The organism is Pseudomonas sp. MLB6B, from assembly GCF_054508135.1.
On record NZ_CP199313.1, the window covers coordinates 1,428,942 to 1,659,627 of the forward strand.

The following is a 230,686-nucleotide window of genomic DNA, read 5'->3' on the forward strand; positions in this document are numbered from 1 at the left end:
ATCTCGGCGTCGCTGGCGGCCAGGGCGCGGCTGGCGCGGAAGCGCTCTTCGCTGATCCGCCACAGACGCTCGCTGACGGCGAAGTTGAGCAGCAGGCCGCTGAGTACCGCCAAGCCCATGAGGATGCACAACAGCCAGGGGGTAGGCGTGCGGGTCAGGCCGAGCAGGGCCGGCAGCAACACCAGGCCCCCCGCGTTGAAGATCAGCATGGCCAGGCTGAACGGTCGCGCCGGTGCGTAGCCGCGGTGCCAATGGCAGAGACCGACCAACAGCATGGTGGCGCTGCTGAGGATCGATAGCCCGTAGGTGATCGCACTCAGCGGCAGGGTATCGACGAACAACAGCAGCAGGCCGCCAAGGCCGGTGGCCACCATTTCGACCTGCAATACGCGGCGCAGCCGTGGGATGCCACAGGCGGCGAAATAGTGCAGGGTGAAGTACAGCCCAGCCATGCCGGCCAGAACCAGGGTCAGGTAGGCCGCTGGAGTCTGGGCGCTGTGCCAGAGCTGCCACCAGGGCCCGCTGAGGTTGAGCAGGATCAGCGCGCTGAGCAGCATCAGCGCATGGTACAGGCCCAGCACCAGCGCGGTGGTCGAACGGGTCTTGCCGAAACGCGCCAGGTTGTCGAGGATCAGCATCAGCATGCCGCCGATCAAAAGGCCGAAGAGCAATGGCAGGCGTTGGTCGGAGGCCGCCTCGGCAGGCGATTCCAGACTGATCGCGGGGCGCAGCTGATGCTCGGACACCAGCCGCAGGTACAGCTCCAGCGGGCGCTCGCTGCTGGGCAACGGCAGCACATGTTCGCTGCCGCGCAGGGTCGGGCTGCCGCCATCGATCTGCACGCCGTGGTGCCATTGGCGCACGATCTTGCCGCCATCCAGGGCATACAGATCCAGGCGGGAAAGGTCGGGGGCGAACAGGCGCAGCAGGCGTTGCGAGTCGCCGGGCTCGAGGCGGTAGTGCAGCCACAACGCTTGGTCGGGGCTGGCGGCATCGAGCTGGTCGAGCGCTTGCGGGCTGAATTGATTGAGGTAGCGCGCCGAGCGTACGTCGCTCAATTGCAGGTTGGCCTGCTCGTCGAGCAGCATCGACCAGCCTTCACGTTCCTCGGCCAGGGCCGGAAGCAGGCTCAGTGCGGTCAGCAGGCTGACGATCAGGGCAATGGCAATCCGAAGCCGACGCAAGACGAAATCCCTTCTTAGCTCAATAGCCGGTTGGCCACTATGCGCGGCGCGTCTGCACGAACACAAGGCCGACCGCGCAGGCTCGGCCGGTCGGGCGCCGCGCAGCCTGGAGCGCCGCGCGACGCGATACCCAGGCTCAGTCGTGGTGCTCGCCACGTTCGCGGGCGATGGCGCGGTAGCCGATGTCGGTACGGTAGAAGCTTTGCTCCCAGCTCACCAGCCCGGCTAGACGATAGGCCTGTTCCTGCGCCAGCGCAACGCTCTCGCCCAGGGCCGTAGCGCACAGCACGCGACCGCCGTTGGCCACGACGTTGCCGTCTTGCAATGCGGTGCCGGCATGGAAGACCTTGCCGTCGAGCTTGGCTGCCGCCAGCAGACCCTCGATGACCTGGCCCTTGGCGTAGTCGCCCGGATAGCCACCGGCCGCCAGCACCACGCCCAGGCTCGGCTGCGGGTTCCACTGCGCTTCGACCTTGTCCAGGGCTTTGGCGAACGCCGCTTCCACCAGCAGCACCAGGCTCGACTCCAGGCGCAGCATGATCGGCTGGGTTTCCGGGTCGCCGAAGCGGCAGTTGAATTCGATGACCTTGGGGTTGCCGGCCTTGTCGATCATCAGCCCTGCATAGAGGAAACCGGTGTAGACGTTGCCTTCCTCGGCCATGCCGCGCACGGTGGGCCAGATCACCTGGTCCATCACCCGCTGGTGCACCTCGGCAGTGACCACCGGGGCAGGGGAGTAGGCACCCATGCCACCGGTGTTCGGGCCAGTGTCCTTGTCGCCGACGCGCTTGTGGTCCTGGCTGGTGGCCATGGGCAGCACGTTGTGGCCGTCGACCATGACGATGAAGCTGGCTTCTTCGCCGTCGAGGAATTCTTCGATGACCACCCGCGAACCGGCATCGCCGAACGCATTGCCGGCCAGCATGTCACGCACTGCATCTTCGGCTTCCTGCAGCGTCATGGCGACGATCACGCCTTTGCCCGCCGCCAGGCCGTCGGCCTTGATGACGATGGGCGCGCCTTTCTCTCGCAGGTAGGCCAGGGCCGGCTCGATCTCGGTGAAGTTCTGGTATTCGGCGGTAGGGATCTTGTGACGAGCCAGGAAATCCTTGGCGAAAGCCTTGGAGCCTTCCAGTTGCGCGGCGGCCTGGGTGGGGCCGAAGCAGTCCAAGTTGCGGCTGCGGAACAGGTCGACCACGCCTTTGACCAGCGGCGCTTCCGGGCCGACGATGGTCAGTTGCACGTTCTGCTCGGCGAAGTCCGCCAGCTGTTCGATGGCGGTGACGTCGATGGCGACGTTCTCGCACTTGGCCTCGGTGGCAGTGCCGGCGTTACCGGGCGCGACGAAGACCTTCTCAACGCGCGGATCCTGCGCGACTTTCCAGGCCAGGGCGTGCTCACGCCCACCACTGCCAATGATCAAAACGTTCATGTCAAAAACCTCGAATGCTGTCGGGCGTGGGTCCAGGCCTCACGCTGTACAAGGTCGCGATGAGGCAGGTAGATGCAAGGCGGGGCCGGTTTCGCTGAGCGGAGTTGCCTCCTGGCAATGAGCATCAGCGAAACCGGCCCCAACGCAGCAGATGCCTGCCTCAGCGCGGCCGATCGCAAAAACTCAGTGGCGGAAATGGCGCATGTTGGTGAAGACCATGGCAATGCCGGCTTCATCGGCCGCTGCGATCACTTCGGCATCGCGCATCGAGCCGCCCGGTTGGATCACCGCGCTGATGCCCGCCTTGGCGGCATTGTCGATGCCGTCGCGGAACGGGAAGAACGCGTCCGAGGCCATGACCGCGCCCTGCACCTGCAACCCGGCGTGCTCGGCCTTGATCGCGGCGATGCGCGCAGAGTTGACGCGGCTCATCTGGCCGGCGCCGACACCGATGGTCTGGCGCTGCTTGGCGTAGACGATGGCGTTGGACTTGACGAACTTGGCCACTTTCCAGGCGAACACCAGGTCGTGGATTTCCTGTTCGGTCGGGGCGCGTTTAGTGACGATCTTCAGGTCGTCGGCGCTGATCATGCCGTTGTCGCGGCTCTGCACCAGCAGGCCACCGTTGACCCGCTTGAAGTCCCAACCGGCGGCGCGCTCGGCCGGCCATTCGCCGCACTCGAGCAAACGCACGTTCTGCTTGGCGGCCACGACGTCGCGGGCGGCCTGGGAAATTTTCGGCGCGATGATCACTTCGACGAACTGCCGCTCGACGATGGCTTGGGCAGTGGCGCCGTCCAGCTCGCGGTTGAAGGCGATGATGCCGCCGAAGGCCGACTCGCTGTCGGTGGCGTAGGCCAGCTCGTAGGCCTGGCGGATGCCGCCGTCTTCGTCGGGCACCACGGCCACGCCGCACGGGTTGGCATGCTTGACGATGACGCAGGCCGGCTTGACGAAGCTCTTCACGCATTCGAGCGCGGCATCGGTGTCGGCCACATTGTTGAACGACAGTTCCTTGCCTTGCAGCTGGACGGCGGTGGAAATGCTCGCCTCGCCCTTGTTGGCTTCGACATAGAACGCCGCGCTCTGGTGCGGGTTCTCGCCGTAGCGCATTTCCTGGGCTTTGACGAACTGGCTGTTGAAGGTGCGCGGGAAGGCGCTGCGCTCTTCGGTGCCGAGGGTGTCGCGGGACTGATCGATGGTGCCCAGGTAGTTGGCGATCATGCCGTCGTACGCGGCGGTGTGCTCGAACGCCTTGAGCATCAGGTCGAAGCGCTGGGCGTAGGTCAGGCCACCGGCCTTGAGGCCGTTGAGGACGCTGGCGTAATCGCTGGCGTTGACTACGATGGCGACGTCTTTATGGTTTTTCGCTGCCGAACGCACCATGGTCGGGCCGCCGATGTCGATGTTCTCGATGGCGGTCGGCAGGTCGCAGCCGGGCTTGGCGATGGTGGCTTCGAACGGATACAGGTTCACCGCGACCAGGTCGATCGGCTGGATGCCGTGCTCGGCCATGATGGCGTCGTCGGTGCCGCGACGGCCCAGGATGCCGCCATGGATCTTGGGGTGCAGGGTCTTGACCCGGCCGTCCATCATTTCGGCGAAGCCGGTGTAGTCGGCCACTTCCACCGCGTTCACGCCGTTGTCCTTGAGCAGCTTGTAGGTGCCGCCGGTGGACAGGATCTCGACCCCGAGCTGTTGCAGCTCACGGGCAAATTCGAGGATCCCGGTCTTGTCGGAGACACTGATCAGGGCGCGGCGAATTGGCAGGCGGGTAGTCTGGTCGGTCATTTCGGATTCCATAACGCGGTGGAGTCAGCAAAAAAGGCGTCTCTTATCAGGAGCCGCCTTTTCGGGTTGGATTCTGGCCTAGAGCAGGTCGTACTGCTTGAGCTTCTTGCGCAGGGTGCCGCGGTTGAGGCCGAGCATCTCGCTGGCCTTGGTCTGGTTGCCCTTGACGTAATTCATCACACTTTCCAGCAACGGCGCCTCGACCTCCGAGAGCACCAGGTTGTACACGTCCGTGACAGTGGCGCCTTCGAGGTGGGCGAAGTAGTTGTGCAGCGCCTTTTCGACGCTGTCGCGAAGGGTCTGGCCTTCTTCGCTCGGCGTGTTGAGGTGCTGTTTCAGGTTGGCGTTGTCGCTCACGGGCGTTGTTCCACTCACTAATGTCTCGGTCATCATCGTCATGCGGCCACCCCTCGTCCGTCCTCTGTCTCAAGGTGCTCTCGACGCGCCTGGAAGTACGCGGCAACGTCGTCGCGTTGGGCCTGCGTGTCTTGCAGCGCGTTGAACCGGGCGCGAAATTCCTTGCCGCCGGGTCGTGTCGCCAGGTACCAGCCGACGTGCTTGCGGGCGATGCGTACGCCCATCACCTCGCCATAGAAGGCGTGCAGCGCGGCCAGGTGCTCCAGCAGGATGCGTTCCACTTCGTCCAGCGCCGGGGCCGGCAGGTGCTCGCCGGTTTCCAGGTAATGCGCGATTTCGCGAAAGATCCATGGCCGCCCCTGGGCGGCGCGGCCGATCAACAGCCCGCTGGCGCCAGTGGCCTGCAGGACATCGCGGGCTTTTTCGGGCGAGGTGATGTCGCCGTTGGCGAAGACCGGGATCGACACCGCCTGGGCGATGGCCGCGATGGTGTCGTATTCGGCTTCGCCGGTGTACAGGTCGGCCCGGGTACGGCCATGCACCGCCAGGGCCTGGATGCCTGCCTGCTCCGCGATCTTCGCCACGTTCAGGCCATTCTTGTTCGCCCGGTCCCAACCCGTGCGGATTTTCAGCGTGACCGGCACGTCCACCGCGCCGACCACGGCGTGGAGGATGTCCCTGACCAGCGTTTCATCTCTCAATAAAGCAGAGCCTGCGGCTTTGTTGCAGACTTTTTTCGCCGGGCAGCCCATGTTGATGTCGATGATTTGCGCGCCCGCTTCGACATTGGCGCGGGCCGCCGCGGCCAGCATCTGCGCGTCGCCACCGGCGATCTGTACCGAGCGCGGCTCGGGATCGCCTTCGTGGATACGGCGCAGACGCGACTTGCGGCTATTCCACAGGCTCATGTCGCTGGTGACCATCTCCGACACCACCATACCCGCGCCCAGGCGCTGGCAAAGCGTGCGAAAAGGCTGGTCGGTGACCCCGGCCATCGGCGCAAGGATCAGGTTGTTGTTCAGTGTGTAAGGGCCGATGCGTACCGCCGACATAGGTGTTCCCTGTTGTGGGGCCGGATCATGGGAGTTCGAAAAAGGGTGGGCATGATACCCGCTCTCGGTGACTGGATAAAGACGGAATTGGATAAAATCTGAGCAATTGGAAGGGTGTCGGCCCGTCTCACTCCGGCGACCGGAAGCTCAAACTGTAGTTCACCGCCTTCGGCCCCGGATCGAGGATGTCCAGGGCGATGTGGATCGGTGTCTGGCTGGGCATGTCGCCGCGCCCGGCCAGCTCTCCGGAAAGGTATTCGCTGGGCTTGAAGCGTCGGCTGGCGATCAGTTGGCCGTTGAGGTCGGCGAAGCGCAGTTCGAGCTGCGGGAACGGCTGGCTGAACGGCGCTCGGTTGTAGATGATCGCGTCGACGATCAGCGCGCCTTTGAAGTCGGGGTGGCTGCGCACCACCAGGTTGCTGCTCTTGATGCGCTGTACGTCCACGCGGGTCGGCACGCTGCAGCCCACCAGCGGGCAGACCTGCTGGAACAGCGGGCGGTAGCTGTCCTGCCGGGCCAGTTCGTCGAAGTGGTAGGCCACGTATTGGTAGGCCAGCAAACCAAGGGCCAGCACGCATGCCAGGCCCCATAGCAAACGCCGGCCCCAGCGTGGCGGTGGCGCTTCCCAGCCCAATTGCAGCGGGTCGTCGACCACGTCGATCAACGGTTCGCTGCGAAGGCTGCGCGATGGACGTGGGCCGAGGCTCGGTTCCAGGCGCTCTTCGGGGTCTTGTTCGGGGCTCGGCTCGTCGGCCTCCTCATGGGCAGACAGGCGTTCGCCATGGGGTTCGTCGTCCAGAGCACTGAGGCTACCCAGAGACGCCAAGTGTTCTTCGGGCAGCGGCCGGCCTAGACGCGGCTGCTCGTCGGGGAGCGGTTCCGGCGCGACGGCGTCCAGGCGCAAGGTCGGCTCGGTGCGCGGATCGTCGTGGCGCTCGTCGGCTTGCGGGGTTTCCACCAGGGTGGGCACCGGGGCGAGGGGCAGCGCAGGCTCATCGGCATGGCCGCGCTCGGCGATGCCGAAGGGTTCGTGCAGGTGTTCGTCGAGCCCGGCATCGTCGCGCCGCGCCTGCAAGGGCGTGCGCTGAGCCGTGTGGTCGGCAGGCGCGGCGACGTGCCGTCGCTCCAGGTTGGCCAGTGCCTGGTCGAGGTCCAGGGCGTCGAGCGCCGAATGGGTGGCGTCCCAGTCGGCCTGGCTCGACGCGACGGGTGCTACCGCCACGGGCGGCAGACTCGGCTCGGGGGTGCTCGCCGCCGGCGCCGCAGGCGGCAGACCCTCGGCGGCGGCCGCCAGCGCCTGACCGGTGGCCGCCTGGCTCTGCTCCAGCAACTGCCGAGCCGCGCTGAACACGTGCAAGCATTGACCGCAGCGCACCACGCCACGGGCCACGCTCAACTGGTGATGCGTCACGCGAAAGCGCGTTTGGCATTGCGGGCACTGGGTGACGAAACTGTCGGTCATGCGGCGATCCGTGAAGGTGGGCGGAAAGTGATTTTAGACGTTGCGCAACACCGAAGCGGTGGCGGGCGGCCATGCGAGCCCAGGCCCGCCACCCACGCACCTTGGGCGCTCGGCGCACCCGGCCGGCACCGTGCGCAGGCGCGGCGCACGACCCCGCACCTGGCGAGTTTCACGCCCCGCGGCGGCGGCCACTGATACGCACCCAGCCGTCGCGCTCGGCGATCGGGTCGAGCTCGAACGCGTCCGCATAGGCGGCAGCCACTTCTTCGCCCTGTTCGGCGAGGATGCCCGACAGCGCCAGCAGCCCGCCTTCGCGCACCAGCCCGGCCAGTTGCGGGGCCAGCGACACCAGCGGCCCGGCCAGGATGTTGGCGACCAGTACGTCGGCCTGCATGGCCGGCATGTGCTCGGGCAGATACAGGGCCAGACGCTGCTCGGCGATGCCGTTGCGTCCGGCATTGTCCCGCGAGGCTTCCAGCGCCTGGACGTCGATGTCGGTGCCGACCGCTTCGCGCGCGCCCAGCAGCAGTGCGGCGATGGCCAGAATCCCCGAGCCGCAGCCAAAGTCCAGTACCTGCGTACCTTGCAGTTGTTGGCCGTCGAGCCACTCCAGGCACAGCGCCGTGGTGGGATGGGTACCGGTGCCGAAGGCCAGGCCTGGGTCGAGCAGCAGATTGACGGCCTCGGGCTCGGGCGCGTCGTGCCAGCTCGGCACGATCCATAGACGCCGACCGAAACGCATGGGCTGGAAGTTGTCCATCCAGCTGCGCTCCCAATCCTGGTCTTCGATCACCTCGGCCTGGTGCTCGGGCAGCGCGGCGCCGGTGAGCAATTGCAGGTGGGCGAACACCGCCTGCGGCTCGGCGTCGGCTTCGAATAGCGCCAGCAGGTGGGTGTTGGACCACAGTGGCGTGGTATTCAGATCGGGTTCGAAGATGGGCTGGTCTTCGGCGTCCATGAACGTGACCGACACGGCGCCGACTTCGAGCAGCGCATCTTCGTAGGTTTCGGCTTGTTCCGGGCTGATGGCCAGGCGTACTTGCAGCCAGGGCATGGCGGGTACCTTAGAAAAATCGACGGGGCAGCAGCAGGGCTGCGCAAAGCGCGCAGTCTACGCCAGGCACCGGGAAATGGGGAACTCCCGCGCCGGGCGAGCAATAAATAGCCCTTGCCCAGGCAGTACCGGGCGCAGGGTAACGGCCCTTTCGTCTGCCTGGAGCCTTCCCCCTATGAGCACATCGACCGATACCCCGCTGGTACCTTCCTCCCTTGCCGCGACACTCGACCGGCTGGTGGCATGGGCCGCGTACGTCGAACCGCGCCTGCGTGCCCAACCGCGTTTCCTCGAAGTGCTGGAGGAGCAGGTCGGCATCGAACTGCGCACTTACTTCCCTGGGCCGATCGACCCGCGCTTCGCCCAGGACATGCTCGACGCCGCCCTGCTGCGGCACATCAACCAGGCGCCGGTGGTCTACGACCAGGCCCTGCATGCGCCCTGGCGCTGGGAAGATCTGAGCGTCCAGGAAATCCCCGAAGAGCGCCGCGAAACCACCGTGCAGCTGGTCGAAAGCGTCGGTAGCCGGCTACTGGAGCACTACGAAGACGCCGTACGTCGCTATTGGAGCCCTACGCCGGCGGGCATCGACGCGGCCGAGGACTACCGGCTGCGCATCGACGCCTGGCTGGACGCCCACCTCCAGGCCATGGGCGACGCCTTGCAGCCGCACGCCCTGGCCGGCATGGATGCGTCAGGGGCGCGCCTGCTGATCGAATCGTTGCAGCAGGCCTGGCACGAGCAGGCGGTGCTGCCGGCCCTGGCCACCGACGAGGAGCGCGAGGCCATCGACCGCCTGAGCCGGACGCAACTGCCGGACTGGCGCAAACAGCTCGACGAGGCGCAGAGCGCGCGCCTCACCGAAGCGCTCGAGCTGTGGCGCGCCGCCGAACACCACGCCATGGTGTTATTTTCACCCGTGATCGACCTGCAAGCCCATGTACGTCAACGACTCGGTGAAGCGCTGCGCGAGCAGTACGACAACGAGCTCTCCCCCGATCTGATCCGCCTGCGCCTGCTGCGTCGAGATGCCGCCGACCGCCCACCCATCGAACTCACGCTGAGCGAACTGGCCAGCTGCGGTGCGCTGGACCTCGACCAGCTCTACCAAGTCGCTGACATCAGTAGCGCCGTACGCCTGGGCATGGTGCCGACGGCCGAGCAGGTCCAGCAGTTGCTGTCGGGCGCCGCCTACCGGGCCGGCTACCCCGAGACGCTGCGTCAATACGCCGCCCTCTCCGAGGTCAATAGCGCGCTGCTCGATGCGGCCGATCTGGCGCTCAAGTACAGCGCACTGGTCGGCGCTTGCGCCGGGCACATGACCGACGCCCAGCACGCACGTGTGCTGGAGGCGGCGGCCGGCATCGGAACCGGGGTCGCGGTCAATGGCGTGCGGGTGTTCGAAGCGCTGTGCGCCGACCTGCGCGTGTTCACCCTGAGCGGTGACGAGGGTATGCCGCAGACCTTGCTGCTCCACGCACCCGGCAAACCCGACGGGCAGGAATGGGTAGTGCTGCGTTCGCCTTTGCAGTTGTCCGAAGAGTTGGTCGGCTGGCTGCGCGAGGCGCCGGGGCGCGCCTATGTACAGGCGCAGGTGCCCTTTGCCGAACGCGAGCGGGTGGCCCAGGCGATCGAGGCGGTGGTGGAAAAACCCAGCGGCTGGTCTACCGAACAAGAACACTTGCGCCCCTTCGGCGATTATCGCCAAGCGCTCGAGCACGGCGTACGGGCGCGTCGCCAGGCCCGGCTCGACGAGGTCTTGGCCCGCCAGGTTCCGGCCTGGTACAGCGCCCTGGCGCTGGAAGAACAGCGAGCGATCAACCTGCTGCGCCAGCAGGCGAGCCATGCAGAACGAGACTTCGCCGATGCCCTGGGCGGCTGGCAGAGCTTCCAGGACTACGCGCGTGGCGCCATCGCCCAGGCCATCGAACCTTACCTGCGCAGCAAGGGGGTGAGCGAGGCGGTCGATCCCGAGTCGATCATCATCGATTACCGGCCAGGCCTGGCGGACGGCCGCACGGTTTCGTTCAATCTGGTCGATCTGGTGAGCTTCGGCTACGACGACAACAGCGGCATCGATCATCCAGAGCATGGCGTGCGCTCAAGCGTTGGCCAGGACTTGTCCGCTCTGCGCAGTGCCGACCTGGCGCGCTACGCGCGGCGCGCCTATCTGGGCGAAAGGTACGCGGCGGCGATGCGCGCCCGGCACCTGCAAGCCGCCGACTACGGCCTCAAGCGTCAGACCTTCGCCCGCGCCCTGGCCACCGGTATGGATCGGGACGTGCGCGAGGCCCTGGCCAGGGGGCACATCGACCGTGCCACGTACGAGGGGCTGATGGCCCGGATCAATGCCTTGGCCGCGACCGCTACCCTGGACTTGCCCCAGGACACTGCCGAAACCGTACTGGATACCTCCGGCCTGGTCCGCCTCACCCTGGACGACGCGCCAGTCCTGGGCGTCTACGTGTTCCGCTGGATGCGGGACGGCGAAGCCCAGGACTGGCTGTACACCCCCGCCGCCCCCGACGGCGTCCAGCTTCGCCCCTACGCCGCGCTCGACCGGGCGGCAGGCGGTTCGCTGCGCGAGTATCTGCTGGTGCGCGCGCGCCTCAGCCAGCATGCGGCCGTACTGAAGCGTTTGCAGGCCCTGGCCAGCGGCAGCGGCCACCGCGATGCGCTGCGCCGGCTCAACCAAGTGGCGGGCCTGGCGAACGAGTACGACCTGTACATCGAGCATGCGCTGGCGGATATCGAGGACGCCACCGCCAGCCGCGCCGAGGTGATCCGCGACCAGGTGATCAAGGGCTTGCTGTTCGCCGCGCCGCTGAGCATGGTCTACCCACCTTTCGCCGCGTTCATCGGGGCCTGGTTCGTGGTGGCGCCGCTGCGCGAGGCGGTGATCGCCCACACCAAGGGCGACACGGCGCGCGCGTTGCAAGCCTGGCTGGAGGTGTCGTGGGGCGCGCTCGGTCTGTTGGCGCACCTGCCCGGCGCGAGCCTCAAGGCGGTCAAACCGGTGGTGCGCGGCCTGGGCCAGCGCTGGCTACGGCCACGCCCGGCGCTGAGCCAATCGATGCGCCGACCCGATGTGCGCCTCGACCGGCACTGGGCGGTGCAGAAGGCGCCGCAGACCTTGCACGAAGTGGGTGAGGAGGGCATCTGGGCCGGCACCTGGCGTTCCACGGCCACGGCCGATGCGGCCGATGCCGAGTACTTCATCCGCCAGCAGGGCCGCCTGTTCAAGGTCGAATACGACAGCGCCCACGCCACCCTGCGCGTGGTCAAGGGTAATAACCCCGGTAGCTATCACCGCCAAGCCGTGGTTCTGGGGCCACAAGGGCGCTGGCTACCCAACAGCAGCGGCTTGCGTGGCGGCGCGCCGGTGCGCGATGGTGGGCGTATCACCCAGCCCCGGCAGATCACCGCCGGCGCCGGCCAGCCGGACAGCCGCCGTGGTGCGCTGCAAGGCGAGGCGGTAGTGGCGCGTTTGAGCCGCGAAGCCGACGACGACTACCTGTTCACCCTCAACGCCCAGACCTGCGTGGCCGTGTCGCTGTACAACCCCACCACCCAGGCCGGTGCGGTGATCCACTTCGATCACAACATCAAGCCCCTGATCGAGCAGTCGGTGCGCGGGGTGCTGGCACGCATCCGCAGTCAAGCCTCGGACAGGATCAGCGCGGTGATGGCGGGCGGCGATTGGCTGGGCAGTGAAAGCATCGGCGAGCCGGTGCGCGCCGTGTTGCGCCAGAACGGTCTGCGGCCGACCTGGGAGCACTGGTCCTGGTCCAGCTGTTTCGGCAACACCTACGGCATGACCCTGGACCTGCGTACCGGCCTGACCCGGGTCTATACCATGAACGGCGACCTGGTCGACCGTGTGCTCACCCCGCTGATGCGCTCGGCGCAGCAGGGCGCGCCGGGTCCGCTGGCGCTGCGCGCACGGCAGTTCATGGCCCGGGTGCGGTCCGAGCCGCTGGTGCAGGGCAGCGATGGCGTCGTGCGCAACCGTGCGGGTGTCGCGGTGGGCAGTGCCGGTTACCAGACGCATTCCATCAGTCTGGTGGAACTCAGCGGCCTGTGAAAACGACAGCCCCGGCGCAAGGCCGGGGCTGTCTGGGGTCATCGCATTACCGCTCGATCAATCCTGGTTGGCCAGTTTGTGCTCGAGGTAATGGATGTTGATGCCGCCTTTGCAGAAACCTTCGTCGCGCACCAGATCGCGGTGCAGCGGGATGTTGGTCTTGATGCCGTCGACGACGATCTCGTCCAGGGCATTGCGCATGCGTGCCAGGGCTTCTTCGCGGTCTTTGCCGTAGACGATCAGCTTGCCGATCAGCGAATCGTAGTTCGGCGGTACCGAATAGCCGCTGTACAGGTGCGAATCGACCCGCACGCCGTTGCCGCCCGGGGCGTGGAAGTGCTTGACGGTGCCGGGGGAGGGGATGAATTTCTTCGGGTCCTCGGCGTTGATCCGGCACTCCAGCGAATGGCCACGGATGACCACGTCTTCCTGGCGGTACGACAGCTTGTTGCCAGCGGCGATGCTGAGCATCTCCTTGACGATGTCGATACCGGTGACCATTTCCGAGACCGGGTGCTCGACCTGGACGCGGGTGTTCATCTCGATGAAGTAGAAGCTGCCGTTCTCGTACAGGAACTCGAAGGTGCCCGCGCCGCGGTAGCCGATCTCGATGCACGCGTCCACGCAGCGCTTGAACACTTCCTGGCGCGCGGTTTCGTCGATGCCCGGGGCCGGCGCTTCTTCCAGGACCTTCTGGTGGCGGCGTTGCAGCGAGCAGTCGCGGTCACCCAGGTGGATGGCGTTGCCCTGGCCGTCGGAGAGCACCTGCACTTCCACGTGGCGTGGGTTGGTGAGGAATTTCTCCAGATACACCATCGGGTTACCGAACGCCGCACCGGCTTCGGTACGGGTCAGTTTGGCCGAGGCGATCAGATCCTCTTCCTTGTGCACCACGCGCATGCCACGACCACCGCCGCCGCCGGCGGCCTTGATGATCACCGGGTAGCCGACCTTGCGGGCGATCTCCAGCGCGGCGTCTTCGTCTTCGGGCAGCGGGCCGTCGGAGCCCGGTACGGTCGGCACGCCCGACTTGATCATGGCGTGCTTGGCCGAGACCTTGTCGCCCATCAGGCGGATGGTGTCGGCTTTCGGGCCGATGAAGGCGAAGCCGGATTTCTCGACCTGCTCGGCGAAGTCGGCGTTTTCGGCCAGGAAGCCGTAGCCGGGGTGGATCGCCGTGGCGCCGGTGACTTCGGCCGCCGCGATGATCGCCGGAATGTGCAGGTACGACTTGTTGGACGGCGCCGGGCCGATGCACACCGATTCGTCCGCCAGGCCCAGGTGCATCAGTTCGCGGTCGGCCGTGGAGTGCACGGCGACGGTCTTGATGCCCAGCTCTTTGCAGGCACGCAGGATACGCAGGGCGATTTCACCCCGGTTGGCGATCAGGACTTTTTCGAGCTTCCCAGACATCGTTGGCTCTCCGCGCTTCAAACGACGGTGAACAGCGGCTGATCGAACTCAACCGGCTGACCGTCTTCGACCAGGATGGCATCGATGACGCCACCGATGTCGGCTTCGATGTGGTTCATCATCTTCATGGCTTCGACGATGCACAGGGTGTCGCCCTTCTTCACCGATTGACCGACTTCGGCGAAATTCGGCGAGGTCGGCGATGGCTTGCGGTAGAAGGTGCCGACCATCGGCGAGCGGATCACGGTGCCTTTGAGCGCAGGCGCGGCGGCTTCGCCAGCCGGCGCGGCAGCGACCGGTGCGGCAGCGGCGGCAGGCGCAGGGGCGGCCATCGGGGCGGGTGCGTAGAACTGCTGGCCGGCCGGGGTCTTGCTGTGACGGCTGATGCGGACGGACTCTTCGCCTTCCTTGATCTCCAGCTCGTCGATGCCAGACTCTTCCAGCAGCTCGATCAGTTTCTTGACTTTACGGATATCCATTAAGCGACTCCCAGGATTCGGTCGGGGGTGTAAATTGAAAACGTATCAGCAACGTTCAGTCGAAGCCGCGGCCCAAGGCCACGGCCGTGTGTCATCAGGGCTGTGCGCGCGCAGCCAGGTGTTCGAACGCGGACTCCAGGGCCAGGCGATAGCCGAGGGCGCCCAGGCCGCAAATCACGCCAACCGCCACGTCGGAAAAATACGAGTGCTGACGGAACGGTTCGCGCTTGTGCACGTTGGACAGGTGCACTTCGATGAATGGGATGCTCACCGCCAGCAATGCGTCACGTAGCGCGACGCTGGTGTGGGTGAACGCCGCCGGATTGATCAGGATGAAATCGACGCCTTCGTCGCGTGCGGCGTGGATGCGTTCGATCAGTACGTGCTCGGCATTGCTCTGCAAGGCGTGCAGGCGGTGGCCCTGAGCCTGGGCGTGTTGCTCCAGGTCCTGATTGATCTGCGGCAGCGTAGCGGCGCCATAGTGGCCTGGCTCGCGGGTGCCCAGCAGGTTCAGGTTGGGGCCATGCAGCACCAATAGGGTTGCCATCTGCGATTCCTTGGTTTTGTAGGGCAATTCGACACAGCGCGGCGACTATGCCGCAAACCGCTTTGAGTGTCCAGTTCCCGGCAATAGTCAGCACGATGACCGAGGTTCGGCCAAAGTACGTGACTAAAAGCCAGAAATGGGTCATTTAGATGACGACGGCGCGTCAGGGCTGGAGTTTGCTGCGCACTCGGCTCAGGGTGGCCACGAAGTCGTCGACGTTCACTTCGCCTACCACACGGTCTGTACGCAGTTCGTCGCCGTTCGCCGCAAAGAACAGCAGCGCGGGTGGGCCGAACAGGCCGTAGCGGTCGAGCAGGGCGCGCTGTTCGGCGTTGCTCTGGGTGATGTCCAGGCGCAGCAGGGTGAAATCGTTCAAAGGTCGTTGCACCGCCGGGGCGTTGAGCACCTCGTGTTCGATCACTTTGCAACTGATGCACCAGTCGGCGTACCAATCGAGCAGCACCGGGCGGCCGGCGGCCTTGGCCTCGGCCAGCGCGACGTCGAGCGCGGCCGGCGTGCTCAGGGTCTGCCAGCGTCCGGCGCTGGCGGCGGTTTGGGCTGTGCCGGGCGCCGTGGCCTGTGGCAAGGGCCGCAATGGGTCGCCCTGGCCGCTCAGCGCGCCGTACCAGCACGCCAATCCGTATGTGAGCAACAGCAGGCCCAGCAGTTGCGCCAGGCGCTGGCGCGGGGTCTTCACCTGCGCCCACTCCAGGGCGCCGAGGAACAGCGCTACGCCCACCGCCAGCAAGCCCACCAGCAACAGCGTCGCCGGCCCCGGCAGCACGCGGCTGAGCAGGCCGATGGCCAGCCCCAGCAACAGCACGCCCACGGCATTCTTCACGGTGTTCATCCAGGCGCCGCTCTTGGGCAGCCAGGCCGCGCCGCCCACGCCGACCAGCACCAGCGGCGCGCCCATGCCAAGCCCCAGGGCGAACAGCTTCAGCGCACCGCCCAAAGCGTCGCCGCTGGCGCTGATGTACAAGAGGGCGCCGGCCAGCGGCGCGGACACGCAGGGCGAGACCAGCAGGCTCGACAGCACCCCCAGCACCGCCGCGCCCAGCAGCGAGCCACCACGGGTGCGCTGGGCCACGCCGTCCAGACGGTCGCTCAACCGTTGCGGCAGCTTGATCTCGAACAAGCCGAACATGGCCAAGGCGAAGAGCACGAAGAACAGCGCGAAGGGCACCAGCACCCAAGGCGATTGCAGTTGCGCTTGCAGGTTAAGGCCCGCGCCGAACAGCCCCATCAGTGCCCCCAGCACTGCGAAGCTCGCCGCCATGGGCACCACGTAGGCAAGCGACAGCGCCAGCCCACGGCCGCCGCCCACCTGCCCGCGCAGCACCACGCCCGACAGGATCGGCAGCATCGGCAGCACGCAGGGGGTAAAAGTCAGGCCGACACCGGCGAGGAAGAACAGCAGCAGCGACTTCCAGCTCCAGCCCTCTTCGGGCGCAAGGCCTGTGGCGCCTGGGGCGGGGCCGTCGCCGGGAATGCTCAGACGCTGCGTCTGCGGTGGGTAGCACAGGCCCTTGTCGGCGCAGCCTTGGTAGCCTACCAACAGGGTGAAGGCTTGCGGCACGTCCTGGCGCGGCACGCGGATGTCGACCACATCGTGGTACACCTCGACGTCGCCGAAGAACTCGTCGTGCTTGGGCTGGCCTGGTGGAATCTGCGCCGTGCCCAGGGCCAGGCCCGCCGGTTCGCTGTGGAACTGGAAGCGATGTTTGTACAGGTAATAGCCGTCGGTGGCGACGAAGCGCAGGGTCACGCTCTGCGCGTCGCTCTTGACCAGGCTCAGTTGGAAGGCCTGCTCGACCGGCAGGAAGTCGGCCTGGTTGCTGCCGGGCGCTGCGCCCAGGGTGGCGCTCGGGCGATCGTCGAGCAGCCCGGCGGCGAAGGCGGGGCTGGCCAGCAGCAGGATCAACAGGAAAAACAGGCGGCGCATGGCGGACTCGCTAGGTGGAACGTGCGCGCATGATAGCGGAGGTTTGAAGGGCGGGTGTAAATTGAGAGCGATAAGGACGTCAAGTCGTAGGCGCTAGCTTTATCGTTGCCTTAAAAAAATCTAGTTGGTTTGACAGCCAAAGTTTCCAGTCTTCAATGCAGCACGTTCCATAGTATGGTTCGACATTTGTATTTATAGTTTATTATATATGTGTGGCGCTAAAAATGGTTGCTGGTGAGCGCGATATACATAAGTTGGACTGATCAACGTGAGTGGGCGAATTGATTGAAGCCCAAGCTCAGTGCCTAGTTTGAAGTTTAGTGGCTCCCAGGCTTTTGGTTAATTAATTCAATAAAGCCTAATTTGAGATTTGTAGAAAATTGATGCGCGGTCACTTTATTGTAGATTTATATGCGGGTTTGGCAATGTTTTCGGAGGTGCGGGCTTTTCGAGGCGTGCTGAAGAAGAGTTGAATGCTGTTTCTTATCGAATGAAAATACGGCCGCGTAAGCGCTTTGGATTTATATGTAAGATCGAATCCGTCATCGAGTGTTAGGGTGTGCCATGAGTCACTCGCTTTGCTGTCGTAGTTCTGTAGTGTTCAGTTTCTAAAGATCTCTTTGAATAATTTAAAATCTTAATACACCACGAAAGATTCAGCTGAGTCTACGTCGCACAGGTCAATCTTGCTAGTCTTGGCCGGGCTATCAGTATGGCATTGATTGGAGACTAAATTAATTTGGGGTTTGTTAATGTTATTGTAATGAGAGTCACGTGCTCTGAGCTGAAGATTTCTGTGATATTCAGCGATTTTTGAAGTGCGCGGCTCTCACTTTGCTCAGAGGCTTGTTGTAGGGTAACGTCTAATAAGATACACCTCAGATGCATCGCACTCTTGGTAAATCCACTTTTCCCAGTTTGATATTAACCACTCGGCTCTGACTCCGCGCCCCATGTATGATTCGCACTCTTTGGGAAGCTTGACTAGAATCAAGCCCGCTTTCTGTCCTGTAGTGACGACAAGTCCGAATTCAGATGCTTCATCTGGCATGCTAACGAACATGAGGTCTACAAAATCCTCGTATGGCCATTTGGCAGGAAAGCGCAGAACAGCTCCATTAGGTACGATATCTTGAGCGTGATCAATCAATTTTTTCATTTACTTAACTCTTATGTCATGTCCGCCACTTGGATCAAGTGAATTAAATATTGGATTAAGACCCATGTCAACCTCACCTAAGTGCTTGCCATTTTTTAAGCTGGTCCGCTCAAATCTTCCATGTTGAGAGTCGATAGAGTAATAATGCTTGTCGTCCGTATAAATCGTCCGGCCTCTGTTGAGTCTTTCAATATTTTTTGCTCTTTTCCAATTCCGCGCATTGGCTACTTGGCTAGCCATATCCCGAATGATTGCGATTCTTTCATTTGTACCAAGCTTAGCGAGAATCCTCTCAAAGTCAGATACCTTTTTTCCGTCCGGTAGAAGGTCGCAAGACGTCCAGCCGATCGGGTCAGCCCATAGCAGTGGGTTTGGAGCGTATAGATAGAGGTTGGTCCCGCCCTTTAATCCTATAGGATCGCATTGTGTATAACGACCTGTATCTGGATCAAAATATCTAAAAGTATTGTAGTGCAGGTTGATCTCTCGATCGAAATACTGTCCTTGATACCGTATATTTTGCTCAAAAGGGAATCTTTCGTTATACCATTCAGTTCTTGTATTGCCCCATCCTTTGTAGTTACCGCGCCAAAGTATCTCGCCATTTACGTCTGTCTGTTGTTCCGGTAGGCCGGCAAGGTTGGTATGAAAATGCTTTACTATATCCTGCCCGCAGTTCCCGTCGACTCTTGCCAAAGGTTCATGGCTATCCGAGTTCGAGTAAACGTAGCTGGCTGTTAGCCCATTCTGTTCTTCTTGCATTAAGCGCAGACCTTGCCAGCTGAACGACACGCGCTTTTTGAGTTCACAGCGGCCCTCCTCGTACACCTCTTTGCCAACCCGTCTGCCCAGCAAATCGTAGCGGAAAATCACATGCTCATAGGTTGAATTTTTGTATTGGTCTACAGAAGTTAGACGGTGCTCGGCATCATATTCGAAGTACTGTATCCAATTACGGCCAATCCGCTTCTCACAAAGCCGCCCAAATCGATCATACCGATACCGCTTATCCTGATACACTAATACCCGGTTATGCTTGATATACCCATTCAACTTGGGCCCATCAAACAGATTTCCCGCCCGGTCATACTTGTAATCCTCAACCCGAGTCGCCTGCCAGTTCGGACGTGACTGGTGCACCGTCTGCAGCTGTTCATTGCGGTTATACCCATACCGATTATTGCCGGTAAAACTCTTCCCGGTATGAGGCAAGTCATGAAACCGCCCGATAATCTTTTCAAGGTTGGCATGTTCTTCGTTGCCAACACCGGACATGCCCCTGCGTTGAGTCTGGGTCAGTACTTCAGCGACCAGATTGTCACTCGCGTCATATCGATAGGCTTTATCCAGCAACGGCAGCGTTTCGACAGGCGCATCGCGATAATGGATCGCCTTGCCACTCAGGCGTCCGCTTCTGTCATACCGGGTACGCGTAATCAGGCTGCCTTGAGTGCGCAGTACTTCATCATGCATGGCATCGCGTTCGAAGTCGCTGATGACACACCCATCCAGGTTGATCTGGTGCAGGTGGCCACTGCCGTAGTACAGGTAATTGAGTTTTCGCTGATCTGGCAGCGTCAGGGTTTGCAGGTTTCCCAGTTGGTCGTAGCAGTATTCCAGCAGCCCTGCGTTGTTGGTTTCGCTCAGCAGTTGCCCGACGCTGTCATAGGTAAATTCCAGCTGCTGCTGGTCGCCCTGGTTGTTGGTAAACACGATTGACAGCAGGTTGTCGGCGGTGTCGTAGTGGTAGTCGGTGACGCCATCTTCGGTACGCTTGCGCACCAACCGGCCCAGTGCATCCCGTTCGAAGTCATGGCGAATCGGGGTCGTTCGTGTGGGCGGGGCGTTTTCGGACAGTGGCGCTTGCTCGTGAGGAGAGGGAACCTGGGTCAGGCCGGTGACTGCATCGAGCACGTCGTATTCGTAGATGCGTCCGCTGCCGTCCAGATCTTCTTGCGCGACCAGTCGATCCAGACCGTCCCAGCCGAAGCGATACGATTCGTTGTTTTCATTACTGAGCTGCAGCAGTCGGCCATAGGCGTCGTAACGAAACCTGACGCTGTAACCCATGGCATCCAGCCGTTCCACCAACCGGCCGCTACCGTCGTAGCGAAACCGCAGAATCTTGTGCGCGGGGTCGATGTTACGCGTGAGCTGGCCGGCGATGTCTATTTCGTAGCGATCGATACGCCCACCCGGCCGTTCGCTTTCGACCAGGTAGCCGCGGGTGTCGTAGCGGAACTGCGTTTGTTCGCCCCGCGCATTGATGCTCTGGCTCAGGCGGCCCTGTGCGTCGTAGTGATACAGCGTCTGGCTGTTGCTGCAGTCGCGGTAGCTGAGCAACTGGCCACGGGTATTCCAGGTCAGGTACTTGTGCTTGTCGAGTGCGTCGGTAATACGCGTGACGCGACCTTGGGGATTGTATTGATACTGGGTGCGGCGGCCCAGCGGGTCCTGCTCCCACAGCACATTGCCGCGCGTGTCGTAGCCGTAGCGTCGCGTACGCTCTGCAGCCTCTTTGACCTGCACGGGCAGCGCCCAGTGGCGCAGGTAGCTGATGTGCTCGCTTCGTCCAAGTGGGTCACGGGTTTCGATCAGGCGACCGATCTCGTCGTAGCTGTACCGCCACTCACCGCCTTGGGGGTCGATGCGCCTGATCAACTGCCCGGCGATGAGCTCTGCCTGCCAGCAGTTACCCAGCGCGTCGACATGTTTGTAGACGTCATACAAAGGGCCCCAGCAATAGAGGTCTTTACGACCCAGCGAGTCAGTGACCAGGGTTTCGCCAGCTTCCAGGTCGTACTGGAACTGGTACGCCTCGCCATCGCTGCCCCAGTGGCGAATCACTCGCCATTCATGATCGGGTTGCGGCTCGAGCAAAGGGGGCAGGCGGTAAGGGGTGCCGTCTGCGCGCTTTGCCGTGGGGCGTTTTTCCGGGAGGGTGAAACATGCCCACTCATATTCGCGGACGGCACCGCTGGCGAGTTCATGCCGCTTCAGATAGCCCGCCTCGGTATAACTGAAGCGGCGCACCACTTGCCCCGTTGCATCCAGAACTTCTTGCAATTGCCCGCTGCGGGTATAGCCGTAGCTGACCAACACTTCGACCCGTTCGATCGCAATAGCATTGCCAGCGGCGAGTAACACGCGCGATACCTTTGACACGCGTCGTGCATGCCCGGCTTCGTAATGAAGTTGGGCAACCGTCTGGCCATGAGGATCATAGAGTGCTTGCAGGCGACCGTGAGGGTCATAGAGCACATCAACGAAGTTGAGGTTGCGGTCGCTTAGCCGGGTGAGTCTCGAACGACTGGAGTTGTGCGGGTCAACTTCGAAGACTTTGTAGCGCCCTTCATGAATGTCCTCGACAACGGTCCGGCCTTCTTCCAGCTGAAAGAAGGCCAGGCCGTCCACGACACTGACGAATGCATTGCCAGCGCTCAGGTGGCCAAGTTCGAGTCGGTTGCCTTCTTCATCGATGTAGATCCACAGCTCGCCGCCTTCAGGGTGAGGGACGCGCAGCAGCTCGACCTCATAAGGGACGCTCCAGCCCTGGCCAAACAGGCCGCCGTCGCGGATATCCCTGCTGTCGTAACGGCGCGCCCAAACGATACCGAGCAGGCCAGGCAGGCTGAAGTCCGTATCTTCGGGGCCGTCTTGGAACTTGCTGCCAGTGGCGACAGCGACGGGGTTGCCTACCTTGCAACCTTTGACGCGTCCGAACCGTCGGGCAATGAGCAAGCCCGCGATGATCCCGGTAAACATCGCGATTTTGCTTTTGCCGTTGTGCACATCACGCACCGTGGCCGTCCCACCGCCAATGCGTACATTGGGCGAAACGTTCTGGTTCACATCGATCTTGGCGTCGCAGGTGGTCTTGTCGCCCGAGCGCGCTGCCGGTTGGCCGTTGATGAAAACCTTGTCCGACCCTTGTGCAATGTAGTTATCGGGTAGCGGCGGGTGGCGGGTACAGGAAACCTGGTCTTCAGGCTTGGGCGTAGCGCCCGGATCTTTTGCCGTGGTCACCGGCGGGTTGAAGATGTCGCGAACCGCCATGCCCAGGCTTGCCAAGGGAAGCAGAAAGGACAGCGCGGTCGAGGCTACGGCGCCGACGTTTTCCAGGATGGAAGGCTCGGTCTGCTCGGTATCGGCTGCTCCGCCGCCTGGAGGGTCGGTGATACCGGCGGCACGTGCGGCAGGCTTGCTGTTGATGAAAACATTGCCCGACCCGCTCATGATTTTTCCGCAGGAAGCAGGGGCGGCCACACTGTTGCCGAGGCTGTCGCAGAAGCTGGAAATGGCCTCGCCGATGGACTGGTCTTCGCCGGCAGACAGGCTGCTGATCGCACCCACCGCCACGCCCGCGACGGCAGCGATGGCGATGCCTGCCGCGCCGCCCGTGGCTACCGTGCCGACTACGGCGAAGCTGATGGCGGCCGCTGCCGCAGCGGTGGCAGCGGCATAGATGACGGCCTCGGCAGCTGCGCTGAGCAGTTCGGCGACCAGCGAGGGGTGAAGAATGTCATCGCCCAGGCGGGCGGCGTGAACGATCTGCGCCATAGGTTGTGCGCTCCAAAGGGATTGATGAAGGTGTCGTGGGTCGTGGCAAGGTCAGGCGAGTCGAAGCGTCTGTTTGATCGCACGCCAATGCTGGATATCGCCGTCATTCCAGGGGCCAGGCTTGCTGTAGTTGAGCACTAGCAACCGGTGTTGATCGGGTATCAGGCAGGCGGCCTGGAGTTGGAAGTTGGGCGTATCGCCCACCTTCAACTCGATCGCCATTTCGCGAGCTTCTAGTTGTTGATCGTTCCCCAGGCGCACAACTTTGGAGTGCGTGAAGGTCATGGCCTTGGACTTGTCGCGCAGTATCCGCAGTTGCTCTTCGAGGGCTTCGTCCAGCGTTTTGCCAGGGGCGACCGGGCTGCGGGCGATTACCAACGTGGTCTCCCGGGTGCTGAAGCGCAGCATGTTGAGGGTCAAGTCTTCAGGCACCTCTTCGCCCAGATTCAGAATCACGTCGTGCGTCAGGTATTCAGTCATTACACAGTCCTTGGTGGAGTTCGGGGACGGCGGGCCAGTGCGAGCAGTCATTAGAAATGCCCATCCACTTCGGCTTTCAAAGCACCACTCTCGCGTCCGGTAGCTGCGGCCCCCGCCTGCCCGCCTTCGGGGTTAAGGTCGAGCTTTGCGGCAGACGTGTTGATCTGCCCGGTCTGCTGGCCGGTGAGGTTGAAGGTTTCGCAGGTAATGTTGAGAGTGCCGTTGGCCTGCATCTCGATCAGCGTTTTGCCGCACTTGAGGCGCAGGGTGTTGCCGGCCTCGATCTCGTAGTCGCCAGCAACCAAGTCGTTCTTGCCGCCGCCGACTTTCAGCGTGTCATTGGCCTTGACCACCCTCAGGCGATTGCGGCCGATGGCGATGTGTTCGTCCTGGCCCACCTGTTGGGTGCGATCGGCACCGACCGAGAGGGACTGGTCGTTGTTGACCTGGGTGTTTTGATCCTTCTGTGCGTGGATGAACACTTCCTCTCTGCCCAGCTCATCCTCGAAGCGCAATTCATTGAAGCCCTCCCCCTTATGGGTCTGGCTCTTGAGCGTCATGCGCGTCTTATGCGCCGGCAGGTCGTACGGCGGCAACTGATCGCCGCAATAGGTGCGCCCGGTGATCATCGGCTGGTCAGGGTCGCCGTTGACGTAATGGATGATTACGTCCTGGCCGATGCGCGGGATGGCCATGAAGCCCCAGCTGCCGCCGGCCCAGCCCTGCGATACGCGCACCCAGCAGGAGCTGAACGCGTTGTTCTGGCTCTCGCGGTCCCAGGGGAAGCTGACTTTGACCCGGCCCCATTCATCGCAGTAGATCTCTTCCCCCGGCGGGCCTACCACGGTGGCCATGTGCGGGCCGTCGACCCGGGGTTTTTCCAGGGGGGCTGGGCGCCATTCGATGCGGCCAGGGACCAGCACGGCGCTTTGTTCGTATCGCGTGCTGCAATCAACGCCGGCGGCTTCTTCCTGCAGGCTGGTGAACTGGCTGCCGCTGTGGACGAGGGACTGCACGCGCCAGTGGGCGTTGAGGTCATCGCGCGGGTGGCCGGTCAGGGTGAAGCTCAGGCCTGGTTGCAGGCGCATGTCGTCGCCCTGAACCTGCGCGGTGCGTACGTCGTGGCGCAGGGCGGTGATGCGGTTTTCGGTGAAGGGTTTGCCGACGATGTCGCGCTTGTAGCGCCCGGGGTAGTCGAAGCGCTCGTAGTCGGTGGCCTGATGCGTCAGGAACGGGCCGCTGGCACGGTGTTCCTGGCGATAGGCCGGGTGGGTGAAGGTGTAGTCGCGCTGCACCTGGCGCGCGGTGCGCACTTGTTCGCTGTATTGCAAACGGTGCAGGCAGGGGGTGTCCGGGTCGCCGCCGCCGTCGGAGCGGTACAGAACGGTGTAGGGCGTGCGCGGTTCGTCGAAGGCCTGGTCTTGTTCATCCGACTGGATCACGCCGAACGACTGCACGCGATCCGTGATGATCAGCGTGTGGGTCTTTTCGCTATGGGCGAAGCGGTAGACGAAGCCTTCTTCAGCCGCTAGCCGGGCGATGAACGCCAGGTCCGTTTCGCCGGCCTGCACACAAAACTCGCGGACCTGGTGGTCGAGGCTGACATTCAGTTGGTACTGATCAATGCCCTGACGCTGCAGCATCAGTTCCAGAATTTGCGGCACAGCCTTGTGCTGGAAGATGCGCCAGTTCGAGCGCAGTTCGGCACGGGCCAGGCGGGGTTCGATTCGCGCGTGGTAGTAGGTGCGGTAGAAGCCGCTATCGCCCTGGCTGAAACGGCTGACCAGGCCGTGCACATGGCGCACGGGGCGCTCGCCGTCCCAAAGGGTGAAGAGCACCGGCTGGTCGAGCAGCAGGCCGAAGTCGATGTCGTGGTCGAAGCTAATCAGCGTCAGGTCCAGCACGAATGGGGTACTGATCGCTTCTTCGAGCTGGAATGACACCACTTCGAATTCGGCGTTTCCAGCCAGGGGCTGGAAGCTGTAGCGCAGGTGGGATTGGCTAGGCATGGCAAGTCCTTGCACCGCTGAAAGTTTCGAAATCCCTGGCGGCGCCTGCCGGCCAGGGATGTTCAAGCAGGTCAGACGACCGGCTTGCGCCAGTCATCGGAGCCTTCGGTACTTGCGGCGACGTGTTTCCAAGTGATCTTGCGATAGGCCAGGGAAACTTCGATCAACTGAGTGAAGTCGGCGTTTTCCTTGTTTTGGGCATGGGGCAGCGTGGTGTTGATATCGACGATGGTGGCGTCCGTCAGCTCGGTGGTGAAGAAGTGCTCCTGCTTGCCTTCAGTAGAGGTGCGGTACCAGCTGACTTCGACGGTTGGCAGCATTTCGCCACTGGCCAGCGCCTGGTACATCAACGGCGTGGCCTTATTCAGCGAGCTGGTGAAGATGAAGGGCTTGTGCACCCTTTGACCGGCGGGTTGGCCGCTTTGCGGGTCGGTCGGGACGGTGACCTGGTGCTTTATTTCCTGCACCAGGATCTCGTCTTCATGGCCCTCGACGAACACGTTGCCGACCGATTCGGCGGTAAAGGCTTCTGCGGTGATGTTGCCTTGGGTCTGGCCCGTGATCTTGATGTAAGCGGGTGTTGGCATGGCAGTTCTCCTGCATCCATGTGGATAAAACACGCGCACTCAACGTGGCGTGGCCATCGGGAGCGATGGGCTTTTCAACGAGGCAACGGCCTCGTCGAGTCGTTGAAGCAGGTTGCGCCGAGCAGCGCCGGGTCACTGCTGCAAGATGCCGTTGAGCGATGCCAGCACCTCACTGGTGATCAAATGCAGGCGGTAGTGGTAGACGCCGTAGGCCAGCGCCATGGCGGCGGTACTCATCAGCAACGGGCTCCACCACGGCCATTGCTGGTTCATGCGGACATTGCGCGGGGCCACGTTGGCGTAGGGGTCGCAGAGGTGTTCCGGGGTCGGGCCGCGGCGTTCGCGGATGATCCCGTGGAGCTGATGGATCAGAGCGTTCAAGGACTCGTCGCCCTTCGGCGCGATGGCGTACTTGCCCTTCAAACCCAGGCACAGGGCGAAGTACATGAACTCCAGTACGTCCTGGTAGCGCTCGGGCTCCTGCATCAGGCGGGAAAGCACGCTGAAGAACTTTTCCCCGCCCCAGGTTTCTTCGTGGAAGATGCTCAGCAAGGGCTCCTGGCTCCAGCGACTGGCCTTGCCCCATGGCCGCTCCATGACCGCTTCGTCGATGAGCAGGCACAGGCCGTAGGAGTACGCCAGCGTCTGCGCAGGTTCGTAGCCGTGCTGGCGCATCTCTTCGCGCAGGGTGTCGACTTGGTTGCGGACCTGCTGATGCACTTCCGCGAGATTGGGCAGGGCGTCGAGGGTGCGCAGGCGTATCACCAGGCCGAACAGGGGGGTAGCCGCGTCAAGCATGCGGTTGGTGAAGCCGCCCCTTAGCTGGAACTCCGGATCGGCGAGGTAGCCCGCGTGAAGCGGCGCTGCGTCAGTCGAGCGTTCCGGCGCCGCAGCACTGGCAGGCGTGTCAGCGCCTTTTTCCAGCAACACCTGCAAGTGACTGCGTTGCTGCGGTGCTGCGGTGCTGCGGCACTCACAGGGGTGGTCTGTTCGTTCATATCACTCACTCCTGATCGCCCAGAACTGCAGCTCCAACCCAGGGAATTCCCCGGCGACGTGGATACCGAAACCGTTGGAGCGGGTCATGCCGGCCCAGGCCGGATCGCGGCGGTCGAGCTCGAAATAGATGAAGCCGGCGTGGAAGGGCAGTTCCCGCGGCGCTACGGGCAATGGCACCAGGGGAATGCCTGGCAGTTGCAGTGGCACGGCTTCGTTCAGCGACTCCAGCGACACCACCTTGGCTTTCTGCACGAACACCTGTCGCAAGGTGTGCGGCGGCAGGTTGGCGCTCACGGCCAGGATGAAGTCGGCCTGGTCGATGAGGCGACGATCGTCCAGCGTGGTCGTCATCACCCCGTACTCCAGCGTCTCCAGGGGCAGGGAAATGGCGCGCGGTTGCAGCACGGTGCTCAGTGCCCGGCGCAGTGTGTCCTGCAATGGCTTGAACGAAGCGCGCAAGGCGTTGTGGTGATACGCGGGGTATTCCTGGGGCAGACGGCTCTCGTCAGTGAAGGTGACGAACTCGCCACACGCCTGGCTCATGCACAGGTACAGCTGCTCGGGGTGGGTCTGGCCTCGCCGGGCCAGGTGCTGGAAGCACGGCCACCAGCGGTTCATGGCTTGCAACAGGTTGAAGTCGCGAATGTCGGCGATGCCGGATTGGCCGGACCCGCCGAGGCGTGCGGCGAGGTGGCGGGCCCGTTCGCGCAGGGTGTGGCTGATCTCTTCGAGAAAGCGCTGCAAGGCAGGCACGGCGCGCACTGAAACGCTGGTGGGGTAGAAGCCCTCGTCCAGTTGCAAGCTGCCATCGGGGCGGCGCTCGAGAATCCGCGCCAAGGCCAGGCGGGTATAGGCGCTGCTGTCATCGGCCTTGCGCTTGAGCTGCAGGTTGGGCACGGCCAGATCGACCTGGGCCAGGTCACCGTCGGCGCTATGGGTGTCCTTGATGTCTTGGGCCTGCGCGCTGTAGCGCAGGTTGCCAGGGTCGTCCGGCCAGCTCACCTCACGACCCCCCTCGGCGCGCAGGGGCAGGCACAGGTAGACCTCGCTGTCCTTGGCGCCGTCGTCCTCGATTTCCAGCGGCGGTGGCGGCGGCAGGTCGGCAGGGATGTCGAACACCGTGCCGTCCGGCATGATGCCCCGCGCGCGGGTGATGGCGATCTTGCCCAGGCTCAGGTACTCGTCATTCAATTGTAGTTCGCTGAATCCGTAGAAGGCCGCATTGAGGCTGCCGAGGCGCTGCAGCAGGGCCGCTTCGCTGGCGCGGGCCGCCTGCTGGAAATGCTGCGGTTTGACGAACAGGCCTTCTGGCCACAGGACGGGGTTACGTGAACTCATAAGCGCTCCATAGCGGCGAAAGTGAGCAGGACCGGGCGGTCATCGGTCTTCTTCCTTGAGCAGGACCTGGCTGTCCTCGAGCAGTACTGACAGAACGATGTGGTGACCGCGTGGCGGTACGCGCAGGACCTGGCTCCAGGTGGCGTCTTCCTGGTTGCGGTAGTCGGCAATCACCGCGACGAAGCGCGTCTCTGGCTCGAGGGGGGAGAAGGGGATGAACTTGAACTGGCCGGGCCACAGCAGGTAGTCGTCGTCCCGGACGTAGGTGCTGCGCAGCGCCTCGGCCGGGTCCTTGTCCAGCTGTTGGTAAAAGCTGTTGCGCAGCAGCGAGTCGTCCCGCAGCTGCAGGATCTTGACGGCCATGGCGGTTGCGACTGGCTCGGCGGTCACGGGGGCGAGGCCGGGCAAGGTGAGCATCACGGTTGGGTCGTCGTAGCTGCCGGGGGTACCTGCTTCCATGGGGGAGCGCGGTGGCTCATCGTCCTCTGTGTCTGCCGTCACGACGGGAGACATGGCGGGGAACTGGTCCTGAAGGTACTCGAGCAGGGCACCGACCTTTTCGGTCAAGGCTTGCGGGTCGCCTGCGCTCAAGCTGACGGCGTAGGGACTGGGTTGCAGTGCGGCCAGCGGTTCGATGGGCACTGCGACGCTATACGGGTTGCCGTTGAGCGTCGGGCTGGCATTGATGCTGAAGGCGACTTGGGTGGGATGCTCGCTGGGCGGCCCGACCGGCATCGAGGGGTTCATGATCACCTGGCCGAGCTTGCTCAGAACGGTGCAGCCCGGGAGCGCCATCAGTGCCGCCAGCAGAGCGGCCATGCACGCTTGACGGGTCATGGTCGCTCTCCTGCGATCAGGCGTTCCAGCGGGTCTTGCCGGTCCGGGGCGGTGACGACATCCAGTGCCGCCAGAGGGTCGTTGCCGTGGCCAGGTTCAAAGAGCGATTCGATATCGACGGCGTCCTGTTTGCCATCTAGCGCCGGTCGCCACGCTGGGGTGGGGGCTTCGAGCAGCCACTGATCGAAGGAGGTACGTTCAGGGCTGATCAAGTCCTCCAGCGAGCACGACTCGACCTGCGAAAACTGCATCTGCAGTCGATAAGCGCCGATGCGCAGGCGATCACCTGCGGCTAGCCGCCTGGGGCCGAGCGCGCCGACGCTGCCCAGGTTGTCATTGAGGTAGGTGCGCTGGCAGCGGTCGATAACACAGAAGCTGCCCTCGATCCAGCGGATCTCGCAGTGGATCGGCGCGACACCGCCGTTACGGTCATTCATCAACCAGGTCGCGCCACGGCTGCCGACGGTGCCGCCTGCGTAGCCGAACCGGTGCCAGGCGCTGACATTGTGCAGCAGCTGCTCGAGGTTGGTGATGCTCAAAGTCAATATGCTCATGAGCGCCCCCGGAACCGCACGACCGGGGTGATTCGCCCATGACGGTCTTCGATGAAACTGGTCCAGCCCAGGTAGGCGCCGTGGTCGGGGTGCAGACAGAACGAGGAGAGAGCGTTGCGCTGCAGGCGCAGCTCCAGGTCGTAGGCCAGGCCATCGCGCAGTAGAAAGTCGATCAACGCATGCAAACGATCGAAGTTGATGCCGCCGGGCAACAGCTCGCGCAACTGCCTCTGGTCGAGTTCGGCAATGACGACTGTGAACTTGCTGCTGCGGGTGCGGGTGCGACTGCCCACCACGAAGCTGTTGCCCAGCTCGCCATTGCCGCGGCCAAGGCTGACCCGTTGCTCGGCCGTGGTGACCACCGAGCGGCTTTCGAACTCGCGAATCCGTACCTGCTTGAGGTCGAGACAGTGGGCGATGATGCCAGCGACGGTGCCCGGCGCGCGGCTGCGGCTGGCGATGACTCCGGCGAAGCTGAGCAGCCGGCTCCAGGGCAAGGCCGTGTCGCCGCGCAGTTGCCTGTCGTTCAGGCCTAGCAGGGCAAAGATGTACTGCGAGAAACCATCGCGGGCACCCGGCTGAAAGCGGATGTAGTAGCGGTACTTGCGCCAGATGCGGTGCAACAGGCTGAGCAGGTAGTGATTAAAAAAATCGAAGAAGGCCGGTCGCACGCCGATGCCTTGCGCATGCTCATGCGCCACCTGTTCCAGGTAATAGGAGGGCAAGGGCGAGTCCGTGCCATGCAAGCCCATGAACGTGGCGCAGACGCGGTAGCGGTCCTGGGCCGCTGGCATGTACTCGGCCTTGTACACATCGGCGATGGGAAAGGTCAGGCGCGGGTCGCTGGTCAGGCGCACACGCTGGCGGGTCGCCGGGTCTGGCCAGCGCGGCTCGAGGTCGTCCCCATGCAGGCCGTGCAGGCGTTCCAGCAACTGGAAGAAGCTGTACCGGTGCGCCTCGGCAAGCAGCCTGGCGGCTAGATCAGCGGTTGCTTGCCGGTCTGGATGGGCCATGTATAGCGCTCGTTGTTGGTGGTGTTGATCACTTCCAGTTGATGGAAGGAATTGATGCTCGCGTACAGCGCGAAGAAGTGCGCCAGCACGCAGCCGAACAGGTACAGGTCGCCTTCGCAGAGGAAAGCTGTCTGGTCCAGCTTCAACTGCGTGCGCAGGCCGCGGATCGGCTGGCCCTTGATCAGCCAGTCCAGGGGGGCGGTGTGGATATCGCGGATGCCTTCGAGGCGCTTGTGGGTGGTGCGGGTCTGCTGGATGTCGTGCAGGGCAGCGAAGTCATACGCACGGATCACCGCCTTGAGTGGCTCGGCCGAGAGCAGCGACAGGTAGTTGAGGGACATGTTGGAGATCAGCGCCCACTGCAACTGGCCGTCCAGTACCGGCCGACAAGGACGGGTCGGTGCACGGAGGTTGCTGTAGGTGGCAAGCGGGGGAGTGACCTCCGAGATCACGTTGATGTCATCCACCCCCAGCGCCAGCGGCAGGTCGCGATTGGTGCAGGTCAGGTCGATGGAAGCGGTTTCCAGCTCGCCGATATAGGCGTTGGCGTCCGCACGCACGAAGGCGATGCGGTGCGTGACGCCGTCACCGCGCAGCGATTCCGCCACGCTGTAGCGGTAGTACAGCGCGGTGCGCCCTTGCACGTGCTCGATCTCGTGAGCGAAGGACTCGAACGGGCGGAAGGTGCGCAGCGGCACGTTGGCGTCGTTCGTCGTGCGGGTGCTGGTGACCTGGTCGACGCTGAAGATTTCGTAGGCGTGCCGCTCGGTGCCCTTGGGTGTGAGCTCGAACTGCGCCGCCGTGCTGGATAGGTTGATCGGCTCGGCACTGTGTGCGAACAGATTGACCGCAGGGGTGCAGTGCAGGCTGAAATCGGCCGTGCCGACACGCAGCGCGCCGGGCAGTGGCCGGGTGAAGTGGAATTCGACGCTCACGTGCCGCGCTGCCCGAGCGGGCCAGATCGTCTCTAGACCGGTCAGGGCGAAAAAGTGAAAGCGCTCGGGGAACACGAAGTATTCCTGCAGGATCCGGTAACCGTCGAAGACGTTCTGCGGGTAAGGTAGCAACGCCTCTTCGGGGCTGAAGCCAGGGAACACCACGCTGCTGCCCGGTAACCGGCGAACCTCGTCATCGATCGTCACACTGACCTGCTCGAGGTACTGGGCAAGCCACAGGTATAGGGTGCGGGCGGTCTGCGTGTCTCCGCCCAGGTGAACGTCGATGCGGCGGCAATCCAGGGTGTTCAACGGACGTTCGACCAAGGTCTGCAGATCGATGCGAACCCTCGCGCGATCGAGTGTCTGGGTCGCGCGGACCGCCTCGATGGCGAACGGCTGAATGTCCACCTCGGTGCAGGTACGGAACTCGCAAGGCACACCATCCACAGGTTTGGAAAATAGCCGTGAGCCCTTGGCGATACGCTGGGACTGGCTGAGCGCCTGCTGGCGTGGCGTGAACTGGACGATCGTCGCGCTGGGCAGCGGTCGCAGGTAGTTGGGCCATAGCAGTTGCAGCATCGGCTGGGTCAGCTCGGGAAGGTCGTCTTCCAGCTTCAAACGCAGCTTGGCCGTCAGAAACGCGAACGCTTCCATGAGGCGCTCGACGTCCGGGTCGCTCCCGCCCTTGCCGAGCAGCCGGGCCAGTTGCGGGTTGTCGCTGGCGAAGTCGTTGCCCAGTTCGTGCAGGTAACGCAACTCTTCGCTGAATCGGTCCTTGAGCGACATCGGTCATCTCACTCGGGTGTGGCGGTTGTGGCCGTCGACCAGCAGTTCCAGCTGCAACTGTTCCAGGTAGTCGTTGACCTGCACCTGGCAGTCCAGCCGAAAGTGCAACTCCAGTGGCGCGTGGCTGTCGGGCAGGGCCCTGAACGAGCACAACTGCACCCTCGGCTCGAAGCGCTGGAGAACGCGCCGGATGTCCGCACTCACATGCTTGAGCAGGTCGCCGCTGCTCACCTCATGACCGTTGAAGTCCTGCAGGCCCAGCCCAGGGCTGCTCTGCGAGCAGCCCTGACGGGCGTTGAGCAGCGTTTCCACATGGCGCTTGATGGCGGCGAACTTTTGTGCGGCGTGCTCACGCCTGGTGGGCATGCCGCTCATGTAGGGGGCTGCCACCAGGCGGTCGAAAAAGCCGCTCATTGGGTGTCCAGCCGCCCAACCAGGGAGATCTCGAAGTTCGCGCCCATGTATTTGAAATGCGGGCGCACGGACAGCGACACCTGGTACCACCCCGGATCACCGGCAACGTCGGATACCTCGACGCGTGCAGCCCGCAACGGCCGGCGGCTACGGACATCGGCAGAAGGGTTTTCCTGGTCGGCGACGTACTGCTTGATCCACTTGTTGAGCTCGGACTCCAAGTCCTTGCGCTCCTTCCAGCTGCCGATCTGCTCGCGCTGCAGCACCTTGAGGTAATGCGCCAGGCGGTTGACCACGAACAGATAAGGCAGCTGCGTGCCGAGCTTGTAGTTGGTCTGCGCCTGCTGGCCTTCGGGGGTCTTGGGGAAATGCTTGGGTTTCTGCACCGAGTTGGCCGAAAAGAACGCCGCGTTGTCGCTGTCCTTGCGCATGGTCAGGGCGATGAACCCTTCTTCGGCCAGCTCGAATTCCTTGCGGTCGGAAATCAGCACCTCGGTAGGAATCTTGGCCTGTAACTGACCCAATGACTCATACAGGTGCACCGGCAAGTCATTGACGGCACCCCCCGACTGCGGGCCGATGATGTTCGGGCACCAGCGGTAGCGGGCGAAGCTTTCATTGATGCAACCGGCCAGCAGGAACGCCGAGTTGCCCCACAGGTAGTGGTCGTGACGCCTGTCGATGTCCTCGCAGTAGTGAAAGCTCTGTACGGGGTTTTCCTGCGGGTGATAGGCGGAGCGCAGCATGAAGCGCGGCCCTACCAGTGCGGTGTGGCGGGCATCTTCCGTTTCCCGGAACGCACGCCATTTGGCATGCCGCGGGCCGGCGAACAGGTCTTTGATCTCTTTCAGGTTGGGCAGCTCCTCGAAGCTGCTCAGGTTGAAGAATTCCGGCGACGGCGCTGCGAGGAACGGGGCATGTGACATGGCACCTACCGAAGCCATGTAACTGAGCAGTTTGATATCCGGGGAAGAGGGACCGAAGTTGTAGTTGCCGACCATGGCTGCCACGGGTTCGCCACCGAACTGGCCATAACCGGCGGTGTAGACATGTTTGTAGAGTCCGCTGCAGGTAATGTCGGCGGCGTTCTCGAAGTCGTCGAGCAAGTCATCCTTGCTGACATGCAGGACTTCAAGTTTGATGTTTTCGCGAAAGTCCGTTCGGTCGATCAGAAGTTTCAGGCTGCGCCATGAAGATTCGAGCTTCTGGAACTCCGGTTGGTGCAAGATCGCATCCATCTGCTGGCTGAGCGCCCGGTCCACTTCGACGATCATTTGATCGACCCGATGTTTGTTGATCAGTTGATCTGGGTCAGGACTTTTGAGGATTTCTGCAATGAATGCAGAAACCCCTGCACGAGCAACTTGATACCCCTCCTGCGCAGACACCAATCTAGTTTCCGCCATGATCTGGTCAAGCAGTATGGTAGTGCCCCGCGTTTGCACGGTAGGTTCAGCTGTAACGGTCGTGTTACTTGGCTTTGGCATGGGACGCTCCGTTGTCTCAGTCTTGTTTCGGTGCCTCGAGCACCAGGTCCAGTTCTTTGGCGAGTTGCTTGCGTGCCTGCTCGTCGTTGAGCAGGTGCTGCAGTCGTTTGCGGAAGGTGGGCACGTTGCCGAGCGGCCCTTTCAAGGCGACCAAGGCTTCGCGCAGTGCCAGCAGCTTGTTCAGCTCGGGAACCTGGCGAGCAATGCGGTCAGGCCCGAAATCCTGGATGGAGCGGAACTGCAGATTGACTGCCAGCTCTGCGTCCGGCGCAGCGCTGAGCTGCGACGGCACGGACAGGGCAAGGCGGACGTCGGCATCGTTCAACACATCGTTGAAGCTGTGTTTATCGATGCGCATGACCGACCGGTCTTCAAGAGAGCGGGTGTCGTCCATGCCGAAATCGCCCAGCACCAGCATCTTGTGCGGCAGCTCTATTTCGGCTTGTTCATCACCCGTGGCGGAGATGTACCGAATATTGATGCGCTCTTTGGGCGCGACGGAACCTGACGGTTTTGCCATTGCAAGATATCTCCTGAATCGAAGCGCCATTTTATGGCAGTGCGCTAATGAGGCTCTAAGAAAGTTCCTAAGAAATTTCCTGCATGATGTCCTGGGAAATTTCTGTAGGAATTTTCTTAATTTTATTTTCTCTAAGTGGGCATGTTTCGATCGCCTTGTCTGCATTTCGCAATACTTTTAAAAACATGGTTGGAAAGTGGTGTATTCGTCGAGTGCAAAAATGTAAATTAATATTTCTTTGTAATGTTCGGTTTGTTTGTAATAGTCTCTTGCCGATTCCAGCACCGACGGCGCGCTTACGACTTTGCGAGGCTGTGCTCCGTGCGCAAGGCAGATAAATTATTAAATGGAAGTTTAATTTCGATGATGCGCCAAAGAGCATGTCGCTGGGGTTTTCCGCTGGTGTTCAGTTGCGTACCGATATCCGCGTATGCCGATCAAGACTGTCCGCAGATTGTTTCCAATCTCGAGCGCCTGGCTTGTTTCGACAGGTCGGCAGGAACGCCTGCCCGGTTCGCACAGACGCACTGGTCCACCCCTGAACAAGACTCGCCCACCTTGCGTCGGGTGAGTGCCCACGAGGCAGATCGCTCGCCAGACGACCTGACGTTTCGCGCCAGCACGGTGCAGGGCGAAGGGCTGATGATTTCAGCCCCCGCAATCGCTTCGCAGTCGCCGCCCAGCTACTTGGTCATCAGCTGCCTACAGAACATCTCCAGATTGCAGCTGGTGACCGGCCGGCCGATCGATGCCAGTCGCGTCAAGGTCCGCCTGCACGGCGAGCAACGCACCACCGTCACCACAATCTGGCAGGTGACGGAGAACGGTCAGGTGCTCGACGCCGGGCGCGGCTTGCCGGGCATCGAGCAGATCAGGCAGCTGCTGGGGGCGCAGCGTGTTCGGGTCGAGAGCGACCATCCTGCCGTGGATGGGCTGGTCTTCGACGCTCAAGGCCTTGATCCGCTCATTGGTGAGGCGCGCACGACATGTCGCTGGTAGCCGAAGTCGACGCGCAGGAAATTGCCCGCCTGCTCGCCCCGATCGATGCGCAGTCACCCGCCGGCCTATATGACGTGGAAGACGAAACCTATCAGGCCATCGACCAGGAAATGGTCAAGCTGGGTGGGCTATACGAGGCGTCGATCGACTGGCTCTACATCGAAGAAGCGTCCCGGCAGTACCTGAGCGGGCAGTGCAAGCACCTGCGCATCGCCGGGCACCTGGGAGTTGCCTGGCTGCGCAGCCGTTGCTGGGCACGCTGGGCAGCCACCTTGGCACTGCTGGCCGGGCTAGTAGAGCGGTATTGGGAAAGCGCGCACCCTAAACCCGGGCCGAAGGGTTTTCTCGGCAAGCGCAAGCTGGTCGCCTTGCTACTCGCCCGTGTGAGCGAAGCGCTGCCACGCCTGGACCGCTCCACCTACGACTCCGCGCACGCTACGACGGCCCGGCTGGCGCTGCAGTGTCTGCAACGCCAGCACGCGGCGGCGCAGTTGGATGAGGCGGTGCTGGATGAATTGCAGCAACTGCTGGGCAAGCACACCGAGCTGGCCAACGGCGGGGGCGAGCCAAGGGTCCAGGCCGCCGTGCCAGGCATCAAGCCGGCACCGCTGGCGGAAGTCATCGCTGCACCGGCGCCACGCGCGTCGCTGGGCAACGAGCGGGAATCGCGCAAGGCCGTGCTGGGCTTGGCCGAGCAGATCAACCAGCAGGACCCATACGACCCGGCCGGTTATCTGCTGCGCCGGTTCGGTGTGTGGGCCCATCTCCAGGCGGCTCCCCCCATCAAGCAGGGCAAACGTACCGAGCTGATGGCCGTGCCCCAGGACATTGCGAGCGCCTACGAAGACGCCTTGGCGGGCACTGCCATCGACATCGCCTTGCTCATGCGCATCGAGAAAAGCGCGACGGCTAGCCCCTTCTGGATTCGCGGCAGTTTTCTTGCGGCGAGCGCCGCCACACGGCTGGCCATGGACGAGGCGGCCGAGGCCATTCGCGCGGCGACCGCGCGCTTCGTGCAGCGCCTGCCAGTCCTGCAGCAACTTTGCTTCAGCGACGGCCAGGTGTTCGTCGATGACCAGTGCCTGGCTTGGCTCAAGGGCGCGCAAAGAACAGCCGATCAGGGGGCGGCCGCCCCGGAATTCGCCAACCTGCGAGAGGAGCTGGTCAGCCAGTTGGAAGCCAGCGGTGTCGAGCCGGTATTGCTCAGGTTGCAGGGCCTGCAGGCGCAACTGCGTGCTCCTCGTGAGTGCTGCCATACCACCGTAATCGCTGCCGACTTGCTGGCTGCCCGGGGCGTGTCCTGGTTGGCGCGGGAACTGTGCGCCGGGGTTGCCAGATGCATGCAGGAAACCACCGCCAGCGCCTGGGAACCGGAAGTGTTTCAACGTCTTCAGGAGCATGCGGCAGCACCCCTTCCGACGGATCGCCACAACGAATGGGAGTCACGATGAACCACTTCTGGACGCACCTCAAACGCTGGGGTGTGCCCCTGGTGAGTCGTATTGGATTGGCCATGCCTGCGTTGCTCGCCCTGGGTGCTGCACTGATGCTGATTGCCATCTGGTGGCTCGGGCCGCAGTGGACCTGGCAGCACGAGCAGCCACTGGCTAGTCTCGCTCACCGCTGGCTGGCCAGCCTGCTGCTCGTGCTGGTCCCGCTGCTGTGCTGGCTGATCGTGCTACGTACGCGCTTTCGCTGTCTGCAGGCTGAACGTGCCCGGGATGCAGCCGCCGAACTGGACTCTACGTTGCCCTTCGTCGAGGCTCAGGAGCAGGCGCTGGACCAGGGGCTGTCTCGATTTCTCCAGCATGCAGGTGGCCGCCATGCCCTGTACCGCCTGCCCTGGTACCTGGTGGTGGGCGACCGGCACGCCGGCAAGACCTGCCTCATCGACGGTACCGAGCAACGTTTCTCGCTGACCCGGATCGAACAGGTACAGGCCCGAGGTCGACACTCGCAGGCGTTGGCCTACCCGATCGGTTGGTGGATCAGCGACGACGCGGTGATCATCGATCCACCGGGTGCCTTCATCCGTCAGGAGTCACAGTCGCAAGAACCGGCCGAACACGAGCCTGCACCGCACGTGCCCTCCGCAACGCCCACCAGGTTGTGGCAGCACCTGCTGGACTGGCTGCTGCGCAATCGCAGCCAGCGCGCCCTCAACGGCCTGCTGCTGGTCGTCGATCTGCCTGCGCTGCTGCATGGCACGCCGGAGCAGCGGCTTGCCTTGGCGCACGTCTTGCGCACGCGGCTGTACGAGGTCAGCAATCAGCTCGGCTCGCGCCTGCCGTTGTACGTGGTGCTAAGCAAGTTCGATCTGCTGGACGGCTTCGATCCGTTGTACGCCGGCCTTCCCGCAGCCTCGCGAGAACGCCTGCTGGGCTTCACCTTCACCTTGGACACGAATGGCACCTTCGATGCCTGGCTAGATGAATATGCCGAGCACTACGATCGCTTGATCAGCCATCTGTTCGAGCAGGTGTTGGATCGGCTTGACGCCCTGGGTACTGCGGCGCTGCGCGCGCGGCTGTTCTCCCTGCTCGCTCAGTTGGTGGGGCTGCGCCCGATATTGCTGGGCTTCCTGAGGGAGACACTGGCCAGCGACGCCTACACCACGCCCGCTCTGGTTCGTGGCGTGTACTGGTCGTCGGTGCTCCAGCAGGGCGACATGCTCAATGTCTTCGTGCGCGAGGCAGCGCAGCCCTATAAAACCGCGCCGCCGTTGCTGGAGGGCAAGGCGCAGGGCAGAGCGCTGTCGTATTTCATCCCGCACGCGTTCAGGCGGGTCATCTATCAGGAAGCCGGGCTCGCCGGGGACAACATACGCGTGGCACGGCGCAAGCGCCGGCTGCTCTGGGTCAGCAGCGGTGTGGGCGCACTGGCGTTGTGCGTTGCCATCGCCGGTTGGCAGCGCTACTTCGAGATCAATGGCGCGAAGGCTGCCAGCGTCCTGGCCAAGAGCCGGGAATACCGTCAGCACGAAGTGGACCAGCGGCTGGACCCGACCGGGCGCAACCTCCTCGAACCGCTGGACCAGATTCGCGAGGCCGTGTCGGTGTTCGGCGACTACCGTGCCGCTTGGCCCGGTGTCGCTGATCTGGGCCTGTATCAAGGACGTGCCATCGGTCCTCGTGTCGATGAGGCGTACCTCAGCCTGCTGTCCAGGCGCTTCCTGCCTGCCTTGGCCAGTGGCGTGATCAATGCGATCGATGCCGCGCCGCCGGGCAGCGAGCAGCAAATGGCGGCTCTGCGCGTCTACCGCATGCTGGAAGACCGCCAGAACCGTCGGCCTGAGTGGGTCGAGGCATGGATGGCCGTCCAGTGGCAAAAGCAATTCCCTGGTCAGGGGCCGCTGCAACGCGACCTCATGCGGCACCTGAAATACGCCTTGGCCTACGCCGACAGCGATCTGTCGCAGTACCGCCCGCGTATCGCCGAGGTCCAGCAGGCCCTGCGCAAGCTGCCGCTGCCGGAGCGACTCTACGCCAGCCTCAAGCAGCAGGCCGGGGAGCAGCTGCAGGCCGACCTCGATCTGCGTCATCAGGTCGGCCCGGCGTTCAATGTCGTCTATCAATCGTCTGCCGGTGGCCAGCACGGCAACGCTACCGTGCTGGCGGCAATGCTCACTGCCAAGGGCTTCAAGGACTACTTCGAGCCCCGCAGCCAGCGCTTCGCGGAGTTGGCGATGGTCGACCAATGGGCGCTGGGCGAGCGCAGCCAGCTCGATTATTCGGATGCCGACCGCGAGGCACTGGGCGAACGGCTGCGTGACCTGTACGGCGCCGACTTCATCGACAGTTGGCGGCGCGCCCTGACGGCGTTCTCGGTGGCTGATTTCCGCGATTTGGACCACGGCGTGGCAATCCTGCAGCAGCTCACGGGGCCAGCGGCTCCGCTGCGGCGGTTGCTCGATACCGTGCAGACGAACACCACGCTGTCATCTGTCGTGCCGGTCGACGCCGCCGAGCAGGTCCAAGTGCTGCAATCGACCACCGACCAGCCTGGACAACGCCCTGTGTGGGCCATCCAGCGCGCGTTTGCCGGGTTGAGCGCCATGCTGCGCGCGACGGAAGAAAACCCCAGCTACTACGACGAAACCCTGGCTGCCATGGCGGCCGTTCACGATTACGCCAAAGCCGTGCAAGACAGCCCGCACCGCGGTGAAGCGGCCTTGCAGGCCGTGCATCAGCGTCTGGCGCTGACCGGACCGGACCCGATCGGCACCTTGCAACGCGTTGCCACCGGCCTGCCAGAGCCGATCAATCAGCAGGTCAGGAAGGTCGCCGAGCAGACGGCGCGGGTGTTGAACGTCGAAGCCTTGCGCGAACTGGAACGGCGCTGGGATGCGCAAGTCTACGGTTTCTTCCAGCAGCGTCTGGCCGGGCGCTATCCATTCGCGGCCGGTGGGCCGGATGCCTCGCTGGACGACTTCGAAGCGTTCTTCGGGCCGAAGGGGCGGCTGCAGCAGTTCAACGACCGCTACCTCAAGGTGTTCCTGCAGGAGAACCTCGAAGCCCTGCAAGCCGGCGCGCCAGGGCAGTCATTGATTCGCAGCGACGTGCTCGAACAACTGGCGCTGGCCGACCGCATCCGCGAAACCTTCTTCGATCAGCGCGGCAACCTGAGTGTACAACTGAGCATTGAGCCGCTGGGGCTCAGCACCAACCAGCGCACCAGCCTGCTCGACCTCGACGGTCAGTTGATCGCTTACACCCACGGCCCGAGCCAGATCACCGGGATCGTCTGGCCGAACACCCTGGGGCAGCACGTGCGCAGCCACCTGACCCTGCTACGCCAGAACGGCAACAGCAGCAGCCTGGAGTACCGCGGCCCCTGGTCGATGTTCCGCCTGCTCAGCCGTGGCTCGCTCAATGGGCGAACGCCGACCAGCGTGGACCTGAACTTCAGGGTCGGCGATGGCGCGATGCGCTACCGGATCAGTGCGGAAAAAGCCTTCAACCCGATTACCCAGCAGCCGTTCAAGGGCTTTCGCTTGCCCAGGGGGCTGTTGCAGTAGCTGTACTTTGAGATGCTTCCCCAATGCTCGCTTTATCCGCGTGCATCAGGCCGGCCCGCCAGAAATTTTGAACTGCTCACACGGTGCGAGGACCTGTCATGCCTTGCCAATTCCAGGTGCATTACAGCTTCCAACCCCGGCTGGAAACGCCAGTTCACGGCTTCACACCCGAAACGCCCGCACCGCCGTGTTCAGTTCCCTGCCCAGGCGTAACAATTGCCCACCTTGCTCACGCCCTTCGCCAATCCGCTGCAGGTTATCGTTACCCAAGGCATGGATACGCTCGCTGTGGTCGCGGATCTCGCCTACCGCGCCGCGCTGCTGGGCGGTGGCATCGGCGATGCGCACGGACGTGTCGGCGATGGTGGCGATGGCGCGCACGATGTCGTCGAGTGCGCCGTCGGCGGCCTGCGCCTGGCTGGCGGTATGGCGGGCGTGGTCGAGCTGCGCGCGCATGCCGTCCACCGACCGGCGGGCAGCCTGTTGCAGGCGGTCGATCAGGCCCTGGATTTCACCGGTGGCGCCGGTGGTGCGCTGGGCCAACGAGCGCACTTCGTCGGCGACCACGGCGAAGCCGCGGCCCATTTCCCCGGCGCGGGCGGCCTCGATGGCTGCGTTCAGGGCCAGCAGGTTGGTCTGTTCGGCGATCGAACGGATCACCGTCAGCACGCTGCCGATGGTGGCCGACTCCTCGGCCAGCTGCTCAATGCTGCGGGCATTGCCCTGCACCTCTTCGACCAGGGTGCGCAGGCCTGCCAGGCTACTGCCGATCACCTGCTGGCCCTGGGCGACGGCGCTGCCGGCGTCCTGGCTGGCACCGGCGGCGGCGCTCGCGTCGCTGGCGACCTGGACGATGGTGGCTTCCAGCTCGCCCAAGGCGTCGCGAATCAGCGCGGTGTCGCCGGCCTGGCGTTCGGCGCCGTCGTGCAGGGCGCTGCTCATGTCGGCCAGGGCGTGGCTGCTGCCGCCCACTTGCTCGGCGTGGTGGCGCAGCGTGCCGATCAGCTCCACCAGGTAGTGGCGCAGGCGGTTGAGCGAGGCTTGGATATCGTGCAGTTCGCGGTTGGTGCGGCCCAGGGCGATGGGCCGGGCGAAATCGCCCTCGGCCCAGCGCGACAGGGCCGGAGCCAGGTTGCTCAGGGTGCGCGCCAAGCGGCGCTGGAGGGTGTCGATGAGCACGGCGATGAGCAGGATCAGCGCGATCATGAGGCCTTGCAGAGCACGCACCTCGCTCTGGATCTGGCCGTGCAGGGCGCGCACTTGCGGCTCCACGGCGGCGATCGCGTTGCGCACCGCACCCAGGCGCCGCTCGGTGCTGGCGGCCAGGGCGGTGCGCTGCTCGATCTGGGCGCGGGTGCGCTGCAGCTCGGTCGGGTAGCGGTCGATGAGGCTGCGCAGTTGGCGCTTGAGGTCGACACCCTGGTCTTGCGGGGCCTTCTGGGCATCGCTCTGCAAACCCATGAGCGCGGCGAAGTCGTCACTGCCCGAAGTCGCCGTGGCGGTCACGCCGAGCAGGGGCAGGGCATCGAGCAAGGTGGCCTGGGCGTCGATCAGCTGCAGCTCGCGTTGCACCTCGTCGGCCAGCCCGGCGCGGCCGCTGCTGACCAGCTTGTCGCGCGCCAGGGACAGCCGCGCCAGGTGCACGGCCGCATCCAGCAGCGGTGCGCGGTAACCGTCGGCTGTTGCGCCGCCGCCATCGGCCGCATAGCGCGCCAGTTGCTCGAGGGTCGCGCCCAGTTCGCGCTCGGCCTGCAACAGCAGGGCCTGAGGATCGGCGGCCAGCTTGCCAGCGGCCAGCAGGTCGGCTGCGGCGAAACGCTGCAAGTCGTCCAGGCTCGGGTGCAGGCTGTCGGCCAGGGCGCTGGGCCAGGCGCTCAGGCTTTCTTGCAGCTGTTCGATGGCTTGGAGGGCAGCGGCATGGCGCAGCGCATCGCCACTGCCCAGGTACGCCTGGACGTTGGCCGCGCCCTCGTTCTGGAAACGCTGGGCCAGGTTCAGGTAGCGCTCCATCATTTGGTACGGACGCTGGAGGGCGTGCTGCGACCACCACAGGGTCGCACCCAGGGCGATGCATACCGTTACCAGCAGCAAGGTGTTGAGGTTGGTCAGCAGCTTCAGACGCATGGCCGCGCACTTCCGGCAGGAGGGATGACCGCGCTGACGGTATTGCCAATTGATGACCGGTTGATGACGGCAGAGGCCTTTGTCTGCAGGCGCGATGAGACGGCATAGCGATTGCTCGCGACGGTCGCAGCGGAGCGCCGATCCGGGCGGTATGTCGTCTGGCGCATGGCGATGAGAGCAAGGGGCCGATCGCGTCGCTTGGAGTGGGCCGGCTGTGCCGGCCACCGCAACCGAGCAGAAGCGCCAAACCGGCCGCTACGGGGCCGGCTCGGCTTTCAGAACGCAGTTGCGCCCACTGTGCTTGGCGGCATACAGCGCTTCGTCGGCGATGTTGCCCAGCTGCGAGGCGTCCATGCCGTCATCCAAGCTCGCCACGCCGGCGCTGAAGGTGCAGTTCAACGGCTGCGGATGGGCTGGGTAGTGCAGCTCGGCGAAGCGCTGGCGCAGGTCGTCGAGCAGGTGATAGGCCGCGTCCAGCGGCGTGTCGGGCATGACGATGGCGAATTCCTCGCCGCCGTAGCGCCCAATGAAGTCGGTGCGTCGCAGGCGCTGGCGCAGGAACAGCGCCAGGCTCTTGAGTACACGATCGCCGGTGGGGTGGCCATGCACGTCGTTGATGCGCTTGAAGTGGTCGATGTCGAGCATGGCGAAGCTCAACGGCTGGCCTTCGCGGCGTGCGCGGTGGCTGCTGTCTTCGAGCAGTTGCAGGATGTGCGTGTGGTTGTACAGACCGGTCAGGCTGTCGCGCACCAGGCGCGCGTTCAAGTGGCGGGCACGGGCGGCGCGGTTGTGCACGGTGGTGACCAGTTGCCGGGCCTGCACCGGCTTGGTGAGAAAGTCGTCGCCGCCTTCGCTCATGGCTTCGAGCTGCTTGTCCAGGTCGGCTTCGGCAGACAGGTAGATGATCGGCACGCTCACGTAGCGATCGTTGTGGCGAATGGCCCGTGCCAGTTCCGAGCCGGTACAGCCCGGCATGTACATGTCGAGGATGATCAGGTCGGGTTGGAAGTCGGCCAGGATGTCCATGGTGCGCAGCGGCTCGATGAGCACCCGCGTGGATATCCCCGCATGCCTGAGCATGCGCTCGGTGTACAGCGCCTGGGCGCGCGAGTCGTCGATGATCAGCACGCGGAACGGGTCGAGGTCGGCGGAATCACTCAAACGCTCGATCTTCTCCAGCAGCGCGGAGGCCTCCAACGCGCCGGTGAGAAACGCCTTGCCGCCGATGCGCGCCGCGCTCAATCGCGCGCACGTGTCGTTGTCATCCTGGCTGAAGAACAGCAGCGCCAAAGGCGGTTCGGCGTCGGCTTGCAGGGCTTGGGCCAATTGCAGACCGCGACCGGGGCCGGCGAAATCCACATCCAGCACCACGATTCCCGGCGGCGCCTCGGCCAGCGCGCTGCGCAAGGCGTCGACGCTGTCCAGGGCCTGCGCCGCCAGGCCGAAGAACGCCAGTTGCTGGACCAGCCGCTCGGCCGCTTGCGCATCTTGCAGCAACAGGTACAGCGGCCGGCGCAAGGCCGGCAGGAGCACATCGTCGAACTGGTCGTCGCGGCGCAGGCTGCTGCGGGCCAGTTGCTGGATCAAGGGCGCGAGCGCATCCAGCGCACCGGCCGGTAACGACGGCTGGCCTTCGAGCAGCGGTTCGAGCTGCGCACACAGGGCCTGGGCCACGGCCACCTGTGGCGCCTGCTCGCACTGCTCGGCGGTCCGCCACAAGCGCAGACTCGCCTTGTGCAGGTAGCGCAGGCCGGTGCGGGTCGGGTCGGTGTGGTGCAAGCGTTGCCAGAGCAGCAGGACATCGCGGGTTTGTTGCAGCACTTGGTGCATGCGCGAAGACCTTGAGGGGATGGAGGAGGGGGTCAGGGGTGGGTTCATGGGCTCACTGCGGTCGCAGTCCGATAGTGGCTCCATGCTAGCACTGCTGGGGGGCCAACCGCCCGCTGCCATGCGATAAAATGCGGCATCTTTCTATACGGCCCGCCGAGCGGTGGGTCGCGTATGCGCATGAAAGCGTCTGCTTTATAGTGCCGAGCCGGCGATCTGCCGTGGCACCCTAGCGTGACCCTGTGGTCCAAGCCCCAGGCCCTGTAGTGAAAACGCCTGCCTAGGGTAGGTGGTTTCCATACAACGTTTCGCACTCGACGTGACTGAATTAAGGACAAAAGCCATGCTGGACTGGAAAAAACGCGAGGCCGTTGACGCGCCGAGCGAGCGGGCCGACTCCCGCAAAGCCACCCCCCGCCGCCGTGGCGGCATCTGGGGCCGTACCTTGGCTGCGGTCATCGGTGTGTACCTGTTGGTGTGCATCGGCCTGAGCTGGTACTGGAGCCAGGAACCCGACCTGTTCCCGGTGCAGCAGACCGCGCAAACCGCCGCGCAGCAGTCCGGCCAGAAGATGGTCGTGGGTTACACCACCGTCGAAACCCTGAAGAACGTGTCCGGCACCCTGCTGAACAAGCCGGGTGGCTACATCGCCAACGACCGTTTCCCGCCAGGCCTGTGGATGGACAACATGCCGAGCTGGGAGTATGGCGTGCTGGTCCAGGTGCGTGACCTGTCCCGCGCACTGCGCAAGGACTTCGCCCGTTCCCAGTCGCAGTCCACCGAAGACGCGGATCTGGCCAAGGCCGAGCCGCGCTTCAACTTCGACCACAAGAGCTGGATCCTGCCATCGAGCGAATCGGAGTTCGAGGAAGGCATCAAGTCGCTGTCGCGTTACCAGGCGCGCCTGGCCGCCGGTGACAAAGGCGCGATCTTCTATACCCGTGCCGACAACCTCAACAACTGGTTGGGCGACGTCGCCACCCGTCTGGGTTCGCTGTCGCAACGCCTGTCGGCGAGCGTCGGCCGGGTCAAGCTCAACAGCAACCTGAAGACCGAAGCCATCGTCCCTGGCCAAGCGCCGCAGGTGGACGAGGAGCTGGTGGAAACGCCTTGGCTGCAGATCGACAACGTGTTCTACGAGGCCCGTGGCCAGGCGTGGGCGCTGTCGCACCTGCTGCGCGCCATCGAGGTCGACTTCGCCGACGTGCTGGCGAAGAAGAACGCCACCGTCAGCGTGCGGCAGATCATCCGTGAGCTGGAAGCTTCGCAGGAGCCGCTTTGGAGTCCGATGGTGCTCAACGGCAGCGGCTTCGGCATGTGGGCCAACCATTCGCTGGTGATGGCCAACTACATCTCCCGCGCCAATGCCGCAGTGATCGACCTGCGTCAGCTGCTGTCCCAGGGCTGACATGCCGATCGACCCTGTGGAGGCCGCGCACCGCGCGGCCTCCGACGTTGAGCGGGTCGCCTGGGTGGATGCCCAGGACCGCCTGCTCGGTGCCCTGCCACGGGCCGAACTGCGCGAGCGTGCGCTGATCGGCCGTGGCACGTTCATTCTCCTGTTCAACAGCCAGGGTGAGCTGTGCGTGCACCGCCGCACCCTGAGCAAGGCGTTGTACCCCGGTTACTGGGACGTGGCCGCCGGGGGCATGGTCGGGCCCGATGAAACCTACGCGCAGTCGGCCGCCCGTGAGCTGGAAGAAGAGCTGGGCGTGAGCGGCGTGGCGTTGCAGTTCCATGAAAAGTTCTTCTTCGACCAACCCGATAACCACCTGTGGTGCGCGGTGTTCTCTGCGGTATGGGACGGTCCTTTGCGCCTGCAACCCGAAGAGGTGTTGGAAGCGCGTTTCGTCAGCCTCGACCAAGCGCAGGCCGACAGCCTGAGCAAGCCCTACTGCCCCGATTCCCTGGCCGCGTTGCAACGCTATCGGCGCGCGCTCGGCCGTTGACCTGACGGCATCTCCGGCAAGGTCGCAAAACAGGCGCAAAATGGCGCATTCCGCTACTTGGGCCATAGGCTTTTTCTCGTTAAACTGCGCGCCCTTTATGGGTTGCCGTGTGTACCGCGGCAATCAGCGCCGCCCCTGCCAGAGTGGGGCCTCGCGGTCGGCCCGGCACCAGGCTCGATCAGTTTCTGCCCTCAACAAGAGGCACGAACGTGGCCAAGAAATCCTCCTCCTTCGCCGCCCTCGGCGGTCTGGTCTATTCCACCGACGCCGGTCGCCACTGCCCCGACTGCAGCCAGCCAGTCGATGCCTGTATCTGCCAGCAGCACGTACCACAGGGCGACGGCATCGCCCGTGTGCGGCGCGAGAGCAAGGGCCGTGGCGGCAAGACCGTCACCACCATCACGGGTCTGGCCCTGGCGGCCGAGCCGCTGAAAGCGCTGGCCACCGAACTCAAGCGCCGTTGCGGCACTGGCGGCGCGCTCAAGGACGGCGTCATCGAGATCCAGGGCGAACATGTCGAACTGCTGCTCGCCGAACTTACCGAGCGTGGTTTCACGGCCAAGAAGTCGGGTGGCTGAAGGCTGCGCGTGGGTGCGTGGCTGGCGACTTGGAACGCCATCCGACCCCGCCCTGCATGACCTGCGACTCCAGACTTTTGCGGCCGCAGCCAAGGTTTTTACCCCTGCGTTTCTAAACTCGCTTGTGCAACCGGGGTCTATCCCCAGCATGGACGAACCGTCATTTTCAGCATCTACACTGCCTGCCACCGCGCGCAGGGCCGTGTTCTGACTTCTCTAATAGGGGACTTGAATGTCCGTACGACGCACACGCAAAGACGATGGCAGCCAGTGGACCGTGGCCGACAGCCGCAGTGTTTATGGCATTCGCCATTGGGGCGCAGGCTATTTCGCCATCAATGAAGCCGGGCGCGTGGAAGTGCGCCCCAACGGCCCCGACAGCTCGCCCATCGACCTCTTCGAGCAGGTCGACGAGCTGCGTCAGAGCGGCCTGAGCCTGCCGCTGCTGGTGCGCTTCCCCGACATCCTGCAGGACCGCGTGCGCCAGCTCACCGGCGCCTTCGACGCCAACATCGCGCGCATGGAGTACCAGAGCCAGTACACCGCCCTGTACCCGATCAAGGTCAACCAGCAGGAAGCGGTGGTCGAAAACATCATCGCCACGCAGAACGTTTCCATCGGCCTGGAAGCCGGCTCCAAGCCGGAGCTGCTGGCCGTGCTGGCCTTGGCGCCCAAGGGCGGCACCATCGTCTGCAACGGCTACAAGGACCGCGAGTTCATCCGTCTGGCGCTGATGGGCCAGAAGCTGGGCCACAACGTGTTCATCGTCATCGAGAAAGAGTCGGAAGTGGCCCTGGTGATCGACGAAGCGGCCGAACTCAAGGTCAAGCCCCAGGTCGGTCTGCGCGTGCGCCTGTCGTCGCTGGCGTCGAGCAAATGGGCCGACACCGGTGGCGAGAAATCCAAGTTCGGGCTCTCGGCCGCGCAGTTGCTGTCGGTGGTGCAACGCTTCAAGGACGCCGGCCTCGACCAGGGCATCCGCCTGCTGCACTTCCACATGGGCTCGCAGATCGCCAACCTGGCCGACTACCAGCACGGTTTCAAGGAAGCCATCCGCTATTACGGCGAGCTGCGCGCGCTGGGTCTGCCTGTCGACCACATCGACGTCGGCGGTGGTCTGGGCGTCGACTACGATGGCACCCATTCGCGCAACGCCAGCTCGATCAACTACGACATCGACGACTACGCCGCCGTGGTGGTGGGCATGCTCAAGGAGTTCTGCGACGCCCAGGGCCTGCCGCATCCGCACATCTTCTCCGAGAGCGGCCGGGCGCTGACCGCGCACCACGCCATGCTGGTGGTGCAGGTCACCGACGTCGAGAAGCACAACGACCAGGTGCCGACCATCGAAGACAAGGCCAGCCTGCCGGAAACCGTGCAATGGCTGGTCGATCTGCTCGGCCCGACCGACATCGAGATGGTCACCGAAACCTACTGGCGCGCCACCCACTACATGAGCGACGTGGCCGCCCAGTACGCCGACGGCAAGCTCAGCCTGTCCGAAAAGGCCCTGGCCGAGCAGTGCTACTTCGCCGTGTGCCGGCGCCTGCACAATTCGCTCAAGGCCCGCCAGCGCTCGCACCGCCAGGTGCTCGACGAGCTCAACGACAAGCTGGCCGACAAGTACATCTGCAACTTCTCGGTGTTCCAGAGCCTGCCCGACACCTGGGCCATCGGCCAGGTGCTGCCGATCCTGCCGCTGCACCGCCTGGACGAAGAGCCGCTGCGCCGCGCCGTGCTGCAAGACCTGACCTGCGACTCGGACGGCAAGATCAACCAGTACGTCGACGAGCAGAGCATCGAAACCAGCCTGCCGGTGCATGGCATCAACGAAGGCGAAGACTACCTGCTGGGCATCTTCCTGGTAGGGGCCTACCAGGAAATCCTCGGCGACATGCACAACCTGTTCGGCGACACCGACTCGGTGAACATCTACCAGAACGCCGACGGCAGCGTGTACCACGCCGGCATCGAGACCCACGACACCATCGAGGACATGCTGCGCTACGTGCACCTGTCGCCCGAAGAGCTGATGACCCACTACCGCGACAAGGTCGCCAGCGCCAAGATCAGCCCGCGCGAGCGTACCCAGTACCTCGACGCGCTGCGCCTCGGGCTGACCCGCTCGTCGTACCTGTCGTCCTGAATCGCGGGTGTTTCGGGTGTCCCGTCTCCGGCGAGCCGAACGACGGCGTCACCCGCGCTGGTGGAGTGGACTGGATCAGGGCGGCGTCGCCGCCCATCGCGGCTGAAGCCGCTCCCACAGAGCTGTACTCGAAGCCGCTCCTGCTGAGATGTAACCGAAGCCGCTGCCGCAGCGACGCGGTTGTCCGGGAATGCAGCGACCTTGTGGGAGCGACTTTAGTCGCGATGGCCGGCGGCGCCGGCCCAATTGCCCACTACGTCGCTTTCATCTCAAACCGCAGCAGCCGAACCGGGCCTGCGTTGCATGTTCCTACGGCTGACCGCAAACACTCCATCCGCCCCACCTTCAAACCCAGCCTCCCATTCTGCGCAATCGCCAGGCCATCGCGCCCAGTGTCGCTGCCCGCAGCGCCATGAACGCCAGAAACGCCAGCCACAGGCCATGGTTGCCCAGCCCGCGCAGGGCCAGGGCCAGGGGTAGGGCGAGCAACACCGACAGCAGCATCGCGTTGCGCATCTCCCGCGCACGCGTGGCGCCGATGAACAGCCCGTCGAGCAGGTAGCTCCACACGGCCACCAGCGGCAGCAGCGCCAGGTACGGCAGATACGGATACGCCGCTTGGCGCACACTGGCGATGTCGGTCTGGGTGTCGATGAACAGGTGCCCGGCGCTCAGGAACAGCGCTGCGAAGCCCAGACTCACCAGTAACGACCAGCCCCCGGCCACCACTAGCGAACGGCGCAACACCTCGCGCTGGCGGGCGCCGATGGCGTGGCCGCACAGTGCCTCCACCGCATGGGCCAGGCCGTCCAGCGCGTAGGCGGTGAGCAGCAGGCCATTGAGCAGCAGCGCGTTGGCCGCCACCGTCGCCTCGCCCAGCCGCGCGCCTTGCACGGTCAGCAGCAGGAACACGCCCTGCAAGGCCAGGCTGCGCAGGAAGATGTCGCGGTTGACCGCCAGCAACGGGCGCCAGGCCTGCCAGCGGCGCAAGGCCGACCATGCCATGCGCCCCGGATGGGCGCGCAGCGCCGGGCGGGTCAGGGCCAGGCCCAGCAGGGCAGCGCTCCACTCGGCGATCACCGAGGCGCGCGCCGAACCGACCACACCCCAGTCCAGTCCCAGCACGAACCACAGGTTCAAGGCGATGTTCAACAGGTTGGTGGCCAGGAGGATCGCCAGCGGCGCACGGGCATTCTGCGTGCCGAGGAACCAGCCCACCAGCGCATAACTGGCCAGCGCCGCTGGCAGGCCGAGCAGGCGGGTGTGGAAAAAGTCCTGGGTGGCCTGCTGCAGGGCCGCGCTGGGCTGCATGAAGTGCAGCGCCAGTTGGCTGAAGGGCAAGGCCAGCAGGCCCAGCAGCGCCGCCAGGCCGATTGCCAGCAACAAGCCTTGGGCCAGCACCTGGCGCAACGCCGCGCCGTCGCCGCGCCCGGCTGCCTGGGCGGCGAAGCCGGTGGCGCCCATGCGCAGAAAGCCCATCAAACCCATCATGAAGGTGAACAGCACCGCACCCACCGCCACCGCACCCAACTGATGGGCATGGGGCAGGTGGCCGACCACCGTGCTGTCGACCAGCGCCACCAGCGGCACGCTGACGTTGGACAGGATCATCGGAGCGGCCAGGGCCCAGACCTTGCGGTGGGTGGCGCGGTTGCACCAGTCGGTCAGCAGTGAAGGCATGCGGCTCCAGAGGGTTCGGGCGTGACGGTAGGTGCCTGGCAAACGACCCTCAGCGGTGGGCGTGGACAGCCAATCGTCGCAGGAAAACCGCGCATTCTACCGGGCTCCAGGCAAGTAGACATATTTTGTAAAATCTCTTGTGTCAGCGAGCAACCAATCCCTGCGAACGAAGTCTCAGCTCACGCACCCATCCGAGTGAATTGTTTCCCGGTGGGCTATAGTTGCCGCCCTTACGACCACGCTGCCGAAGAGTTCCTTCTCCATGCTCAACAAAGGATTGTTGCTGGCCTGCGCGCTGGCCCTGCTCAGTGCCTGTGATTCCTCCACCTCCGAGGCGCCCAAGCCCGCCCCGGCCGACACGTCAGCCGCGGCCGCGCCCGCCCAGGCCGCGCCGAGCAAGCGCGAAGATCCGGCGGTGCTCGCCAAGCGCTATGCGGGCCGCGAGCTGAACGTGCTGGACGTTTCGGAAGTGCAGATAGACGGCGCCAGCGCGCTGTCGGTCAGCTTCTCCGCACCGTTGGACGCCGAGCAGGACTTCGCCGGCAAACTGCACCTGGTCGACACCGTCAAGGGCAAAGTGGACGGCGCCTGGGAGCTGTCGAACAACCAGATGGAACTGCGCCTGCGCCACCTCGAACCGCAGCGCAAGCTGGTGCTCACCGTCGACAAGGGCCTGCTGGCGGTCAACGGCAAGCAGCTCGATAGCGAAGTGGTCAGCCGCCTGGAGACCCGCGACATGCAGGCCACCGTCGGCTTCGCCAGCCGCGGCTCGCTGCTGCCCACGCGCCTGGCCGAAGGCCTGCCGGTGATCGCCCTGAACGTGGCCAAGGTCGACGTCGACTTCTTCCGCGTCAAACCCGAGCAACTGTCGAACTTCCTGGTCAACTGGGGGCGCAATAGCAGCCTGTACGCCTACCAGTCCAAAGAAACCTTGGAGATGGCCGACCTGGTCTACAGCGGCCGCTTCGACCTCGATCCCGCACGCAACACCCGCGAAACCGTGCTGCTGCCGATCGCCGGGATCAAGCCGCTGCAAGAGCCGGGCGTATACCTGGCGGTGATGCGCGCCTCGGGCACCTACGACTATTCCCAGCCGGCCACGCTGTTCACCTTGAGCGACATCGGCGTGTCGGCGCACCGCTACCGCGACCGTATCGACGTCTTCGCCCAAGCGCTGGACGGCGGCAAGGCGCTGGACGGCGTCAAGCTCGAACTGCACGACGACAAGGGCAAGCTGCTCGCCCAGGCCAGCACCGACGGCGACGGCCATGCGCAGATGCCGATCGACGCCAAGGCCGACACCCTGATCGCCACCCAGGGCGTGCACACCACCTTGCTGCGCCTGAATACCGCAGCGCTGGACCTGGCCGAGTTCGACATCACCGGCCCCCAGGCCAACCCTTTGCAGTTCTTCATCTTCGGCCCGCGCGACCTCTATCGCCCAGGGGAAACCGTGCTGCTCAACGGCCTGCTGCGCGACCAGGACGGCAAGCCGGTCAAGGCCCAGCCAGTCAACGTGGAAGTGCGCCGCCCCGACGAGCAGGTCAGCCGCAAGTTCGTCTGGGAGGCCGACAGCAATGGGCTGTTCCAGTACCAGTTGCAACTCTCCGGCGAAACGCCGACCGGCCGCTGGCAACTGCTGCTCGACTTGGGCGGCGGGCGCAAGCAGGTCTACGAATTCCTCGTCGAAGACTTCCTGCCCGAACGCCTGGCCCTGGAACTCAAAGGCAGCCCTACGCCGCTGAGCCCGGAAGAGCCCGCGCACATCCAGGTCAACGGCCGTTACCTCTACGGCGCCCCGGCCGCCGGCAACCGCTTGAGCGGCCAGGCCTATCTGCGTCCGTTGCGCGAAGCCGTGCCGGCGCTGCCGGGCTACCAGTTCGGTTCGGTCAGCGAAAGCGACCTGAGCCAGGACCTGGAGCTCGACGAAGTTACCCTCGACCAGGCCGGCAAGGCCAGCCTGGACATCGAAAGCCGCTGGGCCGAGGCCCGCTCGCCGCTGCAACTGACCGTCCAGGCCAGCTTGCAGGAGTCCGGTGGCCGGCCCATCACCCGCCGTTTCGAACAACCCATCTGGCCGGCCGAACGCCTGCCGGGCCTGCGTGGCCTGTTCGACGGCGAAGAGACCGACGGCGACGCCCCGGTGCAGTTCGAAATCCTGGTCGCTGACCGCGACGGCCACAAGCTGGCTGCCGACGACCTCAAGGTCCGCTTGGTCCGCGAGCGCCGCGACTACTACTGGAACTACTCCCAGGACGACGGCTGGAGCTACAACTTCAACGAAAAATTCCTCACCGAGAGCGAAGAAACGGTCAGCGTCAAAGCCGGCGCCACCGCCACCCTGAGCTTCCAGGTGGAGTGGGGCCCGTACCGCGTCGAAGTCGAAGACCCAGAGACCGGCATCGTCTCCAGCGCACGCTTCTGGGCCGGCTACCGTGCCCAGGACAACGCCGAAGGCGGCGCCGTGCGTCCCGACCAGGTCAAGCTGGCGCTCGACAAACCGGCCTATGCCGACGGCGAGAGTGCCCAGGTCACCGTCACCCCGCCTGCCGCCGGCAGCGGCTACCTGATGGTCGAGTCGGCCGACGGCCCGCTGTGGTGGCAGGCCATCGACGTACCGGCCGAAGGCAAGACCTTCGACATCCGCCTGGACCCCAAATGGGCGCGTCACGACCTGTACGTCAGCGCCTTGGTGATCCGCCCCGGCGAGCGCAAGGTCAACGCCACGCCCAAGCGCGCCGTGGGCGTGCTGCACCTGCCGCTGCAACGTGGCGACCGTAAATTGGCGCTGACCCTGCAAGCGCCCGAAAAGATGCGGCCCAAGCAGCCGCTGAAGGTCAAGTTCAAGGCCACCAATGCCGATGGCAGCGTGCCCAAGCAGGTGCGCGTGCTGCTCTCGGCGGTGGACGTCGGCATCCTCAACATCACCGACTTCAAGACCCCCGACCCCTTCACCGGCATGTTCGGTCGCAAGGCCTACGGTGCCGACCAACTGGACATCTACGGCCAGTTGATCGAAGCCGGCCAGGGCCGTCTGGCCAGCCTGGCCTTCGGTGGCGACGCGGCCATGGCCAAGGGCGGCAAGCGGCCCAACACCACGGTGACCATCGTCGCCCAGCAGAGCGTGTCGGTGACGTTGGACGAGAAGGGCGAGGGCGTCGCCAGCGTCGACATTCCCGACTTCAACGGCGAGCTGCGGCTGATGGCCCAAGCCTGGAGCGACGATCATTTCGGCGTCGCCGAAGGCAAGACCGTGGTCGCCGCGCCTTTGATCGCCGAGCTGTCGGCGCCGCGCTTCCTGGCCGGGGGTGACCGTACGCGCCTGGCTCTGGACCTGGCCAACCTGTCGGGCCGTGCCCAGCAACTGACCGTGCAATTGCACAGCGAAGGGCAGATCGGCCTGATCGGCCCGACCGAGCAGCAGGTCAGCCTCAGCGAAGGCCAGCGCAGCACCCTGATGATCCCGGTGCAGGCCGAAGGTGGCCTGGGGCAGGGCAAGGTGCAGGTGCAGGTCACCGGTCTGCAACTGCCCAACGAACCCAGCAGCGTCTATACCCGCGACTGGACCCTGGGCGTGCGCCCGGCCTATCCGGCGATGCTCAAGCACTACCGCGTGGCCCTGAAGGACCAGCCATGGAGCCTGCCGGACAACGACCTGGCGGCCTTCGAACCGGCCGGCCTGGAAGCCAGCCTGGCGCTGTCGAGCCGACCACCGCTGAACCTCGCCGAGCAGATCCGTGCCCTGGAAGCCTACCCCTACGGCTGCCTGGAGCAGACCACCAGCGGTCTGTACCCCTCGCTCTACGCCGATGCCGACAGCCTCAAACGCCTGGGCATCAAGGGCGAACCGGCCGACGTGCGCAAGCGCAAGATCGAGGCCGGCATCGAGCACCTGCTGGGCATGCAGCGCTACAACGGCAGCTTCGGTTTGTGGAGCAGCGACAGCGAAGAGGAATATTGGCTGACCGCCTACGTCACCGACTTCCTCCAGCGCGCCCGCGAGCAGGGTTACGGCGTACCGGCCGACGCCTTGAAGAAGGCCAACGAGCGCCTGCTGCGCTACTTGCAGGAGCGCAACCTGATCGAGGTGGACTACAGCGACAATGCCGAGCACACCCGCTTCGCCGTGCAGGCCTACGCTGCCCTGGTGCTGGCACGCAACCAGCAGGCGCCGCTGGGCGCGCTGCGCAGCCTGTTCGAGCGCCGCACCGATGCCCGCTCGGGCCTGGCGCTGGTGCAGCTGGCTGTGGCCCTGGACAAGATGGGCGACAAACCGCGCGCCCAGCAGGCCTTGCAGACCGGGTTGAGCATCGGCCGCGGCAAGGGCTGGCTGGCCGACTACGGCAGTGCGCTGCGCGACCAGGCGCTGATCCTGTCGCTGCTGCAAGAGAACCAGCTGGCGGCCAACCAGGTGGACCAGCGCCTGTTCGCACTGTCCGACGAGCTCGCCGCCAACGGCTACCTCTCGACCCAGGAACGCAACGCGCTGTTCCTCGCCGGCCGCAACCTGCTCGGCAAACCGGAAGGCGCCTGGAAGGCGCGTCTGGACAGCGCCGGGGAAGTGCGTGAGCTGGACAACGCCGAGTCGGGCCTGAAGCTCGAAGGCCCGCTACTGGCCTCGCCGCTGAGCGTGCAGAACCAGAGTGGCGACACCCTGTACCAGCAGCTGACCCTGTCGGGCTATCCGCGTCAGGCGCCGGCACCGGTGAGCAACGGCATCGAGATCCGTCGCGAGTACCTGGGCCTCAACGGTCAGCCGTTGAACCTCGGCAACCTGCGTAGCGGCGACTTGGTGCTGGTACACCTGGCGCTCAAGGCCAAGGACCGTGTGCCGGACGCTCTGGTAGTGGACCTGCTGCCGGCCGGCCTGGAGTTGGAAAACCAGAACCTGGCGCAAAGCTCGGCCAGCCTGGACAACGCCAGCAGCGCAGTGAAGGAGTGGCGAGATTCGATGCAGAACGCCAGCGTGGTGCACCAGGAGTTCCGCGACGACCGTTACGTCGCTGCGCTCAAGCTGGACAACTACGGCACCACCCACCTGCTGTACCTGGCCCGGGCGGTTACGCCGGGCAGCTACCGCATTCCGCCGGCACAGGTCGAGTCGATGTACCGCCCCAACCTGAATGCGGTGGGCGAAAGCCAAGGGGAAATGCAGATCAAGGCCCGCTGAGGGGCAGGCGGAGCAGGCCAGCGTGGCTGGCCTGTGGACAGGCCGAAGTGGTGCGGGCCGAGCCGTACGAGGCCCCATGATGGTCGATCAAAGGATTAGGGCCGCTCTGCAGCCCATCGCGGCTGAAGCCGCTCCTACAGATCAAGGTGGACCTGTGGGAGCGGCCGGTTCGGCGCTCCGATCAGCCGCGATGGGCTGCAAGGCAGCCCCAAGCAGCATAACTTCGACCCAACCGACTGACATCGGGACGGGGCATAGCTTCCCTGACTCATTCCCCTGGCAAACCCACGCCTGACTCAGCTCTTCCTGACCAAACAAGACTTCAGTTCCGCCTCAATGCACCACCCAACTCATCACCCACAATCCCAGCAACAGCCAGACGATGCCCAGCACGATCGACGCGCGCATGAACGCGCGCACTGCCGAGAACAGCAGCATCAAACCGACGATCAATGCCGCGATGCTGACCAGTGACGTGTCCATGCCCAAGGTACGGGACAGGCCGTCGATGAAATTGCCGCCGGCGTTGGCCAGCAAATTGAACAGGCCGCTCAAGGCATCGACGATGATGCGGATCAGCGATCCCAGCGCCTGGCCCAGCCATTCGAAAAAGCCTTCTACATGCATGATTACGTCCTGATGAATGAATCGGTGTCAGCGCTTTGGCCATGGCCGGGGCAGGTCGGTTCCCGATGCCCAGTCTAGTCCGCCCGCGCAGCCGTGCCGGGCGCCTGTGCCTCAGCGCGGTACTGACGGTCCTGCTGGTGCTGGCGCTGCTGTGGGTGGCCGATCGCCTGTGGCCGCTGCCGCTGCCCGGCGACGACTTGGCCCGCGTGGTGCTGGCCGAAGACGGCACGCCCCTGTGGCGTTTCGCCGATGCCGACGGCGTGTGGCGCTACCCGGTCACCGCCGAGCAGGTCTCGCCGCTGTACCTGCAAGCGTTGCTGACCTACGAAGACCGCTGGTTCTACCGCCATCCCGGGGTCAACCCGATGGCCCTGGCGCGTGCGGCCTGGCTCAACCTGCGCGGCGGGCGCGTGGTTTCGGGCGGCAGCACCCTGTCGATGCAGGTGGCGCGCCTGCTCGACCCGCACGACCGCACCCTGGGCGGCAAGCTGCGCCAGTTGTGGCGCACGGCCCAGCTCGAATGGCACCTTTCGAAGGCGCAGATCCTGCAGATCTACCTCGACCGCGCGCCCTTCGGCGGCACCCTGCAAGGGGTGGCGGCGGCCAGTTGGGCGTACCTGGGCAAGTCGCCGCTGCACCTGACCCATGCCGAAGCGGCACTGCTCGCCGTGCTGCCCCAGGCGCCCAGCCGTCTGCGCCCCGACCGCCACCCCAAACGCGCCCAACGCGCGCGCGACAAGGTGCTGCAACGGCTGGCCGACTATGACGTCTGGCCTGCCGAGCGGTTGCAGGAGGCCCGTGAGGAGCCGCTGCTGCTCGCGCCGCGCCAGGAGCCGGCTTTGGCGCCGTTGCTGGCGCGGCGGCTGAACACCCGCGACAGCCCGGCGCTGATCCGCACCACCCTCGACGCCGCCTTGCAGCGGCGCCTGGAAGACTTGCTGCTGGGCTGGCGCGCGCGCCTGCCGGAGCGCACGTCGGCGGCGATCCTGGTGGTGGAGGCCAAGACCATGGCGGTGCGTGCCTACCTGGGCTCCATCGAAATCGGCGATGCGCGACGCTTTGGGCACGTGGACATGGTGCATGCCCTGCGCTCGCCCGGCTCGACCCTCAAGCCGTTTCTCTACGGCATGGCCTTGGACGACGGCCTGATCCATTCCGAATCGCTGTTGCAGGACGTGCCGCGGCGCTATGGCGACTACCGTCCCGGCAACTTCTCCAGCGGCTTCAGCGGCCCGGTCGCGGCCAGCGCGGCCCTGGCCTTGTCGCTCAACCTGCCGGCGGTGCAACTGCTCGAAGCTTACGGCCCCAAGCGTTTTGCCGCGCAGTTGCGCACAGGCGGCGTGCCGTTGGCCTTACCGCCGCTGGCCGAGCCCAACCTGTCGCTGATCCTCGGCGGCGCGGGTAGCCGTCTGGAGGACCTGGTCGGCGGTTATGCCGCCTTCGCCCGTCAGGGGCACAGCGCGCGGATTCGTCTGCAACCGCAAGATCCGCTGATCGAACGGCGGCTGCTGTCGCCGGGGGCTGCATGGATCGTACGGCGCATCCTCAGCGGCCAGGCGCGCCCCGACCGCGATCCCCGCGCCGAGCTGGTGCAGCGCCCGGCGTTGGCCTGGAAGACCGGCACCAGCTACGGCTTTCGCGATGCCTGGTCGGTGGGCGTCGGGCCGCGCTACCTGATCGGCGTGTGGATTGGCCGCCCCGATGGCACGCCGGTGGCCGGGCAGTTCGGCCTGGCCTCGGCAGCGCCGCTGATGCTGCAAGTGCACGACCTGCTGAGCAACCGCGACAGCCAGCGCGGCATCGCCGTGCCAGTCGAGCCGGTGCCGGACAGCGTCGGCGTGGCGGCGATCTGCTGGCCGCTGGGCCAGCCCCTGCCGCGGCGCGACGATAACTGCCGCCGACAGCGCTTCGCCTGGACGTTGCAGGGCACCACGCCGCCGACCTTGCAGGCGGGCGACCAGCCTCTAGGCTTGGGCCTGAGCGAGACGCTCTGGGTCAACCCGCAGGGCCTGCGCGTGGATGCCAGTTGCCCCGGCGCGCAAAGGCGCGAGGTGGCCTTGTGGCCGGCCCCGCTGGAGCCCTGGCTGCCGCGCTCGGAGCGCCGCGCGGCGCGTTTGCCGGCCGTCGATCCGCAGTGCCCGCCGCAGGTGCCGGTCAGTGCGCCGCCGTTGTCGATCGTCGGTGTGCGCGCCGGCGACCACCTGCGCCGGCCCATCGGCAGCCGCGAGCCATTGCAGGTGCAGGTCTCGGCTTTGGGCGGCGGCGGGCGGCGCTGGTGGTTCGTCAATGGCGAGCCGCAGGGCGAGACCCTCGACCAACAGGCGTTGACGGTGTCGTTCCAGCAGACCGGGCGGGTCGAATTGAGCGCACTGGACGAGAGTGGCGAGACGGCGCGGGTGGAGTTTCAGGTCAGCGAGTAGGGCGAGGGGTGATGCCGGTCAGTCGAGTAATCGGGGCCGCTTAGCGGCCCATCGCTGTCAATTGTAAGCACTGCGATGGCTGGCATCGCTGGCCCGATGACCCCAACCTAGAACCCGCAGGATGGACGCGGCGGTTGATACAGGGCGGCGGTGCCGCCCCAATAAATACTGTTTCGGCTCAACCGACTGGCATTGCCCTCAAGCCAACCGTCAATGTGCAGTGAAACGCTGGTGCACAGGCGAAGTATGCGGTGTGAGCGCCAGGGCCAATTGCGTCCGGTTATGCATATGGGTCAGGCGCAGCACTTGCGACACATACAGTTTCACGGTGTTTTCGGTGATGCCCAGTTCGCAGGCGATCTGGAAGTTGGTCTTGCCCAGGCTGACCAGCTGCGCCACTTCCAATTGACGCGGCGACAGCTTCTGGAACAGGGCCGGCAGTTCGGTTTCGCCTTCCACCGGATCGCTGGCCCGCCGCTGCAGGTTGTTGCCGCGGGCGCGCTCCAAGTCCTGATACAGCTCGTCGATGGACTCGGCCAAGTGATGCAGGCGTTGGTTGAGGCTACCCAGCTCGCGGGCCTGGCGGCGACGTTCGAGCAATGAAGTTTCCTGACGACGCACGCCTTGCAGCAGTTCATCGAAGTCCACCGGCTGTTGGTAATAGTCGGCGACGCCTTCGCGAAGGGCACGTACCAAGTCGGCCTTGTCGGCGTGGCTGGTCAGTAGAATCGCCTCGACCAACCTGGGTGGGTAGGTCACGGCTTTGAGCTGGCGAACCAACTCGATGCCATCGGTGCCCGGCAGGTGCAGGTCGCAGAGCACCAAACCGATGGCGCTGTCGTCCTGGTAGTGGACCAGTGCCTGTTCGGCGCTGTTGGCCGTGGTGCAGCGGTAGCCCTGTCGCGTCAGCACCGTGGTCAATGCTTCGAGCACGGTGGGTTGGCTATCGACGATTAGCACTTTGATCTCACTGACAGCTTTACTCATGGGCAACTCCCTGTTGTTTGAGGGCTGGCGTCCTGGGCCAGCCGTTTACGGCAAGCGAAAGCAGAACTGCGTTGAATGCGGCGCGGCTCTGCCGGCAACATATTGTGCGTATCACTGGATCCACACCGAGGTCAGCACGAACCCCACCAATACATAGGGGGCGAACGGCTGCCTTTCATTCATGCGCTCGGCCATGGCCTGGAGCCGTTTCTTGATCTTGGGGTTGAGCAGGCCCAGCAGACGGCGGCGAAACAACAGCCAGACCACCACGCAAACGCCCGCACCGATGAACGTACCGAGCACGTATTCATGGCTGCTGGCCACGGCCAGCGTCGCCAGCAGCTTCACATCGCTGGCGCCGAGCCGGGCCAACCAATAGCCTGGCAGGGTCAGCAGCATGACGATGGCCAGACCCCAGCCGGCATCGCTCGATTCCGCCCCCAGCCAGCTATGGCCCGTAGCGAACAGCCAAAGCAAGGCGCAGGCGCCGACGCCCAGGGTCAGGTATTCGGAGATCTGCCGCTCGCGCACATCCTGTTCGCTACACAAAGCCAGCCACATCAAGAGAACCATGCTGTGCATCGACGATTGCCATCCTTGTTCTGAAACGATGCCATGCAGGTCACCGGTCTTGGCATCGCGGATTACAGGCCATTATCTGAAGAAATTTCCTACAACTTAGGCATTAGGGTAGACGCGAACAGAAGGGGCGCTAGACGCAAATGACGAAAAGGAGAGAGAACTGTATCTGATCCGTTGTTTTAAGCGTCAACTGTGTTGGTTTCCTGTGAATCGCGCCCGAAACCGTATGATTTGCATTTAGAACGCTATACATCGACTTTCTCTGGCGCTGCAAAAGGCCACGGGAAACCAGCGTCGGCATTGGCCGCCGCCATCAGATTCGTGTCCATTGCGTTTGCCCGTCGAAGCGAAGGCCAGGGCGCGGTCACTACTTAGGACGTACGCTGCACCGCTGCCTCCACCGTCATCACCGAGGTGGATAGTTGCTCATCAACTGGGTGACGGTCTTCTGAATCGCTGCGCTGCGCTCCTGAGGGGTGGGGGGGTAATTGCTCATCATCTGCTCAGCGCTGCCGCGCCAGACCAGCTTGCCATCGCGACCGTCGAACAGATCGACCTGGATGGTCGCCACCTTGTAGTCGACGCTACGCGTCTCGTTGAACATCGGCCCGCCCCAGTAGCCATTCCAATAGCCACCCCAGGCACCACCGTAGTTGGTGGTGATTTCGCGTTGGCGGTCTTCGACGATCAGGTAGGCGCGGGCCTTGACGTCGGCACCACTGCCGGCCTGGGCCGGGCGCAAACCGCGCTGGTCGAGCTGCCCGGCCACTGCCTGACGGATGCGCTGCTCGGTGAGGTCGCTCTTGATGCGCGGGTCGTCCGGGCGGTATTGCAAGGCCGGTTCCTGCCAGGCCCAACTGCGGTAACCGGCGAAGTCCCGGCTGGCGTCGTAGTCCTGTTGCACGTTGGTGTTGGCACAGGCGCCCAGCAGAAGTGCGCAGGCCAGTACAGCGAGAGGGCGCAGCATGGTGATGTCTCCGAACGTCAACGTGGGGGATAACCGCTGAGCGCCTTCTGCACGGTCTGGCGCAAGGCGTTCTCGCGGTCACGGATGGATCGTCCGCCAGCGCCGGTTTCGGCGCTGGCGCTCCAGACGGCCTGGCCATCGCGGGCATCCAACAGCTCGATGTGCACCACGCTGACATCCACCTGATAGGTGCGCACGATCGGCACGCTGCCATAAGCGCCGTAGCCGTCGCGGTAGCCGCCATAGCCGACGCCGCCATAGGGGCGATTGTAGTAGGGATCGTAGCTGTCGTAGTCGCGCACTTGGCGCGTGCGGCGCTCGGTGCGCAGGTCGGCACTGACCAGCAGGTCGGGCTGGCCCGAGCGGGCCGGGCGTAGGCCTTGCTGGTCGAGCGACTCGGCGACCATCTGCGCCATCTGCCCAGGATCGCTGTTGACGCTGCCGCGTGGCAGACGGCCATCGCGCCAGGCCCAACTGCGGTAGCGCCCGTAGTCGCGGGTCGGGGCCGGGTAGGCGCTGGCGTCGAACGTGGTGGCGGCCTGCGGCGGGGCGGGGGGCAAAGGCCGGCTGCTGGCCACGTAGGGGTTGGCACCCTGGCAACCGGCCAGGGCGATGGGCAGCAAGGCCAAGCACAACAGACGATTGAACATGTGTCCTCCTGGGCGTCGACCGCTCAGCGCGGTCGGCAGATCCAGTGCAGGTAACGGCCAAGCCCGGCGAAGGCGGGATGGCGCCGATGGGCCAGCTCCATGTCCAGCAGGTCGGCCAGGGCGGCTTTGTCCTGGAATTCCCTGGGCATGTAGTCATGAAAGACTCTGACGCCGCTTTCCTGTAAGACCTGCCACTGGGGTGCAAGTTGCGTGCGCAGTTCCCGCGGGTCGAGCGGGCGTTGCGGGGTCAGGCTCTGCTTTTCGCCGGCCAGCTGATTGGTGCGCAGCTTGCGGAAATGGCCCTTGACCAGGTTGCGGTAGACCAGCGCGTCGCGGTTGTAGAAAGCCAGCGACAAGTGGCCGTCGGCGGCGCACAGGCGGTGCAGGGTCGGCAAGATGTCCTGCGGCTCGGCGAGCCACTCCAGCACGGCATGGCACAGCACCAGATCGTAGGGCGCCTGTACGTGCTCGCTCAGCGTCTGCCAGGGCGCCTGCACGAACGTGGCCGTCTGGCCGGCGTCGGCGAATCGCTGGCGGGCGCCTTCGAGCATTGGCGTGGCGGGTTCGGCGAGGGTCACCTCATGGCCGTTCTGGGCCAGCCACAAGGCCATGTGGCCCAAGCCCGCGCCGATGTCCAACACCCGCAGAGGGCGCGCCGGCAGCGCTTCTGTCAGGTCGGCCTGCAACACCGCCAAGCGGATGGCACCCTTGGCGCCGCCGTAGATCTTCTCTGCGAAACGGGTGGCCAGCTCATCGAAATGGCGGTCGTTCATTTGGCGAACCGCCGTTCGCTGTCGGCCAGCTTGGCGCGCACCACCTGGTCCATGTCCAGGCCCAGCTCGCTGCACATCAGCAGCAGATAGAGCACCACGTCGCCGATTTCCTGGCCGGCGTGGGCCAGTTGCTCGGGCGGCAGGCGGCGCGATTCGTCTTCGCTCAGCCACTGAAAGATTTCCACCAGCTCGGCCATTTCCACGCTGGCGGCCATGGCCAGGTTCTTCGGGCTGTGGAAGCGTTGCCAGTGGTTGGCGTCGCGGATGCGGTGCAGGCGTTCGGTCAGTTCTTGCAGGTTCATGAAGGTCTCCTTGGCCGCATAGCTTCCGGCGCGCTCCGCCGCAAAGCAAGCGCGCCGATGCCAAGGCAGGCCCGGTCACCTCACAGCGCGGTCCAGCGACCAGACATGTGCAGGCGCTGCTCCTTGCCTTCCAGACACAGCGTCCCGGATGGCCCTGCGGGGCTCGCGCTGAGTACCACTTCGGCAGGCAGACGTACGGGTTGGTGGAAGTCGACCTCGAAGCGGTAGCCCGCTTTGGGCAGGTGCGTGCGCAGCGCCGCCAGCGCCATGGCCTGGTTCCACATGCCATGGGCGATGGCGCTGGGGAAGCCGAACAGGCGGGCGCTCAAGGCGCTCAGGTGGATGGGGTTGTAGTCGCCAGCGACCTTGGCGTAACGCCGGCCGATGTCGCTGTCGGCGTACCAGCGCGTGGCTTCGACCAAGCATGTCGGGCCGTCGGTGGCGGCTGGCTCGGGCGCTGCCATGGCCGCGATGTCGGCCGGCTCTTCGAGCGGCGGAACGGCGGTGGCGTCCAGTTCGGTTGCGGGCGTGGCCGGTGCCGGCTCGGTCACCGGCGGCATGGCCGTGGCGTCGAGGCCTGTCGCCTCCGCGGACTTCGAAGGGTCTGGTTCGGACGCCTCCAGGACCGGCGTTTCGAGCTTGAGGCCGCGCACCAGCATACGGCTGGTCTCGCGCCAGAGCAGGCCCAGGCCGTCGCGGGCCTCGCTGATCAGGTCGAAGGTGCCGCCCTTGGCGTGGCGCTGCAGGTTCTCGGCCCAGACCTGCACGTGCAGGCCATCCACACCGCCCAGCGGCCGGTAGACCTCGATGCCATTGTACAAATGCACCAGCCCCAACAGGGGGAAGGGGAAGTCGGCGCGGGTCAGCAGTTGCAGTTGCAGGTCGAAGGCCATCACATGCGGATAGGTGGCCGGTAAGCGGCCGTCGTCCGGGAAATGGCACAGGTTGCGATAGGCCGCGAGGTTCTGCGGTTGCACCCGCAGGTAGCAACGCAGGCCCTGGGCGGGCAAGTCAGTGCCGCTGATCTTGCGCTTGCCCACGGCGCGCAGGTAAAGGCTGGCACGCGCATCGGGCGCGTGCAGGTCGAGCCAGGGTCGAGTCATTTCAGGCTCCCATCAGTGCTTGGCCGCAGACCCGCAGCGCCTGGCCGGTGATCGCGCCGCTGCCGGCCTGGCCAAGCCAGGCCACTGCCTCGGCGACATCCTGTGGCCGCCCGCCCTGGCCCAGCGAACTGAGACGCCGGCCCGCTTCGCGCAGGCCCATGGGCATGGCAGCGGTCATGTGGGTTTCGATGAAGCCGGGGGCCACGGCGTTGATGGTCGCGCCATGGGCCGCGAGCTGGGGCGCCATGGCCTGGGCCAGGCCGATCAGCCCGGCTTTGCTGGCCGCGTAGTTGGTCTGCCCGCGGTTGCCCGCGATGCCGCTGACCGAGGCGAGCAGCACGACGCGCGCGGCGCTGCCCAGGCGGCCGGCGTCGAGCAGGGCTTGCGTTAGTCGTTGCGGGGCCTTGAGGTTGACCGCCAGCACCGAATCCCAATAGTCGGGAGTCATGTTGGCCAGGGTCTTGTCGCGGGTGATGCCGGCGTTGTGCACCAGAATGTCGACGCCCTCGGGCAGGGCATCGATCAGTTGCGCGGCCGCATCGTCCGCGCAGATGTCCAGGGCCAGGGTGCGGGCGCCGAGGCGCGCGGCCAGGGCGTCGAGGTCTTTCTGCGCAGCGGGCACATCGAGCAGCACCAGCTCTGCACCATCGCGGGCCAGGGTTTCGGCGATCGAGGCACCGATGCCGCGGGCCGCACCCGTCACCAAGGCACGGCGCCCAGCCAATGGGCGGCTCCAATCGCTGACCTGCGCGTCGCAGGCCGTGAGGCGCAAGACCTGGCCGGAAACGAACGCACTTTTGGGCGAGAGGAAGAAGCGCAGGGCGCCTTCGAGCTGCGCCTCGGCGTCTGGGCTAACGTAGAGCAACTGCGCGGTGGCGCCGTTGCGCAGTTCCTTGGCCAGCGAACGGCTGAAGCCTTCCAGCGCGCGTTGCGCGATGCTGGCCGACAGCTCGCTCACGTCCTCGGGCGGGCGCCCGAGGATCACCACATGGGCGCTGGGCGCCAGGCTGCGCATCAGCGGCTGGAAGAATTCGCGCAACTGCCGCAGTTGGTCGCTGTCGGACAGGTGACTGGCGTCGAACACCACGGCCTTGGCTTTCTTGCCAAGGCCGGCGACCCAGACCGGCGCCTGCAGGTCGGCGCTTTCGTAGCAGTAGAGCTCGTCGCCAAGGCTTTTGCCCAGGCTCAGCACCTGCTGCGCCAGCGGCCCGCCGCCCAGTATCAGAGCGCCCTCGACCGGGCGCATGCGCCCCGCTTGCCAGCGCTCCAGCGACGCGGGTTGGGGCAGGCCGAGGGTGTCGACCACGCGTCGACCGAGGGCGGAGTTGGCAAAGCCGATGTAGCGATCGCTCATGGGGAAGGTCTCCTGGAAGGGCAAACATGCAGTGTGGACCCACTTCGCCGGTGGGTCGTTCGAACCGGTGAAAAATCCGCATCGCCACGGCAAGCGTACGGCACGGAGAGTGTTGCGCCGGGCCTGGCAGCGCAGCCTGGCGCGCGCGAACGTCGACACCGACCCTGCGCGCCGGCGGCGCCAGCGTCTATCGTAGCGGTTTACAAAGCGGCCCCATGACCGGGCCGACCATTGAGTTTCAGGAGGAACGCAGCCATGCGCAGCACTCGTCGGGTCGCCATTCTGGGCGGCAATCGCATCCCCTTCGCCCGCTCCAATGGCGCCTATGCCACTGCGAGCAACCAGGCGATGCTCACCGCCGCGCTCGAAGGGCTGGTCGAGCGGTATCGGCTGCACGGCTTGCGCCTGGGCGAAGTCGTGGCCGGGGCGGTGCTCAAGCATTCGCGCGACATGAACCTGACCCGCGAATGCGTGCTCGGCTCGCGCCTGTCGCCGCAGACCCCGGCCTACGACGTGCAGCAGGCCTGCGGCACCGGCCTGGAAGCGGCCCTGCTGGTGGCCAACAAGATCGCCCTGGGGCAGATCGACTGCGCCGTCGCCGGCGGCGTCGACACCACGTCCGACGCGCCCATCGCGGTCAACGAAAAGCTGCGCCGCATCCTGCTCGCCGCCAGCCGCGGCAAAAGCCTGGGCCAGCGCCTCAGCCCCTTGCTCGGCCTACGCCCGGCCCAGCTCAAGCCCGAGCTGCCGCGCAACGGCGAACCACGCACGGGGCTGTCGATGGGTGAGCATTGCGAGCGCATGGCGCAGACCTGGCACATCGAGCGCAGCGCCCAGGACGAGCTGGCCCTGCACAGCCACCAGCGATTGGCCGCGTCCTACGCCGAAGGCTGGCACGACGACCTGCTCACGCCCTACCTGGGGCTGGTGCGCGACAACAACCTGCGTCCCGACCTCAGCCTGCAACAGCTCGGCCGGCTCAAACCGGCTTTCGAACGCAGCGAAAAGGGCACGCTGACTGCGGGCAACTCCACACCGCTCACCGACGGCGCTTCGCTGGTGCTGTTGGCCAGCGAAGACTGGGCGGCCGAGCGCGGTCTGCCGGTACAGGCCTACCTGGTGGATGGGGAAACCGCCGCGGTGGATTTCGTCGACGGCAAGGAAGGGCTGCTCATGGCGCCTGTGTATGCCGTGCCGCGCCTGCTGGCGCGCAACGGCCTGAGCCTGCAGGATTTCGACTACTACGAAATCCACGAAGCCTTCGCCGCCCAAGTGCTGTGCACCCTCAAAGCTTGGGAAGACGAGGAGTTCTGCCGCACCCGCCTGGGCCTGGACGGCGCCCTGGGCGCCATCGACCGCAGCAAGCTGAACGTCAAGGGCAGCTCGCTGGCGGCCGGGCATCCGTTCGCCGCGACGGGCGGACGTATCCTGGCGCACCTGGCCAAGCTGTTGTCCAAAGCCGGCAAAGGCCGCGGGCTGATCTCGATCTGCGCGGCCGGTGGGCAAGGCGTGACGGTGATCGTCGAACGTTGATGTGAGCGGGGAGGGTCGGCACCGCCGGCCCGTCCCTCAGGTGCGGAACCGTCGCACCAACGCATCCAGCTCGTTGGACAACCCCGCCAGGCTCTGCGAATCCTGCCGCGCCGCCTGCGCCAGTTCGGCCACCAACTGCGCATCACCATGGATCTGCGCGATGTGCCGGTTGATGTCCTCGGCCACCTGGTGCTGCTCTTCGGCGGCGGTGGCAATCTGCGTGTTCATGTCGCGGATCACGTCCACCGAGTCGCGGATCTGCCCGAAGCTGTCACGCGCCATGCCGATGCGCGTCACCGACTGCACCGACACCTCCAGGCTGGCATGCATCTGCCCGGCCACTTCGGCGGTGCGGCTGGCCAGGTTGCCCAATAGGCCGTCGATCTCGGCGGTGGAGTCGGCGGTGCGTTTGGCCAGGGCGCGCACTTCGTCGGCCACCACCGCAAAGCCGCGGCCTTGCTCGCCGGCCCGCGCCGCTTCGATGGCGGCGTTGAGCGCCAGCAGGTTGGTTTGTTCGGCGATCGAGCGGATGGTGCCGAGGATCGACTGGATGGCGTTGCTGTCGCGCTCCAGTTGCTGGATCGACTGCGCCGACTGCTCGATCTCCTGGCTCAGACGGTCGACGCTCGACACCGCCGCATCGATCTGCGCCTGGCCCTCGCGGGCCTGCAACTGGCCGCTGTCGGCCGACTGCGCGGCCTGGCTGCACGAGCGCGCCACTTCGTTGGCCGTGGCGACCATCTCGTGGAAGGCGGTGGAAACCATATCCACCGCCTCGCGCTGGCGCCCGGCCGCATCGGCCATGTCGCCGGACACCCGGGTGGCGTTGGCCGAGGAACTGAGGATCTTGCTCGCGGACACGCCGATGTTCTGGATCAGGCTGCGGATGGCACCGAGGAACTGGTTGAACCAGCCGGCCAACTGCGCGGTTTCGTCGCGCCCGCGCACTTCCAGGCTGCGGGTCAGGTCGCCTTCGCCCTGGGCGATGTCTTCCAGGCCGCTGCTGACGCTGTTGATCGGCCGCACGATGAGCTTGGCGAAGGTCGCGCCGACGATGGCGAACAGCACCGCCAGCACCAGGGCGATGGTGCCGATGACCCAGCTCAGGCGGGTGGCGCTCTGCATCACTTCGCCTTGCTCGATCAGGCCGATGAAGGTCCAGCCCAGTTGCTCGTCGGGGTAGACGTTGGCCATGTAGCGCACGCCTTCGATTTCCACTTCCTGCATGCCCTTGCCGGCCTTGGCCAGGGTCGCATAGTCGCCGCCCAGGCTGTCGAGCTGCTTGAAGTTGTGGCTGGCGTCGTGGGCGTCGACCAGGATGTTGCCGTTGTTCTCCACCAGCATGAGGAAGCCGCTCTCGCCGAGCTTGATCTTCTTCACCATGTCGGTCAGGCCGTTGAGCGAGACGTCGACGTTGATCACCCCGCCGTTGGCGCCGAAGGTGTTGGCCACGGTCATGCCGGTGGCGATCAGCGTCATGTCGTCGGGGGCCCAGTAGTAGGCGGCCGAACGCACCGGTTTGCCCGGTGCGCTCATCGCCGACTTGTAGAAAGGGCGCACGCGTGGATCGTAGCCGTCGAGCTTGTCGCTCTTCGGCCAGCCGACGTAACCGCCATCCGACACTGCGTAAGAAACGTAGGCGTAGGCCGGGTGGGTCTTGGCCATGCGGTCGAACGCCGCCAGCATCTCTTGCGAGGGAGCGGTCAGTTCGTAGGACGGCTTGGCCGCCATGTACTTGTTGAGGTCGGCGCCTGCCGCTGCGAGCATCGGTTGCGCGGCCAGATACTGGACGTTTTCGTCGATGCCCTTGAAGAAGAGGCTCATGGCATTGCCGACTTGGCGAATCTCGCGGCTGCTGTTTTCCACGAAATCGTCGCGTGCTTCGTCGCGCAGGTTGAACACGACGATGGCCGCGACCACGGCGATCGGCAAACCGGCGATGACGGCGAAGGCCCAGGTGAGTTTGTGCTTGATGTTCATCTACTACGCTCCGGCTTGTTGTTGTCTGGCAAGGCAGTGGTGTGGGCGAAGCAACGATTGTCGTGTAGAGCGTATGCAGCACGGTTGACGCACGCCGGTCAGGGCGCGCGCCAGGTTGGTTTCAGGTGCGGAAACGCTTGACCAGCGTGTCCAGTTCGTTGGAGAACCCTGCCAGGTTCGCCGAGTCCTCACGCGCCGAATGGGCCAGTTCCGCGACCCGTTGCGCATCGCCGTGGATCTGCGCGATGTGCCGGTTGATGTCCTCGGCCACCTGGTGCTGCTCTTCGGCGGCGGTGGCGATCTGCGTGTTCATGTCGCGGATCACGTCCACCGATTCGCGGATCTGGCCGAAGCTGTCGCGTGCCATGCCGATGCGCGTCACCGACTGCACCGACACTTCCAGGCTGGCGTGCATCTGCCCGGCCACTTCGGCTGTGCGGCTCGCCAGGTTGCCCAGCAGGCCGTCGATCTCGGCGGTGGAGTCGGCGGTGCGCTTGGCCAGGGCGCGCACTTCGTCGGCCACCACCGCAAAGCCGCGGCCTTGCTCGCCGGCCCGCGCCGCTTCGATGGCGGCGTTGAGCGCCAGCAGGTTGGTCTGCTCGGCGATCGAGCGGATGGTGCCGAGGATCGACTGGATGGCGTTGCTGTCGCGCTCCAGTTGCTGGATCGACTGCGCCGACTGTTCGATCTCCTGGCTCAGGCGGTCGACGCTCGACACCGCTGCATCGATCTGCGCCTGGCCTTCGCGGGCCTGCAACTGGCCGCTGTCGGCCGACTGCGCGGCCTGGCTGCACGAACGCGCGACTTCGTTGGCGGTGGCGACCATCTCGTGGAAGGCGGTGGAGACCATGTCCACCGCTTCGCGCTGGCGGCCGGCGGCGTCGGCCATGTCGTTGGAGACTCGAGTGGCGGTGGCGGAAGCTTCGAGGATCTTGTTCGCTGAGCCGCCGATGTGCTGGATCAGGCTACGGATCACGCCGAGGAACTGGTTGAACCAACTGGCCAGCCGCGCGGTTTCGTCGCGGCCCTGTACCGTCAGGCTGCGGGTCAGGTCGCCTTCGCCCTGGGCGATGTCTTCCAGGCCGCGGCTCACGCCGTCGATGGGGCGCACGATGACGTTGGCGAAAGCGGTGCCCGCCAGCGCGAAGAGGCCGGCCAGCACCAGGGTGATGATGCCGATCAGCCAACTCAGACGGGTGCTGCCCTGCATCACTTCACTTTCCTGGATCAGGCCGATGAAGGTCCAGCCCAGGGTGTCGTCGGTGTAGACGTTGGCCATGTAGCGCTCGCCGTTGAGTTCGACCTCATGCCGGCCCTTGCCGGCCTTGGCCAGGGTCGCGTAGTCGCCGCCCAGGCTGTCGAGCTGCTTGAAGTTGTGCGCGGCGTCGTGGGGATCGACCAGCACGTTGCCATTGCGCTCGACCAGCATCAGGTAGCCGCTTTCGCCGATCTTGATGTTCTTCACCAGGTCCGTCAGGCCATTGAGCGACACGTCGATGTTGACCACGCCTCCGCTACTGCCCAGGGGGTTGGCCACCGTGCGCACGGTGCTGATCAGCACGGCGTCGTCGGCGGCCCAGTAATAGGCGTCGGTGCGCAAGGTCTTGCCGGGGTTGGCCACGGCCAGCTGGTACCAGGGCCGCGGGCGGGGGTCGTAGCTCGACAGTTTCTGCCCGGCCGGGTAGCCCACGTAGCCGCCGTCGGACACGGCATAGGCCATGTAGGCGTACTGCGGGTGGCTGGCGCCCAGTTGCTGGAGCAGCGCCAGCACGCGCTGGTCCTGTTCGCCCAGTACGTTGGAGGCGTCGGCGGTCAGGTACTTGTTGAGGTTGCTGCCCGAGGCCGCCAGCAGCGGCTGCTGGGCCAGGAACTCGACGTTCTGGTCGATGCCCTTGAAGAACAGTTGCATGGCGTTGCTGACCTGACGGATTTCCCGGGTGCTGCCGTCGACGAAAGCGTCGCGGGCGTCATCGCGCAGGTTGACGATCACCAAAACGGCGACCAGAACGATGGGCAGGCCTGCGATCACAGCGAAGGCCAAGGTGAGTTTTTGTTTGATATTCATTCACGCTCCAGACATCGAGTACGGAGCGAACGTCGCCCGTGTCAGGGCATCGGCAGACGACCGTTTTGGTAAAGGTGAATTCGCCCGTTCATTGGCTCCGGTCGTTCCTGGAACTGGATGTGTCGTATTCAGAGTAGAGGCGGGCCGGCGGGCACGTGCCGGCCCGGGATTCGCGCGCCCGTTCAGTGGCCGTGCCCCTGGGCCAGGTCTTTGAGGATGGGGCAATCTGGGCGATCGTCGCCCTGGCAGCCGGCGACCAGTTCGCCCAAGGTGTCGCGCAGGCTGTGCAGTTCGGCGATGCGCCGGTCCAGGGTCTCGATGTGGCGCTGGGCCAGGGCCTTGACGTCGGCGCTGGCGCGTTGGCCGTCCTGCCAGAGGGTCAACAGGCGCGCCACTTCGTCCAGGGAGAAACCCAGGTCGCGGGAGCGCTTGATGAAGGCCAGGCGGTGCAGGTCTTCGGCCTGGTACAGGCGGTAGCCGCTGTCGCTGCGCGCAGCCGGGGCGAGCAGGCCGATGGCTTCGTAATGGCGGATCATCTTGGCGCTGAGCCCGCTGCGGCGGGCGGCTTGACCGATGTTCATCATGGGTGCTCCGAGGGAAGTGCGGCAGGGCGCCAGGTGTTCAGCCACAGGGCGTTACCCACCACGCTGACGCTCGACAGCGCCATCGCCGCACCGGCCAATACGGGGTTGAGGTAGCCCAGGGCCGCCAGGGGAATGCCCACCAGGTTGTAGATGAACGCCCAGAACAGGTTCTGGCGGATCTTGGCGTAGGTCTTGCGGCTGATCTCCAGGGCCGCCGGCACCAGGCGCGGATCGCCGCGCATCAGAGTAATGCCGGCGGCCTGCATGGCGACGTCGGTGCCGCCGCCCATGGCGATGCCGATGTCGGCCGCAGCCAGGGCCGGGGCGTCGTTGATGCCGTCGCCGACCATCGCCACCACGCCATCGGCCTTGAGCCGGGCCACATGGGCGGCCTTGTCGGCGGGCAGCACTTCGGCGTGCACGTCGTCGATGCCCAGGGCCTGCGCCACCACTTGAGCGCTGCCGCGGTTGTCGCCGGTCAGCAGGTGGCTGCTGATGCGTTGCGCATGCAATGCCTGAATGGCCTGGCGTGCACCGGGCTTGAGGCTGTCGCCGAAGGCGAACAGTGCCAGCAGGCGCGGCGTGGGGCCGCGTTCGACCAGCCAGGACAAGGTGCGGCCTTCGCCCTCCCATGTATGGGCGTCGCCGGCCAGGCGGTCGGCGCTCAGGCCGGTTTCCTCGAGCAGGCGGCGGTTGCCCAAGGCCAGTTCCCGGCCCTCCACGCGCCCGGCAATGCCGCGTCCGGTCAGCGACTGGCTGTCCGCCACGGGCGGCACCTCCAGCCCTTGCTCGCGGCACTGTTCCAGTACGGCCTTGGCCAGCGGATGTTCGCTACCGCGTTGCAGGGCACCGGCCAGGCGCAGAGCGTCGTCGAGGTCGCCCTGGGCGGCCTGGCTGTGGACGATGCGCGGGGCGCCGGAGGTGAGGGTGCCGGTCTTGTCGAACACCACCCGGTCGACCGCATGGGCGCGCTCCAGCGCTTCGGCATCCTTGATTAGAATGCCGTGCCGGGCAGCGACGCCGGTGCCGGCCATGATCGCCGCGGGGGTCGCCAGGCCCAAGGCGCAGGGGCAGGCGATCACCAGCACGGCCACGGCGTTGATCAGCGCCGCGTCCAAGGCTGCGCCGCTCAGCCACCAGCCGAGCAGGGTCAGCAGCGCCAGTACCAGCACGGTCGGGACGAACACCTGGCTGACCCGGTCGACCAGTTTCTGGATCGGCGCCTTGGCCGACTGGGCGTCCTCGACCAGTCGGATGATCCGCGCCAGCACGGATTCGGCGCCTAGCGCCTGGGTGCGCACCACCAGCCGACCTTCGCCGTTGATGGCGCCGCCCGTCACACGGTCGCCAGGCTGCTTGGGCACCGGGAGGCTTTCGCCGCTGATCAGCGCTTCGTCGGCGTGGCTATGGCCTTCGAGCACTTCACCGTCGACCGGGAAGCGTTCGCCCGGTTTGACCAGCACTTGATCGTCCAGACGCAGTTGGTCGATGGCGACCGTTTCCTCGCGACCCTCGACCAGACGCACCGCACGTTCCGGGCGCAGCGCTTCCAAGGCACGGATGGCGCTGGCGGTCTGGCGTTTGGCGCGGCTTTCCAGGTACTTGCCGAGCAGTACCAGAGCGATGACTACGGCGCTGGCTTCGAAGTACAGGTGCGGCTGCATGCCGGCATCGGCCGTGGCCCACTGATACAGGCTCAGGCCATAGCCGGCGCTGGTGCCCAGGGCGACCAGCAGGTCCATGTTGCCGGCCCCGGCGCGCAGGGCTTTCCAGGCGGCGACATAGAAACGTGCGCCCAGTACGAACTGCACGGGCGTAGCCAGCGCGAACTGCGCCCAGGCCGGTAGCATCCAGTGCACACCGAACGGCTGCAGCAGCATTGGCAACACCAGGGGCAAGGCGAGCAACACGGCGATCGATACCGCTAGACGCTCGTTGCGCAAACGGCGCTGGGCGTACGCAGCGTCGTCGTTATCGGCATGGGGCAGGCTGGCGTTGTAACCGGCCTTGCTTACCGCATCGACCAGCTGTGCATCGTCAAGGCTGGCGATCAGCTCGATGTGCGCACGCTCGTTGGCCAGGTTGACGCTCACCTGGCGCACGCCCTGGACCTTGTTCAGTGCGCGTTCCACACGGCCGGCGCACGAGGCGCAGGTCATGCCGCCGATCTGCAATTCCAGGGTACGGACCGGCACTTGATAGCCCGCCGTATGCACCGCTTCGAGCAGGGCCGGCAGGCTGCCAGCGGGCGCTTGCACGCGGGCCTGTTCGGTGGCGAGGTTGACACTCACGCCCTCGGCGCCGCTGACCTTGGCCAGGGCGCGCTCGACGCGGCCGGCGCAACTGGCGCAGGTCATGCCGACGATGGGCAGTTGGAAGGTGGTGGATGCAGACATGGCGCTCACTCCCGGTATCAGGCCGTCAGCTTCAACCTTGCCATGCGGGTAAGGTCAATAGCCCAAGCCGGCGCGGGTCAGGTGAAGACCGTCCTGGCTGATGGCGATACGGTACTTGTCGATCTGTCCGGCCTTGAGGTTCAAACGCTGGTTGCGCTGGTTCTCCAGCCCCGCGCTGCACCCCGAGACCTGCCCCGGCAGCAGGCGCAGGCGCACGTCCACCGGGCCCGGCGGCAGGTTGAAGGCGGTCGATTGCTCCTGGAACAGCCGCCCGGACAACTGGTCGTTCAGGTAGATGCCGATCTCGCAATTGGTCGCCACTTCCAGGCGGCTGCGGGAAATGATCAGCACGCTGTACTGCGCGTTGTCTTCGGCGCTGGCCGGGAGGGCGCTGGCCAGCAGGCCCAGCAGTCCGAAAACACCCAATGCTGCCCTGATCATGAAAGGTCTCCTGCCGATGCGCTCGTCGAGCGCCCAGCTTGGCCGAGCCGCGCGCGGATTGCCAGCCCGGTGAAACATTGCCCCTTGACCTTGCCGCCGTGGCAAGGTCGAGACTGCCCCTCAACCCACTCCAGCGAGGTGACGAGCGATGCAAGTATTCAACGTGCAAGGCATGACCTGCGGCCACTGCGTGAAGGCCGTGACCCAGGCCGTTCAGGCCGAGGATGCGGGCGCCAAGGTCGAGGTGGACCTGGCCGGTAAGCAAGTGTGTGTGGACAGTCGATTGGCGGGTGAGCGGATTCTGGAGCTGATTCGGGAAGAAGGGTATGCGGCGGAGCTTGCTTGAGGCTGGATTTCGCGCACGGCCTGAACGATGAGCTGGCCACCCTCCAGGACTGTCCAGCGGAGCGGCCCATGACAGGTGGGCCAGCATGACCGCCGCCCTAGGGATGCCGAACTCTGTGGGAGATCCCATGCTTGCAGCCAAATCCTCCTGACGATCACGACTGTGCTGGAGCGTCCGATTCTGTGCTCCGATCAGCCGCGATGGCCGCTCCAACCGCATTCCTGTAGGAGCGGCCGGTTCGGCGCTCCGATTAGCCGCGATGGCCGGCAGCGCCGGCCCAACAGCCACAACGCCTCTCTTCCCCGCTCCCCCTACCCACCTAGGGACAGGTTTCCCCCCTCGGCCCCGCCAGGAGGAGTAGACTGAGCCGTTTGCTTAGCCTGCTACGGATTACCGATGAACCTTCGAACAGTACTCATCCTGGGCGCACTCAGCGCGTTCGGGCCTTTGGCGATCGACTTCTACCTGCCGGCCTTTCCGGCCATGGCCCTGGCTTTCGCCACGGACGCCGAACACATCCAGACCACCCTGGCCGTGTATTTCCTCGGTCTGTCCCTGGGCCAACTGGCCTATGGCCCGGTGGCCGACCGCTACGGCCGGCGCGGGCCGCTGCTGTTCGGTGTCGGCCTGTTCGTGGTGGCCTCGCTGGCCTGCGCCTTCGCGCCCAACCTGGAGACGCTGATCGCCGCGCGTTTCGTCCAGGCTCTGGGCGGTTGCGCCGGTATGGTGCTGTCGCGGGCCATCGTCAGCGACACGTGCGATGCTGTGCAATCGGCCAAGGTCTTCTCGCAATTGATGCTGGTCATGGGCCTGGCGCCGATTCTCGCGCCCATGCTCGGCGGTGTGCTGGTCAACAGCGCCGGCTGGCAGGCGATCTTCCTAATTCTGGCGTTGTTCAGCGGCGCCTGCCTGGCGGCAGTGGCGCTGGGCCTGCCGGAAAGCATGCCGGCGCACATCAAGCGCGCACCGCTGTCCGGCGCAGGCAGCGCCTACCTGCGCCTGCTGCGTGAGCGTGTCTTCGTCGGCCACGCGCTGACCGGCGGCATCGCCATCGCGGGCATGTTCGCCTACATCGCCGGCTCGCCCTTCGTGTTCATCACCTTGTATGGCGTGCCGGCCGAGCATTACGGCTGGCTGTTCGGCATCAACGCGGCGGGGTTCATCCTAACCGCGCAGGTCAACGCGCGTCTGCTCTCGCGGCTGGGGCCTGCGACGCTGCTGGCGCGTGCGGTGTGGGTCTATCTCGGCAGCGGTCTGGTGCTGCTGGCGATGGCCGTTCTGCACCCGGTGCAGTTGTGGCCGCTGCTGGTACCGCTGTTCGTCTGCATCGCCAGCTTGGGCTGCATCGTGCCCAACGCTTCGGCTTGCGCCATGGCCGGTAAAGGCGCTCGCGCCGGCAGCGCCTCGGCCCTGATGGGCTGCCTGCAGTTCAGCGTGGCCTCGGCCGCCGCCGCGTTGGTCGGCGTGCTGGCCGACGGCAGTGCGGTGCCCATGACGCTGGTGATCAGTTTGTGCGGTGCCCTGGTGGTGACCGCGGCGTACCTGACCCGGCGCTGGCAGGCCAAGGCCTGAGGATCGATCGACTCTGCGTACGTCGGCCTCGGACGTACGCAGGGCTATCGGTGCAGCTGCGTTGCCTGCTGTAGATGTGTCTGTTTTTGCTGCAATACCTGTGGAAGCAGGCTGTCGGCAATGTCTATCTCCAGGCCCCATAGCCTGTTTGCGTAATACCGTCTGCCACTTGGGCCTAAGGCCCATTGCCGATTGCTGGCAGTGGAGACGTTTCCTCTATGGGTGATGTCACCCTCTGCATTTCCGCCGCTGTGCTGTGCCTACCCGGCCGCAGACGCCGACGGCTGCCGGCTTATACTCGGCCCCGACAGGCTACCCGGGCGGTCGCCCTGGCCCTTCCCAGGTGCCGAAGTGCGGCAGGTGGCCAGGGACGTTCGAAAACCCTCTCAATTCCCCTCAGCCAGCGTGTATCAGGCGTCGTGCAGGCCCTGATCGGCGAATCACTATCTCGTAAGGGAGCAGCGCAGATATGAAAGCAGTGAGCAGCATCAGCCGTATTGCCAGCCTGATGGCCGATCCCAAGCGCAGCGCCATGCTCTGGGCCTTGATCGACGGCACGCCGCGGCCCACCGCCGAGCTGGCGATGATGACCGGGCTGACCTGCTCGTCGGCTTGCGCGCACCTCTCGCTGTTGTCCACAGCCGGTCTGCTGCGGCCGGAGTCGCGCGGGCGCAAACGCTACTTCCGCTTGGCCACGCCGGAGGTCGGTGCTGCGGTCGAGGCATTGGCGAACCTGGTGGTCGACCCCGAGCAGTCGCGCCGCGGCACCTTTCCTTTGCAGATTCCGCTGGCCATGCGCCGGGCGCGGCTGTGCACCGACCATTTGGGAGGTGAAATCGCGGCCGAGCTATACCAGCGCCTTATGGACGCGGGTTGGCTGGAGCGCCATGGCGAACAGCTGTTGGTGACACCCTTGGGTAGGGTGGAACTGGAAAGCATCGGCGTCTTCATCGATGCCCTGGCGCCCCAGCACAGCCGGGGAGGGGTGGTGTGCCATTGCAGCGAATGGAGTGACCAGGGCCCGCACCTGGGCGGCGTGCTGGGGCGAGCCTTGTTCAAATTGTTCGTGCAGTCGGGCTGGGTGCGCGAACAGGAGGGCGGGCGGGCTTTGCAGACCACGCCCCTGGGCATTCAGCAAATCAGCCGCATTGCCCGGGTCGATAATCTGCAAGTGGGCTGAGCCCGGCTCAGACCAGGCGCGCGTCCAGGCTGTTCTGCGCCAAGCGCTTGGCCTGGTCTTCGGTCATGCCGAGGTGTTGATGCAAGGCATGGAAGTTTTCCGTCACATAGCCACCGAAGTAGGCAGGGTCGTCGGAGTTGACCGTCACCTTCACGCCGCGATCGAGCATGTCGAGGATGTTGTGCTGGCTCATGTGGTCGAACACGCACAGCTTGGTGTTGGACAGCGGACAGACGGTCAGCGGAATCTGCTCATCGATGATGCGTTGCATCAGGCGTTCGTCTTCGATGGCGCGCACACCATGGTCGATGCGCTTGATCTGCAACAGGTCGAGGGCTTCCCAGATGTACTCGGGCGGGCCTTCTTCGCCAGCGTGCGCCACCGCCACCAGGCCTTCGCCACGGGCGCGCTCGAACACGCGTTGGAATTTGCTCGGCGGGTGGCCTTGCTCGGAGCTGTCCAGGCCGACGGCGACGAACGCGTCGCGGAAGGGCAGGGCCTGGTCGAGGGTTTTCTGCGCTTCTTCTTCGCTCAGGTGGCGCAGGAAGCTCAGGATCAGCCCGCTGCTCACGCCCAGTTGCTGTTGGCCGTCACGCAGGGCGTGGCGGATGCCGTTGAGCACCACTTCGAACGGAATGCCGCGGTCGGTGTGGGTTTGCGGGTCGAAGAACGGTTCGGTGTGGATCACGTTCTGCGCCTTGCAGCGCAGCAGGTAGGCCCAGGTCAGGTCGTAGAAGTCCTGCTCGGTCTGCAAAACCCCGGCGCCTTGGTAATAGAGGTCGAGAAATTCCTGCAGGTTGTTGAAGGCGTAAGCGCTGCGCAGCGCTTCGACGTCGTTCCAGGGCAGGGCGATCTTGTTGCGTTCTGCCAAGGCGAACAGCAACTCGGGCTCCAGGGAGCCTTCGAGGTGCATGTGCAATTCGGCCTTGGGCAAGGCATTGAGCCAGTCATACATGGGGTGGGTCTCGATCAGGAACGGTTGTGGACATTCTACTGGAATTTTTTCTTCGGGCCCGGCCCGCGTCCTTTCGGCGCAGGGCGACGATCGAGTGCGCGAGCCGGGCGGGCCGATCAACCGACCAGGCGCTGCGCAGCCTGGCGGTGATCGGCGATCAGGCCTTGCAGGTCCAGCCCCTGCACCTGGCCGTCGACCACGCGCCAGTGCCCGCCGACCATGACCCGGTCGGCGCGGTCGGCGCCGCACAGCAGCAGGGCCGACAGCGGATCGTGGCTGCCCGAGAAACGCAGTTCGTCGAGACGGAACAACGCCAGGTCGGCCTGCTTGCCCACCGCCAGGCTGCCGATGTCGTCGCGCCCGAGCAGGCGCGCCGAGCCACGGGTCGCCCAGCCCAGGACTCGCTGCGGGGTGATCGCTTCGGCGCCATAACGCAGGCGTTGCAGATACAGCGCCTGGCGCGTTTCCAGGATCAGGTTGGAGGCGTCGTTGGAGGCCGAGCCGTCCACACCCAGGCCGATGGGGGCGCCGGCCGCTTCCAGTGCCAGCGTCGGGCAGATGCCCGAGGCCAGGCGCATGTTCGAGCTTGGGCAGTGGCAGATTCCAGTACCGGCCGCACCCAGGCGGGCAATCTCGTCGGCCTCGAAATGAATGCCGTGGGCGAGCCAGGTGCGCGGCCCGAGCCAGCCGACGCTGTCGAGGTAGTCGACGGTGCGCAGGCCGAAGCGTTGCAGACAGAAGGCTTCTTCGTCGAGGGTTTCGGCCAGGTGCGTGTGCAGGCGCACGTCCAGTTCGTCGGCCATCTCGGCGCTGGCGCGCATGATTTCGGGCGTCACCGAAAACGGCGAGCAAGGTGCCAGTGCGATCTGAATCGTCGCGCCGGCGCCTCGCTGGTGGTAGCTGCGGATCAGGCGGCGGCTATCTTGCAGAATCACCTCGCCCTGCTGCACGGTCTGCTGCGGCGGCAGACCGCCGTCGGCTTCGCCCAGGCTCATCGAGCCGCGGGTGAGCATGGCGCGCATGCCCAGCTTGTGTACGGCTTCGATCTGCACATCGATGGCGTTTTCCAGGCCTTGCGGGAACAGGTAGTGGTGGTCGGCCGCCGTGGTGCAGCCCGACAGCAGTAGTTCGGCCAAAGCCACTTCACTGGCCAGGGCCAAGGATTTCGGAGTCAGGCGTGCCCAGACCGGGTACAGGGTCTTGAGCCAGGGAAACAGTGGCTGGTTGACCACCGGCGCCCAGGCGCGGGTGAGGGTCTGGTAGAAGTGGTGGTGGGTGTTGATCAGGCCAGGCAGGACTATATGCTCGCGGGCATCGAAGACCTGCTCGCAGGCTTGCACGGGCCGTTGGCCCAAGGGCACGAGTTCGCTGATCCGGCCGCCCTCGATCACCAGGCCGCCACGGGCGTCGTGGTCATTGGCGGTGAAGATGGCAAGCGGGGTTTTCAACCAGGTACGGTTCGCAGGCATGGCGCCGGCTCCTCTGAAAGTGGGTTCAGGTAAGCCAGCTCAGTGTTGCCCTGTCTGCTGATCCAGGTCCGCCGTGGGGCGAGGCACCGACTATAGGGCCTCGCGCCGCAGCGTTCAATTCACCAGGTGAGGGTTTCGCCCTGGAAGTCGATGAAGCGCAGGCCCGGTTGACCGCGCTGTGCAGCGATCTGCTCGACCAGACCCCGCGTGCTGGTCTGCACGTCGAGCGGAGCGTTGTCGCCGCCCATGGCGGTCTGCACCCAACCCGGGTGCATGGCCAGTACGGTCAGATCTGGGCGCTGCAATTGCACCACGAAGCTGTTGATCATCGAGTTGAGCGCGGCCTTGCTGGCCTTGTACAAGCAGATTTCACCGCCGTCTGGGCTGGTCACGCTGCCCAGGCCCGAACTCATGAAGGCCAGTACGCCCCCATCCCGATCGATCTGGTCGACCAAGCGGCTGGCCACCCGGATCGGGGCGACGGCATTGGTCATGAACAGTTGGCCGACATCGTCCAAGGTCACGCTCTGCGGCGATTGCGGCTGCGGGCCCATCACGCCGGCGTTGACGAACACCAGGTCGAAGACCTGGCCTTGCAGGCGCTGCACCAGGGCATCGAGCTGATCGTTGTCGTTCATCTCCAACGTTTCGACCTGCACGCCAGGCACCGCCTGCAACGCCTGGGCCTTGCTCGGATCGCGCACGGTGGCCGTGACGTTCCAACCCGCTTCGCGCAGGCGCTCGGTCAAACCGAGCCCCAGGCCACGGGAAGCACCGATGATCAGAGCAGAGGGTGTGGTGGACATGTGACGTTCCTCGAACAGTTGAAGAATGCCGGAGCATACCGCAACCCTTGGCGCTTGCACGTCGGTGCGGCCTCACGCGGAGCTGTGCAAATATTGAACAATGTTCTGTAGGCCAGGCTTGGCGAGGCTTAGCGACGATCACGCACGGGTTATCCACAAGCTCCTCCACTGCAACTGTGTGCAAGCGCGGAAAGATTTCACCACTGCGGGATAAGTTTTCCTTATCAGGCGCAGCCTGTGTGTAACCTGTGCGGAAACGGTGTATTCACTGCGCGTATGTAGTCATTGATCAAATATTGATCATTCGGCGGGAGGCCTTGAGGTGGCTGGCTCGCAGCCCTATGCCCCAAGGTTATTCACAGGCAGGCACACAGTAGTTGTGCGCAACTCAGTCATACCCGTCGCAAGCCTATTCGCCCGCGGCTCAAATCGGCCAGTTGCGTCTGCAAAGTGTCGAGATGGGCCTCGGCGAACGCCAACTCCAGATCGACGCCTTCGGCGGTGAACTGCTCATCCACCAGCAGCCCATCGATCTCGGCCAAACGCAGTTTGACCAGCGCCAGTTCGCTGAAACCGCAACTGCACCTGAAGTGGCTGCGCTGGACCAGTAAACGCTTGGCGGCCTGTTGCAGGCATTTGTTCGCGCCGCCGCCGTAGGCTCGGGCCAGCCCACCGGTGCCCAGCTGGATGCCGCCATACCAGCGGATCACCAGCACCACGACCTGATCGCAATCCTGCGCCTCGATGGCCGCCAGGATCGGCCGGCCCGCCGTACCGCCCGGCTCGCCATCGTCGCTGCTGCGGTACTGGCCACCGATCTTCCAGGCCCAGCAATTGTGCGTCGCGGCCAGGTCGCTGTGCTGGGCGATGAACTGCGCGGCCTCGCCAGGTGTGGCGATGGGCGCGGCCAGGGTGATGAAGCGGCTCTTGCGAATCTCTTCACGAAATTCGCAAGGCTCGAGCAGGGTAGAGGGCATAGGTCCGAATCAAACGGGCGATTTCACGCCGCAGCCTTTGAGAATGATGTGGATAAGATTGTTGCTGGCCTCTTCGATGTCCTGCTTGGTCAATCGGCTACGGCCGGTGACCTGGCAGATCTGCGTGGCGAAATCGGCATAGTGCTGGGTGCTGCCCCAGAGCAGGAAGATCAGGTGCACCGGATCGACCGGGTCCATCTTGCCTGCGGCGATCCACGCCTCGAACACCGCCGCACGGCCACGGAACCATACGCGGTAGTCGGCCGAGAAGTATTCGCTCAAGCACTGCCCGCCGCTGATCACTTCCATGGCGAAGATGCGCGAGGCCTGCGGATTGCGCCGGGAGAACTCCATTTTGGTGCGGATGTAGCGGCTCAGCGCTTCGCCCGGATCGTCTTCCACGCTCAGGGCGTTGAAGGTACTGTCCCACAGCTCGATGATGTTGCTCAGCACCGCGATGTACAGGCCCAGCTTGTTGGTGAAGTAATAGTGCAGGTTGGCCTTGGGCAGGTCGGCCTTCAAGGCGATGGTGTTCATGCTGGTGCCCTTGAACCCGTGGCGGGCGAACTCGTCCTCGGCAGCCTGGATGATGGCGCGCTCGTTTTTCTGGCGAATGCGGCCGGCGGGCTTGCCCGAGGTGGCGTGGCGGTGCGCGGGGACTTCGAGGGTCATGGACGATTCCGTCAGTTCTAGGTGGTGCGGATTGTCCGACAGATTACCTGCCTAAGCGCATCAGACAAACCTTAGCGTGTCGTCGCCAGGCTATCCAAAAAGCGCTGTAGCACCAGATTCGGGCGCCGATCCTTGCGCGTCACCCAGCTCAGGCTCAGATCGTGGAAGCGTTGCGTCGGCTTCAGCGCGCGCAAGCGACCCTGCTGGACCCAGAAACTGGCGTAGTGATCGGGCAGGTAACCGATGTAGCGCCCGGTCAGAATCAGGAACGCCATGCCTTCGCGGTCCGACGCGCTGGCCGTGCAGTGCAGCTCCTGGTAACAGGCCTGCGCCTGGGCCGGCAGACGGAAGGTGGGCGCGATGGCGTCCTGCATGTTGAGGCGCTCATCGTCGATGTGCGCATCGTCGGCGAAGAACAGCGGGTGGCCCACCGCGCAATAGAGCAGCGAGCGCTCGCTGTACAAGGGTTGGTACTCGAGCCCTGCCAGCGGGCTGGTCTGCGGTACGACGCCCACATGCAGGCTGCCGTCGAGCACACCCTGCTCGACCTGGCTCGGGGCGATCATGCGGATCTGGATGCGCACCTCCGGCCCCCGGTCCTTCAATTCGGCCAACGCGTGGGTGATGCGCATGTGCGGCAGGGTCACCAGGTTGTCGGTCAGGCCGATGTTCAGCTCGCCGCGCAGGTGCTGGTGCAGGCCATTGACCTCGGTGCGGAACGACTCCAGGGCACCGAGCAGCTGCAAGGCCGACTGGTACACCTCGCGGCCTTCCTCGGTCAGTGAGAACCCGGCGCGCCCGCGTTGGCACAGGCGTAGGCCCAGCCGTTGTTCCAGGTCCTTCATCTGCTGGCTGATGGCCGAACGGCCGATCCCCAGGACGGTTTCGGCGGCCGAGAATCCTCCACATTCCACCACGCTGCGGAAAATCTTCAACAAGCGAATGTCGAAATCACTGACCTGGGCGAGTGCCTCGGGACGTCGGCTCATTAGTTTAGTGCGCCACTGACTGAAGGTTAGAAATGCTGGGTTTTCCAGACTTTATCGCCGTGCCAGTTTATCGGCAAACGTAACCATCGTTGTCTGATCGTCTTTCGAGGAACCGCCGATGAACATGCCTGAAAACGCGCCCGTGGGTATCGCCAGCCAACTCAAGCTGGACGCCCACTGGATGCCCTATACGGCCAACCGCAACTTCCACCGCGACCCGCGGTTGATCGTGGCGGCCGATGGCAATCATCTGGTGGACGACAAAGGCCGAAGAATTTTCGACGCCCTGTCCGGGCTCTGGACCTGCGGCGCCGGCCACACTCGCAAGGAAATTGCCGACGCGGTCAGCAGGCAGTTGGCGACCCTCGATTACGCGCCAGCCTTCCAGTTCGGTCATCCGCTGGCGTTCCAGTTGGCAGAAAAGATCACCCAGCTCACCCCGGGCGACCTCAATCACGTGTTCTTCACCAACTCTGGCTCCGAGTGCGCCGACACTGCGCTGAAGATGGTTCGCGCTTACTGGCGTCTGAAAGGGCAGGCCAGCAAGACCAAGATCATTGGTCGTGCGCGTGGCTATCACGGGGTCAACATCGCGGGCACCAGCCTGGGTGGCGTCAACGGTAACCGCAAAATGTTCGGGCAACTGCTCGACGTCGACCATCTGCCGCACACCGTGCTGCCAGGCAACGTGTTCAGCAAGGGCCTGCCCGAGCAAGGTGGCGTTGCGCTGGCCGAGGAAATGCTCAAGCTGATCGAGCTGCACGACGCTTCAAACATCGCCGCCGTGATCGTCGAGCCACTGGCCGGCTCGGCGGGTGTATTGCCGCCACCGGTTGGCTACCTCAAGCGCCTGCGCGAGATTTGCACCCAGCACAACATCTTGCTGATCTTCGACGAAGTGATCACTGGCTTCGGTCGCATGGGCGCCATGACCGGCGCCGAAGCGTTTGGCGTCACCCCGGATCTGATGTGCATCGCCAAGCAGGTCACCAATGGCGCCATCCCCATGGGTGCGGTAGTGGCCAGCAGCGAGATCTACCAGACCTTCATGAACCAGCCGACGCCCGAGTACGCGGTGGAATTCCCACATGGTTACACCTATTCGGCGCATCCAGTCGCCTGTGCGGCGGGCATCGCGGCGCTCGACCTGTTGCAGAAGGAGAACCTGGTGCAGGCCTCCGCCGAGCTGGCGCCACATTTCGAAACCCTGCTGCACGGCTTGAAGGGCGCGAAGAACGTGGTCGACATTCGCAACTATGGCCTGGCCGGCGCCATCCAGATCGCCGCGCGCGACGGCGATGCCATCGTGCGGCCCTACGAAGTGGCCATGAAACTGTGGCAGGCCGGTTTCTATGTGCGCTTCGGCGGCGACACTCTGCAGTTCGGCCCGACCTTCAACACCCAGCCCCACGAACTGGATCGCTTGTTCGATGCGGTGGGCGAGCACCTGAACCGCATCGATTGACCGCCATCGCTTAGACGACGGGCGCGGCATCCCGCGCCGGTCCCTTCCCAATTGTTTACGGAGTTTTGCATGAGCATCGTTCAGCACCTGATCGACGGCCAATTGGTGTCCAATGGCGGACGTACCGCCGATGTCTTCAACCCAGCCACCGGGCAGGCTACTGGCAAAGTCGAGCTGGCCAGCCAAGCTACTGTGCAACAGGCCATCGACTCGGCCGCTGCCGCCTATCCCGCCTGGCGCAATACCCCGCCGGCCAAGCGCGCGCAGGTCATGTTCCGCTTCAAGCAATTGCTGGAGCAGCACGAGGGGCATATCGCCCAATTGATCAGCCAGGAACACGGCAAGACCCTCGAGGACGCCGCCGGTGAACTCAAACGCGGCATCGAGAACGTCGAGTTCGCCTGCGCCGCGCCAGAAATCCTCAAGGGGGAGTACAGCCGTAACGTAGGGCCGAACATCGATGCCTGGTCCGACTTCCAGCCGCTGGGCGTGGTCGCCGGCATCACACCGTTCAACTTCCCGGCCATGGTGCCGCTGTGGATGTACCCGCTGGCCATCGTCTGTGGCAATGCCTTCATCCTCAAGCCGTCCGAACGCGATCCGAGCTCGACGCTGTATATCGCCCAGCTGCTGCTCGAGGCCGGCCTGCCCAAGGGCATCCTCAACGTCGTGCATGGCGACAAGGAAGCGGTCGATGCGCTGATCGAGGCGCCACAGGTCAAGGCGCTGAGTTTCGTCGGCTCCACACCGATCGCCGAATACATCTATGCCGAGGGCACCAAGCGCGGCAAGCGCGTGCAAGCCCTGGGCGGGGCGAAGAACCATGCGGTGCTGATGCCCGATGCCGATCTCGACAACGCAGTGAGTGCCTTGATGGGCGCGGCCTATGGTTCGTGTGGCGAGCGCTGCATGGCGATCTCGGTGGCCGTCTGTGTGGGCGATCAGGTGGCGGATGCCCTGATCGGCAAACTGGAGCCGCAGATCAAGGCATTGAAGATCGGTGCCGGCACGTCCTGCGGATTGGACATGGGGCCGCTGGTGACCGCCGCCGCACGTGACAAAGTCGTCGGCTATATAGAAGAAGGTGTGAGCGCCGGGGCGCAGTTGGTGGTCGATGGCCGTGGCCTGCGCGTTCCAGGCCATGAGGATGGCTACTTCCTGGGCGGCACTTTGTTCGACAGAGTGACTGCGGACATGCGCATCTATAAAGAAGAGATCTTCGGGCCGGTACTGTGCGTGGTGCGTGTGCAGAGCCTGGAGCAGGCCATGCAACTGATCAACGACCACGAATACGGCAATGGCACTTGCATCTTCACCCGTGACGGCGAAGCAGCGCGGCTGTTCTGCGATGAGATCGAAGTGGGCATGGTGGGCGTCAACGTGCCCTTGCCGGTGCCGGTGGCCTATCACAGCTTCGGCGGTTGGAAGCGCTCGCTGTTCGGCGATCTGCATGCCTATGGGCCGGACGGTGTGCGTTTCTATACCCGTCGCAAGGCCATCACCCAGCGCTGGCCACAGCGCAAGAGCCATGAGGCATCGCAGTTCGCGTTCCCAAGTCTTTGATAAGGAAAAGGGAGGCCCTGTTCGGGTTTCCCTATTCTTTTTGAACTATTTTGAAATAAGCCCTTGACGCTCCCTCACATCTCTTTATACTGCGCACCACTTCCGGGGCAAACGGAACGGAAAACTCCTTGAGATTCAATGAGTTGAACGTTTTCTGAAGGCTGGAAGCGCTTCGATCTTCTGATCGGCAGCGGTGAAAAAGGCAGTTGACAGCAGGTTGTAACGCTGTATGATTCGCCTCCCGCTACGAGAGATCGCAGCGAGCCAAGTGGTTGAAGTTGAACGAGATTCTCGCAAAACACTTCAAAATAAACACTTGACAGACACTGAGGACAGCGTAGAATGCGCGCCTCGGTTGAGACGAAAGACTCAACCAACCGCTCTTTAACAATTTGAATCAAGCAATTCGTGTGGGTGCTTGTGAGTACGGACTGATAGTCACCAAGATTATCAGCATCACAAGTGACCATGCGAGAAATCACATAGTCATTTGAGATTGCTGAGCCAAGTTTAGGGTTTCTTAAAAACCCAAGCAGTATTGAACTGAAGAGTTTGATCATGGCTCAGATTGAACGCTGGCGGCAGGCCTAACACATGCAAGTCGAGCGGATGAGAAGAGCTTGCTCTTCGATTCAGCGGCGGACGGGTGAGTAATGCCTAGGAATCTGCCTGGTAGTGGGGGACAACGTTTCGAAAGGAACGCTAATACCGCATACGTCCTACGGGAGAAAGCAGGGGACCTTCGGGCCTTGCGCTATCAGATGAGCCTAGGTCGGATTAGCTTGTTGGTGAGGTAATGGCTCACCAAGGCGACGATCCGTAACTGGTCTGAGAGGATGATCAGTCACACTGGAACTGAGACACGGTCCAGACTCCTACGGGAGGCAGCAGTGGGGAATATTGGACAATGGGCGAAAGCCTGATCCAGCCATGCCGCGTGTGTGAAGAAGGTCTTCGGATTGTAAAGCACTTTAAGTTGGGAGGAAGGGCAGCTAGCGAATACCTGGTTGTTTTGACGTTACCGACAGAATAAGCACCGGCTAACTCTGTGCCAGCAGCCGCGGTAATACAGAGGGTGCAAGCGTTAATCGGAATTACTGGGCGTAAAGCGCGCGTAGGTGGTTTGTTAAGTTGGATGTGAAATCCCCGGGCTCAACCTGGGAACTGCATCCAAAACTGGCAAGCTAGAGTATGGTAGAGGGTGGTGGAATTTCCTGTGTAGCGGTGAAATGCGTAGATATAGGAAGGAACACCAGTGGCGAAGGCGACCACCTGGACTGATACTGACACTGAGGTGCGAAAGCGTGGGGAGCAAACAGGATTAGATACCCTGGTAGTCCACGCCGTAAACGATGTCAACTAGCCGTTGGAATCCTTGAGATTTTAGTGGCGCAGCTAACGCATTAAGTTGACCGCCTGGGGAGTACGGCCGCAAGGTTAAAACTCAAATGAATTGACGGGGGCCCGCACAAGCGGTGGAGCATGTGGTTTAATTCGAAGCAACGCGAAGAACCTTACCAGGCCTTGACATGCAGAGAACTTTCCAGAGATGGATTGGTGCCTTCGGGAACTCTGACACAGGTGCTGCATGGCTGTCGTCAGCTCGTGTCGTGAGATGTTGGGTTAAGTCCCGTAACGAGCGCAACCCTTGTCCTTAGTTACCAGCACATCATGGTGGGCACTCTAAGGAGACTGCCGGTGACAAACCGGAGGAAGGTGGGGATGACGTCAAGTCATCATGGCCCTTACGGCCTGGGCTACACACGTGCTACAATGGTCGGTACAGAGGGTTGCCAAGCCGCGAGGTGGAGCTAATCTCACAAAACCGATCGTAGTCCGGATCGCAGTCTGCAACTCGACTGCGTGAAGTCGGAATCGCTAGTAATCGTGAATCAGAATGTCACGGTGAATACGTTCCCGGGCCTTGTACACACCGCCCGTCACACCATGGGAGTGGGTTGCACCAGAAGTAGCTAGTCTAACCTTCGGGAGGACGGTTACCACGGTGTGATTCATGACTGGGGTGAAGTCGTAACAAGGTAGCCGTAGGGGAACCTGCGGCTGGATCACCTCCTTAATCGACGACATCAGCCTGCTGATGAGCTCCCACACGAATTGCTTGATTCATTGTACGAAGACGATGCTGTAACGCGACCCTGTTATAGGTCTGTAGCTCAGTTGGTTAGAGCGCACCCCTGATAAGGGTGAGGTCGGCAGTTCAAATCTGCCCAGACCTACCATTTCATGGTGCGGCTAGACGCTACGACACACGGGGCCATAGCTCAGCTGGGAGAGCGCCTGCCTTGCACGCAGGAGGTCAGCGGTTCGATCCCGCTTGGCTCCACCACCTTTTAGCATCGTTTGCCTGTTCAGAACTTAGAAATGAACATTCCACTCACGGTTTGAGTGCGCTGAATGTTGATTTCTGACTTTTGTCAGATCGTTCTTTAAAAATTCGGATATGTGATAGAAATAGACTGATGGCCACTTTCACTGGTGGTGATCAGGCTAAGGTAAAATTTGTGAGTTCTGCGCGTAAGCGCAAATTGCGAATTTTCGGCGAATGTCGTCTTCACAGTATAACCAGATTGCTTGGGGTTATATGGTCAAGTGAAGAAGCGCATACGGTGGATGCCTTGGCAGTCAGAGGCGATGAAAGACGTGGTAGCCTGCGAAAAGCTTTGGGGAGTCGGCAAACAGACTGTGATCCAGAGATCTCTGAATGGGGGAACCCAGCCAGCACAAGCTGGTTATCTTGTACTGAATACATAGGTGCAAGAGGCGAACCAGGGGAACTGAAACATCTAAGTACCCTGAGGAAAAGAAATCAACCGAGATTCCCTTAGTAGTGGCGAGCGAACGGGGACCAGCCCTTAAGTTGGTTTGAGATTAGTGGAACGCTCTGGAAAGTGCGGCCATAGTGGGTGATAGCCCCGTACACGAAAATCTCTTGTCAATGAAATCGAGTAGGACGGAGCACGAGAAACTTTGTCTGAATATGGGGGGACCATCCTCCAAGGCTAAATACTACTGACTGACCGATAGTGAACCAGTACCGTGAGGGAAAGGCGAAAAGAACCCCGGAGAGGGGAGTGAAATAGATCCTGAAACCGTATGCGTACAAGCAGTGGGAGCCTACTTTGTTAGGTGACTGCGTACCTTTTGTATAATGGGTCAGCGACTTATATTCAGTGGCGAGCTTAACCGAATAGGGGAGGCGTAGCGAAAGCGAGTCTTAATAGGGCGTTTAGTCGCTGGGTATAGACCCGAAACCGGGCGATCTATCCATGGGCAGGTTGAAGGTTAGGTAACACTGACTGGAGGACCGAACCGACTACCGTTGAAAAGTTAGCGGATGACCTGTGGATCGGAGTGAAAGGCTAATCAAGCTCGGAGATAGCTGGTTCTCCTCGAAAGCTATTTAGGTAGCGCCTCATGTATCACTGTAGGGGGTAGAGCACTGTTTCGGCTAGGGGGTCATCCCGACTTACCAAACCGATGCAAACTCCGAATACCTACAAGTGCCGAGCATGGGAGACACACGGCGGGTGCTAACGTCCGTCGTGAAAAGGGAAACAACCCAGACCGTCAGCTAAGGTCCCAAAATCCTGGTTAAGTGGGAAACGATGTGGGAAGGCTTAGACAGCTAGGAGGTTGGCTTAGAAGCAGCCACCCTTTAAAGAAAGCGTAATAGCTCACTAGTCGAGTCGGCCTGCGCGGAAGATGTAACGGGGCTCAAACCAGGTACCGAAGCTACGGGTATCACCTCTTGGTGATGCGGTAGAGGAGCGTTCTGTAAGCCTGTGAAGGTGAGTTGAGAAGCTTGCTGGAGGTATCAGAAGTGCGAATGCTGACATGAGTAACGACAATGCGAGTGAAAAACTCGCACGCCGAAAGACCAAGGTTTCCTGCGCAACGTTAATCGACGCAGGGTTAGTCGGTCCCTAAGGCGAGGCTGAAAAGCGTAGTCGATGGAAAACAGGTTAATATTCCTGTACTTGCGATTGTTGCGATGGAGGGACGGAGAAGGCTAGGCCAGCTTGGCGTTGGTTGTCCAAGTTTAAGGTGGTAGGCTGAGATCTTAGGCAAATCCGGGATCTTAAGGCCGAGAGCTGATGACGAGTTGCCTTTAGGCGACGAAGTGGTTGATGCCATGCTTCCAAGAAAAGCTCCTAAGCTTCAGACAATCGGGAACCGTACCCCAAACCGACACAGGTGGTTGGGTAGAGAATACCAAGGCGCTTGAGAGAACTCGGGTGAAGGAACTAGGCAAAATGGCACCGTAACTTCGGGAGAAGGTGCGCCGGTGAGGGTGAAGGACTTGCTCCGTAAGCTCATGCCGGTCGAAGATACCAGGCCGCTGCGACTGTTTATTAAAAACACAGCACTCTGCAAACACGAAAGTGGACGTATAGGGTGTGACGCCTGCCCGGTGCCGGAAGGTTAATTGATGGGGTTAGCGCAAGCGAAGCTCTTGATCGAAGCCCCGGTAAACGGCGGCCGTAACTATAACGGTCCTAAGGTAGCGAAATTCCTTGTCGGGTAAGTTCCGACCTGCACGAATGGCGTAACGATGGCGGCGCTGTCTCCACCCGAGACTCAGTGAAATTGAAATCGCTGTGAAGATGCAGTGTATCCGCGGCTAGACGGAAAGACCCCGTGAACCTTTACTATAGCTTTGCACTGGACTTTGAATTTGCTTGTGTAGGATAGGTGGGAGGCTTTGAAGTGGGGACGCCAGTCCTCATGGAGCCATCCTTGAAATACCACCCTGGCAACTTTGAGGTTCTAACTCAGGTCCGTCATCCGGATCGAGGACAGTGTATGGTGGGTAGTTTGACTGGGGCGGTCTCCTCCCAAAGAGTAACGGAGGAGTACGAAGGTGCGCTCAGACCGGTCGGAAATCGGTCGTAGAGTATAAAGGCAAAAGCGCGCTTGACTGCGAGACCCACACGTCGAGCAGGTACGAAAGTAGGTCTTAGTGATCCGGTGGTTCTGTATGGAAGGGCCATCGCTCAACGGATAAAAGGTACTCCGGGGATAACAGGCTGATACCGCCCAAGAGTTCATATCGACGGCGGTGTTTGGCACCTCGATGTCGGCTCATCACATCCTGGGGCTGAAGCCGGTCCCAAGGGTATGGCTGTTCGCCATTTAAAGTGGTACGCGAGCTGGGTTTAGAACGTCGTGAGACAGTTCGGTCCCTATCTGCCGTGGACGTTTGAGATTTGAGAGGGGCTGCTCCTAGTACGAGAGGACCGGAGTGGACGAACCTCTGGTGTTCCGGTTGTCACGCCAGTGGCATTGCCGGGTAGCTATGTTCGGAAGAGATAACCGCTGAAAGCATCTAAGCGGGAAACTTGCCTCAAGATGAGATCTCACTGGGATCTTGAATCCCCTAAAGGGCCGTCGAAGACTACGACGTTGATAGGTTGGGTGTGTAAGCGCTGTGAGGCGTTGAGCTAACCAATACTAATTGCCCGTGAGGCTTGACCATATAACACCCAAGCAATCTGCCAAGCGCAGGTTGGGTGGAAGACGCATCGACGAAGATTCGCACACAGATCATCACATATCCGAATTGGCTGGCCCGTCGGCAACGACGAACCGGCAACCGAATTTCTTGACGACCATAGAGCATTGGAACCACCTGATCCCATCCCGAACTCAGCAGTGAAACGATGCATCGCCGATGGTAGTGTGGGGTTTCCCCATGTGAGAGTAGGTCATCGTCAAGATTCATTTCGCAAAACCCCTATCTGCGCATGCAGGTAGGGGTTTTGTCTTTTCTGCGCGTCGTAAAATCAGCTGACAATCGCACCTCGCTCTCAAGTTGCGGCATCCCCGGTCAGATGGCATCGTTTCCTCTCGAAAACCCCAGGTAGCCCTATGTCGCAGTCCGAGTCCATCACCCCCGGCTTCATGGTCATCCACGGCAACCGTTCGGACGACCTGCGTAACCTGGTGGTGGAATGGATGCGCCTCTATCCACTGCGGCCGCTGGAGAACGAGGTGGTCCTGGTGCAAAGCAACGGCATTGCCCAGTGGCTGAAAATGGCTCTGGCCGCAGATGATGACGACGGCGGTTGCGGTGTGGCCGCAGCGATCGACGTACAGCTACCCGGTAGCTTCCTCTGGCGTCTATACCGATCGGTGCTCGGCCGCTCGGAAATCCCGGAGACATCGGTACTCGACAAAGGCCCGCTGACCTGGCGCCTGATGCGGCTATTGCCCGTCCTCATCGAACAACCGCTCTTCGCACCCCTCGCACGTTTTCTCAAAGACGACCGTGACATGCGCAAGCGCTACCAATTGTCCCAGCGTCTGGCCGACTTATTCGACCAGTACCAGGTCTACCGTGCCGATTGGTTGGAAGACTGGGCCGAAGGCCGTTACCAGCTGCGCAACGGCCGCGACGAGCTTCGTCCGCTTGCCGAAGGTAACCAATGGCAAGCTGCGCTGTGGCAAGCCTTGTTACAGGATGTCGGCACCGAGGGTATGGCGCAGAGCCGCGCCGGCGTGCATCAACGCTACATGCATACCATCGAAGCCGCCCAGACCGCCCCGGCCGGGCTACCTAGCCGGGTGATCGTATTCGGCATCTCGTCGCTGCCCGCCCAAGTGCTGCATGCGCTGGCCGGGCTGTCTCGATTCACCCAGGTACTGTTGTGCGTACACAATCCTTGTCGCCACCACTGGGCCGATATCGTCGCCGACAAAGACCTGCTGCGCCGCGAGTATCGCCGGCAGCACCGCAAGCCGGGCATACCGCTGCAGCTCGATGCCACCAGCCTGCACCAGCACGCGCAACCGCTGCTCGCCGCCTGGGGCAAACAAGGCCGCGACTACATCGCACTGCTTGATGAATTCGACCAGCCGGACAGCTACCGCGGCGCGTTCAGCGACGGCAAGATCGACCTGTACAGCGACGAGCCGGCGCAAACGCTGCTCAACCAGTTACAGGACGACATCCTCGAACTACGCCCGCTCGCCGAGACCCGCGAGGTCTGGCAACCCGTCGATTCTGCCACTGACGACTCGATTCGTTTCCACGTCGCCCACAGCGCCCAACGCGAAGTGGAAGTGCTGCACGACCAATTGCTCGCACATTTTTCCCGCAACCCTGCGCTCAACCCCCGCGACATCATCGTCATGGTGCCGGACATCAACGGCTACGCTCCGCATATTCGCGCAGTGTTCGGCCAAGTGCCGCGCGAGGATAAGCGCTTCATCCCCTTCACCCTCAACGATCAGCTCCAGCGCGGCCGCGATCCGCTGCTCATCGCCTTGGAGCACCTGCTGCAATTGCCCGACAGCCGTTTCGCCGTCGGCGAAATCCTCGACCTGCTGGACGTCCCCGCCGTCCGCGCACGGTTCGACATTCCCGAACAATCCCTGGCCATTCTGCACCGTTGGATCGAGGGCGCTGGCGTGCGCTGGGGGCTGGATGCGCGGCAGCGCACGGCATTGGGGCTGCCTGCCAGCATGGAGCAGAACAGTTGGCGCTTTGGCCTGCGCCGCATGCTGCTCGGCTATGCCGTCGGCAGCGGCGAGGGCTTCGCAGGTGTTGAGCCTTACGATGAAGTAGGGGGGCTGGACGCCGCCTTGGTCGGCCCGTTGTTCGCCCTGATCGACCGCCTCGACCATTGGTACCAAGCCCTGCTCGAACCTGCTGCCCCGGCTGCCTGGGGCCAGCGTTTGCAAGGCCTGGTCAACGACTTCTTCAAACCCGAAGACGAGCACACCGAATACCTGCTGATCCAGCTCGACGAGCTGCGCGATCAATGGCTGCAAACCTGCGCCTCGGTCGAACTCGAAGAGCCGCTGCCATTGACGGTGGTACGCGAAGCCTGGCTCGCTGGGCTCGACCAAGGCGGCTTGAATCAACGTTTCCTCGCCGGCTCGGTGAATTTCTGCACGCTCATGCCGATGCGTGCCATTCCCTTCGAAATGGTGTGCCTGCTAGGCATGAACGACGGCGATTACCCCCGTGCGCAACCGCCGCTGGATTTCGACTTGATGGCTGCCGATTACCGCCCAGGCGACCGCTCCCGACGCGAGGACGACCGTTACCTGATGCTCGAAGCCGTACTGTCGGCGCGCAACCACCTGTACATCAGTTGGGTAGGACGCAGCATCCGCGATAATACCGAGCGTCCGCCCTCGGTGCTGGTCGGGCAGTTGCGCGACCATCTGGCTGCCGGTTGGCGCTTGCTCGTCGACACACCCGATACCGACCCATCGGACGAGGGTCAGGCACTGCTTCATGCGCTGACGCTGGAGCACCCCTTGCAGCCCTTCAGCATTCGCTACTTCCAAGCAGGCACGCCGAGCCTGTTCAGTTATGCCCGTGAATGGCAGGCCGTGCATGAGCCCTGCGCAGCACAACTGCCGTTCGACCGTCTGCAATCGTTCGAACCGGATGGGCCACTGGCGATCGAGGTGCTGACCAACTTCCTGCGCAGCCCGGTCAAGCACTTCTATACGCAACGCCTGAAAGTGCATTTCGAACAGGTGCAGAGCGCCCTTGAAGAAGCCGAGCCCTTCACGCTCGATGGGCTGCAGCACTACACCCTGAGTACCGACCTGTTGGAAGCCGCGCTCAAGGACGATGACGGCGAGCTCGATACCCGTCTACGCAACCAGGCCAGCAGGCTCCAAGCCACCGGTCGTTTACCCATGGCCGGCTTTGGCGAATCGTTGCAAGCCGAACTGATCGCGCCGCTGCCAGACCTCATCGGCCGTTTCCAAGCGCTGCGGGTGCGTTGGCCCACTCCAGTGGAAAGCGCTTTGCCCCTGTACTTCACGGCCCACGGCCTGGAAGTCGAAGGCTGGCTCGCGAACCTGCACGAAGCGAAAGACGGCGGCCTGCTGCGCGTCACCTTGCTGGCCAACGCGATCAACACGCGCAGTGGACGCAAATGGCCGCGCCTGATCGACAGTTGGGTCCATCACCTGATGGCGTGTGCACAACATTTGCCGTTGCACACTGCGGTGGTCGCCACCGACACCACCTTATTACTGTCGCCGCTGAGCGCAGACGCAGCCCGTACCACACTGAGCGACCTGCTCCTGGCCTGGCGGCAAGGCATGGCCGAGCCGTTGCCAATAGCGCCGCGCACGGCGTTCGCATTCCTTGCCGGCAAGGGCCGGGAGGCCGGGTTGAAGGCTGCCCAGGTCACATACGAAGGCTCCGAATTCAGCCAGGGCGATGCCGGCGAGCGCACCCGCGACATGGCCCTGGCCCGGCAGTATCCGGATTTCGCTGCGCTGACGGCCGACGAGTCGTTCGAAGGCTGGGTGCAGGCGCTCTACCAACCATTGTTCGAGGCCCCATGGGCAGACCTGCAAGCCCAGGAGACCAAGCGATGAGCGAAGCCGCCAGCCGCCCCCTCGCCTTGACCTTCCCCTTGCGCGGCAGCCAGCTGATCGAAGCCAGCGCCGGCACCGGCAAGACCTTCACCATTTCGGCCCTCTACCTGCGCCTGATTCTGGGTCATGGCCTGGACGACAGCGGCTTCGGCCGTGAACTGCTGCCCCCGCAAATCCTCGTGGTGACCTTCACCGACGCCGCCACCAAAGAGCTGCGCGACCGCATCCGTGCGCGCCTGGCCCAGGCGGCGCAGTTCTTCCGTGACGAGATCGCCGCGCCCGACGCACTGGTTGCCGAGTTGCGCGACGACTACCCCAGCGACACTTGGCCGCTCCATGCCAGCAAGCTGGACGCCGCTGCGCAATGGATGGACGAAGCCGCGGTTTCGACCATCCACGGTTGGTGCCAACGCATGCTGCGCGAGCACGCCCTGGACAGTGGCAGCCTGTTCACGCAAAGCCTGGAAACCGACCACAGCGAGCTGCTCAACGAAGTCACCCGCGATTACTGGCGGCAATTCTGCTACGGCATGCTGGGCGAGACCCTGGCCTGGGTGCGCGAACACTGGCAGTCGCCCGCCCACCTGCTGGCGCGTGCCAAAGGCCTGTTCGGTAGCGCCGGCCCGCTGGAAGACGACGCCCATCCCGCGCAACACATCGAGGGTGGTCTGCGCCGACGGCAGGAAGCCTTGGCCAGCATCAAGCAGCCTTGGGGCGCGTGGGTCGAGGAGCTGCGCGCACTGCTGATGCAGGGCATCGCCGACAAGACTGTCGACGCACGCAAGCTGCAAGTGCGCTACGTCGAGCCCTGGCTGGATGCGCTGAGCCAATGGCATGCCGACCCGGCCAGCCATCAGTTGGACCTCGGCAAAGGCTTCGAACGGCTCACCCCCCAAGGTCTGGCCGATGCCTGGAAAGGCACGCCACCCAGCCACGCCGCGCTGGAGGCCATGCTCACCCTGCGCGAACGCCTGCAACAGTTGCCTGACCCTGGCGCCGATGCGCTCGACCACGCCGCCGCCTGGATCTCCACACGTTTCGAGGGTGAGAAGCGTCGCCGCGCCGAGATGGGCTTCGACGACATGCTCCTGCGCCTGGACGCAGCCCTGCGCGGCGATGCCGGCGAGGCGCTGGCGCAGATCATCCGCGAGCAGTTCCCGGTGGCCCTGATCGACGAGTTCCAAGACACCGACCCTGTGCAATACCGCATCTTCGAGCGCATCTACCAGATCGAACAGAATCGCCAGGACCTGGGCATCTTTCTGATTGGCGACCCCAAGCAGGCCATCTACGCGTTTCGCGGCGCCGACATCCACACTTATCTGCGCGCGCGGCGTGCCAGTGCGGGCCGTTTGCACAGCCTGGGCACCAACTTCCGTTCCACCGAGGCCATGGTCGCGGCGGTCAACCGCGTGTTCGAGCAGGCCGAGGCGCGCCCCGGGGGACGTGGCGCTTTCCTGTTCCGCAAGGGCGAGGACAATCCGGTGCCGTTCCTGTCGGTGGCCGCCCAGGGGCGCAAAGACACCCTGATCGTGCAGGCCCAGGCGCAGGCAGCGCTGACCTTCTGGGCCCTGCCCAGCGAAAAACCGGTGGCCAAAGGCACCTACCGCGACCAGTTGGCACCGGCCTGCGCCAGCGAGATCGTGCGCCTGTTGGAGCTGGCCAAGACTGGCGAGTGTGGGTTCGTCGACGGCAACGGCGCACAGCGCCCATTGGCCCCGGCCGACATCGCCATTCTGGTGCGCGACGGCGGCGAGGCCCAGGCCATCCGCAGCCAATTGCGCGCCCGTGGCGTGCGCAGTGTGTACCTGTCCGACAAGGAGTCCGTGTTCCGCAGCCAGGAAGCCCTGGACGTACTGGCCTGGCTGCGCGCCTGCGCCGAGCCGGACGCCGACCGCCTGCTGCGTGCCGCCCTGGCCAGCGTCACCCTGGCGCGCCCCCTGGCCGAGTTGGAAGCGCTGAACCGCGACGAACTGGCCTGGGAAGCGCGGGTCATGCAGTTCCGTGACTACCGCACGCTGTGGCGCACCCAAGGGGTGCTGAGCATGCTGCGCCGGCTGCTGCACGACTTCGAGCTGCCGGTGCGCCTGACCGCCCGCGCCGATGGCGAGCGGGTGCTGACCAACCTGCTGCACCTGACCGAACTGTTGCAACAGGCCTCGGCCGAACTGGACGGCGAACAGGCCCTGATCCGCTACCTGGGCGAACGCCTGACCAGCCAGGTCGATGGCGGCGAAGAGCAGGTGGTGCGCCTGGAAAGCGACGAGCAGTTGGTCAAAGTGGTGACCATCCACAAGTCCAAGGGCCTGGAATATCCGCTGGTGTTCCTGCCCTTCGTCTGCAATACCCGGCCGGTCGACGGCAGCCGCCTGCCGGTCGGTTGGCACGACGAACACGGTGAGCTGCGCATGACCATGACGCCGGACGAAGCCGTCATCGCCGCCGCCGACGACGAGCGCCTGGGTGAAGACCTGCGCCTGCTGTACGTGGCCCTGACCCGCGCCCAGTACGCCTGCTGGCTGGGTGTGGCTGACCTGAAACGCGGCCGCGAGAGCCGCTCGGTGCTGCACCGTTCGGCGCTGGGTTACCTATTGGGCGGTGGCGAGCCACTGCCGGCCTCCACGGACCTGAGCGCCTGGCTGACCGAGGTGCGCGGCAGCAATCCGGCGGTGCAGGTGCAGCCGCTGCCCGAGATCAGCGATCAGGTCTACACCCCGGTGCGCAGCGAGCAACGCCTGCAACCGGCGCGCGAGCCCGATCGACGCGCCGCCGAATACTGGTGGATCGCGTCCTACAGTGCCCTGCGCATCGCCGACAGCATCAGCGGCGAACTGGCGCCCGACAGCCTGCGCGCGCAGAACCTGCTCGACGACGAGCCACTCGGCAACGCCAGCGAACTTGCACCTGGCCAAGGCTCGATCCATCAGTTCCCCCGCGGCCCGCATCCCGGCACCTTCCTTCACGGCCTGCTGGAGTGGGCTGCGCGCGAGGGATTCGGGCAATTGTCCGCCCAGCCCGAGGCGCTGCACGATGCCGTGGCACGGCGCTGCGCCACTCGCGGGTGGGAAGGCTGGATACCAACCCTGGAGCACTGGCTGAACGCTATGCTCGGCACTGCGCTGCCGCTGGGCGGGGGTGCCGAAGTGCGCCTGTGCGACCTGGTCGATTACCGCTACGAAATGGAGTTCTGGTTCGCCAGCCGCGAAGTCGATGTGGTGCGCCTCGACACGCTGGTGCGCCAGTACACCCACCAGGGCGCGCCGCGCGCGGCAGCCGAGGGCGGTCGGCTCAATGGGTTGTTCAAGGGCTTCATCGACCTGTGCTTCGAGCATGAGGGCCGCTATTACGTGGCGGACTACAAGTCCAACTGGTTGGGTGCGGACAACGCCAGCTATTCCATGGCGGCCATGGAGGTGTCCATCCTCGAGCACCGCTACGACCTGCAATACGTGCTCTACCTGCTGGCCCTGCACCGCCAGCTCAAGGCGCGCCTTGCCGACTACGACTACGACCGCCATATGGGCGGCGCGGCGTTCATCTTCCTGCGCGGGCTCGGCGCGCGAAGCCGGGGGGTGTATTTCAGTCGGCCGCCAAAAGCCTTGATCGAACAGCTCGACCTGCTGTTCCAGGGCAAGTTGCACACCCTGGCCACTGCGGCCCAGGTCGATCTTTTCGCGGAGAATCGCCCATGAGCGACCTGTTCATTTCCCCTGCGGCCGAAACCGCACCGTCGCTGGTGTCCAATGCAGGCCTGTTCGGCTTGCTGGAGCGCTGGGTGGGCCGTGGTTGGCTACGCGCGCTGGACTTGGCCCTGGTGCGTTTCCTCGACGAGCAGGCGGCTGGCGAGCAGCCGCTGGTGCTGCTTGCCATTGCCTTGACCAGCCATCAGCTCGGCCACGGTCATGTCTGTCTCGACCTGGCCCAGACCCTGGCCGAACCCGACTTCGCGCTGTCGTTGCCGCCCGAGGGCGAGGACCGCCAAACGGTGGAAGTCCTGCCGTCCAGCGTCATGGCCGGCCTGGACCTGAATGACTGGCTCCAGGCCTTGGGCCGCTCGCCGTTGGTGGCGCCAGACCGGCACGGCCCAAGCGACCGACCGCTGGTACTCAGCGGCGAGCGTCTGTACCTGCGCCGCTACTGGACGTACGAGCGGGCCGTGGAAAGCAGCTTGCGTACCCGCTTGGCTTTGACCTTCGACGTGCCGGACGATCTGTCCGCCAGGCTCGCCGGTCTGTTTCCAGCGTCTGCCACCCAAAGCATCGACTGGCAGAAGCTGGCCTGCGCCCTGGCCACCCGCGCGGCCCTGAGCATCATCACCGGCGGTCCCGGTACCGGCAAGACCACCACGGTGGTGCGCCTGCTGGCGCTGCTGCAAGGCCCGCGGGTTGAAGCCGACCGGCCCTTGCGCATCCGCCTCGCCGCGCCGACCGGCAAGGCGGCCGCACGGCTCACCGAATCCATCGGCGCCCAGGTGCAGAGCCTCGACGTGGCGCCGGCGATCAAGGCGCGCATCCCCACCGAAGTGACCACCGTGCACCGTCTGCTGGGCAGCCGCCCCGGCACCCGGCATTTTCGCCATCACCGTGGTAATCCGTTGCCGCTGGACGTGCTGGTGGTCGACGAAGCCTCGATGATCGACCTGGAAATGATGGCCAACCTGCTCGAGGCGTTGCCGTCACGGGCGCGTCTGGTGCTGCTCGGCGACAAGGACCAACTGGCCTCGGTGGAAGCCGGCGCGGTGCTGGGCGACCTGTGCCGCGATGCCGAAGCCGGCTTCTACAGCCCGGCCACCCGGGCCTGGCTGGAAGCGGTCGCCGGCCATCGACTCGAAGCCCTCGGCTTGCGCGAGGGCGATTCGCAAAGGCACGCCCTGGCCCAGCAACTGGTGATGCTGCGCCATTCGCGGCGCTTCGCCGAGGGCAGCGGCATCGGCGAACTGGCCCGCGCGGTGAACGAGCAGCGCGCTGCCGATGCCCGCCGCGTGTTGAACGATACAGGCCTTGCCGACGTGGTCAGCTGCCGTCTGCGCGGCGAGCAGGACCACGCCCTCGACCGCCTGCTGATCACCGGCAGCGGCCAGGGGCGCAGCAGCGCCGGCGGTTATCGACACTATTTCGATGTGCTGCAACGCCAGCGCCCCACAGCGGACACGCCCCTGGCCGATCCTGCCTGGCTAGCCTGGGCCAGCCAGGTCCTGACGGCCTTCGACCGCTTCCGCCTGCTCTGCGCTGTGCGCAAGGGCCCCTGGGGCGTGGAGGCCGTCAACCAGCGCGCCACCCGCGCCCTGCAAGGCGCCGGGCTGATCGAGGGTGAGCACCAATGGTACGAAGGCCGCCCGGTGCTGATCACCCGCAACGACTACGGCCTGGGCCTGATGAACGGCGACATCGGCGTGGCCCTGCGCCTGCCCGAGTCCGAACACAGCCAGCACCTCACCTTGCGCGTGGCCTTTCCGCGCAACGACGGTCAGGGCGGCGTGCGCCTGGTCCTGCCCAGCCGCCTGAGCGATGCGGAAACCGTCTATGCGATGACCGTGCACAAGTCGCAAGGCTCGGAATTCGAACACACGGCGCTGATCCTGCCCGACGTGCTCAACCCGGTGCTGACCAAGGAACTGGTGTACACCGGCATCACCCGCGCCCGGCAGTGGTTCACTCTGGTGGAGCCACGGGTGGGGGTGTTCGAGGAGGCGGTGAATCGGCGGGTGAGGCGGTTGAGTGGGTTGATGCTGGAGGCGTGAGGTAACTAACTCTAGAAGGATTGACCAAGTCGACGCATGTCCTGATCAAGGGGCATTCGAGGCGAGCAAGAGAGGTGGCCCGTGGATCTTGGAACCAAACGCTTTCAGCAGGACGTTGCAGCGCCGACTTTTCATTCCTCGAACACCAAGGATTTGGTTTCACCGAGCAAAAGTGTTCGATTGCGTTCTGCTGTAGCGCGTATGTAATCCCACACCAACACAATCCGCCGCAACTTGCGCAAATCCTCCCGGCAATACATCCAGAACTGCCGCGTCACCTCCACTACCTGCGGCAACACTTCCACCAGCCGCGCATCCTGCGCCGCGATGAAGCACGGCAGGATCGCCAGCCCATGCCCCTGCACCGCCGCCGTGTACTGCGCGATCACGCTGGTGCTGCGCAGCGGTGCGTGGGCCTCGGGAATCAGGTGATTGAGATAGAGCAGCTCGGCGCTGAAGGCCAGGTCTTCCACGTAACTGATGAACCGGTGTTGACGCAGATCGTCGAGAGTTGCCACGGGCCGGTGGCGCGCCAGGTACTCGGGCGTGGCGTACAGGCGCAAGCGGTAGTCGCATAGCTTGCAGCATACGTAGGCGCCGTGTTCCGGGCGCTCCAGCGCGATGACGATGTCGGCTTCGCGCTTGGACAGGCTGATGAAATGCGGTAGCGGCAGGATGTCGACGGAAATCGCTGGATAGGTGTCGACGAAGTGGCTCAGTTGCGGGGTGACGAAGAAGCTGCCGAAGCCCTCGGTGCAGCCGATGCGTACGTGGCCCGACAGCGCCATGCCCGAGCCGGACACCTGTTCGCAGGCCATGTGCAGGGTGCTTTCGATGGACTCGGCGTAGCCCAGCAGACGCTGGCCTTCGAGGGTCAGCAGAAAGCCGCTGGTGCGCGACTTTTCGAACAGCAGCGTACCGAGCGCCTGTTCCAGCGCGGCAATGCGCCGCGACACCGTGGTGTAGTCGACGCCCAGGCGCTTGGCGGCGCTGCTGGCTTTGCGCGTGCGCGCGACTTCGAGAAAGAACTTCAGGTCGTCCCAGTTCAGGGTGCCGAGGCGGGTAGGGTCTTTTTGCATGACGATCCGGTTTTTTTATTAGGTTTTACGGGATGTTTGCACATCTATACTCAAATTCATCCTGATGGCGCCATGCCTGCATCGCAGCAGGCGCCTGTGATCGCGTCCTTACAACAATTCCAAGGAGAACGCCGATGAATGCCCCGCAACAACCCCATGACACCCACGTCCAGTCGGCCAAGCTGCTGATCGACGGCCAGTGGGTCGAGTCCCAGACCCACGAATGGCGCGATGTGGTCAACCCGGCCACCCAGCAGGTGCTGGCGCGGGTGCCGTTCGCCACCGACGCTGAAGTCGAGGCGGCCGTGGCCGCGGCGCAACGTGCGTTCCTGACCTGGCGCGAGACCTCCATCGGCGCGCGCGCGCGCGTCATGCTCAAGCTGCAAGCGCTGATTCGTGAGCACAGCGCACGCATCGCCCAGACGTTGAGCGCCGAGCAGGGCAAAACGCTGGCCGATGCCGAAGGCGACATCTTCCGCGGCCTGGAGGTGGTCGAACATGCCGCCGCCATCGGCACCTTGCAGATGGGCGAATTCGCCGAGAACGTGGCCGGCGGCGTCGACACCTACACCTTGCGCCAGCCCATTGGCGTCTGCGCCGGCATCACACCGTTCAACTTCCCGGCGATGATTCCGCTGTGGATGTTCCCCATGGCCATCGCCTGCGGCAACACCTTCGTGCTCAAACCCTCGGAGCAGGACCCGCTATCGACCCTGATGCTGGTGGAGCTGGCGCTGGAAGCGGGCGTGCCGGCCGGGGTGCTGAACGTCGTGCACGGCGGCAAGTCGGTGGTCGATGCGCTGTGCACGCACCCGCACATCAAGGCCGTGTCGTTCGTCGGCTCCACCGAGGTGGGCACCCATGTGCACACCCTCGCCAGCCAGCACGGCAAGCGGGTGCAGGCGATGATGGGGGCGAAGAACCATGCCGTGGTGCTGCCCGACGCCAACCGCGCGCAAACCGTCAATGCCTTGGTGGGCGCCGCCTTCGGCGCGGCGGGCCAGCGCTGCATGGCCACTTCGGTGGCGGTGCTGGTGGGCAAGGCGCGCGAGTGGCTGCCGGATATCAAAGCTGCCGCCGGCCGACTCAAGGTCAATGCCGGCAGCGAGCCGGGCACCGACGTCGGCCCGTTGATCTCACGGCGCGCCCAGGAGCGGGTGCTGGGCCTGATCGAGCGCGGCGTGGCGCAAGGTGCGGTGCTGGAGCTGGACGGACGCGGCGTGCAGGTGCCGGGTTACGAGCACGGCAACTTCGTCGGGCCGACGCTGTTCTCCGGCGTGACCGTCGATATGGACATCTACACCCAGGAAATCTTCGGCCCAGTGCTGGTGACCTTGACGGTGGAAACCCTCGACGAGGCCATCGCTCTGGTCAACCGCAACCCTTTCGGCAACGGCACTGGCCTGTTCACCCAGAGCGGGGCGGCGGCGCGCAAGTTCCAGAGCGAGATCGACGTGGGCCAGGTGGGCATCAACATCCCCATTCCGGTGCCGGTGCCGCTGTTCAGCTTTACCGGTTCGCGCGGATCGAAACTGGGCGACCTGGGCCCTTACGGCAAGCAAGTGGTGCAGTTCTACACCCAGACCAAGACCGTGACCGCTCGCTGGTTCGACGACGACAGCGCCCAGGACGGCGTGAACACCACCATCAGCCTGCGTTAAGGAGGTCGGCATGCGTATCGCATTCATCGGTCTGGGCAACATGGGCGCGCCGATGGCGCGCAATCTGCTCAAGGCCGGCCAGCAATTGAACCTGTTCGACCTCAACCCTACCGTTCTCGCCGAGCTGCAAGGCCTGGGCGGCCAGGTCAGCGCCTCGCCCAAGGAGGCCGCCAGCACGGCGGACGCGATCATCACCATGCTGCCCGCCGCTGCCCACGTGCGCAGCGTGTACCTGGGCGAAGACGGCGTGCTGGCGGGTATCCGCGCCGGCACGCCGACGCTCGATTGCAGCACCATCGACCCGCAGACCGCCCGCGAGGTCAGCCAGGCGGCCGCGGAAAAAGGCGTGGACATGGGCGATGCGCCGGTCTCGGGCGGTACTGGCGGTGCGGCGGCTGGGACCCTGACCTTCATGGTCGGCGCCAGTGACGCACTGTTCGCCATCTTCAAGCCAGTGCTGGCGCACATGGGGCGTAACATCGTGCATTGCGGCGGCGTGGGTACGGGGCAGATCGCCAAGATCTGCAACAACCTGCTGCTCGGCATTTCGATGATCGGCGTCTCGGAGGCCATGGCCCTGGGCGACGCGCTGGGCATCGACACCCAGGTGCTGGCGGGGATCATCAACAGCTCGACCGGGCGTTGCTGGAGTTCCGACACCTATAACCCTTGGCCGGGTGTCGTCGACACGGCGCCTGCTGCGCGCGGGTACACCGGTGGTTTCGGTGCAGAGCTGATGCTCAAGGACCTGGGCCTGGCCACCGAAGCGGCGCGCCAGGCGCACCAGCCGGTGATCCTGGGGGCGGTGGCGCAGCAGTTGTACCAGGCGATGAGTTTGCGTGGAGAAGGCGGCAAGGACTTCTCGGCGATCATCGAGGGTTATCGCAAGCGCGAGTGAGGACCATGCTGGAGCGGCAGGCGCGTTTTTCCTGCAAGCCTGAAACGACTTCGCCCGCATCGAGCGGGCGAAGCGGACCACCGACGCGAATCAGGCGAAGACGAAGTACTTGCGCACCGTCTCGACCACTTCCCAGGTGCCTTTCATCCCCGGCTCGATCACGAACACGTCACCACCCTTGAGGTGCTTCGGCTCTTCGCCTTCGGGGGTGATGATGCAGTAGCCCTCGAGAAAGTGGCAGAACTCCCACTTGTCGTAGTTCACCTCGAACTTGCCTGGGGTGCAGATCCAGGTGCCCATGATCTTGCTGCCGTCGGCCGACAGGTAGGCGTTGAGGTTGACCGTATGCGGCTCGCCGCCGATGCGCTTCCACTTGGTGGCATCGACCACGGGCGTCGGGCAGGTTTCACGCAGAACGGTGATGAAGTCGGACATGTGCAGGCTCCTAGGCAGGCGGGTTGACGGGCAACCTTAGGCGCAATGGCCGAGCCCCAGTTGCCTGGGCTCGACCCCTAAATGCCTGGACGCGCTGTTTCACGCCCACCAGTAGCGCACGAAGTGGAAGAACACGGGCGCGGCGAAGCATACCGAGTCCATGCGGTCGAGCATGCCGCCATGGCCTTCGATCATGTGGCCCCAGTCCTTCACGCCGCGGTCGCGCTTGATCGCCGACATCACCAGCCCGCCGAAGAAGCCCATGGCGTTGACCACCAGCGCCAGCAAGGCCGCCTGCCAGAAGCTGAACGGCGTGATCCAGCACAGCAGCGCGCCGACCAGCGTCGCCAGCGCCACGCCACCGAGCAGCCCCTCGAGGGTCTTGGACGGCGACAGGTTCGGCGCCACCTTGCGCTTGCCGAACAGCTTGCCGCACACGTACTGGAGCACGTCGCTGAGCTGCACCACCAGGATCAGCCAGGCGATCAGCAGTAGGTTGCGGCCTTCGTAGCCGGGGATGTCGAGGGTCATCAGCGCCGGCACCGTCGACACGCAGTACACCGCGATCATCAAGCCCCACTGCACCTTGGAGGTGCGCTCCAGAAAACGTGTGGTGTCGCCGCCCAGGCTCGCCAGAATCGGCAGCAGCAGAAACACGTAGACCGGAATGAAGATGCTGAACAGCCCGTACCAGTCGCTGGCGATCAGCACGTACTGCACCGGCAGCGCGATGTAGAAGGCGGCGGCCAGGGCCGGGTAGTCGCTGCGCCGGGTTGGGGTGAGGGTCATGAATTCGCGCAGGGCGTAGAACGACACGCCGTAGAACAGCACGATCACGCCGTACTTGCCGAACACGAAGGCGATGCCGATCACCAGCACCATCACCCACCAGGCGTTGATGCGCGCGTTGAGGTTGTCGATGACCGGGTGTGGGCCGGCGCCGGCGCGCCATTTGAGCAGGCGGCCGATGATGCTGGCCAGCAGCAACAGGGCGCCGATGCCGGCGAACAGCGAAAGGGTGTTGTCGTCCATGTCAGGCCTCCTTGGGGGCCAGGGTGAGCAGGGCCAGGCGGGCCCGTTCGAGAAAGTCCGGCTTGCTCTCGCCAGGGAGCCGGTGCAGCGGTTCGCCGAAGCTCAGGGTGCACAGCAGCGGCAGGGGCAGGGCGCGGCCTTTGGGCATGACGCGGTTGAGGTTGGCGATCCATACCGGCACCAGCTCGATCTGCGGGTGGGCCGCCGCGAGGTGGAACAGGCCGCTTTTGAACGGCAGCAGCGGCTCGTCGCCGAGGTTGCGCGTGCCTTCGGGAAAGAAGATCAGCGAGTCGCCCTGGGCCAGGGCGTCGAGCACCGGTTGCAGGGGGCTGTCCAGGGTGTCGCTGCGCTGGCGGTCGATCAGCACGGCATTGAACACCTTGCGGATGATGAACTCGCGCAGGCCCGGCTTGCACCAGTAGTCGGCGCCGGCCACCGGCCGGGTGCGCTTGCGCAGCGCGTCGGGCAGAGACGCCCAGAGCAGCACGAAATCGCCGTGGCTGCTGTGGTTGGCGTAGTACAGCCGCTGCACCGGCTGCGGCGTGCAGCCCAGCCACAGGGCGCGGGCGCCGGTGATCAGGCGGGCGGCGGAAGTGATGCTGAAGGCGGTGAGGTCAGCGAGCATGGGGCGCGGTCATCCGAGCAAGGGCGGTGTCAGCAGGGTAGCCAACAGCAGCAGGGTTTGTAGGCCCAAGCACAGGGCCTGGCGGCGCAGCAGGGCCAGGGCGCCCTGGCTGCGTGCTGGCCAGTCGCGGGGGCTGGCGGTGCGGGGCTTCAAGTGCAGCGTCTGGAGGGCATGGTCCAGGGCAAGGGTGTCGTCCTCCAGCGCCGCGCCGCTGTCGGCCATGCGGGCGAACAGCTCGGCGTCCAGCGCCACGCGCACGGCCCAGTATTTGTGTAAGAGCCCCAGCAGCACCAGCAGCACGGCGCCTGCGCTCGCCCAGGGCACCAGCGGAGCGCCAAGCAGGGGCGCCAGCGCGTAGGCGGCCGCGAGCAGGGTGGTGCCGTCGGACAAACGCTCCAACTGCGCGCCACGGCGCAGTAGGGTGGCAACGACGAACAGGTTCATGGGCACGGCTCCGTCGGCATCGAACTTCGGCGTCGCCCGCTCGGCTGAAGCGCGCCAAAGCGCGTCGGTTGCAGTCTTGCGAGCAGGTGGCGGTCCACGCCCATACCTCCAGCCAAGGCAGAACCTGTCGACGGTCGGTGTGCAGGAACCTCGGGCTGCGGTTCCACAATCGCAGATCGCTTCACGCTGTGCTCTCCAGCCGGCCCAACACCTGCCGGTGGTCCGCATGCAAGACGACCGTAGGCCGTGCCAGACGAATCAGCGCCTCGGCAGCCTGCAACGTGGCGCAGCGCCGGGTCAGCAGCAGCCAGGCCGCCACCGCGCTGGCACTGCGCGAATAGCCCAGGGCGCAGCACACCAGCACCGGGCCGTGCTGGCGCAGTGTCTCAATGTCGGCCGCCGCTTGCGCCAGCACGGCGCCATCCGGCACTACGAGGTCGAGGCTGGGCAGGCTGCGGTAGTGGGGCACCTGCGCCGCACAGCGCAGCTCGGCGCACAGATCGACGATGGCGACGAAGGGCGAGGCATCGGCATGGTTCGGCACGCGGCCCAGGTACACGCCTTCGCAGATCTCGTCGCAGCGCGGCCGCTTCTTGGTCCAATACCAGGCATTGAGCCTGGCGCCGAGCACATATGGCGCCAGCAGCACACGGGCCGCGACCGACAGCTGCCCATCGGCACGCTTCTGGAACCCATCAGGCCCCAGCACCGCGTAGTTGAGTGCCACCAGCAGCAGCGCCACGGCAGGCCACAGCAAGATTAACGCCGCGCCGCCGAGCGCCAGTGCCAGAGCCGCCAGCAGTGCCGCCCCCAGCGCGTAGAACCCCGCAAGTCGCCAGCAGCGCACGTCCCGGCTGAACCGCGCATGCTGCCAGGGCAACGTACCTTGTGCCGGCCACAGCCACAAACACAGCAACCCCACCAGTGCGCCGCTGGGCACGTCGATGAAGTGGTGCTGCCAGGTGGTCAGCACCGACACCCCGATCAGCGCCATCCAGCCATGCATCAGCCAGCGCCAGGGCTGGGCGTGCACGTGCCGGGCGAACATCGTCCAGACGATCACCAGCAGTGCGATGTGCAGCGAGGGCGCCTGGTTGAAGGGTTTGTCGAAGCCCATCAGCACGTCGAACAGCCAGCCGAACATGCCGTCCAGCGCGGGGCGTTCGAAGGTGAAGCGCAGCGGCCAGAGCAGAAAGCCCGCCACGCACAGCACCTGCGCGCTGAGCAGGGCCAGGGCGTGGCGGTCCATTTCGCGGCGGCTCAGGGGCAAGAGGAAGGACAAACCGTAGAGCAGGTCGATGGACCAGTACGGAATGATCGTCCATGGCCACAGCGGCACCCGATGTTCCCAATCGAACACCAGGGTGCCGACGTCGGCGCGCGTGGCGGTGTGGCTGTTGCTCAAGCCGTAACTGATGAAGAACAGCGGCCCGAGCAGCAGTAGCCACAGCACGCCACGGCGGACCAGGCCCGGTTCGCGCAGCGTCGTCATCCACGCACCCGTTGCGCCAGGCTGACACTGAAGATGCCCCATTCGTCGATGCGTTGGGCGATCTTGCGAAAGCCTGCGGCCTCGACCAACTGGTCCATCTCGGCCTGGCTGCGCCGGCGCATGACCCAGGCCTGCCCTTGGCGGTGGCTGGTCAGGGCGCGGGCGATCATCTCCAGTTGCGGGTGCCAGGGCTGGCCGGTGTAGACCAGGTAGCCGCCGTCTTCGACCGCATCGGCCAGGCCCGCCAGGGAGTTGCCGACCAGGGCGTTGCTGGCGAACAGCTCGTACAGCCCCGACACCACCGCCAAGGTCGGCCGTGGGTCGAGGGCGGCCAGGCTGGCGCGGTCGAAGGCATCGGCCTGCACGAAGCGGGCGATGTCGGCCAGGCCTTTCTCCTGGATCAGCGCGCTGCCTCGTTGCACGTTCAGCTCGCTGTAGTCGCGCAGCAGGATCGAGTCGGGTTTTTCCGTCAGGGTGTGCAGGGCTTCGAGGATGTAGCGCCCGTGCCCGGCGGCGATGTCGACGATGTGCACCGGTCGCTGCGCTTCACGCAGGCGGGCGATGGCCTCGCGCAGCAGTTCTTCAGCGTGCAGCTTGCGCTGGCGAATGCCGCGCCAGCCGATGGCGTCGAGGTAGTTGCGGTCGATGGCCCGGCCCAGCGTGCCTTTGCCGGTGGCCTGGTTGCGGTACACGTAGTCCAGGGTGCTGCCCGAATCGAAGCCGGTGTCGAAGCCCAGCTTGACGCCTTCGGAGAAGCCTTGGCCCAGGCGCAGCCCGGCGCGAGTGGCGCGCCAGTACAGCGCGCGCGGCGAATGGGGCGGCAGCGGCGCGGCCAGGCTTTCGGCTTCGGCCAGGCTGGCGCCGACGCGGTCGGCATCGAGCAGCGACGCGGGCGCGACGGGCGCGTCGAAGCAATGCGTGACGAAGCGTTTGACCCGCGCCAGGGCATGGGCGCGGTCGCGCTCGCCCAGGGTGTCGTGGAAGAAGCCCGGCAGCACGTGCATTTCCTTGCGCGCGCTGCCCAGACGCTCGAAGAAGCGTTCCTGCGGGGCGCGTTCGACCACGAAGTCGGCGCCCGACACCAGCAACTGCGTCGGCACCTGGATCGCCTGGGCGTCGGCCACCACACGGTCGGCGGCTTCGTACAGCCCCAGCAGCATGGTCACCGAGATCGGCCGGCTGATCAGCGGGTCGGCCTTGTACGACACCACACGGTCGGGGTCATGGGTCAGCAGGCGCGGTTTGACGTAGCTGTTGACGAAGAAGTTGCCGCGCAGCGCCTTCAGCAGCTTCAGGCCGGGGCGGGCGAAAGGTACGTAGAGCTTGACCTTGAACGCCGGCGAGGCCAGCACCAGGCAGCGCACCTTGGGGTTGTAGTCGTGGGCCCAGGTAGCCACCACGACTGCGCCGACGCTTTGCGCCAGCACCACCATGTCCTGTTCTTCGATGCCATGGCGCTGGTGCAGGTGCTCGATGAAGGTCTGCACGTCGCGCACGCTGGTGGCGAAGCTCGGGCTGTCGCCGCGGGCGCCGGGCGACAGGCCGTGGCCGCGGGCGTCCCAGGCGAAGAAGTCGTAGCCGGCCATGTCCAGTTCGTCGGCCAGGTGCGCCAGGCGCCCGCCGTGCTCGTGGCCGCGGTGGAACATCACCACGGCGCGGCGCGGCTGGTGTTCGCTCAACGTGGCGGGCCAGTGGCGGTAATGCAGGTCGACACCGTCATGGGTAGGGAAATGCAACGATTGCGCTTGGCGCATGGCGAAAGTCCTTGTCCGACAGAGAAGTGCAGAGGGTGGGGGTCAGGAGGTGATTCGACGCGCTTCGAGAAGGCCTTGGCGAACCCGGTTGTACAAGGTGTAGAGCGACAGCAGCAGCACCAGCGCCAGCAGCCCGTTGACCCAACTGGCGGCCAGCAGCCCCAGGCCCACGCCGGTGCCCAGCACGCCGAAGGCGAAGGCACGGTCGCTCTTGCCCATGGGGCCGTCGTAGCGCCGCGAAGCGCCTACCAACGGGCCCATGACCCCGGCGTATTCGCTGACCACGGCCAGCACCACCGTGAGCACCACCAGGCTCGGCGACACACCTGGGAGCAGAGCGAAGGGCAGGTACAGGGCGGCGTCAGCGACCACGTCGCACAGCTCGTTGAGGTAGGCGCCCAGGGTCGATTGCTGGCCGAATTCGCGGGCGAGCATGCCGTCCACGGCATTGAGCGCCATGCGCAGCAGCATCCACAGCGGCACCAGCAGGAACAGCCCGGTGGCTTCGGGGCGCCAGGCCAGCAGCAGGCCGAGCAGCACCGAGACCAAGGCAGCGGCCAAGGTGACCTGATTGGCCGTGACGCCGCGTTCGTAAAGGCGCTGCACGCTGGGGCGCAGCAGGGCCTGGAAACGGGGTTTGAGCTGGTAGATCGACGGCATGCGAAGTGTCCTTTCAAGCTGCGACGGTCAGCGAGTGTGCGCGGCCCGCGCAGGCACGGCAAGGCTGTACCGCCGAAGCTGTGACCGTATGCTGTACCCCAGGGCCGGTGGGGGCCTGGGCCATTGCGCGGGTCGGGGTCGGCGGGGGTGAGTTGTCAGCGCTTGCGGTGCCAGGCACGATGCCTGCCATGCACACATTTCTCGGTTTCTATCAGGACATCGGCGCCGCGCTTTCGTTGCTGGTGCTGCTGACCTTCCTCCTCGCCGGCGCGGTCAAGGGCGTGATCGGCCTGGGCCTGCCCACGGTCGCCATGGGCCTGCTCGGGCTTGGCCTGCCACCGGCCCAGGCGGCGGCGCTGTTGATCGTACCCTCGACCGTCACCAACCTGTGGCAGCTGGCGTTCGGCGGGCACTTGCGTGCGTTGCTGCGGCGCTTGGGCAGCCTGTTGGCCATGATCTTCCTCGGCACTTGCCTGGGCAGCCTGTGGCTGGGCATCGACAGTGGGCCTTGGGCGGCGCACGCCTTGGGCGGCGCCTTGGTGGTGTATGCGTTGTACGGGCTGGCCGGCCCGCAACTGCGTGTGGCGCCGCGGCACGAGCGCTGGCTGGGGCCGCTGTGCGGGGCGATCACCGGGGTGGTGACGGCCGCCACCGGCGTGTTCGTCATGCCAGCGGTGCCCTATCTGCAAAGCCTGGGCTTGAACCGTGACGAGATGGTGCAGGCGCTGGGCCTCTCGTTCACCGTCTCCACCTTGGCCCTGGCGGTGGGCCTGGCGGGGCAGGATGCCTTGGGCGGCCAGGCGCTGGGCGCTTCGCTGCTGATGCTGCTACCGGCGCTGCTGGGCATGTTCGCCGGCCAGTGGCTGCGCCAGCGCATCAGCCCGACTGTGTTCAAGCGCTGCTTCTTCGTCGGGCTGGGCTTGCTGGGGCTGCACCTGTTGCTCAACGGCTAGCGGGGCTGAGCATCTCGATGCGTTGAACGTCGAACTCGCCTTCCAGGTATTCGGCACGCTGCTCGACGAAGGTGCGCATGTGCGGCAGGGCCATGTGCGTATTGAAGTGGTGTTCGCTGGCCCAGACCTCGAAGAAGATGAACAGGCTCGGGTCGTCCAGATCGCGCAGCATGTGGTATTCGATGCAGCCCGGTTCGCGCCGGCTCGGCTCGACATAGGCACGGAACAGGCGCTCGAAGGCGTCGGCGCGTTCCGGGTGGGTTTTGGCTTTGAGGATGAAGGCGTGCTGTTGGGCCATGGGGCAGAATTCCACAAAAGTTGAAGTACGAGTCTATGACAACAGTAAGGCCAGGATTCGTGATTCTCGCGCAATTATCATTTGCCCCGCCGTGGCTGTTTCCCGCGCCCAAGGCTGGTTAGTCTGCCGGCCTTCTTAGCGATCCGGTCGGTAGCGACCCAGAGGCCCTCCATGAAAAACATCCTTTTGCTCAATGGCGGCAAACAGTTCGCCCACTCCGACGGCCGTCTCAACCAGACCTTGCACGATACCGCCCTGGCGCATCTGGACCGCGCCGGTTTCGACCTACGCCAGACCTTCATCGATGGCGGCTACGACGCCGAGCAGCAGGTACAGGACTGGCTCTGGGCGGACGTGGTGATCTACCAGATGCCCGGCTGGTGGATGGGTACGCCGCACACCGTCAAGCAGTACATGGACGAAGTCTTCACCGCCGGCCATGGCAGCCTGTACGCGAGCGACGGCCGCACCCGTGCCGACGCCTCGCAGAAATACGGCAGCGGTGGCCTGCTGCAAGGCAAACGCTACATGATTTCTGCGACCTGGAACGCACCGCAGCAGGCCTTCGACGACCCCAGCGACTTCTTCGAAGGCAAAGGCGTCGATGCCGTGTACTTCCCCTTTCACAAGGCCCACCAGTTCCTCGGCATGCGCGGGTTGCCGACCTTCCTCGCCACCGATGTGATGAAGCGCCCCAACGTCGAGGCCACCGTCGCCGCCTACCAGGCGCACTTGAGCGAGGTGCTGGGCCAGGCTTGACGCGTTGTGGCGCACGCAGGCGACAAGGCTTGCGATCCTGTGCATGAGCCGTTATCTAGTTCGGTTCATTCCGCAACAGGCCCGTGCGCTGTGAAGACACGCTCCGAAGAACTCCAGGTATTCGTCACGGTGCTCGACTGCGGCTCGATCTCCGCCGCCGCCGAGCAACTGGCGCAGACGCCCTCGGCGCTCAGCCGCACGCTGTCGCGCCTCGAGTCGCGGTTGGGCGTGACCTTGCTCAACCGCACCACCCGGCGCATGGAACTGACCGAAGAGGGGCGCTTCTTCCTCGAACGCGCACGGTTGATCCTGGCGCAGATGCACGATCTGGAAGAGCACCTGGCGCTGCACCGCCAGCAGCCGGCCGGACGCCTGCGGGTCAACGCCGCCGCGCCCTTCATGCTGCACGCCATCGTGCCGTGGATCGGCGAATTCCGCCGCGCCTATCCGGGCATCGAGCTGGAGCTGAACACCGACGACCTGATCATCGACCTGCTCGAACAGCGTACCGACGTCGCCATCCGCATCGGCGAACTGGCCGACTCCAGCCTGCATGCGCGTTCGCTGGGGTGCAGCCCGCTCCTGGTGTTGGCCAGCCCCGACTATCTGGCGCATCACGGCACGCCGACCACGGTGGAGGCATTGCAGGGCCATTGCCTGCTCGGCTTCAGCCAGCCGGACAGCCTCAACCACTGGCCGCTGCGCCACGCCGAAGGCGACCGCTGGCGCATCCGCCCGCAGGTGCTGGCGTCCAGTGGCGAGACCTTGCGGCAACTGGCCCTGGCCGGGGAGGGCATCGCCTGCCTGTCGCACTTCATGACCCACCACGACATCCGCGCAGGCCGTTTGCAGGTGCTGCTGGCCGAGGCCAACAGCGGCTACCGCCAGCCGATCCATGCGGTGTACTACCGCAACACGCAGCTGGCGCTGCGCATCCAGTGCTTTCTCGACTTCATCCAGCACAAGCTTGCCGCCTACGCCTGTTGAAAGCCGTTTGCGCCGCGCCTTGCCTTGGGCCTTAATGAGCAGTCAAGAAGAACAATTACCCAAGGAAAGCGCCCATGCGTATCGTCATGTTCCAATCCCTGGCCGTCACGGCCTTCCTGCTCGGCAGCCCAAGCAGCTTTGCCGTGACCCTCGAAGGCGGCGCAGTCGCCGCGCCCGACCAGTACGCGGCCAAGGTCGCCGCCGACATCCTCAAACGCGGCGGCAACGCGGTGGATGCGGCGGTCGCCACCGCCTTCACCCTGGCGGTGACCTACCCCGAAGCGGGCAACATCGGCGGCGGCGGTTTCATGACCCTGTTCGTCGACGGCAAGCCGTACTTCCTCGACTACCGCGAAGTGGCGCCCAAGGCCGCCACGCGCAACATGTACCTGGACGACAAGGGCGAACCCATCGAGAACCTGAGCCTGGTCGGCGCCCGCGCCGCCGGGGTGCCGGGCACGGTGATGGGGCTGTGGGAAGCGCACCAGAAGTTCGGCAAGCTCAAGTGGAGCGAGCTGCTCACCCCGGCCATCGGCTACGCCAAGAACGGTTTCAGCGTCGCCGAGCAGCAGTACCAGTACCGTGAAGACGCCAAGGGCCTGTTCAAGGACGGCACCAACTTCAACGACTACTTCGCCAGCATGCAGGCCGGCCAGCCGTTCAAGCAGCCCGAGTTGGCCACGACCCTGGAGCGCATCGCCGACAAGGGCGTCAGCGACTTTTATCAAGGTCGCACCGCCGAACTGCTGGTCGAGCAGATGCAGGCCGACAAGGGCCTGATCACCCGCGAAGACCTGGCCGACTACAAGGCCGTGTGGCGCGACCCGATCGCCATCCAGTGGCGCGGCAACGTGGTCTACACCGCACCGCCGCCAAGCTCGGGCGGTGTCGCGCTGGCGCAACTGCTGGGCATCAAGGAAGACCGCGCCGCCGACTTCAAGGGCGTGGCGCACAATTCAGGGCGCTACATCCACCTGCTGGCCGAGATCGAGAAGCGGGTGTTCGCCGACCGCGCCGATTACCTGGGCGACCCGGCCTTCACCAAGGTGCCGGTCGACCAACTGATCGCCAAGGACTACCTGGCCAAGCGCGCCGCTCAGGTCAACCCTACCGCCATCTCCGCCACCGACGGGGTAAAGCCGGGGCTGGAATCGCACCAGACCACGCACTTCTCCATCGTCGACAAGCAGGGCAACGCGGTCAGCAACACCTACACCCTCAACCTCGACTACGGCAGTGGCGTGGTGGTCAAGGGCGCAGGCTTCCTGCTTAACGACGAGATGGACGACTTCAGCGCCAAGCCGGGCGCGGCCAACGTGTTCGGTGTGGTGGGCGGTGCGGCCAACGCCATCGAGCCGGGCAAGCGCATGCTGTCGTCGATGAGCCCGACGCTGGTCACCCGTGACGGCAAGGTCACCCTGGTCCTGGGTACGCCCGGCGGCTCGCGGATCTTCACCTCGATCTTCCAGGTGATGAACAACCTCTATGACTACGCCATGCCGCTGGACAAGGCCGTGGCTGCGCAGCGCGTGCACCACCAGTTGCTGTCCAAGGACACGATCTATTTCGACAGCTATGCGCCACTGCAAGGGCCGGCGGCCGAGGAGTTGAAGAAGATGGGCTATGTGCTGGAGGACCAGGGCTGGAACATGGGCGACGTGCAGGCCATCCGTGTCGAGGGCACGCGGTTGGAAACGGCGTCCGATCCCCGTGGGCGGGGGCAGGGCATCATCGTCCAGTGACTTGGACGAGCCGGCCCATGCCGGGCGAAACGGTTTTCCCGACAAAACGCGTGGCTGGGTTGGGGCGGCTCTGCCGCCCATCGCGGCTGAAGCCGCTCCTACAAGGTCACTGCATGTTTAAGTTTTGGATGCAGTCCACACCTGTGGGAGCGGCTTGAGCCGCGATGGCCGGCACAGGCGGCCCAACCCAGGCGAAACAGTTTTCCCGCCATAAAGCGCCGGTCAAACCTTGAACTGGCTCACCAGCATCTGCAGATGACCGCCCAGACGCGCCAGCTCCACGCTGGCCGTGGCGGTCTCGTTGCTGGCCGAAGCCGTCTGTTCCGACACGTCGCGCACGTTGAGAATGCTGCGGCTGATTTCCTCGGCCACGGCGCTCTGCTGCTCGGCGGCGGCGGCGATCTGCTGGTTCATGGCCTGGATGTTCGACACCGTGCCGGTGATGCTGCCCAGCGAGACGCCGGCCTTGCGGGCCAGCTCGACGCTGCTGTCGGTCAGCTCGCGGCTGCCGAGCATGATCGAGGCGACCTGCTGGGTGCCGCGGTGCAAGCCAGCGATCAAGGCTTCGATCTCTTCGGTGGACTTCTGCGTGCGCTGCGCAAGGCCGCGCACTTCGTCGGCCACCACGGCGAAACCACGCCCGGCCTCACCGGCACGTGCCGCTTCGATGGCGGCGTTCAGCGCCAGCAGGTTGGTCTGCTCGGCCACCGACTTGATCACGTCCATGACGCTGCCGATCTTCTGACTCTCCTGCTGCAAGGTGTTCATCGCCTCGCTGGAGCGGTGCACTTCACCGGCCAGGCGCTCGATCTGCTCGACCGCTTCGCCCACCACTTGCTCGCCCACGCGGGCTTCGCCGTCGGCGCTGGTCGCCGCGCGCGAGGCCTGTTCGGCATTGCGCGCCACTTCCTGCACGGTGGCGGCCATTTCGTGCATGGCCGTGGCCACCTGGTCGGTTTCGATCTTCTGGCTGTTGGCCCCGGCGTTGGTCTGCTCGGTGACCGCCGACAGTTCCTCGGCGGCGCTGGCGATCTGCGTGACGCTGTCGCGGATGCCGCCGATCAGTTCGCGCAGGGTGGTGGCCATGTGGCTGATGCTTTGCTGCAGCACGCCCAGCTCGTCGCGGCGCGTCACGCGCACGTTGTGGGTGAGGTCGCCATGGGCGATGCGGTCGACCACGCCCAACGTTTCCTGCAAGGGTTTGGTGATCTGGCGAGTGATGAGCACCGCTGCCACGACACCGAACAGCAGGGCCAGCAAGGTCGCGGCGATCTGCAAGGTGCGCGCTCGCGCGCTTTCGCTGTCGCGGCGGTCGAGCTGGATCTGGTACAGGGCGGCGCTGGTCTTGACGATGTCGGCGCCTTCGACGGTCATTTCCTGGCGGGCCTGGCCGATGGTCGCCACCGCATCGCGCAAGGACTGCATCGACTGGCTATAGGCCTGGATCTGACTGATGAAAGGTTGCGCGCTGAGGCCTTGTGGAACCTGCTGCTGCAGATTGTCGGCCGCTACTCGGGTGGCGGCGAGCTGAGCCAGTGCGGCCTTTTCCTGCGTGGCGTTGCTGTCGGCGATGTAACCGCGCACATCCACGCTCAGGCGCGACAGTTGCAAGCGCGCTGCACTGACCAGTTGGTGGTGCTCCAGACGGGTGGCATCCGTCTCAGGACGGGCCAGCATCTCCCGGCCCAGGTTTTCCAGCGCCACGTCGGCACTGCCGCCTGCCTGCTGGATACCGTCACGGGCCTTGGCAGAGGCGGCGTAGCCGCCGCGCATCAAGTTCAGCGACACCTTGTACTGTTCGATGGTCTTGCCCAGCTCGCCGAGCAGACGCACGTTCTCTTCGCTCTTGAAGCTTTTCGCCAGGCGTTGCTGCTGGGCGCTGAAGGTGTCGAGCTTGGCCTGGACGTTGGCCGCCGAGGCGTCGTCGCCATTGGCGATCATGTATTGCAGGCGCGCCACGCGCAGCTCGGCAAGGTCCTTGTTGAGCTGGCCGATGTCGCTCATCCAGTTGCTGCGGTCGATCAGACCGCCCACGCTGAACCAACCGGTCAAGGCCAGCAGACCGGTCAGGATAAGGACTAGGCCGAAGCCCAATCCCAGTTTCAAATTGACGCTGATGTTGGCAAACCAGCTGTTCATTGCACGCGCTCCCTGAAGAAATTTCGCTCACTTGCATCATCGCGGGGCGTTTTTATTCTTCAGAGCCCGCGGATACCCGAGGGTTATCGGCTGGGATCGCGTTAGCTGAAACGCTTTTTCAGCAGAATTTTCCTGGGAAAATCTGGCTATGGGCCATCACTGGCGGCACTGGTCAGGAACGACGCGAGCGTACGGGTAGGGAGGGCGCCGAAACGCACACGGGCCGCCCGAGGGCAGCCCGCGTACGAAGCGTTGGGTTCACAGGTTACGTGCGTTGAACGTGTCGCACTGAGTGGCGTCGCCCTGCTCGAAGCCGGTCTTGAACCAGCGCACGCGCTGCTGCGAAGTACCGTGGGTGAACGAGTCGGGAACCACACGGCCCTGGCCCTGCTGCTGCAAGCGGTCGTCGCCGATGGCGTTGGCCGCATTCAGCGCTTCGTCCACATCGCCCGGCTCCAGCCAGTTCAGACGTTTCTGCGCCTGGTAGGCCCATACCCCGGCGAAGCAGTCGGCCTGCAGCTCCTGACGTACCAGCAGACCGTTGGCGCCTTCCATACGCTCACCGCGTTGACGGGCGGCCTGCACTTCTTTGGATACGCCGAGCAGCGTCTGCACGTGGTGGCCGATTTCATGGGCAATCACGTACGCCTGGGCGAAGTCGCCGGCGGCGGAGAAGCGGGTTTCCATTTCGCGGAAGAACGACATGTCCAAGTACACGCGCTGATCGGCAGGGCAGTAGAACGGCCCGACCGCCGCCGAGGCGAAACCGCAGGCCGAGTTGACCTGGCCGCTGAACAGTACCAGCTTGGGCTCGCGGTATTGCTGGCCGGACTGGGCGAACAGGGCTTTCCAGGTGTCTTCGGTATCGCCCAGGATCGAGGAGACGAATGCGGCCTGCTGGTCATCGGCCGGAGGCGTCTTGCCTTCGGTGCCGGCAGGGGCTGCCTGGCGCTGCTCGACGTGGCCGCCTTGGCCGGTCAACTGGCCGAGGATCTGCAATGGGTCCTGGCCGGTCAGCCAGCCGATGCCGACGATCAGCAGGATCGCCCCCAGGCCCAAGCCCTTGCCACCGCCGAAGCGCATACCGCCGCCCCCGCCACCCGAACCTCGGGCATCCACTACGTTGTCGCTGCGCCGGCCTTTTCGCCAATCCATGAGAGTCTCCTGCAATAAGCTGTATGAGCTTCGCGCGACACGATTAGTTCAGGTGGTCGAAACATTGAAAACGCACGCTTTATCCATAACCATTTCGATAAGCGAGACAGCACCATTTTCAATGTTCAGCCGGCTTCACCTCACGGAAACTGCATGTCCGTCTGCCACGCACAGACGCCCATAATTCCAAGAGAGGACTACGGCCATGCCCGCCGAGGACAATCGCCGCTTCGTGATCCGTGATCGCAACTGGCACCCCAAAGCCCTGACCCCCGATTACAAGACTTCGATCGCCCGTTCGCCGCGCCAGGCGCTGGTGAGCATCCCGCAATCGATCAGCGAGACCACCGGCCCGAATTTCGCCCACCTGGGCTTCGGCGAACACGACCACGACCTGCTGCTCAACTTCGACCACGGCGGCCTGCCCATCGGCGAGCGCATCATCGTCGCCGGGCGCGTGCTGGACCAGTATGGCCGTCCTGTGCCCAACACCCTGGTGGAAATGTGGCAGGCCAATGCCGGCGGCCGCTACCGGCACAAGAACGATCGCTACTTGGCGCCGCTGGACCCGAACTTCGGCGGTGTGGGCCGTTGCCTGACCGATCGCGACGGTGTCTATAGCTTCCGCACCATCAAACCCGGCCCCTATCCCTGGCGCAACGGCCCCAACGATTGGCGGCCGGCGCACATCCACTTCTCCGTGAGCGGCCCGTCGATCGCGACCAAGTTGATCACCCAGCTGTATTTCGAGGGCGATCCGTTGATCCCGCTGTGCCCGATCGTCAAATCCATCGCCAACCCCGAGGCGGTGCAGCAACTGATCGCCAAGCTCGACATGGGCAACGCCAACCCGATGGACTGCCTGGCCTACCGCTTCGACATCGTGTTGCGCGGCCAGCGCCAGACCCACTTCGAGAACCGCTGAGGAGCCCCACATGCCTATTCAACTGCTGCCGGAAACCCCCTCGCAGACGGCGGGGCCCTACGTGCACATCGGCCTGGCGCTACAGGCCGCCGGCAACCCGCCCAGGCCCGAGGAGATCTGGAACCGCCTGGCCAAAGCCGAAGCGCCCGGCGAGCACATCCTGCTGATCGGCCATGTCTACGATGGCAACGGGCACCTGGTGCGCGATTCGTTTCTGGAGGTGTGGCAGGCCGACGCCGAAGGTCGGTACCACGAGGACTACAACCTGGAAAACGCTTTCAACAGCTTCGGCCGCACCGCCACCACCTTCGATGCGGGGGAGTGGACGCTGCATACGGTGAAACCGGGTGTGGTGAACAATGCGGCGGGCGTGCCGATGGCGCCGCACATCAATGTCAGCCTGTTCGCCCGGGGCATCAACATCCACCTGCACACGCGACTGTATTTCGACGACGAGGCCGAGGCCAACGGCAAGTGCCCGGTGCTCAACCTGATCGAACAGCCCCAGCGCCGCGAAACCCTGATCGCCCGGCGTTGCGAGGTGGACGGCAAGACGGCCTACCGTTTCGACATGCGTATCCAGGGCGAAGGGGAGACGGTGTTCTTCGATTTCTGAACCCCGATAGATAGCGGTCGGTTCGGCATTCCGATCGACCGCGGTGACCAAGGCTCAACCTCTGTGGGAGCGGCTTGAGCCACGATGGCCGGCAGCGCCGGCCCAATGGCCGCGATGCCGCTCGAAAAGGAATGAGCGGCGCCTGATCCAGGGCGGCGTTGCCGCCCATCGCGACTGAAGTCGCTCCCACAGCTCCCACAGCATTCACAGCATTCACAGCATTCACAGCATTCACAGCATTCATAGGATCCGAAGAACCCTCCGACCTCAACGCCGAACCAGCAACACCCCACTTTCCATATGGTGGGTGTACGGAAACTGGTCGAACAACGCACAGCGCTCGATGCGGTGGGTGTCGTGCAACTGGGCGATGTTGGCGGCCAGGGTCTCGGGGTTGCAGGAGATGTACAGGATGCGCTCGAAGCGCCGGGTCAGCTCGCAGGTGTCCGGGTCCATGCCGGCGCGCGGCGGGTCGACGAATACGGTGCCGAAGGCGTACTGCTTGAGGTCGATGCCCTGCAAGCGGCGGAACGGCCGCACCTCGTTCAACGCCTGGGTCAGCTCTTCGGCCGACAGGCGCACCAGCGTCACGTTGTCGATGCCGTTTTCGTCCAGGTTGCTCAGGGCGGCATTGACCGACGTCTTGCTGATCTCGGTGGCCAGCACCTGGCGCACGCGAGTGGCCAGCGGCAGGGTGAAGTTGCCGTTGCCGCAGTACAGTTCGAGCAGGTCGTCGTCGCGCTCGCCGATGGCCTCGAAGGCCCAGCTCAGCATTTTCTGGTTCACCGTGCCGTTGGGCTGGGTGAACGCACCTTCCGGCTGGCGATAGCTGAACACCCGGCCGGCGACGTCGAGCTTTTCCAGCGCATAGTCGCGGCCGATCACCAAGCGCTTGCCCTTCGAACGGCCGATCACGCTCACCTGCAACTCGCCGGCCAGCGCTTGCGCGGCGGCTTCCCAGGCCTCGTCGAGGGGACGGTGGTAGCACAGGGTGACCATGGCGTCGCCCGCCAGGGTGGTGAGGAACTCGACCTGGAACAGACGGTTGCTCAGCGCCTCGCTGGCCTGCCAGGCCGCCTTGAGGCGCGGCATCAGGTCGTTGATGCGCTGGCTGGCGATGGGGAAGTCGTCGATCAGGATCGCCTGGTGCTTCTCGCCGGGGGCGAACATCGCATAGTGGCGATCGCCGCCTTCGCGCCACAGGCGGAATTCGGCGCGCAGCCGGTAATGCGCCTGGGGCGAGTCGAACACCTGCGGCGCGGGCGCGTCGAACGGCGCCAGCAGCGCGCGCAGGCGCTCGGCTTTGGCGTTCAGTTGTTCGGCGTAGGTCGAGGGGTCGAAAGCGGCACTCATGCGTTGAACCAGCCCAGCTTGATGACGAACAGAATGGACAGGATCACCAGCGCCGCGTTCAGGTCGCGGTAGCGGCCGGAGATCAGCTTGATGGCGGTCCAGGCGATGAAGCCGAAGGCGATGCCGTTGGCGATCGAATAGGTCAGCGGCATGGCCAGGGCGGTCACCACCACCGGCGCGGCTTCGGTGATGTCGTCCCAGTTGATCTCCGCCAGGCCCGAGGCCATCAGCACGGCCACGAACAGCAGCGCCGGCGCGGTGGCGAAGGCGGGCACGCTGCCGGCCAGCGGTGCGAAGAACAGCGCCAGCAGGAACAGTACGGCGACCACGATGGCGGTCAGGCCCGTACGGCCCCCGGCGCTGACGCCTGCAGCCGACTCGATGTAGCTGGTGGTGGTCGAAGTGCCGAGCAGGGAGCCAGCCATGGCGGCGGTGCTGTCGGCGATCAGGGCGCGGCCCATCTTCGGCATGTGGCCGTCCTTGCCCATCAACCCGGCGCGCTTGGCCACGCCGATCAGGGTGCCGGAGTTGTCGAACAGGTCGACGAAGAGGAAGGCGAAGATCACGCTGATCAGCGCCACGTCGAGGGCACCGGCGATGTCCAGTTGCAGGAAGGTCGGCGCCAGCGACGGCGGCATCGACACCACGCCTGCGAACGGCGTCACGCCCAGCACGATGGAGGCCACGGTCACGGCCAGAATGCCGATCAGCACGGCCCCGCGCACCTTCAACGCTTCCAGGCCGACGATCAGGAAGAAGCCCAGGGTAGCGAGGATCGGCGCCGGGTTGCGCAGATCGCCCAGGCCTACCAGCGTCGCCGGGTTATCGACGACGATACCCGCGTTGTGCAGGGCGATCAGCGCCAGGAACAGGCCGATGCCGGCAGCGATGGCCGAGCGCAACGGCAACGGAATGCTGTTGACGATCCACTCGCGGATGCGCAGCACCGAGAGCACGAAGAACAGCACCGCCGAAACGAACACAGCGCCCAGCGCGACCTGCCAGGTATGGCCCTGGTGCAGCACCACGGTGTAGGTGAAGAAGGCGTTCAGCCCCATCCCCGGCGCCAGGGCGATGGGGTAGTTGGCGATCAGGCCCATGGTCACCGAGCCGATGGCCGCCGCCAGGCAGGTGGCGACGAACAGCGCGCCCTTGTCCATGCCGGTCTCGCCGAGGATGCTCGGGTTGACGAACAGGATGTAGGCCATGGCCAGGAAGGTGGTGACGCCCGCCAGTATCTCGGTGCGCACGTTGGTGTTGTGTGCTCTTAGTTGAAACAGCCTTTCCAGCATGCCCGCTCCCAAGTCGCCGTCGGCGCCGTGAATGTATCGACCCCAAGAGCAAAGCACAGGCGGCCAAGGTTGCTAATGCCGGTCAGTTGAGCGATCGGGGCCGCTTGGCGGCCCTCGCGGCCAAAGCCGCTCCTACAGGATCGCGCCTGTGGGAGCGGCTTCAGCCGCGATGGGCTGCAAAGCAGCCCTAATCAACGCTACTTCGGTTCAACTGACTGGCACTGGCCAAGGCTGCCGTGTTTTATCCGGGGCGGAAAAAAGCCGCGCATCATACCAGCATGCTTGGCGAGCGGTAGGTTCTGTCTGAAATGTCGAGGTGGGAAAGCGACGCAAGGTGGGCGCAGGGTGCCTGAAGGTCTTCGCGCGGCCTTCGGCTACACTGCGCACCCGCCTGAGAACCTCCACCCATGCAACTGATCGACTACCGCGACCTTACCCAGGCCCAGCAAGCCCAAGTGCTCGACATCCAGCTGCCGCTCGAACAACGGCGCCATGCCGGTGATGCGGCCAGTGCGCTGTACCTCGCGCGCAACCCCAGCGAGCAGCAGCGCTGCCTGGTGCTGGTGCACGAGCAGGTGCCGCGCGGTCTGTTGTTGCTCCAGCGCGGCGTGTTCCTGCCCGCCTGGGCCGAGGCCGATGCGGCCATGCTGATCGCCTTGCAGGTCGACCGGCGCCATCAGGGCCGCGGCTTGGGTCGTGCCTGCATGCAGGCCCTGCCAGGGGTGGTGCGGGCATTGTGGCCGGACATAGGCCGTCTGCAGCTGTCGGTGGCGCCCGACAACCACCTGGCGCGGCGGCTCTACCGCCACAGCGGGTGGAGCGACAGCGGGCAGGGCCATCGTGCCCGCGACGGGCACGAGCTGAGCATGAGCCTGGTGCTGTGAGGAGCGCTCTACCGCTTGATCTCGCTGTGTAGCCGGTCGCGGTTGGCCAGGGTCGGGAACAGCTTGATCCACACCCCGGTCACCACCAGCGTGCCGACCCCGCCCAGCACCACCGCCGGCACCGTGCCCAGCCAGTGCGCGGTGACCCCCGATTCGAACTCGCCGAGCTGGTTCGAGGCGCCGATGAACAGGCCGTTCACGGCGCTGACCCGGCCACGCATCTAGTCGGGCGTCTCCAACTGCACGAAGGCGCTGCGGATCACCATGCTGATCATGTCGGCCGCGCCCAGCACCACTAGCACCGCCAGCGAGAACCAGAAGGACGTCGACAGGCCGAAGGCGATGGTCGCCACACCGAACACGGCAACGGCGGTGAACATGGTGCGCCCCACCTTGCGCTCGAAGGGAAAGCGCGCCAGCCACAGCGACATCAGCAAGGCGCCGACCGCCGGCGCCGAGCGCAACAGGCCCAGGCCCATGGGGCCGGTGAACAGGATGTCCTTGGCGAACACCGGCAACAGCGCCGTGGCGCCGCCCAGCAGCACGGCGAACAGGTCCAGGGAAATGGCGCCAAGGATGTCCTGGCGGCTGCGGATGAAACGGATGCCGGCCAGCAGCGATTCCAGGCTGGCGCGGCCGCGCTGGGCCACCTGCGCCCGTACGCTCAGGCTCAAGGTCAACAGGCAGGCGATGGCATATAGCAGCACGGTTGGGCCGTACACCCAGAGGCTGCCGAAGGCGTACAGGAAACCGCCCACCGCCGGCGCGACGATGGTCGCCGACTGGCTGGCCGAGGCGGAGGCCGCGACCGCACGCGGGAACAGCCCCGGCGGCACGATGTTGGGCAGCAGTGCTTGGGTCGCCGGCATTTCGAAGGCACGGGTGGCGCCGAGCAGGAAGGCCAGCGCGAAGATCAGCTCGCGGCTGACGCTGTCGGTGGCGCTGCCCAGCGCCAGGCCGAGCGCGATCAACCCTTGCAGCGCCTGGCACAGCGCGGCCACACGACGCCGGTCGTAGCGGTCGGCGACATGTCCGGTGTGCAGCATGAACAAGACGCGCGGGGCGAACTCCACCAGCCCGACCAGGCCCAGGTCGAGCACGTTGCCGGTGAGCTGGTAAAGGTGCCAGCCGATGGCCACGGTGAGCATCTGGAAGCCGCTGGCGGTGAATACCCGGGCGAACCAGAAGGCGACGAAGGGGCGGTGGTGGCGGAGCAGGGTGGGTTCGGACATGGAGTGAGTGCCTGTAGGAGCGTCGGCCCGAGGGTATCACCTGTTTGTAACAAAGAGTTGCTGCTTGCCCAGGCATACACATTCCGCCCACCCGGTAAACCCGATGGGACCTCCGGTCGCGCGGCATTCGACCACAGTCCCCATAGGGTGCTGGAGGACTATGCTTGCCCTATCCGTTGATCTGGATCAAAACGACCCGCGCCGACGGACAGCCGTACCCCCGCGATCCGACCGAACAATTCCAATGCACAGCGCTCGATACACGAGGGGGCAGTAAGCGGAGGCTCGCGTGCCCAGCCGCCGGATCACCTGACGAGGAAAATGCCATGTTCGGTCTCGAAGCCTTGGAGCTTGCCCGAATCCAGTTCGCCTTCACCGTGTCGTTCCACATCCTGTTTCCCGCCATCACCATCGGCCTGGCCAGCTACCTGGCCGTGCTCGAAGGGCTGTGGCTGAAGACCGACAGGCAGGTCTACCGCGACCTCTACCATTTCTGGTCGAAGATCTTCGCCGTCAACTTCGGCATGGGCGTGGTTTCGGGGTTGGTCATGGCCTACCAGTTCGGCACCAACTGGAGCCGCTTTTCCGAGTTCGCCGGCTCCGTCACCGGCCCCTTGCTGACCTACGAAGTGCTCACCGCCTTCTTCCTCGAAGCAGGCTTCCTGGGCGTCATGCTGTTCGGCTGGAACCGCGTGGGCCGCGGCCTGCACTTCTTCGCCACGCTGATGGTGGCCCTCGGCACGCTGATCTCGACCTTCTGGATCCTGGCTTCCAATAGCTGGATGCAGACGCCGCAAGGCCACGAGATCGTCGACGGGCGAGTGATTCCGGTCGATTGGCTGGCGATCATCTTCAACCCCTCGTTCCCCTACCGCCTGCTGCACATGTCGGTCGCGGCCTTCGTCGCCACGGCGTTCTTCGTCGGCGCTTCGGCGGCCTGGCACCTGCTGCGCGGACGCGACAACCCGGCAGTGCGCAAGATGCTCTCGATGGCCATGTGGATGGCGTTGGTCGTAGCGCCGGTACAGGCGGTGATCGGCGACTTCCACGGCCTCAACACCCTCAAGCACCAACCGGCGAAGATCGCCGCCATCGAAGGCCACTGGGAAAACCCGCCCGGCGAGCCGACGCCGTTGATCCTCTTCGGGCTGCCGGACATGCAGGCCGAGACCACCCGCTACAAGGTCGAGATTCCGGTGCTGGGCAGCCTGATCCTGACCCACAGCCTCGACAAGCAAGTGCCGGCGCTCAAGGAGTTCGCGCCTGAGGACCGACCCAACTCCACCGTGATCTTCTGGTCGTTCCGGGTGATGGTGGGTCTTGGCATGCTGATGATCCTGGTCGGCCTGTGGAGCCTGTGGCTGCGTCGCACGGGCGGGCTGTACAGCTCGCGGCCCTTCCTCTACCTGGCGCTGTGGATGGGGCCGTCCGGGCTGATCGCCATCCTCGCCGGCTGGTTCACCACCGAGATCGGGCGCCAGCCTTGGGTGGTGTACGGGCTGATGCGCACTGCCGAAGGCGTGTCGAACCACAGCGAAACCCAGTTGGGCTTCACCTTGGTGATGTTCGTGGTGGTGTACTTCGCGCTGTTCGGCACCGGCCTGGGTTACATGATGCGTCTGGTACGCAAGGGCCCGCACACCGGCGAAGGCAACCAGCCGCGGCCGGGCGGCCCTGGGCGCAAACGTACGCCGGCGCGGCCGCTGTCGGCCGCCGAAGAAGGCTCTGGCAACGATGCCGGATCCGCGCGTCTGAACGAGGGGAACTGAACCATGGATATCGATCTTCCGCTGGTCTGGGCCGGGATCATCATCTTCGGCGTGATGATGTACGTGGTGATGGACGGCTTCGATCTGGGCATCGGCATGCTCTTTCCCTTCGTGCCGGCCAAGGCCGACCGCGATGTGATGATGAACACCGTGGCACCTGTCTGGGACGGCAACGAGACCTGGCTGGTGCTCGGCGGGGCCGGGCTGTTCGGTGCCTTTCCGATGGCCTATGCGGTGGTGCTGGAAGCACTCTACCTGCCGCTGATCCTGATGCTGGTAGGGCTGATCTTCCGCGGCGTGGCCTTCGAGTTCCGCTTCAAGGCCAGGGATGCCAAGCGCCATCTGTGGGACAAGGCCTTCATCGGCGGCTCGCTGGTGGCGACCTTCTTCCAGGGCGTGGCGCTGGGGGCGTTCATCGAAGGCTTCAAGGTGGTCGACCGGCACTACGCCGGCGGCTCCCTGGATTGGCTCACCCCGTTCAGCCTGTTCAGCGGCCTGGGCCTGATCGTGGCCTACGCGCTGCTGGGCGCGACCTGGCTGATCATGAAGACCGACGGCCCCTTGCACCAGCGCATGCACCAACTGGCCAAGCCCCTGGCCCTGGTGCTACTGGCGGTGATCGGTGTGGTCAGCCTGTGGACGCCATTGGCTTACGGTCAGATCGCCGAACGCTGGTTCAGCCTGCCCAACCTGATCTGGTTCCTGCCCGTGCCGATCCTGGTGCTGGTGACCTTCTACGCCTTGCTCAAGGCCGTGGCGCGCGGCAGCCATTACGCGCCCTTCCTGCTGACCCTGGTGCTGATCTTCCTTGGCTACAGCGGCCTGGGCATCAGCCTGTGGCCGAACATCATTCCGCCGTCCGTGTCGATCTGGGAGGCCGCCGCGCCTCCGCAGAGCCAGAGCTTCATGCTGGTGGGTACGCTGTTCATCCTGCCGTTGATCCTGGGCTACACGTTCTGGAGCTACTACGTGTTCCGCGGCAAGGTCGGCCACGACGACGGCTATCACTGAGGAGCGACATCCTATGAAGCCTGAACCCCACGAGACGCCGACGCCCTTGTGGCGGCGACTGGGTTGGCTGGCGCTGATCTGGCTGGCCAGCGTGGCCAGCCTGGGCGTGTTCGCCTGGCTGATGCGCCTGTTCATGAGTGCGGCGGGGCTCACGACACACTGATGGCGCGCGCCACTGCCCGACCCAGGTGCGCGCCTATTTACGTGCCTTGAGGATGACGAACTTGGGCGTGGCGGCCACCTGTTCCACACCGCGGAACAACCGCGCCAGCTTGCTGTGGTAGCCCAGATGGCGGTTGCCGACGATGTACAGCGCGCCGCCCACTACCAGCGCCTCGCGCGCTTGCTGGAACATGCGCCAGGCGAGGAAGTCACCGACCACCTGCTGCTGGTGGAAGGGTGGGTTGCACAGTACCACGTCCAAGGATTGCTTGGGGTGTCCGGCAAGACCGTCTGCGGCCACAAAGTCGGCCGGCCGTTCGCCGAGCGCCGCGCGCCAGTTCTCCTCGGCCGACTGCACCGCCATGTACGACTCGTCCACCAGGGTGTAATGCGCCTCGGGGTTACTCAGGGCACTGGCGATGGCCAGCACGCCGTTGCCGCAGCCAAGGTCGGCGACCCGAGCGCCGCCGAGGTTGCTCGGCAGATGCGGGAGGAAGGCGCGCGTGCCGATGTCTAGGCCTTCGCGGCAGAACACGTTGGCGTGGTTGACCAGCGTCAGCGGCGGTACATCGAGCAGGTAGCGGGTGGGGTAGGGCGAGACGACCATAGGCCGTTCGCTGGCGGTGGCCGTCAGCAGGCGGGCCTTCTTCTGCGCCAGCGAGGCCTGTACGGGGCCTATGTACTTTTCCAGCAGGTCGCCTGCGGCGCGCGGCAGGTGCTTGACCATGGCGCCGGCGATCACTTGGGCGCCCGGTGCCAGTTGGCCCTGAAGGCGGATCAGTTGCTCTTCGAGCAGGGCCAGGGTCTTGGGCACGCGTAGCAGCACGCGGTCGAACGGCCCCTGCCACATGGCGCTGGCCGGTACGAACGGCACCCCGGGCTTGGCATTGCGCGCCAGGTTCTTGTCCAGCGCCAAGTGGGCCAGGTAGGAATCGCCACTGCTGACCACCGCCACGTGCCCGCTCAAGCTCGCAGCCAGCGCACCGAAACTGTCGTTGAGCACCAGCACGCGGCTGTGCGCGGCAGGCGCCTGTTCGGCGAAGCGTTGCAGCAGGTACTCGTCGGCGGCGTCGAAGGCCTGCAACGGATCGTTGGCTTGGTCGGGTTGGCGGATCAGGTCGAGATCGGCGAAGGAGGAGGTTAGCGAAGGCATGAGGCGGACCCTGAAGGGAATCGTCCGGTCGCCTGGGCGACCCTGGTTGGGCGCGGATTCTACAGGGGTTTGCTAGAGGAGGGGCAGGCCGGTTTCAGATCATGCCATGCATGGCGGCAATGGCGATGGCACCGGCTTTGTTCGAGGCGTTGGTCTTGGTGATGACGCTGCGGATATGGAAGTTCACCGTGCTCTGCGACAACGAGAGGATACAGGCGATGTCGGCGGCGGTCTTTCCCGCGGCAGACCAGCGCAGCACTTCCATTTCCCGATCGCTCAAGTGCGCGACGGGCGACTCGGCCTCCAAGCGGACTCTGTGATATTCGCCGAGCAAGGCATGCAGGGTGTTACAGAGCCAGAGGACTTCAGCGCCCTTTTCATAGAACTCGGCCATGCCGATCTTGCCTGAAGGACGCGACACGCTGAGGTGGCTTTCGAAGCCGCGCAGGCCGTGCACCGCTTGGGTCCAGCCATAGCGCAAGCCATGTTTGCAGGCCGCGTGGCGGTACCGGGGGCAGGCCGCGAAATGCGCCTCGTCCCACAGCACCGGTAGCGTGGTGTGGTGGCACATGGATCTGATCGGATCGATCTGGCTCAGCTCTTCGCGCTCGTACTGCTCGTTCCACTCGGGCGGGTAGTTGTTGTAGCACAGCAGATTGGTACCGCGGGCCACGCTTTGCACGTGGAGACGCAAGCCAAGGTGGGTCATGCCCAGGGCTTGGGCCAATTCGATCGAGCGGTCAAAGATCGCGGTGGGCTCTCGTTTTTCCAGCAGATCTTGCAATTGTCTGGACGTCCAATGTGGCATTGCGATTCCCCGGAGACTCTATCTATCAGGTGAAGACAGTACCCAGTGTAGGGAATGTCTGGAAATGGAGTTCTGCTTTTTCGCTATAAGCGTCTTTCGGTTTAATCATTTAGAACGGTTGGCACTATAGGCCCGTGCCTTGCGTGGTTTTTATCCGGGCGGCTTTGCGCCACACTGGCGTACCTTTTTTCCGGAGTGCCCCATGACCGACAGCGCCGACAAGTTCACCGCACAGACCCTACTGGACGTAAAACCCTTGACTCCGAGCCTGTTCAGTCTGCGGGTGACTCGCGACGCCGGTTTTCGCTTCCGCTCCGGCCAGTTCGCCCGTCTGGGGGTGACCAAGGCCGACGGCAGCATCGCCTGGCGTGCCTATTCGATGGTCAGCGCGCCCCATGACGAATACCTGGATTTCTTTTCAATTGTTGTGCCAGGTGGGGAATTCACCAGCGAGCTGAGCCGCCTCGGCCAGGGCGATACCCTGCTCATCGACCGCCAGGCCTTCGGCTACCTGACCCTGGACCGCTTCGTCGGCGGTCGTGACCTATGGCTACTGGCCACCGGCACTGGCATCGCGCCGTTCATGTCGATTTTGCAAGACTTCGAGGCCTGGGAACGTTTCGAATCGATCAAGCTGGTCTATTCGGTACGCGAGGCCAAAGAGCTGGCCTACCTTGACGAAATCGCCGGGCTCGAGCAGCGCGACTATCTGGCCGAGTTCGCCGGCAAGCTGCAATTCATCCCGGTGGTCACCCGTGAAGCGCATCCGGGTGCACTGAATGCGCGCATCACCACGCTGATCGAAAACGGCGAGCTGGAACGGGCGGCAGGGTTGGCGTTCTCGCCCGAGCATTCGCGCATCATGCTCTGCGGCAACCCGCAGATGATCGACGACACACGCCAGGCATTGAAGGCACGGGATCTGCAATTGAGCTTGAGCCGGCGACCTGGGCAGGTGGCGGTGGAGAACTACTGGTAGAAAAGAGGGTAGAAGGCAGAAGGGCCGCCTTGCGCGGCCCTTCTGCATGGGCTCAAGGCAGTCTGTTCTGGTTTTGCGTCTTGAGCAGGTCGCGGATTTCGGTCAGCAGCGTCTCTTGTGGCGTTGGGGTCGGTGGTGCGCTCGGGGCGACCGCTTCTTCACGCTTGAGACGGTTGATGGCCTTCACGCCCATGAAGATGGCGAAGGCGACGATGATGAAGTCGATCACGGTCTGGATGAACTTGCCGTAAGCCAGTACCACGGCCGGGACATCGCCTTGGGCGGCCTTGAGGGTGATGGCCAGGTCGCTGAAGTCGACGCCACCGATCAGCAGCCCCAGCGGTGGCATGATCACATCGCCGACGAACGACGAGACGATCTTGCCGAACGCCGCACCGATGATGATGCCGACGGCCATGTCGACGACGTTGCCTTTGACCGCAAAGGCCTTGAATTCCTTGATCACGCTCATGGTGTGTTTCCTTGTAACAAAGTGAGAATGTGCTCGCAGTGTAGCCAGCATCGGTTGCATGCGTTGCGCATGCTGCAAGTGACTGTATTGCCAGCCAATAGTTTTAGCCGATGAGCGCCCGCAGTATGGATGCAAGGGTCGGTTATGATGGTGACTTTTTCCGGGAGACCGACCCATGGCCAAGGCCAAGCGCTTGTATGGCTGCACCGAGTGCGGCGCCACCTTTCCCAAATGGGCGGGCCAGTGCGGCGAGTGCGGCGCCTGGAATACCCTGGTGGAAACCCAGATCGAGAGCGGCGGCGCGGCAGCGCCCAGCAGCGGGCGGGCCGGCTGGACCGGCCAGCAGGCGCAGCTCAAGACCCTCGCCGAAGTCAGCGTCGAGGAAATCCCGCGCTTCACCACCAGCAGCGGCGAACTCGACCGGGTGCTGGGCGGCGGTCTGGTCGATGGCTCGGTGGTGCTGATCGGCGGCGACCCCGGCATCGGCAAGTCGACCATCCTCTTGCAGACCTTGTGCAACATCGCCACGCACATGCCGGCGCTGTACGTCACCGGTGAGGAGTCGCAGCAGCAGGTGGCGATGCGCTCGCGCCGCCTGGGCCTGCCTCAGGACCAGCTCAAGGTGATGACCGAAACCTGCATCGAGACCATCATCGCCACCGCCCGTGTGGAAAAGCCGCGGGTGATGGTCATCGACTCGATCCAGACCATCTTCACCGAGCAGCTGCAATCGGCACCGGGCGGCGTGGCCCAGGTACGGGAAAGCACGGCGCTGCTGGTGCGCTACGCCAAGCAGAGCGGCACGGCGATCTTCCTGGTCGGCCACGTCACCAAGGAAGGCTCGCTGGCCGGGCCACGCGTGCTCGAACACATGGTCGACACCGTGCTGTATTTCGAGGGCGAGTCCGACGGCCGTCTGCGCCTGTTGCGGGCGGTGAAGAACCGTTTCGGCGCGATCAACGAACTGGGCGTGTTCGGCATGACCGACCGCGGCCTGAAAGAGGTGTCCAACCCATCGGCGATCTTCCTCAACCGCGCCCAGGAAGCGGTGCCGGGCAGCGTGGTCATGGCCACCTGGGAAGGCACGCGGCCCATGCTGGTCGAGGTGCAGGCGCTGGTCGACGACAGCCACCTGTCCAACCCGCGGCGGGTGACCCTGGGCCTGGACCAGAACCGCCTGGCCATGCTCTTGGCCGTGCTGCACCGCCACGGCGGTATTCCCACCCACGACCAGGACGTGTTCCTCAACGTGGTCGGCGGGGTCAAGGTGCTGGAAACCGCATCCGACCTGGCCTTGCTCGCGGCGGTGATGTCCAGCCTGCGCAACCGGCCGCTGGCCCACGGCTTGCTGGTGTTCGGCGAGGTCGGCCTGTCGGGCGAGGTACGGCCGGTGCCCAGTGGTCAGGAGCGGCTCAAGGAAGCGGCCAAGCACGGCTTCAAACGCGCCATCGTCCCCAAGGGCAACGCACCGAAGGATGCGCCGGCGGGGTTGCAGGTGATTGCGGTGACGCGGTTGGAGCAGGCGTTGGATGCGTTGTTCGAGGAGTGATGCTTCGTGTCTGCGGCTTGCCAGCTACCTTGGCCGGAACAGAAAACCCCGCATGGGCGGGGTTTGCGGTCAGACGCGTTGCACGGCGTTCTCGTAGACCTCGTCATCGCGTCTGGCCCCTACGCAGAGCACGACGACGATCTCGCTACCTTGGATGCGATAGACGATGCGTACTTCCCCAGTTCGTATCCGGCGGCATCCAGCTAATGCGCCTCTAAGCGGCTTACCAAGCTTGTCCGGTTCGCCTTCGGCAATACGCTCGCGTATGACCGCCAGAATTCTTCTGGCTTGAGCAGTACCCAGCTGCTTGAGGTCATTCTCCACTTGCGGATGAAACTTCACATTCCAGCGCATAAGTCGATTACCTAAAACGAGCTTCCATGTCTTCGAGGCTTACACAGCTTTCGTCTTCCAGCGTGAGCAAGCGTTCAGAGGCCAGGCGTTCGGCGCGCAGGTCTTCGAGTTCGTCCTGCATGGCCTGGAACGTATCGACACCCATCAGTACCGCTGCGGGTTCGTTGTCCTTGAAAATGACCAAGTGAGGTGCGTCGCCGCTAGTAACTTCCTTGAGCTTGGCGCCGAACATTCTTGCCATTACCGTTGCAGAGACTGCCTGCTCGGGCCGAGTGAGTAAAAACGCCATTTTCTGCTCTCCGCATCACTGATCGTTGCACTATCGGGCTGGCGAAACGAAATTCGGCCAAAGCCAGTACGCTTGAATTAGCGTACAATCATACGCTAAATAATGTGTAAATCAATGCGTACGATAGTGAGTGCATCCCTGTGGCAGTTTTAACGGTGATCCATGAGTGCGTTTGTAAAAAGAGATCTCGACGATGCGCATCGAGGCCCCTGCGCCCGAGCGGGCAATCGGTTCAGTGCTCCGCCACCGCCTTGCGCCGTGCCGAGAGCGTGTCGGTCGCGTCGGCGTCGAGCAGCGGCACCTCGTGCCCTTCGGCATCGTACAGGTGGCCGTCCTTGAAGTAGTCGCCGTCGCGCAGGGCCGAGATGTCCGAATAGTGGATCGTGCGCTCGTAGCCGGCGGCGAACACCGAGGGGTTCTGCGGATTGCCGGCGGTGAAGTGGTTGAACATCAGGTTGAGTGCGATGGCCATGATCGCGGCCGAGCTGATGCCCGAATGGAAGATGGTCTCGAACCAGCTGGGGAACTGGTGGTAGAAGGTCGGTGCGGCGATGGGGATCATGCCGAAGCCGAGCGAGGCCGCGACGATGATCAGGTTGACGTTGTTCTGGTAGCTGACCTTCGACAGGGTGCGGATGCCGCTGGCCGCCACCGTGCCGAACAACACGATCCCGGCACCGCCGAGCACCGGCGTGGGTACGGCGGCGATCACCCGGCCCATCACCGGCAGCAGGCCGAGCACCACCAGGATCACGCCACCGGTGGCCACCACGTAACGGCTCTTGACTCCAGTGACTGCCACCAGGCCGACGTTCTGGGCGAAGGCGCTCTGCGTGAAGGAACCGAACAACGGCGCCAGGATGCTCGACGCCATGTCCGCGCGCAGGCCGTTGCCCAGGCGCTTGGAATCGACCTTGGTGCCGATGATGTCGCCCACCGCGAGGATGTCGGCCGAGGTCTCCACCAACGTCACCATGATCACGATGCACATCGACAGGATCGCGGCGAGGTGGAAGGTCGGCATGCCGAAATGCAGCGGCGTCGGCATCGCCAGCATCGGGCCTTGGCCGACGCCGCTGAAGTCGGCCATGCCCAGCGCCCAGGCGATCAGCGTGCCGATCACCATTGCCAGCAGAATCGACAGGCGCGACAGCGCGCCGCTGCCGATCTTGCTCAGCAGCAGCACGATGGCGAAGGTCAATGCCGCCAGGCCGATGTTGGCCACGCTGCCGTAATCGGCAGCGGCGCTGTTGCCGCCCATCACCCAGCGCGCAGCGACCGGCATTAAGGTCAGGCCGATGGTGGTGATGACGATGCCGGTGACCAGCGGCGGGAAGAACTGCGTGATGCGCGAGAACACCGGGGTGATCAGCAAGCCGATCAAGGAAGCCGCCATCACCGCGCCCAACACGGCGGGCATACCGCCGCCGCCTTGGGTGCCGAGAATCGCGCCCATGGTCGCCACGCCAGCGAACGACACCCCTTGCACCAACGGCAACTGACAACCGAAGAAGGGTAGGCCCAGGGTCTGTAGCAGGGTCGCCAGCCCGCCTGCGAACAGCGAGGCGGCGATCAGCAAGCCGATGTCCGCCGGGGCCATGCCGGCAGCCTGACCGAGGATCAGCGGCACGGCGACGATACCGCCGTACATGGTCAGGACGTGTTGCAGACCATAGGCGAGGTTGGCGCCCAGGCCGAGGTTTTCGTCCTCGGGCCGGGCGGGGGAGGAGGTGCTATGGGACGTGGTCATGGAGCAGGCTCTCTCGAATTATTGTTGTGGCGCTACTGGTATGAATCGTACCGAAGGTGTTGTATCGATTGTATACAATAATTCGAATAAGGCTTCGACCAGCCCCTTTTTAGGCCTGATCGAGGCATGCCAAACCGCCTTATTACAAGGCGTATTACCTGTTCTAGAGCGGTGTGTACGAAACACCGAGCATCGCCAATAAAGTTGTCCGATTGGACAGAAAAGCGTATCTGGCGATTTAATTGGCCCGCTAAATAACCTCAATCTTCGATAAGTTCGCCCAGTTCCCGCTGCATTTCCGTTTCATCGGCCAGATTCAATTCCACCAGGCGATGCAGGTGGCTGATCGAATCGATGTCCATCGAGGTGCAAGCGAAGCCCAGCCGGCCCGCCTCTTCATGGCGCAGTTCGACCTGCATGCGTACCAGTACATCGGCGCCCAGTTGTACCTTCGCTTCGAACGGCTGGGTGAGGTCGACTTGCCAGGCGGCCGGGCGCTCGATCAACAGGCCCTTGAGCGACAGATCGATGAGCGCGACTGGCCAGCACTGCCCGTGCTGGCAGAGTTGCGTGGCAGCATCGAAGGGAATGCGTTGGAAACGTCGACGTTCGCGGCTATCGCCCATGTTGAAACCCTCGGAAGTGCATTGGATGCGCATGGCGGATGGCGTTCGTGCGAGCGCTGGCGGATCTGCCTGCAAAGGCTCTAGACCAAAGCAGATGTGGCAATGCGCAAGCACTCGCCCTAGACTCGGTGAGCGGCGTTATTCCAATAATCCAGCTGGAAGTAAAACCATGAACAACAATAATAGCCTGCTGCGCCACATACCGTGGCTAGCGCTGGCAGTCATAGGGGCCTGTGCGCTGGGCGTGGTCGCCCTGCGTCGGGGTGAAGCGGTCAATGCCTTGTGGATCGTGGTCGCGGCGGTCGCCCTGTACCTCGTCGCCTACCGTTACTACAGCCTGTTCATCGCTACCAAGGTGATGCAACTCGACCCGCGCCGGGCGACGCCTGCGGTGCTCAACAACGACGGTCTGGACTACGTGCCGACCAACAAGCACATCCTCTTCGGCCACCACTTCGCCGCCATCGCCGGTGCCGGCCCCTTGGTCGGCCCGGTGCTGGCGGCGCAGATGGGCTATCTGCCCGGCACCCTGTGGCTGATCGCCGGCGTGGTCCTGGCCGGCGCGGTGCAGGACTTCATGGTGCTGTTCCTCTCCACCCGGCGTAACGGCCGCTCGCTGGGCGACATGGTGCGCGAGGAGATGGGCCGCATTCCCGGCACCATCGCCCTGTTCGGTTGCTTCCTGATCATGATCATCATCCTCGCGGTGCTGGCGCTGATCGTGGTGAAAGCCCTGGCGGAGAGCCCGTGGGGCATGTTCACGGTGATGGCGACCATCCCGATCGCGATGTTCATGGGCATCTACATGCGCTATATCCGCCCAGGACGAATCGGCGAGATTTCCCTGATCGGCGTGGTGCTGTTGCTGCTGTCGATCTGGGTCGGCGGTCTAGTCGCCGCCGATCCGGTATGGGGCCCGGCCTTCACCTTCACCGGGGTGCAGATCACATGGATGCTGGTGGGCTACGGCTTCGTCGCTGCCGTGCTGCCGGTGTGGCTGGTGCTGGCGCCGCGCGACTACCTGTCGACCTTCCTCAAGATCGGCACCATCCTGGCCCTGGCCATCGGCATCCTGATCCTCGCACCCGAGCTGAAGATGCCCGCCCTGACCCAATTCACCGACGGCACAGGCCCGGTGTGGAAGGGTGCGCTGTTCCCGTTCCTGTTCATCACCATCGCCTGTGGCGCAGTCTCGGGCTTCCACGCGCTGATCTCCTCGGGCACCACGCCCAAGTTGCTGGACAACGAAACCAACGCCCGCTACATCGGCTACGGCGGCATGCTGATGGAATCGTTCGTGGCCATCATGGCCATGGTCGCCGCTTCGGTGATCGAACCCGGCGTGTACTTCGCCATGAACAGCCCGGCGGCCATCGTCGGCAGCGACGTGGTGTCGGTGGCGCAGACCGTCAGCAGCTGGGGCTTCATGATCACCCCCGACCAGCTCGAGGCGGTGGCCCGCGACATCGGTGAGCACACCATCCTGGCCCGTGCCGGCGGCGCGCCCACCTTGGCTGTGGGCATCGCGCAGATCCTGCACCAGGTGCTGCCGGGCGAGAACACCATGGCCTTCTGGTATCACTTCGCCATTCTGTTCGAAGCGCTGTTCATCCTCACTGCCGTCGATGCCGGTACCCGTGCCGGCCGCTTCATGCTCCAGGACCTGCTCGGCAGCTTCGTGCCGGCGCTCAAGCGCACCGAGTCGTGGGCCGCCAACATGATCGCCACGGCCGGCTGTGTGGCACTGTGGGGTTACCTGCTGTATCAAGGCGTGATCGACCCGCTGGGTGGCATCAATACTCTGTGGCCGCTGTTCGGCATCTCCAACCAGATGCTGGCGGGTATCGCCCTGATGCTCGGCGCCGTGGTGCTGGTCAAGATGAAGCGCCAGCAATACGTGTGGGTGACCTTGCTGCCCGCCGTGTGGCTGCTGATCTGTACCACCACCGCTAGCCTGATCAAGCTGTTCGACGCCAACCCGGCGGTCGGTTTCCTGGCCCTGGCGAACAAGTACAGCACCGCGCTACAAGCCGGCCAGGTACTGGCGCCGGCCAAGGACATCGGGCAGATGCAGCACGTGGTGTACAACGCCTACACCAACGCCGGCCTGACCGTGCTGTTCCTGGTAGTGGTGTTCAGCATCCTGTTCTTCGCCTTGAAAGTCGGCTACCGCGCCTGGAACCACAAGGAACGCACCGACAAAGAAACCCCGTTCCAGGCTCTGCCTGAAGCGTAACCAGAGAGGGCCGCGGCCATGTTCAACGACCTGGGACGACTGGGTAAGTACCTTGGGCAGGCCGCCCGCCTGATGGTGGGCATGCCTGACTACGACAACTACGTCGAGCACATGCAGCGCACACACCCGGACCAGCCGGTGATGAGCTACGAGGCGTTCTTCCGCGAGCGCCAGGAAGCCCGTTACGGCGGCAAGGCCGGGCCCAAGTGCTGTTAGGCGTGGCCCGCAACGTGCTGACCGAAGCGCAAGCGAACCGGCCTGCGCGCCGCACCCTCGCGGCGTACTGGTCCTGACGCCACACCCTGCCTGACCTGTGGGAGCCCGGAAAACCGCGCTCCCACATTCATTTTCGGCTCCATGGAGGTACCTGCGTGCAAACGCCCATTCCCGTTACCGTCCTCACCGGCTTCCTCGGCGCCGGCAAGACCACCTTGCTCAAGCACATGCTCAAAGCCGAGCACGGTCTGAAGATCGCCGTGATCGAAAACGAATTCAGCGAAGCCGGTATCGACAGCCAGTTGCTCGGCGACGAGCCGGTGCAGGTCATGACCCTGGCCAACGGTTGCGTGTGCTGCACCATCCACACCGACCTGACCAAAGCTCTGTATCTGCTGCTCGAACGCCTCGACGCCGGCGAAATCGCGTTCGACCGCTTGGTGATCGAGTGCACGGGCCTGGCCGATCCGGCACCTGTGGCGCAAACCTTCTTCATCGACGAAGAGCTGCGTGAGCGTTACTTGCTCGACGGCATCATCACCCTGGTCGATGCCCTGCATGCGGATGTGCACCTGACTCAGACCATCGCCCAGGCGCAGGTGGGCTTCGCCGACCGCCTGCTGTTGAGCAAGACCGACCTGGTGCAGCCTGCCGCGGTCGAGGCCTTGCGCGAGCGGCTGGGCCGGATCAACGGCCGCGCCGCGATTCGGGTGGTCGAGCAGGGGCGCATCGAGCTTGCCGAGCTGCTCGACGTGCGCGGCTTCAACCTCAATCCAGAACTGGGCCTGCGTCCGGCGCCAAGCCTGCGACCGGTGCTGACGCCGGCCACGCCCGACCGCATTTCCACCTTGGTGCTGCGCAGCGATACAGCACTGGACATCGACCGCCTCAGCGATTTCATGAACGAGCTGCTGGAGGAGCACGGCAAGCAGTTACTGCGCTACAAAGGCGTGCTGAACATTGCCGGCGACGAGCGCCGCCTGGTGTTTCAGGGTGTGCTCAAACTATACGGTTTCGATTGGGACGCCGAATGGCGCGAGGGCGAAGCGCGCGAGAGCGTCATGGTGTTCATCGGCGACGAGTTGCCGGAGCAGCAGATCAAGGCGGGGTTCGCGGCGCTGAGCGGGAATCCGGCGACGACAGCGCCGGATTGATTGCGCTTGAAAGTCCGTGAGACGTGCTGGCTGGAGCACGTTTCACGGGCTGCTCATGCTTCGTCGGGTTGGCTGACCCATGGCACGTTTCTCTGCACGATCATCAGCGTCCAAGGCAGCGGTGTGCCCTCGGCCCGGGTCAGGTAGGTGTGCCGCGAGTAGCTGCGTTTGCCCAAGACGATCGGCTTGCCACCTGCTTCCAGCTGGACGGAATGGGTGTCGTCAGCCAGACCGTCCATGTCGACGCCTTGGCCATCGAGTGTCTTGAGCGTCACCGGTTGCGGATTGCATTCGTACGTGGAGCCTAGGCTGAGATAGAGGTCGTCGATCAGTTTGATGCCTTTGCCGAAATGTTCTCCCGGCTCACGCACGTACAGCCGATAGCCAGACTCGGTGTGACGGAAGTAGAGCAGTAGTGGCGTTGCATGCTCGCTGGCCTGGCAGCCAAGCAGATTCGAATCGTTACGCACCGTACTGGCCAGCCCCGGCAGTACGCCGGCACCCCCCAGGCGATTGACCCATACGGGAGCACCGTGCAGGGACGCCAGCGTATGTACCGGATGAGTGTTCAGGCTCAGAGTGCCGAGAAAAGACAGCTGTCGTGGAGTGGGCATGATCGAGGTTCTGGTGTCGAGAGGAGGGGGCATGCTCCTCCGGCCCTTTTCGGCACGGCAGCTGGCACCGCTTCCGTCAGGGAGCGAGTGCGGCTGGGGCCATCGTCCCAAGTGTCGACCTTTCTTACCGCCCATGAAAAAGCCCGGCTGACGAGCCGGGCTTTTTGCACCACTGCGATTACTGACCGTAAACCGGCAGCTTCTTGCAGATGGCCTGGACCTTCTCACGCACGGCACCGATCACCGCTTCGTTGTTCAGGTCGGCCAGGATGTCGCAGATCCAGCCGGCCAGCTCGCGGCATTCGGTTTCCTTGAAGCCGCGGGTGGTCACGGCCGGGGTGCCGAAGCGCAGGCCCGAGGTGACGAACGGCGAGCGAGGGTCGTTCGGCACCGAGTTCTTGTTCACGGTGATGAACGCTTTGCCCAGGGCTGCGTCGGCGTCTTTACCGGAGATCTCCTGCTTGATCAGCGAGAGGAGGAACAGGTGGTTCTCGGTGCCGCCGGAGACCACGTCGAAGCCGCGCTCGATGAACACGCCGGCCATGGCCTGGGCGTTTTTCACCACTTGCTGCTGGTAGGTCTTGAACTCAGGCTGCAGCGCTTCCTTGAAGCAGATCGCCTTGGCTGCGATGACGTGCTCCAGTGGACCGCCCTGGGCACCGGGGAAGACGGCCGAGTTGAGCTTCTTCTCGATGTCGGCGTTGGCACGGGCCAGGATCAGGCCGCCGCGCGGACCGCGCAGGGTCTTGTGGGTGGTGGTGGTGACCACGTCGGCGAACGGCACCGGGTTGGGGTACACACCCGCCGCGACCAGGCCGGCGACGTGGGCCATGTCGACGAACAGGTAGGCACCGACCTTGTCGGCGATTTCGCGGAAGCGGGCGAAGTCCAGCACCTGCGAGTAGGCCGAGAAACCGGCGACGATCATTTTCGGCTTATGCTCGACCGCCAGACGCTCGACTTCGTCGTAGTCGATCAGACCGTTGCCGTCGATGCCGTACTGCACGGCGTTGTACAGCTTGCCCGACGAGCTGACGCTGGCGCCGTGGGTCAGGTGGCCGCCGTGGGCCAGGCTCATGCCCAGGATGGTGTCGCCGGCCGACAGCAGGGCCAGGTAGACCGCTGCGTTGGCCTGGGAACCGGCGTGGGGCTGGACGTTGGCGTAGTCGGCGCCGAACAGTTGCTTGGCGCGGTCGATGGCCAGTTGCTCTACCACGTCGACGTGCTCACAACCGCCGTAGTAGCGCTTGCCTGGGTAGCCTTCGGCGTACTTGTTGGTCAGCACCGAGCCTTGGGCTTCCATGACGGCGGGGCTGGTGTAGTTTTCCGACGCGATCAACTCGATGTGATCCTCTTGGCGCAGCGCTTCTTGCTGCATGGCTTCGAAGAGCTCTGCGTCGTACTTGGCAATGGTCAAATCACGGCTGAACATGGCGGTCCTCAAGGATCGGTCTGGAAAGGGCGGGCATTCTATCCCATTGCGCCGCCGCCGCGCAGCCGCAAGCGGCGAGCGGCGACGTGCGCGCGCCAAGCGGACGCAACCGGCCATCCGCCCAGTGACGTCGCCATGGGATCGGCGTAAGCCAGGCGCTCGATTCACTGCTCAGATGTTGTCTTGGGCGATGCAGGGTCCAACATGGCCAAGAGTGCGTCGGCTTTTTTTTCGTAGGGCGGTCGCCATGCGGGCACTTCTTGCTCCAGGAACTCGTCAAGTTCGTCTGCGCTGAGTGTGTTTTCGAATTGCTCCGACAGATACCTTCGGGTCTTGGCCAGCTTTTGCAGCACCTCACACTGCTTGAAGAAAAGCAATAAAGCTGCCGCAGCGTCTTCGTTACGGTCGTATCCGGAGCCGATCCTGTCTATGACAGTCACGATTTCTTCCATCTCGTCCAGGCGTTGTTTCAACGTCTGCGTGTCGCCCAGTGCTTTCCGAACCACGGTTTCAGACCCTTTCGCAAGATTTTGTGATGTGCTTGTCCGACAAGACCTCGTCTTCCACTCTGTACTTCTTGCCGCCGAGCAGACGGCTCGCATGCAGGCCCGACCCCATCAGCCCAACATGAACAGCGTTTCGTTGCTGAACTGCGCTTCGAACTGGTTGGCCGGCATGGGCCGGCCGAACAGGTAGCCCTGCACCTCGTCGCAGTCGTGTTCGCGCAGGAATTCCAACTGCTCGTGGGTCTCGACGCCTTCGGCGATCACCGCGAGGTTCAGGCTGTGGGCCATGGCGATGATAGCGCGGGCGATCTGCGCGTCCTGCTCGCCGGAGGGCAGGCCGTCGACGAAGGTGCGGTCGATCTTCAGCACGTCGATGGGGAACTGTTTGAGGTAGTTGAGCGAGGAATAACCGGTGCCGAAGTCGTCGACGGCAATGCTCAAGCCCAGCTGCTTGAGGCTGTCGAGGATCTGCATCGCCTCGTTCACCTCGCGCATCAGAATGCTTTCGGTCAGCTCCAGCTCCAGGCACGCCGGCGGCAGGCCGCTTTCCTTGAGGATGGTGGCGATGCGCGTGCCCAGCTGGCCGTCGGAGAACTGTCGCGCCGAGAGGTTGACCGACACCTTCGGCACGCGTACCCGCGCCCTGCGCCAGGCCATGAGCTGCCGGCTGGCCTCGCGCAACACCCAGTCGCCGACGTCGACCACCAGCCCTAGCTCCTCGAGCACCGGAATGAAATCGCCTGGCGGCACCAGCCCGCGCCGTGGATGGCGCCAGCGCAACAGCGCCTCGGCGCCGGTCAGGCGCTTGCCGTCGCCGCTGAACTGCGGCTGGTAATAAAGGATGAATTCGTTCTGTTCCAGGGCATGACGCAGGTCGCTTTCCAGCTCCAGGCGTTCCAGGGCGCTGGCGTTCATGTCGGCCTGGTAGAACTGGAAGTTGTTCTTGCCGCGCTCCTTGGCGTGGTACATCGCCGTGTCGGCGTTCTTCATCAGCTGGCTGAGCTCACTGCCGTCCTGCGGGCTCAGGGCGATGCCGATACTGGCGGTGACGAAAAACTCGCGGTTCTCCAGCACGAATGGCCGTACCAGGCTGGCGAGGATGTTTTCGGCCACATGGATCGCGCGGTTGAGCGACGCTTCGCGGGTCGGCTTGGGTTGCAGCAGCAGGGTGAACTCGTCGCCGCCCATGCGCGCCACGGTGTCGTCGTCGTGCACGCAGGCCAGCAGACGCTCGGCCATGTCCTTGAGCATGCGGTCGCCGGCGGCATGGCCCAGTGAGTCGTTGATCGGTTTGAAGCGATCCAGGTCGAGGAACATCAACACCACCCAGGACGTGCTGCGCTGGGCCTGTTGCAGTGCGGTGTGCAGGCGGTCCTGGAACAGCGTGCGGTTGGGCAGGTGGGTCAGGGCGTCGTAGTAGGCCAGGCGGTGGATGCGCTGCTCGCTGGCCTTGCGTTCGCTGATGTCGGTGAAGAAGCACACGTAGCTGGCCAGGTCGCCTTCGTCGTCGAATACCGCCGTCACACCGACCCAGGCCGGGTAATGCTCGCCGCTGCGGCGCTTGAGCCACACTTCGCCTTCCCAGCTGCCGCGCTGGTGCAACTGCTTGAGGACATAACGCAGGTGCGCCTCCTGCTGGCTGTCGACCACCAGCATGATCGGCAGTTGGTCGAGCACGTCGCTCACGGCGTAGCCGCTGACCCGGCTGAAGGCCTCGTTGGCCTGCACGATGTAGCCGGCCGGGTCGGTGATCAGAATGGCCGAGGTGGAGTGCTCGAAGACCGTGGCGGCCATGCGCAGGTCTTTCTCGGCGCGGCGCTGCTGGCTGATGTCGCGGCCAACGCCGAGGATGCCCTCGAAGCCGCCGTGCTCGTCCCAGACCAGGACCACGCGCAGCTCGATGGGGATCTTGCGGCCGTCGGCGCGCAGGCAGTCGAACAGGAACAGCTGGGTCGGCAGTTCCAGGCGTAGGTGCTCGAGCTGTTCGGCGTCGTCCAGCGCGTGGGTGACTTGCTCCAGCAGGCGCAACACGCCGCTGAGCTGGGCCGGGTTGGCGATGGTCGATTGCCAGCCGTTGTCGAACACCCAATCCACTTCGTAACCGAGCACCACCTGCACCGAGGGGCTGATGTAGTTGAGCTGCAGCTGGCCATCGGTGGAAAAGATCACGTCGCTGATGCTTTCGGCCAGCATGCGGTAGCGCTGTTCGCTGTCGCGCAGCGACTCGCTGGCTTCGATCTGCACCGTGACATCTTTGCCCACGCCGATGATGCGCATCACCTGGCCCCGGTTGTCATGGGTCAGCACCTGCTCGCGGATGTCGTAGCAACGCCAAGTGCCGTCCTGATGGCGGAAGCGCGTCTGGTAGTGCAGGGGTTGGTTCTTGCCGGCTTCACGGTGGTGCCAGCGTTGCGCTCGGTACTGCTCGGCGTCTTCGGGATGCATCAGCAGTTCCCAGAAACGGTCGCCCATCTGCGCCAGTTCCGCGCGGGTGTAGCCCAAGGTCTGGCCCAGGTGGCGGTTGCTGAAGATCATCTGCTGGCTTTGCACGTCCTGCACATAGAGCTGGTCGGGCACCGTGCGCACCACGTCCGACCAGAAGCTTTCGCGTTCGAGCAGCGACAGCTCGACTTGTTTGCGGCTGGTGATGTCGCTGATGCTGAGGATCACGGCCTGATAATCACGTGGCTCGGGCAGCCGCACCATCAGCCACAGGTGCAGTTCGCCGGTATCGGGCGCGGGCAGGCGCACCTCCAGCTCCAGTTGCTCGCGCTGGTCGAGCACCGCGTAAATCAGTTGCATGCCGATGCTGTCGCGCTCGTCGATCGAACTTTCGATCAGACGGCGCCAGGTGCTTTCGTTGGAGTCGACACCGAGCAGCCGGCGCGCCACCTGATTGGTTTCGGTGATCCTCAGCTCTTGCAGCAGGGCGCGGCGCAGGTTGGGGTCCAGCGCCAGGCTGTGCTTCAAGGCCGCGCGGTTGCCGACATGGTGGCGCTGCAACTGGCCGGGCAGGTTCGACAGGTCGAGCACGCACAGGGCAACGCCCGTGCCTTCGAAAATGTCGTGGTAGCGGCGGCGGTCGGCCTGCAAGGCGCGTTGGCGACGACGCAGGTTGAACAGCGCCAGCACCGGCAGGCAGGCGCACAGCACGACCAGCAGGTATTTGCCGATCAGCGCCGGGAGCAACTGCGCACGCGCACGCTCGGTGTCGAACACCCCACGCAACTGCCAGGGGCTGTGGGCGAGAAAACTGAGCATGACGCTGTCCAGTCGGCCCTGTTCCAGGCTGGCGCCACCGGTATCGGGGTGGCCCAGCAACACCTGCGCGTCGCGGCTGTTTTCCAGGAGCCACAGCGAATCCTTGGCGCCTTGCAGGCGCTGGCTGAGGGTGTGCAGGTATTCGCCCGACAGGCGCAGCAGCCAATAGCCGCCCGCACTGGCCGAGGGCAGCATGGGCTGTTGCAGCAGGAGGTAGAGGGTCTGGCCGTCAGAGCTGTTGGCGTAGAAGAAATCCTGCCCCTTGCCCAGCGCGAATGCAGTATGCAGTGCATCGCCGTCCAGGCGCGACGAGGCGCTGTCGAGCTGAACCTGACCGCTTGCGTCCAGCCAGGCCACGCTTTGGAGCGCCGGCAGCTTCTGCCGCCAAGCCTTGACCAGCGCCGGCAGGGCGGCAGGTTCTGGTGTCTGGGCATGGGGTTGCATCAGGTTGATGGCCTGCTGCGCCTGCAGCGCCATGTTCAATTCCAAGTGCTCGGCAAGCTCTGCACTGGCGCTCAGACTCTGCTCGCGCTGCTCGGCCAGGGTGGCGTAGAACTGCGCGGACAGCTGCCAGGCGAGCAAGCCCAGCAGCACCAGCACGATCATGGCCAGGGCACCCTTGAGCGACCCGCCCAAAGGCTTGGCGGATGCGGGATTGCCCGATGTAGGGGCGGGCGGTGGTGTGGTGATAGTCAAGCGCTCATCCTGCGAAAGGGCTGGCAAGGGCAGGGCATGGAAAAGCTGTCGGGCAGACCGCTGAGGTGATCCAGTGGCCGGCGCACTATAGTCCGCAATCGGGGAGGGCGCCCGGCGTGCGCGGCATTATGGCAAAGTGCTACGACTCTGTCCCGCCGTCCTGTCGGTTCGGCAGACGCCGCTGGGTATGCGAGAATGCCGGCCGTTTCAATGCCTGTGCTTTACGGAGATACCCGGTTTGGTTACCCACTATTCCACCAACGGCCTGCAGGCCGCCTGCGGCCGCACCGCGCAAACGCTGGTCAGCACTGGCGTGAGCGAGCAGGTGTCGTGCAAGTCGTGCCAGCGCACGCTGCTCAAGCCGACCGCAGTCAGCGTCGCCAAGTCGCCGTCTCTGGCCGAGCTGCGCAAGCAAGCCAAGGCCGCCACGACTTGCGCCGCGCCCGACGCGAGCGCGCCGCAGCGCCCTCCAGCGGCTCCGACCCAAGCCCGTGTGGTACCTGTGCCGGCCGCCACCGTGCCGGCCGAGACCGTGCAGACCACCGCTATACCCGCCGCACCGGCCGAGCGCGCCGCAGGCTTCAGCGTCAAGGCGGCTTGGGCCGCCAAGCTGACGGCGCAAGGCCACCGCGCGCCGCGTGGCAAGCTGCGCAAGGCCCGCAGCTGAATCGAGCGGGTGGCGATGCCCGGCACGCCTGCCCGTCTGTGCAACGTCGCGACTTGACGTAGAATGGCGCACTTTGTTCCACGACATCTCCTTTACCGCCAGCCCGGGCCACCGCCTGCGCTGGCGTCGATGTCCTTACCTATATAGAGAGAGGGCTTGGTTTTGGCTCAATACGTCTACACCATGCATCGGCTGAGCAAGGTCGTGCCGCCGAAGCGCGAAATCCTCAAGAACATCTCGCTGTCGTTCTTCCCGGGCGCCAAGATCGGCGTGCTCGGCCTCAACGGCGCGGGCAAGTCGACCCTGCTGCGGATCATGGCTGGGGTCGACAAGGAGTTCGACGGCGAAGCCCGTCCGATGGCCGACATCAACGTCGGCTACCTGCCCCAGGAGCCACAGCTCGACCCGAGCAAGACCGTGCGCGAAGTGGTCGAAGAGGCCGTCAGCGTGATCAAGGACGCCCAGGCCCGCCTGGACGAGGTCTACGCCGCCTACGCCGATCCGGACGCCGACTTCGACAAGCTGGCCGCCGAACAGGCCAAGCTCGAAGCCATCCTCCAGGCCGCCGACGGCCATAACCTGGAGCGTCAGCTCGACGTCGCCGCCGACGCCCTGCGCCTGCCGGCCTGGGACGCGAAGATCGAACACCTCTCCGGTGGCGAGAAGCGCCGCGTGGCGCTGTGCCGTCTGCTGCTGTCGGCCCCCGACATGCTGCTGCTCGACGAGCCGACCAACCACCTGGACGCCGACTCGGTGGCCTGGCTCGAGCGCTTCCTGCACGACTTCCCCGGTACCGTGGTGGCCATCACCCACGACCGTTATTTCCTCGACAACGTCGCCGGCTGGATTCTCGAGCTCGACCGCGGCGCTGGCATCCCATACGAAGGCAACTATTCCGGTTGGCTGGAGGCCAAGTCCGACCGACTGGCGCAGGAATCCAAGCAGCAGAGCGCCCATGAAAAGGCCATGAAGGAAGAGCTGGAGTGGGTGCGCAAAGGCGCCAAGGCCCGGCAGGCCAAGTCCAAGGCGCGCCTGCAGCGCTTCGAGGAACTGCAATCGCAGGAATTCCAGAAGCGCAGCGAGACCAATGAGATCTACATTCCGGCCGGGCCGCGCCTGGGCGACAAGGTCATCGAGTTCAAGAACGTCTCCAAAGGCTACGGCGACCGCGTGCTGATCGATAACCTGTCCTTCGCCATGCCCAAAGGCGCCATCGTCGGCGTGATCGGCGGCAACGGCGCCGGTAAGTCGACCCTGTTCCGCATGCTCATGGGCAAGGAACAGCCCGATTCGGGCAGCATCGAGATCGGCGAAACCGTGCAGCTGGCCTGCGTCGACCAGAGCCGCGAAGACCTCGACGGCAGCAAGACGGTGTTCCAGCAGGTGTCCGACGGTTCCGACCAGATCCGCATCGGCAACTACGAGATTCCGTCGCGTACCTATGTCGGGCGTTTCAACTTCAAGGGCGGTGACCAGCAGAAGTTCGTCAAGGACCTTTCCGGTGGTGAGCGTGGCCGCCTGCACCTGGCCCTGACCCTGAAGGAGGGCGGTAACGTACTGCTGCTCGACGAACCGTCCAACGACCTCGACGTCGAAACCCTGCGTTCCCTGGAGGAAGCGCTGCTGGACTTCCCTGGCGCCGCCATCGTGATTTCCCACGATCGCTGGTTCCTGGACCGCGTGGCGACGCACATCCTGGCCTACGAAGACGACTCCAACGTGGTCTTCTTCGAAGGCAACTACACCGAGTACGAAGCCGACCGCAAGAAACGCCTGGGCGATGCCGCCGCGCAGCCGCACCGGGTTCGGCACAAGAAGCTGGCACAGTAAGAAGCCGGCAGTTGCACAAGAATGGGGCCCTTCGAGGCCCCATTTTCGTGCTTGAGTGAAAACAGTCGAGCGCTCTAAGTGGGGAGTTGTCAGGCTTAAAAATTTAACATCTTGTATACATTTATATAAAACGCACCATTTATTTTCATAAAAACGACATCCTGCCCTATTGCTGTGCGAAGGCTTCTTGTTAGAGTCGGGCAAAAACCAACAAGTCCGATCCCCTTTGGTGAGATGTCTAGCATGATCGAATCCGTCGACTCCTTCCTGGCCCGCCTGCAACAACGCGACCCTGGCCAACCCGAATTCCATCAAGCCGTCGAAGAAGTGCTGCGCAGTCTTTGGCCGTTTCTCGAAGCCAACCCGCATTACCTGCAAGCGGGCATTCTCGAACGTATGTGCGAGCCCGAACGTGCGGTGCTGTTCCGGGTATCGTGGGTCGACGACCAGGGCAAGGTGCAGGTCAACCGCGGTTTCCGCATCCAGATGAGCAGCGCCATCGGTCCCTACAAGGGCGGCCTGCGTTTCCACCCGTCGGTGAACCTCAGTGTGCTGAAATTCCTGGCCTTCGAGCAGGTGCTGAAAAACTCGCTGACGTCCTTGCCCATGGGCGGTGGCAAAGGTGGTGCGGACTTCGATCCCAAGGGCAAGAGCGATGGCGAAGTCATGCGCTTCTGCCAGGCCTTCATGAGCGAGCTGTACCGCCACATCGGCGCAGACGTCGACGTGCCGGCCGGTGACATCGGTGTGGGTGGGCGCGAAATCGGTTTCCTGTTCGGCCAGTACAAACGCCTGGCCAATCAGTTCACCTCGGTGCTCACCGGCAAAGGCATCAACTACGGCGGCAGCCTGATCCGCCCCGAAGCCACCGGTTACGGCTGCGTGTACTTCGCCGAAGAAATGCTCAAGCGCAAGCAGTCGAGCTTCGACGGCCAGCGCGTGGCCATCTCGGGTTCCGGCAATGTCGCGCAGTACGCAGCGCGCAAAGTCATGGACCTGGGCGGCAAGGTCATCTCGCTGTCCGATTCGCAAGGCACGTTGTACTGCGAGTCGGGCCTGAGCGAAGCGCAGTGGGAAGCGGTGATGGAACTGAAGAACGTCAAGCGCGGGCGCTTGAGCGCATTGGCCGGCGAATTGGGCTTGGAGTTCCGCAAGGGGCAGACGCCTTGGTCGCTGCCCTGCGACATCGCCTTGCCCTGCGCCACGCAGAACGAACTCGACGCCGAGGCAGCGCGTACCTTGCTGGCCAACGGCTGCGTGTGCGTGGCCGAAGGCGCGAACATGCCGACCACCCTGGAGGCTGTGGATCTGTTCATCGACGCTGGCATCCTCTTCGCACCGGGCAAGGCCTCCAACGCCGGTGGCGTGGCTGTGTCAGGGCTGGAAATGTCGCAGAACGCCATGCGCCTGTTGTGGACGGCCGGGGAAGTGGACAGCAAGCTGCACGGCATCATGCAGTCGATCCACCATGTCTGCGTGCATTACGGCGAAGAGGCCGACGGCAGCGTCAACTATGTCAAGGGCGCCAACATCGCCGGCTTCGTCAAGGTGGCCGACGCCATGTTGGCGCAGGGCGTGGTGTAGCCACGCCGAGGTACGTCATAGCTCGATCGCGACGATTTCGATCAGCAGATCGCCCGCCGGTCGTTTCCAGGTCACTTCATCGCCCGGGGCTGCACCCAGCAGCGCCTGGCCCAAGGGCGAACCCCAGTTGACCAGGCCACGCGTAGCGTCGGCCTCGTCTTCGCCCACCAGACGCACCTGCTGCTGGTGATCCTGCTCGTCGGCGAAGGTGACACGGCTGCCGATCTGTACCTTGTCGGTCGAAGTGGGCGTCGGTACGGGCTGCGCACTCAGTACCCGCGCGGTGAAATAGCGCAGGTCGCTTTCGTTGTCGGCCAGGCGCTGCTGGTCGGCGCGCTCGCCCTGGGCTTGCAGCTCGCGGCGTTCGGCATTGAGCGCTTCCACCCGTGCCTGCAATTGTGCGAGGCCGTCTGCGGTGACGTAATTGGTCTGCTCGCTGATACGCCGCTCTACAGGCTGGCTGGCCTGTGCGGCGGCGTGGTCTTCGTTGACGAATGCTCGGCTCATGTGGCCCTCCTTTGCAGTGGGACCGTGGCGAGTGGCCGGTCGTTTCAGTCGATGTCCGACAGGACTTACGTCTGAAAGGGTCTAGTCGTGACGAAAGGCGCGGGCGTTGTCGCGGTTCTTTTCCCGTTGCCAGTCGCGATCGCGCTCGTTCCCATAGGGCTCGCGCTCATCGCGCAGATTCTGCCCGGCTTGCAGGCTCTGGCATTGGCGAAAGCCGTCGTCCCAACCGGTTTCATACTGGGGCTCGGCCAGATAGCGCGGCACGTTCTTGCGAAAATCCCCCACCCTCAGCCCGGCTGCATGGCGGCCACTGCCGCAGCCATCCTGATAACCGTCGGCGTAGGCAGGCGGGTAACCGTCCTTGAGCATCTGCTCATGAGTCGATTGGCAACCGCCGAGTAGCATCGCTATACACAACCCGAGCCAATACCGCGCCATAGCCACGATCTCCACGTTATGGGGTCAGTGTAGGCGCGGGAGTGTGAGGGCGAGGTCAAAAGAATGTCGAATTGCCATTAATCTCGACAGAGCCCGAGGGCGCGAGCCCCCAGGTTGGCCGGCAGCGAATCAGTAGTGGTACCACTTCATCTCCAGCATCACCTCGTTCTGCGCCGAGGCCAGGTGGCTGAATTCGCGCTTGGCGCTCAGGCGTAGGCCCAGGTTGCGTGAAATTTCCCACTGCTGGTTGAGGCTCAGGCTACGGCGCACTTCGCCGTTGGTGAAGAAGTCGCTCTTGGCTTCCAGGCTCAAGTTGCCCAGGCCGTTGCGCCACAGCACGCCGCTGTTGAAACCGGCTGCGGGCGAGATGAACTCGGCGAAGTCGTTATGGTGTTCGACCCGCACGGTGCCCAAGGCGAAGCCCAGCACATCCCCGCCCAACTGCCAGGTACCGCCTGCGCCGCCGTTGACGTGGCTGACCAGCACTTCGTCGCCATGCTTGCCCGGTACCCGTTCCAGGCCGCCGGCCACTTGCCACGACCAAGGCTTGAGCAGGTCGTTGCGCGGTGTCAGCGAGCGGATGGTGGCCAAGTCCAGGCGTTGCACCTGCCAATCGTTGCCCTCGTACTGGCGCACTTTGAGCTGGAGGATTTCGATCTGCGCCCCCAGCGGAAAGCCGTAGGCGTTGTCGTTCAGGTCGTGGTAGGCCATGCGCAGGCCGTATTCGGCGTAGGCGCGATCGTCGCGGGTGCCCAGGCCCAGTTGCCAAGTGCGCGACTCGTGGCCCTCTTCGGGCAAACCGGGTTTTTCGATGTCCAGTGGCGGCGGCGGGTTGCGGTTGATCGCCCGCAGCAGCTCGAAGCTGCGCGCAGCCTGCGCCGGGTCGCGCTCCTGGCCGTTGGCGCGGTAGCGCTCCAGGCGGTAGGCCGCGTCTTGCACCAGGGCTTGGCGCTCGCGGGGCAGGGCGGCGAAGGCCGGGCTTTGCAAGTGCTGGGTGTCGGCGCTCAGGGCCAACACTTGCAGGGTTTCTTCGGCTTCGAGCGGTTCGGCTCGTGCCAGCAGTTCGCGCTCGCGCGAGGGGCGGTAACGGGTGTCGGCTACCAGGCCCGCCTGCTTCACCGCCTTGACGGTGTCGGTGGGGATGGCGGTGAGCGGGAACTGCGAGGTCAGGTCCAGGCTCGGCCGTGCCACCTGCAGCAGTTCCAGTAGGCGATACGAGCAGTTTTCGTCGAAGAAGAAGTAATCGAACTGCACCTGCTTGAGTTCCCAGACGTGCTCGACCATGCGTCCGGTTTCCTCGGGCGTAAGGTTCAGCTGGTACTCCCACAGGTCACGGTTTTCCAGGCTGCGGTATTCCGACAGCTTGGCCTGGTAGGGCATCAGCGCGAACAGGCCCGGATAGCCACCGGCCAGGCCTTTCCAGGCGTACAGGATGCTGTTGTCGCTGCCTTCGATGTAGGCACCGAAGTTGATGGCATAGCTGAGCAAGGATGTCTTGTTGCTGTGTGTGTCGGCCTGGTCGATGCGCAGCAGGGTGTGGCCGAACATCGACGACGGGCTGTTCAGGTAGGCCGCCGGAAAGATCAGCGCGGCGCTGTGCGGCGCGACATCGTCGTACCAGGCTTTATAGTCGCCGCACTTGGGTTGCGGCAGATCGTGCAGGTTCAGTTGCTCGCGCAACCAGCGGGTACGTGCCGGAAATACGCATTGGGCATGTTGGTTGCCCAGGCTCGCCGAAGCGTAGAGCGCCTCCACCGTGGCGCTCAGTTCGCGCTCGGGGTGATGTGCGCCGTCTGCGGCGAGAAAGAATTTGGGATCGTCGACATAGCTGCGCCAGCCGCCTAGCTTGCCGCTTTCGTAGTGCCCCAGGGCAACCCAGTAAGGCTGCGCGGCGAGCTGTTGTGCGCGGGTTTGGTCGATGTGGGAAGCGGCATGCAGCGGGGTGCTGACGCTGAGCGCCAGGAGCGAAAGGCGTTTGAGCATGTCGGGCAACTAGTCAGGAGGGTGCCGATAGAATGCACGAACCCGCCCTGTCGTGCAGGGCGGGTTGGGCAGGACTCAAGCTTCGGTAGCGTACTTGGCCAGTTGCGGGTCGTTTTTCAGGACCGCGAGGGTGTTGGTGTGAACGGTTTCAGCATTGGCATCGGCGCTGCTGAAGATCTGCTGGAAATGGTCGTGGGTGACGGCCGCGAAGCGCTCGCGATCCTGTGGCGCCACGCCCAGTACCACGGCGTAGGTGGTCAGGGCTTCGCCCTGGCCTTGCGCCATGTCTTCGGACAGCTCGTTCATCATGCCATTCATGGCCAGCCAGGATTTGCCGCCGTAGGTCAGCGAAGCTTTGGTCGAGCAGCCGTTGGTGCCGGAGGTCATGCCGAAGGTGGCGTTGCCGGAAGTACCGTTGGTGGTGGAAGCCAGGAAGTGGGCTGGGGTGCCGCGCTGGCCTTCGAACAGCATGTTGCCCCAACCGCAGTTCGGGCCGCCTGGCGCTTCGGCCATGGCGTTCAGCGATGCAGCAGCAAACAGGGTACCCAGAAGAATCCGTTTCATAGCATTGTTCTCTTTTTCGTGGACGTTCCAATGGTCGGAGCCCGGCACTTGAGCGCCAAGCCGGGGAGGTATTGATCCTCCCGCGCAGTTTGGAGTTTAGGCAGTGTGTAAAGGTTGCGTGGTCATGTAGGAAAAATTTACCGTTGCAACGCTGCGACATAAAGTCCCGGCGAGCCTTGCCAGCGGCGCGCGGCGAGCCCCAGAATGGCCCATCGCCCCGCCGAAGTAAGGAAGCCCAATGCCCGATCCTGTTGCCTCGCGCCTGCGTCTGGCGCCGCAAGCCCTGACCCGGCGTTTCTCCGCTGAACAGTTCGCCTTCTCCACCACCGACGACCTCGAACCCTTCCGGGGAGTGCTCGGCCAAGAGCGCGCCGTCGAGGCCCTGCAGTTCGGCGTGGCCATGCCGCGCCCGGGTTACAACGTCTTCGTCATGGGCGAGCCGGGCACCGGCCGCTTCTCCTTCGTCAAGCGCTACCTCAAGGCCGAGGGCAAGCGCCAGAAGACCCCGGCCGACTGGGTCTACGTCAACCATTTCGAAGACCCGCGCGAGCCGCGCGCGCTGGAGTTGCCCTCCGGCACTGCGGGCGCGTTCGTCGCCGACATGCACGGCCTGATCGACAACCTGCTGGCCACCTTCCCGGCAGTGTTCGAACACCCGTCCTTCCAGCAGAAGAAGGGTGCCATCGACCGCACCTTCAACCAGCGCTACGACCAGGCTCTGGACATCATCGAACGTGCCTCGCTGGAAAAGGACATCGCGCTGTACCGCGACAGCAGCAACGTCGCCTTCACCCCCATGGCCGACGGCAAGGCGCTCGACGAAGCCGAGTTCGCCCAACTGCCCGACGAGGTGCGCGAGCGCTTTCATCAGGACATCGCCGCTCTGGAGGAACGCCTCAACGACGAACTGTCGAGCCTGCCGCAATGGAAGCGCGAGTCGAACAACCAGTTGCGCCAGCTCAACGAAGAAACCATCACTTTGGCCCTGCAACCTCTGCTGGCGCCGCTGTCGGAAAAGTACGCGGAAAACGCAGGTGTGTGCGCCTACCTGCAATCGGTGCAGTTGAACCTGCTGCGCACGGTCATCGAACAACTGGTCGAAGACAGCAAGACCGACGCCGTGGCGCGCAAGCTGCTGGAAGACCAGTACGTTCCGAGCCTGGTCGCCGGCCATGACGGCAACAGCGGCGCACCGGTGGTGTTCGAGCCGCACCCGACCTACGACAACCTGTTCGGGCGCATCGAATACAGCACCGACCAGGGCGCGTTGTACACCTCCTACCGGCAGCTGCGCCCCGGTGCGCTGCACCGCGCCAATGGCGGCTTCCTGATCCTCGAAGCGGAAAAGATGCTCAGCGAGCCTTTCGTCTGGGACGGCCTCAAGCGCGCCTTGCAGTCGCGCAAGTTGAAGATGGAGTCGCCATTGGGCGAGCTTGGCCGTGTGGCCACCATCAGCCTGACCCCGCAGATGATCCCGCTCGACGTGAAGCTCGTGATCATCGGTTCGCGCCAGCTCTACTATGCGCTGCAAGACCACGATTCGGACTTCCAGGAGATGTTCCGAGTACTGGTCGACTTCGACGAAGACATGCCCATGGTCGACGAGAACCTGGAGCAGTTCGCCCAGTTGCTGCGCACCCGCACCAACGAAGAGGGCATGGCCGCGTTGACCAGCGACGCGGTGGCGCGGCTGGCCACCTACAGCGCGCGTCTGGCCGAGAACCAGGCGCGGCTGTCGGCGCGCATCGGCGATCTGTTCCAACTGGTCAGCGAGGCCGACTTCATCCGCCAACTGGCCGGCGACAGCATGACCGACGCCGGCCACATCGAGCGTGCCCTGCGCGCCAAGGCCACGCGCACCGGCCGGGTGTCGCAACGGGTGCTAGACGACATGCTCGCCGGCATCATCCTGATCGACACCGACGGGGCCGCGATCGGCAAGTGCAACGGCCTGACCGTACTGGAAGTGGGCGACTCGGCCTTCGGCATGCCGGCGCGGATTTCCGCCACGGTGTATCCGGGCGGCAGCGGCATCGTCGACATCGAGCGCGAGGTCAACCTGGGCCAGCCGATCCACTCCAAGGGGGTGATGATCCTCACCGGTTACCTGGGCAGCCGCTATGCCCAGGAATTCCCCCTGGCGATTTCCGCGAGCATCGCGCTGGAGCAGTCCTATGGTTATGTGGATGGCGACAGCGCCTCGCTGGGCGAGGCCTGCACGCTGATCTCGGCCCTATCGCGCACGGCACTCAAGCAGTGCTTCGCCATCACCGGTTCCATCAACCAGTTCGGCGAAGTGCAGGCGGTCGGCGGCGTCAACGAGAAGATCGAAGGCTTCTTCCGCCTCTGTGAAGCACGCGGGCTGACCGGCGAGCAGGGTGTGATCATCCCGCGCGCCAACGTCGCCACGCTGATGCTCGACGAGCGTGTGTTACAAGCGGTGGAGGCAGGACAGTTCCATGTCTATGCCGTCAGCCAGGCCGACGAGGCCTTGAGCCTGCTGGTCGGCGAAGAAGCCGGCGCGCCGAACGAGCAGGGCGAGTTCCCTGAGGGCAGCGTCAACGCCCGCGTGGTCGAGCGCCTGCGTTTCATTGCCGAAATGGTCAGCGAGGAAGACATCAAGGAGGCGGAAAAAGAACGTTTGGAAGACCTGGTGGCGCAAGGCAAACCTGCCTGAGTCAAGAAACCGGCGCTGGAGGCGATGTTCTACCGTTCGGCGCCGGTTTTCCAGCTTTGCGATGGGCTCGACTACGCTGATATTCAGAGCGGCTCCAGCCTCTGAGACTAAACCGGCTGGCTCGCTCGTGTCCCAATCCGGTGTTTTCCAGAGGGGCCGCCACCATGCGCAACCTCAGTCTCACTCGCCAGTGCCTAGGCCTGGTCACCCGCATCGAATGCTCCATCCGCCCCTTGGCCGGCGACACGGGTATGTGGACGCTGCTGTTCGCCGCCGGCATGGCGGGCGAACAACCCTCGGCCATCAAGGCGCAAGGGCCGTTCCATGGCCCGGCGGTGGCCGAGTCGGTGCTGAACGCCATCGTCGACAGCCTGACCTTGCACGGTTATCAGGTCACCGAAGACCCGCCCATCTGGTGCCTGCACCTGCAAGCCCAACTGCGCAAGATCAACGGCGAGCGTTGCAGCAACCTGGGCGATTATCAGTTCCGACCCGAGACATAAACGGTCGCATATTCGCTGGTCCAGCGACCGCCAGCAGGCGTTCGATTGCCTTGGATCAGGCTTTTGCTGTCACGGGCGGCTGGCTATACTCGCGCACGCTTTCCCCCACCTCACGAGTCGCCCCCATGGAACGTTTGCTTGAAAACGCGATGTACGCCTCCCGTTGGCTACTCGCGCCGATCTACTTTGGCCTGTCGTTGGGCTTGCTGGCTCTGGCCTTGAAATTCTTTCAGGAGATCGTCCATGTCCTGCCCAATGTCTTCGATATGGCCGAGGCCGACCTGGTGCTGGTCATCCTGTCGCTGATCGACATGTCGCTGGTCGGCGGTTTGCTGGTGATGGTGATGTTCTCCGGCTACGAGAACTTCGTCTCACAACTGGACATCGACGAAGGTAAGGAAAAGCTCAGCTGGCTGGGCAAGATGGACTCCACCTCGCTGAAGATGAAGGTGGCCGCGTCCATCGTGGCGATCTCTTCCATCCACCTGCTGCGGGTGTTCATGGATGCGCAGAACATTTCGCCGCAATACCTGATGTGGTACGTGATCATCCACATGACCTTCGTGGTCTCGGCGTTCGTCATGGGTTACCTCGACAAGCTGACCAAGCACTGAAACCCAGCGCCCGCCGTGCACCGGACCAGCGGTGCGCGGCGGTGCTTGTGCTTTTCTCCCCGCTGTACGAAGAATGCGCACTCTGGTCGAATTTTCCGATGAGGTGTGCCTATGAATCTGCAGCAACTTCAGACCGAGGCCGTTGCCGGCCGCATCGAAGAAATCAACGTGATCGGCATCGAAGGCGGGGATTACCTGCTCGAAGCCTGCATGGCAGGTAAACCGCATCCGCTTGCCGATGCCAACGGCGAACGCCTGCGGGTACGCTCGGTGACCGAGGCCCGCGAACTGCTGCAGAACGTGCCCGTGGAGTCGATGTTCCTGGTGCATTGGTCGGTACACGACGAGATGTGCGGCATGGGTGTGCGCCCCGAGCAAGACCTCAAGGTGGCCATCTCGCCCCGTCCGACCTGGTAGCTGATTCGCCGCCGAGGTGTGCTAGGCTGCTCGCCCTTCATCACCCCAGGGCGTGGCAGTCGCACGTCCGTAGCGGAGCAAACCCATGTCCGAACTCAACCTGTCCACCGACGAAACCCGCGTCAGCTACGGCATCGGCCGTCAGTTGGGCGGCCAACTGCGCGACAACCCGCCACCGGGCGTCAGCCTCGAGGCCATCGTCGCTGGCTTGACCGACGCCTTCAACGGTGCCGACAGCCGCGTCAACGAGGCCGACCTGTCGGCCAGCTTCAAGGTCATTCGTGACGTGATGCAAGCCGAAGCGGCTGCCAAGGCCGAAGCGGCCGCCGGTGCCGGCAAGGCTTTCCTGGCCGAGAACGGCCAGCGCGAAGGCATCATCACCCTGCCTTCGGGCCTGCAATACGAAGTCATCAACACCGGCGACGGCGCCAAGCCGGGCCGCGAAGACACCGTGCGCACCCACTACCACGGCACCCTGATTGACGGCTCGGTGTTCGACAGCTCCTACGAGCGCGGCCAGCCTGCCGAATTCCCGGTCGGCGGCGTCATCGCCGGTTGGACCGAGGCGCTGCAACTGATGAACGCCGGCAGCAAATGGCGTCTGTACGTACCGAGCGAATTGGCCTACGGCGCTCAAGGCGTGGGCAGCATCGCCCCGCACAGCGTGCTGATCTTCGACATCGAGCTGCTCGACGTCCTGTAACACGCTGCACGCGCGAGGCGCCCACGGGCGCTTCGCCGCTTCTCGCCCCTCCTTCCCTCGTTCAATGCCCCCACTGCGCACCGACCGGGCGCAAGGCCCTGGCATAGCAGAACAGAAACAGGTTTCGTACCAACTCCTTGAGCACCACCGGCTCGCTGGAATTCAGACCGCTCAGGTCCAGATCGCCTTGTTCGCGTAATTCGTCGATGGCCTCCTGCTCGAGCACGGCGCAGACTTCGCCGGTCTCGCGGTGCAGTATGCGCAGGTAGGGGTGTGGGCGGTCGAGCCAGGCGTCGATGAGGTAGGTCATGGCAGAGGTCTCCTTGGAAATCATTTCCAATGAGAATAATTCTTATTATCAAAATAGCAAGCGCCTATTGGCGGAATTTCTCTTTCCGGTATAGGCATCCCGTTGCGGGACATGCCAGGGCTGCCGCTGGCAGCCCTGATCGGTCAGCATCAGACCTTGCGCACGAACTCGGACTTCAGCTTCATGGCGCCGATGCCGTCGATCTTGCAATCGATATCGTGGTCGCCGTCGCACAGGCGGATGTTCTTCACCTTGGTACCGACCTTGACCACCAGGGATGAGCCCTTGACCTTGAGGTCCTTGATGACGGTGACGGTGTCGCCATCCTGCAGGACGTTACCGACCGAGTCCTTCTTCACCACCTCGTCGCTGGCCGCCTCGGCATCGCCGCTGGCCGACCACTCGTGGGCGCATTCCGGGCAGACCAGCTGGGCGCCATCTTCGTAGGTGTATTCGGAATTGCATTGGGGGCAGGGCGGCAAAGAGCTCACGACGGTTCCTTAGACGAGCGTTGAAAGGCGCACATTGTATAAGGTTTTGTCGGGCGGGGCAGGGGAGTTTTGCGCGTCGGTGTGCGGCGGCTGCCGTACACCGACGTGGGAAGGGCGTCAGTGCGTACGTGCGACGGCGAATTCGCTGAGTTCGACCAGGGCGTCGCGGTAGACGCTGGCCGGCAGCACGTTCAGGCACTCGATGGCGCGGGCCACATAGTCGCGAGCCATCTGCGCGGTGTAGTCCAAGGCGCCGCAGGCTTCGACGGCCACGCGGATCTGCTCGAGGTCTTCGATGCCGCCTTTCTGGATCGCCTGGCGCACCAGGGCCGCCTGCTCGGCGGTGCCTTCGCGCATGGTGTAGATCAACGGCAGGGTCGGCTTGCCTTCGGCCAGGTCGTCGCCGACGTTCTTGCCCAGGGTTTCCGAGTCGCCTTTGTAGTCGAGGAGGTCGTCGACCAGTTGGAAGGCCACGCCCAGGTGGTCGCCGAAGGTGCGCAGGGCCTCGCGCTGGGTTTCGTCGGCGTCGGCCAGGGCGGCGGCGCTGTGGGTGGAAGCTTCGAAAAGCATGGCGGTCTTGCCGCGGATGACCTCCATGTACACCTCTTCGGTGGTGCTGGCGTCGCGGACTCGCGACAGTTGCAGCACTTCGCCCTCGGCGATGACGCGCGTGGCCCGCGACAGGATCTGCATGACCGACATCGAACCGAGCTCGACCATCATTTCGAAGGAGCGCGAATAGAGGAAGTCGCCCACCAGCACGCTCGGTGCATTGCCCCACAGGGCATTGGCGGTGGAGCGGCCACGGCGCATCCCGGACATGTCGACCACGTCGTCGTGCAGCAGGGTGGCGGTGTGCAGGAACTCGATGGTCGCGGCCAGCAGGCGCAGGTCGTCGCTTTCGCGGCCCAGGGCCTTGCCGCAGAGCAGGACCAGCAACGGACGCAGGCGCTTGCCACCCGCCGAAGTGATGTAGTCGCCGATCTTCGATACCAGCGGTACGCGCGAGGTCAGCTGTTTCTTGATGATCTCGTCGACGGCGTGAAAGTCTTCCGCCACCGCGCGGTAGAAGGTCTGGGGTTGCATCGGCTGCTCCATTGGGGGTGCGCGGCATGCTAGGTCGCGGGTTCCGGCGTGTCAAGGCGCGTCCGGTCCGGCAGCGGGGCGAGGCTTGCAAGGGCATCATGGGTTGCGTACAATCGCGCACCCTACTTTCCTGGGCAGCACCTGCCTTACGCAATTGCATCGGGCCTTCCCAGCTCATGCAGCCATGCCAGCCAATACTCTTCCTATAAAGCGCTGGGTGAGCAGGATTATCGGAGAAATACCCATGTCTTACGCAGTAATCGTTACCGGCGGCAAGCAGTACAAAGTCGCTGAAGGTGAATTCCTCAAGGTCGAGAAGCTGGAAGTCGCCACCGGCGAATCCATCACGTTCGACCGCGTTCTGCTGGTTGCCAACGGTGACGCCGTCACCATCGGCGCTCCAGTCGTCGCCGGCGCTACCGTCGTTGCCGAAGTCGTTTCGCAAGGCCGTCACGATAAAGTCCGCATCATCAAGTTCCGTCGTCGTAAGCACCACATGAAGCGTATGGGCCACCGCCAGTGGTTCACCGAGATCAAAATCACCGGTATCCAGGCTTAATCGCCTCGGTCCCCTGAATTTATTTGGAGAATTGAACCATGGCTCACAAGAAGGCTGGTGGTAGTACTCGTAACGGTCGCGACTCAGAATCGAAACGCCTTGGCGTGAAGATGTACGGCGGCCAGGTGATCAAGCCGGGCAACATCATCGTTCGCCAGCGCGGCACCGAATTCCACCCAGGCTACGGCGTGGGCATCGGCAAGGATCACACCCTCTTCGCGAAAATCGAAGGCGTGATCAAGTTCGAGAAAAAAGGCGAGTTCAACCGCCGTTACGTGAGCATCGTCGCCGCTTAATCGCGACGCCGCTCTCGAAGCCCCGTCATGCGACGGGGCTTTTTCATTTGTGTCATTTGTGGTGAGCCTCTTGCAAAGCTGTTTGTTTGGGCTGCCGGCGTGGTGTGTGGCGATCGTGCAAGAGGGGCTGGGCCTGTGCCCGTCCGTTTCGCGCAGCGCTTGAGGTCGTACGGGGCCGCCGCGCTCATCTTTGCAAGAGCCTCAGGTTATTCAGTTATTCAGCTCGCCCGCAGGCGAGAGGCGGTTTCTAATGAAGTTTGTTGACGAAGTATCCATCAAGGTCAAAGCCGGCGACGGCGGTAACGGTTGCATGAGCTTCCGCCGCGAGAAGTTCATCGAGAACGGCGGCCCCAACGGGGGCGACGGCGGTGACGGCGGCTCGGTGTACATGGTCGCCGACGAAAACCTCAACACCCTGGTCGACTACCGCTACACCCGCCACCACGAGGCCCAGCGCGGCGCCAACGGCGGCAGCACCGACTGCACCGGCAAGAAAGGCGAAGACCTGTTCCTGCGCGTGCCGGTCGGCACCACGGTGATCGACGCCACCACCCAGGAAGTGATCGGTGACCTGATCAAGCCCGGGCAGAAACTGATGGTCGCCCAAGGCGGCTGGCATGGCCTGGGCAACACCCGCTTCAAGTCCAGCACCAACCGTGCGCCGCGCCAGACTACGCCTGGCAAGCCGGGTGATCAGCGCGACCTGAAGATGGAAATGAAAGTGCTGGCCGACGTCGGCCTGCTGGGCCTGCCCAATGCCGGCAAGAGTACCTTCATCCGTTCGGTCTCGGCCGCCAAGCCAAAAGTGGCCGACTACCCCTTCACCACCCTGGTGCCGAACCTGGGCGTGGTCAGCGTCGACCGCTGGAAGAGCTTCGTCATCGCCGACATTCCGGGCTTGATCGAAGGCGCATCCGATGGCGCTGGCCTGGGTATCCGCTTCCTCAAGCACCTGGCGCGTACCCGCGTGCTGCTGCACCTGGTGGACCTGGCGCCGCTCGACGAGAGCAGCCCGGCCGATGCCGCCGAAGTGATCGTCAACGAGCTGACCCGCTTCAGTCCGTCGCTGGCCGAGCGTGAGCGTTGGCTGGTGCTGAACAAGTCGGACATGATCATGGACGACGAGCGCGACGAGCGCGTTCAGGAAGTGGTCGAGCGCCTGCAATGGGAAGGCCCGGTCTACGTGATCTCGGCCATCTCCAAGCAGGGCACCGAGAAGCTCAGCCACGACCTGATGCGTTACCTCGAAGACCGCGCCGACCGCCTGGCCAACGACCCGGTGTTCGCCGCCGAGCTGGCCGAGCTCGACCAGCGCATCGAAGACGAAGCCCGCGCCCAGCTGCAAGCCCTGGACGATGCCCGCACCCTGCGCCGTACCGGCGTGAAGAGCGTGCACGACATCGGCGACGACGATGATTGGGACGACTTCGAAGACGACGAAGACGGCCCGGAAATCATTTACGTGCGCGACTGATCGCCCGCAGCAAGTTGCAGTACACTGAACGCCGCTCATTCGAGCGGCGTTTTGGTTTCCAGGCCCTGTATGAAAAGGGTTTGCACGCGGACGAAAAGAAAAAGGCGCAGCCCCTGATGCCGGTAAGTTGAGCAATCGGGGCCGCTTGGCGGCCCATCGCGGCTAAAGCCGCTCCTACAGATCGAGCATGGAACCTGTAGGAGCGGCTTCAGCCGCGAGGGGCTGCAAAGCAGCCCTAATTAACACACTTCGGCTTGACTGACTGGCCTTGGGCGCAGTGCCTGACCCGGGCGGCATCACGCTTTCGTCGGCCGCTTGCAGTCCGATTTCATACAGCGCCTGCGACAACGGTATCTACGGATTCGACATAGGTTGGAGAAACGATGCGAAGCAAGGTGACAGGTGCGCGGCGCTGGGTGGTGAAAATCGGCAGCGCCCTGCTGACGGCCGATGGCAAAGGGCTGGACCGCGGCGCCATGGCCGTATGGGTCGAGCAGATGGTGGCCTTGCGCGAGGCCGGTGTGGAGTTGGTGCTGGTGTCCTCGGGCGCCGTGGCCGCCGGCATGAGCCAATTGGGCTGGACCACCAGGCCGAGCGCGATGAACGAGCTGCAAGCGGCGGCGGCCCTGGGTCAGATGCGTCTGGTACAGGCGTGGGAATCGAGCTTCGGCGAACATGGCAAGCACACCGCGCAGATTCTCCTGACCCACGACGACCTATCCGACCGCAAACGCTACCTCAACGCCCGGAGCACCCTGCGCACCCTGGTGGAGCTGGGCGTGGTGCCGGTGATCAACGAGAACGACACGGTGGTCACCGACGAAATCCGCTTCGGCGACAACGACACCCTGGCTGCGCTGGTGGCGAACCTGGTCGAAGCCGACCTGCTGGTGATCCTCACCGACCGCGACGGCATGTTCGATGCCGACCCGCGTAACAACCCCGACGCCGCGCTGATCCATGAAGCCCGCGCCGACGACGCCAGCCTCGACGCGGTGGCCGGTAGCACCGGCGGCGCGCTGGGCCGCGGCGGCATGCAGACCAAGCTACGCGCTGCGCGTCTGGCGGCACGCTCCGGCGCCCACACGGTGATCATTGGCGGGCGCATCGAACGCGTGCTCGACCGGCTCAAGGCCGGCGAGCGCCTAGGCACCTTGCTCTCGCCCGAACGCGGCATGCTCGCCGCGCGCAAGCAATGGCTGGCCGGGCACCTGCAAACCCGCGGCACGCTGGTGCTCGACGAGGGCGCCGTGCAGGCGCTCAAAGAGGCGCACAAGAGCCTGCTACCGGTTGGCGTAAAGACCGTGCAGGGCAGCTTCCGGCGTGGCGAGATGGTGGTCTGCGTCGATGCGCAGGGCGTCGAAATAGCCCGGGGCCTGGCCAACTACAGCGCTCTCGAGGCGCAAAAAATCATCGGCCAGGCGTCGGACGCGATCCAGGGCATCCTGGGTTACAGCGCCGAGCCCGAGCTGGTGCATCGCGACAATCTGGTGCTGGTCTGAGGAAATAACCCAATGTTGAAGAAGATGATTGTCGCGGCGGCGCTAGCCATGCCGCTGCTGGGCCTGTCGCCGATAGCGGGCGCTGAAGAGATCGGCCAGGTGTCGACGGTATTCAAGTTCGTCGGCCCCAACGACCGCATCGTGGTCGAGGCCTTCGACGACCCTAAGGTGGAAGGGGTGACCTGCTATCTGTCGCGCGCCAAGACCGGCGGGCTCAAGGGTGGCCTGGGCCTGGCCGAAGACCGCGCCGAAGCCTCCATCGCCTGCCGCCAGGTAGGGCCGATCAACTTCAAGGGCGACCTGAAGGACGGTGAAAGCGTGTTCAAGGAACGCACCTCGCTGGTGTTCAAGACCATGCAGGTGGTGCGCTTCTTCGACAAGAAACGCAATACCTTGGTGTACCTGGTCTACAGCGACCGCGTGATCGAAGGCAGCCCGCAGAATGCGGTGACGGCGATTCCGATCCTGCCTTGGGCGCAATGACCTGTGTCGCTGGGTATCGGTTGATGCCATAGCACTCAGGAGGAAGCGGCTTCGGCCACCTAAAATCAGGCACCGCGCAGATGCCCAAAGATGAGGTTGCAGCCATCGGGGCCGCTGCGCGGCCCATCGCGGCTGAAGCCGCTCCTACAGCGATCATGACTGCGTGGGAGCGGCTTCGGCCGCCCTAACTGGGCACTGCGCAGGTGTGCAAAGGGGAGGTTGCAGCCATCAGGGCCGCTGCGCGGCCCATCGCGACTGATCGGAACGCCGAACCGGCCCCTCCTCCAGGAAGGGGGCGCTTATTTCGCAGGGTGGCGCCTATCCTGTGGGAGCGGCTTCAGCCGCGATGGCCGGCGCAGCCGGTCCAAACCAGGCACCGCGCAGAGTCTGCAGGATGAGGTTGGACCCTTGGGCCGGCTGCGCCGGCCATCGCGGCTAATCGGAGCGCTGAACCGGCCGCTTCTATGGAGTCAGTGAAGGGTAGCCATTGCCACGGGGGGCAGTGACTGGCGCCCGCTTCCGTAGGCGTGCGCTGAGCGCCAGTCGATCCCGATATCTCCACTACAACGGACTGATGTACTTCCAGTCCGACTCGTCGATGTAGATCCCGTTCGGCCCACTCCCGCCTTCCAGATCGATCGCCACCTGCGCCGACACCTGCGGCTTGACACTCGCCAGGATCGGCACGAAGCCCAACTGCTGGCTGGTTTCCAGCAGCGCCGCCTGGTTGCGTTCGTCGATGTCGGCGGCCTCGTCCAGGTAGTAGGGCAGGCGGATGCGGCTGGCCAGGTCGCGGTCCATCAGGTGCAGCAACAGGTACATGTTGGTCAGCGCCTTGATGGTCATGGTGGTACCGTTGGATGCCGCGCCGTCGATGTCGGCATGGATCACCGGTTGGCCGTTGATCTTGGTGATCTCGAACGCCAGTTCGAATAGCTCCTTGAGGCCCAACTGGTTATGGTTGGCCGCGACCAGGCGCGCCAGGTACTCCTTGGCTTGCTCGTTCTTCTGGTCCTGCTCGACGCTGTGGCTGAGGTCGAACACCGACAGCGTCTCGCCTTCCTCGTATTGCCCGGCGCTGTGGATGATCTGGTCGATGTGGCGCAGCGCTTCCTTGTTCGGCGCCAGCACCACGCGGAAGCTCTCCAGGTTGGAGACCTGGCGCTTGTTGATCTCGCGGTTGAACAGCGCCAGCTGGTGTTCGAGGCTGTCGTAGTCGCTGCGGATGTTGCGCAAGGTCCGGGCGATGTCGGTGACCGCCGCGCGGCGCGCCTTGGCCAGGGTCAGGGCTTCTTCGCTGCGGTGCGAGTAGGCGTTGATCAGCAGGTGCAGGCGCCGTTCGAGGTCCTCTTCGTTGTCGAATTTGGCCACGCCTTTGAGGCGCACCTGGGCGTAGAGCATCTCGATCTGGTTGTCGACCCGTTGCAGTGCCTGCCAACTGTCCTGGTAGTCGCTCAGCAAGGGCAGCAGGTTGTCCATGGAGTCGTCGACCACCTCCATGAACGGCGTGCCCTGCGGCATGTCGCTGGGCAACAGTTGGCGCCGGCGCAGGGCATCGTCCAGGGTGCGCTGCTTGGCCTCCATGTCCGCCAGTTGCCGGCCGACCAGTTGCAGCTTGGCCGACAACTGCTGCACGCGCTCGGTGAACGCGTCGCTGGAGCGCTTGAGTTCGTCCTGCGCCGCTTCCAGTTGCGCCAGTTGCTCGAGTTTTTCCCCTTCCTCGACGCTCAGCGTCTGGCTGCGGCGGAAATCCTCCAGCGCCTTCTGCGCATCCAGCACCTGCTGGTACAGCGCCTCGCTCTGCGCCTTGCTGGCGCTGCGGTCGTGGGCCACCGACTGCTGGGTCTTGAGCTGCTTGAGCTCCTTTTCCAGGCGCTCTTTCTGGTCGCGCAACGCGGCACGGTCGGCCAATGCCTGCAACGCCGGTGGGTCGATGTGCGACAGGTCGATGGACAGACCCGGCGCTTCGAAGCGCTCACCCTTGAACTGATCAAGCACCGCTTCCAGGGTCTTGACCCACTGCGCGCCGTCATCCAGTTCGATGCCGCGTTCGCCCAGTGGCAGGCTGAACAGCGCGCCGTTGAACAGGCGCATCAGGCGGTCGACGTCCGGCTGCGAGAACTCTTCGCGCAAGCGCGCATAGCTGTTGTTGTCGGCATGGTCGAGCTGCTGGCGCACGCTTTTCAGGCGCTGTTCCAGGTCGCGCAGGCGCTCGTCGAGGTCCTCGCTGGAGAACTGCCGCGAGTGGGCCAGGGCGCCGGCCAGCTCGTCGTGGGCGTCCTTGGCCGCCAGCAGTTGCTGTTCGAGCTGCTTGACGTCCTCGACCAGGGCGAAGCGCTGCTTGAGCACCGACAGCTCGCCCAGCCAGCGCTGGCAGCCGGCGATTTCGCGCTCCAGGCGCATCAGTTCCTGAGTGCCGCTGCGCTGGGTGTTCTGCAGGTTGTCCTGCTCGGTGCGGTAGTGCTCGGCCTGGATCACCAACTCTTCGCGACGAGCCAGAGCATAGTCCTGCCAAGTGCCGAGCAGGTTGTCGAGCAACGGCGAGATCTTCTGCAGCTTGCCGCGCAGCACGTCGCGCTGGGCCACGCCGCCGGCCAGGGCTTCGATCAGCGGGCCGGCGGTGACCAGGGCGTTGTAGTCCTGCTCCATGCGGCGCACGTCGCGGAACGCTTCTTCGCAAGCGGCGATGTAGTCGACGCTGCCCGAGCGCAAGCTGTGCTCGAAGGCATCGAGGAACAGCTGCTTGAGCTTGGCCGCAGTGATTTCGCGCATGTGCAGCAGGTTGATGAACAGGGCGCGGAAGGTCTTGAGGCTGTGTTCGCTGGTCGAGCGCAGCGGAATCAGGGTCAGGTCCAACGGCACCGAGGTGTGTCCGCCGACCAGTAGGCGGCGCAATTCGTCGGGCTTGAGTTCGTAGGCTTTGAAACCGTGGCGCTCGAGGTTGGCGAACAGCTCCTTCTGGCGCAGGCAGGTGTCGTCGTGCTGGTAATGGGCCAAGTCCAACTCGCCCTGGTAGGCGAAGAACTGGTGGCCGAAGCCGCCGCCCGGCCCGCGCCCGACCACGCCGACCACGTGTTTGCCGTGGGGCAGGTCGAGTTCGCAGAGGATGTAGCTGGTATCGCTGGCGAAGTAGAAGCGCCGCGACTGCTCCAGGCTGTACTTGCCGAAGCTCATGTCCGACATGCGCGCCAGGATGGGGAACTGCAAGGCGTTGATCGACGCCGACTTGCCCAGGTTGTTGGCGCCGTACACCGACAGCGGGTGCTCCAGCGGGAACAGGCCGAGGCTGTAGCCGGCCGTGTTGAGCAGCGCGAAGCGGCGGATACCGTAGCGTTCCTGGCTCATGCGTCGTGCTCCTGCTGTTCTTCGCGGATGGCGCGGGCCAGGGCGGCGTCTTCGTCTTCGTCCGCAGGCTCGTTGCTGTCGTCGCCTTCATCGGCCAAGGCCGGGGTCGGCAGGGGCAGGGCGCTGTGCAGGGTGGCGGCCAGATCGCGGTCCTGCTGCACCGACAGGCACACGTCGAGGAAACGGTGCATGGGCGGCAGGAAGCGGTACACGCCGCCTTCCTCATGGGCGAAGCCCAGCTGCGTCATGCGCCGAAGGATCTTCTCTTCCAGGTCTTCGACGCTCTGCACTTCGGCCTGCTGGAACAGCTCGCGGTACTTGTCCAGCAGCGACGGCAGTTCGTCGCGGCCCAGGCTGCCGCCGTCGAGCACTGCCAGCGGGTCGCGGCCCTGGTCGGCGAGGTGCTCGACCAGGATGAAGGTGAACAGCGACAGACGTTGGGCGGTCTTGTTGACGTGCGCGGCGGCCTGCTCGGGGACGAAGTAATAGAAGCCGCGGGTGTCGCACACCAGCTCGAAGCCCAGGGCCTTGAACAGGGTGCGGTACTGGTCCTGGAAGTTCGACAGTTGCGCGTACAGCTCCGGGTCGCGGCGGCTGACGTGGAAGCCTTTGAACAGCTCGCGGAAGATCGGCGCCAGCTGGGACAGTTCGGAAAGATCAAGATGCATGGACGGGGCTCGCGTTGGAGTCGGGCGTGGCGTCGCGGCTGGAGCTCAGGGCGCAGGAGTGCAGGCTGACCCGGTGTTCGCGGGTGGCGTAGTCGCGCCGCTCGAGCCGCTGGCGGCTGAAGCGTTTGTCCCGCGACAGGCGCGAGAACCAGTACAGCAATTCGTCGGTGGCGCCTTCGGGCTCCTGCTCCAGCAACCAGACCATGAGGTCGGGCATCGGCAGGGCCGCTTCGCAGCGCTGGAGCATTTCCTTGACCGTGCGCGGCGCCTGGGCCGGGTCGCGCTCGGTGCGATGCGCTTTGGGGAAGCGCGTCGGCTTGGGCTCGAAGCGGGCCAGGGCGTACACATAGGCTTCGACCTGGCTGGCGCTGCCCAGAAACGTGCTTTGCGGCCGGGTGAACAGCGGCAGGGCGGCATGGGGCAGGGCGTCGAGGCCCTTGCGCCGGATCACCGCCAGGGCCAGGGCGGCGCCGCGGGTCACGGCGTTGTGCCGGCGCGCCTCTTCGCGCAGCGGCAGCAGCAGTTCGCGGGCATGGCGCAAGGTCAGCTGTGCGCTGGTCTGCATTTCCAGGATGCGCGCATGGGTGCGCAGCAGCATGTCGTCGTCGACCAGATGGCCCAGCCGCGCCTGTTCGCCCAGCAGCGTGAGCAGCACGCTTTCCACCTGGCGCACGCCACGCTCGAAGGCGCCGTCGGCGTTGACCAGCTGGATCATCGGCTCGACGTATTCGTCCCAGGTGGCCAGCACTTCGGCATAGCGCTGGCGCAAGGGGATCTGCCGGCTGCTGGTCTTGGCCCGTTCGGCTACCGCGACCAGGGCCTGCTCGTCGTTGTCGAGCTTCTTCAACACATCGCGCACGCGCATGTCGAGCAGGCGCAACTGGCGCGCCAGGTCGTCGCTGTCGCGGTTGTCGAACGCGTCCTGGATGTGCCCGGCCAGGCGTTCGAGGTGGCGCAGGTAGGCCTCGATCTCCAGGCACAGGCCGAGGCGGTGTTCGCGGCGCAGGTAGGCGAGGAAATCGTGGATCTGCGCGTTGAGCTCGAAGCGGTTGGGGCTCTTGGCCACCGGCACCAGGATGTCCAGGCGAATCCATTGATCGAGCAGCTGGGTGATGTCCTGCGGCGTGCTCTCGGGCTGATGCCGCGCCAGGTGCTGGCGCAGCTCGACCAGGCTCAGGGTGCCTTGGTCGAAGCGCTCGCACAGCGGTTCGAGCAAGGCCCAGTGTTCGGCGAGGGCGCGCAGGACGCGCTTGGGTTCGATCATGGTGGGTCGACTCGTTGCCCGGTGAAAGGCGGCGATTGTACTGCATACGGGGGGCCGGGTTTCACCCCTTGGCGCGGGCCACATTCGCGCTCGACCGTTGCGGCAAAACCGGCGCAACAACGGTAGAATGCCGACCTGTTTCCCCCGGACGACCCTGCCGTGCTGACCGAGCCCCGCCGCCGCGCCTACCTTTCCGCCATGCAAGTGGTGCACTGGCTGCCGCGCGCCGAGCTGCCGTTCGCCGCGCCTTCGCGGCCTGAACTGCTGCTGCCGGTGGCGCTGCCCGACGAGCCGCTGCTCGACCCTGCGCCAGTGGCGTCTGCCACCGCGGCCGCCGCTGCGCCCGCATCGCGTCCAACCCCGCGTGCGGCCGAGCGGCCGAAGATCGAAGTGCCGCGCCCGAGCAGCATGGCCAAGCCGGCCGTCAAGGCGGCGCAAGCCGAGGAGAGCAAGGCACCGGCGGCCAAGCCCGCACGCGTCGCACCGCCACGCTTCGCCCTGCAATTGCTGCGCGCCGGCCATTGCGCGCTGCTGGTGGAACTGGCCACCGGCCAGCCGTTCCAAAGCCGCGACCCATCGTACCTGCTGCTCAAGGACATGCTGCGCGCCGCCGGCCTGCCGGACGCGCCGCAGATCGTCGGCGAGCCGGTGCGCTGGCCGATGCTGATGCGCGGCAACCTCGATCAGGGCCCGGACGCGGCACGCGAATTCGTCCAGGCGTTCGTCCAGGCCCGGCTTGAGGATGCCCCTTGCGCCTGCCTATGGCTGGTCGGCCTGCCGGCCATGCGCTTCGCCGGCGCCGCCGAGGAATCGGCCTATTACCAAACGCTCGAGGTCGACGGCCTGGGCACTGCCTGGGCGCTGCCGGGTCTCGAACTTCTGATGGACGAGCCGCAGCGCAAGGCCGATGTCTGGAAAGCCATGCGCCAGCTGATGGCGCGCTGGAAACCCGTTGCATGAGTGACGCGATCACCTTCCGCCCCATGACCGAGGCGGACCTCGATGCCGTACTGAAGATCGAATACGCCGCCTTCAGCCACCCCTGGACCCGCGGCATCTACCAGGATGCGCTCAAGTCCTACGAAGTCTGGCTGATGTTCGACGGCCAGCAGCAGGTGGGGCATGGCGTGATCAACGTCATCATCGACGAAGCGCATCTGCTCAACATCACCGTGAAGCCAGAAAACCAGGGTCGCGGCCTGGGCCTACGCCTGCTCGAACACCTTATGGCCCGCGCCTGGCAGCTCAACGGTCGCGAGTGCTTCCTGGAGGTGCGTGCGAGCAACCAGTCGGCGTACCGGCTGTACGAGCGCTTCGGTTTCAATGAGATCGGGCGGCGACGGGATTATTACCCCCTGGCCGGGGGGCGGGAGGATGCGTTGGTGATGGCCTGTACGTTGTTCGAGGACTGACCGGGCCGGGATCGTTCCTGCGTTCTGTGCGGCAAGACACAGCCTGGGGAGGAGGGTAAAACTTACCGGCGTTTCGTCGGACTAATGCCGGTGACACATCCCCTTACAGTCTGGAGATCCACCGACATGCACGTCTCGTTCCGTCCCCACTGGCTTCTGGCCGCCGTCCTCCCTCTCGTGCTCGCCGCCTGCGGCGACAGCGAGCCCGACCAGCGCGCCGCCTTCAAGCAGTTCCTGCAGACCCGTATCCTCGACAAGCCAGGGGTTCACGTACCCAAGCCCAGCGAAGACGAATCCAAGGCGTTCGGCGACTATGCTTCGCACTACGCCGTGATCACCGACTTCAACGGCAAGATGGACGAGAGCGTCAAGCCGTTGGGCAACCTGGTGAAAACCATTTCGGTGCGTTCGTTGAACGATGTGATCGACCACCGTGCCGACCTCAAGGCTGCCCAGACCGGGCTGAACGACATGGGCGAGCACCTCAAGCAGTACCAGGCCCATGCCGACGCCGAGCATGCCAAGCTCAAGCAGCCCGAAGACCTGAAAACCGTCTACGACAAGGCTTACGACCGCACGGTCAGCGCGCCGACCACTGCCTTCATGGAAGTGCTGCCGCAGATCGACACGGCCATGAACGCGATCTCGGAGGTAGGCGACTACGTCGAAGCCCACAAGGCGCAGATCCAGATCAACGGCTCGCAGATCACTGTCCAGGACCCGAAAGTCCTGGAAGAGCTGAACGCCCGGCTGCAAGCGGTGAATGCCCAAGGCAAGGCCGTGCAACAAGCGCAGACGCGCATGCAGTCGGTGATGTTCGGGCGCTGAGTGCGTCGCGTCAGGCGCGAGTCAGGCATCGCGGCCAAGCGGCCTGTGCAGGCGAGGCTTCAGTGGCGCGTTTGCACAAGGGCGTGTGAGGCCGGTATGTGATGCACGACGCGTAGCCGAAACAGTGAAGCCCGCGCGATGCGGGCTTCACTGTTTCTGTTTGGCGCAAAAGGCATGGTTTCATCCTCCAAGGGGCTGGTATCGGGCAGCGCGTCGCTCGGTGCAGCGCCCTTGCCCGCCGGCCGAACGTACTGGCGCAATACCGTCCGGCGCCTAAAATTCCTCGCCGTGCAGCCGATAGCCTGATACCCCCTTTCGCGTCGATAGCAGCGGTACGCCCATGCCCGAAGACCTTTTTTCCACGACCCCCTCCACGCACCGTCGCTCGGGCGTGGCGATCATCCGTGCCTCGCTGTTGAAGTTCGTAGGCCTGTTGACCGGGGTGTTCCTGCTTGCCGGCTATTTGATCCTGTACCTGGCCAACGACCTGGATCGCAGGGAGGAGAGCGAAAGCGCGTTCCATGTCCGCAAGGCCGTGCAGACCATCGAAAAGTCCATAGGTGCCACGGTCAAGGATTATGCGTTCTGGGGCGATGCCTACAAGCACCTGCACACGACCATCGACACCGAATGGGCCTATGTGCGCCAGAATGTCGGGGCGACGCTGTACGCCGACTACGGCTTTGGGGGGCTGTTCGTGGTCGATGCTGCCGATCGGACCGTTTATTCCGTCATCGACGGGCAGTTGCAGGGCGTGGCGGCGTCCGACTGGTTCAAGCGATCGTTGCCACAGATCTTGGCCAAGGCGCGAGCCGGGAGCGACGCACAGACGCCGACCACGCTGTTCGTCGATGTCGGCGGCCGACCCGCCTTGGTAGGCGCCGCGGCCATCACGCCCGGCACCGATCCGACCGTGACGGTCGACGATGGACCGGCTTCGGTGCTGATTTTCGTCGACATTCTCGAAGACAGCAGGTTGCGAGCACTCGGCAAGGACTACGGCGTGGAGGGGCTGCGCATCGCCACGGCCGCCGAGGCCGATGGCCCGCATGTGCTGGGGCTGGGCGAAAAGGGTGCGGCGGGGCGCTTGCACTGGGCGCCGGAAAAGCCGGGTCAGCGGCTGCTGGGCATGGGCTTGCCCTTGATCGGTCTGGCCGCGCTCTTGGTCTATCTGATGGCCTGGGCGATCTTGCGCCGCACCACGGCCAGCGCTCAGGCGCTCGATGCCAGCTATGAATCCTTGCAGCGCAGCCAGGCGGCGCTGGCGATCAGCGAAGCGCGCTTTCGCGATGTGGTGGAAGCCAGTTCCGATTGGGTGTGGGAAATTGATCGGGACGGGCGTTTCACCTATTTGTCCGAGCGCTTCGAAGCCGTGACTGGGTTGGTCAGGCATGACTGGGTGGGCGCGCCGATGGACCGGCTGTTGTGTACCGAATTGGGATCGGTGACGCAGTGGTTGGGCATTCCCAACCGTCGGCCCGACGTCAGTGTCGATTGCCGCTACCTCGATACCAACGGCCGCGAGCGCGTCACCCGCCTGTCCGCCAGAGCCATGGGCGACCAAGCCTTCCGCGGTACCGCGACCGACGTCACGGAAGAAATCGAATCGCGCCGACGCATCGAGTTCCTGTCCCAGCACGATGCTCTGACAGGACTGGCCAACAGAACCCGGCTCAGGGCGTTCCTCGACGCCAAGCTCGCTCAGCGGCCGACGGTCGAGCGGCCCTTGGTCATGCTCAGCCTGGACCTGGACCGCTTCAAGCCGGTCAACGACCTGCTCGGGCATGCGGCCGGCGATACGGTGCTGAGCGAAATATCCGGCCGTTTGGCTAATCGTGTCCGCCATGGGGACCTGGTGGCGCGTATCGGTGGCGACGAATTCGTGCTGATCCTGACCGACCTGAAACGCCAGGACGAAGTGGAAGCGCTGTGCAAGCAACTGATCGAGGCGATCGAGCAGCCTGTTCAGGTCGGCGAGCAGGACGTGTTCGTCAGCGCGAGTATCGGTATCGCGCTGGCTCCCACCGACGCTGCCGAGGCCACTGAACTGCTGCGCTACGCCGACATCGCCCTGTACGAGGCCAAATCGTGCGGGCGCAATACCTGGCGCTTCTATGCCAGCGACATGAACTCGAAGATCATCGAACGCCGTCGCCTGGAAAACGATCTGCGTTTCGCGATCAAGCATGGCGAGTTATGCCTGCACTTCCAGCCGCGTTTCCGCATTGGCGATGGCCGAATGGTGGGTGCCGAAGCGCTGGTGCGCTGGCAGCATCCGAAGCGTGGCCTGATCCCGCCCGACATCTTCATTCCCATTGCGGAGGAAACGGGTTTGATTCTGGCGTTGAGCAACTGGGTCATGGAGACTGCCTTCGACTACGCCACGACCTGGCCCGAGCCTCTGTTCGTCTCGGTCAACCTTTCGCCCAGTGAGTTCAAACGGGGCAATCTGGTGGAGCGTGTGCAGCAGGCCTTGCAGCGGACCGGCATCGAGGCGCGGCGGGTGGAGATCGAGATCACCGAAAACGTCATGCTGGACGATGCGAGCCTGGCGCTGGAAATCATGCAGACGTTGAAGACGTTGGGCATCCGTATTGCGATGGACGATTTCGGCACGGGTTATTCGTCGTTGAGCTATCTGCGCACCTTCCCCTTCGACGGGCTGAAGATCGACCGCAGCTTCCTGTCGAAGCTGGGTACGGGTGAGGAAGACCAGTCCGTGATCAAGGCGATCGTCGGTCTGGGCCACGCACTGTCGCTGACCGTGACCGCCGAGGGCATCGAAACCCAAGAACACATGGCGCTGTTGAAGTCGGTATTGTGCGACGAAGGCCAGGGCTATTTCCTGAGCCGGCCTCTGGACACCGAAGGCTTCAGCGCTCTGGTACGAGTCACCCAGGATGCCGGGGTGTTGGAGAAGAGCTGAGCGCAGAGGCCATCGTGGGTACGTCTCTGCGCCCGTGCAGCGCTTAGAACCAGCGCATCCCCTCGAACGGGTTCCAGCTTTTCGAGCCTTCGACGCGCGTCAGGTAATAGCCGTAGTTGGCGCTCAGGCCATACATCGCTGCCATGGCGCCGTTGATGCCGTATTCGATCCCGCGAGGAAACGTGAAGTCGAAGGCGATCTCGATCAGGCCCAGGCCAAAACCGATGGCCAGATTGATCGCGATCAAGCTGAGGTTCTTGCGCCACATGCCCAGCACGAAGAAGTAGACGATGCCGAAGAAGAACGCGATGAAGTTCATGGAGATCAGGCGGCGTTTCTTCGCCGGGAGTGCTTTGAAGGCCGCTTGGTAGGCTGGCGATTGTGGCCCGCCGTATCGCTCGAAGAAGGCGAAGCGTTCCTGCCATTTTTCGCTGAGTGGGCTGTCGTCCGTTGAACGCGCGGGTTCGATGCCTGCCATGGGTGAAGCTCCTTTTAGTGGTTCGTCGAAGGTGGAACATCGTCCTGAGTGCCCCGGGCAACCCGTTGCAACCACACGCAAGCGAGCCGGAGGGCGTTTTAAGCATCGGTGTAGATCGGCTGCCGCTCATTGGGTTCGGGCCGGCAGGCTCGAAGCGCTTGGAACTGTTAAGCCGTTGGCACTTCGCAGGTGGCGGTCGGTGGTGCAATCGGGTTCGAGCAATGTGTGCCGGGTGGCTGGGCTCGGGAGGGAGCGGCGCGTGCCTAGGACGAAGCGGGCTCGCGCCGAACGTCGGAAACAAAAAAGCCCGCACAAGGCGGGCTTCTTCGTTGCTAGACGATGCGGACATCGTCTAGCTGGAGTTTGGTGGCTACACAGGGACTTGAACCCCGGACCCCAGCATTATGAATGCTATGCTCTAACCAACTGAGCTATGTAGCCAACTGGCGCGCATTATTCTCTTCACCGGCACCTCTGTCAACACTCCATGTGAAAAAAATCCGCACGCTTTCAGAAACTTAGGCTGATGCCCTCGATCACCGTACCAGTAGCCAGTGGCCGAGCACGTCGTGGAACCTCAATCGTTGGTCGGTAGCCAGGCGCTGGAGGGTGTCGGCAGGGCGGTCCAGGTCGAAGTCGCCGCTCACCCGGCGATGGGCCGTCTGTCCGTCCAGCAACCACAGCCGTTGCCCTTGGTAGCTCGCCAGCCGTTCCAAGACCTGACCCAGCGGCAGGTCTTTGACGATCAGATGGCCTTTGCGCCAGGCGTCTGCGGTTTTCACGTCGATCTTTTGCGCCTGGTGCAAACTTTGGCCGTCGAAGGTCAGACGTTCGCCGGCCGACACCAGACGCTGCTCGCCGTCCTGCTGCACCACCGCCTTGCCGTTGAGTACCTGCACTTCGTCGTAGTCGGCATGCCGAGCGATCAGTACGCGCGTGCCGAAGACCTGGATACGCGCCTCGCCCACCTGCACGTCCAGTTCGCGACCGTCCAGGTTCACATCCAGCAGCACCTGGCCCTGCACCAGTTGCAGATGCCGCACGCGGCCGCGCAGGTCGAGGTTCATCGCGCTGGCGCTGTCCAGGTGCAGCGTGGAGCCTTCGCTCAAGCGCACCGTGCGTCGTTCGCCGACCTCGGTGTGCAACTGGCTGGCCAGGCGTCCCGCCCATGGCCAGTAGAGGTAGGCGAGGGCGGCCAGGCCGAGCACGAACAGCGCGCCCAGGCAGGTGCCGAGACGGCTCTTGCGCAGCGTGGACACCTGAGGTCGCGGACGCGCCGGCACTGGCACCGGCTGCAATCGATGCAGGCGAGCTTCCAGGCTCGCATACGCCTGGGCGTTGACCGGGTCGGCGCACCAGGCGGCGAAGGCCTGGCGCAGGCAGGTGTCGCAGTCGGGACGTTGCAGCAGAGCGAACCATTCCAAGGCGTCTCGGTCAGGATCGGGCAGGTGCTGAAGAGCGGGCATCGGGCTCATCGATCGGGCAGCTCGCAAAGAACGTGAGAAAGGCCGAAGCGGCAGTGGGCAATGTGCCAGCGATGCTATTTATATTGAGAACCATTTGCAAGTAAGTGCCGGATGGGTGGTAAAAAAGGTAGCTAAGTAACGAGTTGTTTCCGGATAATCGACCTCCACTTCGCCCACGGACGATCCGGCCATGGCCAGCAGCAGTACGCAGACCTCCACCGCTCCCACTCCGGCAAACCCCGCCAACAGCCTGGTGATGTCGATCATCGGCTTCTGCGCCCTGGCGCATTTGATCAACGACCTGATCCAGTCGGTGCTGCCGGCGATCTATCCGATGCTCAAGGTCAACTACGACCTGAGCTTCACCCAGATCGGTCTGATCACCTTGACCTTCCAGGTCACCGCCTCGCTGCTGCAACCCTGGGTAGGCTTCTTCACCGACCGCCGGCCGACGCCCAACCTGTTGCCGCTGGGCACCCTGTGCACCCTGGTGGGCATCGTCATGCTGGCGTTCGTCGGCAGCTTCGCCATGATCCTGCTGGCCTCGGCGCTGGTGGGCATCGGTTCCTCGACCTTCCACCCGGAAACTTCGCGCATCGCGCGCCTGGCCTCGGGCGGGCGCTTCGGCCTGGCGCAGTCGACTTTCCAGGTCGGCGGCAACACCGGTTCGGCCTTCGGTCCGCTGCTGGCGGCGGCCATCGTCATTCCGTTCGGGCAGACCCACGTGGCCTGGTTCGGCCTGGCGGCGCTGTTCTTCTTCGGCGTGACGCTGAAGCTGCGCGGCTGGTACGTAGGCCACTTGAACCAGGCCAAGGCCCGCAAGACCGTCACGGTGACCCATGGCCTGTCCCGTGGCCGGGTGGTCGGCGCGCTGGTGATCCTGGGGCTGCTGGTGTTCTCCAAGTACTTCTACATGGCCAGCTTCACCAGCTACTTCACCTTCTACCTGATCGAGAAGTTCGACCTCTCGGTGGCCAGTTCGCAATTGCACCTGTTCCTGTTCCTCGGCGCGGTGGCGGCGGGCACTTTCTTCGGCGGCCCCATCGGCGACCGCATCGGGCGCAAGGCGGTGATCTGGTTCTCGATCCTGGGCGTGGCACCGTTCACCCTGGCGCTGCCCTACGCCGACCTGTTCTGGACCACGGTGCTCAGCGTGATCATCGGCTTCATCCTGGCCTCGGCCTTCTCGGCCATCGTGGTCTACGCGCAGGAGCTGGTGCCCAACAGCGTGGGTATGATCGCCGGGATCTTCTTCGGCCTGATGTTCGGCTTCGGCGGCATCGGTGCGGCGCTGCTCGGCTATGTGGCCGACCTGCGCGGCATCGAATATGTGTACGACCTGTGCTCGTTCCTGCCGTTGTTCGGCTTGTTGACGGTGTTGCTGCCTTCCACGAAGAAGGCTGCGCGCAAGTAGGCCGATGGCGCTGTGGCGCGCAGGGATCGAGACGACGTTTACGTCGACATCCCGCGCCCACCGCGCGCACGACTTCCCCGCTCGCCGGCCCAGCTCACCCCCTCGCGGCCGATTGACGAGGCAGGGCGGCTGGCCTAGAGTCGCGGCTCCTGCCTCTTCCTACAGCACACCTCATGCGCCGCCTCTCCATGCCTTCGCTAGCCTGCCCGCCTGACCTTCAGGCCCGGTATCGCGCCTGGCCGAGCGACACGGTGCTCAAGCGCCGGCGCAGCGTGCTGTTCGCCTTCACCTTCTCTCCTCACCCGTACCACGTCTGATTCGCGCTGCCGAGCCGTAATGGGTCGGCTGCGCCCGTGTCCGCGCTTTCGAGCGTCGGACGATGGAATCTATGCGGCCTACGTCTGCGGGGCCGCCGAACGTGTCTTCGAGGAACGATGTGATGAACCTGCGTTTGTTGGTGGGGCTGCTGTTCGCAGTGTCGGTGGTGGGCTTCAGCCTGGGCGCGACCTTGCCGTTGGTGTCCCTGCGTTTGCAGGCGGCGGGTGCCGGCACCTTGGAAATCGGTATCGTCTCGGCGATTCCCGCCGCGGGCATGATGCTCTCGGCTTTTCTGGTCGATGCCTGCTGCCGACACCTGACCCGACGGGTCATCTACCTGCTCAGCTTCGGCCTGTGCCTGACCAGCATCGTCTTGCTCGACTGGGGCTTCGCTACGCTCTGGCAACTGGCCGTGCTGCGTCTGATGCTGGGGTTGGGCATGGGGGTGGCGATCACCCTCGGCGAGTCTTGGGTCAACGAGCTGTGCCCCGAGCACAACCGCGGCAAGATCATGGCCCTGTACGCCACCTGTTTCACCGGCTTCCAGGTACTGGGCCCGGCGCTGCTGTCGCTGCTGGGCGCGCAGAGCCCGTGGCTGTTGTGGTTGGTCAGCGGGTGCTACGGCTTGGCACTGCTGTGCATCGTGCTCAGCGTGCCCAACGACCGTGTGGCGCACCCCGACGACGACACAGGCTTCGGCCTGGCCGGGTTCTTCCGCGTGGCACCGGCGCTGTGCATGGGCGTGCTGTTCTTCTCGTTCTTCGATGCGGTGGTGCTGTCGCTGCTGCCGATCTATGCCACCGGTCATGGCGTAGCTGTAGCCGTGGCGGCGTTGATGGTGACCGTGGTGTTCGCCGGCGACATGCTGTTCCAGCTGCCGTTGGGCTGGTTGGCGGACCGGGTCGAGCGTACCGGCCTGCACCTGGCCTGTGGCGTGCTGGCGATGCTGATCGGCCTGGCGCTGCCGTGGCTGTTGCAGGCGCAATGGTTGCTGTGGCCGATGCTGGTGCTGTTGGGCGCAGTGGCAGGCGGGATCTATACCCTGGCGCTGGTGCTGATCGGCCAACGCTTCAGCGGCCGCGATCTGGTGATGGCCAATGCCAGCGTGGGCTTGCTGTGGGGCATCGGCAGCCTGGTCGGGCCATTGCTCAGCGGCGCGGCGATGACGGCCGCGCCGCATGGGTTGCCAATGGCATTGGCGCTGATGGCCGGAGCGTTCGCGATGTTTGCCTGGCGCGCCTGGCGGCACAGTTCGAGCCGCGTTGAGTTGGTTAGATAGATACAGATGTTGAGCGTTGCGACAATGAGGCCCTGTGATTGTCCGGTTTAGTGCTTTGTGGCCATACGGACCGCTGTCAACCTGTCGTGAGAGAACTCGCCCCTCCCAAGTAATCCTGCCACCCGCGTACATGCTCATAAGCGGCACGGGAGGCTTGGACGGAATCGCGGAGTTGTGGCCCACGCCGCGATTTTCGCAATGGGATGCGGTGAGGGCAGCAATGCGTATAAAGCGCAGTCAGCTGTGTGGATGACTGGCCGCTTTAACGTGACAACAAGCCGTTAACTATAAAATTTGCCAGTTGCGTGATCTGCCAGGGTTCTGAATAGTTACCGTCATGCAAATCGACAGGGCAATCGAAGTGGATAGTACTCATCGTGGTGTCAGTAAGTCCGCCTTTCCCGGTGCGGCAGTGAGTTACTCGCCTTACGGCAGCCATACCCGTTATGGCAAGCACCCTATGACGCTAGGGTACGACGGCGAATATTTAGATCATCACACTCAAGCCTATCATCTCGGGCAAGGTTATCGCCGCTACTGTCCAAGTCTAATGCGCTTTGCCAGTCCTGATAGTCTAAGTCCCTTCCGACGAGGTGGCGTAAATGCCTACGCTGCGTTTGGCAACCACCCTATTGGATGGACGGATCCAAGCGGCCATGCGCCGCAAGAAAAAATTAAGAATATGCAGTTCTATAAACTGCGTGCGACTTCGATGAACAGATCCTCTGACGCGCTCAATGCTCGAGAGTCCGTTAGAAAAAAACATGACCTGTCGAAAATTCCAGTGCTGCAGGATTCGGAACCGCATGAGTATGCTGAGTACTTGAAGCAATTCCAAGCCATGCCCGATGTTTCTGAGTCTTCCTTTCAAGTGGTCGTTAACGGTTCTCAAGTCAGGGGTATCCGAAAGCCTCACAAATTTGTGTTCACTCGCCATGCGGAGCTGATTATCGGTGATGAGCGGTTTGTCGAGTTCGCTCACCCCATGCTCAATTTTTTCTCTGAAAACAATCCAGGTGTGATCTCTGCAGGCTATATCTCCTGGAAAAATGACAATGCCATCGTCTCGGATTACTCGGGCCATTATTACCTGAGCGCCGCCGGTCGGATGACGGGTGAACCCGTCATCACTTATTCGAAAGCGTTGGGGCTGAAAGCGAAGCTGGTCAGGTCGCAAGGGGTGATGCCTCAATGAGTGCTCCCTGCTAAGTCGGGGAGGGGCGATAGATGCAGACCAGCCACTGAAATTCCTTTTTGCGAAATACAAGGCAAATGATTTTGATGGGAAATACATGGCGCTCGCCTACCGCCCAATTACCAGGCTCATTCCAAAGGGGTGAAGAACGGGCTGCTTTGGGGCCGCCTCACGGCCCTTGCGGATGAACGCCAGCGCTAGATGCTTATTCAGCGAACATCATTTTTTTCGGTCTCAGACTGTCTAGCACAGACTGCTTTAAAATGTTCCGCGCAGCGTCACCGACACGTTGCGCGGGTCGCCCCAGTAGTACCCCGTGGCGGTCGGGGCCACCTGGCGGTAGTACTTGCGGTCGAACAGGTTGTTGGCATTGAGCTGCACCGAGTAGTGCTCGTCGAAGCGGTAGTTGATCAGCGCGTTGTACACCGCATAGCCCGACTGCGACGCCTCCACCGTACCGCTGCGGTTGTAGATGCTGCTCTGCGCCTGCACGCCGCCGCCCACGGTCCAGGCTTGCAGTTCGCCCGGCAGGCGGTAGCTGGTGAACAGGCGCAGCATGCGCTTGGGATCGGTGGTGCGGATGGCGTTGCCGGTGTTGCTGGTGGTGTCCTTGAGGTACTCGGTGGTGTTGTAGGTGTAGCCGCCGCCCACATTCCAGTCCGGCAGCACCTCGCCGGAGACCTCCAGCTCGAAGCCCTGGCTGCGGTTCTTGCCCGCCGCGACCTTGCAGTAGCCGGTCGCATAGTTGGGCAGGCACGGGTTGGGGCCGCTGATGTCGTCCAGGGCATTGCCCACCTGGTAGATGCGGAAAAACGCCAGCGAGGTGTTCAGGCGCCCATCGTAGAACTCGCCCTTGATGCCCGTTTCGTAGGCTTCGCCGGTTACCGGCGCAAGCACCGAGCCGCTGACGTCGGTGGCGGTCTGCGGGTTGAAGATTTCGGTATAGCTGGCGTAGGTGCTGAAGTTTTCGTTGAGGTCGTAGATCAGCGCGGCGTAGGGCACCACTTCGTTGTCGACGCTGAACTTGCCGCTGCTGCGCACGTTGTTTTCCTGCTCGTAGTCGTACCAGTTGGTGCGCGCGCCGACGATGGCGGTGAGCGAGTCGGCCAGGGAAATGCGCCAGGTGGCGTAGGCGCCTTCCTGGGTGGTGCGGGTGCGCACCGGGTGTGCGGTGACGGGAATCTTCGGGTTGGCCAGGCTGGTCTTCGGGTCCCAGGTGCGCACATCGAACAGGCCCGACTGGGTATTGGCCGTGGCCGCAGCGTAGGAGTCGTTGCGGATACGCTCGACACCGAGCATCAGTTCATGGGTGCGGCCGAGCAGGTCGAACGGGCCGTTGAGGGTGGCGCTGAGGTTGTTCTGCAGGCTTTCCCCGCCGTCGCCTTCGACCACCTGGTAGCTCATCAGGTAGGGGTTGCGGGTCGGGTTGCTGTCACCAGCGGCACGGGTGATGTAGGTCTGCTTGAAGCCGTCGTCGGCCAGTTCGAAGTGGGTGCGCTGGGCCATCAGCTTGAGCGACCAGTCGTTGTCGAAACGGTGCTCCAGTTCGGCGAAGCTCTGCAGGTTGCTGCGGTTCCAGCGGTTCCAGTCGGCGCCTAGGTAGGTGCTGCGGCCAAGCGGCAGCGGCTTGCCGTCGTAGTCGGCGGGCAGGTTGCCCCAGGCGCCGGTGGCGTCGAGTTTGGTCCATTCCAGGCCCGTGGTCAGCGTGGTGCTGTCGTCCAGGTCGAAGGCCATTACGCCGTACAGCACCTCCTTGCGTTCGCTGCGCGAATCCTGGAACAGGTCGCGGTCGTCGTGCACGGCGATCATCCGCCCGCGTACGTTGCCTGTTTCGGTCAGCGGGCCGGACAAGTCGGCCACGTAGCGCTGGCTGTTCCAGCTGCCGAGGGTGACGCTGCCTTCGCCCTGGAACTCGGCAGTGGGGCGTTTGCGCACCAGGTTGACGGTGCCGGACGGGTTGCCCGCGCCGCGCAGCATGCCGGTGGCGCCGCGCAGGATTTCCGCACGGTCGATGATCGCCGCGTCGCTCTGCACGAACGAGCCGCCGCCGCTGCCCTGAACCACGGTAGCGCCGTCGTACTGGATGGCGTCGATCGAGTAGCCGCGCGAGTAGTACTGCACCCGCTCACTGTCGAACAGGTTGACCACCACGCCTGGGGTCTGCTCCAGCAGGCTGGTGAGGTTGGTGATGTTCTGATCCTTCAGGCGCTGGCTGGTGACCACCGTCACCGACTGCGGCGTACGGCGCAGGCTTTGCGCGGTCTTGCCGATGGTCACCGCTCCGGTGGTGTAGGAGCCGGTGTTTTCCGTGGTCACGCCCAGGTGGTTGCTGGAAATGCTGGTAGCGCCCAGTTCCAGCGCGCCACCCAGGTCCATGGCCGGCACCAGCACGAAGCTGTCGTCGCCCTGTGGTTGGGCCTGCACGCCGCTGCCTTGCAGCAGGATCGACAGCGCTTCGGCGCTGCTATGGCGGCCCTGTACGCCCGGGCTTCGTTGGCCTTGCAGGCTGGCAGCATCGTACGACAGATTGAGCCCGCCCTGACGCGCCAGCTGGTCCAGTGCCGTGGCCAGGGGGCCTGCGGCGATGCGCCAATCGCGCGACTGCGCTCGCTCGGCAGGTGCGGTCTGGGCGAACGCAGGCAGGCTGGCTGTGCCAGCCAGGGCCAGGCTGAGCAGGGCTGCGCGTACGGCGCCATGCAGTCGATCATGGTGGAAAAAGGCAGGGTGGATCATGGAGCGCTCCTAAAGGTTGAGGCCACTTATCGGGCTTTATTCCTTCAGGCCGCACGAGAATGAGATTCCACCTCATTTAATTTCACGTTTTTTTCACACCTGCCCGACGTTCACCCAATAGCGGGTGCGGTAGTGCACTCGGATAGGCAGGTTGTGGGTCAGCAGACGCAGGATCTGGTCGGTGTCGGCCAGTTGATAGGTGCCCGACACCTTGAGCCCGGCAACCTGATCGGCACAGCGCAGGTAGCCGGGGCGGTAGCGCGACAGTTCGTCGAGGAACGCACGCAACGGCATTTGCTGCACGCTGAGCACGCCGTCAGTCCAGCCCCAGGGGTCGACCTGCAAATGTGCCGCCTGCAGATGGCCGGTGCGGTCGAATTGCCACACCGTGCCTGGTGTGAGCGCGCGCAGGCCATCGCCGACCCCGGCCAGTGACAGCTCGCCGCGTTTGACCGCCAGCAGCAGCCCCTTGGCGTCTTCGCGCAACAGCACCCGAGCGTTTCGCGTTTCGAACTGGCCGAAGCGGGTGGCGATGCGGAAAGGCCGGGGGTCCTGGGCGTTGCTGTCGAGGCTGACTTCGCCTTGCAGCAGGGTCAGTTGGCGTCGGTCGGCGGTGAAGCGCAGGTCGATGGCACTGTCGGTATTGAGCTGGATGTGGCTGCCGTCGCTGCTGTGCAACTGGCGCCGTTCGCCTGTGGCGGTACGGCTGTCGGCCAGCCACTGGCCCAGGCCCAGCGGCTCGCGGCCGGCCCAGCCCAGACCAGCGGCCATGGCCAGCACGCCGAGCAGTTTGAGCTGGTCGCGGCGGGTGATGCACTGGCGCTGCGTGGCTTCCAGGGTAGTGCGGCTCAGCTCGCCCGGCAGGCCGGCCAGCTCGTCACCCAAGCTGCTGACCCGCTGCCAGGCCAGCGCGTTGTGCGGATGGCTCTCCAGCCATTGCTGGAACTGCCGTTCGAGCCGTGGGGCAGGGCGGTCGTAGCGCAGCCGCACCAACCATTCGATGGCTTGGTCCACCTGGGCTTGGCCGGGCGTTGGGGCAGAGGCGCGCTCAAGCATCGGCATAGCGCAAGCGATAGCAGACGCCCAAGGCTCGGGCCAGATCGCGTTCCACCGTGGCCCGCGACACGCCTAGCCGCTCGGCGACCTGCGCGATGCTCAAGCCATCGAGCTGGGCCAGCAGAAACGCCTGACGCGCGCGAGGTTTGAGCCGGTGCAGGGCCTGGTCGAGGCGTTCGAGGGTATCGAGGATCACCCGTCGCGCTTCTTCGCTAGGCGCCTCGCCGGGCGGCAGGTGGGTCAGGCTTTCCAGGTAGGCGCGTTCCAGGGCGCGGCGGCGCAACTGGTCGATCATCAGGCCGCGGGCGATGCTGCTGAGGTAGGCGCGGGGTTGCTTGAGCGGCATCGCCTGGCGCGCGCGCAGCAGGCGCACGAAAGTGTCCTGGGCGAGGTCCGCGGCGTTGTCCCGGCAGCCGACCCGCGTCCACAGCCAGCCGCGCAGCCAGGCGTGATGGGTTCGGTAGAGCAGATCGACCTCGGCCGGTTGCAGCGTGTGATTGACCTGCATGACGATGAAAGCCCGGATTGGAATGGAGGAATGATTGTTAATCGTTCTCAATTCTATGCGGGAGGCTTGGACTCGGGCAATGCTGCCCCTTGAATAATTGCTGATCGGTAGGGTTGGGCGAGTGGATCTCGGGTGTGCCCGCACCGGCGGGTGAGGGGAGCCCGCATGCTTAGGTCATGACACACGTGGTGAGGCGGGAGCGGCATCGAGGTCACAAGGTCGCCCAGCGCAGGCCTACCGGCCTGCTCGACAGGCTTTGTCTACCGACCCAACCAGCGCAACGCACCCTGCCCGGCACGCACGCCGCTGGCGAAGCAGGCGGTCAACAGATAACCACCGGTGGGCGCTTCCCAATCGAGCATCTCGCCCGCACAAAACACGCCGGGCAGTGTTGCGACCATCAGGTCGGCGTTCAACGCCTCGAAGCGCACCCCACCGGCACTGCTGATCGCTTCATCCAATGGGCGAGTGCGCACCAGGGTGATTTCGAGCGCCTTGATCGCTGCGGCCAGCCGGCCCGGATCGGCGAACGCGGCCGCGTCGGTCAATTCGCGCAGCAGCCCGGCCTTGACCCCGTCCAGCCCCAGTTGACCACTGAGATGCTTGGCCATCGAACGCGAACCACGTGGACGTGCCAGGGCCTGGGCGATCTTGTCCACAGGCTTGTCGGGCAGCAGGTCGAGCAACAGGGTGGCCTGCCCGTCGCGCTCGATGGCGGCGCGCAAGGGCGCCGACCAGGCATACACCAGGCTGCCTTCCACACCCTGGGCGGTGAGGACGAACTCGCCCTTGCGCAGTGCGGCACCGGGCACCGACAAAGCGATGTTCTTCACCGGCGCGCCCGCATATCTGTCGCGTAGCAGCTCGCTCCAACCCGCCACCTCGAAACCGCAGTTGCTCGGCCGCAGCGGCGAGATATCCACACCCCGCGCTTGCAGCCACGGCACCCAGGCGCCGTCGGACCCCAAGCGCGGCCAACTGGCGCCGCCCAACGCCAGCACCACGGCATCGGGCCGCACCGCCCGCTCGCCTTCGGCATCAACAATGCGCAAGCTGCCGTCGGCGTTCCAACCCTGCCACCGGTGGCGGGTGTGGATAACCACACCGGCCTCGCGCAATCGTTTGAGCCAGGCGCGCAACAGCGGCGCGGCCTTCATGTCACTGGGAAAGACCCGCCCTGAAGTGCCGACGAAGGTGTCGATGCCCAGGCCATGGATCCATTCGCGCAACGCGTGGGCGTCGAAGTCGTGCAGCAGCGGCTGCACGGCGTGCTGGCGTTCGGCGTAACGCGCCACGAAGGCGGGCGCAGGTTCGGAATGGGTGATGTTCATCCCGCCGACGCCGGCCAGGAGGAATTTGCGCCCCACCGACGGCATGGCGTCGAACACCTCGACCGCTACCCCTGCCGCAGCCAGGACTTCGGCGGCCATCAGTCCGGCAGGGCCGGCGCCGATGATGGCAACGCAAGGGGCAGGGCGGGAAATGTCGGTCATGGTCGGTGGCGAGCTGTGGAAAAAAGGGTCGGTATTCTACCCTAGTGCATACACGGACGACACTGTACGAAAAATGAACAGCCCGCTGTAGCCCAGGAACCGTAAGGGCTGCGCGGTCTTTCCCGCAGGTTATCCACAGTCGGTTCCACAGTGATTGTGGGTAAAGGAAGCAACCATGTCTTGAGACTGGGTCCATGCCTGCGCGTCCGGGTCCGCACGGAAGACGTTTTTACGAACGATCAGGCAAGGATTGTGGATAAACGACTCGAGCATGCTATTTCGAGAGGCTGTACAAAAAACGTACAAACCTTTGTAGACCTTACACCACAAAGGCTACAGCGCTTTTCCAGCAGCTTATCCACAGCCGGTTCCACAGTCATTGTGGGTAAGCGAGCACCCGCGCCGCGCTGTGGTGAAGGATGCCATGGCGGCGGGCAAGCGCAGCGCGGTCCTTGCTGTAGCCGCCGCCGATCACGCCCATCACCGGAATGTCGCGGGCCAGGCAGCGGCGCAGCACGCATTCGTCCCGCGCCGCCACGCCGGCGTCGGTCAGTTGCAAGTAGCCGAGCGCATCGTCTTTGTGTACGTCCACGCCGGCGTCGTACAGCACCAGGTCCGGCTGGTACAGCGGCAGCAGGTAGTCCAGCGCCTGCTCCACCACCTGCAGATAGGCCGCATCGCCCATGCCGCGCGGCAGGGGAATGTCCCAGTCGCTGTCGGCCTTGCGTGCCGGGAAGTTCTGCTCGCAGTGCAGCGACACGGTGACTGCCTCGGGCGTGTCTTGCAGGATGCGCGCGGTACCGTCGCCCTGGTGCACGTCGCAGTCGAAGATCAGCACGCACTGCACGCGGCCGGCTTCGAGCAGGTAGCGGCTGATGATCGCCAAGTCGTTGAAGATGCAGAAGCCGGCCGGATGGTCGTAGTGAGCATGGTGGGTGCCACCGGCCAGGTGGCAAGCGACGCCGTGGCGCAAAGCCAGTTCGGCGGTCAGCAGCGAGCCTCCTACCGCACGCACGGTACGCCGCGCCAGGGCTTCGCTCCAGGGCAGGCCGAGGCGGCGTTGGTCCTCGCGGGACAGCTCGCCGTGCAGGTAACGGTTGATGTAGGCCGGGTCGTGGGCCAGGGTGAGGATGTCACGGGGGCAGATCTCGGGCCGGATCAACGCCTCGTCACAGGTCAGGCCGCTCTCGACCAGGTGATCGCGAAGCAAGCGGAACTTGTCCATCGGAAAACGGTGTTCAGGAGGGAACGCCGGGCTGTAGTCGTCGTGATAGATCAGCGGCAGGGACATGGTCAGCTCATGGGTAGGCCAGGGGGCATCTTGCCAGGTGCGCGGCGGTGGCGAACAGCGGCGGCGGCATGGGGCGCCGCGAGCGGCCAAGGATTCGAGTTTCATCCACAGGCAGGCTGGCGGCGCTCAGCCATTGCCCTACGCTTGCCTTATCGGCCGCTGTAGAGTGCGCCGTTGTCCTTCGGAGTCCCACCATGACCCTCATCGCCACCCTGGAAAGCCCGCGACTGATCCTGCGTCAGTGGCGCGACGAAGACCTCGATGAGTTCGCCGCGCTGTGCGCCGACCCACAGGTGATGCGCTACTTCCCGGCACCCTTGACGCGCCTGGAGGCTGCCGCCCTGATGGGTCGCCTGCGCGGGCACTTCAACGAATACGGTTTCGGCCTGTGGGCGCTGGAGCGCAAGGACAGCGGTGCCTTCATCGGCATGACCGGGCTGCTCAACGTGAGTTTCGACGCGCCCTTCACCCCGGCGGTGGAGATCGGCTGGCGCCTGGCCCGCCGCCATTGGGGGCTGGGGCTGGCCAGCGAGGCGGCCTGGGCTTGCTTGCGCTGCGCGTTCAGCCAGTTGCGCTTGCCCGAGGTGGTGTCCTTCACCACGGCCAGCAACCTGCCGTCGCAGAAGGTGATGCAGGCCATCGGCATGCAGCCCGACCCCGATGGCGCCTTCGACCATCCGCGCCTGCCGGCCGACCACCCGCTGCGGCCCCACGTGCTGTACCGCATCGACCTTCAGCAATGGCTGCACACCGTGCGCGCCTGAAGGGATCGGATGCGGGGTGGTGCTGACAAACCCTGTATCATCCCTGCCCATGAAACGCCGTAGTGCGGACACGCCTTGCTAGGAGAAACAACCGATGAGTGAAGTGCTGGACGACCTGGTCGACCTGCTGAGCCTGGAAGCGATCGAAGAAAACCTGTTCCGCGGCCGCAGCCAGGACCTAGGCTTCCGCCAACTGTACGGCGGCCAGGTGCTGGGCCAATCGCTGTCGGCGGCCAGCCAGACGGTCGAAAACGCCCGCCACGTGCACTCGCTGCACGGCTATTTCCTGCGCCCGGGCGACGCCAGCATGCCGGTGGTGTACTCGGTCGATCGCGTACGCGACGGCGGCAGCTTCAGCACGCGTCGGGTCACGGCGATCCAGAAGGGCCAACCGATCTTCACCTGCAGCGCCTCGTTCCAGTACGACGAGGAAGGTTTCCTGCACCAGGCGGCGATGCCTGAGGTAGTAGGGCCGGAGAACCTGCCGAGCGAACTGGAACTGGCCAGCACCCTGGCCGATCACCTGCCCGAGCGGCTGCGGGAAAAGGTGCTGCGGCCCAAGCCCATCGAGATCCGTCCGGTGACCGAGCGCGACCCGTTCAACCCCACGCCCGACGATCCGGTCAAGTACGTCTGGTTCCGGGCCGACGGCACCTTGCCGGACCTGCCCGCGCTGCACAAATACCTGCTGGCCTACGCGTCCGATTTCGGTTTGCTGACCACCTCTTTGCTGCCCCACGGCAAGTCGGTGTGGAACAACGACATGCAGATCGCCAGCCTCGACCACTCGCTGTGGTTCCACGCCAACCTGCGTGCCGACGAGTGGCTGCTGTACGCCACCGACAGCCCCTGGGCCGGCAACGCCCGTGGCTTCAACCGTGGCAGCATCTATAACCGCGCCGGCCAACTTGTGGCGTCCTCCAGCCAGGAAGGGCTGATTCGCCACCGCAAGGATTGGGCATGAAGCTGCACGACATCCGCCACTGGGTCTTCGACATGGACGGCACCCTGACCGTGGCGGTGCACGATTTCGCGGCTATCCGCGTGGCTTTGGACATCCCGCCGCAGAGCGACATCCTCGGCCACCTGGCCGCGTTGCCGGCTGACGAGGCCGCCGCCAAGCACGCCTGGCTGCTCGAACACGAGCGCGACCTGGCCCTCGGCTCGCGGCCCGCGCCAGGTGCGGTGGCGCTGGTGCGCGAGCTGGCCGGGCGCGGCTGCCGTCTAGGCATCCTCACCCGCAACGCCCGCGAGCTGGCCCACGTCACGCTGCAAGCCATCGGCATCGCCGAGTGCTTCCCCAAGGCGCACATCCTGGGCCGCGACGAGGCCGAACCCAAACCCAGCCCCGAAGGCTTGCTGCATATCGCCCAGGCCTGGAGCGTGGCCCCTGCCGAGATGGTGATGGTCGGCGATCACCACATCGACCTGGACTGCGGACGGGCGGCGGGCACGCGTACGGTGCTGGTCAACCAGCCGCACAACGACTGGCCGGAACTGGCCGACTGGCATGCCGCCGATTGCCGGGCGCTGCAGGTGCTGTTGGGGTGAGGTTGGACGCGGGCGTTGCAGATGCTGTTGGGGTGAGATTGGGCGTGAAACTTGCGTTCATTCTGTCAGTTCTGGGTTGAGGCTATTGGGCCGGCGATGCCGGCCATCGCGGCTAAAGCCGCTCCTACAGGGTTTGGGGGCAGTCTTAGCTTGGTGCCAGCTGACAGTGTGGGAGCGACTTCAGTCGCGATGGCCGGCAAAGCCGGCCCGATGGTGCGATGGCTTTCTCCACAGGGTAAGCGGCGCTCGATCCAGGTCGGCGATGCCGTTCATCGCGATCGACCGGGGCGCCGAACCGGCTTTCCCACACCGAACCAGCCGTCCCCACATTGGCTGGCTTCGGACCATGCAGGCTCAGTTCGGTGTAACTGCATGTAATGGCACTGCCTGCGGTGGCAGACCATTACATTCCCGGCAAGCCGCGATAGAAGGCAAGTCTTTAGAATGGCGCCGCTCGAATGCGATTCATTCGCTATGGCGCTGTCTGGCACGGTGGCGTGCGCATGGGTTCGCCATTGCCCACACATGCCCGCCGATCGCACGCCCCTGCGCGTACGGCACTCGAGTCCTGCGGCATCCGCCGCCGTCCATCGACCTGGAGTTCCGCCCATGAACCGTACCCCCACCTGGCGGCGCCTGCTGCCGTTGCTCGCCATCGTCTGTTGCTGGCTGGGCCTGGCCACACCCGCCGGCGCGGTCGAGGTCACCGACGTCCTGGGCCGTACCGTCAAGCTCGACCACGCGCCCCAGCGCATCGTGCTCGGCGAAGGGCGGCTGTTCTTCGCCCTGGCGCTGCTCGACCGCGACAACCCGTTCCAGCGCGTGGTCGGCTGGCAGAACGATATGCGACTGCTCGACCCGCATACCTATGAGGTGTACGCCAAGCAGTACCCGCAGATCGCCAAGCTGCCGCTGATCGGCCAGGCGTCGGAGCAGAGCGTGAGCTCCGAGCAGATCCTGGCGCTCAAGCCGGACCTCGCCATCTTCAGCATCGCCGGCGAAGGCCCGACCCAGCACAGCCCAGTGGCCGACCTGCTGGCCAAGGCCGGCGTCCCGGTGCTGTTCATCGACTTCCGTGTGCAGCCGATCCGCAACACCCGGGTCAGCCTCGAAGCGCTGGGCGCCTTGCTCGACCGCAAGGCGCAGGCACAAACATTCCTCGACCTGTACGACCGCCACCTGCAACGCGTCGAGCAGGCTGTCGCCGGCCTCGAAGACAGCGAGCGGCCCAAGGTCTTCCTCGAATTGTTGCCCGGCGTCTGGCAGGCGCCGGGGCATACCACCGGCAAGAGCGGTCTGGGCAGCGTGGTCGACGCCGTGGGCGGGCACAACATCGCCGCCGACGTGATCCCCGGCGCCTTGGGCGATGTCAGCGTGGAGTACGTGCTGCAACGCGATCCCGACGTGTACATCGCCACCGGCAACCGCGCGCCGGGCGTGCTGCTCGGCGCAGGCGTGTCCCAGAAGACCGCACAGGACAGCTTGGCGCGCATCACCGCACGCCCCGAGTTCGCCCCGCTGCGGCCGATCCAGCAGGGCCAGGCCCATGCCCTGTGGCACGACTTCTACAACTCGCCGTTCAACATCCTGGCCATCGAAGCCATGGCCCGCTGGATCCACCCCGAGCGCTTCGAGGACCTCGACCCGCAGGCGACCCTGGCCGAGATCAACCGGCTGCTCAAAGTGAGCCTCGAGGGCAGTTACTGGATCGACGCGAAATGACTGCACAGCTCTCTGGCGACGCGCTACAGGCCGCCGCGCGCTATCGCCGCCTGCTGTGGCGACGCACCTGGCTGGTCGTGGGCTTGGCGCTGCTGCTGGTGCTCGCCGTACTCGGCGACCTGGCCAGCGGCGCGTCGGGTATGGGCCTGGCGCAACTGCTGCACGGCGTGTTCGACCCGGCCAGCCTCAGCGCCACCGAACGGGTGATCATCTGGAACGTGCGCCTGCCCTACGCGCTGATGGCCGTGCTGGTGGGCGCAGCGTTGTCGCTGGCCGGCGCAGAAATGCAGGCCATCCTCGACAACCCGCTGGCGAGCCCCTTCACCCTGGGCGTGTCGTCGTCGGCGGCGCTCGGCGCCTCGCTGGCGATCGCCTACCCCCTGGGCGTGGCCTGGCTGGCGCCCAGCGTGCAGGTGCCCTTGATGGCCTTCGTCTTCGCCTGCCTGTCGGTGCTGTTGCTGCAAGCGATGTCGCGCCTGCGCAGCGCCGGTGTGCAGAGCCTGGTGCTGTTCGGCATCGCCTTGGTGTTCAGCTGCAACGCCCTGGTGTCGCTGTTGCAGATGCTGGCCACCGAAGACGTGCTGCAACAGCTGGTGTTCTGGACGCTGGGCAGCCTGGCCCGGGCCAACTGGGATTCGCTGACCCTGCTGGCCATCGTGCTCGCCGCGGTGCTGCCGTTCTCGCTGCGCGCCGCACCGGCCATGACCCTGCTGCGCATGGGCGAAGACCGCGCCCGCAGCTTCGGCGTGGACACTCGCCGCCTGCGCCATGCCTCGCTGCTGCGCATCAGCCTGTTGGCGGCCACGGCGGTGGCGTTCGTCGGCACTATCGGCTTCATCGGCCTGGTGGGACCGCACATCGCGCGTTTGCTGGTGGGCGAGGACCAGCGCTTCCTGCTCCCGGCCAGCGCGCTGGTCGGGGCCTTGCTGCTGGCACTGTCGTCGGTGGCGAGCAAACTCATCCTGCCGGGCATGATCGTGCCGGTGGGCATCGTCACCGCACTGGTGGGCGTGCCGGTGTTCGTGGCGCTGGTGTTCCGCCGAGGGAGAAACCTGTGAGCCTGTCGATCGACGCGCTGTACGTGGCCTATGGCAAACGCGCGGTCATCCAGGGCCTGAGCCTGCCGCCACTGCCCAGCGGCAGCCTGGTGGCGCTGGTCGGCCCGAACGGTGCCGGCAAGTCCACCTTGCTGCGCGCGCTGGCTGGGCTGGAACCGATGAAAGGGGCGTTGACCCTCGACGGCGTCGACGTGACCCAGTTGAATTTCGCCGAGCGGGCCCGGCGCCTGAGCTACATGCCCCAGCAACTGCCGCCCGGCATTGCCTTGGGCGTACTGGAAAGCATCATCGTCGGCCTGCGCGTCGGCGGCACCGAGCATCCCGCCGCCCTGGCCTTCGAGGCGCTACGCCAGTTGGGCATCGAACACCTGGCCGAGCGCGGGCTCGACGCGCTGTCGGGCGGGCAGAAGCAGTTGGTGGCGCTGGCCCAGCTATTGGCGCGCAACCCCCAGGTGCTGTTGCTCGACGAGCCCACCAGCGCGCTGGACCTGCACTATCAGTTGCGGGTGATGGACGCGGTGCGCCAAAGGGTCCAGGCCCAACGCCTGCTGGCCATCGCCGTGCTGCACGACATCAACCTCGCGGCCAGCCACGCCGACACCCTGGTGATGCTCGACCAGGGCCGGGTGGTGGCCTGCGGCACCCCGGAGGACGTGTTGCGCCCGGCGCTGCTGGCCGAGGTGTATGGGGTGCAGGCACGGGTCGAACGCTGCTCGCGCGGGCGGTTGCAAGTGCTGGTCGACAGGGCGATGTCGCACCCCAGGGGCGCCGCTTAGCGCAGTTGCATGGAGTCCAATTGCTGCTGGGCATGGGCGGCCATGCGGTAGGCGTCCAGCGTGGCGGCGATCTCCTCGATGTCCAGGCGACGGCCGTTGCACATCAAGCCGGCCGAGTTGATGCGGATGTGCGGCGTGGGCTTGGCCAGGGCCATGGCCTGGTTGCCGAACAACTGGAAGGTGGCGCGGTGCTTGGGCAGCGGTGCGCCGGGGCGCAGGGTCAGCTTTTGCAGCGTGGCCATGCCCTCGTCCTTGACCACGATCTCGGCGATGTCGGTCAGCTCGACCGGCGCGCTCAAGGTGTCGACCGTCAGCTGCCGGCGATTCAAGCGCATGAACACGGCCTTGCCGGCGTTGCGATGCTGCCAGGTCAGCGCGAGGAAGATGACCACCATGACCAGCGCGAAGATCGTCATCTTGTTGCTGCCAATATGAATCCCGTACCCCATCAAGATCAGTGCGCCCAAGAGCAGGATCGGCCCCCAAACCTTGAAACGCGTCGTATTGGTGAACTCGCTCTGCTCCGGCACCTGGGCGATGACCGCCTGCAGTTCGTCGACCACCTGCTGGCGGCCGGCCGCTTGGGCCTGGCTGTGCTCGCGGGTCAGCGACTCGGCCAGGTTGGCCAATGGATCGGGGTTCTGGGGTGTGCTCATGGTGGGGTTTCCTGAGGGCGGATGGATGTGAGGGTTGGCCGTCGGATCGCGACTTGGAAGGAGACGGGCGAGCCTGGCTCAAGGGCCTTGACGCTCATGCCCAGGCTCCGGCGGGGTTGGCTGGCGAAGGCGCTTGGGTCAGATGGGCGAACCACTGCCGGTCGCTGTCCCTGGGTGTGCGTGTGGCTTCGGCGAGCAAGTTCGCGTCGAGCTCCACGCCCAGCTGGCGCACGCGGCTGGCCGTGGACGGGTGGGTGTCGAACGGGTGGTCGACGGCCTGCTCCAGCACGCTGTCGTCCAGGCGCAGGGGGGCGGCACGCAGATGCTCGGCCAAGGCCTGGATCAGATTGGAATGGCGGCCGTCGCCCAGCAGACGCGCTATTTCGCCGTCCAAGGCGACCACCCGCAGCAGGGCCTGGCAGAACAATCGCTCGCCGGCCACCTGTGCGCCGCTGCGGTCGGCGACCAGTTCCTGGGCACGGCTCCAGTGATGCACCGCGACCTGGAAGTAGTGCAGGAACTGCGCGGTGATCCAGATGGCCGGCCGCTCGATCCAGGACGGGTCCTCATCGGCGGCGCGGATCATGGCGAAGTGCACGCACATCAGCCTGAAGCGTGCTGCCACTTCGCTGCCGCGCTCGGTGTCGCGGCTGCTGAAGTGCCCCAGTTCGTGGCCGATGATCGCGGCCGTCTCCTGCTGGCTCAGGGTCGACAGGTAGGTCAGCGGCAGGTACAGCGTGCGGCCGCTGAGCACCTGCTGCGAAGGTTGCAGGGTGACGTCCACGCTGGTGACGAAGAACGACTGGTCCACGCCCACCACGATGTGGTCCGGCACCGGCGCGCCGAGGTCGGTGGCCAGGCGCTCGACCCAGGACCACAGCCCCGGTGCCTCGTGGCGGCCCAGACCGCGACCGAGAAAGCTCGATACCGGCGCCTGCATCTCGTACCAGCGTTGGCGCAGGCGCTGAATCAGCATCAGCCCGATGCCCAACACGCCCAGTACCGGTATGGCCGCCAGGGCGATGGCCCAGCCGCCGGCCTTGAAATGGCTCCAGCCATAGTCGATTTCATACAGCAGAATCACCCCGAGCGAGCCGACCAGCAGCCCGGTGTAGGCCACCAGCCAGCGGCCCAGCACGTGCCAGCTCTGGCTCAGGTGGTCGTGCAGGTACTGTTGCGATTTCAGCGCACGCCAGGCGTCCAGGCGCAGCTTGACCCAGGTGGCCGGGCCGGCCAATAGGGCCGCCAGCGCCAACAGGTAGGCGAGGGTGGCCAAGAGTTGGCGCAAGCGTAGGGACGTGCGGTCGGCGTCGGCCTGGGCCACTGTCCATTCGAAGTGTTCGCGCCGGCTTTGTGGGGTCATGACCTGGGTGCGTTCGGCATATGAAAGCTGTTGCAGCAACGCGTCGCTGGGGCTGTCCAGCCACTGCCGCATGACCTGCGCTTCTTCCAGCACGCTGTCGGCCCGCCAGCTTTGCAGACTGCTCCAGGCCATCAGGGCCAGGGGCAGCAGCAGGATCGTCAGGGGCCAGGCCAGTTGCCGCAGGCGGTTCATCATCGTTCAACCTCAGGGTGGGGCTGCGGCACAGGGCGGTGCGCGCTTGGAGCGTTCGGGAGGGCTGGGGCGAGCGGTGGCCCATCGACCGTACGGCGCGCAGCGGGCTTGCCAGCGCCGTCGCACCTCCACGCCAGGGCAGGCAGGGGTCGCAGAGTGAAATTTCCCGCCCCATCCATGGTCTATTGCGTCTGATCGGCCTCCCTGGCAAAGGCCCATGACGCCTGCGACGCGAGGGCTGCCTGGCTCACCATGGGCGGTCAGGCGGGGCAACGTGCGGCAGGCATCGCTTGGGCTCGAAGCCGCGCGTGGTTCGCTTTTGCGGCTTGGAGTCGGTATTGAAGGCAACCCCAGGCGATCTGCCAAGCACCTGGGCCGTTGCCCACAACAATCAGGCCGTTGCTCACAACGCCCCATGCATCCGCTGTGATGGCGTTATCATTCGCACCGCCCTACAGTCCCCCGGACACACACCGATGAAACGCTGGAACCCCTACCTGGACACGCACTTCGTATACGACCACCCTGCGGCCCTGGCCACAGCGGGTGTGCTGGACGACAGCGCGCAGCAGGTGCTCGGCAGCGCCATCGGCCACTACCGTGCCCGCACCGTGCGCCCGCACTTGCAGTATTTCGACTGCAACCTGCAATTTCCCGAGGCGCTGCGCATCGACAAGGTGCTGCCCGGCAGCCTGTGCCTGGTACACGTGCTCGACGGGCAGTGGCAGCACGAAGTGGACGGCCAGCTCAACCGCTACACCTTGGGCGGCACCCATTGCCTGGGCTTGAGCGAAAGCATGGAGGCCGTGGACCAACTGCCGGGCGGTAGCCATGCGCGGATGGCGGGCTTGCGCATCGCCGGCGACTTTCTCCACGAGCTGGCCGAAGAGGACGACACCCTGCGCCCGCTGCTGGGGCTGCTCGACAACGGCATGCAGTTCGCCGAATTCAATCGCTGCAAGACCATGGGCGTGCTGCTGGAGCGGTTGTACCACTCGCCGTACGTCGGTGTGCTGGAGCGTTTGAACCAGGAAAGCCTGAGCCTGGCGGTGCTGGTCGAGCTGGCGAACTTTCTCAAGGGTGAGCCGACTCGGCCCGATCCCGCACCGCGCGGGCAGCGCGACCTCGCCCACGAAGCCCGCCGCGTGCTCGACGAACACCTCGTCGACCCGCCGGGCAGCGTGGCCCTGGCCCGTCAGCTCGGTGTGGGCGAAACCACCCTGCGCCGGGCGTTCGCCAACGTCTATGGCCAGTCGATGCTGCAGTACCTGCGCCAGGCGCGCATGGAGCTGGCGCGCACCTTGCTGCGCCAGCGCAAGTGGCAGGTGGCGCAGATCGCCTTCCGCCTGGGGTACGCCAACCCGGCCAACTTCAGCCATGCGTACAAGGCGCATTTCGGGTATCCGCCTGGGGCCGAGGCCTAGACGTTTTGGGTTGCACGCAGACCAAGCCTGCCATGCGGTAGGCAACGTCCGACGACCTCAGCTATCGCCAGCCCTCGCCTAGGCGGGTCGGGTGCTGGTCAAGTGGCTGGGCTTGCAACCCGAAAACAGATCCAGTGCCGGGTCGTAGACCCGCGTCTGCACTTGCAGCAAGCCCAGCATCGAGTGGAACAGGTTGTCCTGGCTCAGGGGGGCGCTGCGGTTGCGGGCCAGGCAATCCATGTCGACACCGACGGCTTGCTGGTAGGTGTCCGACAGCCACACCAGCAATGGCACGTGCTTCTGCTGCTCGGGCGCGAGCATGTAAGGGGTGCCGTGCAGGAACAGGTTGAACTCGCCCAGCGACTCGCCGTGGTCAGACAGGTAGACCATGGCAGTGGCGACGTGCGCCTGGTTCTTGCGTAGCAGGTCGAGCAACTGGGCCAGGACATGGTCGGTGTACAGCAGCGTGTTGTCGTAGGCGTTGACGATGCTGTCGCGGCTGCACTGGTCCAGCGCATTGCTCTTGCACACCGGCGTGAAGCGCTCGAACGCTGCCGGGTAGCGCTTGTAGTACTCGGGGCCATGGCTACCCATCTGGTGCAGCACCAGGACGGTGTCCTGATCGAGGTGGTCGATCAGCGTTTGCAGCCCTTGCAGGAGGATTTCGTCGCGGCACTCGTGGTCGGCGCACAGGGTAGGGTCGGTGGCGTTGCTGAGGTTGACCACCGTCGCGCTGGCACAGGTGCCTTTGCAGCCCGATTGGTTGTCGCGCCAGAGCACCTGCACCCCAGCGCGCTTGAGCACGTCGAGCAGGCCTTCGCGGTTGCTGACGGCCGACGCGCTGTAGCCCGCACGGCCCAGGTTGGAAAACATGCAGGGCACCGAGACGGCCGTTTCCGTGCCGCAGGAATGCATGTCGGGGAATGCGACCAGCCCCGGCACTCGACTCAATTCGGGGTTGGTGTCGCGGGCATAGCCCAGCAGGCTGAAGTTCTCGGCGCGGGCGCTTTCGCCGACCACCAGCACGGTCAGGGATTTACGTGTCTGGTTCGCCGCAGACCGTACGCGCACGGCGTCTTCGCCGATACGTGTGAGGGGTTGCTGCGAACTGACCACCTGTTCGCGCACATAGTTGATGGAGGCGCCAATGTAATTGCTCGGCACGACCATTAAATGTAATTCATGGTGATTGCGCAGCAACGACGACAGGCCTTGATAATTGATCAGGCCTACACTGGCGACCAGTGCAGCACCTCCAGCGGTCATCAGGGTCTTGCTCAGCAGGCTGGGTAACCATCGGCGGTAATTAACGGGCGTTCGCCATAGCAATAAGGAGGGGAGTAGGCCCAACAGTGCTATATAGGCGAAGAGTGTCGGCGATAACAGGTCGCGTACTTCCGTTGCATTGGTTTCTGCGGCATTACGCAGCATGCCAGTATCGATCAAGATACCGTAACGGTTCATGAAATACGTTACACCCGCGCTGACCATGAACAGTGCGATCAACGCGGGTTTGAACAGTTTCGGTATCGCCAACCAGGTGAGCACGATCGTGAACACACCGAACAACAGCGTGGCGAACGCTGCCGTCAGGTGCCAGCCCGCGCCGCCTGCCGCGGTGATCGCATCGAGGTGATGCCATAGCGGCAGGTTGAAGGCGCCCAGCAGAAACGCGCTGGCCAGCACCGTGACGATTTCGGGGCGCACAGGTTTTATCTTGAGCATGGTCGTGGTCTTTCGCAAGAAAGTGATGACGCAGGGGCAGGAGCCGTTCTTGTAAGGCGCAAACGTTAATCAGGCACTCATCAAGTTTTCGTGAAAGTAAGGTTGGCGGTTTGTGATTATTTGTAGGGCGTCTCCCCAGTGTCCATGTGCAGTGGATGAATGATTATTTAATTAGGCTATCAAGATTCGGTCTAACGATTTTTTTACAGGGTTTTCACTATTAACCCATGTCACCCGCACTACTGTCGCGGCGCAATCGATTCGCCAACTTGCCTTTCAAATAAAGGCGTTTTTTGATACTGCGTGGCCGCCTGTATGCGCCCTGCAGCCACTCTTTCCCAACTGCGGAGTTCCTGCATGGCTACTAGGTTTTTATCCACCCCTTCGCGACCGTTCGATTTTCGTCTCGCGCTGGGCGTGCCCTTGTTGCTGATGGCACTGATGCTGGTGTTCGACATGACGCCGATCGATTTTCGGCTGGAGCACCTGTTCTACCAGCCCGGCGTGGGTTTCATCGGGCGCAAGAGCTACTGGCTGGAGAACATCCTGCACGACCGGGTCAAGCAAGCGGTGATCGCGCTGTCGGTCGCGCTGTTCCTGGCGTTCGTAGCCAGCTGGTTCTACGCCCCGCTGCGTCAATGGCGCAGGTCGTTGGGCTACGTCGTGCTGGCGCTGAGCCTGACCACCTCGGTGGTGATGCCGTTGAAGATCGCCACGGGCGTGCACTGCCCTTGGAGCCTCAGCGATTTCGGCGGCAGCGAGACCTACACACCATTGCTGGCCCATCGCGCGGAAACCGACAAACCCGGCCTGTGCTGGCCTGGCGGCCATGCGTCCACGGGGTTCTCGCTGATAGCCCTGTTCTTCGCCTTGCGCGACCGTCGGATCAAGGCTGCGCGGGTCGCGCTGGTGCTGGCGCTGACGCTGGGCGTGGTGCTGTCGCTGGGGCGCATGGCACAGGGCGCGCATTTTCTCTCGCACAACCTGTGGACGCTGTTGATCGATTGGACACTCTGCGTGCTGTGCTACCGCTGGCTGGTGTGGCGACCGGCGCCGGGCAAGGTCAGGGGCGCGACGGGTGCGGTGCGCCTGAGCCAGTGACACTGTGCAGACGCACTGCCAAGCGCGGCTAACAGCCCCGTCGGCGAGCGCAAGCCCGCGAGCCACGTCGAGTCGTGACGCTCATCGTGACGACCCGAGCAACTGGCGAAAAAGACGGAACGTCGCGCGCTTGCCCGCCATCCCATTCCTGACACCCTCATGACTGGAGCTGCATCGTGCCCACTGAAAACCAATTTTCCATGCAGAACCCTCTCACCCAATACCCGCAGCCAGAATTTCCCAAACAATCACAGACTGCTCCGGGCACTGTCCACGATCTGCAACCCAAAGCGGATCATGGCGAGAGCAGCTACAAGGGATTTGGCCGCTTGGCCGGGCGCAAAGCGCTGATCACTGGCGCAGACTCGGGTATTGGCCGGGCGGCGGCCATCGCTTTTGCGCGTGAAGGGGCGGATGTCGTACTCAACTACCTTCCTTCAGAGGAAGCGGACGCACGTGAAGTCGTCGAGCTGATCGAGGCCGCCGGACGCAAAGCTGTAGCCATACCAGGCGACATCACCAGCGAAAGCTTTTGTCAGCAGTTGGTTGCCCAAGGGGAGCAAGCGTTGGGGGGGCTCGATATCCTGGTCAACGTCGCTGGCAAGCAGACGGCGCAGAAAGATATCGCGGATCTGACGACAGAGCAGTTCGAGCTGACGTTCCGCACCAACGTGACCGCCATGTTCTGGATCTGCAAAGCCGCGCTGCCGCTCATGCCGGCCGGGGCCACCATCATCAACACCGCATCGATCCAGGCGTATCAGCCTTCGGAAACGCTCCTGGACTACGCGCCGACCAAGTCGGCCATCGTGGCCTTCACCAAGGCGCTGTCCAAACAGGTGATCGGCAAGGGCATCCGCGTCAACGCGGTTGCACCGGGTCCGTTCTGGACACCCCTGCAGCCTAGCGGCGGCCAACCTCAGGAAAAAATTCCTAACTTTGGCTCGGAGACACCGATGGGTCGTCCAGGACAACCCGCCGAATGTGCTTCCATCTACGTGCTGCTGGCCAGCCAAGAGTCGAGTTACATCACCGGCGAAGTGTTCGGCGTGACAGGTGGCAACACGCTGCCTTGAACACCATGAAATGACCTCGCGCTGCAATGCACGTTGCAGCGCGAGGTGGAGCGGCCAACGCTCTCGTCAAACCTGATGGTCAGACGTTGACCTCGCACCGACTAATTGTTAGTCATGGACATTGATTTAACCGATTGTTTTGTATGGGCTTTTCGCGGAAAATGAATGTCCACAGAAAATCTGAATTTCTCTTTAGCCGTCTGCTCTGGAGGTAGATCACCTTCTCCACCTGACGGCAGCTGCGGGCAACTTCGTCCACTCAGCCGCACATCGGTAACAGCTTGAGGATCCCAGGCGGCCACACCAATTGAGGCATTCTCTTGCGTTCAAAGCAACGGGCAGCGATTCCGTCCAGTCGGCGTCAAAATGGTGACCCTCTTCATTGCACGAGTGACCGCGACACGCATGGCCAAGCGGGCCTGGCGCATGCGATCTGGAGTTGCTTCGGTCGGTACAAAACGTCCCTTCATGACGCCCTCATAGAGAATGACCTCCGTGAATTCCTTTCCCTTCGACTTGTGCATGGTCATGAGATGGAGGCCCTTCCAATCCTTGGTGACAGCTTGAAAGTGATCCTGAATAAGAGCATCTCGCACTAGCCTCTCTGCTCCTGGGTAACCTTCAGCTAAGCGCCACAACTCACCCAAACGGCTTCGAAGTAGCGATCCCTTCCCCAGCAAGCGCACATATCGGCCATCGATACCTATCTGATTGAAGACCTGCTCGGTGCTTGAATCCAACAGCTGCCGCGTGGCAATCCAGTCAAGCTGTGGGTCGCCAGTCAATTGCAGGTCAATGCGCTGGACCGCGATGACTTGTGCGGCAGCAAGAACCCTCTTGTGCGGCACTCGACGAAGCGCTTGTCCACCGAACAATTGCTCCAGGGCAAGCACCAATTCCAAATGCTGCTTGCTGGGGGCCTTCTCGCCTTTCCTACCACGCAGGTGAGCACATAAATTTCTGAGCAACCTTTCAGTAATGATTTCTGCAGTCGCGCCGCCTTCGAGAAGCGCGGCTATAGCTGTAGCAGAGAGCGCCGCAGCCTCTTGGTCGAACGCAACCTCATGGGAAAGTCTCGGCAAACTATCCGAGTCACTCGACAGATACGCGGAAACCTCTGCCATGAAGCTCTTGCTGGGCACCAGGATTGCTAGCGACCAATCACGGTCGCCTCTGTTCAGCCGCGCAATGGCGGTCAAAACGGCGAATTTGAAAGCCCGATGAAGCATCCCTTTGCGCGGGGCATAGGGTGTCACCGACACATGGGTGTAGGCTCTGCACCTATTTGCTCCTGTCAGCAGATCGTTGCCGAACAGGACGATGTCGGTCCCTGTGCTCCGGTGATTTTCCATCCCAAAAGAAAAGGAGTCGGGGCGGAAGGCGTCTTCGAACTCTTGAATCCTGCTAGCACTAGCACCGCGGAATTCGTAGATTCGTTGTTCCGGGTCAGCCAAAGCCACTACCTGGCTATGTCGAGTCAGCGCTCGAATGAAACGCCACTCATCCTCGTTCGTGTCCTGGAACTCGTCGAGGATGATAAGTGGATAGCTATTGCCGTAGATGCGTTGCAGCGACTGACTTCTCTCCAGCAACATGGCAGCATTGCTGGCGAACAGGTCGAAGTGCAGCAGCCCCTCCTCCTCGAGCAGCTTGGTTTTCTCCAACGCTATCTGCTCTTTGCTCAATGTCGACAATCGCGCAGCAGCCTCTGGCGGAGGAAGCAGTGATAAGGGACGCCCATTGCGTAGCAAATAGCCATGGCTGCGCAGCAAATTCCACGCGAAGCCATGGTAGGTGTTGACCTCGAGCCGAGCCTGCTCGAGTTTCGGCAGCATTTTCCCGGCCTGTTCCGCAACCCTTGCGACCGTTGCTCTGGCGAAGCTCAGGAACAGCACCTGCTGATACTCTGTGAGGTCTAGTCGGCCTAGAAATGCTTCAGCTTTAAGCAATGCGACTGTGGTTTTCCCCGAGCCAGGCCCCCCCATCACGACCAGATGGGTGGGGGAGTCAATAACATCCCGTCTAGACTGATCTAGCACCATCATCTGTTAAGGCCCGACCAAATCGAGAAGGTCATCATCCAGTTCTGGAAGTTCAGGCTCGGGCTTCTTTGGGACAATTGTCGCTGTAATGCTCTCGAGGGTGCTGACAATGAATTCCGGGAGGTGGTGTCGGGTCATGGCGGTACAAAGCAAGCTGGCAGCAGCACCATCGCCTTTCCAGCGCTTCAGCAGCACCCCTAGAATCGCTGCTACGTCATCCTTCGTGGCATCAGGGCCCGGGGCTTTGTCCCTTAGGTCTGAAGGCCAAGCACCGCTTTCAATCAGAGACGCAGCCCAACCACGCAACACTTCCTCATCGGTTCCTTTGAGAACGACGTTCTCAAAACCTTTCTCAGGCGCTTGATAGGGGTAGTCGACCGACGCCCTAATAGCTTCCAATTGCTCGGGTGCCTGCTCGTCGAAAACGGCATAGACCTTCTTCCCGAGCCTGCGGTAGTAGGCACCCATCGGAGCGATCAGCGAGTCAGTCGTCGCATCGATGATTGGGATGCCCAAGGCCTCAAGCGGCATGAATGATTCTGGCTCATGCTGATGAAGCAGTCGCGCTACGGCAGGCCAAGCGTCGTATTCTGTCCGGCCTTCGGCAATCAGCACTCGACGTGCTAGAAGGGCCTCACAAACACGCAGCCGCATATCCTGCCGGTACATTTTTGCTTTGATGCCAGGCGGGAGCCCAGCAGGCATGGCACTCAGCACCCCATCGTTTCGGCTGATGACGATGACCTGCTCGGGTTCGAACTCTTCGAGCACGTAGGGCGAATGCGAGGTAAACAGCGCTTGGGCTGACTTGCTGCGCACCCCGTTGATGATGCGTTTCTGAATGTGCGGCGGGATTGCAATCTCAGGCTCCTCCATCGCAAAAATCACGTTTTGCTTCAGTTCCGCGATTAGCGACAGAAGTGCCAGCACCATCATGTTAATAGTACCGGTACCTTGGCTCTGAAATGGTGCTGCATGCGCTTCACCATCACTGCGCTGCGCGCCGGTTGCCATGAAGACAGTTAACGCTTTCCGCAGAGACTCACGCGTCAGTTGCGTAACTCGCATTTGGGGATCGCTGCCGTCATCGCTGGGCATGTAGCCGCGGATTGAGGCCTGCACATTCGCAAGGATGTCGTTGATCCCAATCTCAGGATCAGTTGCAACCTGCAACTGTCGAAGCTCAACTAGGAGTCCTTCCCAGATCTTGAAGTTCTTGTTGTCCTGCAACCGCAAAATAATGTCCAGGAGCGAGCCACGTTCAAGGCTCAACGCACGACTGCCGGTTCGGATCGTGCGCAGGTACAGAAAGCCACAGACACGCTTATCGGCCGTCCTGAAGAAATCGTAGGACCCATCCTGTTTCATCGGCGAACAGAAATACGTGGTGCCAGTGAAATCATCCTCATCAGCATCGTAATTACCGATAAAAACGACGCGTAAACAGGCCTGAACCATCTGCTCGTCGGTACCCTCTGCTGGCGGGCCCCCGAGCAGATCTCCCGTACTGTTATCCCACCACTCGATGTGATCCCGGAAACGCATTTCCTGGTCCAGGTTCAGATCAGTGATCACTGCTTCAATGGTGATGTTGACTGGTTGCCCCTGTAGATCGACATATTCTCCCGCATAAAAATCGTGCTCATCAATCACTGGCCGACGCGAGAGTCGCTCGGGGCCTAGGACGAGATCAACCGCCTCCAACAGCGTTGACTTACCGATGTTGTTGTCACCGACGACGACGGCATGCTTGGGCAACAAGACATCCGCACGCTTAATACCCCGAAAATTCTCAATCTGCAGCCGTGCAACCCGCATATCCGTCCGCTCCCGCTCCCGTGTAAGCCTTAGATGACAAGTCTAATAGCCACCAAACAGTAGTCGAGAAATGGGTCCGGCGCGTTCTCGGGGGCTGCTTTGCTCAACGCGTGAATTGCCATCCCCGCACTGTTGACCGTAGGCTCCGATTGCAAAGAGCCATCAGGAGCCCAAATGGACCGGGAAGCTATCGAACATGCCAGGCGGCTGAGGAGCACCATGCAGGCCGCGATTGATGCTGGGCTGATTCGAACTCGACAGCAGCTACTCGCAGTGGCCGCGAGCAACGACCTGAGCGTCACGCGTAACGGTCGTGACTACGCCGGCTTCCTCTGCAAGAGCGGAAAGCGGCTCAGAGTCCGATTTGACTTCAAAGACCGTCCGCCGCCAGGCTCTGAGAAAATCGTGCGTCGAACGGAGACAGGCGGCTACTGGATTTACTCGCTGACCGCACAGAGCGATGACGGTATTCGTAAAGCCTGTTACATCGGCCAGGCAGCTAACCTGCGCAAGCGCCTGCGAGAGCATTTCAATCACGCCAGAGTGGGGCACAGCTCGTACGCGCTATTTGAATGGGCAAAACATGAGCAGGTGGAGGTTTGCGCTGCTGTGTTGACTTGGGTCGCAGGCACCCAAAGCAATGCAACCTACTTTGAAGGTTATTGGCTTGAGCGTGCGCTGATGGCTGGATTTGAGGCGCCTGACGTCCAAAACTGGGGAAGGCTCCCTAAGCCTGAAAGCCTACCTGGCCAGCCAATGAGTTGGCCGGAGACAGAGGTACAAGCCAAATCTATACCGCTCGCCGACATCATCATGAAAAAGCTCACCCTGCAGCCACTGTGTGCCAGGGAAGCGCCTCCTCATCAGGCCGAAATGGATTTCGACGCATGAGAAGGCCAGTTCATATAGCTGTGTACTCAGCCCCCTTGAGCAGCATTCTAGTGCTATGAGAGTGAAACGGATTTAATCTGGCATCCAGATCATAGGGAGGTCAGTGCAATGAGTTCATCATTATTGAGTCCTCAAGGAGGGGCGGTAGCTCAACCACCGATGTTCCTGTTGACCCAAGCTGAATCAGGAAGCTTGAGCCAACTGGACATCCTGCAGCTTGTTAAAGCTGGTTTCGCCCTGAGTGATGTCCAGGTTATGGTCCACTCGTCGTGCCTGTTCAAGGCCCGCAAGCTACTGGAGCAAATCATGGGGAAGTCTTCTCGGACTATCCAGCGGTTGAGTGCTCCCCATAACGAAGTCCGGTTGAATCCCCAGCAGAGTGCAGTCGCGGTCCAGTACGCCAAGGCTTGGATCTTGCTGTGACGGTCTTCGGCTCTCAACCCCTAGCCGAGCATTGGCTGGGACGGCCATGTAAGCATCTGTCAGGTATGGTTCCCTTCGAGATGCTTGATACCTCGGTGGGTTTCAAGGTTGTGATGGACTACTTGGAACGCGCTCGCTTGGGTGTATACCAGTAGCAGCGACCCTGCACGCGATTCTTCAGGGCGGATCTGCTCTCGTGCGCTCGCTGACGCAAGGAGATAGGGATGAAAGTTATCGGCATAGTCGAAATTGAAGGCGTCAGTGATGTTGTTTGCGATGTCTACCGATTCACCACGAAAAAAGCAGACCTCATATAAGTGTATCTTCCAACGCTCACTGTTATGCTTTGACCCATCCCCTTTATTCAATTAAATTGGCCACAGCTATTCGAAAATCCAGAATACCAAGAGCGAATTTTTCTCAAGCGTTAAAGAAAATCTCCGACCGGCCGCTAGTTACTGCAACACAGGAATTATTCGACTATGGCCAAATTGGCCTACTGCCGACGATGTTCACAAGACCTCATTTCGTACAGCACCTAGCTGCGACGATACTCGTACATCACAATTGTGTCCTTATAAGCGAGCTCAAAAAGTTCGTCAGTGCACTTATTCTTAGCAGAAGGAATATTGTAGTTCAATGAATATCCGAGCCTATGCATAAGATCAACTATAATGGTTCTCGCCATTTCCAAAACATGCATATCATTGACTACCATCGACTGCTTAATGCTCATAAACTGAGTAAAATTCAACAACCACTGGCTAATCTTTATCATGCTTGGCTGACGAGAAAACTCCTCAGTAAGACAGATTCTATCCTCCTGCTCTTCAACTGAAACAGAAGTTGCGTTAAAATTCGCATCAATCACCATTGAGTAAAACGGCTCATCCTCTCTAAAGAGAGAATTCACATCTCGACCAATGAAAACCGAGTCATATTTCCCATAAACTTCGTGGCGCGCGATGTTTCCATCCGAGTGATCAGCCGGCTTAGGAAAGACAGTTTTTCTATAAAATGGCTTGTTAATGAGAAAGGTGTAGTCGCTCAGCATATGCGACAGATCATTACGAATTGCGGTCTGCCAATCAATCTTATTATTTTTTTTGCCCCCAAAGTGAGAAAGACAGGTGTGCGTCCAGTAACCTATAAACTCCCAGTATATTGCGACCAGCAACGGCTGCCGGTGAGCCTTTGCGTATTCGCGCAGGGTATGCTTTTGCTTCGGAATTATAGTGCAATTTTGGGCGGCACCTTTTACATATTTGACGTCTACTAATAAAGGAAAGGTGTCTTTTTGAGAATTTTCAATTAGCAGTGAGTAATCTGGAATTTGGAATTTCTTTTTGTATTTCTCTGCCTGAGCTTGATGAAGTCCACTAATGTTCTTGATCCAGGGCAAAGAAGAGTACAAATGCTTATAATTATCCTCAATAGTCAACCCACTAGTGATCCGTTTGAAATTATCCTTAACAGACTTGTTCGATATTTGGTCAAGCAGAGTGTCAAGAACCTCTGGAGAAACATCAAAGTACGTTTTTAATTGATGTAAAATATTTGCTTTTTCCATGTCACTCATCTTGCTTCCCTGCATAAATTGTGGTAATCGAAAATTATGCATCATCCAAGTAAATTTTTCAACTATGCGCGTTTTCTTGCAGATCGACTCGGAGGATGGTAGAACCGTCTCTATCCATGGCTTGAGCAAGGACGGTCAACAATGTATCCAACCAATAAGCAATATATTCGATTGATAGTCAGGCTTACCCTTTATTTTTTTTTTTGTAGTGTTGCTATTCGCCGTATTTTACTGGGCTCTTTCACTCGCAAAGGTTCCAGTCTTCCAAAATCTCTCATGTGTTAGCTTCAGCGATGCTTGCTATTTTAGCTTAGTAACAGTGACAACGCTCGGGTACGGCGACCTGCAACCTCTGGGTTTAGCACGAGCGCTTTCAAGTATAGAAGCAGTCACCGGATTAGTTCTTGCAGGCTATTCTATTTCACAGGTGGTATCTCTCAAGCAAGAGAGGTTAATTGAACACTTGGTGGAGGAGCGTTTTGTCTTTAAATATAACGCTTGCTTAGCCAACCTAGTTGAAGGAAAGGAACTGATCGGCGATCGTAGGCGCGAAGCTAAAGAGTTGGTAGTGCCCGCAAAAAAACACGGCGCAGATGACAGGTCAAGGATAAATGACCGCCAATTTATGTTTAACCAAGGCAATCCGTTTTATCCAGCTTTGCGAAGCATGAAAATGCTTAATGAGTGCGCGGAATACGCTCATCGTTATCAGAAGATAGCGGCACTTCGAACCACCATTGAGGCTACTTTTTATCAAATTGAAGAGCTAACAAGCATTGCGCGAAAGTATCTACTTAACTTAACCCAGCTTAAGGTTGCCTGGAAAACACCGCGAACATTAAAAATCCTAAATGACCTGCTGGAAGAAGTCGATGGTTTCGTTGAGAACTACTTTAAAGATACGCAGCTGGCTAATAAGAAATATAAGAGTGGTGTGAAGTCATATCATGAAATTTACCTTACGCGAGTCGCAGAAATTCGGTCACTAATTTCAACTGTATAAAGCCCCGTTAAAAAAAGATATAAGACTCCGTACGGTCCCGAGTAATTTCATCAGCGCCCTTCGGGGCTAGGTGTTCAGTCCCAGAAAGTCATGGTGCATCCTTAACCCCTCAGGAGGAGGATGTATTTTGGAAGGACGTATCCATGGTTCAGCCCGCACAACGCCGCGAATTCGAGCCGAGCTCCAAGCGTCGAAAGAGTCGAATCGAAAGCTTGCCGCCCTCTACCGTTTAAACGTGAAGACTGTCGCAAAGTGGCGGGCAAGAACCACGACGCAGGACGCTAGAATGGGGCCTGCCAACCCACGCAGTGCCAAGCTGACAGCCTCCGAAGAGGCCATGGTGGTGGAGTTTCGACAGCGCACGATGATGCCCCTGGACAACATGCTGGGCCATTTACTTGACTACTTTCCGCAACTGACCCGCAGCGCCTTGCACCGCTGCTTGGTGCGCCACGGGGTCAGCCAAGCGCCTAAAAGTGCAGGCGCGGCCAAGCGCGGTAAATTTGACAATACAGAGATGGGCTATCTGCACATCGATAGCTCGGAGCTACGCCTTGAAACGGGCAAGCAGCACCTGTTCGTGGCGGTTGATCGCGTTACGAAGTTTACCTACGCCGCGTTCTTCGACGCCGCTACCAAGCGTAATGGCGCTGAGTTTTTGCGCCAGGTCGTGCAGGCTTTCCCATACAAGATCCACACCGTTCTGACTGACAACGGTGCAGCTTTCACCGAACAGGCACGGTATCGCAACGGGGCGACCAACAGGTTCGGTGGGCACATTTTTGATCGCGTCTGCTACGACCACGGCATAAAACATCGACTGACCAAGGCTTACCACCCATGGACCAACGGCCAGGTCGAGCGCATGAACCGTACGATCAAAGACGCCACGATCAAGGCCTTCCACTACCCCGACTTCGCCGCACTAAAGGCGCACGTACTGGCTTTCGTAACGGTGTACAACTTCGCCAGACATCTCAAGGCCTTGCGATGGCGTACTCCATTCAAGGTGATCTGTGAGGCCTGGACGATAAACCCAGAGCGATTCACTATGAATCCGCACCATCTCATTCCGGGACCGTACACCTAAGATGCTCCCCTGCCGCCCAAAGTGTACGCGAGCTCAAACTGATCTGGCGCTGCGGCCATGAACCACACTTGCTGAAATCTATTTGAGATGAGATAACTCGTTGTCGAAGGGCATCATCTCGATGAGTGCGCGTCTCTCTATTACCAAGGACCGTCATTCATGATCGTGCGACTTGGAGCGAAGTCTGGTGACCACGAATGACGGCCATTGAGCCATAGCTGCCTTTGTGAAGAGCGACTACGGCGTTAGCTTACGACAAAGTTTAAATCAATTCTGTGCTAACGCTTGTCAACTTCAGGGAACGATCTGGCGAGCTAATACCTCGTATAAACTCGCATAGGCCTCGAAATGAGTTGTTTGCCGCTGGATGCATTGTTGAGAGAAGTGGCGCTGTACATTTTCGAACAGCAATTTTCCTGGTGTGAAGCCTTGTGGTAAGGGCTGTGCATTAGGGGCCGCAAACTTGAATAGCTTTGCAACTAACACGAAGTCCTTCCTGCACTTATCGGAAGCATGAGCGACCCGATTACGGATGGAAATCGCATATTTCAATAGGTTCAGTTGGTTACTAATACAGCTATAGGGATGGGCCGAGAAAAGGAAGTCAGCAGTTTTCACTACCCATTGGTAATCAGTGACCTTTAGGTAGTGTTTGGCAGGATCGTAGTTTGGGTTCTGGGATAGAACCACATAGGCATCTGATAATGTGGCAGAATAACCTATTTTGGCCGTCGGCTTGTAGCCTGAGTTGGTCGCAGCATTGGCAACATATCTTACAAGTGTTCCTTCCAAGAACTCTTCCCAAGAGGCAACCAATCCCATGAATGCAAGCTCAGCTACCTGAAGCACATGCGAGGGATGAATACCTTGTGACTTGGGAGAGTAGCGAGGCAACGCGTGAACCGACTGAACCAATTTTCGTGCGGTTTTAATCTCCCTGATAAAGTTGTCGCGAACGTGGTCTACCGCAATTCTACGAGTCAATATCATGCTCCCGGTTAGATTGAGGCCCGGCGCTGTAACACCTAGTTTTTCGTGAGTAGCCCAAAGGCCACTCGCTGGGTCAAATGACCTTAGTCTAGAAGCGAAAGACGACCTAGGGCTACCCTTATGATGAATGCTGCTAGCGCGCCTGCATGAGCATAAAAATTGGCGTAACCACTACATGCTATGGCGCCGAAGATCATGCGCCTTCTCAGAATCTAGGCGCGACTAGTCATCTTGCAGCGGGGCAATATAAGATTTATTCAATGTAGGTTAGCATCTAAAAATCAAAATAAGAATCTTCTTCGCAAGATTTTCTTTTGCGACCATATAAAATTGCAGCCTCATTAACTGTAAGAGTCGGCCCAAAATAGAGCTGGACCATATTCATCCTGAGAATTTTGAACTCAAAGAAACTTAGATCTATTTCTAGCTCTTCCGTAAAGCACTTCTCATAAGCTCTTGCGTCGTATCCCTTGAACTCTACGCCCAAGGATTTTAGTGCCCTAAACACCCTAACCACACCGGATATAAAAATCGGCATGATATCGAGATACACTTGCTTTTCTGGATATCGCTCAGATTTAGCCTCTGTCTGAATCTTCATAAAACTAAGGCCTTCCGCTATGAGATTGAACCGTTTTTGGAGATCGGCCGTTTTTCCGAGCCCCAGAAGTTCTGGCGAATTCTTACTGGGATCTAGGCGAGAATATATGTCATCCAACTTGATAAAATGATGCATGCGTGATTGCTCGCCGCCCACAAATTTATGGCTCGCCAGTAAAAATGCTGCTCCCTCTAACCTCTCTGGGGCCTCGCAGAGCCACAACTCTGGGAGCAAACTGGAAAATAACGAGTGATCTCGATGATGCAACGCATTACGCAAGGCAATCAGTAAAGATGTATCCGACTGTGCAAAGTAATCGAACTCATCTTTAGAGACATCGTACAGTGTGTGAAAAGCCTCTAACTTAGCTTCCCAGACTCTATCTAAGTTCTCGATAGCTTCCTCTTTGTCAACTGCTACCAAACTCTTGTAACGAAGATGTTCCTCACCATAGATCCGCATTGTATTGGCAAGCCGACTGACCGCCCTCTGTACGATTTCCTTTTCCATGAGCCATCCTAGGAGTTATGTTGAAATATTTACGTTAGTGGCATTGAGTCGTAATTGTAACCCACTGGCTTCGCCAGAACCCGATACAACTGCTCCAGACAATAGTCGGAGCCTACTCAACATTACAAGGCCTCCACGAGTGGCTTCTCCTAGCCGCTTGCGGTGCGACGCGAGGGACGGCGGTGCGTCGTCCGCGGCTGTTAGCGAAGGCGCCTATACCCACTAGCCAGCAGGAGTAAGTTTCCATTAGCCTCAGGACCACCATCGGCATGCCTCCAAACGCTCAAAGTAGCGGGCAGCGAAATCGTCCATTCGGCGTTAGGATAATGACCTTTTTCATTGCACGAGTGTCTGCGACACGCATAGGCGTGTAGGCCGGTTGCAGAATGATCCTTCATGAAGAGGATTCGACTCTCGGCCGGGCGAATCCATGACTCGGGCCTTGGCCTGGAGCGTGCAAACGCCTTGCTAACAATCTGAAACCAAATGTGAAGCATGCTGCCTAGGCTTGCCGCTCAGCAACTGCGGTGGACACCCCCTTAGCCAAATGTTGAATGGTCTCGATGGGTTTTTTTTGCAGTGTGCTGGTCACATCCGATTCAAATGGCTGGCCAATTTGAATGCCAACAGGTGGTTAAGTGGGATGCAAACGCCTTGTCAGTTCAGGTGCAATTTCCCAAAATTTTGTTACACACAAAGTTACAGTGCCCCACCACGCCTCTAGCTTTGGTGAACTACGCTTCTTCACTCCAATAAACCGAGGTTAATGCGTATGGCCGGTGGGATTTTTCATGTGGAGTTTCGCGCGAGCACAGGCGATTTCGGTGACGGGCTCGTGGTTGTGAAGGACGGCGCGGTGAATGGAGGCGATCCTCACTACCTCTACCAAGGGGAGGTTCCAACTCAATCTGGCGAGTTCGAATCACGGTTTATCGTTCGGAAATATCGTAACGGTAACGTAAACGTCGTAGGCATCGACAACTACACCCTTTTGGCGAGGGGGCGCGTTGACTACGAGGGTGGCACCATCGAGCTGAGCGGAGCCGTGGAGGGACACCCTCAGCTAACCATTCAGCTAGGTGGCCGTAAAATACAGCCGGTAGTGTGAGTCAGCGTCGATACCGCCTTCGCTTTTCACCCATACCCCTTGGGTTGTTGCTGGATAGGGGGCCTTCCCTCGACAGGCAAAGCCCAAAAAAAGACCCCGCTGATTGGCGGGGTCTTTTATTCAGTGATCCAAGCGATCAAGCATGTCCAGCACACCGCTGAACAAGCGACCAGCGTTAAGCACGCCAGTGATCACCTGCAAAGCGCGCCACACGTAGCGCAAAGGAAGTTTCAACCCCATTGGGGAAGGCTCCTAGTGCAGGAACCGGACTCCGACCGCCTCTCCGGGCTCGGCGGTCGGCTGATGATTTGTTGTCGAACGCATCATCAAGTCCGAAATCTGTGAATAGGCCCATTCCCGGCACGGTTCCACCCATGGTTGAGGGGCCAAGCGATAGTAAGCTAGCGCGTGCCATCTTTTTACCATTGATCGGCGAGCCGACCTAGAGCAGTGGCGACTGTTTCTCGTCGGATTTTGGCATGTTTCTGACGAACGGTATGGGTGAAATACACATATTGTGCAACCCCTGTTGCTAGTAGCAACACACCTCTATCCGACGGTGTGTCTAGATAGGCGGAAATCGCCTAAATGCCCGATTCAGCTAGCTTAACCCCCAAAATGGAGTCAAAACGCCACCAAAATGATGATGTTCAATCTTTCCGAAGAGATCCATAGAATCCCGGTGAGCTTCGTAAAGATGGAGCGCTTGATCAAAAAAGGCAACGTAGGATGCTATTGCACGTGATTTAACACGTAGCTATATTCAACCCGTCGAACGTGTCATCAAGTCGCCGGTAAGCTTCTCCAAAAGCTAGCTGGCCGAGAAAGCCGCCCCTCCAAGGCGGCTTTTTTGTGCCCACCTTTCTGGGAAGCTCAGGGCAGGGATGCGCCTCCAAAGGAGTAGGGCTTCACCCTCTGCGATCCTCCAAATCTGTGCGGACCGAGCTACTTTACCACGGTGCCAATCACCAGTCCGCGCAAACCGGCAGCCCGAAATTCTGTTGTCGTTTGAGCTGTGATTCAGATGCTCACCATCAATCCAGCCTCCATTGCCCTCATCGAAATGAACTATAAATTTCCCACTGGCCCCATGACCTGCGCGGGCTCCAGAGTCATTCTCGTGCCGCCTCTATCTAGATAGAGGGCGCCTTGATGCTTCAAATTGCAGCCTGAATTGGTTGCGGAGCTATTTAAGGTGGACAACGTCATTAAGCTCTTCGAGAAAGCGCTCTACTCAGACCCTGTTAACCTTGCGCTTTGCTGCGTAATGCTCAGCTTGGTCCTAGTTATGTTTGTGATTTACCTAGCGTGGTGGAAATCCAGATGAGTACGGGAAGTCATTGGGCAAAAATGCCTTTGCGTTGGACTCATGAGCAAGGACTAGTGAATTTTCAGGGCCGTTCACCCCAGGGCGTGCGGATGTTCTCGATGCTCGATTTCGTGAGGGACGCAGATGATGCTCCGCTACGCAACGAAAGCATCGCCGCGCTCAAGCTCTATTTGGTGCTTTGCTGCCAGGCGGATTACCGCACTGGTCTCGCAACCTTCACCTACACAGATCTGGAAAGCCTTGCAGTGATGTCCCGAGCGGTCATATCGCGCTCACTCACCAGGTTGGAGGCAGCGCAGCTCATCAAGAGGGAGCCGCAAGCACTCAAGAGTGGATCGAAGATTCAAATTTTGGCTTGGGACGATGACTATGCGTGGGGCAAGATCCCCAAGCTTTGGCTCTACGATGGCAACCGTGGACGGATGCTCCTGTTGAAGGAATTCAACTTCTCACAGCTATCTCTTCACGCGCTGAAGATTTACCTCACATTGCTCGCCTTTAGAGACCGCAGAGGGATTGCGACCTTGAGTTATGATCGCCTGGTCCATTACACAGGGGTGCTCAGACATCAGGTAGCCGATGCCATCACTCGACTGTACGATTCCCGGCTCATATCGTTCAGGCCAGGGGAATTTCAGAGCGAGTACGAATTTGACCGGACTAACCGCTATTTGGTGAGGGGATTCGGGACTCGTTGGCCATCACCTGATGATCACCAAGCGGCTGCCGAGAAAGCTAATGCGCCGGGTGCGAAGCTGCCTGCCAATAAGAAGGATATAGAGGCGACGTTGGAATTCGTCCAGGATGGTTCGAGATAGGGTTCGCTGGCGAGCCACCCATGCGAGCACGGTTGCCAAGTGGCAAGGCATTTGAGGATGTAGCAGAAATGGAAAGCATCAAAAAGGACAACCACTACGTACCTCAGGCGTACCTGAGACACTGGATGATCCAAGGCAACGTCCTCGCCTACCGTCTGCTAGTGCCACATGAAAAAAGCGCGATTTGGAAGCCGCTTTCAACCAAAAGCGTGGCTGTGCTTCGGCATCTTTATACGCGTCTGGCTGGCTCTGAGGAGAGCGACGAAGTCGAGCGCTGGCTTGAGCGGGATTTCGAAAGTCCAGGACTCGCATCCATCGAAAAGGTAGTCAGCGAGTCGCAGTTGTCCCGAGAGGATTGGAACAACTTGTTCCGCTTTGCTGTTGCGCAATCTGTCCGTACTCCTGCCCAAATGCAGAGCTTTATCAAACGCCACACTGAAACGCTTGAGGCATTCCTGTCTGAGACCATGAAGTGGTCCGTGGGCCAAATTGAGGCAGCTTCAGCCGCTGGAGTTCAACCTGAGCCTCCTCCGGTTCTAGACCCTTGCAGTAAGCTGCCGCTGAAGATTCAACGTGTGAAGAATGAGCATGGCGAAGAAGGCATCCAAGCCGAGATCTTGGTCGGGCGGAAGTTTTGGCTCTGGCAGATCGAACATGTGCTCAAGGGCACTATCCATCGATTGCCAAATCATCGTTGGACCATCCTCCACGCCCCACCTGGAGTCACCTGGCCAACGTCCGATAATCCGTTCATGAGGGTCGGAGTTGGGGCGAATGGGGCACTTAGTCTTGAGGGCGGTTGGGATGTTCCAGGCACAAAGCTGTTCATGCCACTCAGTCCTAAGCATCTTCTGTACACGTGTGTTGGCTCACCACCCCCTCGGCGCGGCACCACGTTGAGTCTCGATCAAGCAGCATTTTTCAGGATGATGATTTTGACCGGGGCCCATCACTACGTATTTGCGACAGATACGCGAGATATTGAGGAGTACAGACCCCGTACCGTCTGTCCCGAGCAATTTAAAGCAGTACGTAAGCATTGGGCGGAATGGCATGAGACCCAGTCGAGAGAGGAGGCCAATTATCCCGACCTCTGATGATTACGCGTTGTGTAGGTTTTCATAAGGCGGACACCACCTTCACAATGGCGCTGCTGTGACGGTAAGCTGGGTACTGTCCTTAGCATTCCCGTAAAAATAGAAAAGCCCGCCATGTGAGGCGGGCTATCAAGTGTCTCCGAGGGGAGGCCATGGCCAACAAAGTCTCAGAGCAATCCCCCACAGGTTACGCATTTCACGCGGCTTGTGCTGTAGTGGTCTACTAACCCCGGACACCCATTTAGGCGAGAATGCTCGCCACAGAGAGGTGTCCGATGACCAAGCAACGCCGTACCTTTACCCCTGAGTTCAAGCGCGAAGCTGCCTGCCTGGTGCTCGATCAAGGCTACAGCCATGCCGAAGCGGCCCGTTCGCTCGGCTTGGTCGAGTCGGCACTGCGCCGATGGGTTAATCAGCTTCAGCAGGAGCGCGGCGGCGTTACGCCGGCCAGCAAAGCGTTGACGCCAGAGCAGCAAAAAATCCAAGAGTTGGAAGCCCGGATCACGCGCCTTGAACGCGAGAAATCGATACTAAAAAAGGCTACCGCGCTCTTGATGTCGGAAGATCTCGAGCGTACTAGCTGATCCGTCAGCTCAGCGGCCATGAGCCCGTTGATTGTTGTGCGAAGCGTTCGAAGCCAATCGCTCAAGTTACTACGCACATCGTCACAGAAGGCGAACTCCGGACGTTGAACGACTGCGGTTGCGCTGTCGAGTGAATGAGTTGTTCACGCGAGGTCGAGGTGCGCCCGGCAGCCGTACCATCATGGCAATGATGCAAGAAGAAGGTGAGCAAATCGGGCGGTTCAAGGTACGCAGCCTGATGCGTGAGCTGGCGTTGATCAGCAAGCAGCCAGGATCACATGCGTACAAAAAGGCCACAGTGGAGCGGCCAGATGTTCCGAATACCTTGAACCGAGCGTTTGATGTCGAAGCGCCAAATCAGGTCTGGTGTGGAGACATAACCTACGTCTGGGCTCAGGGCAAATGGCACTATCTCGCAGTTGTACTGGATCTCTACGCACGCAGAGTGGTGGGCTGGGCTTTATCAGAGAAGCCGGATGCAGACTTAGTCGTCAAAGCGCTGGACATAGCTTACGAACAGCGTGGAAAGCCTCAAGGACTACTGTTCCACTCCGACCAGGGATCGCAATATGGCAGCCGTCAGTTCCGCCAGAGACTGTGGCGCTACCGCATACGCCAGAGCATGAGCCGCCGAGGCAACTGTTGGGATAATGCACCGATGGAGCGAGTCTTCCGCAGCTTGAAATCAGAGTGGATACCGACCACGCGCTACCTGACCGGGCAGCAAGCTCAACGAGACATTGGCCAATACCTAATGGGCCACTACAACTGGTTCCGGCCTCATCAGTTCAACGATGGACTAGCTCCAGCGAAAGCAGAAGAAAAACTCAAAACCGTGTCCGGGATGAGTTGACCACTACAGTCTAAGCCTGAATATTCTAGGTAAGAGGCATAGGCGTGGAGGTGTTTAAGTAGAGCGTTTACCGTTTCAACATCTCGATGCTGAGTCTGGATTTTGTCTAAAGCCCACAGATTTACCTCTGACCAGCTCGCACCTGTATCCCAGAAGATTTGCGGTAGGCGTTTGATGTCAGGTAGGCGTAGATGCGGGGCAAAGGTGGATGGACCACAGGAGGTGGTGGAGGAGACAGGAGAAAGATGAACGTACTCCAGATAAGCCATGTGAGCCTCCTCTGAAGAGCAGCCCGAGATGAGCTCGAACTAGCACTTTACAGATTGACAGCCAACCATCGTGTCCATAGGTTGGCACATGATGGTTGGCTGTCAATGAGCGCTCACTATACGTTGAAGCGGAAGTGCATCACATCGCCGTCCTTGACGATGTATTCCTTGCCTTCCAGGCGCCACTTACCCGCTTCCTTGGCGCCGCTCTCACCCTTGAACTGGATGAAGTCTTCGTAGGCCACCACCTCGGCGCGGATGAAGCCCTTCTCGAAGTCGGTGTGGATCACCCCAGCAGCCTGCGGCGCGGTGGCGCCGATGCGCACGGTCCAGGCGCGTACTTCCTGCACCCCGGCAGTGAAGTAGGTCTGCAGGTTGAGCAGCTCGTAGCCGGCGCGGATCACACGGTTCAGGCCGGGCTCTTCCAGGCCCAGGGCCTCGAGGAACATGTCCTTCTCTTCGCCGTCGTCCAGCTCGGCGATTTCCGCTTCGATCTTGTTGCACACCGGCACCACCACCGCGCCTTCTTCCTCGGCGATGGCCTTGACCACGTCCAGGTGCGGGTTGTTCTCGAAGCCGTCTTCGGCGACGTTGGCGATGTACATGACCGGTTTGCTAGTCAGCAGGTGGAAGCCGCGCACCTGGGCCTTCTCGTCGGCGCTCATGCGCTGCATCAGGCTGCGCGCAGGCTTGCCTTCGGTGAAGTGCGGGATGAGCTGTTCGAGGACGGCCTTTTGCGCCAGGGCGTCCTTGTCGCCGCCCTTGGCGTTGCGGGTGATTTTCTGCAGTTGCTTCTCACAGCTGTCGAGGTCGGCGAAGATCAGTTCCAGGTCGATGATCTCGATGTCGCGCTTGGGGTCGACGCTGTTGGAGACGTGGATCACGTTCTCGTCTTCGAAGCAGCGCACCACGTGGGCGATGGCATCGGTCTCGCGGATGTTGGCCAGGAACTTGTTGCCCAGACCTTCACCTTTCGACGCACCGGCCACCAGGCCCGCGATGTCGACGAACTCCATGGTGGTAGGCAGGATGCGGTTGGGCTTGACGATCTCGGCCAGGGCTGCCAGGCGCGCATCGGGCATGGGCACGATGCCGCTGTTGGGCTCGATGGTGCAGAAGGGGAAGTTCTCAGCGGCGATGCCCGATTTGGTCAGCGCGTTGAACAGGGTGGACTTGCCAACGTTGGGCAGACCGACGATGCCGCAATTGAAACCCATGTGAATTCCCCTCTCTAGGAAGTCAGGCCTTTTGGCCGTGCAGCTCGCGCATCGCCTTGGCGAAGTCGCCAGCGAGGACATCCGGCAGCACGCCGAGGGCGTAATCGATGCTGGTGTCGAGCTTGTCCTGTTCGGCGCGCGGCGCACGACCCAGCACGAAGTTCGAAACCAGCTTGGCGTCGCCCGGGTGGCCAATGCCAAGCCGCAGGCGGTGGAAATCGTTCTGGTTGCCGAGTTGCGCGATGATGTCGCGCAGCCCGTTATGGCCCCCATGGCCGCCGCCGCGCTTGAGCTTGGCGACGCCCGGAGGCAGGTCGAGTTCGTCGTGGGCCACCAGGATCTCTTGCGGCGCGATGCGGAAGAAATTGGCCAAGGCCGCCACGGACTGGCCGCTGCGGTTCATGTAGGTGGTGGGGATCAATAGACGAACGTCGCGGCCCTGATGGCTGAATTTTGCCGTCAGGCCGAAATACTTGCGGTCAGCGGTCAAGGAGACGCGCTGGGCGCTGGCGATGCGTTCAACGAAAAGAGCCCCTGCGTTATGCCGGGTCTGTTCGTATTCGGGGCCGGGGTTTCCCAGGCCAACGATCAACTGGATGGCGGTCACGTCAGGGGCTCTTCCTTGGGGCAGTCAGGGTAGGGTGCGCGGCACTTTACCCTGACCTGCACCGGCGCGCGAGTGATTACTCGGCAGCGCCTTCTTCACCTTCTTCTTCAGCGACGATGCGTGGCGCGTGGACGTTGGCAACGGCTTTGTCGTCGCCGTGGGCCAGGGCCACGAACTCGACGCCTTTCGGAGCCTTGAGGTCGGACAGGTGAATGATGGTGCCGATTTCAGCGCCGTTCAGGTCGACTTCGATGAACTCAGGCAGGTCCTTGGCTTCGCAGGACACTTCGATCTCGGTTTCGGTGTGCGAGATCTCGCCGCCGTTCTTGACGGTGGTTTCTTCGTTGACGAAGTGAACCGGAACCTTGGCGGTCAGCTTCTGGCCAGCGACGACGCGAACGAAGTCGGCGTGCATGATGAAGCCTTTGGACGGGTGGCGCTGCATGGCCTTGACGATGACGTTCTGCTTGGCGCCGTCGACGTTCAGTTCCAGCACGTGGCTGAAGGCTGCTTCGTTTTCGAACAGCTTGGCGATTTCCTTGGCCACGATGGTCAGGGATTGCGCTTCTTTATCGCCACCATAGACAACGGCAGGGATGCTCAGCGAATGACGCAGGCGGCGGCTCGCACCTTTCCCCAGGTCAGTACGCGCTTGGGCGTTCAGGGTGAAATCGTTCATGTTGTTTCTCCAAAGTAGCCTCCCGGCGGCGTTTGCGACCAGCGCCAGTCGGGAAGGGCAAAAAAGCCCCGCCCCAACGACAGGTTGGGGCGGGGCGCTTTTCGTCAGGGTCGATTCCGCTTAGCGGAACATCGCACTGATCGATTCTTCGTTGCTGATGCGGCGAACCGCTTCAGCCACTACCGGTGCGATATCCAGTTGGCGGATACGGTCACAGGCTTGAGCGGCGGCGGACAGCGGGATGGTGTTGGTCACCACCAGCTCGTCCAGAACCGACTTCTCGATGTTCTCGATCGCACGGCCGGAAAGTACAGGGTGGGTGCAATAGGCGTAGACCTTTGCGGCACCGTGTTCTTTCAAGGCTTTTGCCGCATGGCACAGGGTGCCGGCGGTGTCGACCATGTCGTCTACCAGGATGCAGGTGCGCCCTTCGACATCGCCGATGATGTGCATCACTTCGGAGTGGTTGGCCTTCTCGCGGCGTTTGTCGATGATCCCGAGGTCGACGCCCAGCGACTTGGCCACGGCACGTGCACGCACGACGCCGCCAATGTCCGGGGAGACGATCATCAGGTTGTCGAAACGCTGGTCTTCGATGTCGTCGACCAGTACGGGCGAGCCGTAGATGTTGTCGACGGGGATATCGAAGAAACCTTGGATCTGGTCAGCGTGCAGGTCGACGGTGAGTACACGGTCGATACCGACGACAGTGAGCATGTCAGCCACCACTTTGGCGCTGATGGCTACACGTGCCGAACGCGGACGGCGATCTTGGCGGGCGTATCCGAAGTAGGGAATCACGGCGGTGATTCGCGACGCTGAGGAGCGGCGGAAGGCGTCGGCCATCACTACCAGTTCCATCAGATTGTCGTTGGTTGGAGCGCACGTGGGCTGGATGATGAAGACGTCTTTACCGCGGACGTTTTCATTGATCTCAGTGCTGATCTCGCCGTCGGAGAACTTACCGACAGAAACATCACCCAGTGGAATATGCAGCTGACGTACTACACGCCGAGCCAGATCGGGGTTGGCATTCCCCGTGAAGACCATCATCTTGGACACGCGCAGTACCTGAAGGCTGAGGGTAACCTGGATGAGAATAGGAAAATGGCAGGGGCGGCTGGATTCGAACCAACGCATGGCAGGATCAAAACCTGCTGCCTTACCGCTTGGCGACGCCCCTGTATCTGTTGCTGCGAATACGGAGTATTCGACTTCTAGAGCAGACTTTGCAGCTTGCGATGCAACATCGAAACGTTGCTACCTTTAGCGACAAACCCTGTTTGGGTCTCTGAAAGAAGGGCCAGAACTCTATCAGCTTCGGCTTTGCTTGGGAAGGCCCCAAACACGCAACTTCCAGTACCGGTCAATCGAGCTTCCGTGTATTTACCCAATGAAATCAGCGCATTGCGAACTTCTGGATAACGTTGCTCTACCACCGGCTGGCAGTCATTACGACTGTTTCCCTCGGGAACGGGGCGCATCTTAAGGGGGAGGGAATCACGTGTCAACTGTGGATGCGAAAAAATTTCTGCTGTGCTGACAGACACTTGCGGCACCAGCACCACATACCAAGGCTCGGCCGGATCGACCGGCGTCAGTCGCTCGCCCACACCTTCGGCAAAGGCGGCATGCCCGCGTACGAATACCGGCACGTCGGCGCCCAGCCCAAGGCCCAGGTCGGCCAACTGGTCACGGCTCCAGCCCAGTTGCCACAGATGGTCCAACCCCAACAGCGTGGTCGCGGCATCGGAACTGCCGCCGCCGATGCCGCCGCCCATGGGCAGCACCTTGTCGAGCCAGATGTCGGCGCCCAGGGTGCAACCGGCGCGCTGCTGCAACTGCCGCGCGGCGCGCACGATCAGGTTGCTGTCGTGGGGGACTGCGGCGAGGCTGTCGTGCAAGCGGATCTGGCCGTCCTCGCGCAATGCGAAACGCAACGTGTCGCCATGGTCGAGGAACTGGAACACGGTCTCCAGCAAATGGTAGCCGTCGTCACGCCGCCCGAGGATGTGCAGGAACAGGTTGAGCTTGGCCGGCGCAGGGAGGGTCAGCATGGCTCAGTGGCCCAGCTGACGGGGTTGCCAGTCCTTGACCACCAGGGTCACGTCGATTTTCTCGCCATGCAGCTTGATGCGTTCGGGCAGCCAGTAGCCGTTCTGCTCGGCATAGCTCAGGTATTCCACTTGCCAACCGTCCTGGGCCAGGCGCGCCAGGCGGCTGTCGCCGTCGAGGGTGAGCTGGCTCTTGCTGTCCGGAGCCGGCAGGCCACGGACCCACCACACCAGGTGCGAGACCGGCAGGCGCCAGCCCAGTTGCTCTTCCAGCAGCGTTTCTGGGTTAGGCGCCTCGTAGCGGCCCTGGTTGGCCACTTCCAGCACCACCGCACCCGGACGGCCGGTGAGCCGCGCCGCACCACGGCCGAGCGGGCCGGACAGGCGGATATCGTAGTAGTCCTGGCGCTGCAGCCAGAACAACGTGCCGCTGCCCGAATCCTGCGGCGCGCGGATACCGACCTTGCCATTGATCTGCCAGCCGTCGAGTTCGCTCAGGTGGGTTTTGTGCTGGCGCCATTGTTGCGCGTTACCCTGGCCTTGCACGGCTTCCTTGGAACCGAAACCGGCGCAGCCGGCGAGCAGGGCGACCAGACTGAAGGTGATGCAGTGGCGCAGAAACATGTCTTAAAGAGCCTCGGATCCTGTCAGGCGCCGGATGGTCTGGCGCAGGACGGTGCTGTCGGATGAGTTTTCCAGGCCTTGGTTCCAGACCTGGCGTGCTTCGCGGCGTTTGCCGTTGGCCCAGAGCACTTCGCCCAGGTGGGCAGCGACTTCGGGGTCGGACAAGCGCTCGTACGCCTTGCGCAGCGCGCGCTCGGCGTCGTCGAGGTTGCCCATGCGGTAATTGACCCAGCCCAGGCTGTCGAGCACGGCCGGGTCTTCAGGGGTAATGCTCAAGGCTTTTTCGATCAGGCGCTTGGCCTCGTCGAAGCGGGTGGTGCGGTCGGCCAGGGTATAACCCAGCGCGTTCAACGCCATGGCGTTTTCCGGCTCGCGGGCGAGGATGGCGCGCAGGTCTTTCTCCATCTGCGCCAGGTCGTTGCGTTTTTCCGCCAGCATGGCCCGGCTGTACAGCAGGTTGAGGTCGTCGGGGTAACGCTGGATGGCCTGTTGCAGCACCTGGTCGGCCTGGGTGGTCTTGCCGTTGTTGCTATAGGCCTCGGACTCGATCAGGTACAGCTGGATGGCGGAGTCCGGCTGCGCTTCGCGGGCTTCGGCGAGCAGGCGCGATGCCTCGCGGGCGCGGCCGTTGGCGACCAGGATGTCGGCCTGGCGCAGTTGCGCGGCCAGGTAGTCCGGGCCGGGCGCGACCAGCGCATACTCGCGCAGCGCCGCTTGCGGGTCGTTGCGCTGTTCGCGGATGCGGCCCAGGTTCAAATGCGCGGCATCGGCGTTGGCGTCGCGCTCGACCAGTTCCTGCAAGTAGCCTTCGGCTTCGTCCCAGTTCTGGTTCTCCAGGCTGACCAGCGCCAGCGAATAGCGCAGGTCGTCGTCTTCGGGGTACTGCTGCACGAGGCTGACGAACTCGGCCTTGGCTTCGGGTATGCGGTCGAGTTCGACCAGGGTGCGCGCATAGTTGAGGCGCAGACGCTTGTCTTCGGGGTTGTCGCGGATCGCATTGCGCAACAGCGGCAGCGCTTCGTCGCCGCGGTCGAGGGTTTGCAGCAGGCGTGCGCGCAGCAGGATCGGGGCGATCTCGCCGTCTTGGGCCGGGTGCGACTCGAGCAGCTCCAGCGCCTCTTCGCTCTTGCCGTCCTGGTTGAGCAGCAGGGCCTTGCCGAAAATCAGCTGGCCGTTGGCCGGATGCTTGTTCAGCAGACGGTCGAAGCTTTGCAGCAGGCCGTCGCGGGTGCTCTGGTCGGTCTCGGCCGCCGACAGGGCGAGGAAGTCGAAGTGGGTGTCGCCCTTGGCCTGCAAGACCTTTTCCATGGACGCCATCGACTCGTCGTAACGGCCGGCACGCGCCAGTTGGATGGCCGCGGCGCGTTGCGCTTCGAGGTTGTCGGGATCGTTCTTGGCCCAGAGCAGGGCGGTGTCCAGCGCCGGCTCGTCGGCGCCCAGGTATTCGGCGATGCGGTAGGCGCGCTCCGAGACGGCGGAGTCTTGCGTCTTCTCGGCCTGGTCGACGTAGTTGGCCAAGGCGATGTCGAAACGGTTGCGCTGCCCGGCGAGTTCGGCCACCAACAGGCTGTAGAGCGTGTCGGGCTTGAACGAGCCATACACCACCGGTTCGGCCGGAGCCTCTTCGGTCGCCTCATCGGCCGGCGCCTGGGGCGCGCTCGGATGGGGTGCCAGGTTCTGGCAGCCCTGGAGCAGGGCGAGGGCAAGCAGCAATGCGTAGCGTCTGTTCATAAGGGGCTTAAGAGGGCTAACCGGCGGTCTGGGGATGATGACACAAGCGCCGGGGCAAACCCACCGACGATGGTCTCGGTTTATAGGGACAATAGCGAACGGTGGTTGTTCTGAATCCTGCGAAGTAGGACAATTATCGGCTTCTCGTCACAATCAGCGACCTCGCATGGCCTTTCTTGCACTCGGGATCAATCACAAGACTGCCTCGGTCGACGTACGCGAGCGCGTAGCGTTCACCCCCGAGCAGTTGGTCGATGCCCTGCAGCAGCTCTGTCGCCTGACCGCCAGCCGCGAGGCGGCGATCCTATCGACCTGCAACCGCAGCGAACTCTATATAGAACAGGACGCCCTGGCCGCCGACAGCGTGTTGCAATGGCTGGCCGACTACCACCGCCTGAGCCTCGACGAGCTGCGCGCCTGCGCCTATGTCCATGAAGAGCACGACGCGGTCAAGCACATGATGCGCGTGGCCTCCGGGCTCGACTCGCTGGTGCTGGGCGAACCGCAGATCCTCGGCCAGATGAAGTCCGCCTACGCCGTGGCGCGCGAGGCCGGCACCGTCGGGCCGCTGCTCGGGCGGCTGTTCCAGGCCACGTTCAGTGCCGCCAAGCAGGTGCGCACCGACACGGCCATCGGCGAAAACCCGGTGTCGGTGGCCTTCGCCGCCGTGAGCCTGGCGCGGCAGATCTTCAGTGACCTGGGTCGTAGCCAGGCACTGCTGATCGGCGCCGGCGAAACCATCACCCTGGTCGCCCGCCACCTGCACGAGCAGGGCGTGCGGCGCATCGTGGTCGCCAACCGCACCCTGGAGCGCGCGAGCCTCCTGGCCGAGCAGTTCGGCGCCCACGCCGTACTGCTCGCCGACATTCCGCAAGAGCTCGCCAACAGCGACATCGTCATCAGTTCCACCGCCAGCCAGTTGCCGATCCTCGGCAAGGGCGCAGTGGAAAGCGCGCTGAAACTGCGCCGGCACAAGCCCATCTTCATGGTCGACATCGCCGTGCCGCGCGACATCGAGCAGGAAGTCGGCGAGCTGGACGACGTCTACCTCTACACCGTCGACGACCTGCACGACGTGGTCGCGGAAAACCTCAAGAGCCGCCAGGGCGCGGCACAGGCCGCCGAAGAGCTGGTCGCGCTCGGTGCCGAAGATTTCATGGGCCGCCTGCGCGAGCTGGCGGCGGTCGACGTGCTGCGTGCCTACCGGCAACAGAGCGAGCGCCTGCGCGACGACGAATTGCAGAAGGCCCAGCGCCTGCTGGCCAATGGCGGCAACCCGGAAGAGGTGCTGGCGCAGTTGGCCCGCGGCTTGACCAACAAACTTCTGCACGCGCCCAGCGTGCAACTGAAAAAGCTCTCTGCCGAAGGCCGCGTCGATGCGCTGGCCATGGCCCAGGAACTCTTCGCCCTCAACGAGGGCTCGACGGACAAAACCCCGCAATGAAAGCGTCGCTGCTCAATAAACTGGACACGCTCCAGGACCGCTTCGAAGAACTCACCGCCTTGCTGGGCGATGGCGAAGTCATCGCCGATCAGGCGCGCTTTCGTACCTATTCGCGCGAATATGCCGAAGTCGAGCCGGTGCATGCCGCCTACCAGGCCTGGCGCAAGGTGCAGGACGACCTCGAAGGCGCCCAGGCCCTGCTCAAGGACAGCGACCCCGACCTGCGCGAAATGGCCGTCGAGGAAGTGCGCGATGCCCGCGAGCGGCTGACCGAGCTGGAATCGCAGTTGCAGCGCATGCTGCTGCCCAAGGACCCCAACGACAACCGCAACGTGTTCCTCGAAATCCGTGCCGGCACCGGCGGCGACGAGGCGGCGATCTTTTCCGGCGACCTGTTCCGCATGTACTCGCGCTACGCCGAGAAGCGCGGCTGGCGCCTGGAGGTGCTGTCCGAGAACGAAGGCGAGCACGGCGGCTACAAGGAAATCATCGCCCGGGTCGAAGGCGACGGCGTGTACGCCAAACTCAAATTCGAATCCGGCGCCCACCGCGTGCAGCGCGTGCCGGAAACCGAGAGCCAGGGCCGCATCCATACCTCGGCCTGCACCGTGGCCGTGCTGCCCGAGCCCGACGAGCAGGTGGCGATCGAGATCAACCCCGCCGACCTGCGGGTCGACACCTACCGCGCCTCGGGCGCGGGCGGCCAGCACATCAACAAGACCGACTCGGCGATCCGCATCACCCACTTGCCCACCGGCATCGTGGTCGAGTGCCAGGAAGAACGTTCCCAGCACAAGAATCGGGCGCGGGCCATGTCCTGGCTGTCGGCCAAACTCAACGACATCCAGACCAGCGCGGCGCAGAACGCCATCGCCAGCGAACGCAAGCTGCTGGTGGGCTCGGGCGACCGCTCCGAGCGCATCCGCACCTACAACTACCCGCAAGGGCGGGTGACCGACCACCGCATCAACCTCACCCTGTACTCGCTGGACGAGATCCTCACCGGCGGCGTGGATGCAGTGATCGAGCCGCTGCTCAGCGAATACCAGGCCGACCAGCTGGCCGCCTTGGGGGACTGATGACCATCATCGCCAGCCTGCTGCGCAACGCGCAGTTGTCCGAATCGCCCACTGCGCAACTGGACGCCGAGCTGCTACTCGCCGCCGCCCTGGGGCGAACCCGCAGCTACCTGCGCACCTGGCCCGAGCGCATCGTCGAACGTGACGCGGCGCAGCGCTTCGAGAGCTATCTGCAGCGCCGTCGCGAGGGCGAGCCGGTGGCCTACATCCTCGGCCAGCAAGGGTTCTGGACCCTGGACCTGGAAGTCGCTCCCGACACCCTGATCCCCCGCCCCGAAACCGAGCTGCTGGTGGAAACGGCACTGGCCGTATTGCCGGGCGGCCCTGCGCAGGTGCTGGACCTGGGCACCGGCACCGGTGCCATCGCCCTGGCCCTGGCCAGCGAGCGTCCGGTCTGGCAACTGACCGCAGTGGACCGCATCGAGGCCGCCGTGGCCCTGGCCGAGCGCAACCGCCAGCGCCTGGGGCTGGGCAACGTGCGGGTGCAACTGAGCCACTGGTTCGAGCAACTGGCCGGGCAGCGCTTCGCCATGATTCTCAGCAACCCGCCTTATATTCGCGAGCAGGACCCACATCTGGTGCGTGGCGACGTGCGTTTCGAGCCCAGCAGCGCCCTGGTGGCCGGCCACGACGGCCTGAGCGACCTGCGCCAGATCATCGAACAGGCCCCGCAGCACCTGCTGCCCGGCGGCTGGCTGCTGCTCGAGCATGGTTACGACCAGGCCGAGGCGGTCTGCGCACTGCTTGCCGAGCACGGCTTCGTCGACGTCGAAAACCGTATCGACCTGGGCGGACAGCCGCGGATCTCCCTGGGGCGCCTGCCATGTTGAGCGACGAGGAGCTGCTGCGTTACAGCCGTCAGGTACTGCTGTCGCAGGTCGACATCGCCGGCCAGTTGCGCCTCAAGCAGGGCAGGGTGCTACTGGTCGGGTTAGGCGGGTTGGGCTCGCCGGCCGCTTTGTATCTGGCAGCGGCAGGCGTCGGCGAACTGCACCTGGCCGACTTCGACACTGTCGACCTCACCAACCTGCAACGCCAGGTGCTGCACGACAGCGACAGCGTCGGCCTGAGCAAGGTCGACTCGGCCTCGGCGCGGTTGCAGGCGCTCAATCCGCACGTGCGCCTGGTCCCCCATCGTCAGGCGCTGGACAGCGACAGCCTGGCCGCCGCCGTTGCCAGCGT

182 protein-coding genes, 4 tRNA genes, 3 rRNA genes and 4 pseudogenes (2 of these 193 only partly in view) are annotated in these 230,686 nt (G+C 63.4%); 85 read left to right on the forward strand and 108 right to left on the reverse strand.

What is annotated here, in order from left to right; all coding sequences use genetic code 11:
- The 7 genes from ACSMEV_RS06210 to prmA all read right to left on the reverse strand — a co-directional run.
- A protein-coding gene (locus tag ACSMEV_RS06210; RefSeq protein WP_459207658.1) for a hybrid sensor histidine kinase/response regulator crosses the window boundary here: on the reverse strand, positions 1–1,184 show its start. It extends 1,576 nt beyond the left edge of the window; the window shows 1,184 of its 2,760 coding nt (coding positions 1–1,184); it begins with the start codon at positions 1,182–1,184; its stop codon lies beyond the left edge, outside the window.
- Positions 1,185–1,320: 136 nt separating this feature from the next.
- Positions 1,321–2,616: a phosphoribosylamine--glycine ligase gene (gene purD / locus ACSMEV_RS06215; RefSeq protein ID WP_459207659.1), complete on the reverse strand. Its 1,296-nt coding sequence runs from the start codon at positions 2,614–2,616 to the stop codon at positions 1,321–1,323.
- Between the two features lie 183 nt (positions 2,617–2,799).
- Complete coding sequence (gene purH, locus ACSMEV_RS06220; RefSeq protein WP_459207660.1) at positions 2,800–4,407, reverse strand: bifunctional phosphoribosylaminoimidazolecarboxamide formyltransferase/IMP cyclohydrolase; 1,608 nt, start codon at positions 4,405–4,407, stop codon at positions 2,800–2,802.
- Between the two features lie 78 nt (positions 4,408–4,485).
- Positions 4,486–4,806: a DNA-binding transcriptional regulator Fis gene (fis, locus tag ACSMEV_RS06225; RefSeq protein WP_008093076.1), complete on the reverse strand. Its 321-nt coding sequence runs from the start codon at positions 4,804–4,806 to the stop codon at positions 4,486–4,488.
- Complete coding sequence (dusB, locus tag ACSMEV_RS06230) at positions 4,803–5,816, reverse strand: tRNA dihydrouridine synthase DusB (RefSeq protein WP_459207661.1); 1,014 nt, start codon at positions 5,814–5,816, stop codon at positions 4,803–4,805. The genes fis and dusB overlap by 4 nt, the downstream gene beginning before the upstream one ends.
- A gap of 127 nt (positions 5,817–5,943) precedes the next feature.
- On the reverse strand, positions 5,944–7,278 hold the full coding sequence (locus ACSMEV_RS06235; protein ID WP_459207662.1) for a DUF3426 domain-containing protein: 1,335 nt from the start codon (positions 7,276–7,278) through the stop codon (positions 5,944–5,946).
- Between the two features lie 169 nt (positions 7,279–7,447).
- Entirely contained in the window at positions 7,448–8,332 is an 885-nt protein-coding gene (gene prmA, locus ACSMEV_RS06240; protein ID WP_459207663.1) for a 50S ribosomal protein L11 methyltransferase, read from the reverse strand.
- A gap of 175 nt (positions 8,333–8,507) precedes the next feature.
- On the opposite strand from prmA, the gene ACSMEV_RS06245 reads away from it, so the two are divergent.
- On the forward strand, positions 8,508–12,416 hold the full coding sequence (locus tag ACSMEV_RS06245) for a type III effector 1 (protein WP_459207664.1): 3,909 nt from the start codon (positions 8,508–8,510) through the stop codon (positions 12,414–12,416).
- 57 nt (positions 12,417–12,473) lie between these two features.
- Here ACSMEV_RS06245 and accC read toward each other — a convergent pair whose 3' ends face one another.
- From accC to tssB, 18 genes are all read right to left on the reverse strand, one after another.
- Positions 12,474–13,829, reverse strand: coding sequence for an acetyl-CoA carboxylase biotin carboxylase subunit (gene accC / locus ACSMEV_RS06250; protein ID WP_296269347.1), 1,356 nt, complete (start codon positions 13,827–13,829; stop codon positions 12,474–12,476).
- Between the two features lie 17 nt (positions 13,830–13,846).
- Entirely contained in the window at positions 13,847–14,308 is a 462-nt protein-coding gene (gene accB, locus ACSMEV_RS06255) for an acetyl-CoA carboxylase biotin carboxyl carrier protein (RefSeq protein WP_413045430.1), read from the reverse strand.
- A gap of 94 nt (positions 14,309–14,402) precedes the next feature.
- Entirely contained in the window at positions 14,403–14,855 is a 453-nt protein-coding gene (aroQ, locus tag ACSMEV_RS06260; RefSeq protein ID WP_459207665.1) for a type II 3-dehydroquinate dehydratase, read from the reverse strand.
- Positions 14,856–15,018: 163 nt separating this feature from the next.
- Positions 15,019–16,800, reverse strand: a complete 1,782-nt coding sequence (locus tag ACSMEV_RS06265) for a protein-disulfide reductase DsbD (RefSeq protein WP_459207666.1) — start codon at positions 16,798–16,800, stop codon at positions 15,019–15,021.
- Positions 16,801–17,638: 838 nt separating this feature from the next.
- Positions 17,639–17,959 carry an Imm45 family immunity protein gene (gene imm45 / locus ACSMEV_RS06270; RefSeq protein WP_459207667.1) on the reverse strand — a complete coding sequence of 107 codons (321 nt, stop codon included), beginning with the start codon at positions 17,957–17,959 and terminating at the stop codon, positions 17,639–17,641.
- Positions 17,960–22,519 (reverse strand): RHS repeat-associated core domain-containing protein, encoded by a 4,560-nt coding sequence (locus ACSMEV_RS06275; RefSeq protein WP_459207668.1) that lies wholly within the window; start codon positions 22,517–22,519, stop codon positions 17,960–17,962.
- A 51-nt stretch (positions 22,520–22,570) separates the two neighbouring features.
- Positions 22,571–22,999, reverse strand: coding sequence for a DcrB-related protein (locus ACSMEV_RS06280; protein ID WP_459207669.1), 429 nt, complete (start codon positions 22,997–22,999; stop codon positions 22,571–22,573).
- Between the two features lie 50 nt (positions 23,000–23,049).
- Positions 23,050–25,008, reverse strand: coding sequence for a type VI secretion system Vgr family protein (locus ACSMEV_RS06285; protein ID WP_459207670.1), 1,959 nt, complete (start codon positions 25,006–25,008; stop codon positions 23,050–23,052).
- Positions 25,009–25,079: 71 nt separating this feature from the next.
- Positions 25,080–25,595 carry an Hcp family type VI secretion system effector gene (locus ACSMEV_RS06290; RefSeq protein ID WP_459207671.1) on the reverse strand — a complete coding sequence of 172 codons (516 nt, stop codon included), beginning with the start codon at positions 25,593–25,595 and terminating at the stop codon, positions 25,080–25,082.
- 132 nt (positions 25,596–25,727) lie between these two features.
- A complete protein-coding gene (gene icmH, locus ACSMEV_RS06295) occupies positions 25,728–26,531 on the reverse strand; it encodes a type IVB secretion system protein IcmH/DotU (RefSeq protein WP_459207672.1) in 804 nt (267 codons plus the stop codon).
- 63 nt (positions 26,532–26,594) lie between these two features.
- Complete coding sequence (tssK, locus tag ACSMEV_RS06300) at positions 26,595–27,932, reverse strand: type VI secretion system baseplate subunit TssK (RefSeq protein ID WP_459207673.1); 1,338 nt, start codon at positions 27,930–27,932, stop codon at positions 26,595–26,597.
- A gap of 39 nt (positions 27,933–27,971) precedes the next feature.
- Entirely contained in the window at positions 27,972–28,769 is a 798-nt protein-coding gene (tssJ, locus tag ACSMEV_RS06305) for a type VI secretion system lipoprotein TssJ (RefSeq protein ID WP_459207674.1), read from the reverse strand.
- A complete protein-coding gene (locus tag ACSMEV_RS06310; RefSeq protein ID WP_459207675.1) occupies positions 28,766–29,323 on the reverse strand; it encodes an FHA domain-containing protein in 558 nt (185 codons plus the stop codon). Before ACSMEV_RS06310 ends, tssJ begins: the two co-directional genes overlap by 4 nt.
- Positions 29,320–30,336, reverse strand: a complete 1,017-nt coding sequence (tssG, locus tag ACSMEV_RS06315) for a type VI secretion system baseplate subunit TssG (protein ID WP_459207676.1) — start codon at positions 30,334–30,336, stop codon at positions 29,320–29,322. The genes ACSMEV_RS06310 and tssG overlap by 4 nt, the downstream gene beginning before the upstream one ends.
- Complete coding sequence (gene tssF / locus ACSMEV_RS06320; protein WP_459207677.1) at positions 30,300–32,060, reverse strand: type VI secretion system baseplate subunit TssF; 1,761 nt, start codon at positions 32,058–32,060, stop codon at positions 30,300–30,302. Before tssF ends, tssG begins: the two co-directional genes overlap by 37 nt.
- Positions 32,061–32,063: 3 nt before the next feature.
- The gene (gene tssE, locus ACSMEV_RS06325; RefSeq protein ID WP_459207678.1) at positions 32,064–32,474 is read right to left on the reverse strand and encodes a type VI secretion system baseplate subunit TssE; all 411 of its coding nucleotides are present in this window, start codon (positions 32,472–32,474) and stop codon (positions 32,064–32,066) included.
- Positions 32,471–33,961: a type VI secretion system contractile sheath large subunit gene (gene tssC, locus ACSMEV_RS06330; RefSeq protein ID WP_459207679.1), complete on the reverse strand. Its 1,491-nt coding sequence runs from the start codon at positions 33,959–33,961 to the stop codon at positions 32,471–32,473. Before tssC ends, tssE begins: the two co-directional genes overlap by 4 nt.
- 16 nt (positions 33,962–33,977) lie before the next feature.
- Complete coding sequence (tssB, locus tag ACSMEV_RS06335) at positions 33,978–34,481, reverse strand: type VI secretion system contractile sheath small subunit (RefSeq protein WP_459207680.1); 504 nt, start codon at positions 34,479–34,481, stop codon at positions 33,978–33,980.
- A 366-nt stretch (positions 34,482–34,847) separates the two neighbouring features.
- Here tssB and vasI point away from each other — a divergent pair, with 366 nt between their 5' ends.
- From vasI to tssM, 3 genes are read left to right on the forward strand one after another with little or no spacing between them, the layout of a single operon-like run.
- A complete protein-coding gene (vasI, locus tag ACSMEV_RS06340; RefSeq protein ID WP_459208295.1) occupies positions 34,848–35,480 on the forward strand; it encodes a type VI secretion system-associated protein VasI in 633 nt (210 codons plus the stop codon).
- On the forward strand, positions 35,468–36,931 hold the full coding sequence (tssA, locus tag ACSMEV_RS06345; RefSeq protein WP_459207681.1) for a type VI secretion system protein TssA: 1,464 nt from the start codon (positions 35,468–35,470) through the stop codon (positions 36,929–36,931). Before vasI ends, tssA begins: the two co-directional genes overlap by 13 nt.
- Positions 36,928–40,497 (forward strand): type VI secretion system membrane subunit TssM, encoded by a 3,570-nt coding sequence (tssM, locus tag ACSMEV_RS06350; protein ID WP_459207682.1) that lies wholly within the window; start codon positions 36,928–36,930, stop codon positions 40,495–40,497. Before tssA ends, tssM begins: the two co-directional genes overlap by 4 nt.
- 162 nt (positions 40,498–40,659) lie before the next feature.
- On the opposite strand, the gene ACSMEV_RS06355 is transcribed toward tssM, so the two are convergent.
- Both ACSMEV_RS06355 and ACSMEV_RS06360 read right to left on the reverse strand, forming a co-directional pair.
- A complete protein-coding gene (locus ACSMEV_RS06355) occupies positions 40,660–42,621 on the reverse strand; it encodes a methyl-accepting chemotaxis protein (RefSeq protein ID WP_459207683.1) in 1,962 nt (653 codons plus the stop codon).
- Positions 42,622–42,876: 255 nt separating this feature from the next.
- A complete protein-coding gene (locus ACSMEV_RS06360; RefSeq protein WP_459207684.1) occupies positions 42,877–44,499 on the reverse strand; it encodes a diguanylate cyclase in 1,623 nt (540 codons plus the stop codon).
- A gap of 292 nt (positions 44,500–44,791) precedes the next feature.
- On the opposite strand from ACSMEV_RS06360, the gene ACSMEV_RS06365 reads away from it, so the two are divergent.
- From ACSMEV_RS06365 to speA, 4 genes are all read left to right on the forward strand, one after another.
- Complete coding sequence (locus ACSMEV_RS06365; RefSeq protein ID WP_459207685.1) at positions 44,792–45,856, forward strand: DUF2333 family protein; 1,065 nt, start codon at positions 44,792–44,794, stop codon at positions 45,854–45,856.
- A 1-nt stretch (position 45,857) separates the two neighbouring features.
- Positions 45,858–46,397, forward strand: a complete 540-nt coding sequence (locus ACSMEV_RS06370; protein ID WP_459207686.1) for an NUDIX hydrolase — start codon at positions 45,858–45,860, stop codon at positions 46,395–46,397.
- Positions 46,398–46,606: 209 nt separating this feature from the next.
- Complete coding sequence (locus ACSMEV_RS06375) at positions 46,607–46,975, forward strand: translation initiation factor Sui1 (RefSeq protein WP_459207687.1); 369 nt, start codon at positions 46,607–46,609, stop codon at positions 46,973–46,975.
- Between the two features lie 232 nt (positions 46,976–47,207).
- Positions 47,208–49,121, forward strand: coding sequence for an arginine decarboxylase (gene speA, locus ACSMEV_RS06380; RefSeq protein ID WP_296269356.1), 1,914 nt, complete (start codon positions 47,208–47,210; stop codon positions 49,119–49,121).
- A gap of 345 nt (positions 49,122–49,466) precedes the next feature.
- Here speA and ACSMEV_RS06385 read toward each other — a convergent pair whose 3' ends face one another.
- A complete protein-coding gene (locus ACSMEV_RS06385; protein ID WP_459207688.1) occupies positions 49,467–50,801 on the reverse strand; it encodes an MATE family efflux transporter in 1,335 nt (444 codons plus the stop codon).
- A 262-nt stretch (positions 50,802–51,063) separates the two neighbouring features.
- On the opposite strand from ACSMEV_RS06385, the gene ACSMEV_RS06390 reads away from it, so the two are divergent.
- Positions 51,064–55,971, forward strand: a complete 4,908-nt coding sequence (locus ACSMEV_RS06390) for an alpha-2-macroglobulin family protein (RefSeq protein WP_459207689.1) — start codon at positions 51,064–51,066, stop codon at positions 55,969–55,971.
- A 333-nt stretch (positions 55,972–56,304) separates the two neighbouring features.
- On the opposite strand, the gene ACSMEV_RS06395 is transcribed toward ACSMEV_RS06390, so the two are convergent.
- The gene (locus ACSMEV_RS06395; RefSeq protein WP_296269359.1) at positions 56,305–56,598 is read right to left on the reverse strand and encodes a hypothetical protein; all 294 of its coding nucleotides are present in this window, start codon (positions 56,596–56,598) and stop codon (positions 56,305–56,307) included.
- Between the two features lie 65 nt (positions 56,599–56,663).
- Between ACSMEV_RS06395 and pbpC the strand changes: the two genes are divergently transcribed.
- A complete protein-coding gene (gene pbpC, locus ACSMEV_RS06400) occupies positions 56,664–59,018 on the forward strand; it encodes a peptidoglycan glycosyltransferase PbpC (RefSeq protein WP_459207690.1) in 2,355 nt (784 codons plus the stop codon).
- A gap of 210 nt (positions 59,019–59,228) precedes the next feature.
- Here the strand turns inward: pbpC and ACSMEV_RS06405 are convergent, their stop codons facing one another.
- The 8 genes from ACSMEV_RS06405 to ACSMEV_RS06440 all read right to left on the reverse strand — a co-directional run bounded on the left by ACSMEV_RS06405 (position 59,229) and on the right by ACSMEV_RS06440 (position 65,736).
- On the reverse strand, positions 59,229–60,005 hold the full coding sequence (locus ACSMEV_RS06405; protein ID WP_459207691.1) for a response regulator transcription factor: 777 nt from the start codon (positions 60,003–60,005) through the stop codon (positions 59,229–59,231).
- 111 nt (positions 60,006–60,116) lie between these two features.
- Positions 60,117–60,587, reverse strand: a complete 471-nt coding sequence (locus ACSMEV_RS06410; RefSeq protein ID WP_459207692.1) for an A24 family peptidase — start codon at positions 60,585–60,587, stop codon at positions 60,117–60,119.
- A gap of 406 nt (positions 60,588–60,993) precedes the next feature.
- Positions 60,994–61,554, reverse strand: coding sequence for a DUF4136 domain-containing protein (locus ACSMEV_RS06415; RefSeq protein WP_459207693.1), 561 nt, complete (start codon positions 61,552–61,554; stop codon positions 60,994–60,996).
- A 17-nt stretch (positions 61,555–61,571) separates the two neighbouring features.
- Positions 61,572–62,204 carry a DUF4136 domain-containing protein gene (locus ACSMEV_RS06420; protein WP_459207694.1) on the reverse strand — a complete coding sequence of 211 codons (633 nt, stop codon included), beginning with the start codon at positions 62,202–62,204 and terminating at the stop codon, positions 61,572–61,574.
- 23 nt (positions 62,205–62,227) lie between these two features.
- On the reverse strand, positions 62,228–62,977 hold the full coding sequence (locus ACSMEV_RS06425; RefSeq protein ID WP_459207695.1) for a methyltransferase: 750 nt from the start codon (positions 62,975–62,977) through the stop codon (positions 62,228–62,230).
- A complete protein-coding gene (locus ACSMEV_RS06430; protein ID WP_459207696.1) occupies positions 62,974–63,279 on the reverse strand; it encodes a nucleotide pyrophosphohydrolase in 306 nt (101 codons plus the stop codon). The genes ACSMEV_RS06425 and ACSMEV_RS06430 overlap by 4 nt, the downstream gene beginning before the upstream one ends.
- A gap of 80 nt (positions 63,280–63,359) precedes the next feature.
- A complete protein-coding gene (locus ACSMEV_RS06435) occupies positions 63,360–64,382 on the reverse strand; it encodes a MaoC family dehydratase (protein ID WP_459207697.1) in 1,023 nt (340 codons plus the stop codon).
- Position 64,383: 1 nt separating this feature from the next.
- Positions 64,384–65,736: a 3-oxoacyl-ACP reductase gene (locus ACSMEV_RS06440; RefSeq protein WP_459207698.1), complete on the reverse strand. Its 1,353-nt coding sequence runs from the start codon at positions 65,734–65,736 to the stop codon at positions 64,384–64,386.
- Here ACSMEV_RS06440 and ACSMEV_RS06445 point away from each other — a divergent pair.
- Together ACSMEV_RS06445 and ACSMEV_RS06450 are read left to right on the forward strand one after the other, a co-directional pair.
- Positions 65,735–65,932, forward strand: a complete 198-nt coding sequence (locus tag ACSMEV_RS06445) for a hypothetical protein (RefSeq protein WP_459207699.1) — start codon at positions 65,735–65,737, stop codon at positions 65,930–65,932. The two genes, ACSMEV_RS06440 and ACSMEV_RS06445, sit on opposite strands and share 2 nt — an antisense overlap.
- A gap of 59 nt (positions 65,933–65,991) precedes the next feature.
- Entirely contained in the window at positions 65,992–67,269 is a 1,278-nt protein-coding gene (locus tag ACSMEV_RS06450) for an acetyl-CoA C-acetyltransferase (RefSeq protein ID WP_459207700.1), read from the forward strand.
- 36 nt (positions 67,270–67,305) lie between these two features.
- On the opposite strand, the gene ACSMEV_RS06455 is transcribed toward ACSMEV_RS06450, so the two are convergent.
- The 5 genes from ACSMEV_RS06455 to ACSMEV_RS06475 form a co-directional block, all read right to left on the reverse strand.
- The gene (locus tag ACSMEV_RS06455; protein ID WP_459207701.1) at positions 67,306–69,249 is read right to left on the reverse strand and encodes a methyl-accepting chemotaxis protein; all 1,944 of its coding nucleotides are present in this window, start codon (positions 69,247–69,249) and stop codon (positions 67,306–67,308) included.
- Positions 69,250–69,370: 121 nt separating this feature from the next.
- Positions 69,371–71,314, reverse strand: coding sequence for a methyl-accepting chemotaxis protein (locus ACSMEV_RS06460; protein ID WP_459207702.1), 1,944 nt, complete (start codon positions 71,312–71,314; stop codon positions 69,371–69,373).
- 182 nt (positions 71,315–71,496) lie between these two features.
- Positions 71,497–71,895: a Cu(I)-responsive transcriptional regulator gene (cueR, locus tag ACSMEV_RS06465; protein ID WP_459208296.1), complete on the reverse strand. Its 399-nt coding sequence runs from the start codon at positions 71,893–71,895 to the stop codon at positions 71,497–71,499.
- A complete protein-coding gene (locus tag ACSMEV_RS06470; protein WP_459207703.1) occupies positions 71,895–74,294 on the reverse strand; it encodes a heavy metal translocating P-type ATPase in 2,400 nt (799 codons plus the stop codon). Before ACSMEV_RS06470 ends, cueR begins: the two co-directional genes overlap by 1 nt.
- A 54-nt stretch (positions 74,295–74,348) precedes the next feature.
- Positions 74,349–74,735, reverse strand: a complete 387-nt coding sequence (locus ACSMEV_RS06475) for a hypothetical protein (RefSeq protein WP_296269374.1) — start codon at positions 74,733–74,735, stop codon at positions 74,349–74,351.
- Positions 74,736–74,883: 148 nt separating this feature from the next.
- Here ACSMEV_RS06475 and ACSMEV_RS06480 point away from each other — a divergent pair, with 148 nt between their 5' ends.
- From ACSMEV_RS06480 to ACSMEV_RS06490, 3 genes are all read left to right on the forward strand, one after another.
- Positions 74,884–75,081, forward strand: a complete 198-nt coding sequence (locus ACSMEV_RS06480; protein WP_459207704.1) for a heavy-metal-associated domain-containing protein — start codon at positions 74,884–74,886, stop codon at positions 75,079–75,081.
- Positions 75,082–75,477: 396 nt separating this feature from the next.
- Positions 75,478–76,653, forward strand: a complete 1,176-nt coding sequence (locus ACSMEV_RS06485) for a multidrug effflux MFS transporter (protein WP_459207705.1) — start codon at positions 75,478–75,480, stop codon at positions 76,651–76,653.
- Positions 76,654–77,122: 469 nt separating this feature from the next.
- Complete coding sequence (locus ACSMEV_RS06490) at positions 77,123–77,833, forward strand: ArsR/SmtB family transcription factor (RefSeq protein ID WP_459207706.1); 711 nt, start codon at positions 77,123–77,125, stop codon at positions 77,831–77,833.
- Between the two features lie 7 nt (positions 77,834–77,840).
- Here the strand turns inward: ACSMEV_RS06490 and ACSMEV_RS06495 are convergent, their stop codons facing one another.
- The 6 genes from ACSMEV_RS06495 to ACSMEV_RS06520 form a co-directional block, all read right to left on the reverse strand.
- Complete coding sequence (locus ACSMEV_RS06495) at positions 77,841–78,788, reverse strand: adenosine deaminase (RefSeq protein ID WP_459207707.1); 948 nt, start codon at positions 78,786–78,788, stop codon at positions 77,841–77,843.
- 116 nt (positions 78,789–78,904) lie between these two features.
- Entirely contained in the window at positions 78,905–80,257 is a 1,353-nt protein-coding gene (locus ACSMEV_RS06500; protein ID WP_459207708.1) for an 8-oxoguanine deaminase, read from the reverse strand.
- Positions 80,258–80,376: 119 nt separating this feature from the next.
- Complete coding sequence (locus tag ACSMEV_RS06505; RefSeq protein WP_459207709.1) at positions 80,377–81,063, reverse strand: SDR family oxidoreductase; 687 nt, start codon at positions 81,061–81,063, stop codon at positions 80,377–80,379.
- A gap of 392 nt (positions 81,064–81,455) precedes the next feature.
- Positions 81,456–82,040 carry an IMPACT family protein gene (locus tag ACSMEV_RS06510; RefSeq protein ID WP_459207710.1) on the reverse strand — a complete coding sequence of 195 codons (585 nt, stop codon included), beginning with the start codon at positions 82,038–82,040 and terminating at the stop codon, positions 81,456–81,458.
- 9 nt (positions 82,041–82,049) lie between these two features.
- Positions 82,050–82,712, reverse strand: coding sequence for a TetR/AcrR family transcriptional regulator (locus tag ACSMEV_RS06515; protein WP_459207711.1), 663 nt, complete (start codon positions 82,710–82,712; stop codon positions 82,050–82,052).
- A 71-nt stretch (positions 82,713–82,783) separates the two neighbouring features.
- On the reverse strand, positions 82,784–83,701 hold the full coding sequence (locus ACSMEV_RS06520) for a LysR family transcriptional regulator (RefSeq protein ID WP_459207712.1): 918 nt from the start codon (positions 83,699–83,701) through the stop codon (positions 82,784–82,786).
- A gap of 118 nt (positions 83,702–83,819) precedes the next feature.
- Here ACSMEV_RS06520 and aptA point away from each other — a divergent pair, with 118 nt between their 5' ends.
- The 10 genes from aptA (at position 83,820) to recD (ending at position 101,841) form a co-directional block, all read left to right on the forward strand.
- Complete coding sequence (gene aptA / locus ACSMEV_RS06525) at positions 83,820–85,166, forward strand: omega-aminotransferase AptA (protein ID WP_313740959.1); 1,347 nt, start codon at positions 83,820–83,822, stop codon at positions 85,164–85,166.
- A 69-nt stretch (positions 85,167–85,235) separates the two neighbouring features.
- The gene (locus tag ACSMEV_RS06530) at positions 85,236–86,729 is read left to right on the forward strand and encodes a CoA-acylating methylmalonate-semialdehyde dehydrogenase (RefSeq protein WP_459207713.1); all 1,494 of its coding nucleotides are present in this window, start codon (positions 85,236–85,238) and stop codon (positions 86,727–86,729) included.
- A 540-nt stretch (positions 86,730–87,269) separates the two neighbouring features.
- Positions 87,270–88,806: ribosomal RNA gene (locus ACSMEV_RS06535) — 16S ribosomal RNA — on the forward strand.
- Between the two features lie 86 nt (positions 88,807–88,892).
- Positions 88,893–88,969: transfer RNA gene (locus ACSMEV_RS06540), tRNA-Ile, on the forward strand.
- A gap of 31 nt (positions 88,970–89,000) precedes the next feature.
- Positions 89,001–89,076: transfer RNA gene (locus ACSMEV_RS06545), tRNA-Ala, on the forward strand.
- A 257-nt stretch (positions 89,077–89,333) separates the two neighbouring features.
- A 23S ribosomal RNA gene (locus ACSMEV_RS06550) occupies positions 89,334–92,226 on the forward strand.
- 125 nt (positions 92,227–92,351) lie between these two features.
- Positions 92,352–92,467: ribosomal RNA gene (gene rrf / locus ACSMEV_RS06555) — 5S ribosomal RNA — on the forward strand.
- The 16S, 23S and 5S rRNA genes sit together here with 2 tRNA genes alongside, the layout of an rRNA operon.
- 151 nt (positions 92,468–92,618) lie before the next feature.
- Entirely contained in the window at positions 92,619–96,101 is a 3,483-nt protein-coding gene (gene recC, locus ACSMEV_RS06560; protein ID WP_459207714.1) for an exodeoxyribonuclease V subunit gamma, read from the forward strand.
- Entirely contained in the window at positions 96,098–99,793 is a 3,696-nt protein-coding gene (gene recB / locus ACSMEV_RS06565) for an exodeoxyribonuclease V subunit beta (RefSeq protein WP_459207715.1), read from the forward strand. The genes recC and recB overlap by 4 nt, the downstream gene beginning before the upstream one ends.
- Positions 99,790–101,841 carry an exodeoxyribonuclease V subunit alpha gene (recD, locus tag ACSMEV_RS06570; protein ID WP_459207716.1) on the forward strand — a complete coding sequence of 684 codons (2,052 nt, stop codon included), beginning with the start codon at positions 99,790–99,792 and terminating at the stop codon, positions 101,839–101,841. The genes recB and recD overlap by 4 nt, the downstream gene beginning before the upstream one ends.
- A 131-nt stretch (positions 101,842–101,972) precedes the next feature.
- Here the strand turns inward: recD and ACSMEV_RS06575 are convergent, their stop codons facing one another.
- On the reverse strand, positions 101,973–102,920 hold the full coding sequence (locus ACSMEV_RS06575; protein ID WP_459207717.1) for a LysR family transcriptional regulator: 948 nt from the start codon (positions 102,918–102,920) through the stop codon (positions 101,973–101,975).
- Between the two features lie 134 nt (positions 102,921–103,054).
- Here ACSMEV_RS06575 and ACSMEV_RS06580 point away from each other — a divergent pair, with 134 nt between their 5' ends.
- Both ACSMEV_RS06580 and mmsB read left to right on the forward strand, forming a co-directional pair.
- Positions 103,055–104,581, forward strand: coding sequence for a CoA-acylating methylmalonate-semialdehyde dehydrogenase (locus tag ACSMEV_RS06580; RefSeq protein ID WP_459207718.1), 1,527 nt, complete (start codon positions 103,055–103,057; stop codon positions 104,579–104,581).
- A gap of 10 nt (positions 104,582–104,591) precedes the next feature.
- The gene (gene mmsB / locus ACSMEV_RS06585; RefSeq protein WP_459207719.1) at positions 104,592–105,479 is read left to right on the forward strand and encodes a 3-hydroxyisobutyrate dehydrogenase; all 888 of its coding nucleotides are present in this window, start codon (positions 104,592–104,594) and stop codon (positions 105,477–105,479) included.
- 90 nt (positions 105,480–105,569) lie between these two features.
- Here mmsB and ACSMEV_RS06590 read toward each other — a convergent pair whose 3' ends face one another.
- From ACSMEV_RS06590 to ACSMEV_RS06620, 7 genes are all read right to left on the reverse strand, one after another.
- Positions 105,570–105,914 (reverse strand): cupin domain-containing protein, encoded by a 345-nt coding sequence (locus tag ACSMEV_RS06590; RefSeq protein ID WP_038411964.1) that lies wholly within the window; start codon positions 105,912–105,914, stop codon positions 105,570–105,572.
- A gap of 99 nt (positions 105,915–106,013) precedes the next feature.
- On the reverse strand, positions 106,014–106,946 hold the full coding sequence (locus tag ACSMEV_RS06595; RefSeq protein ID WP_459207720.1) for a phosphatidate cytidylyltransferase: 933 nt from the start codon (positions 106,944–106,946) through the stop codon (positions 106,014–106,016).
- A gap of 1 nt (position 106,947) precedes the next feature.
- The gene (locus ACSMEV_RS06600; protein ID WP_296265371.1) at positions 106,948–107,571 is read right to left on the reverse strand and encodes a lysophospholipid acyltransferase family protein; all 624 of its coding nucleotides are present in this window, start codon (positions 107,569–107,571) and stop codon (positions 106,948–106,950) included.
- Positions 107,572–107,580: 9 nt separating this feature from the next.
- Positions 107,581–108,015 carry a hypothetical protein gene (locus tag ACSMEV_RS06605; protein ID WP_459207721.1) on the reverse strand — a complete coding sequence of 145 codons (435 nt, stop codon included), beginning with the start codon at positions 108,013–108,015 and terminating at the stop codon, positions 107,581–107,583.
- A 181-nt stretch (positions 108,016–108,196) separates the two neighbouring features.
- A complete protein-coding gene (locus tag ACSMEV_RS06610; protein WP_459207722.1) occupies positions 108,197–109,507 on the reverse strand; it encodes a phosphatase PAP2/dual specificity phosphatase family protein in 1,311 nt (436 codons plus the stop codon).
- Complete coding sequence (locus ACSMEV_RS06615; protein ID WP_459207723.1) at positions 109,504–111,261, reverse strand: bifunctional alpha/beta hydrolase/class I SAM-dependent methyltransferase; 1,758 nt, start codon at positions 111,259–111,261, stop codon at positions 109,504–109,506. Before ACSMEV_RS06615 ends, ACSMEV_RS06610 begins: the two co-directional genes overlap by 4 nt.
- A 42-nt stretch (positions 111,262–111,303) precedes the next feature.
- Positions 111,304–111,921, reverse strand: a complete 618-nt coding sequence (locus ACSMEV_RS06620) for a CDP-alcohol phosphatidyltransferase family protein (RefSeq protein WP_459207724.1) — start codon at positions 111,919–111,921, stop codon at positions 111,304–111,306.
- A gap of 188 nt (positions 111,922–112,109) precedes the next feature.
- Here ACSMEV_RS06620 and ACSMEV_RS06625 point away from each other — a divergent pair, with 188 nt between their 5' ends.
- Positions 112,110–112,874, forward strand: coding sequence for a sulfite exporter TauE/SafE family protein (locus ACSMEV_RS06625; RefSeq protein ID WP_459207725.1), 765 nt, complete (start codon positions 112,110–112,112; stop codon positions 112,872–112,874).
- Here ACSMEV_RS06625 and ACSMEV_RS06630 read toward each other — a convergent pair.
- Complete coding sequence (locus tag ACSMEV_RS06630) at positions 112,864–113,172, reverse strand: putative quinol monooxygenase (protein WP_459207726.1); 309 nt, start codon at positions 113,170–113,172, stop codon at positions 112,864–112,866. The two genes, ACSMEV_RS06625 and ACSMEV_RS06630, sit on opposite strands and share 11 nt — an antisense overlap.
- 171 nt (positions 113,173–113,343) lie before the next feature.
- On the opposite strand from ACSMEV_RS06630, the gene ACSMEV_RS06635 reads away from it, so the two are divergent.
- The 3 genes from ACSMEV_RS06635 (at position 113,344) to ggt (ending at position 116,660) form a co-directional block, all read left to right on the forward strand.
- Positions 113,344–113,931, forward strand: coding sequence for an NAD(P)H-dependent oxidoreductase (locus tag ACSMEV_RS06635; protein WP_459207727.1), 588 nt, complete (start codon positions 113,344–113,346; stop codon positions 113,929–113,931).
- A 90-nt stretch (positions 113,932–114,021) separates the two neighbouring features.
- Entirely contained in the window at positions 114,022–114,918 is an 897-nt protein-coding gene (locus tag ACSMEV_RS06640) for a LysR substrate-binding domain-containing protein (protein ID WP_459207728.1), read from the forward strand.
- 74 nt (positions 114,919–114,992) lie between these two features.
- Positions 114,993–116,660 (forward strand): gamma-glutamyltransferase, encoded by a 1,668-nt coding sequence (gene ggt, locus ACSMEV_RS06645; protein ID WP_459207729.1) that lies wholly within the window; start codon positions 114,993–114,995, stop codon positions 116,658–116,660.
- A 222-nt stretch (positions 116,661–116,882) separates the two neighbouring features.
- On the opposite strand, the gene ACSMEV_RS06650 is transcribed toward ggt, so the two are convergent.
- From ACSMEV_RS06650 to ypfJ, 3 genes and pseudogenes are all read right to left on the reverse strand, one after another.
- Positions 116,883–117,746: a methyl-accepting chemotaxis protein gene (locus ACSMEV_RS06650; protein ID WP_459208297.1), complete on the reverse strand. Its 864-nt coding sequence runs from the start codon at positions 117,744–117,746 to the stop codon at positions 116,883–116,885.
- A gap of 39 nt (positions 117,747–117,785) precedes the next feature.
- A pseudogene (locus tag ACSMEV_RS06655) lies at positions 117,786–118,799 on the reverse strand (methyl-accepting chemotaxis protein); the annotation flags it as partial.
- Between the two features lie 258 nt (positions 118,800–119,057).
- Positions 119,058–119,954 carry a KPN_02809 family neutral zinc metallopeptidase gene (gene ypfJ / locus ACSMEV_RS06660; RefSeq protein WP_459207730.1) on the reverse strand — a complete coding sequence of 299 codons (897 nt, stop codon included), beginning with the start codon at positions 119,952–119,954 and terminating at the stop codon, positions 119,058–119,060.
- Positions 119,955–120,159: 205 nt separating this feature from the next.
- On the opposite strand from ypfJ, the gene pcaH reads away from it, so the two are divergent.
- Together pcaH and pcaG are read left to right on the forward strand one after the other, a co-directional pair.
- The gene (gene pcaH / locus ACSMEV_RS06665; protein WP_459207731.1) at positions 120,160–120,879 is read left to right on the forward strand and encodes a protocatechuate 3,4-dioxygenase subunit beta; all 720 of its coding nucleotides are present in this window, start codon (positions 120,160–120,162) and stop codon (positions 120,877–120,879) included.
- A gap of 10 nt (positions 120,880–120,889) precedes the next feature.
- Positions 120,890–121,495 (forward strand): protocatechuate 3,4-dioxygenase subunit alpha, encoded by a 606-nt coding sequence (gene pcaG / locus ACSMEV_RS06670; protein ID WP_459207732.1) that lies wholly within the window; start codon positions 120,890–120,892, stop codon positions 121,493–121,495.
- A gap of 267 nt (positions 121,496–121,762) precedes the next feature.
- Here the strand turns inward: pcaG and trmA are convergent, their stop codons facing one another.
- A complete protein-coding gene (trmA, locus tag ACSMEV_RS06675; protein WP_459207733.1) occupies positions 121,763–122,848 on the reverse strand; it encodes a tRNA (uridine(54)-C5)-methyltransferase TrmA in 1,086 nt (361 codons plus the stop codon).
- Positions 122,845–124,140 (reverse strand): NCS2 family permease, encoded by a 1,296-nt coding sequence (locus ACSMEV_RS06680; protein ID WP_413048985.1) that lies wholly within the window; start codon positions 124,138–124,140, stop codon positions 122,845–122,847. Before ACSMEV_RS06680 ends, trmA begins: the two co-directional genes overlap by 4 nt.
- Before the next feature lie 407 nt (positions 124,141–124,547).
- On the opposite strand from ACSMEV_RS06680, the gene ACSMEV_RS06685 reads away from it, so the two are divergent.
- Positions 124,548–125,024: a GNAT family N-acetyltransferase gene (locus tag ACSMEV_RS06685; RefSeq protein WP_459207734.1), complete on the forward strand. Its 477-nt coding sequence runs from the start codon at positions 124,548–124,550 to the stop codon at positions 125,022–125,024.
- A gap of 8 nt (positions 125,025–125,032) precedes the next feature.
- Here the strand turns inward: ACSMEV_RS06685 and ACSMEV_RS06690 are convergent.
- Positions 125,033–126,256, reverse strand: a pseudogene (locus tag ACSMEV_RS06690) (MFS transporter).
- A 326-nt stretch (positions 126,257–126,582) separates the two neighbouring features.
- On the opposite strand from ACSMEV_RS06690, the gene ACSMEV_RS06695 reads away from it, so the two are divergent.
- Genes ACSMEV_RS06695 through ACSMEV_RS06705 form a run of 3 tightly spaced genes read left to right on the forward strand, consistent with a single transcriptional unit; the run spans position 126,583 to position 129,199 of the window.
- Positions 126,583–128,025, forward strand: coding sequence for a cytochrome ubiquinol oxidase subunit I (locus ACSMEV_RS06695; RefSeq protein WP_459207735.1), 1,443 nt, complete (start codon positions 126,583–126,585; stop codon positions 128,023–128,025).
- 3 nt (positions 128,026–128,028) lie between these two features.
- A complete protein-coding gene (gene cydB / locus ACSMEV_RS06700; RefSeq protein WP_459207736.1) occupies positions 128,029–129,036 on the forward strand; it encodes a cytochrome d ubiquinol oxidase subunit II in 1,008 nt (335 codons plus the stop codon).
- Between the two features lie 13 nt (positions 129,037–129,049).
- Positions 129,050–129,199 carry a DUF2474 domain-containing protein gene (locus ACSMEV_RS06705; RefSeq protein ID WP_296265408.1) on the forward strand — a complete coding sequence of 50 codons (150 nt, stop codon included), beginning with the start codon at positions 129,050–129,052 and terminating at the stop codon, positions 129,197–129,199.
- Positions 129,200–129,232: 33 nt separating this feature from the next.
- Here ACSMEV_RS06705 and ACSMEV_RS06710 read toward each other — a convergent pair whose 3' ends face one another.
- Both ACSMEV_RS06710 and ACSMEV_RS06715 read right to left on the reverse strand, forming a co-directional pair.
- Positions 129,233–130,351 (reverse strand): methyltransferase, encoded by a 1,119-nt coding sequence (locus tag ACSMEV_RS06710; protein ID WP_459207737.1) that lies wholly within the window; start codon positions 130,349–130,351, stop codon positions 129,233–129,235.
- Between the two features lie 94 nt (positions 130,352–130,445).
- Entirely contained in the window at positions 130,446–131,159 is a 714-nt protein-coding gene (locus ACSMEV_RS06715; protein WP_459207738.1) for an autoinducer binding domain-containing protein, read from the reverse strand.
- Positions 131,160–131,361: 202 nt separating this feature from the next.
- On the opposite strand from ACSMEV_RS06715, the gene ACSMEV_RS06720 reads away from it, so the two are divergent.
- Positions 131,362–132,138, forward strand: a complete 777-nt coding sequence (locus ACSMEV_RS06720; RefSeq protein ID WP_459207739.1) for a ferredoxin--NADP reductase — start codon at positions 131,362–131,364, stop codon at positions 132,136–132,138.
- A 52-nt stretch (positions 132,139–132,190) separates the two neighbouring features.
- On the opposite strand, the gene mscL is transcribed toward ACSMEV_RS06720, so the two are convergent.
- Positions 132,191–132,610: a large-conductance mechanosensitive channel protein MscL gene (gene mscL / locus ACSMEV_RS06725; RefSeq protein WP_028696186.1), complete on the reverse strand. Its 420-nt coding sequence runs from the start codon at positions 132,608–132,610 to the stop codon at positions 132,191–132,193.
- Positions 132,611–132,785: 175 nt separating this feature from the next.
- On the opposite strand from mscL, the gene radA reads away from it, so the two are divergent.
- Positions 132,786–134,159, forward strand: a complete 1,374-nt coding sequence (radA, locus tag ACSMEV_RS06730) for a DNA repair protein RadA (protein ID WP_296265417.1) — start codon at positions 132,786–132,788, stop codon at positions 134,157–134,159.
- A 69-nt stretch (positions 134,160–134,228) separates the two neighbouring features.
- On the opposite strand, the gene ACSMEV_RS06735 is transcribed toward radA, so the two are convergent.
- From ACSMEV_RS06735 to ACSMEV_RS06750, 4 genes are all read right to left on the reverse strand, one after another.
- Positions 134,229–134,513: a type II toxin-antitoxin system RelE family toxin gene (locus ACSMEV_RS06735; protein ID WP_459207740.1), complete on the reverse strand. Its 285-nt coding sequence runs from the start codon at positions 134,511–134,513 to the stop codon at positions 134,229–134,231.
- A 7-nt stretch (positions 134,514–134,520) separates the two neighbouring features.
- On the reverse strand, positions 134,521–134,754 hold the full coding sequence (locus ACSMEV_RS06740) for a type II toxin-antitoxin system Phd/YefM family antitoxin (RefSeq protein ID WP_459207741.1): 234 nt from the start codon (positions 134,752–134,754) through the stop codon (positions 134,521–134,523).
- 280 nt (positions 134,755–135,034) lie between these two features.
- Positions 135,035–136,552, reverse strand: coding sequence for a nucleobase:cation symporter-2 family protein (locus ACSMEV_RS06745; protein ID WP_459207742.1), 1,518 nt, complete (start codon positions 136,550–136,552; stop codon positions 135,035–135,037).
- Positions 136,553–136,812: 260 nt separating this feature from the next.
- Complete coding sequence (locus ACSMEV_RS06750; RefSeq protein WP_459208298.1) at positions 136,813–137,178, reverse strand: PilZ domain-containing protein; 366 nt, start codon at positions 137,176–137,178, stop codon at positions 136,813–136,815.
- Between the two features lie 169 nt (positions 137,179–137,347).
- On the opposite strand from ACSMEV_RS06750, the gene ACSMEV_RS06755 reads away from it, so the two are divergent.
- The 3 genes from ACSMEV_RS06755 to yjiA all read left to right on the forward strand — a co-directional run bounded on the left by ACSMEV_RS06755 (position 137,348) and on the right by yjiA (position 140,784).
- Positions 137,348–139,414, forward strand: a complete 2,067-nt coding sequence (locus tag ACSMEV_RS06755; protein WP_459207743.1) for a carbon starvation CstA family protein — start codon at positions 137,348–137,350, stop codon at positions 139,412–139,414.
- An 18-nt stretch (positions 139,415–139,432) separates the two neighbouring features.
- Positions 139,433–139,630 (forward strand): YbdD/YjiX family protein, encoded by a 198-nt coding sequence (locus tag ACSMEV_RS06760; RefSeq protein WP_296265425.1) that lies wholly within the window; start codon positions 139,433–139,435, stop codon positions 139,628–139,630.
- A 155-nt stretch (positions 139,631–139,785) separates the two neighbouring features.
- The gene (gene yjiA, locus ACSMEV_RS06765; RefSeq protein ID WP_459207744.1) at positions 139,786–140,784 is read left to right on the forward strand and encodes a GTPase; all 999 of its coding nucleotides are present in this window, start codon (positions 139,786–139,788) and stop codon (positions 140,782–140,784) included.
- Between the two features lie 53 nt (positions 140,785–140,837).
- On the opposite strand, the gene ACSMEV_RS06770 is transcribed toward yjiA, so the two are convergent.
- The 4 genes from ACSMEV_RS06770 to ACSMEV_RS06785 form a co-directional block, all read right to left on the reverse strand.
- On the reverse strand, positions 140,838–141,398 hold the full coding sequence (locus ACSMEV_RS06770; RefSeq protein ID WP_459207745.1) for a hypothetical protein: 561 nt from the start codon (positions 141,396–141,398) through the stop codon (positions 140,838–140,840).
- A 178-nt stretch (positions 141,399–141,576) separates the two neighbouring features.
- Positions 141,577–142,830, reverse strand: coding sequence for a serine hydroxymethyltransferase (glyA, locus tag ACSMEV_RS06775; protein ID WP_459207746.1), 1,254 nt, complete (start codon positions 142,828–142,830; stop codon positions 141,577–141,579).
- Between the two features lie 164 nt (positions 142,831–142,994).
- Positions 142,995–143,336, reverse strand: coding sequence for a hypothetical protein (locus tag ACSMEV_RS06780; protein ID WP_459207747.1), 342 nt, complete (start codon positions 143,334–143,336; stop codon positions 142,995–142,997).
- A gap of 111 nt (positions 143,337–143,447) precedes the next feature.
- The gene (locus ACSMEV_RS06785; RefSeq protein ID WP_459207748.1) at positions 143,448–147,293 is read right to left on the reverse strand and encodes a sensor domain-containing protein; all 3,846 of its coding nucleotides are present in this window, start codon (positions 147,291–147,293) and stop codon (positions 143,448–143,450) included.
- Positions 147,294–147,531: 238 nt separating this feature from the next.
- On the opposite strand from ACSMEV_RS06785, the gene ACSMEV_RS06790 reads away from it, so the two are divergent.
- The 3 genes from ACSMEV_RS06790 to gdhA all read left to right on the forward strand — a co-directional run bounded on the left by ACSMEV_RS06790 (position 147,532) and on the right by gdhA (position 151,374).
- Positions 147,532–147,960: a hypothetical protein gene (locus ACSMEV_RS06790; RefSeq protein WP_459207749.1), complete on the forward strand. Its 429-nt coding sequence runs from the start codon at positions 147,532–147,534 to the stop codon at positions 147,958–147,960.
- Positions 147,961–148,122: 162 nt separating this feature from the next.
- Positions 148,123–149,790, forward strand: a complete 1,668-nt coding sequence (ettA, locus tag ACSMEV_RS06795) for an energy-dependent translational throttle protein EttA (RefSeq protein WP_459208299.1) — start codon at positions 148,123–148,125, stop codon at positions 149,788–149,790.
- A 243-nt stretch (positions 149,791–150,033) separates the two neighbouring features.
- Positions 150,034–151,374 carry an NADP-specific glutamate dehydrogenase gene (gene gdhA / locus ACSMEV_RS06800; RefSeq protein ID WP_459207750.1) on the forward strand — a complete coding sequence of 447 codons (1,341 nt, stop codon included), beginning with the start codon at positions 150,034–150,036 and terminating at the stop codon, positions 151,372–151,374.
- Between the two features lie 15 nt (positions 151,375–151,389).
- On the opposite strand, the gene ACSMEV_RS06805 is transcribed toward gdhA, so the two are convergent.
- From ACSMEV_RS06805 to ACSMEV_RS06820, 4 genes are all read right to left on the reverse strand, one after another.
- Positions 151,390–151,881 carry a GreA/GreB family elongation factor gene (locus ACSMEV_RS06805; protein WP_459207751.1) on the reverse strand — a complete coding sequence of 164 codons (492 nt, stop codon included), beginning with the start codon at positions 151,879–151,881 and terminating at the stop codon, positions 151,390–151,392.
- Between the two features lie 81 nt (positions 151,882–151,962).
- The gene (locus tag ACSMEV_RS06810) at positions 151,963–152,319 is read right to left on the reverse strand and encodes a hypothetical protein (RefSeq protein ID WP_459207752.1); all 357 of its coding nucleotides are present in this window, start codon (positions 152,317–152,319) and stop codon (positions 151,963–151,965) included.
- 129 nt (positions 152,320–152,448) lie between these two features.
- On the reverse strand, positions 152,449–154,302 hold the full coding sequence (locus ACSMEV_RS06815; RefSeq protein WP_459207753.1) for an Lnb N-terminal periplasmic domain-containing protein: 1,854 nt from the start codon (positions 154,300–154,302) through the stop codon (positions 152,449–152,451).
- Positions 154,303–154,377: 75 nt separating this feature from the next.
- A complete protein-coding gene (locus ACSMEV_RS06820) occupies positions 154,378–154,866 on the reverse strand; it encodes a DUF3015 domain-containing protein (RefSeq protein WP_459207754.1) in 489 nt (162 codons plus the stop codon).
- Between the two features lie 238 nt (positions 154,867–155,104).
- On the opposite strand from ACSMEV_RS06820, the gene ACSMEV_RS06825 reads away from it, so the two are divergent.
- The 5 genes from ACSMEV_RS06825 to ACSMEV_RS06845 all read left to right on the forward strand — a co-directional run bounded on the left by ACSMEV_RS06825 (position 155,105) and on the right by ACSMEV_RS06845 (position 159,780).
- Positions 155,105–157,543, forward strand: a complete 2,439-nt coding sequence (locus ACSMEV_RS06825; protein ID WP_459207755.1) for a Lon protease family protein — start codon at positions 155,105–155,107, stop codon at positions 157,541–157,543.
- Positions 157,544–157,707: 164 nt separating this feature from the next.
- A complete protein-coding gene (locus ACSMEV_RS06830; RefSeq protein WP_296265560.1) occupies positions 157,708–158,046 on the forward strand; it encodes a PA4575 family protein in 339 nt (112 codons plus the stop codon).
- 125 nt (positions 158,047–158,171) lie between these two features.
- Positions 158,172–158,660, forward strand: coding sequence for a TIGR00645 family protein (locus ACSMEV_RS06835; protein WP_296265561.1), 489 nt, complete (start codon positions 158,172–158,174; stop codon positions 158,658–158,660).
- 111 nt (positions 158,661–158,771) lie between these two features.
- Positions 158,772–159,077 carry a DUF6482 family protein gene (locus ACSMEV_RS06840; protein WP_313741340.1) on the forward strand — a complete coding sequence of 102 codons (306 nt, stop codon included), beginning with the start codon at positions 158,772–158,774 and terminating at the stop codon, positions 159,075–159,077.
- 85 nt (positions 159,078–159,162) lie between these two features.
- Complete coding sequence (locus ACSMEV_RS06845) at positions 159,163–159,780, forward strand: FKBP-type peptidyl-prolyl cis-trans isomerase (protein WP_459207756.1); 618 nt, start codon at positions 159,163–159,165, stop codon at positions 159,778–159,780.
- 61 nt (positions 159,781–159,841) lie between these two features.
- Here the strand turns inward: ACSMEV_RS06845 and ACSMEV_RS06850 are convergent, their stop codons facing one another.
- The 3 genes from ACSMEV_RS06850 to ACSMEV_RS06860 form a co-directional block, all read right to left on the reverse strand.
- Positions 159,842–160,090, reverse strand: a complete 249-nt coding sequence (locus ACSMEV_RS06850; RefSeq protein ID WP_459207757.1) for a PA4570 family protein — start codon at positions 160,088–160,090, stop codon at positions 159,842–159,844.
- Positions 160,091–160,239: 149 nt separating this feature from the next.
- The gene (locus ACSMEV_RS06855; protein ID WP_459207758.1) at positions 160,240–160,581 is read right to left on the reverse strand and encodes a zinc ribbon domain-containing protein YjdM; all 342 of its coding nucleotides are present in this window, start codon (positions 160,579–160,581) and stop codon (positions 160,240–160,242) included.
- Between the two features lie 117 nt (positions 160,582–160,698).
- A complete protein-coding gene (locus tag ACSMEV_RS06860; RefSeq protein ID WP_459207759.1) occupies positions 160,699–161,667 on the reverse strand; it encodes a polyprenyl synthetase family protein in 969 nt (322 codons plus the stop codon).
- A gap of 244 nt (positions 161,668–161,911) precedes the next feature.
- On the opposite strand from ACSMEV_RS06860, the gene rplU reads away from it, so the two are divergent.
- The 5 genes from rplU (at position 161,912) to ACSMEV_RS06885 (ending at position 165,981) form a co-directional block, all read left to right on the forward strand.
- A complete protein-coding gene (gene rplU, locus ACSMEV_RS06865; protein ID WP_296265572.1) occupies positions 161,912–162,226 on the forward strand; it encodes a 50S ribosomal protein L21 in 315 nt (104 codons plus the stop codon).
- A gap of 38 nt (positions 162,227–162,264) precedes the next feature.
- Entirely contained in the window at positions 162,265–162,522 is a 258-nt protein-coding gene (gene rpmA / locus ACSMEV_RS06870) for a 50S ribosomal protein L27 (protein ID WP_023533198.1), read from the forward strand.
- Positions 162,523–162,772: 250 nt separating this feature from the next.
- Positions 162,773–163,996: an Obg family GTPase CgtA gene (cgtA, locus tag ACSMEV_RS06875; protein ID WP_459207760.1), complete on the forward strand. Its 1,224-nt coding sequence runs from the start codon at positions 162,773–162,775 to the stop codon at positions 163,994–163,996.
- A gap of 383 nt (positions 163,997–164,379) precedes the next feature.
- Positions 164,380–165,498, forward strand: a complete 1,119-nt coding sequence (gene proB, locus ACSMEV_RS06880) for a glutamate 5-kinase (protein WP_459207761.1) — start codon at positions 164,380–164,382, stop codon at positions 165,496–165,498.
- 24 nt (positions 165,499–165,522) lie between these two features.
- Complete coding sequence (locus ACSMEV_RS06885) at positions 165,523–165,981, forward strand: CreA family protein (protein ID WP_459208300.1); 459 nt, start codon at positions 165,523–165,525, stop codon at positions 165,979–165,981.
- Between the two features lie 511 nt (positions 165,982–166,492).
- On the opposite strand, the pseudogene mksF reads toward ACSMEV_RS06885, so the two are convergent.
- The 3 genes and pseudogenes from mksF to mksB all read right to left on the reverse strand — a co-directional run.
- Positions 166,493–169,326: pseudogene (gene mksF, locus ACSMEV_RS06890) on the reverse strand (Mks condensin complex protein MksF); the annotation flags it as partial.
- Entirely contained in the window at positions 169,323–169,994 is a 672-nt protein-coding gene (gene mksE / locus ACSMEV_RS06895) for an Mks condensin complex protein MksE (protein ID WP_459207762.1), read from the reverse strand. The gene mksE and the pseudogene mksF, both read right to left, overlap by 4 nt.
- The gene (gene mksB / locus ACSMEV_RS06900) at positions 169,984–171,258 is read right to left on the reverse strand and encodes an Mks condensin complex protein MksB (protein ID WP_296265584.1); all 1,275 of its coding nucleotides are present in this window, start codon (positions 171,256–171,258) and stop codon (positions 169,984–169,986) included. The genes mksE and mksB overlap by 11 nt, the downstream gene beginning before the upstream one ends.
- Positions 171,259–171,417: 159 nt before the next feature.
- Here mksB and ACSMEV_RS06905 point away from each other — a divergent pair, with 159 nt between their 5' ends.
- The 4 genes from ACSMEV_RS06905 (at position 171,418) to ACSMEV_RS06920 (ending at position 176,424) form a co-directional block, all read left to right on the forward strand.
- Entirely contained in the window at positions 171,418–172,218 is an 801-nt protein-coding gene (locus ACSMEV_RS06905) for an energy transducer TonB (protein ID WP_459207763.1), read from the forward strand.
- The gene (gene rimI, locus ACSMEV_RS06910; protein WP_459207764.1) at positions 172,215–172,670 is read left to right on the forward strand and encodes a ribosomal protein S18-alanine N-acetyltransferase; all 456 of its coding nucleotides are present in this window, start codon (positions 172,215–172,217) and stop codon (positions 172,668–172,670) included. The genes ACSMEV_RS06905 and rimI overlap by 4 nt, the downstream gene beginning before the upstream one ends.
- A 126-nt stretch (positions 172,671–172,796) precedes the next feature.
- Positions 172,797–173,498, forward strand: coding sequence for a DUF3053 domain-containing protein (locus ACSMEV_RS06915; protein ID WP_459207765.1), 702 nt, complete (start codon positions 172,797–172,799; stop codon positions 173,496–173,498).
- A gap of 340 nt (positions 173,499–173,838) precedes the next feature.
- A complete protein-coding gene (locus ACSMEV_RS06920; protein ID WP_459207766.1) occupies positions 173,839–176,424 on the forward strand; it encodes a bifunctional diguanylate cyclase/phosphodiesterase in 2,586 nt (861 codons plus the stop codon).
- Between the two features lie 43 nt (positions 176,425–176,467).
- On the opposite strand, the gene ACSMEV_RS06925 is transcribed toward ACSMEV_RS06920, so the two are convergent.
- The 3 genes from ACSMEV_RS06925 to ACSMEV_RS06935 form a co-directional block, all read right to left on the reverse strand.
- Positions 176,468–176,902 (reverse strand): DUF2628 domain-containing protein, encoded by a 435-nt coding sequence (locus tag ACSMEV_RS06925; RefSeq protein ID WP_459207767.1) that lies wholly within the window; start codon positions 176,900–176,902, stop codon positions 176,468–176,470.
- Between the two features lie 364 nt (positions 176,903–177,266).
- Positions 177,267–177,343 (reverse strand) — tRNA-Met (locus ACSMEV_RS06930).
- A 95-nt stretch (positions 177,344–177,438) separates the two neighbouring features.
- Positions 177,439–178,368 carry a FecR family protein gene (locus ACSMEV_RS06935; protein WP_459207768.1) on the reverse strand — a complete coding sequence of 310 codons (930 nt, stop codon included), beginning with the start codon at positions 178,366–178,368 and terminating at the stop codon, positions 177,439–177,441.
- A 190-nt stretch (positions 178,369–178,558) separates the two neighbouring features.
- Here ACSMEV_RS06935 and ACSMEV_RS06940 point away from each other — a divergent pair, with 190 nt between their 5' ends.
- The 4 genes from ACSMEV_RS06940 (at position 178,559) to ACSMEV_RS06955 (ending at position 182,574) form a co-directional block, all read left to right on the forward strand.
- Positions 178,559–179,782, forward strand: a complete 1,224-nt coding sequence (locus ACSMEV_RS06940; protein ID WP_459207769.1) for an MFS transporter — start codon at positions 178,559–178,561, stop codon at positions 179,780–179,782.
- A 188-nt stretch (positions 179,783–179,970) separates the two neighbouring features.
- Complete coding sequence (locus ACSMEV_RS06945) at positions 179,971–180,099, forward strand: hypothetical protein (protein ID WP_296265599.1); 129 nt, start codon at positions 179,971–179,973, stop codon at positions 180,097–180,099.
- A 122-nt stretch (positions 180,100–180,221) separates the two neighbouring features.
- Entirely contained in the window at positions 180,222–181,379 is a 1,158-nt protein-coding gene (locus tag ACSMEV_RS06950; RefSeq protein WP_459207770.1) for an MFS transporter, read from the forward strand.
- A 337-nt stretch (positions 181,380–181,716) separates the two neighbouring features.
- Complete coding sequence (locus ACSMEV_RS06955; RefSeq protein WP_459207771.1) at positions 181,717–182,574, forward strand: RHS repeat-associated core domain-containing protein; 858 nt, start codon at positions 181,717–181,719, stop codon at positions 182,572–182,574.
- A 258-nt stretch (positions 182,575–182,832) separates the two neighbouring features.
- Here ACSMEV_RS06955 and ACSMEV_RS06960 read toward each other — a convergent pair whose 3' ends face one another.
- The 5 genes from ACSMEV_RS06960 to ACSMEV_RS06980 all read right to left on the reverse strand — a co-directional run bounded on the left by ACSMEV_RS06960 (position 182,833) and on the right by ACSMEV_RS06980 (position 189,655).
- Positions 182,833–185,307, reverse strand: coding sequence for a TonB-dependent siderophore receptor (locus tag ACSMEV_RS06960; RefSeq protein WP_459207772.1), 2,475 nt, complete (start codon positions 185,305–185,307; stop codon positions 182,833–182,835).
- A 93-nt stretch (positions 185,308–185,400) separates the two neighbouring features.
- Complete coding sequence (locus ACSMEV_RS06965; protein ID WP_459207773.1) at positions 185,401–186,369, reverse strand: FecR domain-containing protein; 969 nt, start codon at positions 186,367–186,369, stop codon at positions 185,401–185,403.
- Positions 186,356–186,871: a sigma-70 family RNA polymerase sigma factor gene (locus ACSMEV_RS06970; protein ID WP_459207774.1), complete on the reverse strand. Its 516-nt coding sequence runs from the start codon at positions 186,869–186,871 to the stop codon at positions 186,356–186,358. The genes ACSMEV_RS06965 and ACSMEV_RS06970 overlap by 14 nt, the downstream gene beginning before the upstream one ends.
- Positions 186,872–187,131: 260 nt before the next feature.
- Positions 187,132–188,364, reverse strand: a complete 1,233-nt coding sequence (locus ACSMEV_RS06975; protein ID WP_459207775.1) for a TIGR03862 family flavoprotein — start codon at positions 188,362–188,364, stop codon at positions 187,132–187,134.
- A gap of 376 nt (positions 188,365–188,740) precedes the next feature.
- A complete protein-coding gene (locus tag ACSMEV_RS06980; RefSeq protein ID WP_459207776.1) occupies positions 188,741–189,655 on the reverse strand; it encodes a histone deacetylase family protein in 915 nt (304 codons plus the stop codon).
- A gap of 194 nt (positions 189,656–189,849) precedes the next feature.
- Between ACSMEV_RS06980 and ACSMEV_RS06985 the strand changes: the two genes are divergently transcribed.
- The 6 genes from ACSMEV_RS06985 to ACSMEV_RS07010 all read left to right on the forward strand — a co-directional run bounded on the left by ACSMEV_RS06985 (position 189,850) and on the right by ACSMEV_RS07010 (position 195,526).
- On the forward strand, positions 189,850–190,419 hold the full coding sequence (locus tag ACSMEV_RS06985; protein WP_459207777.1) for a GNAT family N-acetyltransferase: 570 nt from the start codon (positions 189,850–189,852) through the stop codon (positions 190,417–190,419).
- A 94-nt stretch (positions 190,420–190,513) separates the two neighbouring features.
- Positions 190,514–191,383, forward strand: coding sequence for an acyl-CoA thioesterase II (tesB, locus tag ACSMEV_RS06990; protein ID WP_459207778.1), 870 nt, complete (start codon positions 190,514–190,516; stop codon positions 191,381–191,383).
- Positions 191,380–191,970, forward strand: coding sequence for an HAD family hydrolase (locus ACSMEV_RS06995; protein WP_459207779.1), 591 nt, complete (start codon positions 191,380–191,382; stop codon positions 191,968–191,970). The genes tesB and ACSMEV_RS06995 overlap by 4 nt, the downstream gene beginning before the upstream one ends.
- Before the next feature lie 609 nt (positions 191,971–192,579).
- Positions 192,580–193,692, forward strand: a complete 1,113-nt coding sequence (locus ACSMEV_RS07000) for an ABC transporter substrate-binding protein (RefSeq protein ID WP_459207780.1) — start codon at positions 192,580–192,582, stop codon at positions 193,690–193,692.
- Positions 193,689–194,750 (forward strand): FecCD family ABC transporter permease, encoded by a 1,062-nt coding sequence (locus tag ACSMEV_RS07005; protein WP_459207781.1) that lies wholly within the window; start codon positions 193,689–193,691, stop codon positions 194,748–194,750. The genes ACSMEV_RS07000 and ACSMEV_RS07005 overlap by 4 nt, the downstream gene beginning before the upstream one ends.
- Positions 194,747–195,526 (forward strand): ABC transporter ATP-binding protein, encoded by a 780-nt coding sequence (locus ACSMEV_RS07010; protein ID WP_459207782.1) that lies wholly within the window; start codon positions 194,747–194,749, stop codon positions 195,524–195,526. The genes ACSMEV_RS07005 and ACSMEV_RS07010 overlap by 4 nt, the downstream gene beginning before the upstream one ends.
- On the opposite strand, the gene ACSMEV_RS07015 is transcribed toward ACSMEV_RS07010, so the two are convergent.
- Entirely contained in the window at positions 195,523–196,182 is a 660-nt protein-coding gene (locus ACSMEV_RS07015) for a hypothetical protein (RefSeq protein ID WP_459207783.1), read from the reverse strand. The two genes, ACSMEV_RS07010 and ACSMEV_RS07015, sit on opposite strands and share 4 nt — an antisense overlap.
- Before the next feature lie 94 nt (positions 196,183–196,276).
- Entirely contained in the window at positions 196,277–197,740 is a 1,464-nt protein-coding gene (locus tag ACSMEV_RS07020) for a M48 family metallopeptidase (protein ID WP_459207784.1), read from the reverse strand.
- A gap of 473 nt (positions 197,741–198,213) precedes the next feature.
- Here ACSMEV_RS07020 and ACSMEV_RS07025 point away from each other — a divergent pair, with 473 nt between their 5' ends.
- Positions 198,214–199,161 carry a helix-turn-helix transcriptional regulator gene (locus tag ACSMEV_RS07025; RefSeq protein WP_459207785.1) on the forward strand — a complete coding sequence of 316 codons (948 nt, stop codon included), beginning with the start codon at positions 198,214–198,216 and terminating at the stop codon, positions 199,159–199,161.
- Positions 199,162–199,239: 78 nt separating this feature from the next.
- Here the strand turns inward: ACSMEV_RS07025 and ACSMEV_RS07030 are convergent, their stop codons facing one another.
- Positions 199,240–200,886: a phosphoethanolamine transferase gene (locus ACSMEV_RS07030; RefSeq protein WP_459207786.1), complete on the reverse strand. Its 1,647-nt coding sequence runs from the start codon at positions 200,884–200,886 to the stop codon at positions 199,240–199,242.
- A 357-nt stretch (positions 200,887–201,243) separates the two neighbouring features.
- Between ACSMEV_RS07030 and ACSMEV_RS07035 the strand changes: the two genes are divergently transcribed.
- Positions 201,244–201,987, forward strand: a complete 744-nt coding sequence (locus ACSMEV_RS07035; protein ID WP_459207787.1) for a phosphatase PAP2 family protein — start codon at positions 201,244–201,246, stop codon at positions 201,985–201,987.
- Between the two features lie 200 nt (positions 201,988–202,187).
- Positions 202,188–203,063, forward strand: coding sequence for an SDR family oxidoreductase (locus tag ACSMEV_RS07040; protein ID WP_459208301.1), 876 nt, complete (start codon positions 202,188–202,190; stop codon positions 203,061–203,063).
- Between the two features lie 326 nt (positions 203,064–203,389).
- Here ACSMEV_RS07040 and ACSMEV_RS07045 read toward each other — a convergent pair whose 3' ends face one another.
- On the reverse strand, positions 203,390–205,108 hold the full coding sequence (locus ACSMEV_RS07045; RefSeq protein WP_459207788.1) for a UvrD-helicase domain-containing protein: 1,719 nt from the start codon (positions 205,106–205,108) through the stop codon (positions 203,390–203,392).
- A gap of 3 nt (positions 205,109–205,111) precedes the next feature.
- Positions 205,112–206,923 carry an ATP-dependent nuclease gene (locus ACSMEV_RS07050; protein WP_459207789.1) on the reverse strand — a complete coding sequence of 604 codons (1,812 nt, stop codon included), beginning with the start codon at positions 206,921–206,923 and terminating at the stop codon, positions 205,112–205,114.
- A 174-nt stretch (positions 206,924–207,097) separates the two neighbouring features.
- Between ACSMEV_RS07050 and ACSMEV_RS07055 the strand changes: the two genes are divergently transcribed.
- The 3 genes from ACSMEV_RS07055 (at position 207,098) to ACSMEV_RS07065 (ending at position 208,392) form a co-directional block, all read left to right on the forward strand.
- Positions 207,098–207,814, forward strand: a complete 717-nt coding sequence (locus ACSMEV_RS07055) for a GIY-YIG nuclease family protein (RefSeq protein WP_459207790.1) — start codon at positions 207,098–207,100, stop codon at positions 207,812–207,814.
- Positions 207,815–207,922: 108 nt separating this feature from the next.
- Positions 207,923–208,237, forward strand: coding sequence for a hypothetical protein (locus tag ACSMEV_RS07060; RefSeq protein WP_459207791.1), 315 nt, complete (start codon positions 207,923–207,925; stop codon positions 208,235–208,237).
- Positions 208,234–208,392 carry an antitoxin Xre/MbcA/ParS toxin-binding domain-containing protein gene (locus tag ACSMEV_RS07065; protein ID WP_459207792.1) on the forward strand — a complete coding sequence of 53 codons (159 nt, stop codon included), beginning with the start codon at positions 208,234–208,236 and terminating at the stop codon, positions 208,390–208,392. The genes ACSMEV_RS07060 and ACSMEV_RS07065 overlap by 4 nt, the downstream gene beginning before the upstream one ends.
- A 383-nt stretch (positions 208,393–208,775) precedes the next feature.
- On the opposite strand, the gene ACSMEV_RS07070 is transcribed toward ACSMEV_RS07065, so the two are convergent.
- Complete coding sequence (locus tag ACSMEV_RS07070) at positions 208,776–209,816, reverse strand: hypothetical protein (protein ID WP_459207793.1); 1,041 nt, start codon at positions 209,814–209,816, stop codon at positions 208,776–208,778.
- A gap of 208 nt (positions 209,817–210,024) precedes the next feature.
- Between ACSMEV_RS07070 and ACSMEV_RS07075 the strand changes: the two genes are divergently transcribed.
- Both ACSMEV_RS07075 and ACSMEV_RS07080 read left to right on the forward strand, forming a co-directional pair.
- On the forward strand, positions 210,025–210,819 hold the full coding sequence (locus ACSMEV_RS07075; RefSeq protein WP_459207794.1) for a potassium channel family protein: 795 nt from the start codon (positions 210,025–210,027) through the stop codon (positions 210,817–210,819).
- A gap of 127 nt (positions 210,820–210,946) precedes the next feature.
- A complete protein-coding gene (locus ACSMEV_RS07080) occupies positions 210,947–211,909 on the forward strand; it encodes an IS481 family transposase (RefSeq protein ID WP_459207795.1) in 963 nt (320 codons plus the stop codon).
- 294 nt (positions 211,910–212,203) lie between these two features.
- Here the strand turns inward: ACSMEV_RS07080 and ACSMEV_RS07085 are convergent, their stop codons facing one another.
- The gene (locus tag ACSMEV_RS07085) at positions 212,204–212,893 is read right to left on the reverse strand and encodes a hypothetical protein (protein ID WP_459207796.1); all 690 of its coding nucleotides are present in this window, start codon (positions 212,891–212,893) and stop codon (positions 212,204–212,206) included.
- Between the two features lie 280 nt (positions 212,894–213,173).
- On the reverse strand, positions 213,174–214,010 hold the full coding sequence (locus tag ACSMEV_RS07090) for a hypothetical protein (protein WP_459207797.1): 837 nt from the start codon (positions 214,008–214,010) through the stop codon (positions 213,174–213,176).
- A gap of 772 nt (positions 214,011–214,782) precedes the next feature.
- Here ACSMEV_RS07090 and ACSMEV_RS07095 point away from each other — a divergent pair.
- The 4 genes and pseudogenes from ACSMEV_RS07095 to ACSMEV_RS07110 all read left to right on the forward strand — a co-directional run bounded on the left by ACSMEV_RS07095 (position 214,783) and on the right by ACSMEV_RS07110 (position 219,800).
- The gene (locus ACSMEV_RS07095) at positions 214,783–215,118 is read left to right on the forward strand and encodes a GrlR family regulatory protein (RefSeq protein WP_459207798.1); all 336 of its coding nucleotides are present in this window, start codon (positions 214,783–214,785) and stop codon (positions 215,116–215,118) included.
- Positions 215,119–216,441: 1,323 nt separating this feature from the next.
- On the forward strand, positions 216,442–217,266 hold the full coding sequence (locus ACSMEV_RS07100) for a MarR family transcriptional regulator (RefSeq protein WP_459207799.1): 825 nt from the start codon (positions 216,442–216,444) through the stop codon (positions 217,264–217,266).
- Positions 217,267–217,334: 68 nt separating this feature from the next.
- Positions 217,335–218,363 (forward strand): DUF4238 domain-containing protein, encoded by a 1,029-nt coding sequence (locus tag ACSMEV_RS07105; RefSeq protein ID WP_459207800.1) that lies wholly within the window; start codon positions 217,335–217,337, stop codon positions 218,361–218,363.
- A 275-nt stretch (positions 218,364–218,638) separates the two neighbouring features.
- A pseudogene (locus tag ACSMEV_RS07110) lies at positions 218,639–219,800 on the forward strand (IS3 family transposase).
- Between the two features lie 385 nt (positions 219,801–220,185).
- On the opposite strand, the gene ychF reads toward ACSMEV_RS07110, so the two are convergent.
- From ychF to ACSMEV_RS07150, 8 genes are all read right to left on the reverse strand, one after another.
- Positions 220,186–221,286 carry a redox-regulated ATPase YchF gene (ychF, locus tag ACSMEV_RS07115; protein ID WP_459207801.1) on the reverse strand — a complete coding sequence of 367 codons (1,101 nt, stop codon included), beginning with the start codon at positions 221,284–221,286 and terminating at the stop codon, positions 220,186–220,188.
- A gap of 22 nt (positions 221,287–221,308) precedes the next feature.
- Positions 221,309–221,893 (reverse strand): aminoacyl-tRNA hydrolase, encoded by a 585-nt coding sequence (gene pth, locus ACSMEV_RS07120; protein WP_296265634.1) that lies wholly within the window; start codon positions 221,891–221,893, stop codon positions 221,309–221,311.
- A 76-nt stretch (positions 221,894–221,969) separates the two neighbouring features.
- Positions 221,970–222,572, reverse strand: coding sequence for a 50S ribosomal protein L25/general stress protein Ctc (locus ACSMEV_RS07125; RefSeq protein WP_296265636.1), 603 nt, complete (start codon positions 222,570–222,572; stop codon positions 221,970–221,972).
- Positions 222,573–222,692: 120 nt separating this feature from the next.
- Entirely contained in the window at positions 222,693–223,634 is a 942-nt protein-coding gene (locus tag ACSMEV_RS07130) for a ribose-phosphate pyrophosphokinase (protein WP_028696334.1), read from the reverse strand.
- Between the two features lie 46 nt (positions 223,635–223,680).
- Positions 223,681–223,755 (reverse strand) — tRNA-Gln (locus ACSMEV_RS07135).
- A 34-nt stretch (positions 223,756–223,789) separates the two neighbouring features.
- Positions 223,790–224,629 carry a 4-(cytidine 5'-diphospho)-2-C-methyl-D-erythritol kinase gene (ispE, locus tag ACSMEV_RS07140; RefSeq protein ID WP_459207802.1) on the reverse strand — a complete coding sequence of 280 codons (840 nt, stop codon included), beginning with the start codon at positions 224,627–224,629 and terminating at the stop codon, positions 223,790–223,792.
- 3 nt (positions 224,630–224,632) lie between these two features.
- Complete coding sequence (gene lolB / locus ACSMEV_RS07145) at positions 224,633–225,250, reverse strand: lipoprotein insertase outer membrane protein LolB (protein ID WP_459207803.1); 618 nt, start codon at positions 225,248–225,250, stop codon at positions 224,633–224,635.
- Between the two features lie 3 nt (positions 225,251–225,253).
- Positions 225,254–226,981, reverse strand: coding sequence for a tetratricopeptide repeat protein (locus ACSMEV_RS07150; RefSeq protein ID WP_459207804.1), 1,728 nt, complete (start codon positions 226,979–226,981; stop codon positions 225,254–225,256).
- A gap of 166 nt (positions 226,982–227,147) precedes the next feature.
- Between ACSMEV_RS07150 and hemA the strand changes: the two genes are divergently transcribed.
- The 4 genes in view from hemA to ACSMEV_RS07170 are tightly spaced (each overlapping or abutting the next) and all read left to right on the forward strand, a layout consistent with a single transcriptional unit that may run on beyond the window.
- On the forward strand, positions 227,148–228,425 hold the full coding sequence (gene hemA, locus ACSMEV_RS07155) for a glutamyl-tRNA reductase (protein WP_459207805.1): 1,278 nt from the start codon (positions 227,148–227,150) through the stop codon (positions 228,423–228,425).
- Positions 228,422–229,504: a peptide chain release factor 1 gene (gene prfA, locus ACSMEV_RS07160; RefSeq protein WP_459207806.1), complete on the forward strand. Its 1,083-nt coding sequence runs from the start codon at positions 228,422–228,424 to the stop codon at positions 229,502–229,504. The genes hemA and prfA overlap by 4 nt, the downstream gene beginning before the upstream one ends.
- Positions 229,504–230,334, forward strand: coding sequence for a peptide chain release factor N(5)-glutamine methyltransferase (gene prmC / locus ACSMEV_RS07165; protein WP_459207807.1), 831 nt, complete (start codon positions 229,504–229,506; stop codon positions 230,332–230,334). Before prfA ends, prmC begins: the two co-directional genes overlap by 1 nt.
- Positions 230,328–230,686 carry the start of a molybdopterin-synthase adenylyltransferase MoeB gene (locus ACSMEV_RS07170; protein ID WP_459207808.1) on the forward strand. 397 nt of this gene lie beyond the right edge of the window, so 359 of the gene's 756 nt are visible here — the first part of the coding sequence; it begins with the start codon at positions 230,328–230,330; its stop codon lies beyond the right edge, outside the window. Before prmC ends, ACSMEV_RS07170 begins: the two co-directional genes overlap by 7 nt.

What these genes read in the sequence shown, in the direction of transcription:
- purD (WP_459207659.1), bottom strand. Translation starts at nt 2,616, where the DNA reads ATGAACGTTTTGATCATTGGCAGTGGTGGGCGTGAGCACGCCCTGGCC.
- purH (WP_459207660.1), bottom strand. Translation starts at nt 4,407, where the DNA reads ATGACCGACCAGACTACCCGCCTGCCAATTCGCCGCGCCCTGATCAGT.
- fis (WP_008093076.1), bottom strand. Translation starts at nt 4,806, where the DNA reads ATGACGATGATGACCGAGACATTAGTGAGTGGAACAACGCCCGTGAGC.
- dusB (WP_459207661.1), bottom strand. Translation starts at nt 5,816, where the DNA reads ATGTCGGCGGTACGCATCGGCCCTTACACACTGAACAACAACCTGATC.
- ACSMEV_RS06235 (WP_459207662.1), bottom strand. Translation starts at nt 7,278, where the DNA reads ATGACCGACAGTTTCGTCACCCAGTGCCCGCAATGCCAAACGCGCTTT.
- prmA (WP_459207663.1), bottom strand. Translation starts at nt 8,332, where the DNA reads ATGCCCTGGCTGCAAGTACGCCTGGCCATCAGCCCGGAACAAGCCGAA.
- ACSMEV_RS06245 (WP_459207664.1), top strand. Translation starts at nt 8,508, where the DNA reads ATGAGCACATCGACCGATACCCCGCTGGTACCTTCCTCCCTTGCCGCG.
- accC (WP_296269347.1), bottom strand. Translation starts at nt 13,829, where the DNA reads ATGTCTGGGAAGCTCGAAAAAGTCCTGATCGCCAACCGGGGTGAAATC.
- accB (WP_413045430.1), bottom strand. Translation starts at nt 14,308, where the DNA reads ATGGATATCCGTAAAGTCAAGAAACTGATCGAGCTGCTGGAAGAGTCT.
- aroQ (WP_459207665.1), bottom strand. Translation starts at nt 14,855, where the DNA reads ATGGCAACCCTATTGGTGCTGCATGGCCCCAACCTGAACCTGCTGGGC.
- ACSMEV_RS06265 (WP_459207666.1), bottom strand. Translation starts at nt 16,800, where the DNA reads ATGCGCCGCCTGTTTTTCCTGTTGATCCTGCTGCTGGCCAGCCCCGCC.
- imm45 (WP_459207667.1), bottom strand. Translation starts at nt 17,959, where the DNA reads ATGAAAAAATTGATTGATCACGCTCAAGATATCGTACCTAATGGAGCT.
- ACSMEV_RS06275 (WP_459207668.1), bottom strand. Translation starts at nt 22,519, where the DNA reads ATGGCGCAGATCGTTCACGCCGCCCGCCTGGGCGATGACATTCTTCAC.
- ACSMEV_RS06280 (WP_459207669.1), bottom strand. Translation starts at nt 22,999, where the DNA reads ATGACTGAATACCTGACGCACGACGTGATTCTGAATCTGGGCGAAGAG.
- ACSMEV_RS06285 (WP_459207670.1), bottom strand. Translation starts at nt 25,008, where the DNA reads ATGCCTAGCCAATCCCACCTGCGCTACAGCTTCCAGCCCCTGGCTGGA.
- ACSMEV_RS06290 (WP_459207671.1), bottom strand. Translation starts at nt 25,595, where the DNA reads ATGCCAACACCCGCTTACATCAAGATCACGGGCCAGACCCAAGGCAAC.
- tssK (WP_459207673.1), bottom strand. Translation starts at nt 27,932, where the DNA reads ATGAGTTCACGTAACCCCGTCCTGTGGCCAGAAGGCCTGTTCGTCAAA.
- tssJ (WP_459207674.1), bottom strand. Translation starts at nt 28,769, where the DNA reads ATGACCCGTCAAGCGTGCATGGCCGCTCTGCTGGCGGCACTGATGGCG.
- ACSMEV_RS06310 (WP_459207675.1), bottom strand. Translation starts at nt 29,323, where the DNA reads ATGAGCATATTGACTTTGAGCATCACCAACCTCGAGCAGCTGCTGCAC.
- tssG (WP_459207676.1), bottom strand. Translation starts at nt 30,336, where the DNA reads ATGGCCCATCCAGACCGGCAAGCAACCGCTGATCTAGCCGCCAGGCTG.
- tssF (WP_459207677.1), bottom strand. Translation starts at nt 32,060, where the DNA reads ATGTCGCTCAAGGACCGATTCAGCGAAGAGTTGCGTTACCTGCACGAA.
- tssE (WP_459207678.1), bottom strand. Translation starts at nt 32,474, where the DNA reads ATGAGCGGCTTTTTCGACCGCCTGGTGGCAGCCCCCTACATGAGCGGC.
- tssC (WP_459207679.1), bottom strand. Translation starts at nt 33,961, where the DNA reads ATGCCAAAGCCAAGTAACACGACCGTTACAGCTGAACCTACCGTGCAA.
- tssB (WP_459207680.1), bottom strand. Translation starts at nt 34,481, where the DNA reads ATGGCAAAACCGTCAGGTTCCGTCGCGCCCAAAGAGCGCATCAATATT.
- vasI (WP_459208295.1), top strand. Translation starts at nt 34,848, where the DNA reads ATGCGCCAAAGAGCATGTCGCTGGGGTTTTCCGCTGGTGTTCAGTTGC.
- tssA (WP_459207681.1), top strand. Translation starts at nt 35,468, where the DNA reads ATGTCGCTGGTAGCCGAAGTCGACGCGCAGGAAATTGCCCGCCTGCTC.
- tssM (WP_459207682.1), top strand. Translation starts at nt 36,928, where the DNA reads ATGAACCACTTCTGGACGCACCTCAAACGCTGGGGTGTGCCCCTGGTG.
- ACSMEV_RS06355 (WP_459207683.1), bottom strand. Translation starts at nt 42,621, where the DNA reads ATGCGTCTGAAGCTGCTGACCAACCTCAACACCTTGCTGCTGGTAACG.
- ACSMEV_RS06360 (WP_459207684.1), bottom strand. Translation starts at nt 44,499, where the DNA reads ATGAACCCACCCCTGACCCCCTCCTCCATCCCCTCAAGGTCTTCGCGC.
- ACSMEV_RS06365 (WP_459207685.1), top strand. Translation starts at nt 44,792, where the DNA reads ATGCTGGACTGGAAAAAACGCGAGGCCGTTGACGCGCCGAGCGAGCGG.
- ACSMEV_RS06370 (WP_459207686.1), top strand. Translation starts at nt 45,858, where the DNA reads ATGCCGATCGACCCTGTGGAGGCCGCGCACCGCGCGGCCTCCGACGTT.
- speA (WP_296269356.1), top strand. Translation starts at nt 47,208, where the DNA reads ATGTCCGTACGACGCACACGCAAAGACGATGGCAGCCAGTGGACCGTG.
- ACSMEV_RS06385 (WP_459207688.1), bottom strand. Translation starts at nt 50,801, where the DNA reads ATGCCTTCACTGCTGACCGACTGGTGCAACCGCGCCACCCACCGCAAG.
- ACSMEV_RS06390 (WP_459207689.1), top strand. Translation starts at nt 51,064, where the DNA reads ATGCTCAACAAAGGATTGTTGCTGGCCTGCGCGCTGGCCCTGCTCAGT.
- ACSMEV_RS06395 (WP_296269359.1), bottom strand. Translation starts at nt 56,598, where the DNA reads ATGCATGTAGAAGGCTTTTTCGAATGGCTGGGCCAGGCGCTGGGATCG.
- pbpC (WP_459207690.1), top strand. Translation starts at nt 56,664, where the DNA reads ATGCCCAGTCTAGTCCGCCCGCGCAGCCGTGCCGGGCGCCTGTGCCTC.
- ACSMEV_RS06405 (WP_459207691.1), bottom strand. Translation starts at nt 60,005, where the DNA reads ATGAGTAAAGCTGTCAGTGAGATCAAAGTGCTAATCGTCGATAGCCAA.
- ACSMEV_RS06410 (WP_459207692.1), bottom strand. Translation starts at nt 60,587, where the DNA reads ATGCACAGCATGGTTCTCTTGATGTGGCTGGCTTTGTGTAGCGAACAG.
- ACSMEV_RS06415 (WP_459207693.1), bottom strand. Translation starts at nt 61,554, where the DNA reads ATGCTGCGCCCTCTCGCTGTACTGGCCTGCGCACTTCTGCTGGGCGCC.
- ACSMEV_RS06420 (WP_459207694.1), bottom strand. Translation starts at nt 62,204, where the DNA reads ATGTTCAATCGTCTGTTGTGCTTGGCCTTGCTGCCCATCGCCCTGGCC.
- ACSMEV_RS06425 (WP_459207695.1), bottom strand. Translation starts at nt 62,977, where the DNA reads ATGAACGACCGCCATTTCGATGAGCTGGCCACCCGTTTCGCAGAGAAG.
- ACSMEV_RS06430 (WP_459207696.1), bottom strand. Translation starts at nt 63,279, where the DNA reads ATGAACCTGCAAGAACTGACCGAACGCCTGCACCGCATCCGCGACGCC.
- ACSMEV_RS06435 (WP_459207697.1), bottom strand. Translation starts at nt 64,382, where the DNA reads ATGACTCGACCCTGGCTCGACCTGCACGCGCCCGATGCGCGTGCCAGC.
- ACSMEV_RS06445 (WP_459207699.1), top strand. Translation starts at nt 65,735, where the DNA reads ATGGGGAAGGTCTCCTGGAAGGGCAAACATGCAGTGTGGACCCACTTC.
- ACSMEV_RS06440 (WP_459207698.1), bottom strand. Translation starts at nt 65,736, where the DNA reads ATGAGCGATCGCTACATCGGCTTTGCCAACTCCGCCCTCGGTCGACGC.
- ACSMEV_RS06450 (WP_459207700.1), top strand. Translation starts at nt 65,992, where the DNA reads ATGCGCAGCACTCGTCGGGTCGCCATTCTGGGCGGCAATCGCATCCCC.
- ACSMEV_RS06455 (WP_459207701.1), bottom strand. Translation starts at nt 69,249, where the DNA reads ATGAACATCAAGCACAAACTCACCTGGGCCTTCGCCGTCATCGCCGGT.
- ACSMEV_RS06460 (WP_459207702.1), bottom strand. Translation starts at nt 71,314, where the DNA reads ATGAATATCAAACAAAAACTCACCTTGGCCTTCGCTGTGATCGCAGGC.
- cueR (WP_459208296.1), bottom strand. Translation starts at nt 71,895, where the DNA reads ATGAACATCGGTCAAGCCGCCCGCCGCAGCGGGCTCAGCGCCAAGATG.
- ACSMEV_RS06470 (WP_459207703.1), bottom strand. Translation starts at nt 74,294, where the DNA reads ATGTCTGCATCCACCACCTTCCAACTGCCCATCGTCGGCATGACCTGC.
- ACSMEV_RS06475 (WP_296269374.1), bottom strand. Translation starts at nt 74,735, where the DNA reads ATGATCAGGGCAGCATTGGGTGTTTTCGGACTGCTGGGCCTGCTGGCC.
- ACSMEV_RS06480 (WP_459207704.1), top strand. Translation starts at nt 74,884, where the DNA reads ATGCAAGTATTCAACGTGCAAGGCATGACCTGCGGCCACTGCGTGAAG.
- ACSMEV_RS06485 (WP_459207705.1), top strand. Translation starts at nt 75,478, where the DNA reads ATGAACCTTCGAACAGTACTCATCCTGGGCGCACTCAGCGCGTTCGGG.
- ACSMEV_RS06490 (WP_459207706.1), top strand. Translation starts at nt 77,123, where the DNA reads ATGAAAGCAGTGAGCAGCATCAGCCGTATTGCCAGCCTGATGGCCGAT.
- ACSMEV_RS06495 (WP_459207707.1), bottom strand. Translation starts at nt 78,788, where the DNA reads ATGTATGACTGGCTCAATGCCTTGCCCAAGGCCGAATTGCACATGCAC.
- ACSMEV_RS06500 (WP_459207708.1), bottom strand. Translation starts at nt 80,257, where the DNA reads ATGCCTGCGAACCGTACCTGGTTGAAAACCCCGCTTGCCATCTTCACC.
- ACSMEV_RS06505 (WP_459207709.1), bottom strand. Translation starts at nt 81,063, where the DNA reads ATGTCCACCACACCCTCTGCTCTGATCATCGGTGCTTCCCGTGGCCTG.
- ACSMEV_RS06510 (WP_459207710.1), bottom strand. Translation starts at nt 82,040, where the DNA reads ATGCCCTCTACCCTGCTCGAGCCTTGCGAATTTCGTGAAGAGATTCGC.
- ACSMEV_RS06515 (WP_459207711.1), bottom strand. Translation starts at nt 82,712, where the DNA reads ATGACCCTCGAAGTCCCCGCGCACCGCCACGCCACCTCGGGCAAGCCC.
- ACSMEV_RS06520 (WP_459207712.1), bottom strand. Translation starts at nt 83,701, where the DNA reads ATGAGCCGACGTCCCGAGGCACTCGCCCAGGTCAGTGATTTCGACATT.
- aptA (WP_313740959.1), top strand. Translation starts at nt 83,820, where the DNA reads ATGAACATGCCTGAAAACGCGCCCGTGGGTATCGCCAGCCAACTCAAG.
- ACSMEV_RS06530 (WP_459207713.1), top strand. Translation starts at nt 85,236, where the DNA reads ATGAGCATCGTTCAGCACCTGATCGACGGCCAATTGGTGTCCAATGGC.
- recC (WP_459207714.1), top strand. Translation starts at nt 92,619, where the DNA reads ATGTCGCAGTCCGAGTCCATCACCCCCGGCTTCATGGTCATCCACGGC.
- recB (WP_459207715.1), top strand. Translation starts at nt 96,098, where the DNA reads ATGAGCGAAGCCGCCAGCCGCCCCCTCGCCTTGACCTTCCCCTTGCGC.
- recD (WP_459207716.1), top strand. Translation starts at nt 99,790, where the DNA reads ATGAGCGACCTGTTCATTTCCCCTGCGGCCGAAACCGCACCGTCGCTG.
- ACSMEV_RS06575 (WP_459207717.1), bottom strand. Translation starts at nt 102,920, where the DNA reads ATGCAAAAAGACCCTACCCGCCTCGGCACCCTGAACTGGGACGACCTG.
- ACSMEV_RS06580 (WP_459207718.1), top strand. Translation starts at nt 103,055, where the DNA reads ATGAATGCCCCGCAACAACCCCATGACACCCACGTCCAGTCGGCCAAG.
- mmsB (WP_459207719.1), top strand. Translation starts at nt 104,592, where the DNA reads ATGCGTATCGCATTCATCGGTCTGGGCAACATGGGCGCGCCGATGGCG.
- ACSMEV_RS06590 (WP_038411964.1), bottom strand. Translation starts at nt 105,914, where the DNA reads ATGTCCGACTTCATCACCGTTCTGCGTGAAACCTGCCCGACGCCCGTG.
- ACSMEV_RS06595 (WP_459207720.1), bottom strand. Translation starts at nt 106,946, where the DNA reads ATGGACGACAACACCCTTTCGCTGTTCGCCGGCATCGGCGCCCTGTTG.
- ACSMEV_RS06600 (WP_296265371.1), bottom strand. Translation starts at nt 107,571, where the DNA reads ATGCTCGCTGACCTCACCGCCTTCAGCATCACTTCCGCCGCCCGCCTG.
- ACSMEV_RS06605 (WP_459207721.1), bottom strand. Translation starts at nt 108,015, where the DNA reads ATGAACCTGTTCGTCGTTGCCACCCTACTGCGCCGTGGCGCGCAGTTG.
- ACSMEV_RS06610 (WP_459207722.1), bottom strand. Translation starts at nt 109,507, where the DNA reads ATGACGACGCTGCGCGAACCGGGCCTGGTCCGCCGTGGCGTGCTGTGG.
- ACSMEV_RS06615 (WP_459207723.1), bottom strand. Translation starts at nt 111,261, where the DNA reads ATGCGCCAAGCGCAATCGTTGCATTTCCCTACCCATGACGGTGTCGAC.
- ACSMEV_RS06620 (WP_459207724.1), bottom strand. Translation starts at nt 111,921, where the DNA reads ATGCCGTCGATCTACCAGCTCAAACCCCGTTTCCAGGCCCTGCTGCGC.
- ACSMEV_RS06625 (WP_459207725.1), top strand. Translation starts at nt 112,110, where the DNA reads ATGCACACATTTCTCGGTTTCTATCAGGACATCGGCGCCGCGCTTTCG.
- ACSMEV_RS06630 (WP_459207726.1), bottom strand. Translation starts at nt 113,172, where the DNA reads ATGGCCCAACAGCACGCCTTCATCCTCAAAGCCAAAACCCACCCGGAA.
- ACSMEV_RS06635 (WP_459207727.1), top strand. Translation starts at nt 113,344, where the DNA reads ATGAAAAACATCCTTTTGCTCAATGGCGGCAAACAGTTCGCCCACTCC.
- ggt (WP_459207729.1), top strand. Translation starts at nt 114,993, where the DNA reads ATGCGTATCGTCATGTTCCAATCCCTGGCCGTCACGGCCTTCCTGCTC.
- ACSMEV_RS06650 (WP_459208297.1), bottom strand. Translation starts at nt 117,746, where the DNA reads ATGGCCACCACCCTGCGCGAACTGATCGGCGGCATCCGCGACAGCGTC.
- ypfJ (WP_459207730.1), bottom strand. Translation starts at nt 119,954, where the DNA reads ATGGATTGGCGAAAAGGCCGGCGCAGCGACAACGTAGTGGATGCCCGA.
- pcaH (WP_459207731.1), top strand. Translation starts at nt 120,160, where the DNA reads ATGCCCGCCGAGGACAATCGCCGCTTCGTGATCCGTGATCGCAACTGG.
- pcaG (WP_459207732.1), top strand. Translation starts at nt 120,890, where the DNA reads ATGCCTATTCAACTGCTGCCGGAAACCCCCTCGCAGACGGCGGGGCCC.
- trmA (WP_459207733.1), bottom strand. Translation starts at nt 122,848, where the DNA reads ATGAGTGCCGCTTTCGACCCCTCGACCTACGCCGAACAACTGAACGCC.
- ACSMEV_RS06680 (WP_413048985.1), bottom strand. Translation starts at nt 124,140, where the DNA reads ATGCTGGAAAGGCTGTTTCAACTAAGAGCACACAACACCAACGTGCGC.
- ACSMEV_RS06685 (WP_459207734.1), top strand. Translation starts at nt 124,548, where the DNA reads ATGCAACTGATCGACTACCGCGACCTTACCCAGGCCCAGCAAGCCCAA.
- ACSMEV_RS06695 (WP_459207735.1), top strand. Translation starts at nt 126,583, where the DNA reads ATGTTCGGTCTCGAAGCCTTGGAGCTTGCCCGAATCCAGTTCGCCTTC.
- cydB (WP_459207736.1), top strand. Translation starts at nt 128,029, where the DNA reads ATGGATATCGATCTTCCGCTGGTCTGGGCCGGGATCATCATCTTCGGC.
- ACSMEV_RS06705 (WP_296265408.1), top strand. Translation starts at nt 129,050, where the DNA reads ATGAAGCCTGAACCCCACGAGACGCCGACGCCCTTGTGGCGGCGACTG.
- ACSMEV_RS06710 (WP_459207737.1), bottom strand. Translation starts at nt 130,351, where the DNA reads ATGCCTTCGCTAACCTCCTCCTTCGCCGATCTCGACCTGATCCGCCAA.
- ACSMEV_RS06715 (WP_459207738.1), bottom strand. Translation starts at nt 131,159, where the DNA reads ATGCCACATTGGACGTCCAGACAATTGCAAGATCTGCTGGAAAAACGA.
- ACSMEV_RS06720 (WP_459207739.1), top strand. Translation starts at nt 131,362, where the DNA reads ATGACCGACAGCGCCGACAAGTTCACCGCACAGACCCTACTGGACGTA.
- mscL (WP_028696186.1), bottom strand. Translation starts at nt 132,610, where the DNA reads ATGAGCGTGATCAAGGAATTCAAGGCCTTTGCGGTCAAAGGCAACGTC.
- radA (WP_296265417.1), top strand. Translation starts at nt 132,786, where the DNA reads ATGGCCAAGGCCAAGCGCTTGTATGGCTGCACCGAGTGCGGCGCCACC.
- ACSMEV_RS06735 (WP_459207740.1), bottom strand. Translation starts at nt 134,513, where the DNA reads ATGCGCTGGAATGTGAAGTTTCATCCGCAAGTGGAGAATGACCTCAAG.
- ACSMEV_RS06740 (WP_459207741.1), bottom strand. Translation starts at nt 134,754, where the DNA reads ATGGCAAGAATGTTCGGCGCCAAGCTCAAGGAAGTTACTAGCGGCGAC.
- ACSMEV_RS06745 (WP_459207742.1), bottom strand. Translation starts at nt 136,552, where the DNA reads ATGACCACGTCCCATAGCACCTCCTCCCCCGCCCGGCCCGAGGACGAA.
- ACSMEV_RS06750 (WP_459208298.1), bottom strand. Translation starts at nt 137,178, where the DNA reads ATGGGCGATAGCCGCGAACGTCGACGTTTCCAACGCATTCCCTTCGAT.
- ACSMEV_RS06755 (WP_459207743.1), top strand. Translation starts at nt 137,348, where the DNA reads ATGAACAACAATAATAGCCTGCTGCGCCACATACCGTGGCTAGCGCTG.
- ACSMEV_RS06760 (WP_296265425.1), top strand. Translation starts at nt 139,433, where the DNA reads ATGTTCAACGACCTGGGACGACTGGGTAAGTACCTTGGGCAGGCCGCC.
- ACSMEV_RS06770 (WP_459207745.1), bottom strand. Translation starts at nt 141,398, where the DNA reads ATGCCCACTCCACGACAGCTGTCTTTTCTCGGCACTCTGAGCCTGAAC.
- glyA (WP_459207746.1), bottom strand. Translation starts at nt 142,830, where the DNA reads ATGTTCAGCCGTGATTTGACCATTGCCAAGTACGACGCAGAGCTCTTC.
- gdhA (WP_459207750.1), top strand. Translation starts at nt 150,034, where the DNA reads ATGATCGAATCCGTCGACTCCTTCCTGGCCCGCCTGCAACAACGCGAC.
- ACSMEV_RS06805 (WP_459207751.1), bottom strand. Translation starts at nt 151,881, where the DNA reads ATGAGCCGAGCATTCGTCAACGAAGACCACGCCGCCGCACAGGCCAGC.
- ACSMEV_RS06810 (WP_459207752.1), bottom strand. Translation starts at nt 152,319, where the DNA reads ATGGCGCGGTATTGGCTCGGGTTGTGTATAGCGATGCTACTCGGCGGT.
- ACSMEV_RS06815 (WP_459207753.1), bottom strand. Translation starts at nt 154,302, where the DNA reads ATGCTCAAACGCCTTTCGCTCCTGGCGCTCAGCGTCAGCACCCCGCTG.
- ACSMEV_RS06820 (WP_459207754.1), bottom strand. Translation starts at nt 154,866, where the DNA reads ATGAAACGGATTCTTCTGGGTACCCTGTTTGCTGCTGCATCGCTGAAC.
- ACSMEV_RS06825 (WP_459207755.1), top strand. Translation starts at nt 155,105, where the DNA reads ATGCCCGATCCTGTTGCCTCGCGCCTGCGTCTGGCGCCGCAAGCCCTG.
- ACSMEV_RS06830 (WP_296265560.1), top strand. Translation starts at nt 157,708, where the DNA reads ATGCGCAACCTCAGTCTCACTCGCCAGTGCCTAGGCCTGGTCACCCGC.
- ACSMEV_RS06835 (WP_296265561.1), top strand. Translation starts at nt 158,172, where the DNA reads ATGGAACGTTTGCTTGAAAACGCGATGTACGCCTCCCGTTGGCTACTC.
- ACSMEV_RS06840 (WP_313741340.1), top strand. Translation starts at nt 158,772, where the DNA reads ATGAATCTGCAGCAACTTCAGACCGAGGCCGTTGCCGGCCGCATCGAA.
- ACSMEV_RS06845 (WP_459207756.1), top strand. Translation starts at nt 159,163, where the DNA reads ATGTCCGAACTCAACCTGTCCACCGACGAAACCCGCGTCAGCTACGGC.
- ACSMEV_RS06850 (WP_459207757.1), bottom strand. Translation starts at nt 160,090, where the DNA reads ATGACCTACCTCATCGACGCCTGGCTCGACCGCCCACACCCCTACCTG.
- ACSMEV_RS06860 (WP_459207759.1), bottom strand. Translation starts at nt 161,667, where the DNA reads ATGCAACCCCAGACCTTCTACCGCGCGGTGGCGGAAGACTTTCACGCC.
- rplU (WP_296265572.1), top strand. Translation starts at nt 161,912, where the DNA reads ATGTCTTACGCAGTAATCGTTACCGGCGGCAAGCAGTACAAAGTCGCT.
- rpmA (WP_023533198.1), top strand. Translation starts at nt 162,265, where the DNA reads ATGGCTCACAAGAAGGCTGGTGGTAGTACTCGTAACGGTCGCGACTCA.
- cgtA (WP_459207760.1), top strand. Translation starts at nt 162,773, where the DNA reads ATGAAGTTTGTTGACGAAGTATCCATCAAGGTCAAAGCCGGCGACGGC.
- proB (WP_459207761.1), top strand. Translation starts at nt 164,380, where the DNA reads ATGCGAAGCAAGGTGACAGGTGCGCGGCGCTGGGTGGTGAAAATCGGC.
- ACSMEV_RS06885 (WP_459208300.1), top strand. Translation starts at nt 165,523, where the DNA reads ATGATTGTCGCGGCGGCGCTAGCCATGCCGCTGCTGGGCCTGTCGCCG.
- mksE (WP_459207762.1), bottom strand. Translation starts at nt 169,994, where the DNA reads ATGCATCTTGATCTTTCCGAACTGTCCCAGCTGGCGCCGATCTTCCGC.
- mksB (WP_296265584.1), bottom strand. Translation starts at nt 171,258, where the DNA reads ATGATCGAACCCAAGCGCGTCCTGCGCGCCCTCGCCGAACACTGGGCC.
- rimI (WP_459207764.1), top strand. Translation starts at nt 172,215, where the DNA reads ATGAGTGACGCGATCACCTTCCGCCCCATGACCGAGGCGGACCTCGAT.
- ACSMEV_RS06915 (WP_459207765.1), top strand. Translation starts at nt 172,797, where the DNA reads ATGCACGTCTCGTTCCGTCCCCACTGGCTTCTGGCCGCCGTCCTCCCT.
- ACSMEV_RS06920 (WP_459207766.1), top strand. Translation starts at nt 173,839, where the DNA reads ATGCCCGAAGACCTTTTTTCCACGACCCCCTCCACGCACCGTCGCTCG.
- ACSMEV_RS06925 (WP_459207767.1), bottom strand. Translation starts at nt 176,902, where the DNA reads ATGGCAGGCATCGAACCCGCGCGTTCAACGGACGACAGCCCACTCAGC.
- ACSMEV_RS06935 (WP_459207768.1), bottom strand. Translation starts at nt 178,368, where the DNA reads ATGCCCGCTCTTCAGCACCTGCCCGATCCTGACCGAGACGCCTTGGAA.
- ACSMEV_RS06940 (WP_459207769.1), top strand. Translation starts at nt 178,559, where the DNA reads ATGGCCAGCAGCAGTACGCAGACCTCCACCGCTCCCACTCCGGCAAAC.
- ACSMEV_RS06945 (WP_296265599.1), top strand. Translation starts at nt 179,971, where the DNA reads ATGCCTTCGCTAGCCTGCCCGCCTGACCTTCAGGCCCGGTATCGCGCC.
- ACSMEV_RS06950 (WP_459207770.1), top strand. Translation starts at nt 180,222, where the DNA reads ATGAACCTGCGTTTGTTGGTGGGGCTGCTGTTCGCAGTGTCGGTGGTG.
- ACSMEV_RS06955 (WP_459207771.1), top strand. Translation starts at nt 181,717, where the DNA reads ATGCAAATCGACAGGGCAATCGAAGTGGATAGTACTCATCGTGGTGTC.
- ACSMEV_RS06960 (WP_459207772.1), bottom strand. Translation starts at nt 185,307, where the DNA reads ATGATCCACCCTGCCTTTTTCCACCATGATCGACTGCATGGCGCCGTA.
- ACSMEV_RS06965 (WP_459207773.1), bottom strand. Translation starts at nt 186,369, where the DNA reads ATGCCGATGCTTGAGCGCGCCTCTGCCCCAACGCCCGGCCAAGCCCAG.
- ACSMEV_RS06970 (WP_459207774.1), bottom strand. Translation starts at nt 186,871, where the DNA reads ATGCAGGTCAATCACACGCTGCAACCGGCCGAGGTCGATCTGCTCTAC.
- ACSMEV_RS06975 (WP_459207775.1), bottom strand. Translation starts at nt 188,364, where the DNA reads ATGACCGACATTTCCCGCCCTGCCCCTTGCGTTGCCATCATCGGCGCC.
- ACSMEV_RS06980 (WP_459207776.1), bottom strand. Translation starts at nt 189,655, where the DNA reads ATGTCCCTGCCGCTGATCTATCACGACGACTACAGCCCGGCGTTCCCT.
- ACSMEV_RS06985 (WP_459207777.1), top strand. Translation starts at nt 189,850, where the DNA reads ATGACCCTCATCGCCACCCTGGAAAGCCCGCGACTGATCCTGCGTCAG.
- tesB (WP_459207778.1), top strand. Translation starts at nt 190,514, where the DNA reads ATGAGTGAAGTGCTGGACGACCTGGTCGACCTGCTGAGCCTGGAAGCG.
- ACSMEV_RS06995 (WP_459207779.1), top strand. Translation starts at nt 191,380, where the DNA reads ATGAAGCTGCACGACATCCGCCACTGGGTCTTCGACATGGACGGCACC.
- ACSMEV_RS07000 (WP_459207780.1), top strand. Translation starts at nt 192,580, where the DNA reads ATGAACCGTACCCCCACCTGGCGGCGCCTGCTGCCGTTGCTCGCCATC.
- ACSMEV_RS07005 (WP_459207781.1), top strand. Translation starts at nt 193,689, where the DNA reads ATGACTGCACAGCTCTCTGGCGACGCGCTACAGGCCGCCGCGCGCTAT.
- ACSMEV_RS07015 (WP_459207783.1), bottom strand. Translation starts at nt 196,182, where the DNA reads ATGAGCACACCCCAGAACCCCGATCCATTGGCCAACCTGGCCGAGTCG.
- ACSMEV_RS07020 (WP_459207784.1), bottom strand. Translation starts at nt 197,740, where the DNA reads ATGATGAACCGCCTGCGGCAACTGGCCTGGCCCCTGACGATCCTGCTG.
- ACSMEV_RS07025 (WP_459207785.1), top strand. Translation starts at nt 198,214, where the DNA reads ATGAAACGCTGGAACCCCTACCTGGACACGCACTTCGTATACGACCAC.
- ACSMEV_RS07030 (WP_459207786.1), bottom strand. Translation starts at nt 200,886, where the DNA reads ATGCTCAAGATAAAACCTGTGCGCCCCGAAATCGTCACGGTGCTGGCC.
- ACSMEV_RS07035 (WP_459207787.1), top strand. Translation starts at nt 201,244, where the DNA reads ATGGCTACTAGGTTTTTATCCACCCCTTCGCGACCGTTCGATTTTCGT.
- ACSMEV_RS07040 (WP_459208301.1), top strand. Translation starts at nt 202,188, where the DNA reads ATGCAGAACCCTCTCACCCAATACCCGCAGCCAGAATTTCCCAAACAA.
- ACSMEV_RS07045 (WP_459207788.1), bottom strand. Translation starts at nt 205,108, where the DNA reads ATGATGGTGCTAGATCAGTCTAGACGGGATGTTATTGACTCCCCCACC.
- ACSMEV_RS07050 (WP_459207789.1), bottom strand. Translation starts at nt 206,923, where the DNA reads ATGCGGGTTGCACGGCTGCAGATTGAGAATTTTCGGGGTATTAAGCGT.
- ACSMEV_RS07055 (WP_459207790.1), top strand. Translation starts at nt 207,098, where the DNA reads ATGGACCGGGAAGCTATCGAACATGCCAGGCGGCTGAGGAGCACCATG.
- ACSMEV_RS07060 (WP_459207791.1), top strand. Translation starts at nt 207,923, where the DNA reads ATGAGTTCATCATTATTGAGTCCTCAAGGAGGGGCGGTAGCTCAACCA.
- ACSMEV_RS07070 (WP_459207793.1), bottom strand. Translation starts at nt 209,816, where the DNA reads ATGAGTGACATGGAAAAAGCAAATATTTTACATCAATTAAAAACGTAC.
- ACSMEV_RS07090 (WP_459207797.1), bottom strand. Translation starts at nt 214,010, where the DNA reads ATGGAAAAGGAAATCGTACAGAGGGCGGTCAGTCGGCTTGCCAATACA.
- ACSMEV_RS07095 (WP_459207798.1), top strand. Translation starts at nt 214,783, where the DNA reads ATGGCCGGTGGGATTTTTCATGTGGAGTTTCGCGCGAGCACAGGCGAT.
- ACSMEV_RS07100 (WP_459207799.1), top strand. Translation starts at nt 216,442, where the DNA reads ATGAGTACGGGAAGTCATTGGGCAAAAATGCCTTTGCGTTGGACTCAT.
- ACSMEV_RS07105 (WP_459207800.1), top strand. Translation starts at nt 217,335, where the DNA reads ATGGAAAGCATCAAAAAGGACAACCACTACGTACCTCAGGCGTACCTG.
- ychF (WP_459207801.1), bottom strand. Translation starts at nt 221,286, where the DNA reads ATGGGTTTCAATTGCGGCATCGTCGGTCTGCCCAACGTTGGCAAGTCC.
- ACSMEV_RS07125 (WP_296265636.1), bottom strand. Translation starts at nt 222,572, where the DNA reads ATGAACGATTTCACCCTGAACGCCCAAGCGCGTACTGACCTGGGGAAA.
- ispE (WP_459207802.1), bottom strand. Translation starts at nt 224,629, where the DNA reads ATGCTGACCCTCCCTGCGCCGGCCAAGCTCAACCTGTTCCTGCACATC.
- lolB (WP_459207803.1), bottom strand. Translation starts at nt 225,250, where the DNA reads ATGTTTCTGCGCCACTGCATCACCTTCAGTCTGGTCGCCCTGCTCGCC.
- ACSMEV_RS07150 (WP_459207804.1), bottom strand. Translation starts at nt 226,981, where the DNA reads ATGAACAGACGCTACGCATTGCTGCTTGCCCTCGCCCTGCTCCAGGGC.
- hemA (WP_459207805.1), top strand. Translation starts at nt 227,148, where the DNA reads ATGGCCTTTCTTGCACTCGGGATCAATCACAAGACTGCCTCGGTCGAC.
- prfA (WP_459207806.1), top strand. Translation starts at nt 228,422, where the DNA reads ATGAAAGCGTCGCTGCTCAATAAACTGGACACGCTCCAGGACCGCTTC.
- prmC (WP_459207807.1), top strand. Translation starts at nt 229,504, where the DNA reads ATGACCATCATCGCCAGCCTGCTGCGCAACGCGCAGTTGTCCGAATCG.